This is a genomic window from Microbacterium immunditiarum (assembly GCF_013409785.1).
Taxonomy (GTDB): domain Bacteria; phylum Actinomycetota; class Actinomycetes; order Actinomycetales; family Microbacteriaceae; genus Microbacterium; species Microbacterium immunditiarum.
This window is the reverse complement of sequence record NZ_JACCBV010000001.1, coordinates 3,129,157-3,358,792: the sequence shown is the minus strand read 5'-3', so window position 1 is coordinate 3,358,792 and position 229,636 is coordinate 3,129,157. Positions and strand designations below refer to the sequence as shown.

Below are 229,636 nucleotides of genomic sequence, written 5' to 3'. Positions count from 1 at the left end.
ACCGCCGCGATCCAGGTCGCGACCGAGGAGTTCAGCTACCCCGTGGTCGACGGGTTCAAGTGGCGGCGCTTCTTCTTCGGCTTCAGCGCTTCGCCCATCTCACCCGGTCAGATCACGACGGGCGTGCTGCTCGGCGCAAGCGCGCGCGTGCTCGTCGCCGTCGCGGGGTACTACCTGTTCATCTGGCTGTTCGGGCTCGTCTTCCAGCCCGCGCCGCTCGTGACGCCCGAGACCGGCTGGATCGCGATCCTCGTCGGCGTGCTCGGCGGCTGGGCGTTCGGCGCCCCGCTCATGGCCTACGCGGCGTCGATCGAAGAGGACAAGGGTCAGTTCGCCCTCGTGCAGCGGTTCATCTTCATGCCGATGTTCCTGTTCTCGGGCACCTTCTACCCCCTCGACTCCCTGCCGATCTGGCTCGCGTGGATCGGCTGGATCTCGCCGCTGTGGCACGCGACCGAGCTCGGTCGCACGTTCCTGTACGGACGGCCGACGGAGCCGTTCGCGATCGTCGTGCACATCGCGTACCTCGTGCTGCTCTCGGTCGTCGGCTACGTGCTCGCGCGGCGCCACTTCGCGAGGAGGCTGGCCAAGTGACCACCACGGTCGAGACCTCCGCGCACCTGCGTTCCGGTGGCGTCCGCGCCCTGTACGCGGGCAACCCGGGCGCCGTCGTGCAGCGCGGTCTCGTCGCCGCGCGCAGCTCGAGCTGGGTCGTCGTGCTGTCCGGCTTCTTCGAGCCCGTCTTCTACCTCGCGTCGTTCGGCATCGGACTCGGCGTCCTCATCGGCGACGTGCAGACCTCTACAGGCGTCGAGGTCCCGTACGCGGCGTTCATCGCGCCCGCCCTCCTCGCCGTGTCGGCGATGAACGGCGCGATCTACGACTCGACGTGGAACGTCTTCTTCAAGATGAACTACGGGAAGCTCTACGAGGGCATGCTCGCGACATCGCTCGGCCCGCTCGACGTCGCGCTCGGCGAGATCGTCTACGCGCTCCTTCGAGGACTCGTCTACGCGTCGGGCTTCCTCGTGATCATGCAGGTGTGGGGACTCAACCTCTCGTGGACGGCGATCCTGGCCCTGCCCGCGGTGCTGCTCATCGCCTTCGGCTTCGCGTCGCTCGGCATGGCGGTCACGAGCTACATGAAGGTCTTCCAGCAGATGGACCTCATCAACTTCGTCCTGCTGCCGATGTTCCTCTTCTCGGCGACGTTCTACCCGATCACCGTCTATCCCGAATGGGTGCAGGCGATCGTGCAGGCGCTCCCGCTGTGGCACGGGGTCGAGCTCGTCCGTGGCCTGACGACCGGGGCGCTGTACCCGGGCATGCTGTGGCATGTGCTGTACTACGTCGTCATGATCGGCGTGGGCCTCATCTTCACGACGAAGCGGCTGCGGGCGCTCTTCCTCGGCTGAGGGCGCGACGAAGACGCCGAGATCGCACGAACGACGGGTGTCTCAGTCGACCACCCGTCGTTCGTGCGATCTCGGCAGGTACGCGAGCCGCGTCAGCGCCAGAGCACGCCGAGCCCGGCGTTGAGCAGAGTCAGGATTCCGATCGACCAGAAGATGCCCGGGGCGACCTTTCCGTCGCCGCCGCCCTTACGGGCGCGAGACTGGCCGATGCCCATGAGCGCGCCGATGACGATGAGCACGACGAGCTTCACGCCGATCTTGACGTAGTTCAGGTCGTACGAGATGCCCCACGGCGCGGCGAGGACGAGGCCCGCCAGACCGGCGATGGCGAGGCCGATGTTCATGAGCGGCGTCACCTGCCGGCGCCCGCTGAACTGCTCGGCCGCCCACGCGCCGAACAGCAGCGCGAAGCCGCTGAGGTGGATGAAGACGACGATGAGACGCAGATACTGCAGAGGGTCCATGGCCGCCACCATAGGGTGTTCCACGGGGCTGCGCCACCACGGCGCGCCACAACCCGCGAGCGCGGGCGTCAGGCGCGCAGCGCTCGCAGCGCGAGGGCAGTGCGGATCGCCGCATCCGCCGCTTCTGCGCCCTTGTCCTCCTTCGAATCGGGCAGACCCGCCCGGTCGAAACCCTGCTGCTCGTCGTCGAGGGTGAGCACCCCGAATCCGACGGGCTTGCCGGTGTCGAGCGCGACTCGCGTGAGGCCGTCGGTCGCGGCCGACGAGACGTACTCGAAGTGCGGCGTGCCGCCGCGGATGATCACGCCGAGCGCGACGACCGCGTCGGCCCCCGCGTCGAGCGCGACCTTGGCGGCGACGGGGAGCTCGAACGAGCCAGGCACGCGCATGAGGCGATAGGACGCGCCGGATGCCTCGAGCACCCGCTCCGCCCCGGCGATGAGGCCGTTCGTGATCTCGTCGTGCCATGTCGCGGCGATCACGACGATGTCGAGGCCTGACGCATTCGTGCCGCCTGTGATCGGCGCTCCCTTGCCGCTCATCGTCCGGCGCCCTCCTTCATCTGCGAGAGCGCGTCGCTGAGGTCGTCCTCGTCGATCAGGTGCCCCATACGGTCGCGCTTGGTCGCCAGGTACTGGTGATTGTTCGGTCCGACGCCGACGAGGAGCGGCACCTGCTCGACGATGTCGAGCCCGAGGTCACGCAGCTGCTTGACCTTGTCGGTGTTGTTCGTGAGCAGGCGTACGCGCTCGATCCCGAGGTCGGCGAGGATGCCTGCCGCGGCGGCGTAGTCGCGCGCGTCGGCGGGAAGGCCCAGCGCGAGGTTGGCGTCGACGGTGTCGAGGCCGCGCTCCTGAAGGCTGTAGGCGCGGAGCTTGTTGATGAGCCCGATGCCGCGGCCCTCGTGCCCGCGCATGTAGATGACGACGCCGCCGTCCTGCTCGATCGCGTCGAGCGCGGCGTCGAGCTGCGGGCCGCACTCGCACTTGAGCGAGTCGAACGCCTCGCCCGTGAGGCACTCCGAGTGCACGCGCACGAGCGGTGCGTCGGCGTCCAACTCGCCCGACACGATCGCGACGTGGTCGGTGCTCGTCACGCGGTCCTTGTACGCGAGGAAGCGGAACTTGCCGTGCGCCGTCGGCACGAGCGCCTCGGCGCGCAGGCTCACGCGGCGACGGTGATGGTGCTCGGCCGGCGCAGCGTCATTGCGCGGGTCGACCTCGTCGAGGTGGGCGATGAGCTGCTCGATGGTGATCACCGGGATGGCTTCGCGCTCGCCCATCTCGAGCAGGCCTGGGAGGCGCATCATGCTGCCGTCCTCGGCCACGACCTCGCCGATCGCGCCGACCGGGCTGAGACCTGCGAGGCGCATGAGCTCGACCGCGGCCTCGGTGTGGCCGGCCCGCTCGCGCACGCCACCGTCGACCGCGCGCAGCGGAAGGATGTGGCCCGGACGGATGACCGACGAGGGGGTCGAGTCGGGATCGGCCAGCACGTTGAGCGTGTGGGCACGGTCGGACGCGCTGATGCCGGTCGACTCGCGGTCGGCGGCGTCGACGCTCACGGTGTACGCCGTGCCGCGCGCGTCCTCGTTGTGGGCCACCATGGGCGGCAGGTCGAGGCGGTCGGCCCAATCGGCGGGCATCGGCGCGCACAGGAAGCCGCTCGACCAGCGGATCGTCCATGCGAGCCATTCCGGGGTCGCGAACTGCGCGGAAAGGACGATGTCGCCTTCGTTCTCGCGGTCCTCGTCGTCGGCGACGATGACGGGACGTCCGGCGCGGAGTGCTTCGAGGGCTTCGGGGATGGTGGAAAGGCTCATCGGAAGCCTCCTTCTGTGGCGACGGCCGCGGCCGCCGGAGTGAAAGCGAGGAGGCGCTGCACGTGGCGCGCCAGGATGTCGGTCTCGAGGTTCACGCGGTCGCCGGGCTCGCGCGCGCCGAGCGTCGTCGCCTCGAGCGTCTCGGGGATGAGCGAGACCTCGAACCACGCTTCGGCAGGCTCAGCGACCGACGGCTGGGGAGCGGGGCTCGCCGCGCTCACCGTGAGGGAGACGCCGTCGACCGCGATCGAGCCCTTGTCGACGACGAGCGGCGCCAGCTCGCGCGGAAGACTGATCCGCACGACCCGCCACTGGTCGCCGGGACGCACCTGGAGCACGGTGCCGGTGCCGTCGATGTGGCCCTGCACGATGTGTCCGCCCAGGCGCCCGTGCGCGGGCGTCGCGCGCTCGAGGTTGACGGCGCGGCCGGGCTCGATGCCCGCGAGCGTGGACATGTCGAGGGTCTGCTTCATGACGTCGGCCGTGAACCAGTCGTCGCCTTGGTCGACGACTGTGAGGCACACGCCGCTGACGGAGATCGAGTCGCCGTGCGCGGCATCCGCCACGACCTTCGGCGCGCGAACGGTGATGCGCTCGCCGTCTCCCGACGGCTCGACAGCCGTGACGGCGCCCATCTCTTCGACGATGCCGGTGAACATCAGGCGTCTCCTTCGTGTGGTTCAGAAGTCTTACGCGGAGTGGCCACGATCAGGAGGTCGTCGCCGAGGCGCTCGACGGATGCGAGAATGTGTCGCCGTGCGTCGCCGATCGTGCCGACGCCGATGTCGCCGATCGCGAGGTGGTCGCCTCCGAGCAGCACGGGCGCGACGTACGCGAGCACCTCGTCGGCGAGTCCCTCCCGAACGAACGCGCTCGCGATCGTGGGACCGCCTTCGACGAACACGCGCTGCACCCCGCGCGAGCGGAGCTCGCGGAGCACGTCGAAGAGGGAGTGGCCGTCGTATTGCAGGACGGGGCGCGGATGCCGCCGCACCGCGGCGTCTGCCGGGATCTCGCGCGCGCCCAGCACGACCGGCGTCGGCTGGCGATCCAGCAGCGACCCGTCAGCCGCGCGGGCCGTGAGTGCGGGGTCGTCGGCGAGCACCGTGCCGATACCCGCGACGATCGCGTCGGCGCGTGCGCGGCGGCGGTGCACGTCTTCGCGCGCGGCCGCGCCGGTGATCCACTTGCTCGATCCGTCGGATGCCGCGATGCGTCCGTCGAGGCTCTGCGCCCACTTCACGGTCACGTGCGGCCGCCCGAGACGCTGCACCTCGAGCCACGACGAGAGCAGCGCCTCGCCATCGTTCTCGAGCAGGCCCTCCTCGACCGAGACGCCTGCGGCGCGCAGCCGCTCGGCGCCGCCGGACGAGATCGTGTTCGGGTCGGCGACCGCGAACGCCACGCGGGCGACGCCCGCCTCGATGAGCGCCACCGCGCACGGACCCGTGCGCCCGTGGTGGTTGCACGGTTCGAGGGTGACGACCGCTGTGGCGCCGCGGGCGGCGCCGGGCGCAAGCTTCGACAGTGCGTCGACCTCGGCGTGCGCGGTTCCGGCACCGCGATGCCAGCCCTCGGCGAGCACGTCGCCGGCGGGGGAGAGGATGACGGCACCCACCTGGGGATTGATGCCCCGAGGACCGCGCAGCGCGAGGTCGAGGGCGTGCCGCATCGCGTCGCGTTCCCGCTCGGTGGCCGTCATCTGGATCCCTCAGTCCGTCGCAGCGCTCGGCACGGGAGGCGGCGGCGACGTCGAGGACGGCGCTCGTGCTGCCTCCCATCCGGACTAGCGACGCATCGCGTCGCATCACCGTCGGTTCCGGAATTCCACCGGATCAACCGCAGAACCGACCCCGAAGGGCGGAGCCACGGCTCGCGGACTGTCACCGCCGGTTCGGATTCTCACCGACCCCGGAGCACGTTTATGCTCACGAGTCTACCCAACGCGGCATCCGTTATTTCATTCCATGACCGCAGTCGCCTCGCAGTGGGGTGACGACGGCGGGTCGCGGGGCGCGCGCGGGGCGTGCGGCCCGTGTGTCGGAGAGCGCGCATAGCCTGGGAGGGACGGAGCGGGAAGGGGGCCGGCGATGCAGGGGGCACAGCGACGGCCGGGGTTCAGCGAGATCGCCGAACGGCCGTACGCGGACGTGCTCATCGTCGGCGGCGGCATCAACGGCCTGGCGACGTTCCGCGACCTCGCGATGCAGGGCGTCGACGTGGCTCTCGTCGAACGAGGGGACTTCGCGAGCGGGGCATCCGCGGCCTCGAGCCACATGATCCACGGCGGCATCCGCTATCTCGAGAACGGCGAGTTCCGCCTCGTCGCCGAGGCGGTGACAGAGCGCAACGCCCTGCTGCGCACCGCCCCTCACTACGTTCGCCCGCTGCAGACGACGATCCCGATCTTCACGACTTTCTCGGGTGTGCTCAGCGCGCCGCTGCGCTTCCTCCGCCACGGTGGGGGACGCCCGCGCGAGCGCGGGGCGGTGCTCATCAAGGTCGGGCTCATGATCTACGACTCGTTCTCGCGCGGGGGCGGGCGGGTGCCGCGGCACACGTTCCACGGACGCCGGCGCTCGCGCGAGCGCTTCCCGTCGCTCAACCCCGCCGTCCGCTACACCGCCACGTACTGGGACGCGTCGCTGCACGACCCCGAGCGACTCGCGCTCGACGTGCTGCGCGACGGGCTCGCCGTGGGCGGCGACCGTGCCCGCGCGGCCAATTACGCCGGGGCGGTCGGCGAGCGCGACGGCCGTGTCGTCGTGCGTGACGTCGAGTCGGGCGAAGAGGTCGAGGTCGCGGCATCCGTCGTCGTCAACGCCTCCGGTCCTTGGACCGACCTCACCAACACCGCGCTGGGCGAGTCGAGCCGGTTCATGGGTGGCACGAAGGGCTCGCACATCGTGCTCGACCATCCCGCGCTGCTCGCGGCCACGGGCGGTCACGAACTGTTCTTCGAGCACGACGACGGGCGCATCGTGCTCATCTACCCGCTCAAGGGGCGCGTGCTCGTGGGGACGACCGATCTCGAGCACGACATGGCCGACCCCATCGTGTGCACCGAAGAAGAGGTCGACTACTTCATCGCCCTCATCCGCCACGTGCTGCCCGGCATCGAGGTCGACCGCTCGGGCATCGTGTACCGGTTCTCCGGCGTGCGCCCGCTCCCCGGGCACGGAGACCTCGCTCCCGGCTTCGTCTCGCGCGACTACCGGATCGAGTGCGGGTCGATCGGCGGGGCGACGGATGCAGCGCTGCTGAGTCTCGTCGGGGGCAAGTGGACCACCTTCCGGGCCTCCGCCGCGCACGTCGCCGACCGCGTGCTCGACGTGCTCGCCGTCCCGCGCCGCCGCTCCACGCGCGGCGTGCCGATCGGGGGCGGCCGGGGGTTCCCCATGAGCGAGCGCTCCCGGCACGGGTGGATCGCCGAGCGCGACACGGGCGTGGGGTTCGCGCGCGCGTCGGTGCTGCTCGACCGGTACGGCACCGTCGCGGCCGACGTCATCGCGGCGATCGTCGCCGACCCCGACGATGCGCCTCTCGCGCATGCGCCCGGCTACTCGAGCGGTGAGCTGCGCCACCTCGCGCGCACCGAGCATGTCGTGCACCTTGACGACCTGCTGCTGCGACGCACGAGCCTCGCGTTCACGGGTGAGGCCGAGGCGGCCGCGTGGGAGGTCGCCGACGCCGTCGCCTCTGTGCTCGGGTGGGACGAGGCGACCGTCGGGGCCGAGGTCGCGCGTGCCATCGCCGCTGTGCATGCCGCCGATCCGTCGTGGACCGGCGTCCGCTCGTGACCGTCGCGTCGCGATAGCCTGACGAGCGGATGCGGCGACTCGACGGCGAGGAGACGATGTGACGCAGCATGTGCTGGCGATCGACCAGGGCACGACCTCGACGAGGGCGATCGTGTTCGATGCGGCGGGTGCGATCGTCTCGACCGCGCAGCGTGAGCACGAGCAGATCCTTCCCCGGGCGGGGTGGGTCGAGCACGACCCCGTCGAGATCTGGACCGGCACCGAGTGGGTGATCGCTGCGAGCCTCGCGCGCGCGGGGGTGCCGGCATCCGATATCGCCGCCGTCGGCGTCACGAACCAGCGTGAGACCGCGATCGTGTGGGACCGGCGGACCGGCCGCCCCATCAACAATGCGCTGGTGTGGCAGGACACGCGTACCCAGTCGCGCATCGACGAGCTCGCCCGTGACGGTGGCCCGCAGCGCTTCGCCGAGATCACCGGGCTTCCGCTTGCCACGTACTTCTCGGCGTCGAAGATCGCGTGGATCCTCGACCACGTGTCCGGCGCGCGGGAGGCGGCCGCGGCCGGGGAGCTGCTGTTCGGCACGCCGGACACGTGGATCGTGTGGAACCTCACCGGCGGGGCGCGCGGCGGAATCCACGTGACGGATGTCACGAACGCGTCGCGCACGCTGCTGATGGACCTGCGCACGCTGGACTGGTCGGACGAGCTGCTGGAGGTGTGGGGGATCCCGCGGGCGATGATGCCCGAGATCCGCTCGTCGTCCGAGGTCGTCGGCACGGCGCACCTTCCCGATTCGCTGCACGGCGTGCCCATCGCCGGCATCCTCGGCGATCAGCAGGCGGCGACCTTCGGGCAGGCCGCGTTCGACGCGGGCGAGTCGAAGAACACGTACGGCACGGGCAACTTCCTGCTCGTGGGCACCGGCACCGAGATCGTCCGTTCCGAGAGCGGTCTGATCGCGACGGTCGCGTACCGGTGCGGCGACGAGCCGGCGCGGTACGCGCTGGAAGGCTCGATCGCGGTGACCGGGTCGCTGGTGCAGTGGCTGCGCGACAACCTCGGCATCATCAACCGCTCGGAGGAGGTCGAGACGCTCGCGGCGACCGTCGCCGACAACGGTGGCGCCTACTTCGTACCCGCGTTCTCGGGACTGTTCGCGCCGTACTGGCGCCCCGACGCGCGCGGCGCCCTGGTGGGCATGACCCGGTACGTCAACAAGGCGCACATCGCCCGTGCGGCGCTGGAGTCGACCGCGTTCCAGACCCGCGACGTCATCGAGGCTGTCGTCGCCGACACAGGACGCCCGCTCGACGAGCTGCGCGTGGACGGGGGGATGACGCGCGACGACCTGCTCATGCAGTTCCAGGCCGACATCCTCGGCATCCCCGTCGTCCGTCCCAAGGTCGTCGAGACGACCGCGCTGGGCGCCGCGTACGCCGCGGGGCTCGCCACCGGCGTATGGCGCGACCGCGACGAGCTGCGCTCGCACTGGCGCGAGGACACCCGCTTCGAACCCCGCATGCCGGCGGATGAGCGCGAGCGCCGCTACCGCCTGTGGAAGAAGGCCGTCTCGAAGTCGCTGGACTGGGTCGACGACGACGCGCGCGCGCTCGTGGGCACGACCGGCGCGTGACGGCTACTTGAGCAGTCGCGACAGCCGCCGGTCGGCGAGGATCTTGCCGCCGGTCTGGCACGTCGGGCAGTACTCGAGCGAGTTGTCGGCGAAGAACACACTGCGCACCTCGTCGCCGCACACGGGGCACGCCTCACCGCGGCGTCCGTGCACGCGCATTCCGCGGCGCTTGGCGTCTTTGAGGTCGGCGGGGGGCTTTCCGGATGCCGCGGTCACCGCCTCGGCGAGGGTCTCCGTCATCGCGGTGTAGAGCCTGTCGATCTCGTCGTCGGAGAGCCCCGCAGCGAGCGCGTACGGCGACATCTTCGCCGCGTGCAGGATCTCGTCGGAGTACGCGTTGCCCACACCCGCGATGATCGCCTGATCGCGGAGCACGCCCTTGATCTGCGTGCGGCGCCCGGCGAGGAGTTTCGCGAACGTGTCGCGATCGAACGACGGGTCGAGCGGGTCGGGTCCGAGCCGCGCGATGCCCGGCACCTCGGAGGGCTGGCGCACGACATAGACCGCGAGCGACTTCTTCGTGCCCGCCTCGGTCAGGTCGAACCCCGACCCGTCGGACAGCGCCACGCGCAGCGCGATCGGCGTCTTGCCGGGGCGGATGAGGGTCGTCGGCAGCTGGTCGTACCACCGCAGCCACCCCGCCTTCGCGAGATGGAACACGAGGTGCGGGCCGGAGTCGGCACCATCGCCGGTCGTCGTCGCGATGTCGACGAACTTGCCGTGGCGCTCGACTCCCGTGATCTCCGCGTCTTTGAGCGACTCGATGGGCGGATCGTACGTCTTGAGCGCAGCGATGTTCGCGATCGTCGCGCGCGTCACCCGCAGACCGGTCGTGCGCTCGCGCAGGAACTCGACGAGGCCCTGCACCTCAGGCATCTCGGGCATGCGCTCATCCTGTCATGTGCCGCCGACGAGCGTCTCGCGTGCGGCTTCGTCGAGCACAGGCCACGGCTGGGGCATCCGGTCGTCGTCGACGAGCAGTCCCGCGATCCACCCGTCGTCGCGCCGGCCCTCGCCGTTCACGAGCGCCTGGCGCATCGTGCCCTCGTAGCGGAACCCCAGCGTGCGCGCGGCGCGCGCCGACACGATGTTGCCGGCGACGGCGCGCCACCCGATGCGCTGGAGCTTCAGCCCGTCGGGCGAGAAGCCCCAGGCGATGACGGTGACCGCCGCCTCGATGAGGATCCTGCGCCCGCGGGACCACGGAGCGACCCAGTAGCCGATCTCGCCCGCGCCCTGGTCGACGCCGTAGAGCCCGATCGTTCCGACGAGAGAACCGGCTTCGCGGATGCCCCATGTCAGGTTGCGACCGGCCTCCCAGTCCTTCGGGATCTGCGCGATGAACGCCTCGGCGTGCCGGCGCTCGTACGGCGTCGGAATCGTCGTGTACCGCTGGATCGCCGGATCCTGGCACGCCTCGAACATCGCGTCGGCGTCGGAGGCGACGGGGAGCGACAGTTCGAGTCTGGCGGAGCGGAGGACGACGGGCTGCATCCCGCCACGATAGCCGCCCCGCGGGGCTGCGGCGCGTCCGTTCACACCCGCACGCGGCGGAGCAGACCGACCCGGTCGTACACGTCGGCGAGGGTGCGATCGGCGACCTCGTCGGCCTTCCCCGCGTTCACCGCGAGCACCCGGTCGAGCTCGGCCGGATCGGCGAGGAGAGTCAGCGCGCGCTCACGAACCGGAGCGAACTCCTCGACCACGACCTCGGCCAGCCCCTTCTTGAAGTCGCCGTAGCCGCGGCCCGCGTACTCGTCCTCGATCGAGCCGACCTGGCGGCCGGTGAGGGCCGCGTAGATCACGAGCAAGTTCGAGACGCCCGGCTTGTTCTCGGTGTCGTAGCGCACCGAGCCTTCCGAATCCGTCACTGCGCGCATGATCTTCTTGCGGGTCTTGCCCGGGTCGTCGAGCAGCCACAGGATCCCCGCATCCGACTCGGCCGACTTCGACATCTTCGACGTCGGGTTCTGCAGGTCGAAGATGCGCGCGGTGTCACGCTGGATCACCGGTGTCGGCACGCGGAACGTCTGGCCGTAGCGCGAGTTGAACCGCTCGGCGAGGTCGCGCGTCAGCTCGACGTGCTGCTTCTGGTCGTCGCCGACCGGCACGATGTCGGTCTGGTACAGCAGGATGTCGGCCGCCATCAGCACCGGGTACGTGAACAGCCCGACCGACGTCGCTTCGGAGCCGTAGCGCTGCGACTTGTCCTTGAACTGCGTCATGCGACCGGCCTCGCCGAAGCCCGTGATCGTCGAGAGGATCCACGCCAGCTCGGCGTGCGCGGGAACGTGCGACTGCACGTACAGCGTCGACTTGGACGGCTCGATGCCCGCTGCGATGTACTGCGCGGCCGTGCGGCGCGTCTTCTCGCGCAGTTCGGCGGGGTCGTTCGGCTGCGTCAGAGCGTGCAGGTCGACGACCGAGAAGAACGCGTCGTAGGACTCCTGCAGATCGCGCCACTGCATGAGCGCCCCGATGTAGTTGCCGATGTGCAGCGAATCGGCGGAGGGCTGCATTCCGGAGTACAGGCGCGGTTTCGTCACCCAGCAATCCTAATGAGCGATCGCACGCCCCTCGCGCGCGGGTCAGTGACCGAGCGTGTAGTCGGCGATCACGGGGGAGTGGTCGCTCCACCGCGTGTCCCACGAGGCAGCCCGGAACACCGAGTAGTCCGTCACGCGCTGCGCGAGGGCGGGCGTCGCGAGGTGGTAGTCGATTCGCCACCCCGAGTCGTTGTCGAATGCCCGCCCGCGCATCGACCACCACGTGTACGGGCCGGGCACCTCGCCCGCCCACCTGCGCCCCACGTCGACCCAGCCGAGCCCGATGCCCGTCGTGCCGTCGACGCACTCCACCTGCTCGCCTGCGGGACCCACGAACCGGTCGAAGTACGCGCGCTCGCGCGGCAGGAAGCCGGCCTTCTTGATGTTGCCCTTCCAATTGCGGATGTCGAGCTCGCGGTGACCGACGTTGAGGTCGCCCATGATGAGCGCCAGCGGGTTGTCGGACGCCAGCAGCGGCATCCGCTTCTCCATCGCGTCGAGGAAGGCCCATTTCGCGTCCTGCCGGGGCGTGTCGGCCTCACCCGTCGGGACGTACGCGCTCACGATCGTGACGCGCTCGCCGTCGACCTCGAAGTCGGCCTCGATCCAGCGCCCGGCGGTGTCGAGCGGCTCGGGGCTGAGGGCGGTGCGCACGTCGATCGCGCGGTCGCGGCTCGCGATCGCGACGCCCGCGCGCCCCTTGAGCAGCGCCTCGTCGTTGACGAGCTGCCACCCGGGCAGCACGGCGGCGAGCTCGTCGGCCGTCGCGCGCACCTCTTGCAGCGCCATGACGTCGATGTCGGTCGCATCGAGCCACTCGGTCATGCCTTTGCGGGTTGCCGCCCGGATGCCGTTGACGTTGACGGAGGCGATGCGGACGCGGCGAGGCATGCGTGCCAGCCTAGCCGCGGGTGCGGACACGGCTCATTCGAGGAGGCTGCCCCGACGCTCCTTGCGAGACGCGGGAGCGGATGCCTCGACTTCGGCCAGCTCGCGCTGCGCCTCGCGCACCGCACGATCGGCCATCCACACGCGGAACCATGGCGCCTGGTCGCGCACCTCCTCCGCCGTGCGCAGCCGCACCCGCGCGGCGATCAGCAGCGCACGGTGCTCCGCGGCGAGTCGATCCGTCTCGGACTCGGGTAGCAGCGGCTCGTTGACGTCCCGTGCGCGCACCGCGGTCCACGAGGCCGCGACGAGGATGATGATTCCCATGATGCGGAACCACAGCAGCAGCCCGACGAAGATCGCGAAGGTCGCGAGCAGCGGGTTGGTCGGCGTGTAGCTCAGCAGCAGGCCCGCGCCGAGCTGGAGGATCGTGATCGCCCCACCGCCGAGCAGGGCGCCCGGCCAGATCCGCCGCCACTGCAGCTCCGTTCCCGTGAGGAAGCGGAAGAGAGCCGCGAGAGCCGTGGTGAAGATCGAGAACGAGATGATGACGGATGCCGCGAACCCGCCGACCTGGTAGAGCACGGACGACGTGTCCCACCCGAACAGTCTGAACACCGCGCTGATCGCCCACGTGCCCGCGTAGTTGAGCGCCGATCCGCCGATGAGCGCCGCCCCGAAGATGATCGCCGCGAGGAGGTCGCGCGCCTTGAGGAGCACGTAGCTGCGGCGGTCGGGCTCGAGGCCGAAGATGTCGCGCACCGCGCGGCGAGCGAACGTCACGAACCCGATCGCGGTCCACACGACCGTCACGAGGGCGATGAGACCCGTGACTCCGAGCACGCCCGCGCTGCTCGTCGCGATCTCGGTCACCTGCTCCGTCGTGAACACGCCCGTGCCGTCGTCGCTGATGAGGCCGGGCAGGTAGAAGTCGATGACGTCGATCATCGCCTGGATGGCATCGGGGCTCCCGCCCAGCCACAGCCCCGCGATCGCGAACGCGAGGTACACCGCCGCGAACGCCGCGAACAGCGCCTGATAGCTGATGCCCGCCGCGAGCAGGAAGCCGTTGTGCTGGAGGAAATGGCGCCACACGCGAACCGGGAACCACGACAGCGTGCGCCGGGTCAGCTTCGATGCCCGCTCGATCGGCTCGTCGAAGCGCGCGCGCAGGCTGGACTGCGTCGCGTCCCAGCGGGCTCGGAGAGACTCCTCGGTGCGCGCGGCCTGGTCGGCCTCGGTCTGGGCCTGCGGCGAGGAAGCACGGCCCTGTTGTCGCGCCACGCAGTCAGATTAGCGGTCGGCGGGCACGACCTTCGGCACCGCACGGAACCTCGGCACCGCGAAGAGGATCGCGGCCAGCGCGAGGGCGGGGAGGAGGAACGCGGGACCGAGCCCCGGAGCGTCGGCCAGCAGCCCGAGGACGACGGCCCCGAGGATCGCGCCGGCGTAGTTGAAGAGGTTCACGCGAGCGATCACCTGGTCGCTGTGCGCTTCGTCGAGCTCACCGGCCGCGCCGAACGTGACGGGGATGAGCACACCCGCCGACACTCCCGCGAGAGCGAAGCCCGCGACGGCGACGCCGGGGACGGGCACGAGCGCGACGAGCGCGCACCCCACGGCCGACACGGCCGCCGCCACCGCCACGATCGTGCGCCGGTCGACGATCGTGAGCAGCCGGTCGGTGACGAGCCGCGTCACGAGGACGACAGCCTGGTACGCGGCGTAGCCGAGCGGCGCAACCCATGCGAGAGCGAGGAGGCCGTCCTGCAGGTACACGGTGCTCCACGTGCTGACCGCCGAGTCCGCCACGAAGATCGCGAGCACGACGAGCCCGAACACCCAGATGCCCGCGCGCGGCAGCCGCGCTCGCTCCGAAGGCGGCAGTGCCTCGTCGACGGGCTTCTCGCGGGCGGAGAACCGGGCCACGATGATCGCGGCGGCGAGGGCGACGACGGCCGCACACGCGAGCGCGACGCCGGCGGCGAAGGCGGATGCCGCGACGGCCGACACGAGCAGCGCGCCGACGATCGCGGCGGCCGTTGCGGCGGCGAAGAAGCCGCCGAGCACGGGGCGGCCGTACGCGCGCTGCACCGCGACGCCCTGCATCGCGGCGGACGCGTCGACGCATCCGAGCCCGACGCCGAACACCGCCCATGCCGCGACGAACACGCCGAACGGGGACGGCACCGCGATCGCGGGGAGCGCGACCGCCTGGATCGCGAGGCCCAGCGTGAGTGCGGCACGGCTGCCGAAGCGCACCGCCACCGCGTTCGCCACGAGGGAGCCGCCCGCCGCCATGAGGGCGACGCCGAGCACGATGAGCGAGACGGTCATGTCGTCGACCTGCTGGCGCGCCTTGAGCGCGGGCAGCGACGTGACGACGACGGCGTAGCCGAGGCCCTGCGCCACGTAGGCGGCGGTGACTGCCCCGCGGGCGGCCCTCCACGGCCCGGAGGGCGCGGGGCGCGGCATCCGGCTCTTTGCCTTGCTGCCGGTCAGCGGACCATCGCTCCGTTGCGACGCGTCCACTCGCGGGCCCTAGGCCCGCCCGCGCAGAACGGCCTGCTTGACCTCTGCGATCGCCTTCGTCACCTCGATGCCGCGGGGGCATGCCTCGGTGCAGTTGAACGTCGTGCGGCAGCGCCACACACCCTCTTTGTCGTTGAGGATGTCGAGGCGCACCTGGGCGGCGTCGTCGCGCGAGTCGAAGATGAAGCGGTGCGCGTTGACGATGGCGGCCGGGCCGAAGTACTGGCCGTCGGTCCAGAACACCGGGCACGACGACGTGCACGCCGCGCAGAGGATGCACTTGGTCGTGTCGTCGAAGACCTCGCGGTTCACGATCGACTGGATGCGCTCCTTGCCCGGCTCGGGAGCCGTGCCCGAGATGAGGAACGGCTGCACCTCGCGGTACGACGCGAAGAAGGGCTCCATGTCGACGACGAGGTCCTTCTCGAGCGGCAGGCCCTTGATCGCCTCGATGTAGATGGGCTGCGAGATGTCGAGGTCCTTGATGAGCGTCTTGCACGCCAGGCGGTTGCGGCCGTTGATGCGCATCGCGTCGGAGCCGCAGATGCCGTGGGCGCACGAGCGGCGGAACGTCAGCGAGCCGTCGACCTCCCACTTGATCTTGTGGAGAGCATCGAGAACGCGGTCGGTCGAGTACAGCTCGACGTCGTAGTCGACCCAGCGCGGCTCCTCGTCGACTTCGGGGTCGAAGCGCCGGATGATGAACGTGACGAGGAACGACTGGATGCCGGTGTCGGCCGGGGACTGCTCGACGTCGCCGGGCGCGTCGGTCGTCTCGAGGACGGTCGAGGTCATCTCAGTACTTCCTCTCCATCGGCTGGTAGCGCGTGACCACGACCGGCTTCCAGTCGAGGCGGATGTGGTCCTCCGAGTCGGACGACTGCGGATCGCCGGTCAGGTACGCCATCGTGTGCTTCATGTAGGTCTCGTCGTCGCGTGCGGGGAAGTCGTCGCGCATGTGGCCGCCGCGGCTCTCCTTGCGGTTGCGCGCCGCGACGACGACGACCTCGGCGATGTCGAGCAGGAAGCCGAGCTCGACCGCCTCGAGCAGGTCGGTGTTGTAGCGGCGGCCCTTGTCGTCCACGTGGACGTTGCGGTAGCGGGCGCGGAGGTCTTCGATCACCTCGAGCACCTCGCTGAGCGACTCCTCGGTGCGGAACACCTGGGCCTTGCGGTCCATCTCGTCCTGCAGCGTCTTGCGGAGGACGGCGATGCGCTCGGTGCCCGGGTTGCTGCGGAGCCCCTCGATCAGCTCGCGCACCTCGCGGGCGGGATCGTCGGGCAGCGGCACGAAGTCGGCGGTCTTGGCGTACTCGACCGCGTTGCGGCCGGCGCGCTTGCCGAAGACGTTGATGTCGAGCAGCGAGTTGGTGCCGAGGCGGTTCGAGCCGTGCACCGACACGCACGCGCACTCGCCCGCGGCGTACAGACCCGGGACGATCGTCGCGTTGTCGCTGAGCACCTGCGCATCGGTGTTCGTGGGGATGCCGCCCATCGCGTAGTGGGCGGTCGGCATGACCGGCACGGGCTCGACGACGGGGTCGACGCCGAGGTACGTGCGCGCGAACTCCGTGATGTCGGGGAGCTTGGTCTCGAGCACCTCGGCGCCCAGGTGCGTGCAGTCCAGCAGCACGTAGTCGCGGTGCGGGCCGGCGCCGCGGCCCTCCGCGACCTCCTGCACCATGCAGCGGCTGACGATGTCGCGGGGCGCGAGGTCTTTGATGGTGGGGGCGTAGCGCTCCATGAAGCGCTCACCCGTGACGTTGCGCAGGATCGCGCCTTCGCCGCGGGCGCCCTCGGTGAGGAGGATGCCGAGGCCGGCCAGCCCGGTCGGGTGGAACTGGAAGAACTCCATGTCCTCCAGCGGGAGGCCCTTGCGCCAGACGATGCCGACGCCGTCGCCTGTGAGCGTGTGGGCGTTCGAGGTCGTCTTGAAGATCTTGCCGAACCCGCCGGTCGCGAAGATGACGGCTTTGGAGTGGAAGACGTGCAGATCGCCGGTCGCGAGCTCGTAGGCGACGACTCCCGCGACCTGCGTCGCGCCCTCGGCGTCCTTCACCGTGATGAGGTCGAGGACGTAGAACTCGTTGAAGAAGTTGATGCCGAGCTTGACGCAGTTCTGGAACAGCGTCTGAAGGATCATGTGGCCCGTGCGGTCGGCCGCGTAGCACGCACGGCGGACGGGCGTCTTGCCGTGGTCGGCCGTGTGCCCGCCGAAGCGGCGCTGGTCGATCTTGCCCTCGGGCGTGCGGTTGAAGGGCAGGCCCATGTTCTCGAGATCGATGACCGCGTCGATCGCCTCTTTCGCGAGGATCTCCGCCGCGTCCTGGTCGACGAGGTAGTCGCCGCCCTTGACGGTGTCGAAGGTGTGCCACTCCCACGAGTCGTCCTCGACGTTCGCGAGGGCCGCCGCCATTCCGCCCTGCGCCGCGCCGGTGTGCGACCGGGTCGGGTAGAGCTTCGTGATGACGGCCGTCCGCGCTCCCGGACCAGCCTCGATCGCCGCGCGCATTCCCGCGCCGCCGGCCCCCACGATGACGATGTCGAACTGGTGATAGTGGACGCCGTTCTTGACGACGCCGTCAGCGGTCTGGGTGCTCACGTGATTGGGGTGCTTTCCGTCTCTGTTGAGTGTCGTCGCGGCGTCAGGCGCAGCGTTCCTGGAGCCACTGCGCGCTCTGGTCGGTCAGGCCGAGGCACGGGTCGAAGGTGAAGACCACGAGCGTCCCGAGGACGATCAGGAACCCCGCCGCGAGCCACAGGGCCCACACGAGCACGCGGCGCGTGCCGTCGTGGGTCACGTAGTCGTTGACGATCGTGCGCATGCCGTTCGCGCCGTGGATGAGGGCGAGCCACAGCATGAGCACGTCCCACCACTGCCAGAACGGGCTCGCGAACTTGCCCGCGACGAAGCCGAAGTCGATCCCGTGGATGCCGTCGCCGAGCATGAGGTTCACGAAGAGGTGCCCGAAGATCAGGACGATCAGCAGCACGCCCGAGGCGCGCATGTAGATCCAGCCCCACTTCTCGAGGTTGCCGCCGCGCTTGCTGCGCGGGGCGATGGGGGTGCGGGGGTCGGCGATCGCGACGCCCTGGGCCTGTCCGGCGCTCATCACTGACCTCCCATACCGGCGAAGACGTTCATGAGGTGGCGCGGCGTGAAGCCGAGCATCGTCACCGCCCACAGGCCGATCACGCCCCACCACAGCTGGCGCTGGTGGCGCGTCGCCCACGGCCAGAAGTCGACGAGCATGATCCGCAGGCCGTTGAACGCGTGGTACGCGATCGCCGCGACGAGCACGACCTCGCCGAGGCCCATGATCGGGTTCTTGTAGGTGCCGATCACCGCGTCGTACGCCTCGGGCGAGACGCGGATGAGCGCCGTGTCGAGCACGTGCACCAACAGGAAGAAGAAGATCGCCACGCCGGTGATGCGGTGCAGCACCCACGACCACATGCCTTCGCGCCCCCGGTACAGCGTTCCGCGGGGGGTTCGCGACGTGGTCTCGGCCGACGGTGTGACGCGCGCTGGAGCAGACACGGCCCGTCCTTCCTCAAGGTCGAACGCGGATGCCCGGGACATTACGTCGGCCCCGGATCGGATCCCGGACGCTTCGCAGCGCCGCCACCATCCTATTCCCGTCGCGAGAGGGCTTGGATCACGCACGCGCCTCCGCCGTCCCGCCGGCCAGGAATCGTGCCGGGGCGCCCGCGCGGTTAGCCTGTCAGCATGGCCGGACCGATCGAGGACTTCTATGCCGTGATCCCCGCAGGAGGGATCGGCAGCCGGCTGTGGCCGCTCTCGCGCGCGGACGCGCCCAAGTTCCTGCACGATCTCACGGGGTCGGGGCACACGCTCCTGCACGACACGTGGCACCGCCTCGAGCCGCTCACGGGCCGCGACCGGATCGCGGTCGTCACCGGGCGTGCGCACCGCGCCGCGGTCGAGAAGGAGCTGCCCGGCATCCTCGACAAGAACCTGTTCCTGGAGTCCGAGCCGCGTGACTCGACGGCCGCGATCGGCCTCGCCGCCGCGGTGCTCTCGCGGCGCGAGCCCGACGTCATCATCGGCTCGTTCGCGGCCGATCACGTCATCCGCGTGCCCCACCTGTTCGAGTGGGCCGTGCGCCAGGCCGTCGAGGTCGCGCGCGAGGGATTCGTGTGCACGATCGGCATCCAGCCCAGCGAGCCGTCTATCAGCTTCGGCTACATCAAGAAGAAGCGCCAGCTCGTCATCGAGGGCGCGCCCGAGGCGGCGCTCGTCGAGAGCTTCGTCGAGAAGCCGGACCTGGAGACGGCGAAGGAGTACTTCGCGTCGCGCGACCACCTGTGGAACGCGGGCATGTTCATCTCCCGCGCCGACGTGCTGCTCGGCGAGATCGCCGACAACCAGCCCGCCCTCTACGCGGGCCTCATGGATCTCGCCGAGGCGTGGGACGATCGCGACGCGCGCGGGCCGGTCGTCGACCGCGTGTGGCCGACGCTGCCGAAGATCGCGATCGACTACGCGGTGGCCGAGCCCGCCGCCGAGAAGGGTCGTCTGGCGGTCGTCCCCGGCCACTTCGACTGGGACGACGTGGGGGACTTCGCGAGCCTCGCCAAGCTCAACTCGAAGGGCCGCAAGAACGACCTCGCGGTTCTGGGCAAGAACGCGAGGATCCTGTCGGATGCCGCGAGCGGCATCGTCGTGAGTCAGACCTCGCGCGTGATCAGTCTCATCGGCGTGAACGACATCGTCGTCGTCGACACCGAGGACGCGCTGCTGGTGACCACGAGCGAGCACGCCCAGCGGGTGAAGGGCGTCGTCGACGCCCTCAAGCTCAACGGTCGCGGCGACGTCCTGTAAGGCACCCTGCAAGACGCGGTCCTCGTCTGTTGCGTCTTTGTAACCATTTCGCTCCGAGAGCCGTTCCCGGCGTGCAAGCGCCCGGTAACACTGGGTAACTTCTCTATGCACCCGCGAGGTCCGCGGGGTCTTCTCCCGTGGAGGTTGAGTTGACCGTTTCCACCCGAAAGCGACTGCTCGGCGGCGTGGTCGCCGCGAGCCTGTTCGTCGCACTCGCCGGCTGTGCGTCGGCCCCCGAAGACAACGGCGAGACCGGTGGCGGCGACGCCGGCGGCGCCGTCGACGGCTTCAAGCCCTGCATGGTCTCCGACGAGGGCGGATTCGACGACAAGTCGTTCAACCAGCTCGGCTACGAGGGCCTCGAGCGCGCCTCCGACGAGCTCGGTGTCGAGTTCACCGCCGTCGAGTCGAGCTCCGAGTCCGACTACGCCCCGAACATCACGAGCCTGATCGACCAGGGCTGCTCGCTCATCGTGTCCGTCGGCTTCGCGCTGGCCGCCGCGACGTCCGAGGCCGCCCAGGCGAACCCCGACGTCCAGTTCGTGTCGATCGACGACGTCGTCGACACCGACTTCGACGGCGAAACCGACGCGCCCAACATCAAGCCGATCGTCTTCGACACCGCTCAGGCCGCCTTCCTCGCGGGCTACGCGTCGGCGTCGTTCTCGACGGCCAAGAAGGTCGGCACGTTCGGCGGCATGAACTTCCCGACGGTCTCGATCTTCATGGACGGCTTCGCCCAGGGCGTCGAGCACTGGAACGAGGTCAAGAGCGACAGCGTCGAGGTCGTCGGCTGGGACCGCGCCGCTCAGGACGGCGTGTTCACCGGTGGCTTCCAGGCCAACCAGGACGCGATCAACGCCGCGCAGGGCATCGTCGACCAGGGTGTCGACGTGCTGCTCCCCGTCGGCGGCCCGATCTACCAGAGCGCCGCTTCGGTCATCCGCGGCTCCGGTCGTGAGATCGCCATGCTCGGCGTGGACGCCGACGTGTTCGAGACCGACCCCAGCGTCGCCGACCTGCTGCTGACCTCGATCCGCAAGCTGATCGACGTCGGTGTCGAGGAGGCCGTGCTCGCCGCGGGCCAGGGTGACTTCGACGCGACGCCGTTCGTCGGCACGCTCGAGAACGAGGGCGTGGGCCTGGCCCCGTTCCACGACTTCGAGGACCGTGTCTCGCCTGATCTGCAGGGTGAGCTCGACGAGATCCAGGCCGGCATCATCGACGGTTCGATCCCGGTCGAGTCGTACCTCGCGGGCTGATTCCCGCTCCCTGTGGGGAGGCCGGCACGCCGGCCTCCCCACAGCCGTCTCCGCGGCGTGCGGGCCTCATCGCGCCGCCGCACCCCGCTCATTAGGATCTGCACCATGAAGCTCGAACTCCGCGGCATTACCAAGCGGTTCGGAAGCCTCGTCGCGAACGACCACATCGATCTCGTGGTCGAACCCGGCGAGATCCACTCCCTGCTCGGCGAGAACGGCGCCGGCAAGTCCACCCTCATGAACGTCCTGTACGGGCTGTACAAGGCTGACGAAGGCGTCATCCTGCTCGACGGCCACGTCCAGAATTTCCGCGGCCCCGGAGACGCGATGCGTGCGGGAGTCGGCATGGTGCATCAGCACTTCATGTTGATCCCGGTCTTCACGGTCGCCGAGAACGTCATGCTCGGCCACGAGTCGACGAAAATCGGAGGCCTCCTCAACATCGAGGCGGCGCGCGCCCGGGTGCGCGAGATCTCATCCCAGTTCGGATTCGACGTCGATCCGGATGCCGTGGTCGAAGACCTCCCCGTCGGCGTCCAGCAGCGCGTCGAGATCATCAAGGCGCTCTCGCGCGACGCGAAGGTCCTCGTGTTCGACGAGCCGACCGCCGTGCTCACGCCGCAGGAGACCGACGAGCTCATGGAGATCATGCGTCAGCTCCGCGACTCCGGCGCGTCGATCGTCTTCATCACCCACAAGCTGCGCGAGGTGCGCGCGGTCGCCGACCGCATCACCGTCATCCGCCTCGGCAAGGTCGTCGGCGAGGCCGAGCCGACCGCGACGAACGCCGAGCTCGCCTCGATGATGGTTGGCCGCGCGGTCGAGCTCACCGTGCACAAGGGTCCGCCGCAGCCCAACGAAAGCTCGCTCGTGGTCGAGGGCCTCACCGTCATCGATCCGCGCGGCCAGGTGACCGTCAACGACGTGAGCTTCGAGGTTCGCGGCGGCGAGATCCTCGCGATCGCCGGCGTCCAGGGGAACGGACAGACCGAGCTCACTGAGGCGCTCGTGGGCCTGCAGCCCCAGGTGCGCGGGTCGGTGCGCCTCAACGGCGAGGAGCTCGTGGGGCGCAGCATCCGTCACATCCTCGACGCCGGCGTCGGCTTCGTGCCCGAGGACCGCAAGGAGGACGGCCTGGTCGGCGCGTTCACGATCGCCGAGAACCTCATGCTCGATCGCGCCAACGGGGCGCCGTTCGTCAAGGCGGGCAACGTCCAGCGCAAGTCGCTGGAGAGCTTCGCGAAAGAGAAGTTCACGGAGTTCGACGTGCGCGCACCGGGCATCGACACGCCGGTCGCGTCGCTCTCGGGCGGCAATCAGCAGAAGGTCGTGCTCGCGCGCGAGCTCAGCCGCGACCTGTCGCTGCTCGTGGCGGCCCAGCCCACGCGAGGGGTGGATGTCGGGTCGATCGAGTTCATCCACAAACGCATCGTCGCCACGCGCGACGCGGGCGTGCCGGTCGTCGTCGTCTCGACCGAGCTCGACGAGGTGACTGCGCTCGCCGATCGCATCATGGTGATGTACCGCGGCCGGATCGTCGGCATCGTGCCGGGCGACACTCCGCGTGACGTGCTCGGCCTCATGATGGCCGGAGTGACGTCCGAGACCGAAGGAGCCGCAGCGTGAGCTCGACCAGCGTGCCCCTGGCGCCCGCCGAGGTGCCCCCTCCCTCCAAATGGCACGAGACCTTCCTGAGGATCACGCAGGGCAATTGGCTCATCTCGGTGCTCGCCGTCGTGCTCGCCCTCATCGTGGGCGGCATCATGATCGCGGCGACCGACGAGGACGTGCAGGCCGCCTCGGCATACTTCTTCGCGCGCCCCGGTGACACCATCGTCGCGATCTGGAGGTCGGTCTCCGGTGCGTACATCGCGCTGTTCCAGGGCTCGATCTACAACTTCAACGCGCCGAACTTCGCGCGCGGCATCCGCCCCCTCACCGAGACCCTCACGTTCGCGACGCCGCTCATCGCGGCCGGGCTCGGCGTCGCGCTCACGTTCCGCATCGGCATGTTCAACATCGGCGGTCGGGGCCAGATGCTCCTGGCCGCGGCGGGCGCGGGCTGGATCGCCTTCGGGTTCGACCTGCCCTGGGGCATCCACATGATCGTCGCGCTCATCGTCGGCATGGCCGCCGGCGCGCTGTGGGCGGGCATCGCGGGCTTCCTCAAGGCGAGGACGGGCGCGCATGAGGTGATCGTGACGATCATGCTCAACTACGTCGCGTTCTACCTCATCTCGTGGATGCTGCGCACGCCCGGACTCCTGCAGGCTCCCGGATCGAGCAATCCGAAGACGCCCGCGATGAAGGACACGGCGATCTTCCCCGACCTGCTCGGGCCGCAGTACAACCTGCACTTCGGATTCGTCCTCGTCATCGGCGCGACCGTGCTCGTGTGGTGGATCCTGAGCCGCTCGAGCCTCGGCTTCCAGTTCCGCGCGGTGGGGGAGAACCCGAACGCGGCGCGCGTGGCGGGCATCAACGTCAAGAACATGTACGTCTACGGCATGCTCATCTCGGGCGCGCTCGTCGGCCTCGCGGGCGTGAACCAGGTGCTCGGCACGATCACGACGGGCTTCACCGCGGGCATCGACGCGGGCATCGGCTTCGACGCGATCACGGTCGCGCTGCTCGGCCGATCCACGCCGTGGGGCACGTTCGCGGCCGGCATCCTGTTCGGCGCCTTCAAGGCGGGCGGCTTCGCGATGCAGGCCGGCGAGCAGATCCCGATCGAGATCGTCACGGTCGTGCAGTCGCTCATCGTGCTGTTCATCGCGGCGCCGCCACTGGTGCGCACGATCTTCTTCCTGCCGTCGCCCGAGCGTGATCGCCGCCGGGCCGAGAAGGCGCGATTGAAGGCCCTCAAGGCCGCGACCGCCGCCGACGCCGAGCTCGAGGGGGCAGCGAAGTGACCGCGCCGCACGTCGACACCGCGGGCCTCATGCCCGAGACGCCGGTCACCGTCGAAAAGACGGTGCTCCGCAGTTGGAAGTCGCCCATCGCGCTCGGCATCTTCGCGGTGCTGTTCGGGCTGCTCGTCTTCTTCGCGCCGCACGCCGGCACCACGAACTTCCGGCTCTCCACGCAGGCCGACGCGATCCAGCTCGGCGACCTCGCGGTGCCGGTGTTCCTCACCACGCTGATCTGCTTCCTGCTGCTCGCACTGCTGGCCGCGGCATCCGCGTACTTCGTCTACAACGCCGGACGCACGCCGCTGTGGATCGTGATCGCCCACGTGATCGTGGCGGTCGTCGGATTCCTCACGTGGGCGGCGGCAGGGGCGACCATCCCCGTCGCGGGGCTGCTGGCCGGATCGCTCGGGCTCGCGGTGCCGCTCATCTACGGCGCGCTCTGCGGCGTGATCGGCGAGCGCGCGGGCGTCGTGAACATCGCGATCGAGGGCCAGCTGCTCGCGGGCGCCTTCACGGCCGCGGTCGTGTCGTCGATCACGCGGCAGCCGTTCCTCGGCCTGCTCGCCGCAATGGTCGCAGGCATGCTCGTCGCCGCGGTGCTCGCCAGCTTCGCGATCAAGTACCTCGTCGACCAGGTGATCGTCGGTGTCGTGCTGAACGTGCTCGTGATCGGCCTCACCGGGTTCCTGTTCTCTCAGGTGCTCCAGCCGAACGCGGCGCTGCTGAACACACCGGCGCGCTTCGACCGCCTCCCGATCCCGATCCTGAGCGACATCCCGATCATCGGCCCGGTGTTCTTCCGGCAGACGATCATCGTCTACATCATGTACTTCGCCGTCGCGCTCGTGTACGTCGGCATGTTCCACACGCGGTGGGGCCTGCGTCTGCGCGCGGTCGGCGAGCACCCGCAGGCCGCCGACACGGTCGGCATCAAGGTGAACCCGACGCGGTTCTGGAACGTGCTGCTGGCCGGCGCCATCGCCGGCCTCGGCGGCACGGTCTTCACGATCGGCGCCGGCATCGCCTTCAACAAGGAGATGACCGCCGGCGCGGGCTTCATCGCGCTCGCGGCCGTCATCTTCGGTCAGTGGGATCCGATCAAGGCGACGCTCGCCGCGCTCCTGTTCGGGTTCGCGTCGAACCTGCAGAACACGCTCAGCGTGATCGGCTCGCCGGTGCCGAGCGAGTTCATGCTGATGGTGCCGTACCTCGTGACGATCTTCGTCGTCGCGGGCGTCGTCGGGAAGTCGCGCGCACCGGCCGCGGACGGCAAGCCGTACATCAAGGGGTGACCCATGCCTGACCGAGAGCGCGCGGGCGGCGCATCCGTCGACCCTCCCGATCCCGACCCGAAGGGTGGCCGTTCGTGACCGACATCGACTGGGATGAGCTCCGCGCAGCGGCGACCGACGCGATGCGCCGTGCGTACGCGCCGTACTCGCGGTATCGGGTCGGTGCCGCCGCGCTGGTCACCGACGGGCGGATCGTCACCGGCTGCAACGTCGAGAACGCGTCGTACGGCGTGACGCTGTGCGCCGAATGCGGCCTGGTGAGCGAGCTCGCGAACACCGGCGGCGGCAATCTCGTCGCGTTCGTGTGCGTGAACGGCGATGGGCACACGATCATGCCGTGCGGCCGCTGCCGGCAGCTGCTCTACGAGTTCGCGATCCCGGGCATGCTGCTCGAGACCGTGTCGGGCATCCGCACGATCGACGAGGTGCTTCCCGACGCGTTCGGTCCGCGCGATCTCGAGGAGGCGTCGAGATGACGGACCCCGACACCGGGCGAGTCGAAGCGTTTGACGCGGTCGACGTCATCCGCGCGAAGCGCGACGGCGGGGCGGTTCCCGAAGACGCGCTGCGTTGGATGATCGACGCCTACACGCGCGAATACGTCTCGGATGCGCAGATGGCGGCCTTCGCGATGGCGGTGCTGCTCAACGGCATGACGCGCGACGAGATCCGCGTCATGACCGACGCGATGATCGCGTCGGGCGAGCGCATGAGCTTCGAAGGCCTCGGCAAGCCGACAGCCGACAAGCACTCGACGGGGGGAGTCGGCGACAAGATCACGCTCCCGCTCGCACCGCTGGTCGCGTCGTTCGGCGTCGCGGTGCCGCAGCTTTCGGGCCGAGGTCTCGGCCACACCGGCGGCACGCTCGACAAGCTCGAGTCGATCCCGGGCTGGCGGGCGGCGCTGACGAACGACGAGCTCTTCGCGCAGCTGCGCGACGTCGGAGCGGTGATCTGCGCAGCCGGCACGGGGCTCGCGCCGGCGGACAAGCGACTGTACGCGCTGCGCGATGTGACGGGCACCGTCGAGGCGATCCCGCTCATCGCGTCGAGCATCATGTCGAAGAAGATCGCCGAGGGAACGGGCGCGCTCGTCCTCGACGTCAAGTTCGGCTCGGGCGCCTTCATGCGCGACGTCGAGCGCGCACGCGAGCTCGCGCGCACGATGGTGGAGCTCGGCACCGACTCGGGCGTCGCGACGACGGCGCTGCTGACAGACATGAACACGCCGCTCGGCCTCGCGATCGGCAACGCAAACGAGGTCCGCGAGTCGGTCGAGGTGCTCGCCGGCGGTGGGCCCGCCGACGTCGTCGAGCTCACGGTCGCGCTCGCACGCGAGATGCTCGCTCTTGCCGGGCAGCCCGAAGCCGACGTCGAAGAAGCGCTCCGTGACGGGCGCGCGATGGACACGTGGCGCGCGATGATCCGGGCGCAGGACGGAGATCCGGATGCTCCTCTCCCGGCGCCGCGCGAGACGCACACCGTCACGGCGCCGTCGTCCGGCGTCGTCACGCGCCTGGACGCCCTCGCGTTCGGCATCGGCGCATGGCGCCTCGGAGCGGGCCGCGCCCGCGCGCAGGATCCGGTCGTCCACGCGGCCGGCATCGATCTTCACGCGAAGCCCGGCGACGAGGTCACCGCCGGTCAGCCGCTGTTCACCTTGCTCGCCGACGACGGGGCGCGGTTCGCGCGCGCTCTCGAGGCCGTCGAGGGGGCGTGGGAGATCGGGCCGGATGCTCCGACCCCGGCGCCGATCGTCCGGGAGCGGATCACGGGCTGAGCGGAGCCGCCCGATCGAGTAGCGTCGCCAGTGGCCGACGACTGCCGCAGCACCACCGCACCGCCGTCACACGTCCTTCACACCAATCGCCGCAGAGGAGCACCACATGCCCATCGACCAGCACGGGGACGCGGTCCTCGACGGTGTCTCGATCCGGAGCCTTCCGAAGGTGTCGCTGCACGACCACCTCGATGGCGCCGTGCGTCCCGCGACGATCGTCGAGCTGGCCGACGAGATCGGGCTGGATGTGCCCGAGACGGATCCCGGCGCCCTCGCCGACTGGTTCGCCGACAAGAGCGACTCGGGGTCGCTGGTCGAGTACTTGAAGACGTTCGACCTGACGACCGCGGTCATGCAGACGCGCGAAGGTCTGACGCGCGTCGCGCGCGAGTTCGTCGAGGACCTCGCCCAGGACGGCGTCATCTACGGTGAGGTGCGCTGGGCGCCGGAGCAGCATCTCGCGCGCGGCCTCTCGCTCGACGAGGTCGTCGAGGCGGTGCAGGAGGGCATCGAGGAGGGCGAGGACGCGGCGGCGTCCGCCGGCCGTGACATCCGCGTCGGCCAGCTCATCACGGCGATGCGCCACACCGACCGCTCGCTCGAGATCGCACGCCTGGCCGTCGACTGGCGCACGCGCGGCGCCGTCGGCTTCGACATCGCCGGCCCCGAGGACGGCTTCCCGCCGTCGCAGCACCGCGAGGCGTTCGACTACCTCGCGTCGGAGTTCTTCCCGGCGACGGTGCACGCCGGAGAGGCGGCCGGGCTCGACTCGATCCGCTCGGCCCTCATCGACGGACGCGCCCTGCGCCTCGGGCACGGAGTGCGCGTCGCCGAGGACCTCGACATCGTGTCGCGCGAGGGCGAGGAGGTGCTCGTGCAGTTCGGCGACCTCGCGCGCTGGGTGCGCGATCGCGAGATCACGCTCGAGCTGTCGCCGTCGTCGAACCTGCAGACGGGCGCGATCGCCGCATGGGGCACGACCCTCGAGGACCACCCGTTCGACCTGCTCTACCAGCTCGGGTTCTCGGTCACGGTGAACGTCGACAACCGCACCATGAGCCGCACGTCGCTCACGCGCGAGCTGGCGCTGCTCGCCGAGACCTTCGACTACGGGCTCGATGACCTCGAGGAGTTCCAGCTGAACGCCGCCGCGGGCGCGTTCCTCCCGGTCGAGCAGCGCGAGGAGCTCATCGACCTCATCTCGGAGGGCTTCGGCGACTGAGCCCGGCGCGCGCCGTGCGCGCGGTGCGGCTGCCGTGCGTGCGTAGCGCGTGTGCGTGCCGAACTCCGGAATTCTCATCGTTCGTCAGCGGAGAACCACCGGATTGCGGGTCATCTCCGCACCGACGGCGCGATCTCTCCGGAGTTCGGCACGGCGATGGGCGCCGGGTCCGCGCGCGATGATCTCCCGGAGCGCCGACTGCACGGCGTCGGCGTGCCACATGACATCTTCGGCTAGCAGCCGCACAGTGGAGTAGCCGAGACGCGCCGCGGCGAGGTCTCTTCGCCTATCGCGCTTCTGCGCTTCCCAATCGGAGTGGAACTGCCCGCTATCGCACTCGATGATGAGCCACTCATCGACCACGAAGTCGACCCGGCCGACGTGCGTGAGCTGTACCTGCACGTCGACACGGCATCCGATCGCGCGAAGTATGAGCCGGACGAGCGTCTCCGGCCCGGACTCGCTACGCCTGTCGAGCAGTTGGCGGAGCACCCGGTAGCGCCGTGGCAGTGCCGAGAAGATCACTGCGAGATCGCCCTCGTCGATGAGGCCGAGGTGCCAGGCACTGTCCAGCGTCGCAACGGCAGCACGGGGTTCCTGGCACCGAGTGGCCTGCACGAGCGCTTCGACGACAGAAGTGGCAAGCTCGGAGCTCGACGCGCGCGTCGGTCGCCAGTGCCGAACCACGTCGTCCGGGCGAGCGGGCACGCGACTGGCATCCGGGTCCATCTGGATGTGGAGGTGAGGCGTGTCGCGGACGAACACTCCGATGTGGTGGACGAGGGACGCGCAGTCCACGCGCCCGCCCAGACGCGCCGCTCGGACGAAGACGGAGTCGGTTCCCGCTCTCAGGTATCGCCCCTTGCGCACGCGGATGAGCCGACCCTCGGCCGCTGCACTCGCCAGTCGGCGTCGAGTCATGCCGCTGTCGATCAGCGCCTGCGTCGAGAGCAGGTGCGGCAGCGTCGGCCTCGCCGGTCGTGTGGTCGTGCGCACAACTCCACGGTGAGCGCCCGCGCCCGGCGGTGTGCCTCGCGGCAGTTCGGATGTGGAGAGCCAGCGGCGAACGCATGCGGAGGAGGAGCGGACCGAACTCCGGAGAAAGTCGCTCCGAGGGGTCGCCGTTCGGCTGGGAATGCGGCGGCGTCGGTCCTTCCGGAGTTCGGCCCGCGAATGCCGCGCACCGCCGCGCGCGCCGGCGCGGCCTCAGCCCCGCACGACCTCCGGGTGCGAGGCGACGTACGCCTCGAACGCCTCGGCCGAGGTCATGCGCGGCGTGTAGCCGAACTCCTCCTTGAGGGCGTCGTTCGCGAGGACCGGGCGGTACCGCAGGAATCCGACCTGCTCGGGGCCGTGCACGGTGAGGCGCAGCGTGCGCCCGACACGCAGCGCGAACGCGAGCGCGCCCGCCGGCACAGTGAAGACCCGCTTGCCCAGGCGCGCCGCGAGCTCGCGCACCGTCACCCGGCCGTCGCCCGCGACGTTGTAGACGCCCGGCGGGCCGTCGGTCGCGGCGCGCGCGATCGCTCCGGCGACGTCGTCGACCCACACGAACACGAAGGGGGAGTCGGAGCCGCGGATCGCGAGGATGCGCCGCCCCTTCCACAGCGCCGTGATCTGGTTGGAGACCGTCGGGCCGAGGATCGTCCCGATGCGGAACACGACCTGCTCGAGCTCGGGGTGCGCGAGGCGGTACCCGGCGAGCATCTGCTCGACGAGCCGCTTGTGCTTCGAGTACGGGAACTCGTCGTTCCCGCGCACCGGGTCGCTCTCGCGCAGCCACTCGGGGTTGTCGGGGTGGTAGCCGTACGCGGCGCCCGACGACGACACGACGACCCGGCGCACGCCCGCCTCGACGCACGCTTCCAGCACGTGTCGCGTGCCGTCCACGTCGACACGGTATTCGAGGTCGTGATCGCGCCCCGGGTTCACGATGGCCGCGAGGTGCACGACGACGTCGATCTCGTGCCGGCGCAGGAGCGCGACGAGGCCGTCGGGTCGGGTGACGTCGCAGTCCTCGTAGACGACGCCGTCGACCGGATGCCCCGGCCGCCGCACATCGCCCGCGACGACGAGCGACACCTCGGGGCGTGCTCCGAGCGCTTCGGCGACGTGCATCCCGAGGAACCCGGCGCCGCCCGTGATGAGCACCCGCACGTCCTTCACCTCCGTCGTGTCGCGTCCTCGCGCCGCATTCCGCGCGATGGGACGGACTCCGTGAGCGTCCGTCGTCATGATGCCGCCCCCGTGGGGGCATCCGTCGGCTCTGTCGGCTCGGCGTGCCACGTCGCGTCGCCCTTGGCCGAGCCCGTGCGGCGCTTGGTGTGACGCGCCCACAGCGCGGCGACGATGAGGCCGGCGATGATGTCCCAGATGCCCCACCACCCGGCGACGATCGCCATGCCGCCGAGCCCGCCGAAGAACGTGAAGACGAGGCCGAGACCGAGGCCGGCGTTGCGGATGCCCACCTCGAACGTCATCGCCTTGCGCTCGCGCGTGCCGAGGCCGCCGACGACAGCGGTGCTGTAGCCGATCGCGAGCGCGACCGCGTCGTGCACCGTGACGACGAGCACGATGATCCCGAGGAACGTGATGAAGTACATCCAGTTCCCGGCGAGCGCCGCGACGATGAACCCGAGCAGCGCGATGAGCGAGAACCACTTGACGAACGGCTGCACCTTGGCCGCGATCTTCGGGAACCTCGCACGAACGAACAGCCCGATCGCGAACGGCACGCCGATGATGAGGACGATCTCGAGCAGCATCTGCCACGGGTTGAGCGACACGGCCGCGAGCAGCTCGCGCGCGGTCGGGTGCAGCGAGCCCCAGAACGCGATCGACAGCGGGAGCATGAAGATGTAGATCGCGTTGCCGACGGCCGTCATCGACACCGACAGCGCGACGTTGCCGCCCGCGCGGTGCGTGAGCACCTGCGAGATGTTCCCCGGCGGGCAGCACGCCACGAGGATCATGCCGAGCGCCATCGACGGCGTCACAGGGAGGATGAGCGTCAGCGCGAAGGTCACGGCGGGCAGCACGACGAGCTGCGCGAGGATCGCGATGACGAACGGCTTCGGCTTGCGCACGACCACCTTGAAGTCGTCGGGGGTCGTGTCGAGCGCGATCCCGAGCATGATCAGGCCGAGGACGACGTTCAGGATGATGAGCGTCTCGGGCGTGAAGTTCAGCGCGACGCCGTCGGGGTTCATGCGGTCACCTTCTCGCGCGAGCGGCGGACGGGGGATGAGGAGCGGATGCCGCGCCCCGCGCCCGAGGCGTCACCACGCAGCTCGGCGGTCGCTTCACGCACGGCGCGCCGGTAGGCATCCTTGTTGACGTAGTACGACATTCGCTCGAGCCCGAGGTACCTGTATCCGGCGGTCAGGTCGGGCCAGGGGGCATCCGTGATCCTCCGCCGGAACGCGGCGCGCCGGTCGGGCGTCGCCGTCAGGTAGGCGGCGATGAGCTCCGCCTGCTCGTAGCGGCCCTGCCAGCCGATGCCGGACGCCTCGATCATGCCCATCACGAAGAGCCCGTTGAACGCGCCGTCGACCGGCGGTGGGAAGACGTTGAGGAAGAGCTTCGGCGCCCAGCCGTTCCAGTTGAACTCCTCGCGCGGGACGAACGGGTAGTCGAGCGTGTAGCCCGTCGCGAGCATCACGAGGTCGTACCGACCACTCGTCCCGTCGCGGAAGTGCACCGTGTCGCCGTCGAACCGGTCGATGTCGGGACGGATGCGCAGGTCGCCCTGCCCGAGGTGGTTCAGGATGAGCGTGTTGACGATCGGGTGCGACTCGTAGATCTTGTAGTCCGGCTTCGGGAATCCGAAGCGTGCCGGGTCGCCCGTGAACGCCCGCAGCACGCGCGTGTCGAGGAACTGCTTGATGGGACGGGGGAGCGGCCGGCCCTGGTTGAGCGTGTCGGAGGGCTTTCCGAAGATGTACCGCGGCACGAAGTAATAGCCGCGACGGACGCTCATCTCGACGGATGCCGCGTGGTGCACGGCATCGACGGCGATGTCGCACCCCGAGTTGCCCGCGCCGACGATGAGCACGCGCTTGCCCGTGAGCTGGGTGGCGGTCTTGTACTTCGAGGTGTGCATGATCTCGCCGGTGAACTCGCCGCGGAATGTCGGCACGTTCGGCTCGGCGAGCGTGCCGTTCGCGAGGATCACTCCGGCGTACCGCTCCTCGATCGGGCCGTCCGGTCCGTCGGCGCGGAGGGTCCAGAGGCCGTCGGCCCCGCGTTCGAGCCCGGTGACCTTGGTGTCGAACGTGAAGTGCTCGGTGAGCCCGAAGTGCTCGGCATAGTCGCGGAAGTACTCGATGAGTGTGCGGTGGCTCGGGTAGTCGGCATCCGTCTTCATCGGGAACTCGGCGAACTCCGTCGTCGTGCGCGACGAGATGAGGTGCGCCGACTCGTACATCGTCGAGCGGGGGTTCTCGATGTCCCACAGGCCGCCGACGCCGCGAGAGGCCTCGTAGCCGTCGAACGCGATGCCGGCCTTCTGCAGCGCCCGCGCGGCGGAGAGCCCCGACGGTCCGGCGCCCACGATGGCATAGCGGTGCTGTTGCATATCTCCCCAGACTCCGTCGTCCCGGTGTTCGGCCTTGGATACCCTAAGCCGTTACGCGCCGTTAACCGAAATCACTCGCCCACAGGCCGAGCGAGGGCCGCGAGACGCAGCCCCGCCCCGGCGACTGAACCTCAGCCCGCGATCGCCGCCTGGCGCTTCTCGACCTCTGCCTGCACCTTGCCGAACAGCGGATGCTCCGGCTCGAGCCCCGTCACCTCGGCGGTGAACGCGGCGGAGTCGAGCTCGCGCAGCATCCGCTGCATGTCGACCGCCTGCGGGTCCTCCTGGTCGTCGAACGCGAGCGCGGCGCCCATGGCCGCAACGAGCGCGTCGACGGCGAGGCCGCGCTCCGCCGCCTCGGCCGCCGGCCCGACGAACCGCTCGTGGCGTGAGAGCTTGCGCAACGGCTGGCGTCCGACGCGCCACACGGTGTCGGGGAGCGCGGGGTTTCGGAAGCGGTTCAGGATCGTCTCGCGGTACGACGCGAGGTGGGCGGGATCGAGCTCGTGCTTGACCACCAGCAGCGCCGACGTCTCTTCGAGCGTGGCGGCGACCTTGGCGGCGATGCCGGGGTCGGCGAGGGCATCCGAGATCCTCTCGACGCCCGCCTCCGCCCCGAAGTACGCCGTGGTGGCATGCCCGGTGTTGACCGTGAAGAGCTTGCGCTCGATGTAGGGCGCGAGGTCGTCGACGAAGTGCGCGCCGGGGATGTTCGGCGGGTCGTCGCCGAACGGCGGCCGCTCGATCGCCCACTCGTAGAAGGGCTCGACGGTCACGTCGACGCCGCCGCCCTCGGGCTGCGCGGGCACGATGCGGTCCACGGCCGTGTTCGCGAACACGGCGCGGCCGGAGATCGCCTCCCACGCGTCGCCCGCGCGCTCGCGGATCTCGTCGCGCAGCAGGTCCGTCGCGTTGATCGCGTTCTCGCACGCCATGATCTGCAGCGGCGGCGATGAGGGGTCGCGCAGGGCGAGCCCCGACAGGATCAGCGGAGCGACGAACTTCAGCACGGTCGGCCCGACCGCGGTCGTGACGACGTTCGCCCCGGCGACCTCTTCGATCACGTCGTCGGGGTGCTCGGCGCTGTTGATCGCGCGGAAGCCGGTCACGACGATGTCGCGCCCGCCGTCGCCCATCTCGTGCACGGTGTACGAGTCGACGGCGTTGATCGCGTCGACGAGGGGCGCCGCGACGTCCGAGAACACCAGCTCGTAGCCGCCTTCGTGCAGCAGCAGGCCGACGAACCCGCGGCCGATGTTGCCCGCCCCGAAGTGGACAGCCCTCATGACACTTCTGCCGAGACGAGGGCGAAGAGCTCCTCGGGGGTCTCGACCTTCTTGAGCTTGGCGACCTCGTCCTCGTCGGAGAACAGGATCGCGATCTTCGACAGGATCTCGAGGTGCTCATCGCCCTTGCCGGCGATGCCCACCACGAAGGTGACGGGCTCGCCGTCCCAATCGACGCCGCCGTCGTAGCGCACGACTGACAGCGCGGAGTCGAGGATCGCATCCTTCGTCTCGTTCGTGCCGTGCGGGATCGCGAGCTCGTTGCCCATGTACGTCGACACCGTCTGCTCGCGCTGCTGCATCGCGTCGAAGTACGCCGACGTGACCGCGCCCGCCGCTTCGAGGATGTCGGCCGCCTCCTTCATCGCCTGCTCGCGCGTCGCGCTGCCGGAATGGATGCGCACCTGCCCGATGCCGAGGACGTCTCGTGCCATGTCTGTCGCCTTTCTTCGATGCGGATGCCGCGGGCCGAAGCCACGGGGTGGGGGGCATTCCGCCCGCCCCACCCCGCAGCGGTCATGTGTTCACTTCTGTCGCGGGAAGACCTCGCGACGACTCGCCGGGTTCGGCTCGTCGTCTACGGTGCCCCGCCCTGCGAACCATCCTCGTGCTGAGCACGCACGAGGTCTACGACCTCGTCGTACCTGGGGGAGTTCATGAAGTTGTCCACAGAAACGTGGATGGCATCGGGCGCGACGTGGCGGGCCCGGTCGGTGAGCTGGTTCTGCGTGATGACGAGGTCGGCCGACGTGTCGAGGGCGGCGATGGCCTTGTTGACCACCGTGACGTCCTCGATGCCCGCCTTCTTGATCTTGTTGCGCAGCACGCTCGCGCCCATCGCCGAGGAGCCCATGCCCGCGTCGCACGCGAACACGATGTTCCTCACCTCCCGCTCGGTCATCGTGGCGGGCTCGATGCCGCCGTCCGCCTGGGTCGCCGCGCCGCCGCGGAGCCCGGCGAGCGCATCCGAGGACTTGCCCTTCGCGGCCTCGGTCTGCGTGATCGCCGCGCCGAACGCGTCGTCGGTGGCCGCCATCGCCTCGAGGTCGCGCTTGCGTGACGCCCGCAGGATCGCCCACGAGACGAGGAACGTGACCGTGGCGGACAGGAGGACCGACAGATACACCACCATGAGGTTGGGCACCCCGCCGGCCGCGGGATTCACCGCCTGCGCGGTGACGGCGATGATGCTTCCCGGTGCGGCAGGCGCGGCCAGGGAGCCGCTCAGCAGCATGTTGGTCGTGACGCCCGTCATGCCGCCCGCGATGAGGGCGAGGATGAGCATGGGCTTCATGAGCGCGTAGGGGAAGTACACCTCGTGGATGCCGCCGAAGAACTGGATCACCGCGGCGCCGGGCGCAGAGGCACGCGCCGCGCCGAGGCCGAAGAAGGTGAACGCCAGCAGCAGCCCGACACCGGGGCCGGGGTTGGCCTCGAGCAGGAACAGGATCGACGACCCGTCGTCGGCTACCTGCTGGAGGCCGAGCGGGGTCAGCACGCCGTGGTTGATGGCGTTGTTCAGGAAGAACACCTTCGCCGGCTCGATGATGATGCTCGTGAGCGGCAGCAGGTTCGTCTCGACGAGCCAGTTCACGGCATTCCCGAGGACGGTCATGATCCCGTTCACGAGCCACGCGATCGGGTAGAACCCGATGACGATCAGGACGAAGCCCCAGATCCCCGCCGAGAACATGTTGACGAGCATCTCGAAGCCTGCGCGGATCTTCCCCTCCCACAGGTTGTCGAGCCACTTCATCGTGTACGCGGCGAGCGGGGCCATGATCATCGCGCCGATGAACATGTGCACGTAGCCCAGTCCGCTGTCGCCCTCGGGGAGCGTCGCGTTGAACTTGTCGACCAGGAGGTCCGACCCGACGATCGCTCCCATCACGCCGATCGACGCGACCACGCCGCCTCGGATGCCGTACACGATGTTGCCGCCCGTGTAGGCGATGAGGATCGGCAGGAGGTAGTGGATCGTCGGGAAGACGATCGTCGCGAGGTCGGCGTTCGGTGTCCACCCGACCTCGATGAAGAACGCCGTGATGATTCCCCACGCGATGAGCGCGGGGATGTTCGGCATGATCATGCCGGACAGATACGTGCCGAAGCGCTGGACTCCGATGCGCGCCTTGCTCCCGCCCGTCGTGGACGTCGACGCCGTTGTCATTGCTCTGTCTCCTTCTCTCGGGTCGCGGCCGCTTCAGCCGCGGTGGAGCTGGTCGAGGCCGCCGCCTGTGCCGCGGCCCGAGCCGAGGCCGCGTCGTTCGCGGCCAAGGCGGCTTCGGCGATGGCGCGTGCCTCGCCGAGGGTGTACTGCAGAAGGGTCGCCCGCACGTCGGCGAGCGCCGTCGGCGCCATCGACAGGCTGGTGGCGCCGAGGCCTACGAGCACGACGGCGAGCATCGGGTCGGCGGCTGCTTCCCCGCAGATCCCGACCGGCTTGCCGTGCGCGCGTCCCGCCTCTCCCACCTCTCTCACGAGGCGGAGCACGGCGGGATGCCACGGGTCCTGGAACGTCGCGACCGAGCCCAGGAGCCGGTCCGCCGCCATCGTGTACTGCGTGAGGTCGTTCGTGCCGATCGACGCGAAGTCGGCGACGGCGAGGATGCGGTCGGCGAGGAGCGCCGACGAGGGCACCTCCACCATGACGCCTGCGGTCTTCACGCCGTACTCCCGCGCGATCTTCGTGAAGTACTCGGTCTCTTCGACGGTCGCCACCATGGGGGCCATCACCCACAGGTCGGCTCCCTTGCCCGCGGCGCGGGTGGCGGCATCCGCCTCGGCCAGAGCCGTCAGCTGCTCGCGCAGGATGTCCTCGCTCGCGCGCAGCGCGCGCAGTCCGCGAAGTCCGAGCGCCGGATTCTCCTCGTGCGCGTCGTTGAGGAACGGCAGGGGCTTGTCGGCGCCCGCGTCCAGCACGCGCACGACCACCTTCTTGCCCGCGAAGGCCGCGAGGAGCTTCTCGTACACGGCCCGCTGCTGCTCGACGGTCGGCGCCTGGCTGGAGCTGAGGAAGAGGAACTCGGTGCGGAACAGCCCCACGCCCTCAGCGCCGAGCGCGACCGCCTCGGCGGCGCCTTCGGCGTTGCCGAGGTTGACCAGCAGCGGGATTTCGGTGCCGTCCCGCAGGGCGCCCGGCGTGATGGGGGCCGATGCCGCGGCCGCTCGCGAATCCGCGCGGTTCTTCGCCCGAGCGAGCTCGTCGTCGGTCGGCTCGGTCACGACGACTCCCGCCGCCGCGTCGACGATCACCGTCTCGCCCTCCTCCAGCCCCGCGGCATCCGCGACGCCCACGACCGCGACGATCGCCTTCTCGCGCGCCAGGATGGCGGTGTGCGACGTCGGTCCGCCCTCGGTCGTGACGAGGGCCAGCACCTTCTCGAGGTCGAGGAGCGCCGTGTCGGCCGGGGCGAGATCCTTCGCGACGAGCACGAACGGATGCCCCGGATCCGGCACGCCCGGCGCCGGGAGCCCGCGCAGGCGCGCGATCACGCGCTGAGCGACGTCGTCGAGGTCGGCCGCGCGCTCGCCGAGGTATCCGCCGAGGGCCGTGAGCTGCTCGCGGAAGGACGCGAACGCGTCGTAGACGGCGAACTCGCTCGTCTTGCCCTTCGCGATGCGGTCGTCGACCTCCTGCTCGAGGGTCGGATCCTCGGCCATCATCGCCTGCGCCTCGAGCACGTCCTGCGCCTTGCCGCCCGCCTTCTCGCCGCGTTCCTCCAGCTCGCGCGCGACGGCAGAGACCGCTTCGCGCACGCGCGCGGTCTCCTCCTCGACGCTGCGCGTGCTGCGCTCGTCGGGAGGTGGGGGCAGGGGCGCCGCCATGCGGGCGACGGGTCCTTGCGCGACCCCCAGGCCGATGCCGACTCCTCTCAGCTCCGGCATGCTCACTCCGCGTCGTGGTCGGTTGTGAGCAGTTCACTCAGCGTGTCGAGCGCCGCCTCGGCGTCGTCGCCGTCGGCGGTGAGCGTGACGTAGTCGCCCTGCTCGACGCCCAGCGAGATCACGCCGAGGATGCTCGCGGCGTTGACGGGCGCGCCGGAGTCCTTTGCGATCGTGATCGGGATGCCGGTGTCCTTCGCCGCCTGGGCGAAGAGCTTGGCGGGTCGTGCGTGCAGACCGTGCGACGATCCGATGCGGACCGTCCGGGAGACCTGGGGCATGTCTTGACCTTTCTCGATGTCGATCGGAGTCACGTGTCGACGTCTGTGAAACCCTCGTCCTGCACTTCGACGGGAGTCGTCGCCTGCGGGGGAGTGCCCGCGGCCGGAGAAATCCCCCCGGAGTCTCCGACCGCGTCGCGGACCAGTGCGAGGGTCCGCGTGCCGTCCAGATCCGAGAAGACGTCGGACGGCAGCAGAACGACGGCGGTGCCCCGCAGGGCGGCGTCGCGCTTGATGCGCGCGACCGCGTCGGTGAGGTGCGGGCCCACCAGCACGACGTCGGCGGCGTCGAGGTCGATCGGAAGCGACTGCTCGGTGCCGGCGAACGCGGTGTAGGGAAGACCCTGGTCCTGTGCGGCGTGGCGCACGCGCTGTGCGACGAACGTGCTCGACGCGCCAGCTCCGCAGACCACCAGGATCCTCATCGATCCGCCTCCTCGTGCTGGCCATTCTTGTGAAAACGCTGAGAGCCGACAACCACTCCTTCTTCCGCGGGGGAGGAAATCCGCGACGGGAATCGCGCGGGGGCCGTGACGCGGCGGCCCCGCCCGCCTCGGCTCGTGGTTGACTGACTCTCAGGGCGGCGCGACGCTGCGCCGTCTTCGGAGGGAGCGGCGTGACGCGAGCGAGACAGGACCGGCTGCTGGGCCTTCTCGTGCGCGACGGGGACTGGGTCACGGCCGCCGCGCTGGCCGACGCCTTGGGGGTCACGCCGCGCAGCGTGCGCTCGTACGTGACCGCGATCAATGCGCGGGTCGCTCCCGCCGTCGCGGTCGAGTCCGGGCCGCGCGGTTATCGGGCGACGACGGATGCCGCGGCCGCGCTGCGCGCGGGTCCCTCCGACGAGGGCACACCGCGCGACCGGCTGCACACTCTCGTCCGCCGCCTGCTCGACGACTCCGACGGCATCGACGTGTTCGAGACCGCCGAGTCGCTGTTCGTGAGCCCCGCGACGCTCGACGCCGACCTCGCGCGCGTGCGCGGGCTGCTCGGCGGGACCGGGCTGACGCTCGAGCGCTCGCAGTCGCGCGCGCGGCTCGTCGGCACCGAGGTCGCGCAGCGTCGCCTGCTGAGTCGCCTCGCGCACGACGAGATGGACGCCGGATCCTTCGACCTCGTGGCGCTGCGGCGATCGCTCGGCGAGGACTCCGTCGGGGCACGCGCGTTCGGCCCGTTCAAGACCGACCTCGTCGAGAGGCTCTCCGGGCTCGGGTGGTTCGTGAACGAGATCGGCATCGCCGACGTCGTCATGCACATCGCGATCGCCGCGGATCGCGTCGCGCACGGACGCCCTCTCGAGAACGCGGGCGGTGAGGACAGCGCCTCGCAGGGCGAGGTCGCTGACATCATCGGCGAGCTCGCCGAGCGCCGCCTCGGCGTGCGCCTCGGCCGGGGCGACCTCCAGCACCTGTCCACGCTCGTGCTCACGCGGGTGGTCGCGCCCGGGGCATCCGGTTCGGCACCCGGAGAACGCGCCCGCGCACGCCTCGATCCCGACGTCGAGGCCGCCGTGCGCGAGGTCGTGGAGCGGGCCGCGGCAGAGTTCCTCGTCGACATCGTGCATCCCGACTTCGTGCTGCGCCTCGCGCTGCACGTCCAGAACCTCGCCCGGCGCGCCCAGGAGCGCGCGTGGTCGCGCAACCCGCTCACGAGGTCGCTCAAGTCGACGTACCCCATGATCTTCGAGGTCGCTGTGTTCATCGCGAGCGGCCTCCAGGAGCGGCTCGGCATCCCGCTGCCCGACGACGAGATCGCCTACATCGCGATGCACGTGGGCGGGCAGCTCGAGCGCAACCGTCATGCGGAGCAGCTGCTCGCCGCGACGATCGTCTGCCCCGGCTACTACGAGCTGCACGAGCTGCTGCGCTCGAGCGTCGACCGGTCGCTCGGCCGCGCGGTCGAGGTCGTCGGCGTCGAGACCCGCGTCGACCCGGACTGGGAGAGCATCGACTCCGACCTCGTGCTCACGACGATCGACCCGCCGCCGGGCCACGGCGAGCGGTTCGTGCGGATCAAGCCGTTCCTCACCGAGGCCGACATCGAGCGCGTGCAGGCGGTGGCGAGCCGCATCCGTCGCTCCCGGCGCCTGCGGCGCCTGCGCACCGAGCTGGAGCGCTACTTCGATCCGTCGGCGTTCCTGCGGCTGCCCGAGGATCTCGAGCCGGATGCCACGGACCGCAGCCCCGCCGAAGAGGGTGTGATCCGCGCCCTCGGCGCGCGCCTCGTCGCGCTCGGCGTCATCGACGAGGCCTACATCGAGCGCGCGATCGAGCGCGAGCGGCTGTCGTCGACGGCCTTCACCGACGCGCTCGCCGTGCCGCACGCGCTCGCGATGACCGCGGCCCGCACGGCGATCGCGATCGGGATCGCCGAGCCGTCGATGCCGTGGGGCGAGGGCCGGGTGCAGGTCGTCGCGCTCGTCGCCTTCTCGGAGGCCGACCGCGAGGCGTTCCAGACCGTGTTCGAGCAGTTCGTCGAGGTGTTCAGCGAGCGCGACAGCGTGCAGCGCATCGTGCGCCGCGCGACCGACTTCGGCGGCTTCCTCGACGAGCTCGTCGCCGTGATCGACGGCTGAGCCGGGGCATCCGTCACCCGCGGGGCAGCCGGGCATCCGGCCTTCCCGTGCGGTTTGGGGCGGATCTCCGACTTTGGGGCGCAGGATATCCGCCCCAAAGTCGGAAACCCGCCCCAAACCCGGCTCTTCTGTCTTCACCGCGTACGGCGCCGGGATCGGACGACTCGGGCGGGACGGATGCCGAACGCGGCGAGGCGTGCGCCGAGCGTCGCGGTCGTCGCCACATCGGGCCAGCCCCAACGCACAAGAGGGGCGCCGGTTGTCCCGCGGATCCAGTCCTCGCGCCGCTTCTCGCGGTCGAACGCCTCGGCAGTCGTGCGCCCATCCAGCATCCCACCGTCGCGGTACTTGATCGCTCCGTCGAATTCGCCGAGTGCTCGTCGGCCTTCGATCCCGAAGTCCACGTAGTACGAGCCGCCGTCCGGCGCGTCGACGGACACCTGCAACTCGAGATCCCCGAAGCCGAGCTCGACGAGGCGAATCCGGCTGATGCTCTCGCCGGGAAGCTGGGAGCGCCCGTCGGCGAAGCGAAGTACACGCTCAGCGCGGGCGACGCCGTGCGCAGACCGACGTGCGATTCGGCGGACGTCCGCACAGAATGCGGATGCCGCGTCCCGGTCGTACTCGCGCGCACCGCGCCCGGCGATGTGCCTCAGCGCCGCATCAGCGACGGTGACTGCCTGCTCGAATGTCGCAGTACGGGCCACATCTGCGACTGTGCGTGAGAGCGTCGTGCAGAGGAGGCCGTCGATCTCGGTGACGTCGTCCGCCGGCATCTCCCCGCGATGCCGGATGACGCCCACGACGGCACCCGGGCGTTCCGGTGGGAGAGTCACATGGACCCGCGCTCCGTCGGGACGGTACAGCGGCAGTCCGTGGAGCGCGGCCGCCGTCTCGTGCGTGAGTACCGGGCGATCGCTCGACGTGAGGTCGAGTGCCCGCGCGCGTGCGAGCACCCGGTGCTCCGGGCGCGCACGGTGCCACTCGTCCCCGGACACGTAGACGCCGGGGCGGATCCTTACGAGTGACCCGCCCGCAACCTGCATCCGGATCGCTCTGTCGGCCAGTCCGTGGTCGATCAGACTCGCGTAGGTGAGGAGCGCAGGCGAATCGGATGCGTATGGGTGCAGCGGCACGGGCATCGACCCATCGTCGTCATCCGCTCACGCGCAGATGTGTTCTCTCTGCTGCGTGTGTCGTCTTGCTCCGCCCGACCTCCTCGGGAGGAACCATATTCATCCCGGGGTTTGGGGCGGATTTCCGACTTTGGGGCGCAGGAAATCCGCCCCAAAGTCGGAAACCCGCCCCAAACGGCCGGGTCACGAAGGGTCACGGCGGCGGAGCCGCTCCTCGAGGCCGAGCCGGACGGCCGGCCATTCGTGGGGGAGGATCGAGAAGACCACGGTGTCGCGCAGCGTGCCGTCGGGACCGAGGCGGTGGTTGCGCAGCACGCCGTCCTGCTTCGCGCCGAGGCGCGCGATGGCCTCGCGCGACTGACGGTTGTGCCAGTGGGTGCGGAACTCGACCGCGATCGCGTCGCAGTCGTCGAACGCGTGCCGCAGCAGGAGCAGCTTCGCGGCCGTATTGACCGCGGTGCGCTGGGCCGAGAGCGCGAGCCACGTGTAGCCGATCTCGACGTGCCGGTTGGGCTGGTCGATGTGGCAGTAGGTGGTCATGCCAACGACCCGGCCGGTCTCGAGCCGCCGGATCGCCCACGGGTTCATGTGTCCCTCGGCGTGCCACGCGAGGCGCCGGTCGATCTCGGCCGCCACCTCGCTCGGCGCGGGCACGGACGTGTACCACGCGCGGTCGAGGCCATCCGCCGCGACGGCGAGGTCGTCGGCGTGCTCGTGCGAGAGCGGCTCCATTCGCACGAAGTCGTTCTCGAGCACGATCGAGGTGTTCAGCAGCACGAGTCGAGCCTAGAACCGCTCCGGCGCGCGTGCCGACGCCGCCCTCCGGAAGCGGCCGTCACTGGTCGGAGTGCATCGCCGCCTCGGCGGCCGCGGCACCCTTCGCCGGGTCGCCCGACGCGGCCGCGATACGGGCGGCGGCGAGTGCGCGCCTGCCCGCCGGGAGGCCGATCGCCGCGCCGACCGCGACGAAGGTGAGCAGTCCGGCTGCCACGAGCAGCGCCTCGATCGCGACGACGTCGGCGAGCGGACCGAACACGAGCATGCCGATCGGCATCGCGACGGCCATGACGATCCCGACGAACCCGAACACGCGGCCCTGGCGCTCGGGCTCGACCGTCTCCTGCAGGAGCGTCATCGACGGCGTCGAGAAGAACGGGACGGCCAGGCCCACCAGGAACATGAAGCCGAAGAAGATCCACACGTTGGGCGACAGCCCGAGGCCCACCGACAGCACGCCGAACACGAGCGACGACACGACGATGAGACCGATGCGGCTGCGCTTCGCGAAGAACGACGCCACGAGGATGCCGCCGAGCATCATGCCGACGCTGAACGCGACCTCGAGGATCGCGAGGTTGACGACGTCCTGAGTCTCGCCCGCGGGGAACGAGCGGACGATCATGAGCGGCGTGAGGTTCGAGGGCGCCACCATCAGCAGGAAGATGATGGCGAAGAGCACGAGCAGCCACCGCACGAACGCGTGGTTCGCGACGTAGCGCACGCCGTCGACGAGGTCGGCGAAATAGCCCACGTGCGCGTCGGCGGCGCGGCGGATCGTCGGCACGGGGATGAGCGCGAGGATGCCGATGCCGATGACCGCCGTCACGACGTCGATGAAGAAGATCGGCACGAGCGACCCGGCCGTGCCGCCGGTCGCGGCTGACGCCCACGCGAAGAGGCCGCCCGCTGCGGCGGGTGCGAGGAGCGCGAGCGCGGACTGGATCGATCCGTTGATGCCATTCACGCGGATGAGGTTGCGCGTCGGCACGATCTGCGGGACGAGCGCCGACACGGCCGGCAGCTGGATGCCCTGGCCCGTCGACCGGATCGCGAGCGTCAGGAAGATGAGCCATACGGCGTCGTAGCCCGTCATCATGATGAGCGCGAGCGCGAGGGTCGACGCGGCGATCGCGGCATCCGCCCCCATGATGATGAGCTTCCGGTTGTGGCGGTCCGCCCACACGCCCGCGAAGATCGACACCACCGCCTGGGGCAGGAACCCGAACAGCGCGGCGAGCATCATGATGAGGCCCGACTGGTACGTGATTGTGAGGTACCAGAACACCGCGTACTGCACGAGCATCGAGCCGAAAAGGCTCACCGTCTGGCCGCTCAGGAACATGACGGTGCGCCGCAGCCAGTGCGGCGGGTCGGGTGGGCCCGGCTCCTCGACGGTCGGCACCGCCCCGGTGTCGCGGGCGATGGCGTCAGGCGCACCCGCGAGGGCGGGCGCCGTCAGCGGGGACTCGGGCGCCGCAGGCGCCGGGTCGTGCGGAGGGGGAGGAGGCGTGGCATCCGTCTCGTCTTCGCGTCCGGTGACCATCGACTCCACTCCTCACCGCTACCTGAGGTCACTCACGATATATCGCGTCTCGCCTCTCGCGCAACACGCCGTCCGCCGCTCACGTGAGCTCGTCGAGCAGGCTCCTCACCCCGGCCGCGAGCGCGGCGACCCGTGCGCCGGCGTCTTCGGCGGATTCGCCGCGCGCGTCGAGGTACAGCTTGACCTTCGGCTCGGTGCCGCTGGGCCGGACGATCAGCCGCGAGCCGTCGACGAGCGTGTACCGCAGCACGTCGGCGGGCGGCACCCCGTCCGACCCTTCGAGCAGATCGTCGACGCGCTCGACCTCGACGTCGCCGATCGACGACGGATGCTCCGCCCGCAGCGCCCCCATGATGCGCCCGATCACCGAGAGGTCGTCCACGCGCACCGACACCTGGTCGCTCGCGAAGAACCCGAACGTCGCGTCGAACTCGTCGAGGAGGTCGGACACGGTCGCGCCCCGCCCGCGCGCCTCCGCCGCCATGCCCAGGAGCGCGACCGCGGCGGAGATGCCGTCCTTGTCGCGCACGGTCTCGGGGTTCACGAGGTAGCCGAGGGCCTCCTCGTAGCCGAACACGAGGCCGGGCGCGCGCGAGATCCACTTGAAGCCCGTCAGCGTCGCGTGGAAGTCCAGGCCGTAATGGCGCGCGACCACCTCGAGCCCCGGCGACGACACGAGCGAGCACGCGAGCGACGCGCCCTCGACGTCGCCGGAATCCGCCGCCAGGCGCGCCGCCCGCCACCCGAGCAGCAGCCCGACCTGGTTGCCCGTGAGGCGCCGCCATCCGCCGTCGGCCGATTCGTCGGGCACGGCGACCGCGAGCCGGTCGGCGTCGGGGTCGTTCGCGATGATGAGCTCGGCGCCCGCTTCGCGCGCCGTCTCGAAGGCGAGATCCATCGCGCCGGGCTCCTCCGGGTTGGGGAACGCCACCGTCGGGAACGTGCCGTCGGGTTCGAGCTGCGCCGTGACCGTCGTCGGCTGCGGGTAGCCCGCCACATCGAGGATCCGTGAGAACGTCTCCCACCCCACCCCGTGCATCGCGGTGTAGACCCACGTGAGGCCCTCCGCCCCCGCGGGCGCGGGCGCGACGGCGGCGGTGGCCGCGATGTACGCCTCGACGAGCGACTCGGGAGCCAGCTCGAACGCGACCGAGCGCGGGAGGGACGTGATGTCGCCCTCGGCGGCGACGCGCTCGATGTGCGCGGAGATCTCGGCGTCGGCGGGCGGCACGATCTGCGCCCCCTCGTCCTGGCCGCCGAGGTAGACCTTGTACCCGTTGTCGTCGGGCGGGTTGTGGCTCGCGGTGACCATCACGCCCGCCGCGGCCCCGAGCTCGCGCACGGCGAATGCGAGCACCGGCGTGGGGAGCTTCCGCGGCAGGATCACGGCGCGCAGCCCCGCCCCCGTGAACAGCTCGGCGGAGTCGCGAGCGAACACGTCGGAGTTCCGCCGGCCGTCGTAGCCGATGACGACGAGCGGGGGCTCTGCGGCATCCGGATCCGCCTTCTCGAGCACATACGCCGCGAGACCCGCCGCCGCCTGCGCGACGAGCACGCGGTTCATGCGGTTGCTTCCGGCGCCGAGCGCGCCGCGCAGCCCCGCCGTGCCGAACTGCAGCCGCGCGCCGAAGCGGTCCTCGAGGTCGGCGACCGCGTCCGCGTCACCGGACTCGGCGCGCTCGATGATCTCCCGGAGCTCGGTGCGGGTCTCGCCGTCCGGATCCTGCGCGAGCCACGCCCGCGCCTTCTCCAGCACCGCGTCGCTCACAGCGCCCCGACGATTCCGGCCAGGAGCTTGGAGATGACGGGCTCCGCCTGGCGGCCGGCCTCGATCACCTCCTGGTGGCTCAGGGGGGTGGTCTGGATGCCCGCGGCCATGTTCGTGATGAGCGACATGCCGAGCACCTCCATGCCGGCCTCGCGCGCCGCGATCGCCTCGAGCGCCGTCGACATGCCGACGATGTGACCGCCGATGGTCTTCGCCATGCGAACCTCGGCCGGCGTCTCGTACTGCGGTCCGCGGAACTGGCAGTACACGCCCTCGTCGAGGCTCGGATCGATCGTGCGGGCGAGGTCGCGCAGGCGGATCGAGTACAGGTCCGTGAGATCGACGAACGTCGCGCCCTCGAGCGGGCTCGCGGCGGTGAGGTTGATGTGGTCGCTGATCAGCACCGGCCGGCCCGGCCGCCACGTGCTCTTGACCCCGCCCGCGCCGTTCGTCAGCACCATGATCCGCGCGCCGGTCGCGGCGGCCGTGCGGACGCTGTGCACCACGCGGCGCACGCCGTGGCCCTCGTAGAAGTGCGTGCGGGACCCGATCACGAGCACGCGCCTGCCGCGCGGCGTGACGATGCTGCGGAGCGTGCCCGCGTGGCCCGCGACCGCGGACCGGGTGAAGCCGGTGACCTCGGTGGCGGGGATCTCGACGGTGGTCTCGCCGATGAGCTCCGCCGCCTTGCTCCACCCGCTGCCGAGGGTGAGGGCGATGTCGTGGCGCTCGACGCGGGTGAGTCGCGCGATGTCGGATGCGGCCTGCTCGGCCACGGCGAACGGATCGGCGGCGGGATCGTCGAGCGGGTTCTCGGTCGTGTTCGGCATGCCCTTACGCTAGCGCCGCCGAACGCCACGGGCCACGGATGGAACGACCGCGGTCGTGGCGGGGCCTCGCGACTGGGAGAATGGTCCTCATGTCTGTGAGCTTCGAGCGCACCCAGAGCGTCGCGATCATCGGCGGCGGACCCGGCGGGTACGAAGCGGCTCTCGCCGCGGCCCAGCTCGGAGCGGAGGTCACCCTCATCGAACGGGCGGGTGTCGGAGGGTCGGCGGTCATCACCGACGTCGTGCCCTCGAAGTCGCTCATCGCCACCGCCGACGCGGCCGTCGCGATCGCCGGTGCGAGCGATCTGGGGGTGCAGCTGTTCGCGAAGACCAAGGAGGGCAAGCCCCTCAAGCCCGAGATCGCGATCAACCTCGCCGCCGTGAACAAGCGCCTCCTCTCGCTCGCGCGCCAGCAGTCCGACGACATGCGCGCCTCGCTCGTCGAGGCGGGCGTGCGCATCATCTCGGGTCACGGCCGCCTGGAGGGCGACCACGCCGTCGTCGCCTCAACGGGCCCCGGCGGCACCGACTTCGACCGGATCGAGGCCGACACGCTCGTCGTCTCGACGGGCTCGTCGCCGCGCGTGCTGCCGAGCGCCGTCCCCGACGGCGAGCGCATCCTCACGTGGACGCAGCTCTACGACATGACCGCCCTCCCCGAGCACCTCATCGTGGTCGGGTCGGGTGTCACGGGCGCCGAGTTCGCCGGTGCCTACATGAACCTCGGCTCGAAGGTCACGCTCGTGTCGAGCCGTGAGCACGTGCTCCCGGGCGAGGACCGCGACGCGGCCGCCGTGCTGGAGAAGGTCTTCAAGCGCGGCGGCATGACGGTGCTCGGCAAGTCCCGCGCCGAGAGCGTCGAGCGGCACGGCGACGCGGTGGTCGTGACGCTGTCCGACGGACGCACCGTCGAGGGCAGTCACTGCCTCATGGCCGTCGGCTCGATCCCGAACACGAAGGGCATCGGCCTCGAGGAGGCGGGCGTTCAGATGACCGAGTCGGGGCACATCCAGGTCAACCGCGTCGCACGGACTTCCGTGCCGAACATCTACGCGGCCGGCGACTGCACGACGTTCATCCCGCTCGCGTCGGTGGCCTCGATGCAGGGCCGCACCGCGATCTTCCATGCGCTCGGCGACGTCGTCATCCCGCTCGAATCGCGCCGCATCACGTCGAACATCTTCACCGCGCCCGAGATCGCCACGGTGGGATGGCAGGAGAAGGACATCGACGACGGCCTCCTCAACGGCGTCGTGCACAAGCTTCCGCTCGCCGCGAACGCCCGCGCGAAGATGATGGGCATCAAGGACGGCTTCGTGAAGATCATCGCGCGCGCCGGGAGCGGTACCGTCGTCGGCGGCGTCATCGTCGGCCCGCGCGCGTCGGAGCTCATCTACCCGATCGCGATCGCCGTCGAGCGCCGCCTCACGGTCGACCAGGTCTCGCGCGTGTTCGCCGTGTACCCGTCGCTGTCGGGCAGCATCACGGACGCCGCGCGCGCGATGCACGTCGTCGATCAGCCGGGCACGGGCGGCTGATACGGGGTGTGGCGGATGCCGCGGCATCCGTCCCGTCGCCGTCTTGGCGCGCTCGCGCGGACCGCGCCGAGCCCGCGCGAGCGCACTCCGCGCGACCTCGGCGCCTCAGGGGGGAGCCGGGTGCCGGGTGACGGCCGGCGACGTCAGATGATCGTCAGGAGCTGATGACCGGCCGAAACCGTCGTGCCGGGATCGGCGTTGATCGAGCTGATCACACCGTCCTTGTGCGCCTGGATCGGCTGCTCCATCTTCATCGCCTCGAGCACGACCACGAGGTCGCCCTTGACGACCTGCTGGCCCTCCTCGACCGCGACCTTCACGATGGTCGCCTGCATGGGAGCCTTCACCGCGTCGCCCGAGGCGCCCGCGACGACCGTCGGCGCGTGCGAGCGGCGCGACGGCGGAACGGCGGCGGGGCGTCCGGGTGCGGCGGGCGTCGACACGATGCGGTCGGGAAGGCTCACCTCGAGGCGCTTGCCCGCGACCTCCACGACGACCGTGTGGCGGTGCTCCGCGGGCTTGGGCGCCTCGAGCTCGCCGTCCCACGGCGGGATGTCGTTCTCGAACTCCGTCTCGATCCAGCGCGTGTACACGCCGAACGAGCCGTTCTCACCGGTGAAGGCGGGGTCGCGCACGACGCGGCGGTGGAACGGCAGCACCGTCGGCAGTCCCGCGACCTCGAACTCATCGAGTGCACGGCGGGAGCGCTCGAGCGCCTCGGCGCGGTCGCGGCCGGTCACGATGATCTTGGCGAGGAGCGAGTCGAACGCGCCGCTGACCGTGTCACCCGCTGTCACGCCGGAGTCGAGGCGGATGCCGGGACCCCCGAACGTCTTGAAGACGTGGATCGGTCCGGGCTGGGGGAGGAAGCCGCGACCCGGGTCCTCGCCGTTGATGCGGAACTCGATCGAGTGGCCCTCGGTCGCGGGGTCGTCGTAGCCGAGCTCCTCGCCCTCGGCCAGGCGGAACTGCTCGCGCACGAGGTCGATGCCCGTGATCTCCTCCGACACCGGGTGCTCGACCTGCAGGCGCGTGTTGACCTCGAGGAAGGAGATCGTGCCGTCGGCGCCGATGAGGAACTCGCACGTTCCCGCGCCGACGTAGCCGACCTCGCGCAGGATCGCCTTCGACGACGCGTAGAGGATGCGGTTCTGCTCCTCGGTCAGGTACGGCGCCGGCGCCTCTTCGACGAGCTTCTGGTGGCGGCGCTGCAGCGAGCAGTCGCGCGTCGACACGACGACGACGTTGCCCGCGGCGTCCGCCAGGCACTGCGTCTCGACGTGGCGGGGCTTGTCGAGGTACTTCTCGACGAAGCACTCGCCGCGCCCGAACGCCGTGATCGCCTCACGCGTCGCAGACTCGAACTGCTCGGGCACTTCGTCGAGCGTGCGCGCGACTTTGAGGCCGCGCCCGCCGCCGCCGTAGGCCGCCTTGATCGCGATCGGCAGGCCGTGCTCCTCGGCGAAGGCCACGACCTCGCTCGCGTCTGCGACGGGACCCGGGGTGCCCGGGGCGAGGGGAGCGCCCACCTTCTCGGCGACGTGGCGCGCGGTGACCTTGTCGCCGAGGGCCTCGATCGCCTCGGGCGACGGCCCGATCCATGTGAGGCCCGCCGCGATGACGGCGCGCGCGAAGTCGGCGTTCTCGGCGAGGAAGCCGTAGCCGGGGTGGATGGCGTCGGCGCCCGAGCGGCGCGCGACCGACAGGATCTTCTCGACCGAGAGGTAGGTCTCGGCGCTCGTGGAGCCGTCGAGGGAGTACGCCTCGTCGGCGAGCCGGGCGTGCAGCGCGTCACGATCCGGGTCGGCGTAGACCGCGACCGATGACTTGCCTGCGTCGCGTGCGGCGCGGATGACGCGTACGGCGATCTCGCCGCGGTTGGCAATGAGAACCTTGGCGATTTCAGGCATGGATGCCAGCCTACCGAGCGCCCCCTCGCGCGATTTGGGCGCATCGCACAAGAACGAGTGAAAAACGTGGGCGTCCAACTACAAGTGATTTCGCCCCGGTCTCACCCTTCGACCGAGCCGACCGGCGGGGCGTTGTGCAGCCACAGTTCGGGCCACTCGACGTCGAGCTCCCGCACGAGCCGCCGCAGGGTCGAAAGCGACATGCCGACGACGGTCGATGGATCGCCCTCGACGCGCTCGATGAACGGGCCCCCGAGACTGTCGATCGTGAAGGCGCCGGCGACGTGCAGGGGCTCCTCCGATGCGACGTACGCGTCGATCTCGGCATCCGTCAGATCACCGGCGAAGAAGACGGATGCCTCGGCCACCCCGTGCGCCTCGCGCGGCGGCCGCCCCGGCTGCACGCGCACGACGGCGTGGCCCGAGTGCAGCTCCCCCGATCGCCCCCGCATCGCGTGCCAGCGCTCACGCGCAGCCTCGGGCGTGTAGGGCTTGCCGAGCACGACGCCCTCGAACAGGAACATCGAGTCGCCGCCGATCACGATCCCGTCGAACTCCGGGGCGTCGTCGGCGAGGCGCGCCGCCACGTCCGCCGCCTTGCGGCGCGCGAGCAGCAGCACGTGCTCGTCGGGATCGAGCGTGCGCCCCTCGGCCGCCTCGACCGTCGCGATCACGGCGTCCTCGTCGACCTCGGGAGCCAGCGTGAGGGGGTCGATCCCCGCCTGCCGGAGGAGCATGAGCCGGGCGGGCGAGGTCGAGGCGAGGCACACGCGCATGCGCCCACCGTACCGCCGGGCGGAAGCACGTCCTGCGCATGGAAGAGTGGAAGGGTGACTCGCCCCGACCTCATCGACCTCGACATCACGGGCGTCGCCCACGGCGGCGTGTTCGTCGCTCGGCACGAGGGCCGGGTCGTGTTCGTGCCGGACGCGATCCCGGGCGAGCGCATCCGTGCGCGTCTGACTGAGGCGGGACCGGATGCCGACAAGCGGCGCTACTGGCGCGCCGAGGCGATCGAGGTGCTCGACGCCTCGCCCGACCGCCGCCCGCATGTGTGGCGTCAGGCCGACATCGACGTCGCGCCGGAGCAGCGCCCCGGCGGAGCGGACTTCGGGCACATCCGCCTCGATGCGCAGCGGCGCCTCAAGCTGCAGGTCATCCAGGACGCGCTGCACCGGATCGGCGGCGTCGACGTCCCGGTCATGCTCCAGGGCGCGTTCGCGGAGTTCTCGCCGCGCGATGAGCTCGTGGCCGAGGAGACCGAGGACGGCACCGGCTGGCGAACGCGCGTGAGCCTGCACGTCGACGCGGACGGCCGCATCGGGCCGTACGCCGCGCGCAGCCACCGCGTGATCGAGGTCGAGGATCTTCCTCTTGCGACGCCCGCCGTCGAGCGCGCGGCGCTCGAGCTGAGCGGGATGGCGCCGGGCCGCGTCGACCTGGTGCAGCCCGCGGACGGGCGCGTGCGCGTGCTTCCGCGGCCCGAGCGCGCGGCGCGCGAGGCGCGGCCCGGCGGGCGACGCGGGCGTCCGAACGCGGGCGGGGCGCGGCATCCGTCACCCTCGTCGGCACCCGCGAAACGCGACCCGGCCCGGGAGGTCGTGGTCGAGCGCGCCGGCGGACGGGAGTTCCGCGTGGACGCGGGCGGGTTCTGGCAGGTGCACCGGCTCGCGGCGCATTCGCTCACGTCGCTCGTGTCGTCGCTGCTGCGCGAGGCTCGTCCAGACGGTCCTGCGATCGACCCGGATGCCTGGCACCTCGACCTCTACGGCGGGGTCGGCCTCTTCGCGGCGACGCTCGGCGATCTCGGCGGAGCCTCGACGCGCGTGACGAGCGTCGAGTCGGATGCGCGCGCGACCGAGCACGCGGGCGAGAACCTCGCGGAGTGGGTGGGCGCGCGGGCCGAGACAGCGCGCGTCGACCGCTGGATCGCGCGGCTCGTGGCCGAGGCATCCGCCCCGGAGCGCGAACGTCTCTCGCGCGGCGTCGTGCTGCTCGATCCGCCGCGCTCGGGGGCGGGGCGCGAGGTCGTCGAGGGCATCGCGGCACTGGCTCCGGCGACCGTCGTCTACGTCGCGTGCGACCCCGTCGCGCTCGCGCGGGACCTCGCGACGTTGCGGCTCGCCGGGTACGAGACGCCGGCCGTGCACGCGGTCGATCTGTTCCCCAACTCGCATCACGTCGAGGCGGTCGCGGTGCTCACCCGCGCCGACGCTCGCGGTTAGGCTGTGGCCATGACGCGCGTCGCGCTCATCGACGATCACGAGTCCGTCCGGCTCGGACTCGAGGCGGCCTGTGCACGGGATTCGAACATGACCGTCGTCTTCTCGGGCAGCACCGTGACGGACTACCTCGAGTGGCGCACCTTCAGCGCCTCACCGCCCGCGGACGTCGTGGTGCTCGACCTCACGCTGGGCGACGGCACGACGGTGACCGAGAACGTCCGCCGGGTCGTGACCGACGGGTCGAGCGTCATCATCCACAGCGTCGCCGACCGCCCCGCCGCCGTGCGCGAGGCGCTCGCCGCGGGGGCCGCCGGAGTCGTGAGCAAGGCATCCCCGATCGACGACGTCATCGCGGCGATCCGCACCGTCGCGTTCGGTGAGCCGCTGAACAACGTCGAATGGGCGAGCGCCGTCGAGGGCGACCGCGCCTTCGCCGATGCGCAGCTCTCCGCCCGCGAGCGCGACGTGCTCCGGCTGTACGCTGCCGGCCTGCCGCTCAAGGTCGTCGCCGACAGGCTCGGCGTCGCGTACTCGACCGCGAAGGAGAACATCACGCGCGTGCGCGTGAAGTACGTCGAAGTCGGCCGGCCGGCGCCGACGAAGGTCGACCTGCTGCGGCGCGCGCTCGAGGACGGCATCCTGTCGGAGTCCGCCGACGACGCTCCCGCGGGCGGGCCCAGTGACCGCTGACTCCGCGGGCGCCGCCCTCGACGAGGCGTGGGGGCGCATCCCGCAGACGCGTGAGACGACCGCGGGCTTCGGCTCGTTCACGAGGCAGCGCATCGAGCGCGTCATCTCGCTCGTGATCGGACTCGGATGCCTCGTGCTCGGCATCCAGTCCTTCATCAACGCGCTCGGCCCCAGCGAGGAGATCGCGGGGTGGCATCTGCCCCTCATGATCCTCGCGTTCGCGCCGCTCGCGGTCATGCTCATCGCGTGCGGGATCGGTCGCGGCGTGCGGCTCTTCGCGGGCCTCTACACGATCTCGTACTGCCTGGTGCTGCTGCTGTGGCCCGCGGCGACGGCGGGGGTGCCGGTCACGTCGCCGACCGAGCCGTGGATCTGGTACCTCGTGAACGTCGCGACCGTCGCCGCGGTGCTCGCCTACCCGCTCCCGTGGCAGGTCATGTGGGCCGTCCTGGTGCCGCTGCTCTTCGGCGCGGTGCGGATGCTGCAGGCGGGCGTCGTCGGCGTGGCATTCGACGTGTGGTTCACGATCGCCCTCGACGTGTCGTTCGCGCTCATCCTCGGCGGCGTGCTCGTCACACTCGGGTGGGTGTTCCGCTCGGTCGCGTCCAACGTCGACGAGGCGCGCGCGCTCGCCGTCTCCTCCTATGCGCGAGCGGCGGCCGCGGATGCCGCCGAGCAGGAGCGCGTCGCCGTCGCGGCACTCATGCACGACAGCGTGCTGGCCGCGCTCATCGCCGTGGAGCGGGCGCACACGCCGCGCGAGCACGCCCTCGCCTCCACGATGGCGCGCGAGGCGCTCACGAGGCTCGCGAACACGGAGCACGGGTCGGAGGAGGGCACCGACGACCCGAAGGATGCGGCGGCGATCGTCGCCGAGATCGAGCACGGCGCATCCGAGCTGGGCCTGGATCTGGCCGTCGCGCGCGAGCTCGATCCGGCGACGGGCACCTTCCCGGGCCGCGTCGCGCGGGCGCTCTCGCTCGCGGCGACGCAGGCGATCGCGAACTCGGTGCAGCACGCCGGTGCGAAGGGGCTCACCGTCGAAGTGCGCGCGTCGGCGATTCCGACCCGGCTGCGCATCGACGTGCGCGACACAGGCGGGGGCTTCGACCTCGAGCGCGTCCCGGACGACCGCCTCGGCATCCGCGGCTCGATCGTCGCCCGCGTCGGCGCGGTCGGCGGCACCGCGAGCATCTCCTCAGGACCGAAAGGCACGAGCGTGCGGCTGGAGTGGCCGGGGGAGGACCTCTTGTGATCAGCGTGCGCAACGTCCTCGCCGGGCTCGGCGTCGCGTTCACGGCGTACCTCGCCGTGCGCGGGCTCGTGTGGACGGAGCCCGTCCCGTCGCCGCTGCTCATGGTCATCACGTTCGCGGCGTACCTCGTGGTCACGTGGCTGTGCATCTTCTTCGAGCCGCGTCCTGCGCCGTCGCACGCTCCTCCGGAGGACGAGGACGTCCCGCTCACAGCGGGACCGCGAGGACCGGTGAGGCTGCCGATGTGGGCGGCCGTCGCCGCGCTCGTGTGCGCCGTCGCCGTGCCGACCGCCGTCTCGATCGCGGTGGGTCCCGAGTTGCGATCCGCGACGTTCGCGACGTGGTACCTCGGCGGGATCGGCGCGCTCATGGTGATCGTCATGGTGCGGCGCCGTCCCTGGATCGCGTGGACCGGGATCGCGGCGCTCGCGATCGGGTCGATCGTGTGGATGGGACCCGTCGACGCGCTGTCGCTCGGACTCGTCGGCTCGGCCGTGTGGGTCGCGGCCGCGCAGCTGCTGCTCCTCTCCATGGACCGCGCCGCGCGGGACACGGCGCGGCTCGCGGGGCTGCAGCGGGCGGCATCCGCGTGGCAGGCGTCGCAGTCGGTGCGCCAGCGCGAGCGGCGCGTGCAGGTGCAGCGCGCGCTCGTGGTCGCGGGACCCGTGCTCATGCGCGCCGTGGCGACGGCGGGCGAGCTCGACGAGACCGAGCGGCTGCAGGCGCGTGTCGCCGAGGGGCGCCTGCGCGACGAGATGCGTGGCCCGAGGCTGCTCGACGACGCCGTGCGCGCCGAGCTCGAGCGCGCACGCCGGCGCGGTGCGACGGTGACCGTGCTCGACGAGGGCGGCCTCGAGGACGTCGACCCGTCCGCGCTCTCGATCATCCGCTCGCAGCTGGCCGACACACTGCGCGCTGCCCGGTCCGACCGCATCTACATCCGCACGTCGCCGCACGAGCGCGTCGCGGTCACGGTCGTCGGCCGGTCTGCGGCGGGTGCTGGCCTGTCCGACGAGGACGCGGTCGACCTGTGGCGGGAGATCCCCCTGCCCGGCGCCGGCGAAGACGAGTAGCGGCCGGGCGCGCAGACAAGCACGCTCCCCGTCCCGGCGGGGGAGGGGAGCCAGGGCGGGGAGCGGAGAAGAAGAGGCGAGGGGCGGCGAAGCCGCCCGCCCCTCGCCTGCGGACGGTTACCCGAAAACCGTCCGCACTGGCCGAACCTGACCAACACCGAGAACCGGAGGGCAGGTCAGCCGAACGCAGAGCGTTCCAGCACTTCAAGTATCGGCCCCGTCAAGTGTTCCGTCTGTAGGTATTTCGGGGGACAAATCCACACTGCACAGGTGTCAGCCCTGCCAGCAGGGAAGCGCGCGCGACCACCCCAGCTCGCGCGGAAGCGGCTGCCGAAGGGGGCGCTGCGACACGGACCACGCGGACCGCGTCGGCCGGTCGTTGGCGACAGCGTGGCTCGCCTCTTCCGTGTACGCCTCGGTGACGACCGCGACGAGGGCGGCGAGCTCTTCTTCGGCGGGATGCCCGCGCAGCACCTCGACCGAGATCGGGTGGTCGTCGTGCTCTGCCAGCGTCACAGTGGAATGTTCCCGTGCTTCTTCGGCGGAAGGCTCGCGCGCTTTCCGCGGAGCGCGCGAAGGGCCTTCGCGATCGCGACGCGCGTCTGCGCCGGCTCGATGATGCCGTCGAGCTCGCCGCGCTCGGCCGCGAGGAACGGCGAGGCGACGTTGTACGTGTACTCGTTCGCGAGGCGCGTGCGGACGGCTGCCACGTCCTCGCCGGCCTCCTCCGCGCGCTTGATCTCACCGCGGTAGAGGATGTTGACCGCGCCCTGGCCGCCCATCACGGCGATCTCGGCGGTCGGCCACGCGAGGTTGATGTCTGCGCCGAGCTGCTTCGAGCCCATGACGATGTACGCGCCGCCGTACGCCTTGCGCAGGATCACGGTGACGAGCGGGACGGTCGCCTCGGCGTATGCGTAGAGGAGCTTCGCGCCGCGCCGGATGACGCCGGTCCACTCCTGGTCCGTGCCCGGCAGGTACCCCGGGACGTCGACGAGCGTCACGATCGGGATCGAGAACGCGTCGCAGAACCGCACGAACCGGCTGGCCTTCTCGCCCGCCTCGATGTTGAGCGTCCCCGCCATCTGCGACGGCTGGTTGGCGATGATCCCGACCGATCGGCCTTCGATGCGGCCGAAGCCGATCACGATGTTGGGTGCGAACAGCGGCTGCACCTCGAGGAAGTCCTCGGCGTCGACGATCCCGCGGATGACGTGGTGGATGTCGTACGGCTGGTTGGGCGAGTCGGGAACGACGTGGTTGAGCGCGCGGTCGGCATCCGTCGTCTCGAACTCGAACTCGGTCTCGTAGACCGGCAGCTCCGACATGTTGTTGTCGGGGAGGAACCCGAGGAGCGTGCGCACGTAGTCGATCGCGTCGTCCTCGTCTTCGGCGAGGTAGTGCGCGACGCCCGAGCGCGTGTTGTGCGTGTGCGCGCCGCCCAGCTCCTCCATGCCGACGTCCTCGCCGGTCACGGTCTTGATGACGTCGGGGCCGGTGACGAACATCTGGCTCGTCTTGTCGACCATCACGACGAAGTCGGTCAGTGCGGGCGAGTACACGGCGCCGCCCGCGGCGGGGCCCATGATGATCGAGATCTGCGGGATGACACCCGAGGCCTGCGTGTTCAGACGGAAGATCTCGCCGTACTTGCCGAGAGCGACCACGCCCTCCTGGATGCGCGCGCCACCCGAGTCGAGCATGCCCACGACGGGGATGCCGTTGCGCAGCGCGAACTCCATGACCTTGATGATCTTGTCGCCCGCCACCTCGCCGAGCGAGCCGCCGAACGTCGAGAAGTCCTGCGCGTAGACGGCCACCGTGCGCCCGTGGATCGTCGCGACGCCCGTCACCACCGAGTCGCCGTACGGCCGCGACTTGTCCATGCCGAAGGCCGTCGTGCGGTGGCGCACGTACTCGTCGAGCTCGACGAAGCTGCCCGCGTCGACGAGCAGGTCGATGCGCTCGCGCGCGGTCAGCTTGCCCTTCGCGTGCTGCTTCTGCTGCGCCGCCTTCTCGGCGTCGACCACGGCTTCCTGATAGCGCGAACGGAGGTCTGCGATCTTGCCGGCGGTCGTGGAAAGGTCGGGCGCTTCGGTCACGCGTTCCACCCTATCGGCGCGCTTCGCGCCCCCGTTGGAGGGATCGCACAAGGGCCCGGAGGATCCGCTGTCCGTTTCGATGCAGTGACGGATGCCGCGACACGACGCGTAGGGTGTGGACATGCCGCTCTCCGCCGCCGGCCTGCCGCTGTCCGCCGCCGTCGCAGCGCGACTCGAAGTGCTCGCCTCGACCGGGTCGACGAACGCCGACCTGACGCGCGCCGCCAGTGAGGCCCCGAAGGAATGGCCGCACCTCTCCGTGCTCGTGACGGACGATCAGCGCTCGGGGCGGGGGAGGCTCGACCGCTCGTGGGAGACGCCCGCAGGCTCGGGTCTCGCGGTGTCGGTGCTCGTGCGGGTGGGCTCGCTGCCGACGCGCAGTCGCGGGTGGATCCCCCTCGTCGCGGGTGCCGCGATGGCGCGGGCGGTGGCGGCGCAGGTCGCCGAGTCGGGCCACGACGCACGCGTCAAGTGGCCCAACGACGTGCTGCTCGACGGCGCGAAGCTGTGCGGGATCCTCGCGGAGGTCGTGCCGGGGCATCCGGATGCCGTCGTCGTCGGCGCCGGCGTCAACACCCGCATGACGGCGAAGCAGCTCCCCGTCCCGACGGCGACGTCGTTCGCCGTCGCGGGGCTCGAGGCCGACGAGGACCGCCTGATCGCCGACTACCTCAGGGCGCTGGACGAGCAGCTCCGCGCGCTCGCGACGGCGCACGGCGACGCCGCCGCGGCGGGCGTCCTCGCCGAGGTGGAGGCGCTGTGCGCGACGCTCGGACGTGAGGTCGCGGTCTCACTGCCCGGCGGGTCGATGCTCGAGGGCCGGGCGCAGCGCATCGATCCCGACGGGCGGCTGGTCGTGGTGGCAGGGCTCACCGAAACCGCGGTCGCCGCGGGAGACGTCGTCCACGTGCGCTGATCTCGGCGTTCCTCCGTTCCATCTCCCGTTCGGGGCGGAAACCGGTGTTTGGGGCGGAGCTCATCCGCCCCAAAGCCGGAAATGCGCCCCAAACCGGCTCGTGCCCAGAGAATGGAGGCATGACGCAGCCGATCGGGTACAGCGGGAGGCCGATCACCCCCTCCCCGGGCGCACCGACGCCCGAGCTCCGGGTCGCGCGCTTCCGCGGGCACGCGCGTCGGCTCGTCTGGTCGGCGCTCGTGCTCATCGCGGTCGCGGGAGCCGTCGGCTACTTCTACGGCAACCTGCCGGCGCCGTTCCGGAACTGGATGCTGCTGCTGGCCGCCGCCGCGATCCTCCTCGTCGCCGTCGTGTTACCGTTCGCCGCGTGGTGGTCGCGCACGTACCTCATCACGACTCGTCGCGTGATCATGCGCGGGGGCTGTTCCGCCGCGCATCCCATGAGCTCGAGCACGTGCGCGGCTACTCGATCGGCCTGCGCCGCGGGATCCTCCAGCGGATGTGGGGCGCGGGCACGCTCACGCTGTCGAACGGCGTGGACGAGCCTCTGCGCCTGGTCGACGTCCCGAGCGCCGAGCTCGTGCACGAGGTGCTCGTCGACCAGGTCGAGGTGAACCAGATCCTCGCCCACCGCGACGCCCAGCCGCTGCCGCCCGCGGCCGGCGCTCCGCCTGGACGCGGCTGACGCGGCATCCGGCTCGGTCCCTCACTCCGGCCATCGCATCGTGGTCCGCCTGGAATGATGGGTGGGTCGGAAGGAGACCCATGGCGCTTCGAGTCGGAGTCGTCGGCGGCGGACAGCTCGCCCGCATGATGATCGCCCCCGCCGTCGAGCTCGGCGTCGAGCTGCGCGTGCTCGCCGAGCAGCCCGGCATGGCGGCCGCGCTCGCCGCGACGGCCGTCGGCGACTATCGCGACGCCGACACGGTGCTCGCCTTCGCGCGCGAGGTCGACGTGCTGACGTTCGATCACGAGCACGTGCCGCAGGAAGTGCTCGCACTCCTCGTCGAGGAGGGCGTCGCGGTGCGACCGGGTCCGGGCGCGCTGCGGTTCGCGCAGGACAAGCTCGCGATGCGCGCACGGATGGACGAGCTCGGCATGCCCCAGCCCGAGTGGGCCGCCGTGACGAGCGCGGCGGGCCTGCAGGAGTTCCTCGACGCCCACGATGGCGCCGCCGTGGTGAAGACGCCGCGCGGCGGCTACGACGGCAAGGGCGTGCGCGTCGTGCGCTCGGCGACCGAGGCCGAGGACTGGTTCGCGACCCTCGCCGAGGACGCGCGAGGCGGGGCGCTCCTCGTCGAGGAGCTCGTCGACTTCCGCCGTGAGCTCGCGCAGCAGGTCGCCCGCCGGCCCTCCGGCGAGGTGCGCTCGTACCCTGTCGTCGAGACGGTGCAGCGCGACGGCGTGTGCGCCGAGGTCGTGGCGCCCGCACCGCACTCGCCCGAGCGGCTCGACGAGGTCGCCGCCGCGATCGGAGTCGGCATCGCCGAGGGCCTCGACGTGACCGGCATGCTCGCCGTCGAGCTCTTCGAGACGACCGACGAGCGCGTGCTCGTTAACGAGCTCGCGATGCGCCCGCACAACAGCGGCCACTGGACGCAGGACGGCGCCGTCACGAGCCAGTTCGAGCAGCACCTGCGGGCGGTGCTCGACCTGCCCTTGGGCGACCCCTCGCCCCGCGCCGCGTGGTCGGTGATGGTCAACATCCTCGGCGGGCCGCAGAACGCGTCGATCGACGAGCGTTTCGCGTCCGCGATGGCGGAGCACCCCTCCGCGAAGATCCACACGTACGGCAAGGAGCCCCGCCCCGGGCGCAAGGTCGGGCACGTCAACGTCACGGGCGACGACCTCGACGACATCGCGTACGAGGCGCGTGCCGCGGCCGAGCACTTCGGCGACTGATCGACGACGCCACAGCGACAATCCCGCGCCGTTGCGGGGTTCTTCCAGCCATCGCCCCTAGCCTGGTCGGGTGACTCGACCCCTGCATTCCTCCGATGCGCCCCTCGTCGGGGTCGTCATGGGCTCCGACTCGGACTGGCGCGTCATGAGCGACGCGTCCCAGGTGCTGAGCGACTTCGTCGTCCCGCACGAGGTCGAGGTGGTCTCGGCCCATCGCACACCCGACAAGCTCATGCGCTACGGCCGCGAGGCGCGGGAGCGCGGCATCCGCGTCATCATCGCCGGCGCCGGCGGCGCCGCGCACCTGCCCGGCATGCTCGCGTCGGTGACGTCCGTTCCGGTGATCGGCGTGCCCGTGCAGCTCGCGACGCTCGACGGTCTCGACTCCCTGCTCAGCATCGTGCAGATGCCCGCCGGCATCCCCGTCGCGACCGTCTCGATCAACGGCGCCAAGAACGCGGGGCTGCTCGCCGTCCGCATTCTGGGAACGTCGGATGCCACGACCGCCGACCGCGTCGAGGCGTACGCGCGCGAGCTCGAGCAGCAGGTCGAGGAGAAGAACCGGCGGCTCAAGGAGGCGCTGTGAGCGTCGTGAGCGCTCCCCGCGCGACCGTGAGCTCTTCGCCGGCCCGGGTGGTCGAGGAGAGGCCCCTTCGCCACCCCGACGCGTCGTCGCGCGCGATGATGACGCGGCGCGGCTGGTGGCTGGTCCTCATGAACTTCCTGCTGCCGGGATCGGCGCAGGTCCTCGCCGGCAACCGGCGGCTCGGGCGCTTCGGGCTCGCCGCGACGCTCCTCATGTGGGTCGTCGTGATCCTCGGCGGGCTGTGCGCTCTGCTGTGGCAGCAGGTGTTCCTCACGATCGCCACGAACTGGTTCGCGCTGCTGGTCGCGCAGGGCCTGCTCATCGCGTACATCGTGCTGTGGGTCGTGCTGACGTTCGACACCCTGCGGCTCGTGCGGCTCGTGAAGACGCGTCCGGGCGCGCGGTTCGGCATCGCGGGTCTCTCCGTCGTGCTCCTCGTCGTCTCGGGCGGCGTCGCGGCGTACGCGGCGAACTCCGCCGGGGTGCTGCGCGACACGATCGGGATCGTGTTCGGCGCGAGCGGCCCGCCCGTTCCGCCGTCGGACGGCTACTACAACATCCTGCTGCTGGGCGCCGACAGCGGCGACGGCCGCGACTCGATGCGCTTCGACTCGATCTCGGTCGTGTCGGTCAACGCCGACTCGGGCGCCGTCACCATCACGGGCATTCCGCGCGACCTGCCGAACGTGCCGTTCTCCGAGGGTCCGATGCGCGACCGGTACCCGAACGGGCACGAGGGCCACGCCGACCCGACCTGCGGATGGGGGAGCGGTATCAACCAGCTGCGCACCGAGGTCGAGGTGTGTCAGGACGGGGACGCGCTGTACCCCGACGCACGCGCTAACGGCTCGGCCCCCGCGATCGAGGCGACGAAGGAGGCCGCCGAGGGCGCCCTCGGCATCGAGATCCCGTACTACGTCTTCCTCGACATGCACGGCTTCGCGGCGCTCATCGACGCGCTCGGCGGTGTCGACATCACCGTCGAACAGCGCCTGCCGAAGGGTGGCGGACCCGCGTACCAGGGTCAGCCGGTCGAGGAGTGGGCCACCGGCTGGATCGAGGCCGGTCCGCAGCACATGGACGGCGACACGGCGCAGTGGTACGCCCGCTCGCGCTACACGACGAGCGACTTCGACCGCATGAAGCGCCAGCGCATCCTGCAGCAGGCGATCCTCGAGCAGTTCACGCCGCAGACCGTGCTCACGCGGTTCCAGGACGTCGCGACCGCGGGCGCCGACATCGTGCAGACCGATTTGCCGCAGTCGCTCCTGCCGTACTTCGTCGACCTCGCACTCAAGGCGAAGGAGCAGCCGGTCACCACGATCGAGCTGACGCCCGAAGGCGGCGTCGATGAGCACGAGCCGGACTTCGCGTACGTGCAGGAGCTGGTGCGGAACGCGCTGCATCCGCCGTCGCCGTCGCCGTCCACCGGCTGACCGCATTCGCCCGCGGTTTCCGCGCCGCCACGGGTACTCTCGACAGCATGACGGTGACGCTGCGGGTGATGCTCGATCAGCTCGTGGCGCCCACGGATGCGGCGCTCGCGGAAGCCTCCCGAGACCTCGCCCGCGCGCTCGTGATCGCGTCGCCGACGGGCTGCGAGGTGGAGCTCGTCGTGCCCTCCGGCCCGTCGCGCGAGATCGAGGCCGAGGTGCCGGGCGTCGCGAGCATCCAGCGCTCGGGGCTGCCCCGCCGGGAGCTCGCCGCGGCGCTGCAGCTCGGCATCCCGACGGGCATCGGCGGCGGCATGATCCACTCGCCGACGATGTTCGCGCCGCTCGTGAAGCACGACCGCGTGCACGACCACGACCAGACCGTCGTCACGGTGTGGGACCTGCGCGCGTGGGAGCACCCGGGCGAGCTTCCCCGAGCCGAGGCCGGCTGGCAGCGCGCGATGCTCAAGCGCGCGGTCAAGCATGCCGACGCCGTCGTCGTGCCGACGCACTCGATGGGGGAGCGCCTCGCCGACGCGGCGCCTCTCGGCGATCGCATCCGGGTCATCGCCGGCGCCGCACCGACGGGCTTCGCCGTGCCCACCGACGAGATCGGCCGCCGCCGCGACCTCGGCCTTCCCGAGGGATACGTGCTGCTCGCCGGAGGCGCGGCCGCATCCGACGCGCTCGACGACGGATTCGCCGCGGTCGCGCGCTCGCAGCTCCAGGTCCCGGTCGTCGTGATCGACGCGGGCGACGGCGAGGAGCCGGTCCTCGCCGACCGCGCCGCCGCGGCGGGCCTTCCGGAGCGCATGCTTCACGTGCGCGGTCCGCTCGACGCCGCCGACCGCGCCGCCGTGTTCGGCGCTGCCCTCGCCCTCGTGGCGCCGTCGCGCCGCATGGCGTTCCCGTGGCGCGTGCTCGACTCGCTGTCGCTCGGGGTACCGGTGGTGGCTGCAGCATCCGACATCCACCGCGAAGTCGTCGTCGACGGCGGGATCCTGGTCGAGCCGGATGCCTCGGGCGCAGTCGCCGACGGCCTTGCCGCGGCCCTCGCGTCGGCGCTCGGATCGACCGCGTCGGCCGAGCGGTTCGCGGTGCTCGCATCCGACCGCGGACGCGCATTCTCGTGGCGCGAGGCCGCCGATCGCGTGTGGCAGCTGCACGCGGACCTGTGACGAGGAGCGCCGAACAGCCTCATTTCTGAACAGATTCGCGGTACCGGTTGGCAAACGAGTTCACTTCCGACACACTGTTCACATGAGTACCGCTCCGCGGCGGGGGGGCCCGCGCGAGCGCAGTCAGAGGTTTGCTGCGCTGTTGGCGTCACTATCAGTGGTAGTGGCGGGGGTGATCGCAGCGCCGACGGGCGTTGCCCAGGCACTGACCGATGCGGCGCCGGCCGTGGCATCCGCGCCCGTCACGTCGGCGGCCGTGGCAGATGTCGCACCCGCCGCAGCGCCGGTGAAGCCGATGGCGAACCTCGCGAACTTCAACCCCGGCAACATCATCAGCAACGCCGTGTTCTTCAACAAGAGCACGATGACCGAGTCGCAGATCCAGGCGTTCCTGCAGGCGAAGGTGCCGCGCTGCGAGCCGGGGTACACGTGCCTGAAAGACTGGTACGACACGTCCCGCACGACGACAGCCGATGCGATGTGCGGCGCCTACCCCGGCGGAGTGCGCGAGCGCGCCTCGCGCATCATCTTCAAGGTCGCCCAGGCGTGCGGCATCAACCCGCAGGTGCTCCTCACGACGCTCCAGAAGGAGCAGGGCCTCGTCACGCATGTGTGGCCCAGCGAATGGCGCTACACGATCGCGATGGGGCAGGGGTGCCCCGACACCGCGGCGTGCGACACGCGCTACTACGGCTTCTTCAACCAGGTCTACGGCGCCGCGTGGCAGATGAAGCGCTACGCGAACCCGCCCGGAACGAGCCAGTACTTCACGTGGTACGCGCCCGGCAAGACGTGGAACATCCTCTACCACCCGAACCGCGCCTGCGGCACGTCGCCCGTGTACGTGCAGAACCAGGCGACCGCGAACCTGTACTACTACACGCCGTACCAGCCCAACGGCCCGGCGCTCGCCGCCGGTTACGGCACGGGTGACGGATGCTCCAGCTACGGCAACCGGAACTTCTACAACTACTTCACCGACTGGTTCGGGTCGACGCAGTCACTCTCGCAGGTGCTCGTCAAGGTCGGTGCTGAGGTGTCGATCATCTCGGGCAACCGCCGCTACGGGATAACGGCTGAGGCCTACCCGGAGTATCGTCGCGTGTTCGGCGCACCCGTGGTCGTCGATGCCGCGTACGTGAGTCAGTTCGCGACCTCGGGCGTGGCGGCGACGTTCTACGTTCGCAACACCGCGACGGGGGAAGTGGCCATGTTGCAGGATGGGCAGGTCCACCCCTTCACGTCGTGCGGGATGGTCGGCGTGTGGGGTGGAGCATGCGGTGCTGCTCTGGTGCAGCTCGAACCGCGCGAGTACAACCGCTTCACCCGGGGCGCGGTGATGACCGCCTTCGCGCGACTGGAAGCAGGCGGCAAGATCCACCAGGTGACGGGGACGACGCTTCAGCCGTACTACGACGCGGCCGCAGTGTCGAGCGCGAACGGCGGGTCGGTCCCGTACGCGGGCGTCATGCGGTCGAGCGTCGCGTCGCGCTACCAGATCGCGGCGAGACAGCTGTTCGCCCCCGGCCGCATGATCCTTGCGAGCGGTGACCCGACCGTATGGCTGCCGCAGTCGGACGGCCGCCTGATTGGTCTGCCCGCGTGGAGCTTGGCGGCCGAACTCGGCCTGCCGAAGGCAGTCGCAAGTCGAGTGACCGCTACTGATCTGACCGGCTATGCGCCTACAGATCCCCTCTCGCAGTACGTAATCTGCGGCGGCAAGGTCTACTTCGGCGCCTCGGGTCGGTTCCATGGCCTGCCGAACGGTGTGCCCGCCGGATTCACCGCCTCGACACTGGATGCCCCGACGTGCGCGCGCCTCACGCTCACTGGGCCCGTGTTCACGACGGTGCCTTTCGTGAAGACCCCGACGAACGGCACGGTCTACCGGGCGGAGAACGGCATGTATCGCCCGATCCCGTCGCAGGCGAGGATGATCGAGCTGAACGGCGGCACCCGCCCGACGATCGCCGTCATCTCGGATGCGACTCTGTCGAGGACCACGGTCGGTCCGATCTACCTCGTGACCGGCTCGCTCGTCAGGGCGGCGGGCGATGCAAGCGTATGGTTCGTGGACGGAGATCGCCTGCGGGGACTGCCGAGTTGGGGACTCGCGCGAGCCTACGGGCTTCCGTCACCGGCACGCGAGGTGGCGCCGGATGCTCTGACAGGCTTCGCTCAGGGCCCGGCCCTCACGCATCTCGTCTCCTGCGGCGGTTTGCTTTACGCGGCAGGAGGGGATCGCCTTTCGCGCGTGCTGTCCGGTGATCCGGCGGGCAACACGGTTACTGAGCTGTCCGCGGCCGCATGCGCGACATTGCCGAAGGACGGGCCATCCATCCCGGGTGCGGTGTTCGTCACGGACGGCACCAACACCGCCGTTGCAACCTCACGCGGCTTCCTCCGCCTTCCGGACACGGCGAGCATCCGCCGGGCGAACAGTGGGACGATACCGGCGTCCAAGTGGATCACGGCCGCGTACTTCGCGTCACTTCCGCAGCCGAGCACGCTCCCGGGCGCGGGCGACCTCGTGCGGGCATCCGACTCGGCGACCGTCTCGTTCATCGATGGTGAACATCGGCTCGGCGTCCCCAATTGGGGTGTGCCGGCTGACCTCGGCGTACAGCCGCGCTACCGTATCGTCGCTCCGCCGGCGGTGGCGACCAGGCCGCTCGTGGCGCAGCTTGCCGGCGTGTTCGTCCGGTGCGGCTCGGTCGACTACGTCGCCGCTCAGGGTGTCCTCTCCGCGATCACCCCTGCCGGGCTCGGGGGGATCGTCCCCGTGGCGCTCGATGACGCGACATGCTCGACGCTGAACCTCACGGGAGCCCCGATCGCGGGTCGCGTCTTCGTCCAGGCGGCCGGGGCCGCCCAGGTCTACGTGACGGAGAACGGCGGGCTGCGTCCCCTTCGCGGCGATGAGTCGGCGACCGCCCTCAACGGGGGCACCGCGCCGCGCATCCTCGTGATGGACAACCGCACGGTGGGCGGCATCCCGAAGCGGTGATCCACAGCGCCCGCTCAGGCACCCCCACATCGGTCGGATAGGATTCTGCGGGGCCGATACCCGGCCCTTCACCCGTGATCTGAGGAAGTATCTGCCTTGTCACTCGGCACGCCCGTCGACCTCTCGGCATATGACGTACCCGGTCGCGGACGAGGCATCCTCGACGTCTTCCGCTGGTGGTACCTGCTGAGGCTCCTCGTCCAGAAGGGCACGGCGACCCGGTACCGCAACTCCGTCCTGGGCTGGATCTGGTCGTACGTCAAGCCGGCCGCGCAGTTCGTCATCTATTACTTCGTGATGGGTGTCGTCCTCCAGGCGCACCGTGACGTCGACAACTTCGCGATCTATCTCTTCGCCGGCGTCGTCATCATCAACCTCTTCAACGAGGCGTTCGGAAACGCGACGAACTCGATCGTCGACAACCGCGCGCTCGTCAAGAAGATCTACCTGCCGCGAGAGCTCTTCCCCATCGCGGCCATCATCGGCGCTCTCATCCACTTCCTCCCGCAGTTGGCGATCCTGTTGCTGGTCTGCCTCCTGGTCGGTTGGGCGCCGTCGCTCATCGCGATCGGCGGCATCCTGCTCGGCGTCGTCACCGTTCTGGCGTTCGCGCTCGGGCTCGGGCTCTTCTTCAGCGGACTGAACGTGCGCTACCGCGACGCTCAGAACTTCGTCGACCTCATCAAGATGTTCTCGACGTGGACGTCCCCCGTCCTGTACACGTGGGTCCTCGTCGCCGACGCCCTGCGCGATTTCCCGGGCCTGTTCTTCGTGTACATGTCGAACCCCCTCACGATCGCGGTCGAGCTGTTCCACCTGGGCTTCTGGGCGCCGACTGCCGAGAGCACGCACGGCCTTCCGGATGTCTTCCTTCCCGCTTCGCTCGTGGCGGCCTCGTTCTGCGTCCTGATGCTCTTCGTCGGCCAGTTCGTCTTCCGTCACTTCGAGCGCTCGTTCGCACAGGACCTGTGATGTCTCAGTCCCAGATCACCGCCCAGACCGCGGCGCCGCCGAGCATCATCCTCGACGGTGTCTCCAAGCGCTTCCTCAAGCGCAATTCGCACTCGTTCAAAGAGGCCTTCGTCGGCTGGATCAAGGGCAAGAAGGTTCGCGCCGACACCTTCACCGCACTCGACGACCTGAGCTTCCAGATTGGCGAGGGAGAGTCTGTCGCCGTCCTCGGACTCAACGGGTCGGGCAAGTCGACGACGCTCAAGCTCGTGTCCGGTGTGCTCGAGCCCGACGACGGCCGCGTCTACACGCGAGGCCGCGTGGCGGGACTCATCGAAGTCGGTGCCGGCTTCCACCCCGAGCTGAGCGGTCGCGAGAACGTCTACCTCAACGCCGCGATCCTCGGCATGAACAAGAAGCAGATCGACGAGCGGTTCGACGACATCGTGGCCTTCTCCGAGATCGGCGACTTCATCGATCAAGAGGTGAAGCATTACTCGTCCGGCATGTTCATGAGGCTCGCCTTCTCGGTGGCCATCCATGTCGAGCTCGACATCCTTCTCGTCGACGAGGTGCTGTCCGTCGGTGACGCGCCCTTCCGCGCCAAGTGCGCCGACAAGATCAAGGAGCTCACCGAACAGGGCATCACGATGCTCGTCGTCAGCCACAACATGGCGATGGTCAAAGACCTGTGCCAGCGTGGCATCGTGATCCAGAAGGGCAAGAAGATCTTCGACGGACCCATCGACGAGGCTGTGGAGCTGCTCGCGGTCAAATGAAGGTCTCACTCCACCGCATCGAACTGGACCCCTACGCGATCGAGGACGCGATCGTCGCCGACGTGCGGCTCGACGGTCACCGGGTGTGGTCGGTCGAGATCCCGTACTCCGAGAACGGCGTCATCAGCCTGGAGTGGCCCGCGCCGCTGCGCGCGCGACTGCACGGTCGCACTCGTGTCACCGTGCATGACAGCGTGACGGGCCGTGAGATCGGTGGGGCCGACGCCCGGTTCGGCCGGTCGGACGACCCCGTCGAGATCGTTGACGCACGCGGCCGGTGGCTCGCGATGACGAAGTGGGACCGTCTCGGCCCGGTGCTGGAGGGTCGTGACGACGCTGTCGTCGATCGTCTGCTGCAGAGCGCAAGTTCGCTCGTGGAAGCGCTCGAAGAGCGTGGCCACGAGGTGTACATCGTCGGGGGCACACTCCTCGGGCTTGTCCGCGACGGTCGCATGCTGCCGCACGACGATGACGTCGACCTCGCATTCCTGTGCCGTGAGGACAACCCCGCCGACATTGCGCTCGTGAGCTTCGAGATGGAGCGCTCTCTGCGATCGCTGGGCTACACCGTCGTCCGCCACAGCCTTGCCCACCTCGAGGTCGAGTTCTTCAACGAGCAGGGGGAGCCCGACCACTACGTCGACATCTTCACCGGGTTCTTCCGCGACGGCCTGTACTGCCAGCCGTTCGCGCTGCGCGGACCCGAGGTCGGGGAGTCCGATCTCGTCCCCACCCGGCGACGCGAGATCCACGGGGTCGAGCTGCCCGAGCCGGCCAACCCCGAGGCGTGGCTCGCGTACGCGTACGGGCCGGGATGGCGCGTCCCCGACCCGACCTTCAAGTTCGAGACTCCACGATGGACGCGGCAGCGCTTCGAGTCGTGGTTCGGCGTCTACAACAGCGGCCGCGTCTTCTGGGACAAGTACTACATGGAGCGCGACGTCTCGACCGGCTTCGCCGACGCAGGCTCTTCCATCAAGAGGTTCCTCGCGGACGTCCCGTCCGGTGCGCGGATCCTGGACCTCGGATGCGGGGACGGGCGGTGGTCGGTCGAGCTCGCGCAGGCAGGGCACCGGGTCACGGGCGTGGATTACAGCCATGAGGCGCTGCGGCTTGCCCGTGCCCACGATGTCGACAGGGTCGTCGACTTCCATTACCTGAACTTGAACGACCGTGGGGCGCTGCTCGAGTTCGGCGCGCGAATGCTCGAGACGGGCGACGAGTGGTGCATCTTCGCGCACCACACCGCCCAGTCGATCACGAAGGCCAACCGCCGCACCGTCTTCCGCTTCCTCGAACTCGTCCTGCGTGGCCGCGGGTTCGCCGACCTCACGGACTACACGACGATGTCGGCGGACTACGAGCACGCGCGGCCCGCGACCTGGCACCTGCCGACCGAGTGGATCGAAGAGGAGATCGCCGAGCGCCGGCTCCGGCTCGGCGTCATCGGGCGAGGGCGTCGCCAGGACGGGCGCCGCATCCGCCGCACGTCTCAGGTGAGGATCACGGCAGCCTCGCACGCAGCCGCCGAAGGGAAGAAGGACACACGATGAGAGAGATCCTGCGCAAGTTCGCGAGGTGGATCGCGCCGACGGCCTACGGCAAGCTCGAACAGCTCAACCTCGCCTCGGCGGCGCTCTCGGGTGACGCCGTCCTCCCTCAAGACCTCGAACAGCGCATCGCCGAGCTCGAAGCTCAGCTCAACGAGCTGCGGCAGGACAACAGGCGCGTCGCCGAGCTGTATGACCTCGTGTTCGCACGTCTCCGCGACGAGAACCCGCTCAAGGGCTGAGGCCAGCTCAGCTGAGGACGCCGCGCGCGAGCCCACCGTAGGGACGAACCAGCGTATGCTCGCGTGATACCTGCATTACAGGCTGGAATCCCGGGACGCGTTCACCGATCCGCACGAGGAAGGCGTCCTTCGTCTGCAGCTCGACCTCGATGCTCGCGACCCCATCGCGGACGACGATTCTCGCTGGCACCGTCCGCCACCCGCGCGGACCCGGGTCACGGCGGCGCAGACGGCCCAGGACACGCCGCGGCACGCGGCGCGCGCGTCGTGCCAGGCTCTCGGTGTCGATGTCGAGCGTGGTGGCGAACTCACGCCGATCCCCGTCGACGGGCAGCCCCGACACCTCGATCGAGGTCACCGTCCCTATGCGCCGGACGCGTCCCGTCGGGCAAACCAGTCGCGTGAGGGGCGACTCGGTCTGGTCGAAGTCCAGGGCGACGGCGCCGTCCGTGCGGCTGAAGACTGCGATGACGCCGTCGTCGTCGAACCGGATCGCGGGAGGGATGTGGCTGCTGCGGATGATGCGATGCTGGACGGTCCCGGCCAGCGTGCAGCGCCCGTTGATGAGCCACACGCCGCGCTCGAGCGGGCGGCCCATGGCATCCGTCGCCGGGTCGACCGTCGCGGTGCCGGTCAGGTGCCAGCGCACCGCTCCGTCGGTGACCGCTGTGTGCAGCTCAGACGCCGACGACGCCATCCACGTGACCCGGGACGCCTCCGACCTCACGCCGATCTCGACCGTGGCCGCGTGGATGTCGTCGGTCACATCGAACAGGTCGGGCGACAGCGCGTCGTGGTACGCCTTCGGAAGGTCCTTCACGATCCGTCCGTCGCGCTCGACGAGCCGGTGGCGGCGGCCGGTGCTGTCCTCCCAGTCGGCGCGCGTGCTGAGCCGCAGGACGGCCCCGTCCCACTGCGCGTCGGTGATGCGGGCGGCTCCCGGGATGTTCGGGTCGTCCACGGTGAGCCGCTCGAGCAGATGCCGGTATCCACGTCGCAGCAGCTGCGCCCGCATCCGCAGCGACCGGTTGAGGTGATCGTCGTCGGACTCGGGGAAGTGCTTCGCCTGCAGCGCCGACGCCTTCTCGAAGATCATCTTCCGCTCCGCCGCGTCCCTCGGGGCGTAGAGGTTGTTGAACGAGTCCAGGAGCCTCGAGCGGTACTGGTGCACGCGGAGCAGTCGCCGCTGAGTGGCCAGCTCCTCGCCGGCGAGGTCGGTGTTGACGGCTTCGACGACCTTGTCGAGCCAGTACCACCACTCCGGGCTCGACCGGACGAACGTGCTGGAGCCGCTGCCGGGGGTCGAGAACCAGTGGTAGTAGGGCGTGCTCGCCATCGTCGAGATGACCTTTGCGTGGCGGGCAACGAGCACGTTGAAGAAGATGTCCTCCCACAGCACGCGTCCGCCTTCACGAAAGCGGATGCTGTGCTCCTGCAGCAGCGCGCGGCGATAGAGCTTGTGGGGGTTGGTCGGGATGAGCGGGTGGAAGTCCGTGCGGTCGATCACCTGGCCGCTGTCGGCGCGGTACTGGTCGATCGCCCATCCGCTGTCGTGCGTCCGGGCTTCCTTGCCGTTGACGACGTCGGAGTCGTTCGCCTTCGCGAACTCGTACGCCGCGCGTAGCGCGTCGGGGTACAACTCGTCGTCGTGGTCCATGTACGCGACGTACTCCCCCCGCGCGAGGTCCGTCCCGATGTTGCGTGGGCGGCACGGCCAACCGGAGTTCTCGATGCGCTCGACGCGCACGTTCGGCCTCGCACTCTGGATGGCGAGCAGCCGCTCGTATGTGTCATCCGGCGAGCCGTCGTCCACGAAGACGACTTCCCAGTCGCTCGTCGGGAGCGTCTGCGCGTCCAGCGACGCGACGAGTCGGTTCAGCCCCTTGCCGGGCCGATAGGTCGGCACGACGACGCTGACCTTCACGGGCCCCTCTGTCATACGCGGTCAACCTCTTCGATGAGGTGCTGCTCGATGAGCTGCGCGGTGCCGAGATCTTGCGGCGTCGTGATCTTGATGTTGTTGACGTGCCCGGGCAGGATGCGAGCCGGCGTGCCCGTGTACTCGTGCACGAGATCCGCGTCGTCGCTCACGCGCGAGTATCCCTCGGCCGCCGCCGCGCGGTACGCGGCGTCGAGAAGCTCGCGGCGGAAGCCCTGCGGGGTCTGACCCAGCCACGAATGCGCCCGGTCGAGCGAGCCCTCGATGAATCCGTCGTCGGTGACGAGCTTGACCTGGACGGTGCTCGGGGTTCCGATCATCGCTGCGCCGTGGTCGATCGCCGCGTCGAGGACGCGCATCACGAGATCCTCCGTCACGAAGGGGCGCACCCCGTCGTGGACGAGGACGATGTCGCCCGAGGTGGCCTCGAGCCCGCGCTGCGCGCTGATGTGGCGTTCCGCGCCGCCCCGAACGAGCGTGACGGGGAGCCCGGCCTCGTCGATGAGGATGCGCCGATACTCAGCCTCGTTGTCGGCGCTGATCGTGACGACGAGCTCGTCGACGGCCGGCACGAGCATCGCCCGCACCGTCTTCTCGAGGATCGTCCTGCCACCGAGCTCGACGAGGAGCTTGTTCGACCCGAACCGGGTTCCCTTGCCCGCGCAGGTCACGATCGCTGAGACCTTGTGTCCGCGATGCATGTCAGCCTCTCCTTCTGGTCTGATCGGAGCGTGCCTCGGCGACGAACGCCTTCAGGCCCGCCAGCTCATCTTCGCGCGACAGCAGATACGGCCCCGATCCGGCGAACAGCTCGGCATGCCGGGTCGTCATGTTCCGCGTGTACATCTGCGCGAACGGCGACTCGGGCGTGAGCGGCTCCTGGTCGGCGATGTCGCGGCCGAAGACCTCGCGCGCGAGGTCTTCGTTCGCGATCGGGGGCGTCGCAACGTTGAAGCTTTCGAGGCCGGCGTCGAGGGCTGTGCTGATGTCGCGCCACAGGCGCCGCACGTCGTAATGCTGGAACTCCGTCTGCGGCCGGATGTACTCGACGCGGTAGTCGTTCAGCAGGTCGTACACGACGCCCTTCTTGAGTCCGTTGCCGTAGAGCTGCGGCAGGCGGACGATCGTCGTGTCGACGGATGCCGCGAGCCGGCGCTCCTGGTGCAGTCGGTTTACGCCGTACGGCGTCAGCCCGTCCTCGGTGAGCGGGGTGCCCTCGTCGGGCGAACCGCCCTCGGGATAGACGCACACGGTCGAGATGAGCACGAGCTTGCGGATCCTTGCCTGGAGGACGAGATCGACGAGTCCGTCGATCTCACGCCGGTCCTCGGCCCCGTGTGTGTTGATCCGGTGCGAGTCGGCGCGATTGCCCGCCGACACGACGAGGTCGTACTCGCGGCCCGCAATGTCGCCGATGTTCGACGAGTTGTAGAGATCGTCGAACGGCTGGACGGCGTGGATGTTGGTGCCGACGAAACCTGTGTAGCCGATGAGGGCGCTCTTCATGTCCGTAGTGTTCCTTCCGGCGGCGCTCGAGTCGCTTACCGCTCTTCTGACGCCCGCATGGGCTCGATCGTCTCAGGTGCAGCCGTTGACGTTGGCTGTCGAGCGGCGAGGACGACGAAGCCGCTGACGGCGACGGCGATGAGGAGGAGCCAGACTGACGCCCCCAGCGGGGGTGACCAGAGCGGCTCCTTGAAGAGCATCCAGATCGTTTCTCCCGCACCGCGCGCGTAGCGCACCTGGGTCAGAACGAACGTGTAGACGTGTGCCGCCCACACGAATGCACCGAGACTCCACGCAAGTCGCCGAGGATGCGGGATCGGGCGATCGCCCCAACCGATGTTCGCAGCGACGGCTGCGAGGATCACCATCCCGACGTACATGACCATCGAATAGCGGCCCTGCCAGATCATGCCCGCCGATCTGACGTACGACAGTTGGACCAGGGCCGGCAGCAGCAGCCACGCAGCCCCTGCGACGAGGGTGACGATGAGGAAACGGCGACGAGCAAGCCAGAACGCGGCGACAACCGTGAGCACGCCGAGGCCGCCGAGGATCACGATTGCGATCGTCGGTGACGACGTGTCGGTCCAGCCGAAGAGCCCGACATACGCGGGCTCGAAGATCGTCCGGCGGAACATCATCTCGAGGACGCGCCCTGCCGTCCAGTCTTTGTTCCTGAAGTCGCCCTCCAGCGCGTAGTAGTTGGCCGCGGCGCCCCAGAGAAGGGCTGTGGTGGCACCGGCGAGGAGTGCGGCGGCGGCAACCCACGTGGCCGGACTTCGGAAGAGCACGCGAAGTGTCGGCCAGGGAATGGTCGAAAGGCCGAGGAGTCCCAGGACCGCGACCCAGAGTGGCGAGATGCCGCGAAGGTTGCACACGATGAAGCCGACGGCCGCTATGGTCGCCAATGCGCCGTTCGGCGACGGAACGCCGTCACGACGATGGGCAAGCGCCAGAACCGCGGCCAAGAGCGCCATCCCGCCGGCGATCTCCCACGCGTTGGGGTTCACGACTCCGCCGAGGAAGAGGAGCATTGGCGTTGCGGTGGCCGCCAGGACGACGGACGCACGGCGGAGCCCCATCATCGCTGAGAGGAAATGGAACGCGAGAGCGATGAGCGCGGCCGTCCCAAGCGCGGTCGCGAGCCGCATGCCGTAGACGATCGCATGCGGGTCATCCGTCAGAAGGCTGGCCCACCCGACCGCGCCGTAGTACAGCGGGTTGTAGGCTGCCGCCGTCGTAGACGCTCGTTCCGTGCCCGGCGTCGCCCCGTCGATCACTTGGCACGATGCCGGTGCCGCCGCCTTGTGTGCGAAGCAGTCCTCCCACTCACGGGCATCGCTGAGCGAGGCAGGGACTGTGAAGTAGCCCCGCCCCGCCTCATCGAATCCGTCCGGTAGGAACTGCCCCCGCGCGGTGCCGGCGGCTTTGAGGATGTGGGCCGGCTCATCCGGTGCCGCAGCCAGGGGCGTGGCGAACGTCCACGCGGTGCTCGCGAGGAACAGCAGTACGAACGGGATCCAGAAAGTCCTGATCAGGCTTCTAGCACTACGTCGGTTGGAGGGCGTAGTCGGCGTTGTCATCGAGTTCTTTCAGGGTGAGTCGTGGCGGCACGGCGCGGGATCATGCAGCCGTCTGCGACGAGCCGCGGCGCGGGATGCGGACCACCGCAACAACCCTACCCGGAAGACCCGCCGACGCCGATTCCCGTGACCGATCGACCTCGACCTCGACCGCCGCGCCGTCATCGCTCCTCTGACGCGAGATAATCCCTCAGCGTCTCGCCGGCGTCCGTCGGGACGAACCCGGTCGCCTCGATCTTCGCGAGGTCGAGCACACCCCGGCTCGGCCGAGGCGCCACAGGACCCTCCGCGGACGCGTAGTACTCCGTCGTCGACACGGGGGAGACTCGCGCGGGGTCGTGACCGGCCAGCTCGAACACCGCGCGCGCGACATCCGCCCACGTCATTGCCTCGCCGCCACCCGTCAGGTTGTACACGCCGTAATCCGGCCTCGTGTCGAGCAGGTGACGGATGCCCCGCGCGATTTCGCTCGTGAACGTGAGCCGTCCGACTTGGTCGTCGACGACTCGCGGGTCGATCCCACGCGCGGCGAGGCCGGCCATTGTGCGCACGAAGTTCTTGCCCTCGCCGACAACCCACGAGGTCCGCACGATGTAGTGGCGGGGAACGGTCGACACGACAGCATCCGCGGCCGCCTTCGTCTGCCCGTAGACGCCGAGGGGTGACACCGGGTCGTCCTCGCGGTAGGGCCGATCGAGCTTGCCGTCGAAGACGTAGTCGCTCGAGACGTGCACGAGCGCGATCCCGTTCTCCGCCGCGACGCGCGCCAGCGCCGCGACGCCGCCGACGTTCGCCGCCCACGCGTCGCGACGGCCCTCGGGCGTCTCGGCGAGATCAACCGCGGTGTACGCCGCTGCGTTCACGATTGTGTCGTAGTCCCGCCACCGACGCGCTGTGACGAGATCGGACGAGGCCAAATCGAGATCGTCGCGCGCAGCGAACTCGACGTGGCGCCCGTCGCCGAACTCAGCGCGCAGCGCGCGACCAAGTTGGCCGTTGGCGCCGGTTACGAGGATCTTCCGCGGGGGAACGGGCACGACATCCGCGAGGCGGGGATGGCCGAGGTCCTTCTCGGAGATCTCGGCCCGCTCGAGCGGGATCGGCCACTCGATCGCGAGGGTCTCGTCGGCGAGATTCAGGAAGGTGTATTTCGCGTCGGGCGACCAGTGGTCGTTGACGAGGTAGGTGTAGGCGGTATCGGGCTCGAGGGTCTGATACGCATTGCCCACGCCGCGCGGCACGAAGACCGCGCGCGAGGGATCGAGCTCGGCCGTGAACACCGTGCCGAAGGTCGTGCCCTCGCGCAGGTCGACCCACGCGCCGAAGATGCGCCCGGTCGTGATCGACACCCACTTGTCCCACGGCTCCGCGTGAATGCCCCGCGTCGTGCCGATGGCGTCGTTGAACGAGATGTTGTTCTGGACCGGTCCGAAGTCGGGCAGCCCCGCGGCGATCATCCTCTCGCGCTGCCAGTTCTCCTTGAACCAGCCGCGACTGTCGCCGTGCACCGTGAGGTCCCATAGGACGAGCCCGGGGATGCGCGTCTCGGTTGCGCGGAGGGGCTTGCCGAACTCCGTCATCATTGACCCTTGGCCGCGTAGAACGCCTCGGTCGCGTCCTTCGCAGGCGCCCACCACGCCTCGTTGTCGCGGTACCACTCGATCGTCGCGGCGAGGCCCGACTCGAAGTCGCGATACCGCGGAGCCCAGCCGAGCTCGGTGCGCAGCTTGGTCGAGTCGATCGCGTACCGCAGATCGTGCCCCGCGCGGTCGGTCACGTGGTCGTAGGCGTCGGTCGGCTGCCCCATGAGCGCGAGGATGAGCTCGACGACCTCCTTGTTGCTCTTCTCGCCGTCCGCGCCGACGAGATACGTCTCGCCGATGACTCCCTTCTCGAGGATCGTGAGCACGGCTGCCGAGTGGTCGTCTGCGTGGATCCAGTCGCGGACGTTCTCGCCCCTTCCGTAGAGCTTGGGGCGGATGCCGCGCAACACGTTCGTGATCTGGCGCGGGATGAACTTCTCGATGTGCTGGTACGGCCCGTAGTTGTTCGAGCAGTTGGAGATCGTCGCCCGCACGCCGAACGAACGGACCCACGCGCGCACGAGCAGGTCGGAGCCCGCTTTGGTCGACGAGTACGGGCTCGACGGGTTGTAGGGGGTCGTCTCGGTGAACCGCGCGGGGTCGTCGAGCTCGAGGTCGCCGTACACCTCGTCGGTCGAGATGTGGTGGAACCTCGTGTCGTGGCGCCGCGCCGCCTCGAGGAGCGTGAACGTGCCGACGAGGTTCGTGTCGAGGAACGGGCGCGGGTCGTGGAGCGAGTTGTCGTTGTGCGACTCGGCCGCGTAGTGCACGACCGCGTCGACGTCGTCAAACAGGGCGTCGATCAGCTCGGCATCCGCGATGTCGCCCTTGACGAACCGGAAGCGGTTCTCGGGCAGTCCCTCGAGCGATGCGAGGTTGCCGGCGTAGGTCAGCTTGTCGAGCACCGTGACGTGGTGATCGGTGTGCTCGATCACGTGGTGGACGAAGTTCGAGCCGATGAAGCCGGCTCCTCCGGTCACGAGCAGCCGAGCCATCAGCGTCCTCTCTTCAGGATGTCGAGCAGATAGGCACCATAGCCCGACTTCATGAGTGCGCCCGCCCGGGCGGCGAGTTCGTCGTCGGTGAGGAAGCCCTGCCGCCAGGCGACCTCTTCGGGCACGCCGATGCGCATGCCGGTGCGACGCTCCATCGTGCGCACGTAATCCGCGGCGTCCGTCATCTGGTCGAACGTGCCCGTGTCGAGCCAGGCGGTGCCTCGAGGGAGCACCTCGACCTGCAGCTTGCCGCGCTCGAGGTATTCGCGATTGACGTCGGTGATCTCGTACTCACCGCGCGCGCTCGGGGCGAGTCCGCGGGCGATGTCGACGACGTCGTTGTCGTAGAAGTAGAGGCCAGGGACGGCGTAGTTGCTCTTGGGCTCGGCCGGCTTCTCCTCAAGCGAGACCGCCCGACCCGACTCGTCGAACTCGACGACGCCGTACGCCGACGGCTCGGCGACCCAGTATGCGAAGACCGCGCCGCCGTCGACGTCGGCGTAGCGTTTGAGCTGCGTGCCCAGACCCGGCCCGTAGAGGAGGTTGTCACCCAGCACCAGGGCGACCTTGTCGTCGCCGATGAAGTCCGCGCCGATCGTGAAGGCCTGGGCGAGTCCGTCGGGCGAGGGCTGCTGCGCGAACGTAAGGGAGATGCCGAATTGCGAGCCGTCGCCGAGCAGTCGCTCGAAGAAAGGGGCGTCATGCGGCGTCGTGATCACGAGGATGTCGCGGATGCCCGCCAGCATGAGCGTCGACAGCGGGTAGTACACCATCGGCTTGTCGTACACCGGGATCAGCTGCTTGGAGACGCCGAGGGTGATCGGATGCAGACGCGTGCCGGATCCGCCGGCGAGGATGATGCCTTTCACACGGACAATCGTTTCACAGACGGCCGGTCGGGCTTGCGGACCGACGTGCTCGCCTACGGGCTCCGACGACTGCGCATGCGGCGAGGATCAGGACGCCGATGCCGGCGGCCGCCGCGCCCATCAGCAGACCCGGGGGCGCGAACGAGATCGACAGCGTGCCGCTCGCGTTCTCGGGGAGCTCGACCGAGAGCAGCCCGGCCGGCCCGATCTCGACGGGTAGATCCTCCCCGTCGAACGTCGCGCTGTGGCCGGGCCACGCGATGCGGGCGAACGTGAGACGCGTGTCGCCGGAGCCGGTCGTGACCTCGACGCTCTCGTCTGTCTTGCCGCTGCGCTGTGCGGACGCGATGTCGACATCGTCGCCTGCGAAGGAGATGGTGCCTGTCGCCCCGCCCGGCGCCTCGTCGCGCTCGAAGATCGTGACGACGCTCGTGGACTCCGTCTCGGTCCAGCCGGGCGGGGTGTCTTCGACATCGGCGTAGTCGTTGAGCACGACGACGTAGCGTGCGTTGAGGAGGTCGGCCAGCGGCACGTCGTAGCCGGACGGCTCCTCCCACAGCGCGTCCCACGCGCCGGCGCACGTGCCGCCGTTGTACGTGAGGCACAGGGCGCTGTCGAACGCGGTGAAGCCGATGCCGCTGTACGCCGTCGTCGACTCGAAGCCGGCGACGGACGGCATGTTGCCTGCGAGGAGGTCGTCCCAGCGCTCGGGCGCGGGGTGGTGGCGGACGAGCGCGTGGATGTCGAAAACCTGCACCGTCAAGCCGTCGGAGCGGTCGGCGAACTGCTCGGCCAGCGCCGAGCGCGACGACGGCATCTCGTAGTCGGCCACATTGCGGTTCGACGGTGTGAGGGTCAACTGCGCGCCGAGAAAGACGAGCAGTCCTGCGGTGATCGTCGCGAACCCGCGGCCGCCCAACTTCGCCCAGAAGACGAGCACGGCCGTGCCGGCGAAGACGGCGGCGGTCGCGAGAGCGTGCCACTTCCACGCGCCCGGGACGTCAGCCCACGCGATCCATGCGCCGAGGAGGATGATGCCCGCCGAGACGGCGCTGCGGACCCAGCGGCGGTCGGTGCGAAGCCCTCGCGACGCCACCACCGCGAAGACGAGGATCACGGCGAGGTAGAGGAACGGCACGAGGCGCGCCGGCCAGCGGAACATGCCGAACTGCGACGGGCCGAGGGTGAAGAGGAGGAAGACCGCCCCGAACACGAGCGGACCCGCGAGTCTCGCCCACATGCGCGCACCGCGCCAGTGCAGCCACGGAAGCAGCGGCAGCACGAACCACCCGAGGTAGGTGCCCGGGAAGCCCATCGGGGTGCCGCCGAACATCGTGATGTAGGGGCGGTGCGTCGGGGAGCTCAGGCCCATGAGGTCGCTGAGCGAGATCGAGAGGAACTCGTCGTTCCACATGCCGGAGTTGGCGCGGAAGCCGTATGCCGACGTGTAGACGAAAGGCAGGTAGACGATGACGACCGTGAGGACGACGCCGACGCCGATCGAGACCAACCACCCGATCGCGCTCGGCCGCCGGTCGACGATAGCCTCGACGGCGACGGCGAGGAAGACGATCGCGAGCGTAAGCACGCCATAGGGGTTGCCGGTGGACGGAGCGAGGTAGCACAGCACCGCCGCCAGGACGATCGACCACGCGTCGAAACCGCGCTTGTACGCGCGGCGTAGCGCCCACCACGCCCACGGCGTGAACGCCGTGATCGCGGTGCCGTTGACCCACGACGATCCGTCCATGAAGATCGCCCAGCCGCTCAGCGAGAGCGTCGCACCGGCGATCGCCGACAGCCACGGCGTCGCGCCGAAGCTGCGGGCAAGCACGTAGACGCCGCCTGCCGTGAGGAGGAAGAGCAAAATCTTCGCCACGGTGATGGCCGCGCCTACGTCGTCAATCGGGTAGGTGCCGATCATGAGGCCCAGCATCACCGGGTTCCACATGCCCGTCGCGGCTTCGGCGATGAAATCGCCGCCGCGCCACATGTCGGTCTGCAGGAACGGGCTCTGGCCGCTCAGGACGTCCTGGGCGATGCGCTGCCACACGCCGACGGCGACGCCGGCGGTGTCGTCCCAGAAGTAGAACCCGGGCTTGCGGATCAGGGGGAGGAGGGAGCCGATAAACGTGACGAGCAGCATCGCGGCCGGCGGCAGCCAGCGACGGCGACTCGCGGCCTGGGACCCTGCGGGGGACTCGGCCGGCTCGTCCGTGCTCTCGTCGCGGACCTCGGTGACGGCGGCGGTCATGCGACACCCTTCCTGGCTTCGGCGAGCACCATGTCGGCGATCTCCAATGCGGCCGTCGCCGCAGGCGATGGCGCGTTGAGCACGTGGAACTGCCGCGGCCCGCGTTGAAACTCGAAGTCGTCGACGAGCGACCCGTCGCGGCGCATCGCCTGCGCCCGCACACCTGACTTCGCTGGCACGAGATCCGCGGCGGTGATCCCGGGCACAAGCTCGGACAGACTGCGGGCGAACTCCGCCCGCGACAACGAGCGGCGGGCCTCGCCATAGGCCGTGCCGGCGTACTTCGCCCCGAGGCGCCAGAGGCCCGGCCACGTAGCCGACCGCCACAGGTCCGCGACGTTGATGTCGCGCCAGCGGTAGCCCTCGCGCGCGAAAGCGAACACGGCGTTCGGGCCGGCGTGGATCGAGCCGTCGACCATCTTGGTGAGATGCACGCCGAGGAACGGGAAGCGCGGATCGGGGACCGGGTAGATGAGCCCGCGCACGAGGTCGGCGCTCGGGGGAGCGACAGTGTAGTACTCGCCGCGGAACGGGATGATGCGCACATCCGGCTCGACGCCGCACAGCTTCGCGACGGTGTCGCTGTGTAGCCCGGCGCAGTTGATCAGGTAGTCGGCGCGGACCGGCCCGGCATCCGCCTCCACCACGACGCCGTCGTCGCCGGATGCCGCGCGCAGGAGCTTCGTCGAGAACCGCAGCTCTCCACCCGCCGCCGTGATCTCGTTGGCGAGGGCGAGGCACACACCCGTGTAATCGATGATTCCGGTCGACTCGACGCGGAGCGCCGCGACGCAGCGCACACCCGGCTCGTACTTGTGCGCCTCGTCGCTCGTGATCCGCCGCGCGGGAACGCCGTTCGCGATCGCCCGCTGCTCGAGGACGGCGAGCTTCTCGAGCTGCGCCTCATGCGTCGCGACGACCAGCTTGCCCGTGATCTCGTGGGCGATGCCGTGCTCGGCGGCGTACTGCTTCATCGACGCCCCGCCGGCCACGCACATGCGGGCCTTGAACGACCCGGGCGTGTAGTAGAGGCCGGAGTGGATGACGCCGGAGTTGCGGCCCGTCTGGTGTCGGGCGACGCCGGCCTCCTTCTCGATGACGATGACGTGCTCGCCGGACCGTGCCAGCGCGCGAGCCACAGCCAGGCCGACGATGCCGGCCCCCACGACGACGGTGGTCACAGATGTGCTCCTCGGGATCAGACGGCGGCGGGGCCGGGGTCGGGGTCGCCGGTGTACGGGCCGAGCCGGCGGCGTGCGATGACGGCCATACCCGCGGCGGTGCCCGCGGTGAGTAGGTCGGCGAGGATGAACATGACGCGGGAGACGGCGGCGTAGGCCGTCGCGGGGCCGACGCCGACGATCGGCGTCAGGGCGGCGATGATGACGAGCTCGCGCGCGCCGACGCCGCTCGGGAGCAGGAAGAACGCGAGGCCCGCGAGCATCGCGACCGCCATCGTGCCGACGCACAGCGCCCACGGGTTGATGGTCAGGCCCTGCCGCGTGTCGGCGAGCAGCCAGAGGTGCGTGCCGAAGGCGAGGTAAGACCCGATGGCGAGGCCGAGCGACTTCGCTACGACCGAGAGCGTCACGGGGTGGTCGGGCCGCGGGCGACGGAGGATCCTGAATCCGATCCGGACGATCGCGGTGAGGACCGGCGGCCACAGCAGGATCGCCGCGAACGGAAGGACGATGTACAGCCACGGCAGCCACGAGAGCCGCGGATCGCTCGCCATGAGCGAGGGGATCGCCACCGAGCCGCACACCAGCGCCGCGAAGACCGCGATGACGACCGAGAAGAGCGTCGCGGCGAACGTGCGGGCGCGGGCGAGCCCCGCCTTGTTGCCGAGCTCGATCTGGAGGACGTACGCCCAGATCGACCCGGGGAGGTACTTGCCGAGCTGGCCGACGAGGAAGATCTGCGCGCCGCGGCCGAAGCCGATGGGCTTGCCGAGGTCGTCGAGGAGCACCTGCCAGCTCAAGGTCGCGCACGCCATGCCGACGATCACGGCGATGAAGGACAGCGTCGTGCGATGCCACTGAAGATCGCCGATCGTGAAGGCGACGGCCTCCCAGTTGACCCAGAGCTGCCACACGGCGGCCGCCACGACGAGGGCGATGAGGATCCACCGGAGCACGTTGATGACGACCGCGCGCCCGCTCTTGCGGGCTGGCGCCGTCGTCGGCTCGGTCGGCTCTTCGAAGGTCACTCCTCGACTCCCATCACCGTCAGCGCTTCGCGCTGGGCGAGCTCGAGCCACTCGCGCACGGGAGCCGCCGCCAGCCCGCCTGCGAGGACGGAGGGGTCGGCTGCCAGGAGCGAGTCGCGGACGCGGTCGATCGTCTCGTCGTCGTACGACAGTCGGCGCAGGGCGTATTCGTTGACGCCGTGCAGTCGGGGCGGGTTCCCGTACGCCTTCGTGAAGGGCGGGACGTCTCTCGTGATGGGCGTTCCCATCCCGACCATGGCGCCGGCCCCGATGACGCGGTGCTGGTGGACGACCACCGACATCCCGAGATTCGCGATATCGCCGACGATGACGTGGCCGCCGAGCCGAGTGCCGGCCGAGATCGTCACGCCGTCGCCGATGAGGCAGTCGTGGGCCACGTACGACGAATTGAGGATCCAGCAGTTCGAGCCGATCGTCGTCGTGCGGTGGCTTCCCTGGTGGATGGTCGTCAGTTCACGGATGACGGTGCCCTCGCCGATTCGGACACCGGTGTGCATCACTTCGCCGGTCCACGCTGCGTTCTGTACGCGGTCCGCGATCTCGGGCGGCGTTCCTATCACGACGCCGGGACCGATCCAGACGCGGTCGGCAATCTCGGCGGGTCCGAGGATGACGGCGTTCGGTCCCACGGTCACACCCGCGCCGAGTTCGACGGCGTCGCTGATGACGGCGGACGGATGGATCCGGTTCGAGGTCATGACTCCAAGTGGTTCTCTGCCGGCTCAGTCACGGTGACCTAAGCGGTTCGCATGCGGAAACCACGACGAAGTGTGGTCTGGGAACGCGCGCCGTCCGGCGGCGAGCCCACTCATGATAGCCGAGGTTCCCCGAGCGTCCGGTGATCGCACACCGTGGCCGCCGGTGCCGTGCGACACCGCCGGTAGGCTTCTCTCCTGGACGTGTGCTCGTCCCCCACACAGATCCGGCTGAAGGAAGTCACGTGATCCCCATCTCCACCGTGGTCCTCGGGCCTGCCGTCGAAGAGCGCGTCTTGCAGGTCGTACGCTCCGGCGTCGTCGCCCAGGGTCCGGTCGTCGCCGAGTTCGAGTCGGCGTTCGCCTCGCTTGTCGAAACGAAGCACGCCGTCGCAGTGAACAACGGCACCACCGCCCTCGTCGCGGCGGTCCAGGCGCTGGATCTCAGGCCCGGCGACGAGGTCATCACGACGCCCTTCACGTTCATCGCGACGCTCAACGCGATCCTGGAAGCGGGCGCGACGGTGCGGTTCGGCGACATCCGGGTCGACGACTTCTGCCTCGACCCGGAGTCGGTGCGCGCGCAGCTCACCGACCGCACGCGTGTGATCATGCCCGTCCACCTGTACGGGCAATCCGCCGACATGGCGCCCATCGTCGACATCGCCGACGAGGCGGGTCTCGCGATCGTCGAGGACGCGGCGCAGGCCCACGGCGCGACGTACGCGGGGACGCCCGTCGGCAACTTCGGCCTCGGGTGCTTCTCCTTCTATGCGACCAAGAACCTCACGACCGGTGAGGGCGGCATCATCACCACGAACGACGACGCGATCGCCGAGAAGCTGCGCATCTTGCGGAACCAGGGGATGCGGGCGCGCTACGAGTACGTGATGGCGGGCCACAACTACCGCATGACCGACCTGCAGGCGGCGCTCGTGCTGCCGGCGCTGGCCGACTACCCGAGCCAGCTCGAGAAGCGGCGCGCGAACGCGGCGGGGCTCACCGAGCGGCTCGCCGACATCGACGGGCTCATCCTGCCTCGCGAGGTCGAGGGCCGAGGCCACGTGTGGCACCAGTACACCGTGCTGCTCCCCGAGGGTCTCGACCGCCAGGGCTTCGTCGACGCGCTCACGGCGAGCGGCGTCGGAAGCGGCATCTACTACCCGAAGCCGGTCTACGACTACGACACGTACCGCGACCGGCCGGATGTCATCCGCAGCGAGACACCCGTGGCCGAAGACGTCGCGCGGCGCTGCGTGTCACTGCCCGTGCACCAGCATTTGCAGGAGGGCGATCTCGACACGATCGCCGCGGCCGTGCGGCAGGCGGTGCGATGAGCACGCGGCCACGGATCGGCCTCATCGGGGCGGGGTCGATGGGGCGCAACCACGCCCGGATCATCGCGCAGTCCTCGCGGGCCGAGTTCTCCGTCATCATCGACCCGCTGGAGGAGTCCGGCGCTCCGCTCGCGGTCGAGCACGATACGCAGTGGAGCCCGACGATTGACGCAATCGCCGATGTCGACGCCGTGATCGTCTCCGCGTCGACGGAGCACCACTACCGCATCGCCAAGGACGTCATCGCGGCGGGCAGGCCGCTCCTCATCGAGAAGCCGGTGTGCCCGTCGCTCGAGCAGACGACCGAGATCTTACAGCTCTCCGAAGCCGCCGGCACGCCGATCATGTGCGGGTTCCTCGAGCGGTACAACCCCGCCGTGATGGTCGCCCGGCGCATGATCGACGACCCCCTCTACGTGCGCGCGGAGCGCCATTCCCCGTACGCGCCGAGGATCAAGACCGGCGTCGCGTGGGACCTGCTCGTTCACGACGTGGATCTCATCACCCAGATCTTCGGCGGCAGCGAGCCCGACGCCATCAACGTCGAGGTGGGTCACTTCCACCCGTCATCCGCGCCGGATGCCGAGGACGTTGTCGACGTTTCGCTCCGGTTCGCGGAGCAGGGATTAGCCTCGGCATCCGCGAGCCGCCTGGGTCAGCGGAAGGTCCGGTCGCTGGTCGTGCAGACGCTCGACGACATGATCGAGGTCGACCTCCTGCGGCGCGGCGTGACGCTCTTCCGTCACACGACGATCGACGCGGACCGCCCGGGGGGGAGCGGCTTCCGGCAGGTGACCGAGATGGAGGTGCCCGAGATCACCGGGCGCGAGCCGCTCGCGACGCAGTTCGACAGGTTCCTCGACCTCATCGCCGGTGACGTCGACCCCGACATCGAGCGCCACAGCATCCTGCCGGCGCACCGCATCGTCGACGCGGCGCTCGCGACGAAGCGCTGACGCCGCAGGAGCGGCGCGGATCGATCCGCGTCAGCTCCGCGTCGGCAAGAACTCCGGTCGGTCGCCCGACAGGTCGACGTCGGCCACGATCCGCGCGGGGACGCCCGCCACGACCGTCCGCGGCGGCACGTCCTTCGTGACGACGGCACCCGCGCCCACCACGGCTTCGTCGCCGATCGTGACGCCCATGTTCACGACGGCGTTCGCCCCGATGAAGACGCGGTCGCCGATGGCGACCGGCTCCCGCTCCACGTCTGCGAAGCGTCGTCCTGAGACGCACCGGCGCGCGGACGAATGCGTGTAGATGTGGACTCCCGACGAGATGTCGCAGCCGCGGCCGATGGTGAGGCCCCCCGACCCGTCGATCAGGGTGAACGCCCCGATCCAGGTGCCCTCGCCGATCTCGGGCTCTCCGATGATCCAGGCGTGCGGGTTGTACGGGTTCTCGGGGAGCCCCGTCGTCGCCATTTCAGACCGCCGCGCGCTCGTGCTCGAAGCGGATGAGGTCGGTCATGCCGTCGCGAACGTCGATCGAGTACTCGAACCCGATCATCTCCTTCGCGCGGCGGGTGTCGGCCGCACGACGGCTGACGAGGACGTCGCGCGGGTTGAACTGCGGCTCGACGTCGGCGCCGATGGCGTCGATAAGGATGCGGGCGAGATCGGCGACGCTCGTGTCGATGCCGGTTCCGACGTTGATCGCGGCGTTCGCCTTCTCGGACTCGGTTGCAAGTACCACGGCGCGCGCGATGTCCTTCACGTGGATGAAGTCCATCGACTGCTCGCCCTTGCCGTCGATTACCGGCGGCTCGCCGTTGCGGAGGCGGTTCACGAAGTGGTTGATCACACTCGTGTAGTACGCCGTCGTCTTCTGCCCGGGGCCGTAGACGTTGAAGAAACGCAGCGCGATCCACGACAGGCCGGCCTTGCGCTCGTAGTAACGCAGTAGGTCCTCGCCGGTGCGCTTGCCGATGCAGTACGGCGTGAGCGGGTTGAGCTCGTCGTCCTCGTGCATGGGCAGCTTCTTTGGGTCGCCGTACACCGACGCGCTCGACGCGTACACGACGCGCTGCACGCCCTGGTCGACGGCCGCCGAGTACACGTTGTGCGAGCCGACGACGTTCACGTCGAGCGAGCTGTAGGTATCGGCGACGCTCTTGTTGATGGAGTCCGCGGCGAGGTGGATGACGTGGGTCGAGCCCTTCATCGCGGCGGCGACGGCACCGCCGGAGCGCACGTCCTGGTCGACGACGTCGACCTTGCCCGTCTTGGCGAGCTCGTTGGCGCGGTCGCGGTCGCCTCGCCACATGTTGTCGAAGATGCGGACGTTCCAGTCGCGCTCGAGCAGCTGCTCGACGACGTGGAGGCCGATGAAGCCGGCGCCGCCGGTGACGAACGCGGTGCGGGTGTTGCTCATATCTCAGTCCTTGATCGGGGGCTTCAGTGTCGGTGAGTCGAGTCCGAGACGACGTCGCGCAGAACCTCCGCGACGTAGGCGACGTCGTCCTCGGCCAGGTTCGCGTGCATGGGGATGGCGATGTGGCGGCGGAACAGGTCGGCCGAGACCGGAAGCTCGCGCTGCTCGCCATAGAGTGGCTGCACATGGCTCGCGTAGGTGCCGAAGTTGCATCCGACCCCTCGGGCGCGCAGCGCCATCGCGACCGATCCACGGTCGAGTGCGGGGTCGACCGTGATCACGTACGACTGCCAGGGGTGCGTCCGGTCGTCGAGCGCGACCGGGAGCGTGATCTGCTCGAGGTCGCCCAGCAGCTCGCGGTACCCGTTCGCGACGCGGGTGCGCGCGGCGAGCAGTTCGGGGAGCCGGCGCACCTGCACGCGCATGATGGCCGCCTGCACGTCGGAGAGGCGGTAGTTGTACCCGAGCTCATCGAAGGAGGGGACGGGCAGCTCCGCGAGGCCCTCGCGCGTGATGGCCGGCGCGATCCCGTACGTGTGGAGCTTCCGAGCGTGCGCGACGAGGTCTGCTCGCGGGCTCGCGAGCGCGCCGCCCTCACCCGACGTGATTCCCTTGCGTCCGTGGAAGCTGTAGGCCGTGACATCCGCGATCTCGCCGACCTTGCGACCCTTGTACGTGGCTCCAGTCGCACAGGCGGCGTCCTCGATCAGCCACAGACCGTGGCGGTCGGCGATCGCCCGGATCTCGTCGTAGTCGGCGGGCTGCCCGAAGGGGTCGACCGCGATGATGCCGGCGGTGCGGGGCGTGATCGCCGCCTCGATCTGCGCCGGGTCGATCGACCAGATGTCGGGGCGGACGTCGACGAAGACCGGCTTCGCCCCGGACCACATGACCGAGTGGCCGGTCGCCGGGAACGTGTAGTCGCCGACGATGACCTCGTCGCCCGGCTTCACGCCGAGCACGAGCTGGCCGAGGTGGAGGGCCGAGCCGCAGTTGCTCGTCGACAGGACGTTCTCGACGCCGGCGACCGCGGCGAACTCCTTCTCGAACGCGAGGCAGGACGGGCCGGCGCCCGAGAGCCATCCGGACTCGAAGACGTCTCGGACGGCGTCGAGCTCCTCCTGGCCTACAGTCGGTGCGCCGAGGGCGACGGAGCGGTTCATTGATCTCCAGTGGTAGCGGGCTGCGCGCCACCGACTTCGGCGATGGAGCGGACGACGTAGACGGGGCGGCGGCGGGCGTCGTCCCCGGCGCGCCAGACGTACTCGCCAAGGACGCCGATCCCGACGAGGATCATCCCGCCGACGATGAGGATGAGGCCGCTCAGCAGCGCGACCGCGGCACCGAACGGCTGGAAGAACGCCAGCAGGATCGCGAGGATGAGCAGCAGGCCGCCGATCGCGCCGATGAGCAGGCCGCCCCACGCGACCCACTCGACGGGCGCGTGCGAGAACTCCACGAACGAGTCCACGACGAGCTTCATCTTGCGCTTCGTCGTCCATTTGCTCGTGCCGTGCGGACGGGGGAGCTGCTCGAAGTAGATGCGCCGCTGGTCGAAGCCGACCCAGGCCGCCATCGCCAGGACGTTGCGGTTGAGCTCGGGCATCGCGTTGAGCGCGTCGAGGGCGGCGCGCGAGACGAGGATCTGCGAGGGCCCCTCGGACGGATAGTTCGGGACATCAGAGTTGGCACCGTAGATGCGCGAGAACACGCGCGCGAAGGTCTCGCCCATGCCCTTGCGGACCGCCCGAACAGAGCGAAGACCCCACACGATGTCGGCGCCGGCGTGCCACTGCTCGAGGAACTGCCCGATCGCCTCGAGCGGCTCCTGGCGGTCGGCGCTGAGCGTCAGCACCGCGTCGCCGCGCGCGTGGGCGAACCCCGCGGTGATGCCCGCGTGGGAGCCGAAGTTGCGTGACAGGCTCACGATGCGCGCCGGGCCGACGCCCGAGAGCGTCGTCTGGAGCGCGTCGGCGGTGCCGTCGGTCGAGCCGTCGTCAACGAGGATGAGCTCGAACGAGACATCCGTGTAGGTCGAGAGGATCTGCGCGTAGAACTCCGCGATGTCGCCCGCGGAGTCGACTTCGTTGTACGCCGGGATGACGAGACTCACCAGGGGTTTCGCCGGCGCCATCATTTCCTTTCACACATACGACGGCGCCTCGAACACGAGAGCGCCGCAGACCAGGGTACCAGCCGGTCTTCGCGTAGCCGCGGCCGAGTGCATGTCCTCGGCGGGCGCTCAGCGCTCTCCGCGTAGACTGGCGATGCGGCGGTCACGATTCCCGCCGCATCGCCGTGTCCGCGGCATCCGTCTCATGAAAGCGCACACGTAACCGCATGGATCTCCTCATCGTCGGCTCCGGCTTCTTCGGCCTCACGATCGCAGAGCGGGCCGCGGCATCCGGTCGCAAGGTCACCGTCATCGATCGCCGCCCGCACATCGGCGGCAACGCGTACAGCGAGGACGACGCGACCACCGGCATCGAGGTGCACAAGTACGGTGCGCACCTGTTCCACACGTCGAACCCGAGCGTGTGGGAGTACGTCAACCGCTTCACGACGTTCACGAACTACGTCCACCGCGTGTACACGAACCACAAGGGCGTCGTGTTTCCGCTGCCGATCAACCTCGGCACGATCAACCAGTTCTTCCGGGCCGCGTACACCCCCGACGAGGCGCGCGCGCTCGTCCACGAGCAGGCGGGGGAGTTCGACGCGAAGGAGGCGGCGAACCTCGAGGAGAAGGGCATCGCGCTCATCGGTCGTCCGCTCTACGAGGCGTTCATCCGCGACTACACCGCGAAGCAGTGGCAGACCGACCCGAAGGACCTCCCGGCCGAGGTCATCAGCCGCCTGCCGGTGCGCTACAACTACGACAACCGGTACTTCAACGACACGTGGGAGGGCCTGCCGACCGACGGCTACACCGCGTGGCTCGAGCGCATGGCCGACCATCCGAACATCGAGGTGCAGCTCGACACCGACTTCTTCGACGAGTCGCAGCCCCTCAACAAGAAGGCGACGGTGGGGCAGGTGCAGATCGTGTACACAGGCCCGGTCGACCGCTACTTCGACTACGCCGAGGGCGCGCTGTCGTGGCGCACGCTCGACTTCGAGCGTGAAGTGCTCGACGTCGGCGACTTCCAGGGCACATCGGTCATGAACTACGCCGATGCGGATGTCCCGTACACGCGCATCCACGAGTTCAAGCACTTCCACCCCGAGCGCGCCGACCGGTACCCGGGCGACAAGACCGTCATCATGCGCGAGTTCTCGCGCTTCGCGTCGCGCGACGACGAGCCGTACTACCCGGTGAACACCCCCGAGGACCGCGCGGGCCTGCTCGCGTACCGCGAGCTCGCGAAGGGTGAGAAGGACGTGCTCTTCGGCGGTCGGCTCGGAACGTACCAGTACCTGGACATGCACATGGCGATCGGCTCGGCGCTGTCGATGTGGAACAACCAGCTCGCGTGACCCGCTCGGCGGCGCCACTAGGATCAACTCACATGACGTCAGCACACGACCGCGTGCTCGTCATCGTCCCCGCGTGGAATGAAGAGCGCAACGTGGGTCGGACCGTCGCCGAGATCATCGCCGCAGACCCGGCCTACGACGTCATCGTCATCGACGACGGGTCGGCGGATGCCACGGCCGCGGTCGCCCGCGCGGCGGGTGCGACCGTCGTGCCCCTGTCGTTCAACCTCGGCGTCGGCGGCGCGATGAAGACGGGCTTCACTTACGCGAAGCGCCACGGGTACCGCCGTGCGATCCAGGTCGACGCCGACGGACAGCACAACCCTGCCGACATCGCCCGCGTCCTCGGAGGACTCGAGGAGGCCGACATCGCCATCGGCGCGCGATTCGCCGACGTCGGCGACTACACCGTGCGCGGACCGCGACGCTGGGCGATGGTGTTCCTGGCCGCGGTCGTCTCGCGCGTCGCCAAGAGGCGACTGACGGACGTCACGAGCGGATTCCGCGCCGCCAACGCGCGCGCGATCGACCAGTACGTGCGGTACTACCCGGCCGAGTATCTGGGCGACACCCTCGACTCGCTCGTCGAGGCCATCCACGCGGGCCTCAAGGTCACGCAGGTGCCCGTCGCGATGCGCCCGCGTCTGCACGGCCGCCCGAGCCAGAATCCGATCGGTGCAACGGTCTACCTGCTGCGGTCGGTGTTCGCGCTCACACTCGCGCTCATGCGCGGGATCCTGCGAAGGAGGCCGTCCGCATGATCGTCCCGATCGGGATCGGGTTCGCCCTCGCTGTCCTCGTCGTCATCCTCGTCCTCCTGCTGCGGCGCAAGCTGCGCGAGAAGTACGCCGTTCTGTGGCTCGTGATCGGGCTCGCGACGCTGCTGCTTGCGATCTTCCCCGGGATGCTCGTGTGGCTGGCGCAGCTCCTCGGCGTGCAGGTGGCGTCCAACCTGCTCTTCGCGATGTCTCTCGCGCTGCTCATCGGCGTGACCCTCCACTTGTCGTGGGAGCTGTCCACCTCCGAGGAAGAGGTGCGCCGGGTCGCCGAAGACGTCGCAATCCTGCGCGCCGAGGTCGATGCGCTGACTGCCGATCGCGCGTCGCAGGCCAGCGCCGACGGACCGTCGTCGACACGGTCCGCGACCGATGAGGGCTCCGCAGGACCGGACGACCATGACCGCGCCGACTGAGTCGCGCCGCGGCGGGCTCGCGCTCATCCTCGCCGCGACCGCGATCGCGGGGGTGTGCGGCTACCTCCTCCAGCTCCTCGCGCCCGCTCTCATCGAGGAGCCCTCCGCATACCTCGCGTTCAGCATCTTCTGGTCGACGCTCTACCTATTTCTCGCGGCGATCGCGGGAGTGCAGCAAGAGGTCACCCGGGCCACCCGCCCCGCCGCGACTCCGCCGGGCAGCACGACGCTGCGGACCTTCACCATCCTCGGGGCGCTCGGGCTGACCGTGACCGCCGCCGCGGTCGGGGCCGTTCTCGCTCCAACGGCGTTCTCGGAGGCTCCGGCGGTCATGACAGCGGCCTTCGCACTGGGTCTCGTCGGCTACCTCCTCACCGCCGTGCTCAGCGGCGTCCTTTACGGGCTATCGCAATGGCGCGGGATCGCGCTGCTCATGACGCTCGACGCGGTCGTCCGCGCCGCCGCAGTGACGGTCGGCCTCGTGGCACGTCTCGATGCGGGCGTGCTCGCGATCCTCATCAGCCTGCCGTTCAGCCTCGCGTTCGGCGTGGGATGGCTCGTCGTGCGCGGTCGCGTCGTCGGCCGTTTCCGCCTTGACGTCCGTGCCGGGCGGCTCACCGCCAACGCGGCGCGGACGGTGGGAGCCGCCGCCGCGACGGGTGTCATGGTCACCGGTCTGCCCCTGCTGATGCGCACGCTTATCCCGGACGCCGACGTCGTCGAGCTCGCGGGGCTCGTGCTCATGATCACGATCACGCGCGCGCCGCTCGTCGTTCCGCTCATGGCGCTGCAGAGCTTCCTCATCGTCGAATTCCGAGACGGTGCGGCAGCCATCGGGGGGCGCCTGTTACGGCTCGTCGGTGCGCTCGTGGGTGCGACCGCGGTCCTGGCGCTCGCCGCGGCCGTGTGGGGTCCGTGGCTCATCGAGATCATCTCGTCAGGCAGATACCACATCGAGTCGTTGACGGCGGCGGGCGTCGTGGTCAGCGGGGGACTCGTCGCGCTCCTGTTCCTCACGGGTCCCGCCCTGCTCGCGGAGAATCGCCATGGGCGCTACGTCGCGGGGTGGGCGGTCGCGGCGGCAGCAACGGTCGCGTTTCTGCTCGTGCCTCTCGACACGACCCCGCGCGTCCTGCTGGCGCTCTTGGCCGCCCCCGCGCTTGGAGCGATCACCCACCTCACGGCCATTCGCACCGGCCACGGCGCGACGAGTAGGGACGACTAGACTTGACCGGCGCGCGGATGACCGTGCGACCTTATTGGAGAACCCCATGACGACAGACGCGCACGTTCGACGCGCCCTCATCACCGGCATCACCGGTCAGGATGGCAGCTACCTCGCCGAACTCCTCCTCTCAAAGGGCTACGAGGTCCACGGTCTTATCCGACGTTCATCGTCGTTCAACACCGAGCGGATCGACCACATCTACCAGCCGGCGCAGGCCCCGGACCACCGGCTGTTCCTGCACTTCGCCGACCTTTCCGACGGCTCGCGCTTGGTGACCCTGCTCAACGAGATCCAGCCAAGCGAGGTCTACAACCTCGCCGCGCAGTCGCACGTGCGCGTCAGCTTCGACGAGCCCGAGTACACCGGCGACGTCACGGGCCTCGGCACGATCCGCCTCCTCGAGGCGATCCGCGCCGCGAAGATAGAGACCCGGTTCTATCAGGCGTCGAGCTCCGAGATGTTCGGCGCGACGCCGCCCCCGCAGAACGAACACACCCCGTTCTACCCGCGATCGCCGTACGGCGTCGCGAAGGTGTACTCGTACTGGACCACACGCAATTACCGCGAGGCGTACGGCCTCTTCGCCGTGAACGGGATTCTCTTCAACCACGAGTCCCCCCGACGCGGCGGCACGTTCGTGACCCGCAAGATCACGCGCGCCGTCGCCCGCATCAAGGCGGGCCTCCAGTCCGAGTTGTACCTCGGCAACCTCGAGGCGGTGCGCGACTGGGGCTACGCCCCCGAGTATGTCGAGGGCATGTGGCGGATGCTCCAGCACGACGAGCCAACGGACTACGTCCTCGCTACGAACACCGCGTACTCGGTGCGCGACTTCCTCCAGTTCGCGTTCGAGCACGTCGACCTCGATTGGGAGAAGTACGTGCGCTTCGACGAGCGGTACCTGCGGCCGACGGAGGTGGACGCGCTGATCGGCGACTACAGCCGTGCCAAGGATCTGCTCGGCTGGGAGCCCAAGGTGCACACGCCGCGACTCGCGCAGATCATGGTCGACGCCGACATCGCCGCACTCGAGGTCGAGGGTCGCCGTTACATCGACCAGGTGCAGAGCTGATCCCACGTGCGTGCACTGCTGACCGGCGGGGGCGGGATGCTGGGCTCCAGCATCGCCGCCGCGTGGAGACGGCTGCGTCCTGACGACGAGCTGACGGTCCTGACCCGGAAGGACGCCGACCTCCGCGATGCGCGTGCGACGCACGACGCCGTCGCCGCGGCGCGCCCGGATCTCGTGATCCACACCGCGGCGTTCGTCGGCGGCATCGCAGACAAGATCGCTCGCCCGCTGCCATACCTGCTCGAGAATGTGCGCATCGACGCGAGCATGCTCACCGCCGCGGTCGAACTCGAGGTGCCCTCATATCTCTACATCGGAAGTGCGGCGGCCTACCCGGCCGACGCGGTGAGCCCGATCCCCGAGACGGCGCTGTTCGGCGGGCGGCTCGAGCAGGCGAACGAGCCATACGGACTCGCCAAGCTCACAGGCCTCATCGGGGTCGAGTACGCCGCACGCCAGACCGGAGGTGTGTATCGCGCGATCCTGCCCTCGAACCTCTACGGGCCGGGCGACTCCTTCGGTCCGAACCGCGCGCACCTCATCGCGTCCACGCTGCTGAAGACGCACCTCGCCAAGCGGGCGGGGGAGCCCACGGTGGAGGTGTGGGGCGACGGGACCGCCCGTCGCGAGTTCACGTACGCACCCGATCTCGCCGAGTGGATCGTGCGAGAGGCGAATGCGATCGGCGCATGGCCCCCGCTCATGAACGTCGGCGACGGCGAAGATCACAGCATCCGCGAATACTACGAGGTCGCGGCCGAGGTCGTCGGCTACTCGGGCGGGCTGAGTTTCGACCCCACCAAGCCGAGCGGCGTGCCTCGCCGGCTTATCGACTCCTCCCTGGCGCGCGCGCAAGGCTGGTCGGCGCACACCACCCTGCGTGACGGGATGGCCCAGTGCTACCGCGCTTTCCTCGAAACATTCGCGAACGGAGCCGCCTCATGACCTCGACGCCCACCGGTTACCCCCTCGCGACCACGACTTGGGACGAGGCGGAGTACGCCGCGCTCCAGAGGGTCATCGCGAGTGGGCGGTTCACGATGGGTCCGCTCGTCCGGGAGTACGAGGCCGCCTTCGCGGCGCATTTCGGCGCAGAGTTCGGCGTCATGGTGAACTCGGGGAGCTCCGCCAACCTGATCGCTGTGGCGGCGGCTGTGCTCGACCCGCGCATCGATCTGAACCGCGGCGACGAGGTCATCGTGCCCGCGGTGTCGTGGCCGACGACGTACTACCCGCTCAGCCAGTACGGCTTGCGACCGCGCTTCGTCGATATCGACCTGGACACACTCAACCTCGACCTCGACCTCGCCGAAGAGGCGATCGGCCCCCGCACCAGGGCGATCTTCGCAGTGAACCTACTCGGCAACCCGAACGACTTCGACCGCCTGCGCGCGATCGCCGCGCGGCACGGCCTGGTCCTGCTCGAGGACAACTGCGAGTCGCTCGGCGCCGTCCACCAGGGCGTGAACGCCGGAACGGCCGGCCTCGCAGGCACGTTCAGCTCGTTCTTCTCGCACCACATCGCGACGATGGAGGGCGGGATGATCCTCACCGATGACGAGCAGCTGTATCAGGAGATGCTGTCCCTTCGCGCCCATGGCTGGACGCGTGAGCTCTCCGACGCGAACTTCGTCCATGACAAGGCGGGCGATGCGTGGGAGGATCTCTTCCGCTTCGTCCTTCCCGGCTACAACGTCCGTCCGCTCGAGATGGAGGGAGCCCTCGGCCTGGAGCAGCTCAAGAAGGTGCCCGACCTCATCGCCGGCCGGCGCGAGAATGCCGCCTACTTCCGGGAGCGGTTCGCGGGCATCGACTCGGTGCGCCTGCAGCGCGAGACCGGCGAGAGCAGCTGGTTCGGGTTCTCGCTGGTCCTGGAGCGTGCACTCGCCGGCCGTCGCCGCGAACTCGTGCGCGCGTTCGACGAGGCCGGGATCGAGTCCCGCCCCGTCGTCGCCGGCAACTTCACGCGCAATCCCGTGATGGCGCATCTCGATGCCGTCGTGCCCGAATCACTGCCGGCAGCGGATAAGGTGCACGTCGACGGCCTGTTCGTCGGCAACCACCACTTCCCGGTCCGCGAGGGGATCGACCGGGTCGCTGAGATCGTGTCGCGGGTGGCCGCCGCCTAGCGGTCCCGCAGCGAGCGGAAGTCAACCCAGACCAGCGCTCCGCGCCACCAGACTTTGTACCACTTGCGGTGCGCGTCGGTGACTTCGAGCATCGCGCCCCCCGGGATCGTGCCCACGGCGCGTCCGCCGGGGCTCGCCCTCATGGTCGTGGCGTACTTCGTCGCCATCTGCTGGGCGGGGTAGACCGCCGCCGCGCCGAATGAGCCGTTGTAGTGGGAGTAGACGAGCCGTGCGATCGCGCGCAACGCCGCTCTGTCGACACCGCCTGTGACCACCATCGAGAGGGCGACGACGGAGCGCTTGCCGTAGATGATGCCCGTGTCGGCCTGCAGCAGGCCCGACCCGATCCACAGTGAGCCGGGCTTTGACTGCTGCCCCACCCCCGGAGGGATCCCCGAAGCCAGCCGCGAGCGGAAGACCTGCTTGCCCATCAACCCGAGGAGCAGGTTCGTGTTCGCCGGAGACAGCAGGGCGCCGGCCCGCAGCCGTTGGGCGAAGCGCGTGAGGTCGTGCGTCGTGGTGCGGTTCCCGGCGTAGAGCACAGGGCCCGATCCGACGTTCCCGTAGCTCGTCCCGGTAAAGCCTGCTTCGCGGATCATCCGGTTCAGGCCGGTCGTGCCGATCCAGTGGACGATGTCGTTGTGGCACTCGTTGTCGGATGCATGGATCATGACAGCGACGCAGTCAATGAGATACATCCCGCCGGGGAGCACCTTGTAGTACGACGCGAGCCCCACGTCGACGTGGGCCAGCGCGGCCCACGCTGCGTACAGCTTCATCATGCTGGCGGGCTCCACCTGCGTCGAGGCGTTGAAGCTGTAGATCTCGGCCGCGCCGCTCAGTTCCCGCACGCTGACGTAGTAGATGCCGCCGTACTGACTCGCGATTCGGCGTATTGCATCAGTCAGCAGGGCGTCCCGTTTAGGCTTCTCGCCCGAGCACGAGCCGTTGGACTCTACGGGCGGAGCTAGCCACGATGTGCCGCCGACCGCCGCGACCTTCGCTCCATGCCCCGCGAGGTATGCCGAGGTCGTGTCGGGCACGCACGCGTAGTACGCGTAGCCGACCGGCTGCTCGGTTCCGCCCGCCGCCACCGCGGCCACCATGATGTCGGTCATCACCGCCGTGTGCGCGACGAACATGCGCTGCGGCGGGACCGCGCGCAGTCCCGCCGCCTGGACCGCGCGACGGTCGGGGGTCGCATGGCCCGCTCGCCGGACGGCGAATCCCGCGGCCGCGAGCGACTGCTCATACTGCGTCGTCACGGTGTTCGTTGCACCAATGATGATCACATTGGCGGCGCCTACGCGCGTGAGCGCCGCCACGGTGTCGGGGTCCACTGCGGGTGCGGTGCCGTCGACGAGGAGCACGCCACCGCCCGTGCCCGATGCGGTGCCGGCGGCAAGCGCGATGTCGACGACGGATGCCGGGCCGCCGACGACGCTGCTCCCGGCGAGGTACACCGCGTCGACGTCGGTCGGAAGCATCGTGAGCGCAAGGCGCGAGGTTCCGTAGTCGCTGCCGCCGTCGACCCGGCGGACGTCGGCCGTGATCGACCTCAACTGGGTTTCGACGCCCGCCGACACCGTCGCCGGCGATCCGACGATGACGATCGTCGTGGGCGCGAGGCGCGAGAGCTCCGCGGCGACCGCAGCCGGAACGTTCGCGGCGGCGACAAGGAGCACGGGTGCGTTGAGCGCTCCCGCGATCCCTGCCGCGGCGACGGCGTCCCAGAAGGTTGTACCGGAGGCCACGAGGGCCACACGCGCACCCGCCGGGTAGGCGGCGCGCGAGACGGCGACCGCGCGGTCGTACGCCGACGCCTGCGCGTAGCGCGACGCACCCGGCTCGATCGGCTCGATCGGCGAGACGGGGAGGACGGGTCGCGTCGGATCGACCACGGGCCCGTCGGCCTCCGGGGCGGCCTCGTCAGACGTCTCGTCCAGAGTCTCGTCCGGCGGCGGCTCGGGAGGGGGAGTGACCGGTGTCGGCGTCGGGCTCGGTGTCTCCGGCGGCGGGTCCGTTGGAGAAGGATCCGGTGCTGTCGGGGAGGGCGTGGGGGTCGCCGTCTCGACGGGAGCCGGCGTCGGATCGACGAGTTCCTCATCGGCGATCGCCGGTATGGGGGCAAGTAGCAGCGAGAGCGTGAGCAGACCAGTCATTCCTGCGATCGCCCACGAGGACGATCGCGCCCACTTCCGCTGCGAGGATCTCGACACGACGCCTCGACCTTAGTGTGCGGGTGCGTGCGCGCACCACCCGGGGCCGCGTGTCGCGACATCGATCGGGCGGGCCCCGGGCGTCAGCGTCGGGGCGCTCCCTGCGCGAGTGCAGCCTCGAACGTCGCGAGCGTCTCGCGCGCGGTTCGGTCCCACGAGAAGAGCGACGCCCGCTCGTGCCCCCGCTGGGCGAGGTCGGCGAGCAGCGCCAAGTCGGTGGCGGCGGTCGTCATCGCGGTGGCGATCGAGGTCAAGTCGTACGGGTCGATGAAGAGGGCGACGTCGCCGACGACCTCGCGGTACACGGGCAGGTCGCTGATCATGACGGGAAGGCCGGCCATCATCGCCTCGAGGGCGGGCAGCGAGAACCCGTCCGCGAAGGACGGCATCGCGAGCACCGTCGCGGTCGAGTAGAGGTCGCGCATCTCGTCAGCGTCGACCCAAGACTTGAGCTCGACCCAGTCGAGCATGCCGGTCTCCTCGACGACCGCAGTCAGAGGGTCGTCGCCGTGACTCCCCGTGACGACGACGCGCGGGCGGTCCGCCTCAGCGACGAGGGGGAGGGCGCGAATGAGCGACGGCCAGTTCTTGTGCGGTCGGCGGTTGCCGGTCGCGAGGACCATCGGGCCGTGCTCGCCGGCGCGTGAGCGGTCGACTCCCGGCAAGGGAGTGCCCGCGAGCGGCACGAGGTCGATGCGGTCGTGCGGCACCCTCAGGTACCGGACGATGGCTTCGCGCGACTCCTCGCTGATCGTGAGGATCCGTGTGGCGTTGCGCGACGCGAGACGCTCCATGAACTTCACCGGCTCCGTGTAGAGCGGCGTCGACATGTACTCCGGGTGGCTCCAGTACAGCATGTCGTGCATCGTGACGACGGTGGGCATTGCGGTCTTGCGCGGCCCGAGCGTGGCGGGGGAGTGAACAAGGTCGGCTCCGTGCCGGCGCGCAGCACGCCCCACCGCGAAGAGCTCGCCCAACGCCCACTCGAACCGGTTCTCGCCGCTGATGCCGGAGTCGACCGTCTCGCCGGGGAACCACGAGCGATCCTGTGCGTACCCCTCGCGGCTCATGTAGCCGATGTACTCCCAGGATGGGGCGAGCTCACCCAGCTTGCGGTACAGCTCGCGCGCGTAGACCTCCATGCCGCCTTTGGTGCCCGTGTACGAGAGGAGGTCGACGAGGACGCGGGGCATGGGGTCGAGCCTATCAATCGAGTTCCGGCAGTCCGCCGGTGAGGAGGGTAAGGTCAGGCGGCGGCGTCGGCGGTGCCGGCGGCGCCTGGAGTGTCCGCGGCCTCCGCGCCCGTGCGGGCGGGTCTCGCGGAGGTCGCCGTGCGCGATCGCCGGGTCGCGCGCATAATCGGCCGTTCGATGAGCAGCCAGCTCGCTGTCGCGAACATGAGGGTCACCAGCACGTTGACCGCGATGAAGCCCCACACCCCGAGGTTCGCTGCGCCAACGAGGACGAGCAGCTGAGCCGTCGGCCACGCATAGATGTAGAAGCCGTATGACACGTCGTGCTTGGCGATGAGCGGGGGCTGCCGCACGACGGTGCTGAGCCACAGGAGCCCGTACGCGAGGAGTGGGGATGCGAGCTGGCCGCCGAATCCGGGGACCGCGAACACGATGACGAGCGCGAGCGCGAGACTGACGATGCCGATCGGCGCCCGCATGCCCCACCGGTCGAACACGACGTAGGCGACGACACCGCCGAGGAAAAACGGCAGCAGCTTCATCAGCAGCGTGAAGTCGGTGTCGAGCCCCAGCCGCTGCCAGAACCCCATCGTCGCGTGCACGCCGACCGAAGCGACCCACAGGGCGATCGGGAGCCAAACACTGCGGCGGAAGATCGCGAGGAACCCGAGGGCCCAGACGATGACGTAACAGAAGAACTCGTAGTACAGGGTCCACAGCGAGCCGTTCCACGCGCCGGGGTAGGGTACGGTCTGCAACGTCCACGAGATCGAGTACGAGCTGATGTGGAGGTCGACGTTGCCCCAGATGTACTCGAGTGGCGTCACGGGAGTCGTCCAAAAGCCCGCGAGGTCACCGCGCTCGAGGAGTGCGGCGATGGGGGCGAACACGAGTGCTGTGACAACGAGCACCACGAGGAACGCGGGGAAGATGCGGGCAATGCGATGTACGAGGAACTCGCCCGTCGAATGCCGGAGCCGGCTACCGGTGATGAGGAAACCGCTCAGCACGAAGAACCCTGCGACCGCCCAGCCGCCGAGGTTCTCACCGTGGAGCATCGGCCCGGTACCGTTCCCGGTGATGTAGAACGCGTGCGCGAAGAGCACGGCCGCTGCCAGGATCAGCCGGAACATGTTGAGGCTGTTCCGGCTGTGCGGGAACGCGCGACTCGTCGTGGGGGCGGTGACCATTACTTGAGCAGGCTCCGCTCGGCCATCTCCTTCAGAGAGCGCTCGTAGCCGCTAGACTCGGCGGGCTCGGAGAGTACCCATTCGACGAACCGGTCGACGCCCGTGCGGAAGTCGGTCTGCGGTTCGTATCCGAGCACGTCGCGTAGGAGCGTCGTGTCCGCGACGTTGTGGCGGATGTCACCGAGGCGGTAGTTGCCCGTGACGGACGTCGGCACCGACGTGCCGAACGCGGCCAACAGCGAGTCGACGACCTCGGTGACCGTCGTGGCGACACCGCTGCCGACATTGATCGTCCGACCCGCGGCGCGAGGGAGCGTGGCGGCGCGGAAGGTCGCCTCGACGACGTCGTCGATGTATACGAAGTCCCGGCTCTCCCGGCCATCCTCGAAGATGTTGATCGGGCTGCTCTGGCGAATGAGAGTCGAGAAGATTGACAGGATCCCCGTGTACGGGTTCTTGAGCGACTGTCCGGGGCCGTACACGTTCTGGTACCGCAGCGCGACCGACTCGACCCCGATGGCCGGTCCGACGGTCATGACGAGCGACTCCTGGGTCTGCTTCGTGATTCCATAGACGGATGACGGATGCAGCTTCGCGTCCTCGTCGGTCGGAACGATCGTCAGCGGACCCTCGCCCGGCATGTGCACCTCGAAGTCACCCGCAGCCATGTCGGCGTCGGCGCGGTGCGGCGGATGCACGATCCGCCCATCCTCGGTGCGGTACGCGCCCTCACCGTATATGGAGCGAGAGGACGCCACGACAATGCGGCGGACGGAGTTCTTCTCGTCGTTCGTAAGGATGTCGAGCAGCTTGGCGGTGCCGCCGACGTTCACGTCGACGTACCTGTCGATCTCGTACATCGACTGACCTGTCCCGGTCTCCGCCGCGAGGTGGACGACGATCTCGGCGCCCGCGAGCGCCGCACGGAGGTCGTCCGTGGACGTGACGGTGCCCTCGATGACAGTCGCGACGCCGTCGAGCGAGCGCAGGAGCGTCGACGTCGTTCGCGGGTCGTCGCCGTGCACCTGGGGGATGAGCGCATCCAAAACGGTGACGGTGTGGCCGCCGTCAACGAAGCGTCGCGCGAGCCTCGAACCGATGAATCCGGCTCCACCGGTGATGAGGACGTGTGCGGACATGCCTGGTCTCCGTGGTGTTCAGGGGATGATGCGGATGCGCGACGGGGGCTCAGGGCGCGAAGATGTGCGCCACGGTCGATTGTATCCCGGCACTCGTCCCGTGCCTGATCACGCCGGGAAGTTCCGCGATTCCGTGGAGGCGCGACATTGCCCTTACGCGGGCCGTGCGCGCGGTCGAGCGCCAGCCCTTCGCCGCGGCGAGCGAGCGCGCCATCGCGTAGTAGGTGCGCTCGTCGCGGAAGCGGCGGCCGTCCAGGAGCGTCTTCTGCGACGCGCTCGATCCGTGTCGACGGTACGCGAACGCCAGGGTCGGGTTGTACGCGAGCGTTCCTCCTTCGAATGCGATGTCCATGAGGAGTGCGAGGTCCTGGATGATCGGCAGGCCGTCGCGGAAGTCGATCCGTCGCAGGGAATCTGTCCGGAACGCGAGCGACGGCCAGTACAGCCAGTCCCCGCGGATAAGGCTCGTCGCCATGCGCTCACCCTGCAGCACCGCGATTCCCCCGCGCCCGCGCGGCGCGAGAAGCCCCTGCTTCACGCGGTCGACGAGGGGACGTACGACGGTGCCCTGCTCGTCGATGACCTCGACACCCGGCTGGATGACGTCGGTCGCGGGGACGGCGGCGATCGTCCTCGACATGACATCGACGTAATTCGGATGCAGCAGGTCGTCGCATCCGAGGATCGTGATGAACTCGGTCGTGGCGCGCCGGATCGCCTCGCGGTAGTTCTCAGTGATGCCGAGGTTGGTCTCGTTGCGCGTGTACGTGACGCGCGCGTCGTCCAGCTTCTCGAAGTGCTCGGCGACGGACGGGTCAGGGTAGCAGTCGTCGATGACGATGAGCCGCCAGTCCGGGTTCTCCTGGGCGATCACGGAGTCGACCGTCTCGTAGAGGAGGGACGGATCGCCCCAGAACGGCACGAAAATCTCGAGGGTCATGGCCAATACAGCATAGGCCGGTCAACTCCGGGCACCTGTGAGTCGGCCCCGTAGGATCGTTGGCGTGACGACAGCCACCGTCGGCGTACCGGGATCCCCCCGTCGCTACCTCCATTCCCTGTGGCTCCTGTCGGCGCGAGACCTCCGCGTCCGCTACGCGACGAGCGCGCTCGGCTACCTGTGGTCGGTGCTCGATCCGCTCCTGATGAGCGCGATCTACTGGTTCGTCTTCACGCAGGTCTTCCAGCGCACGGTCGGCCAGGAGCCGTACATCGTCTTCCTCATTACGGCGCTGCTGCCGTGGGTGTGGTTCAACTCCGCCGTGTCGGACTTCACGCGCGCGTTCAGCAAGGACGCGCGCCTCGTGCGGTCCACCGCGATCCCGCGCTCGATCTGGGTGAACCGCATCGTGCTGAGCAAGGGCCTCGAGTTCCTCTTCTCGCTTCCGGTGCTCGCGCTGTTCGTCATCGTGGCGCAGTTCTCCAAGACGCCCGCAGAGCTCAACTGGGGTTTGCTGTGGATCCCCGTCGCGGTCCTCCTGCAGACGGCGCTCCTCGTCGGCCTCGGCCTGCTCGTGGCGCCGCTGTGCACTCTCTACACCGACCTCGAGCGCGCAACGAAGCTCATCCTGCGCCTGCTGTTCTACGCGTCGCCGGTCATCTACAGCATCGGCGACCTGCCGGGGATCTTCCCGACGCTCGCCGTCTTCAACCCGCTGTCGGGGATCTTCACGCTGTACCGCGTCGGGTTCTTCCCCGATGTGTGGGACACGCTCGCCGTGGTGATGGGCGCCGTCATCTCGCTCGCCTTCCTCGCGCTCGGGGCGTTCGTGTTCCGTCGCCTCGAGCGTCCGGTGCTGAAGGAGCTGTGATGTCCGACACCACGCTCACGACCGACGTCGCAATCCAGGTGCGCGACCTCGGCATCCGGTTTCGTCGCAATCGCCGCGGGCGTCGCAACTTCAAGGATCTGTTCGCCGACTCGTCGCGGCGCAGTCGCCCGGGGGAGTTCTGGGCGCTCCGGGACGTGACCTTCGACGTGCGTGCCGGCGAGGCGATCGGTGTCGTCGGGCGCAACGGCCAGGGCAAGTCGACCCTCCTGAAGCTCGTCGCGGGCGTGTTGCTTCCCGACGAGGGGAGCGTGCGGGTGCACGGCGGCGTGGCCCCCCTGATCGAGATCACCGGCGGCTTTGTGGGGGACCTCACCGTGCGTGAGAACGTGCGTCTCACCGCGGGGCTGCACGGCATGTCGCGCGCCGAGGTCGAGCGGCGGTTCGACGACATCATCGCCTTCGCCGAGCTCGATGGCTTCCTCGACACCCCCTACAAGCACCTTTCGAACGGCATGAAGGTGCGCCTCGCGTTCGCCGTGGTGTCGCAGCTCGAGGAGCCGATCCTCCTCGTCGACGAGGTCCTCGCGGTCGGCGACAAGGCGTTCCGCGAGAAGTGCTACCGGCGCATCGACGAGCTGCTGGCCGCGGGACGAACACTCTTCTTCGTGTCGCACAACGAGAAGGATCTACGGCGGTTCTGCACGCGCGGCCTCTACCTCGACAAGGGCCGCCTCGCGATGGACGCGCCGATCGGCGAGGTGCTCGACCGCTACAACTCGGACTACGCCAGCGGCTGATCAGCGCTTCCTGCGCATCCGGGCGAAGGGGACCCGAGCCGCCGCATAGAACCGTGCGAAGACGCGGCCCACTCTCCACGTCGCCGACCCGAGCATTTTCGCGTTCTCGGCATCAAGGCGTTCGGCCTCTGCGCGCGTCGTGCGCAGCCTGCGCAGTGCTACGTTGAGCGCGGATTCCAGCTCCGCCGCTGCCACCTGAAGCTCCCGCGACTCCTCGACTCGCATCGTGAGGAGGTCTTCGACTCTCTCCGCGGAGGTCGCCCGATCGCCCGCACCCGCCAGGTACGTGATCGCGGCCTCCACGCTAGCTTCGGCCTGGTCCGCCAGGAGGTCTCCGACCTCATTCGGATCCGTCCGTTCGAGCGCGTGCTCAACCGCCCGCGCGACATCCGACGGCTCGACGGCATACGGGAAGTTGGGATCCCACGTCTCTACGTATGAGTCGAGCTTCGGCTTCTCGATGCTTATGCGGCGAACGCCGTACGCGGACGCGATGATGCGCCCGTGAAGGGAGCTGCCCAGCCACAATCGTGCCCGGGAGATCTCGCGAACTCGATCCTCGATCCCCATCGCCGAGGACAGCTGGATGTCGATTTCCGGCCTGCGCTTCGAGACCAGCTCTCGCAGCCGCTCATACATCTCCACGGAATCGTGGTCGGGAGCAGTCCCCGCCGTGAAGAGACGCACAGGGAGGGCGCTCAAGTCATCCGTGCCGGCGAGCGCATCCGCCCACGCGGCGAGTCCGAACTTGCGCACATGCGCCTCTGAGATCTGGACGAGCACATCGTCGGTGCGCTCGTGCGCGGCCGGCATGACGCGCGCGATGGTGTGGATCAGGTCCGGCGCGAGCCGGTGGGGCACGCCGTGCTCCGTCAGCAGTCGACTCGACGACGAATCTCGGACCGAGACGAAGCCGGCTTCTCGGATCGCAGCGAGCGCGGTCACCTGTCGCCACGCGGGCAGCGCGGCGATGCCGGCGACACCGGCGGAGTTGATCGCGAGACGCGCGTGTCGACTCCGCGGAAAGGCGCTCGGTCGAGGGATGTACGGGGAGTCGAGGTGCGCGCCGCCCATCGCGGCCCGCATGAGGGCATCCTGCTCGGCGGCGGGCAGGCGCTGGAACTCGGGCCACGACTCCCGCGGGATCGACGTGCGGTACGCGTACCAGCGCTGCGTCGCGCCGACTTCGCCGCCGACGGTCCAAAGCCCGTCGTAGCCCTGGGCCGAGAGAAGGGCTCCGGATGACGGGACGGCGCGGCCCAAGGGCTCCGGCGATTCATTCGCGATCGGCGCAGCCCAGTCGATGTCGATGCGACCCGTGGCGTAGTGGGCGGATACGACCTGGAACAGGAGATCCCCGACGTTGTCGCGCTCGTACGCGCCGCTCGCAAGGATCCGCGGCAAGGACGCGCTCGTCATCGCGGCGCGCTGCCGGACGTCGTCGCGAGGGGTGGCATCGGCTGCCACGACCGGTCGTTCGCGATCTTCCGGCCGTCGCGGATGCCACGGAGGAGGTTCGACGTGCCGCGGATCGTCCGCTCGACGAAGATGAGCCGGATGAGCTCCTTGCAGAACGTCATGAACGTGCCGAGCCCGAACAGCACGGGGTTGTAGACACCCAACGCGCGGTAGTACCGCTTGATGATCGCGCGGTTGCGCATGATGTAGTACCGGTACGCGTTGCTCGACGCGTTCAGGTGCCGGATGCCCATGTCCCACTGCTTGATCTCGCGGGTGCGGCGTAGCACGAACTCGTCCACGATCACGGACTGCGTCTTGCGCGACGCGAGCCAGCCGTACAGCTGGTCGTCCCAGTAGATGAAGAACCGCGGGTCGGGCAGGCCGATCTCGCGCACGACATCGCGGTGGATGAACATGCCCTCGAAGCATCCGGAGTTCATCGGCTTGTAGCCGCTCTCGTCGAAGCCCGCAGGGGCGAACGGGATCGGGATGCCCATGCGCTCGGCGATGCGGTACTGCCAGTAGAACTCGCTGCCGTCGTAGTCGTACCGGCGGCCCTGGATGCTCTTGAACCGCGGCGCCCACCTGCCCATCTTCGCGAGGCCGTCGGGGATGACCTCGACGTCGTCGTCCATGAGCCAGATCCACGTCGAACCCAGCTCGTACGCGACTCGCATGCCCTCGCTGAAACCGCCCGAGCCGCCCGTGTTCGTCTCGAGCCGGCGGTAGACGAGCTGTGACGGTGCGAGGCGCTCGCGGAAGGACTCGACGACCTCGGTCGTGTCGTCGACCGACGCGTTGTCGACGACGACGATGTGCCCGGGCTTGGGGTCCATGCGCTCGATGCTCTCGAGCAGGCGCGAGAGGAGGTTCGAGCGGTTGAACGTCACGATGGCGATCGTCGCGGTCGCCGGATCGAACATTTCGGTGCTGGGGGTCATCGGAGAGACCATCGTCACTTCGACTCCTCGAACGTCTTCCGCCAGGACTCGAGCGACGTGAGCTCGCCCATCGCGTCGCGGTACCGCCGCGACAGCTCGGGCCACCGTCGCCGCAGGCGCGCGTGCAGCACGACCGTGTCGAAGAGCATCCGGCGGTACTTGCGGCGGTCGCGTGTGTAGATGTTCTTGCCCGACCCGTCGGCGGCGCTCACGAGCGCGCTGTCGAACAGGGGCAGCCGCCACCAGTAGGCGTCGCCCTTGCCGAACTCCACCTCGGGCGTCGTGAGGTTCTCGGGCCGCGGGGCGTGGATCCAGTGCGACACGAGGGTCGAGAACGTGAACCATCGCAGCCGCAGCCCGGTCGGGCTGTCGAACGTGTGCTTGCGCTGACGCTTGAAGACCTGGCGGCCCTTGCGCGAGCGCATCGGCACGCCGGAGTCCTTGTGGACGACCGTCTCGGGAAAGTCTTTCGCGAGGGCGCGCACCGCGGGCAGCGTGGTTTCAAGACCGGCACGCATGTGCTCCGGCCCGGAGAGGATGTCGCGGATCGCCCGGTGACGCAGCGCCACGGGGTAGTACTGCATCATCATGAGGTGCTTGAGATCCATGCGACGGCTGTGACGCAGCAGCGTGCCGCCGCGCGGCATGGCGGAGTGGATGAGGGCCGCAACGATGCGATTGCGGGCGTGGAAGTACGCCTGCCAGTCGATCTGGTCGTCCTTGCCCACCCATGAGACGTGCCACAGCGCGACGCCGGGCATCGACACGGTCGGGATGCCGTGCTCGCGCGCACGGAGGCTGTACTCCGCGTCATCCCACTTGATGAATGCGGGGAGCGGAAGCCCCGTATTGCGGAGAGCTTCGACCGGGATGAGGCACATCCACCAGCCGTTGTAGTCAGCGTCGAGCCGCATATGCAGCATGGGCGACTGGCGCAGGTTCGCCGCGCTGAAGTCGTGCGGCATCTCCTCCTGATAGAGCGTGCGCCACATGAACGGGACGTCGTCGACGACCTCGGCCCACGCGTGCAGCTTGGGGCGGTCGAGGAGATCGAACATGTGCGCGCCGACGATCGTGGGAACGGTCGCGAAGCGTCCGAAGACGATCGAGCGACGGATGGACTCGGGCTCGATGCGGACATCGTCGTCGAGGAGCTGCACGAACTCGCTCTCGGAACGGGCGAGCGTCTCGGACATCGCACGCGCGAAGCCGCCCGAGCCGCCGAGGTTCGGCTGCGTCACGATCTGGAGGGTCTCGCCGAGCGCGGCGGAGACCTCGGGATACGTCTCCTCGGCGTCGACCCGCCGGTCGCCCTGGTCGACGACGAAGACGCGGTCGATGAGTTCGAGCACCTCGGGTGACTCGGCGAGGTTCCTGAGCGTCCAGATGCAGTAGTCGGGCTTGTTGTACGTCGTGATTCCGATCGACGCCTTGCCTTCGCGCGCGGGCGCCGTTTCGGTGGTCCACTCCGCGCCGTTGAAGATCGCATTGCGCTCGTCGGCGACGATGTCGAACCAGATCCAGCCGCCGTCGCTGTACTGGTCGAGCGTCAGGTCGAACGTCGAGGTCGCGTCGCCCTCAACCTCCCGCGTCTCAAGCCGCTGGCGCACGCCCGAGCCGTTCGACCGGTAGACGAGGATCGTCGCGGGCCCGCTCGTGCGCACGGTGAGGCGCACGTCGCGGACGGGAGTCCAGTGCTGCCAGTACGACGCGGGGAAGGCGTTGAAGTACGTGCCGAAAGAGACGCGGCGCCCCGCGACGATGCGGGCCCGGTGGCGATCGAGGACGTGCCCGAGTTGCGCCCTGTTGGACACGCGCACCGGTTCCTCGTCGATGACCGACCACGTTTCGGGGTCTACATAGAGCGGGAGGAGGTCGGGGTCGCGGTCGAGAGGGAAGACGACGTTCTGCAGGACGTGAGGCACGCAAAGTCTCCGAGGTTGGCGGGGGCGCGAGTCGTCGAGCCGAGTGACGATCCTACCTTGCGCTCACGTGGGTTCCCTGCGTGGACGGCGGTCGGGCGCGAGCCGTCCGGCATCCGGTTCTGCTCACGCCTCGTGCGGCAGCCCCGCGCCCTCGGCGACGTCGTCGACCGGGCCCTCTCGGAACCGCTCGCGCCACGAGCGGGACTGCCCCGCGCGCACGGCGCACAGCACGAGCATGAGCCACCCGAGGCCGAAGAGCGTGAAGCTCTCGAAGATCGAGTCGACGAGCAGGGCGACGAGGATGAGCGGCGTCCACGCGTACACGACCGCCCGCCGCTCGCTCGCGTCGAGCCACGAGCGCACGAGGGCCGCGCCGGCGAGCCCCGCGAACAGCACGAGCCCGACCCACCCGAGCTGCAGGAGCACGTCGAAGTACGCGTTGAGCGCGCTCGCGTGGTTCTGCTGCAGCCAGTAGTTGAGGCCGTTGAAGGGGAACTCCGTCTGCACCCACGGCCCGAACCAGCCCCACCCCTGCACGGGACGGAACCGCACGTAGCCGATGATGTCGACCCACAGCTCGGTGCGCATCGCGAGGTCGGTGCGCGCGCCGAGGAGGGAGATGATCGGACCTCGCGCGAGATACGCGATCGCGAGCCCGAGGACCACGACGACCCCGATCGTCCATTGCAGCGCGGAGCGGCGCTCCGGCCGCGTGTGCCGAACGAGGGCGAGCACGCCGGTCGCGAGGCCCACCGCGGCCGCGAGCACGACGACCGTGGGGGAGTCGCTCAGCGCGGCGAGGACGCCTGCCAGGACGACGGAGTACAGCGACAGGCCGGGCCGCACGGACTGCGTGCGGTATTCGATGAGGAACGTGATGAGCGCGATCACCGCGACGAAGCCCAGCGCGTTGCGGGTGCCGAAGATGCCCTGGATGGGGCCGAACGACGCGATGTTCCCCTGCACCCCGAGGAACTCGAGGGGCGTGTCGATGAGGATGCCGGAGAGCACCTCGATGCCGAGCGAGATCGACAGGAGCATCCGCAGCACGTCGCCGAGCGCCCGCGCGGTCTGCAGCGTGTCGCGGATGTGCCCGATGACGACCGCGAGGAACGCCACGCCGAGCGTGTAGACCCAGTTCCAGAACGACATCGTCGGGTCGGAGCTCCAGAACACGCTCGCGAGCATCCACGCGAGGAGCACCAGCAGCGTCGTGGGCACGAGGCGCAGGAACGAGATCTCGCGCCCGCGGCTGACGAGCACTCCCGCGCCGACGACGCACAGCACCGCCACGATCGTCGCGTACGTCACGCGGCCAGCGAGGCGCTCGATCGCGAACGCCGCGAATACGGTGCCCAGCACGGCGAACGTGTACGCGCGCGCGAACTCGGCTGAGGCCAGGAGCACGCCGAGCCACGTCGGGGCGCTCCGGCGGGGCGCGTCGCTCACGGCACCCGCTTGGTCGGCTCGCCGCGCTCGATAGCGAGCGTCTGCTCAGCGGGTCCGACGCCGATGTGCGGCGCCTGCTTGATCTTCGCGCCGAGCATCACGAGGAACATCCAGCCCCACAGCAGCAGCGGCGTGGACTCGGCGAGCCCCTGCACGAGCAGGATCGCGCCGACGAGCGTCGGCAGCAGCGACAGGGGCGAGTACGGTCGATCGGCGCGCAGATCCCAGCGCGGCCGGTCGATGGCGAAGAACCACGACCGCCAGACGAAGGCGAAGAACGTGATCGCGATGAGCACGACGCCGACGATGCCGAGCTGCAGGTAGACGTCGAGCCACATGTTATGTGCCTGCATCACCGTCTGCCCGTGGTCGATGATCCAGCCGTCGAACGCCGGCTCGGAGGGGATCCACGGCGTCGCGAACCCCCAGCCCGCGAACGGGCGCTCGGCCGCGCGCTCTGCGACCGCCTGCCAGATCGCCTCACGACCGGTGAGATCGGAACTGCGACCAAGTGCCTCGAAGATCGGGTCGCGCAACAGCAGCAGCGCGATCGCGCTCCCCAGCCCGATCGCGGCGTAGGCGAGGTAGTACTTCGTGCGCTCGCCGGGGCGCTTCGCGGTGCGCATGAGCAGGACGGTCGCGAGCACGAGCGCGACGGCGGCCGCCGCGACATAGGCCGTGGCCGACGAGGCGCGCACGAAGAGGTACGCCGACACGCCGATCCAGATCCACAGCACGACCTTGCGGGGCGCACCCGAGGCGAGGCGGATCGCGAAGACGATGATCGCGAGCAGCGCGACGGGCCCCAGCAGGTTGGCGTTGCCCATGATGCCCTGGATGCGTCCGCCGTCGAAGAGGTTGTCGCGCGACCAGTAGACGATCGGATCGTCGGCGGGCTCCGTCGGGATGACGAAGCGCGGCAGGATCGGCCCGCCGATGAAGATCGAGACCCACAGCTCGAACGCGAGCGACAGCGCGATGACCCACTTGAGGGCCGACGCGATCGCGCGCACGAGCTCTCGCCATGTGAGCATCGCGCCGACGAACAGGGCCTGCAGGGTCGTGATCGCGAGCAGCAGCCAGGTCGTGGCGGATGCCCCCGGCCACGCCGACCACGCGATCGACAGCGTCGCCCAGCCGACGTACCCGAGCGCGTACCAGGGCAGACGCCGCCACTGGTACGCCGGCCGCACGAGCACCCACAGGATGATCGACACGCCGGCCGAGGCGATCGTGATGGCGGCGGTCGTCTCTGCGCCGAAGGCGTTGATCAGCGCCACGCCCGCGAGGGCCATGAACAGCACCAGGATGCACCAGCCCCGCAGCAGGTGGTGCCTCGTCTTCTCCCGCGGCGGCGCGACCGGCGGGGCCGACGCCGGATGCTTCGTGTGGATGGCCATCGCGCACTCAGGCTACCGCGCGCGTCGCCTCGATCTAGGCTGGTCGCGTGCTGGTCCCCTTGTCGAACGTGCCCCGTGACTACGCGTGGGGGTCTACGACCCTCATCGCCGAGCTCGAGGGTCGCAAGCCCGCAGGCTCTCGAGAGGCCGAGGTGTGGTTCGGCGATCATCCCGGAAGCCCCGCGAAGACGGCCGACGGCCGCACCCTCGACCGCTGGCTGCGCGAAGAGGGCGGGGCATCCGGCGTTCCCGATCGCCTGCCGTATCTGCTCAAGCTGCTCGCGGCCGCCTCGCCGCTGTCGATCCAGGCGCACCCGTCGAAGGCACAGGCACGAGCCGGGTTCGAGCGCGAAGAGACGGCGGGCGTTCCGGCCGACGCCGCTCACCGCGTCTTCCGCGACGACAACCACAAGCCCGAGCTCATCGTCGCCGTGAGCGACACGTTCACCGCGCTCGCGGGTGTGCGCGACCTCGCCGCGACCCGGCGGATGCTCTCCGAGCTGGGCGACGCGGGTCGCGCGATCGCGGATCGCCTGACGGGCGAATCGGATGCCGCCGCCGTCCGCGACACGATCGCGTGGCTGCTGTCGGGCGAGGCGCACGCCGAGGTCGAGGCGGTGGTCGCCGCGGCATCCGAAACGGAGTCTCGGGAGTTCGGGGCGGAGTTCGGGTTCATCCGACGTTTCGGCGCGGCCTTTCCGGGCGATCCCGGCCTCGTGGTCGCGCTGCTCATGAACCTCGTCGCGCTCCGGCGCGGGGAGGCGCTGTTCGTCGACGCGGGCGTGCTCCACGCCTACGTCGAGGGGCTCGGGGTCGAGATCATGGCGGCGAGCGACAACGTGCTCCGCGGCGGGCTCACGCCGAAGCACATCGACGTCCCGGGGCTCCTCGAGGTCCTCGATCCCACGCCGGGGCCGGCGCCCGTGCTCGAGGCGCGGGAGGTGGCATCCGGGGTCGATCTCTACGCCCCGGGTGTGCCGGATTTCGCGCTCGTGCGGGTGCGCGTCGACGCGGGAGCGGATGCCGCGGTCGCGCTTCGCGGCGCGGCGATCGCGCTCGCCGTGGCGGGACCCGTGACGGTGTCCGATCCCGAGACCGGCGAGAGCGTCGTGCTCGACGCGGGCCGCGCGGTGCTCGCGGCGGGAGCCGATCGGCTCGTCCTGTCGGGCGCGGGCGAGGTCTTCATCGGCGAACCGGGGGAGTGAACCGCCGTCCGATCGACCGGTAGATGGACTCCGTATCACAATCGTGACACGCCGTCGGCGCGTCCCTAAGGTTCATTCCGCGGTTGAGGCTTTACGATTCCCGACTTGACCGTCGAGAACTACACCGGTGTAATTACACCAACGCGCGACAAGCGTGCGGGGGGAAACACAGGGTGGAGAACGAGATGACGGGGGCTTCACAGTACCGTTCCGGCGTTCCCGAAGATTGGTACGTCGATCCGGTTCAGCTAGGCGTCCCGGGGGTGCGTCGGCCCGTTGAGGGCAATGACGACAATCCTCTGGCTTGGCAGACCGATGCGCTGTGCGCGCAGACCGATCCGGAGGCCTTCTTTCCAGAGAAGGGCGGGTCGACTCGTGACGCCAAGCGGATCTGCACGTCATGCGAGGTGCGCTCGGAGTGCCTCGAGTACGCGCTGCAGAACGACGAGCGCTTCGGGATCTGGGGCGGCCTGAGCGAGCGCGAACGGCGCAAGCTCAAGCGCCGCGCCGGCTGAAGACGGGCACGGGCAGGCGCCGCGCGGGGGTGCGGCGCCCAGAAGGTTTCGCGAATCGCACGTATACGAGCGGATTCGCGCCCTCACCCGACGTCCATTCGGGATCCGGGTCCTCCCGGCGCGTGGCGCCGGGTGCAGCCGGATCGTCCGCCTAGGCTGACGACGTCATGCCCGCCAGAGTCCACGCCATCCTCGTTGTGCGCGCCGACGGTCACCCGGCGGCTCCGTTCCACGCGCGACGGACTCTGGCGGCTCTCGACCGGCAGACAAGACTCCCCGATGACGTGACCATCGTCCTGTGCGGCGACGACCCGCGCACGCTCGAGGCCGTCGGAGCCGCCGCGGGCGGAGACGCCGAGCCCGAGTCCGCGTCCGCCGAAAGCGGGGCAACAGTCCTTCGGGCGCCGGCCGGCACGTCCTTCGCGGATGCGGTCGAGCTCGCGACCCGCACGGTGCAGATCCTGCCCGCGACCGAGACGTCAGCAGTGGCATCCGGATCCGCCGATGCCGTCGCGTGGCTGGGCGACGCGGCGTCCGGGGCCACGGCCGTGGCCCGAACGGCGACTGCCGAGCCTCCCGTCGCACGAACGGGCGACGCCGTGTGGCTCCTCGCACAGGACACCGCGCCCGAGCCCGCCGCTCTCGAGCGGCTGGCCGGTGCGCTCGAGGTCGCTCCGACGGCGGCGTTCGCCGCGCCGAAGCTCGTGCGCTGGGACGATCGCGGCGAGCTCGTGTCGCTGGGCGTGACGATGACCCGATACGGGCGGACGGTCGGCCTCGCCGACGGCGAGCTCGACCAGGGACAGCACGACGTCGTCGAGGACGTCCTGGGCTCGGACGTGCGCGGAATCCTCGTGCGCGGCGACGCGTGGCGCGAGCTCGGCGGGCTCGACCGCGCCCTCGCCGGCGCCGACGAAGGACTCGATCTCGGTGTGCGCGCCCGCCTCGCGGGCCACCGCGTAACCTTCGCGTCGCAGGCGCTCGTCGCCGTCGCAGGGGACGGCGTCGCAGGCCTGCCCACTCCGGTCGACGCCGTCCGCCGCCGGCACATCGCGTACGCCGCGCGCACGGCGCGGCTGCACCGCCGGCTCGCGTACGCGCATCCGGTCGCGCTGCCGTTGCACTGGCTCGCGATCCTCCCGCTCGCGCTGTGGCGCACGATCCGCCGCCTCGCGGCCAAGCAGCCAGGCCTCGTTGCGCCGGAGTGGGCCGCCGCGGCCGTGGCGCTCGTGCGCCTGCCGGCGATCGCGCGTTCGCGCCGCCGCATCCGCGAGATCCGCAAGGTGCCGTGGTCGCAGCTCGCGCCGCTGCGCATCTCGCAGCTCGAGCTGCGCGAACGGCTCGAAGAGGAACCGGATGCCGCGACCACGACGCCCGCACGCGGAGAGCTGCGCTTCTTCACCGGCGGCGGCGCGTGGCTCGTGCTCGGCGCGCTCGTCGTGTCGATCGCCGCGTTCCCCGCGCTGCTCGCGTGGCCCGTGCTCGGCGGCGGGGGACTGCTGCCGCTGCATCCGGTGCTCGGTCAGCTGTGGGCCGACACGGCCTACGGATCTCGCGCGATCGGCCTCGACACCGTGGGGCCGGCCGACCCGTTCGCCGCGATCGTCGCCGCCATCGGGTCGCTGTGGCCCATCGCGCCGTCGCGTGCGCTCGTCGTGCTGTGGGTGCTCGCGATCCCCCTCGCGGCGCTCGGCGGGTGGTTCGCGTCGACGCGTGTGAGCGATCGCCCGGTGCTGCGGTTCACCGGCGGAGTCGTGTGGGCGCTCGCGCCGACCTTCCTCGCAGCGCTCATCCAGGGCAGGCCGTCGGCCGTGCTGCTGCACCTTCTGCTGCCGTGGCTCTTCTACGCGGGGTCGGTCGCGCATCGCGCGTGGGTGCCGGCGGGCGCCGCTTCGATCGTGCTCGCCCTGTGCGCCGCGTGCGCACCGGCCCTCGCGCCGGAGTTCGTCGTGATCTGGATCGGCGCCCTCGCGCTGGACATCATCCTGCGCGGTGGGCGGGGCGTGGGCCGGATCGTGTGGGTGATGGTGCCCGCGGTGCTCTTCGCGGCGCCGCTCGTCTGGCACCAGCTGCGAAGCGGCTCCGCGCTCGGGCTGCTCGCCGACCCCGGTGTGGTGTGGTCGCGACCGCAGGTCGCGGCAGATGCCTCGGGCCGCGCATCGCTCGCCGCGGGGCTGCCGACCGGCGACCTCGCCGGCTGGGCGACGATGCTGCCCGCCGCCGACCTGTGGTGGGTCCCGCTGCTCGCCGCGCCCGTCGCCGTGCTCGCCCTCATCGCGCCGCTCACGCAGCGGTGGGCCGCGGGGGCGGTGCTCCTCGTCGTCGGCGCCCTCGGACTGGTGACCGCGTTCGCATCGGTCGGGCTCTCGGTGGCGTTCACGCAGTCGCAATCCGTGCCGATCTGGCCCGGCACCGGGCTGAGCCTCGCGTGGCTCGGAGCGCTCGGCGGCGCGCTCGTCACGCTCGACGCCGCCATCGGCTCCGGGCGTGAGCCCGGCCTCGGACACGTCGCCTCACCGGTCCTCGCGAGGCGCCTGGGCGCCGCTCGCGCGGGACTCGCGCTCCTCGTCATGGTCGCGATCGCGGTGCTCGCGGTGCCGAGCCTCACCGCGCTCACCCGCGGCGCCGCCCTCATCGGACTCGGCGACGCGAGCACACTGCCGGCGTTCGTCGCGGCAGAGGGCCGGGAGGATGCGGATGTCGGCACGATCGTGCTCCGTCCCCAGAACGAAGGCGGCGTCGCCGCCCGCGTGGTGTGGGGTGCGAGCGAGACGCTCGGCGGGCAGGCGACCATCGTCTCGACGCGCCCGCGCGCGACGGACCAGGACCGCGACCTCGCCGAGCTCACCGCCGACCTCGTGACACCCGCCGCGACCGATGTCGTGGCACGCCTCGCCGAGGACGGCATCGGCTTCGTGCTGCTGGCGCCGAGCGATCCGCCCGAGTCGGATGCGGCGCGCACGCTGCGCCTCGGCACCGCGACGTCGCTCGACCAGCGCGACGGCCTCGTCGCCGTCGGCGACACGGCGAAGGGCTCGCTGTGGCGCGTGACGGGGGAGGTCGCGCCCCGCCCGGCCGCGCCCACATCGGCCACCGCGCTCGCGGGCTGGATCACGGCGGCGCAGCTCATCGTGCTCGGCGTCGCGGTGCTGCTCGCGATCCCCACCGCGGCCTCGCGCCGCGCCGCTCGGCACACGTCGCGCGTGGTCGGGCCGCATTGGCAGGAGGGGCGATGAGTGCGCCCGGCGCGCCGATCGCCCGAAGGGGGCGATCAAGTGAGTACGCGGTACGCGTCCGGCGCGCCCAGCGCGCCGATCGCCCGAAGGGGGCGATCTCATGAGTGACCGTCGGATCTTCCGCTGGGCCACCACCGGCGCCCGCGCCATCGCCGGCACCGTCGTCGCCGTCGCGTTCGTCGTCGCCGTCGTGACCGCGGCGGGAGTGCCGTGGCCGACCTACGAGCGGCGCCCGGTCGAGGTCGCCGCGATGCCCGTTCCGTCGGCGTCGGTGCTCGTGTGCTCCGGCGATCTCCTCGCGCTCGGACAGATCGTGGAGGACCCCGACCAAGTGGTCGTCGCCGCCTCACAGTCCGTCGTCTCCGGGGCCGAGGACGGGGCGATGGCCGAGTTCGTCCTCGGCGGCCCGGGGGCCCCGAGGGCCTACAGCAAGGAGCCTGACGGGTCGCGGCGCGTCGCGGTCGCTGCATCCGGCGCGGCGGCCGCCGACACGCCCTTCCTGCGCGGCTACGCCGCCTCGGCCTGCCGTCCGCCCCTCATCGAGTCGTGGCTCGTCGGCGGCTCGGGCGAGACCGGCGCGGCCGACATCGTCGTCATCTCCAACCCGGGACGCGTCGCGGCGACGGTCGAGCTCACCGTGTTCGGCGCGACCGGACCGGTCGTGCCGCCCGGAGGTGCGGCGATCGTCATCCCGGCGGGTCAGCAGCATGTCGTGCCGCTGGCCGGCCTCGCCCGCGGCGAGGCGAGCCCGATCGTCAGGGTGAGCGCGAGCGGCGCGCCGGTGACGGCGTCATTGCAGACGAGCATCACTCGCACGCTCGCGACGGGCGGCGTCGACCAGGTCGAGGCGATCGCGAGCCCGGAGACGGATCAGATCATCGCCGGCGTGCCCGTCATGGCCGGCGCGGCCGCCGACGGGCAGGTCGCGACGATCGCGCGCGTGCTCTCGCCCACGGCGGCCGGCACAGCGACCCTGACGGTCACTGATGCGCGCAACGCGACGCCGGCGCGCGAGCCGCAGCCGATCGCCCTCTCGGCGGGACTTCCGATCGAGGTCGACCTCGGCGGGCTGCCGCCGGGCGACTACACGGTCGAGGTGACCGCGGATGTCCCGATCCTCGCTGCGGTCTGGCAGACGACGGACTTCGCGCCCGGTGCGGACTTCGCGTGGTACACGCCCGCGCCGGAGCTCGAGGGGACCGCGATGCTCGCCGTTCCCGCCGGGCCGCTGCGCACGCTGAGCCTCGTCAACCGCGGCGAGGCGGAGGCGATCGTGAGCGTGAGCGACGGCGAGCAGTCGTCGCAGACCGTCGTTCCGCCGCTCGGATCGACGGTCGTGCGCATCGCGACGCAGGGCCTGGTGACGCTGGAGGCCACGGCACCCGTGCATGCGAGCCTGTCGCTGACCGGCGACGGTGCGCTCGCCGGTTTCCCTGTGTGGCCCGCCGACACGGGCTCCGAGTCCATCGTCGTCTATCCCTGAGCGGCCCCGCGGCGCCCATCCGCCGCCCGGCCATGGCGGCGCCCGCGACCGATCGCCCGCCTAGGATGGGCGCATGGCGTGGCGCAGAACCCGGAGCGCCGTGCGGCGGCCCGCGCGGCACGGTCGTCACGGGCGCGAAGGACGCAGCCCCGTGGTGCGGCCGCCCCTTCCTCCGCTCGACACGCGCGTCGACCGGTTCGACCTCGCGGTCACGACCGCCGCCGAGTTCCTCCGCTCGGCGTGGCCCGAGCTGCGCGACGTGCGCTTCGAGGTCGCCGACATGCCGCCCGCGGCCGACGCCGAGGGCATCCCGCGCTGGAAGGTGCTCGCCGACGAGCGGCGCATCATCCTCTACCGCCTGCCGATCGAGCGGCTCAGCCACCTCCACCGCAACGACGATCTCCACCGCCGCATGATGGTGGAGAGCTGCGTTTTCCGGGCCGCCGCGGAGTACCTCGACCGCGACCCGTGGGACCTCGGACCGGAGCGCTTCCGGTACTTCTGACGCGCGCCGGAGTGGTGCGCTTCGTCTCGCTTCGCTCGCTCAGCGACCGGGGTGCGGGTTCGCTCGCTCAACCGCCTGCGTGCGGCGTGCCCCCGCACGCTGCATCCGTCTCGCCTGTAGCGTTGCGGCGATGCGCGAGAGATTCTGCTCCAAGGTCGGGTGCGCCCGCGAGGCGGTGTCGACCCTGACGTACGACTACGGCGACCAGATGGCCGCGATCGGCCCCCTCGGCGGCACGCACGACCCGCACGCCCACGACCTGTGCGCGATCCACACCGAGCGGCTGTCCGTGCCGAAGGGCTGGGTCGTCGTGCGGCACGAGACGCTGCAGGTCTGAAGCGGGCCGAGGCGTCCTCGGCACGGGCGTGGGAGAATGGCCGGATGCCGATCGACGTCTCGCCTCGCTCCGCCTCGACCGACGCTGCCGCTAAGGCATCCGTCGGTCGCCTCGACTATGAGGTCGCCGACCTCTCGCTCGCCGAGGCGGGCCGCCACCAGATTCGTCTCGCCGAGAACGAGATGCCCGGCCTCATGGCGCTGCGCGAGGAGTTCGGTCCGACGCAGCCCCTCCAGGGCGCGCGCATCGCCGGCTCGCTGCACATGACGGTGCAGACCGCCGTGCTCATCGAGACCCTCGTCGCGCTCGGCGCGCAGGTGCGCTGGGCGAGCTGCAACATCTTCTCGACGCAGGACGAGGCCGCCGCCGCCGTCGTCGTCGGACCCAACGGCACGGTAGAGGCTCCCGCGGGCGTCCCCGTGTTCGCGTGGAAGGGCGAGACGCTCGAGGAGTACTGGCGCCTCGCCGACCGCATCTTCGACTGGACGGCCGAGGGCGCTGACGGCCCGAACCTCATCCTCGACGACGGCGGCGACGCGACCCTGCTCGTGCACAAGGGCGTCGAGTTCGAGAACTCGGGCGCCGTTCCCGACCCTTCGGCGGGCTCGGGGACCGGTGACACGGCATCCGCGGAGTACCGCGTCGTGCTCGACACGCTGCGCGCGAGCCTCGCGCGCGATCCGCAGCGCTTCACGCGCATCGCGAAGGACCTCATCGGCGTCACCGAGGAGACGACGACCGGCGTGCACCGCCTGTACGAGCTCTCGGCGAAGGGGGAGCTGCTGTTCCCCGCGATCAACGTCAACGACTCGGTGACGAAGTCGAAGTTCGACAACATCTACGGCATCCGCCACTCGCTGCCCGACGGCATCAACCGCGCGACCGACGTGCTCATCGGCGGCAAGGTCGCCTTCGTGGCCGGCTACGGCGACGTCGGCAAGGGTGCGGCTGAGGCGCTGCGCGGCCAGGGCGCACGCGTCATCGTCGGCGAGATCGACCCGATCTGCGCGCTGCAGGCCGCGATGGACGGCTACCAGGTCGCGCGTCTCGACGACGTGATCGGCGAGGTCGACATCGTCATCACGGGAACGGGCAACACGCGCGTCGTGACCGTCGAGCATCTCCTCGGCCTCAAGCACCTCGCGATCGTCGGCAACGTCGGCCACTTCGACGACGAGATCGACATGGCGGGGCTCGAGGCGCTCCCGGGCGTCGAGAAGGTCGAGATCAAGCCGCAGGTGCACGAGTGGCGCCTGCCGAACGGCCGCAGCGTGCTCGTGCTGAGCGAGGGGCGCCTGCTCAACCTCGGCAACGCCACGGGGCATCCGTCGTTCGTCATGAGCGCGTCGTTCGCGAATCAGGTGCTCGCGCAGATCGAGCTGTTCACGCGGCGCGCGCAGTACCCCACGGGGGTCTACACGCTTCCGAAGACGCTCGACGAGAAGGTCGCGCGCCTGCACCTGTCCGCCCTCGGTGCCCAGTTGACCGAGCTCACGCCCGAGCAGGCGGCCTACCTCGGCGTGCCGGTCGAGGGGCCGTACAAGCTCGACCACTACCGGTACTGACGCGTTTCAAGCGTCAGCGCGCCGGGAACCCGCGCGGCGCGGCCGGGCCCGCGGCGGTGAGGGCGTCGACGCGCTGCGCCTCGAGCGTGAGCGCGCGCAGCTCGCGCTCACGGCGGACAGCGGCGACGGCCCGCAGGAACGTCTCGGGATCGGCCGCCGGCACGGGCGACACGAACGCCCGCGTCTCGTGCGCGAGGGTCGACGCGAGCCGCACCCGCGCCGGAGGATCGAGCCGGTCGGCGCTCTGCGCGAACCGCGCGATGCGCCGGGCCAGCGTGTCCGGAAGGCGAGCGACGTCGGCTGTCGCAGCCCACGCCGCGAGCGACGGCGGCACGCCCGGCGCGGCCTCGGGGAGCCGCGGTGTGCGCGTGCGCTCCGAGTAGGTCCCTGCCACGAGGTCGCCCAGCCGTTGCGACCGCGGGGTGAAGGCGCCCACGATCGCCGCGACCGCGCCGAAGGTGAACCAGAGCTCGATGACGCCGATGAGTGCGCGGATGAACGCCTGACGGGAGCCGGATGCCCCGCCGTCGACGCGAACGATGCGGCCGCCCACCGCGAGGCGTCCGAGGCTGCGCCCCCGCGTCGTCGTCTCGACGACGGTCGGGATCACGACCATCACCAGCACGAGCACCGCGATCGTGAGGATGGGCAGGATGTTCGGGTCGATCGCCTCCTGCGCGAGGAGCCACGATGTCACGAGCGCGAACAGGATCAGCACGATGACGCCGACGAGGATGTCGATCAGCGTGCCGAGCGCGCGCAGGAAGTACCCCAGCGGCTGCACGTCGAGGGCGACGGCTTCGCCCGTGAGGATCTCGTCCTGGTGCAGCTGCACCACCGAGATCCCGGGTCCGGGCGAAGGGGCGGGGTCGGGCATGGGTACAGTAAACAGCAAATGGACCTGGACGCCCTCGCCGCCGCCCGCCGCGCGGAGTGGGCGCGGCTCGACGAACTGAGCCGCGCGCGGCGGCTCGCCGGCGCCGAGGTCGACGAGCTCGTGACGCGGTATCGCGCGGCATCCGCCGACCTCGCCGACATCAAGACGTCGGCCGGCCGCACCTCGCACGGCGACCACGTCTCGACGATGCTCGCTCGCGCCCGCCTGCGGCTCACGGGTGCGCCCGAGAACGTGCTGCGTCAGATCCCGCGGTTCTTCGTGCTGCAGCTTCCGGCCGCCCTGTACCGCGTGCGGTGGACGACGCTCGTCATCGCTGTCGCGTTCGTCGCGGTGACGACGGTCGTGGCCGGGTGGGTGTCGTCCGATCCGGCGCTCGTCGCGAGCCTCGGGGATCGTGCCCAGCTCGAGCAGTACGCCGAGAACGAGTTCACCGACTACTACACCGAGAACCCCGCCGCGGTGTTCGCCGGCACCGTGTGGACGAACAACGCGTGGATCGCCGCGCAGTGCGTCCTGTTCGGCATCACGGGCCTGTGGCCGATCATGGTGCTCGTGCAGAACGCCGTCGGCGTCGGCACGGCCGCGGCCGTCATGATCGCCTTCGACCGGGCGGACGTCTTCGTGCTGTACATCCTCCCGCACGGCCTGCTCGAACTCACGGCGGTCTTCGTCGCGGCGGCGGCCGGGCTGCACATCTTCTGGGCGTGGATCGCACCCGGTCCGCGCCGGCGTGGGGAGGCGCTCGCCGCTGCGGGACGGTCCCTCGCGACGGTCGCGATCGGGCTCGTGATCGTGCTCGCGGTGTCGGGCGCGATCGAGGGCTTCGTGACGGGGCAGCCGTGGCCGTGGCCGCTCAAGATCGGCATCGGCGCCGGTGCCCTCGCGCTCTTCCTCGTCTACATGCTGCTTGTGGGAGGGCGCGCGCACCGCGCGGGCGAGACGGGCGACCTGACCGAGTACGAGACGGGCACTCCGACGCTCACGGCGGGCTGACTCTCCCACTGGCCGGGGTCCGCTTTTTTTGGATTCTTCAAAACAACGGTAGGCTCGAAGGTGATGATCACCGACCCGCACCCCGATGCCCAGACCGCGATCCGCGGCGCCGGGCTCCGGGTGACGGAGTCGCGGAGAGCCGTCTACGAAGCCCTGTGCGAGCACCCGCACGCGAGCGCCGACGACGTGTTCGCGCGGGTCGTCGCCACCGTGCCCAGCACGAGCCTGCAGTCGGTCTACAACGCGCTCAACGACTTCGTCGACGCCGGCCTCGTGCGCCGCATCGAGCCCGCCGGCCGGGCGGGGCTCTTCGAGCTGCGCGTCTCCGACAACCACCACCACATCGTGTGCCGCTCGTGCGGCGCGGTCGAAGACGTCGACTGCGTGCACGGCGCGGCGCCCTGCCTGCAGCCGTCCGGCGAGCACGGCTACGCGCTCGAGGTCGCCGAGGTCACCTTCTGGGGCCTGTGCCCCGCATGCTCGACCGACGTGGCCGCCTGACCCGCAGCAGCCTGAGACGTCCACCCGCTCCCGAGGAAGGAACACCCATGACACAGATCGATGACACCAGCGGCATCGGCGAGAACCCGACCGACATCGACCAGTCCGTCACCGTCACCGACACCGAAGAGGCCTACGCCGAGCAGGCCGAGACGTGCCCGGTGATCCACACGCAGCCGCACCCCGCGACGGGATCGGCGAACCGCGTGTGGTGGCCGAACCAGCTGAACCTCAAGATCCTCGCGAAGAACCCCGCGGAGCGCAACCCGCTCGGCGAGGAGTTCGACTACAAGGCGGCGTTCCTGAGCCTCGACCTCGCCGCCGTGAAGAAGGACATCGCCGAGACCCTCACGACGTCGCAGGACTGGTGGCCCGCCGACTTCGGACACTACGGTCCGCTCATCATCCGCATGGCGTGGCACAGCGCCGGCACGTACCGCGTGACCGACGGCCGCGGAGGCGGCGGGGCAGGCCAGCAGCGCTTCGCGCCGCTGAACAGCTGGCCCGACAACGTCAACCTCGACAAGGCCCGCCGCATCCTGTGGCCGGTCAAGAAGAAGTACGGCCAGAAGCTCTCGTGGGCCGACCTCATGATCCTCGCCGGCAACGTCGCGCTCGAGACGATGGGCTTCAAGACCTTCGGCTTCGCCGGCGGCCGTCCCGACGTGTGGGAGCCGGACGACGACGTGTACTGGGGCCCCGAGACCACGTGGCTCGGCGACGAGCGCTACAAGGGCGACCGAGAGCTCGAGAAGCCTCTCGCGGCCGTGCAGATGGGCCTCATCTACGTCAACCCCGAGGGTCCGAACGGCAACCCCGACCCGATCGCGGCGGCCCGCGACATCCGCGAGACGTTCGGCCGCATGGCCATGAACGACGAGGAGACCGTCGCGCTCATCGCCGGTGGCCACACGTTCGGAAAGACGCACGGCGCGGCATCCGACTCTCACGTGGCCGACAACCCCGAGGCCGCCGGCCTCGAGGAGCAGGGCCTCGGCTGGAAGAACTCCTACGGCACCGGCAAGGGCGACGACACGATCACGAGCGGCCTCGAGGTCACGTGGACGTACCACCCGACCCGCTGGGACAACGAGTTCTTCCACATCCTGTACGCGTACGAGTGGGAGCTCATGGCGAGCCCCGCGGGCGCGCACCAGTGGCGTCCGAAGAACGGCATGGGGGCCGACATGGTCCCGCTGGCGCACTCCGACGGCAAGCGCGAGCCGCGCATGCTCACGACCGACCTCGCCCTGCGATTCGACCCGGAGTACGACAAGGTCTCGCGCCGCTTCAAGGACGACCCGGATGCCTTCGCCGACGCCTTCGCGCGCGCGTGGTTCAAGCTGACCCACCGCGACATGGGCCCGATCGAGCGCTACCTCGGCTCCGAGGTGCCCGGCGAGGAGCTCATCTGGCAGGACCGCGTCCCGCCGGTCGACCACCCGCTCATCGACGCGGCCGACGCCGCGGCGCTCAAGCAGAAGGTGCTCGAGTCGGGCCTCACGGTCTCGCAGCTCGTGTCGGCGACGTGGGCGGCCGCCTCGACGTTCCGCGGCAGCGACAAGCGCGGCGGCGTCAACGGCGCCCGCATCCGCCTCGCGCCGCAGAAGGACTGGGCGGTCAACAACCCCGCCCAGCTCGCGACCGTGCTCTCCACGCTCGGCGGGATCCAGCGCGACTTCAACGCCGCGCAGGCCGACGGCAAGAAGGTCTCGCTCGCCGACCTCATCGTGCTCGCGGGCAACGCGGCCGTCGAGAAGGCTGCGAAGGACGCGGGTGTCGACGTCGAGGTGGTCTTCCACCCGGGTCGCACGGATGCCTCGCAGGAGCAGACCGACGTCGAGTCGTTCCAGTACCTGGAGCCCGTCGCCGACGGATTCCGCAACTACCAGGGCCCGCTCGCGGAGCTCCCGGCCGAGTACCACCTCATCGACAAGGCGAACCTGCTGACGCTGACCGCGCCGGAGATGACGGTGCTCGTCGGCGGCCTGCGCGTCCTCGGCGCGAACTGGGACGGTTCCGAGTACGGCGTGTTCACCGACCGCCCCGGCGCGCTGACGAACGATTTCTTCGTCAACCTGCTCGACCTCGGCACGACGTGGAAGCCGCTCGACCCGGGTTCGCACGCGTTCGAGGGCCGCAAGGACGGCTCGGGCGAGCTCGTCGGCCGCGGCACGCGCGTCGACCTCCTGTTCGGCTCGAACTCCGAGCTGCGCGCGCTCGCCGAGGTCTACGCCTCGGACGACGCCCGCGAGAAGTTCGTGCGCGACTTCGCCGCCGCGTGGGGCAAGGTCACGGAGCTCGACCGCTTCGACCTGCGCTGATCCGCGGAACCCACGCAGGACCCTCGCAGAAGCCCGCCCCCGGTTGGTCGGGGGCGGGCTTCCGCGTTCTCGAGCGCTCGGCTGTCAGGTCACCGCGTGCGCGCCTCGCGCTGCGCGGGCGCCACGGGCTGCTTCTCGAAGAGGGCGCGGTGCAGGAATCCGGCGAGCACGCCTCCGACGAGCGGGAACACGAGGAACACCCACAGCTGAATGAGTGCGTCCGGTCCCCCGTAGATCGCCGCCGCGATCGAACGCGCCGGGTTGACCGACGTGTTGTCGATCGGAATCGACGCGAGGTGGATGAACGTCAGCGTGAGACCGATGACGAGCCCCGCGAACCCGGCGGTGCCGCGCTGGGGGTGCGTCACGCCGAGGATCACGAGCACGAAGATCGCCGTGAACAGGATCTCGGCGATGATCGCCGCCCCGAGGCCGAAGCCGCCGGGCGAGTGCTCGTCGAACCCGTTGCTCGCGAAGCCGGCATCCTGCGCCGACGACAGCCAGCCGTTCGGCCCGAACAGGCCGATGAGCACGAGAAGCGTCGTGCCGACCGCACCGCCGACGATCTGGGCGATGACATACCCGGCGACGTTGCGCCACTCGAAGCGGCCGGCCGCCGCGAGGCCGAACGTGACAGCGGGATTGAAGTGGCCGCCCGAGATCGGGCCCCACGCGTAGATGCCCGCCATGAGCGTGAGGCCGAAGGCGAGCGCGACCCCGAGGAACCCGATCCCCAACGACGTGCCGTTGGAGCCGGTGCCGAAATCGGCCGCGAACAGCGCGGCCCCGAGGGATCCGAACACGAGCAGGAACGTTCCGAGCGCCTCGGCGACGAGTTTCGTCGCGGTACTGGGGGCGCTCGCGGTGGCATCCGACATTTTGCGGACTCCTTCCTTTCGAGCGCGAGCGTAGCGTTCGGGCGTGTCGCTGAGACGGCGCCGCTCCGGGCGAGTCGGGGACCCGTGGCGTGTCGACGGATGCCCCGGGCCGCCGGTGGCGCGGTTAAAGGCGCCCCGCGGCCTTGAGCGCGAGATAGCGGTCGGCGACCTTCGGGGGAAGGTCGTCAGGCCCCGCGGAGATCGCCTCGGCCCCGGCGCGCGCGACGGCGGCGGCCACGCGCGCGGCGTCGCGCGCCGCCCGTTCGACCGCCGCCGCCCGGTAGACGTCGGCCGCGTCGGGTCGCACCTCGCGGTCGGCGGGGAGGGCCTCGGGGGAGTCGGAGACGGTCCCCACGAGCACGTGCGCGCGCCGCGTGAGGGCCGGCAGCGAGCCGAGGAAGCCTCGCGCGGCCTCGGGCGCGTCCTGCGCCGTGAGGAGCACGACGAGCGACGGGCGCGACGTGAGCGTGCGCATCTCGGCGAAGGCGGCATCCCAGTCGGTGTCGATGAGCTGCGGCTCGACGCCGGCCATCGCGTCGACCATCGCGGGAAGGAGTGCCGGTCCGTCGACACGGGTCACGCGCGCCCGCGTCACCCGGTCGAACATGAGCAGGTGCGTGTGGTCGCCGGCGCGAGTCGCGAGCGCCGCGAGCAGGAGCGCCGCCTCCATCGCGGCGTCGAGCCTCACGCCGTCACCCACGCGCGCGGCCGCGGTGCGACCGGTGTCGACGACGATCACGACGTGGCGGTCACGCTCGGGTCGCCACGTGCGGAGCATGGTCGTCGTCGCGCGCGCGGTCGCCCGCCAGTCGATCGAGCGCACGTCGTCACCGCGCACGTACTCGCGCAGGCTGTCGAACTCTGTGCCCTGCCCGCGGACCTGCACGCTCGTGTTGCCGTCGAGCTCCCGCAGGCGCGCGAGGCGCGAGGGCAGGTGGCGTCGCGCGGTGAACGGCGGAAGCACGCGGATCGCGCCACGCGACGCGATGCGCGCCTGGCGACCGGCGAGCCGGAGCGGACCCTCCGAGCGGATCACGACGAAGTCCGACACCAGCTCGCCGCGACGCCGCGGCAGGAGCGGCACCGCGATGCGACGGCGCTCACCGGGGGGCAGCACGACGCGCGGCCGATCCGCCGGCGCACCGGCGGTGGGCTGCCACGCGTCGCGCACGCGCGCCCGGACCGTGCGCGAGCCCGCGTTCGCGACCACGAGCTCCGTCGTGACGTGCTGGCCGAGGAGGGTGCGGCGGGCGCCCCTGCGCTCGACGCGGATCGCCCGCGGATCGGGGGCGGCCGCGGCATCCGCCAGCACCAGGATCGCGCTCAGCGCCACCCACGCGGCCGTCGCGAGCCATGCGTCGACGCCCGCGAGCGAGAGAAGCACGACCGGCACGACGCCGGCGGCGACGAGCAGGGGAGCGCGGAAGGTGAGGTACATGGGCGGCGCGGCTCTGGAACTCAGATGGGCACGCGGGTCTGCTGCAGCACCGCGCCGAGCACCGCGTCGACGGACACGCCCTCGAGCTCGGCGTCGGGGCGCAGGCGGATGCGGTGGCGCCACGTCGGCACGAGCATCGTCTGCACGTGGTCGGGCGTGATCGCGGGATAGCCGCCGAGCCACGCCCACGCCTTCGCCGCCGCGAGCAGCGCCGTCGCGGCGCGCGGGCTCACGCCGAGCTGGACCGATGGACTGCGGCGGGTCGCCTGCGCGAGGTCGACGACGTAGGCGAGCACGTCGTCGGCGACGGTGACGGATGCCGCGGCCCTCTGCGCCGCGCGGATCTCGTCGGCGCCCGCCGCCGGCACGAGCCCCGCCGCGGCCAGGTCGTGGGGGTCGAAGCCGTTCGCGTGGCGGCGCAGCACCGCCAGCTCGGCGTCGCGCGGCGGCACGTCGACGATGAGCTTGAGCAGGAAGCGGTCGAGCTGCGCCTCGGGAAGCGTGTACGTGCCCTCGTGCTCGATGGGGTTCTGCGTCGCGGCGACGAGAAAGGGCTCGGGGAGCGGCCGCGTCACGCCGTCCGTCGACACCTGCCGCTCCTCCATCGCCTCCAGCAGCGCCGCCTGGGTCTTCGGCGGCGTGCGGTTGATCTCGTCGGCGAGCACGATGTTCGTGAACACCGGCCCCGCGCGGAACTCGAACTCGCCGCTCCTCGCGTCGTACACGAGCGACCCCGACACGTCGCCGGGCATGAGGTCGGGAGTGAACTGGATGCGCTTCGTGTCCAGGCCCAGCGCCGTGCTGAACGCGCGCACGAGGAGCGTCTTCGCGACCCCGGGCACGCCCTCCAGCAGCACGTGCCCGCGGGCGAGGAGCGCGATGAGCAGGCCCGTGACGGTGCCGTCCTGCCCGATGACGGCCTTGCCCACCTCGAGGCGGACCCGGTTCATCGCCTCGCGCAGCGCGGCGTCGTCGAAGGTCGGTGTCGCGGCATCGGTCATGGAGTGTTCCTTTCGGGACGGACGGCGGCCCGCACGGCCTGCTCGAGCTGCTGGATGCGCTGGGCGAGCGCGACGAGCTCGGCGTCGTCTGCGGGGATCTGGTCGATGAGGATGCCGCGCACGATCGCGCGGTCGGCGCCCACGCGCGCGGCGGCGGCGTCGCAGATCTCGGGGGCGGATGCGGCCTGGCCGAGTCCGAGCAGAAGCGAGAGGCGCTCGAGGGCGCCGATGCGCAGCTGGTCGAGCGCGTGCACCGCGTCGCGCGACTGCGCGTACAGCCGCGCGCGGCCCTCGGTCGTCTCGGACGCGCGCACGGTCACGGGCAGGCGCTCGGTCACGAGCGGACCGAACCGGCGTCCGCGCCAGATCGCGGCCGCGACGCCGGCGACGAGCAACAGCAGGATCGCCGGGCTCACCCACGGCGGGGTCAGCTCGCCGAGGGACGGATTCGCGTCTTCGAGGTCGGAGTCGTCCGGGCTCGGCACGTACCACACGACGTGCGGGAGGCGGCCCATGAGGTTCACGGCGAGGGCGGCGTTGCCGTCGGCGGCGAGGTGCTCGTTCGTGAAGAGCGCGCGCCCGTCGACGGCGGAGATGCGCCCGTCACCTTCCATCGGCGCGGACAGCAGCCCGAAGCCGTCGCCGGACGGGTAGCACGCGTCCGCGGCGTCGCCCGCGAGGAACACCGCGCCCGGTGCGAGGGCGCCTGCGCGCTGCGCCTCGGGCAGCTCGCACTGCGGCTCTATGGGGTCGGCGCCGGCGGAGCCGGCCGGCCCGGCGTCGAACGCGAGGCGCAGCGTGCGGGAGCGCGGGTCGATGAGGACGACGTCGGATGCCGCATCCGTCAGCTCTGCGATCGCCTCGTCCGAGAGCGCGGGCGCATCCGGCAGCACGAGCGTCGCCGGGCCGTCGGCGAGCTCGCGCGCGGCGGTCGCGCGGTCGCGCGCCACAGTGACCTCGACCCCGTGGTCGCGCAGGATCTCGACGATCGCGCGGGTTCCGGTCGGGCCCGCCGACTCGGGATCGAGCATCCCGCGCTCGGCCCACTGCCCGATGCCCGAGAGGACGACGCCGAAGCCGGCCGCGACGAGGAGCACGATCACGATGACGATCCAGGCCATCGCGCTTCGCGCGCGCGTCGCGGCGGCCGGCGGAGTCGTGGCGGCCGCATCCGGTGGGGCAGTGAGGGTCATCGAAGCGCCCCCAGCCGGTCGACGAGGACGGGACGCTCCGACCCGACGGCGTCGTCGGCGTCGGCGACGACGCCGTACAGCTCGCGTGTGCCCGGACGACGCAGGTATCGGACGTCGTCGAACGCGGTGGCGGCGCGCTCGAGGTCGTCGGCGCGAGCGGGGAACGCATGAGCGGCCGCCCTCGCGAAGGCGTGGACGGTCGCGCCCGGGGGCACGTCGACGACGTCGCGCTCGAGGAGCCCGCGCGCGAGCGCTCGGAAGCGCACGATGACGGCGGCGTCCCACTCGCCCGCGTTCGCGTGCGCCGTCGCGGCCCGCCGCAGCTCGGCCGCGCTGCGGCCCTCGGCCTCGCCGAACAGCTCGCCCACGCCGGTCGCCGCGCGCCGCGTCGCGCGCGGGACGCCCCACACGAGCAGCGCCGCGACGACGATGGCCGCGACCACGATCGCCGCGACGATCGCGAACGCCGAGCCCCACCCGCCGCCGAGCTGCACGTCGAAGAGGCTCGCGAAGAAATCGCCGATCGCCCGTGCGATGCGGTCGAACAGAGTGGGCTCGGCGGCTTCGTAGACCGGGTCCGACAGTTCGCGCTCGGCCCACTCGCGCCCTTCCTCACCGTCGGGTGTGAGCGGGGGCGCGCTCGCGAAGAGCACCGCCGCGCGCGCCGCGGGCAAGCCGTTCAGGACCACGGATGCTCGCGGTCGGCGTCACCCGCCGGGCGGCCGGGTGCGGCCCACTGGGTCGGCTGGGGCGCGTTCGGGTCGGGTGCGGGAGCGCCGGTTTCGGCCGGAGCCTGGGGCGCCGGTGGAGCGGGCGTCGCTCCCGGAGGCGGGGGGTAGGCCGCGTACGGCGGGGCTGCCGGCGGGGGCGCGAAGCCGCCCGGGGTCTGCGGGTAGGCGCTCGGCGCCGGGGGGTGGCCGCCCGGTGCCGGTGCGTACGCGCCCGGACCCGCGGGCGCCCCGTACGCGACGGGTGTGTTCTGGGGGAGGTGCGGATACCCGGCCGGGGGACCGTACGCGGCTGCCCCGTAGGGCACGCCCACCGGCGCCGGTCGCACGAACGAACGCCCGACGCCCTGCGTGTAGGGATCGGGAAGGCCGGACGCGCCCGCGTCGCGCCGCTCGACGTACGCGAGCAGGTCGAGGTCGAGACCCTCGCGACGCATGCGGCAGTCGATGTAGATGAGCGCGGCGGCGGTCGCCTGCACGATGAGCGCCATCGACTGGATGAGCAGCGTCACCGCCTGAGTGAGCAGGCCCGTGACGATGAGCGCGACGATCCCGGTCGCACCCGGGTCGCCCGTCGGGGCGATCACGGTGCCGAAGCCGGCGGCGATGATCGTGAACGGAATGCCGACGACCTGGCCGACGACGCCGAACACGAGCGAGATGAGCACGATGACGCCGAGCGCCGGCCAGAACCGGCCGCGGATGAGCGTCCACGAGCGGGCGATCGCGCCGAACACCGCCGCCTTCTCGAGGATGATCGCCGCAGGAGCGAGCAGCAGCTTCGTCGACAGCCACAGGCCGAGCGGGATCGCCCCGAGCACGACGAGCACGATGAGCGCGGCCGCCGCGGGCGGCGATGCCACCCCGATCGCGAAGAGCACGCCGCCCACGAGCGCGATGGCGACCACCGTGATGAGCAGCAGCAGGAGGGTGTAGCCGATGAGACGCCACACGACGGGACGCACGCGCCGCCACAGGGCCCCGAGCGTGAGCTTCTCGGCCACCGCGGCGTGCGCGACCTCGCTGACGACGATCCCCTGAACGATCACGCTCAGCACGCCCACGGCGAGCGCCAGCACGACGCCGGCGACGAGCGTGATCGCGGTCGAGCCGGCCGCGATCGCCTCGTACTCGTCGGTGCCCGGGCGGACGGTGTCCAGTCGCGAGAACGACGCGAAGGCGATCGCGCCGATGGCGACCAGCAGCAGCAGGTACGCACCGGTCTGGACGCACAGCGCGAAGCCCAGCAGCACACGCGGGTTCTGCCGCAGCGCGGCGAACGACTTGCCCAGGATCGTCCCGAAGGCGAGCGGATGCAGGGGGATGATCCCGGGCCGGGATGCCGGTGTCCAGGCCGGATAGGCGCTCACGGTTCGCCTCCTCGATGCACGGCCCGTCGCGGGCTGAATCCCTATCGTGTCACACGCGCGGCGATCCCTCGGCCTGCCTTCAGGTGGTGTGGATTACGCTGGGCGACAGCGCCCGGCGGACGCGCACCACTGTCGTGCCCGCAGCCGCACCCGGGCCGGACGCAAAGGACCGACGCGTTACATGACTTCACGAATTCTGGTGGTCGACGACGACACCGCCCTCGCCGAGATGATCGGGATCGTGCTGCGCACGGAAGGCTTCGACACCGTCTTCTGCGCCGACGGCGCGAAGGCCGTCGACGTGTGGCGATCGGAGCGCCCCGACCTCATCCTGCTCGACTTGATGCTGCCCGGCATGGACGGCATCGAGATCTGCACGCGCGTGCGCACGGAGTCCGGCGTGCCCATCATCATGCTCACCGCGCGCACCGACACCGCCGACGTCGTGAAGGGCCTCGAGTCCGGGGCCGACGACTACATCGTGAAGCCCTTCAATCCGAAGGAGCTCGTCGCCCGCATCCGCACGCGCCTGCGCCCGGCGGCGCAGCCCGCCGGCGAGATGCTGCGGGTCGGCGACCTCACCGTCGACGTCACCGCCCACGAGGTGCGCCGCGGCGACACCGTGATCGCGCTCACGCCGCTCGAGTTCGAGCTGCTCGTCGCGCTCGCCTCCAAGCCGCAGCAGGTCTTCTCGCGCGAGATGCTGCTCGAGCAGGTCTGGGGCTACCACTACAAGGCCGACACGCGGCTCGTGAACGTCCACGTGCAGCGTCTGCGCGCGAAGGTCGAGCAGGACCCCGACAACCCGAAGATCGTCACGACGGTGCGCGGCGTCGGCTATCGCGCCGGCGCTGTCGTCTGAGGTCCTCATGGCCCGGGGCAGCGCCGAGGCACCGGGCGGAACGACGACGCCCGCTGTCCGCTCCGCCGCGAGCCGCGCGCGCGACTGGCGCGCGTGGCCGGGTGAGGTGGCGCTGCTGTGGCGGCGGTCGCTGCGCTTCCGCACGGTCGTCATCACGCTCGCGCTCACGGCGCTCGCGATCCTCGTCGCGTGCGTGTGGATGGCGCTCGCGATCCAGAACGACCTCTTCGACTCGCGCGCCCGGCAGGTGCAGGCCGACGCGCTGCGGGCGAGCGTCGAGGCGCAGGCCACGCTCGACTCGGCCGAGGCGCAGGGCAGCGAGGTCCAGCTGCAGAACCTCCTGCTCGCGGTGGGCGCCACGATCGCGCAGCAGTCCGAGTCCGACCTGTTCACGATGAAGCGATCCGACCAGACGCCGTCGTCGATCGCGCCGCCCGACCTCGTCTCGGGCGGGTTCGAGTCGTACGTGATGGTGAGCGATTCGATGCGCGCCGCGGTGCAGACGGATGCCTCGCGCCAGTGGTGGCAGTCGGTGGGCATCGAGGTCGGAGATCGCACGATCCCCGGCATCGTGGTGGGCCAGCAGCTGCAGGTGCCGGAGCTCGGCGCGTACGAGCTCTACCTCGCGTACGACCTCGCCGCGGCGCAGCAGACGCTCGGCTTCGTGCAGCTCACGCTGTGGGTCGTCGGCGTGGGACTCGTGCTGCTCATCGGGGCGATCGCATGGTTCGTGCTGCGCTCGGTGACCACGCCGATCGGCGAGGCCGCCGACACGAGCGCGCGGCTCGCCTCCGGCGAGCTCGGCGTGCGGCTTCCCGTGCGCGGCGAGGACGAGTTCGCGACGCTCGGCCGCTCGTTCAACGCGATGGCCGACAGCATCGAGTCGCAGATCAAGGAGCTCGCCGACCTGTCGCTCGTGCAGCAGCGCTTCGTGTCGGACGTCTCGCACGAGCTGCGCACGCCGCTGACGACGATCCGCCTCGCGGCCGACATGATCAACGACCGGCGCGAGGAGTTCGACCCGGCGACGGCGCGGGCCGCGGAGCTGCTCAATGCGCAGGTGCAGCGTTTCGAGACGCTGCTGTCGGACCTCCTCGAGATCAGCCGCTACGATGCGGGCTCCGTGCAGCTCGAGCTCGAGCCGACGAGCCTCGCGCACCTCGCCGAGGACGTCATCGCGTCGATGCACGCGCTCGCCGAACAGCACGGAAGCGACGTGCGTCTCGTCGCCCCGGGCGGGTACTCGCCCGTGGAGCTCGACCCGCGGCGCGTGCGACGCATCGTGCGCAACCTCCTCGGCAATGCCATCGAGCACGGCGAGGGCCGCCCGATCGTGGTGACGGTCGACAGCGACCAGCAGGCGGTCGCACTGGGCGTGCGGGACTTCGGCATCGGCATGCGGCCGGAAGACGCCGAGCACGTCTTCGACCGCTTCTGGCGGGCCGACCCCTCCCGCAGCAGGACGATCGGCGGAACAGGTCTCGGCCTGTCGATCGCGCTCGGCGATGCCCGACTGCACGGGGGCGAGCTCGCGGTGTGGTCGGAGCCCGGCCGCGGCTCGAACTTCGTGCTCACGCTCCCGCGAACGGGCGGCCAGCTCAGCGGGTCGTCCCCCGTTCCGGTCGACCCGGGCGACGACGCCTCCGCGGGACTCGACGACCTCGGCCTCACGCAGCCGCTCGACGTGCAGGTGACGGATGCCGCGGCATCCGATTCACGCACCGATGCGGATGCCCCGACCGCAGGAGGCCGCTCGTGATGCCCGCCACCGGCACGCCGTCGACCCGTCGCGCGATACGGCGGGGCATCCGATCCGCCGTCGCCGCGCTCGCGGCCGCCCTAGCCCTTACCGCGTGCGGGTCGCTGCCCACCACGGGCCAGGTGCAGCCCGGCCTTCCCGCCGGCGATGTCGGGACGGCGCCCGACTTCACGTTCATCCCGGCAGGGCCGCAGCCCGGTGCGACGCCCGAGGAGATCGTGGACGGGTTCATCCGCGCGGGCACGGGCGCCGCGGGCGGCTGGGAGCGTGCGCGCGAGTTCCTCTCGCCGTCGCTGCGAGACGAGTGGGACCCGACCGCGAGCGTCACGATCGACATCGGCGAGCGCGAGCTCACGTCGGCCACCGAGGGTGACGTGACGGCCGCTCTCGTGCGCGTGGCGACCGTCGACGAGAACGGCGCCTACTCCCTCGACGAGGGCACGACCACCGAGCTGCCGTTCCGCCTCGCGCAGCAGGACGACGGCGAGTGGCGCATCACCGAGGCGCCCGACGGCATCGTGCTCGCGCGCAACGTCTTCCCGAGCATCTTCCACGAGTACGCGGTGATGTACTTCGACCCGACGTGGACGTTCCTCGTGCCCGATGTGCGGTGGTTCGCGACGAACCCGGCGACGCGCATCTCGCGGGCGCTGATGGACGGAACCCCCAGCCCGTGGCTCGCGGAGTCGGTCGTGACCGCCGTGCCCGACAGCGTGCACCTCGAGCCGGCGGCGGTGCCCGTGTCCTCCGGCGCCGCGAACGTCGGGCTCTCGGCCGAGGCGCTCGACCTCGACGCCGAGACGCTGAGCCGCATCCAGGCGCAGCTCGACGCGAGCCTGCAGACGGCGAACATCTCACAGGCCGACCTGTTCGTCGAGACGACCCCGCTCGAACCCGAGCCCGCCGCGACCCGCTCGACGAGCGTCGTCGCGCAGCCGCTCGTGCTCACGGAGGACGGATTCGGTTTCCTCACCGGCGGCGAGATCGCGCCGATCCCCGGGCTGTCCCAGCTCGTGGTCGAGACGCAGCCCGCCTCGGTGCAGGTCGCCCCCGACCGGGACTTCGCCGCGGCGCGCCTCGCGAACGGGGCGGTCGCGCGGCTCGATGCCGAGCAGGGCGTGCTGGTGACGGACACGCGGCCGGGCCTCGTCGATCCGAGCGCAGACCCGCTCGGATACGTGTGGAGCGTCCCGACCGGCGCACCCGACGCCGTGCAGGTCGCCGCGGTCGACGGAGCCGTGCGGCCCGTCGCCGATGCGTGGACGGGCGCGACGCAGCTGCACGCGATGGCGGTGTCCCGGGACGGCGCACGCGTGGCGGCGGCGGTGAGCGCGGGCGGCAGCAGCGAGGTGTGGGTCGCAGGCGTCGTGCGCGACGCCGAGGGCGTGCCCGTGCGCCTCGGCGAGCACGAGCGCATCGCGCGGCTGCCCGGTCCTGCGGTGTCGCTCTCGTGGCTCGACGACTCCACCGTCGGCGTGCTCGGCTCGGGCACCGGCGGAGGCGTGTCGCTGTTCGAGGTGGTCGTCGGCGGCACGATGACGACGACGGATGCACCGACCGCCGCCACCTCGGTGGCGGGCGTCAACTCGCCGGCGGCCGTCCGGCTGCACACCGACGACGGGCTCGTCTACGTGCGCCGCGGCTCGAGCTGGGCGCAGACGACCCAGGGGGTGCTCGTCCTCGCGACGCAGCAGGGCCGGCCGCGCTGATCCTGCTCCGGCGCCGAGGCGTCGGCTCCTCCCCGATCGGGGCAGGTCGTCGGATTTCTGCACCGGGCGTGCCCGCGCGCCCGGTGGGCGGCGGAGATCCGTCAGCGTGGGGGAGTGACCTCCTCCGACGCGCTCGCCGAGATCGTCGCGCGATCTCTCGCCGACGCGTTCGCACTGCTCCTCCCCGTGGACTGCGCCGGATGCGACGAACCCGACATCGCGCTGTGCGAAGCCTGCCGTGACGCGCTCGCACCTGCCGCGACGTGCGACCGCCTCGCATCGGGGCTCCCGGTGTGGAGCGGTCTGCCGTTCGAGGGCGTCGCGGCACGCGTCATCCGCGCCCTCAAGCAGGACGGGCGCACAGGACTCGCCCGGCCGCTCTCGATGCCGTTGCGCGCCGCTCTCGCCGCGGCGACCACGAGCGTGGGCGGGGTCGACGCCATCGTGCCCGTCCCGACGTCGAGGGCGGCGTACCGGCGCCGCGGATTCCGCGTCGTCGAGCTCGTCGCACGGCGTGCAGGCGTGCGCACCGAGCGTCTCCTCCTGCCCGCGCGGCGCGTCGCCGACCAGCGCGGGCTCGGCGTCGAGGCCCGTCGTGCGAACGTGAGCGGAAGCATGCGTGCGCGTGGCACGGGCGCGCGGCGCGTGCTCGTGGTCGACGATGTGGTCACGACCGGGGCGACCCTCGACGAGGCCGCTCGTGCTCTGCGCGCGGCCGGTGCCGACGTCGCGGGCGGCGTCTGCGTCGCTCGCACGCCGCGACACGCCCGGGCGTCGTCATAAGTGACCCGCCGGGACTTTCCTCACGTGACACCCGGGCGGCGCCGGGATAGCGTGGGAGACAACAAGGCGACTGACCGGTCCGCCCTTGGCCGGGGGACCGGAGCAAGGAGGTCAAGGATGGAAACCAGCATCGTCGGCGTGGGTGTCGGTATCACCGATCGTTTCCGCACCGTGGTCGAAGAGAAGGCCGTCCGCATCGAGCACCTCGCGCCGCGCGCACAGCGTCTCGACGTCAAGGTCACGCACCAGGCGTACAAGAACGGACGCATGGAGGACGACACCGTCGAGCTGACGGTCACGGGCAAGGGCCCGATCGTCCGAGCCGAAGCGACCGACGGCGACAAGTTCGCCGCCCTCGACATGGCCGTCGACAGGCTGTGCCAGCAGCTCCGTCGGGCGAAGGAGAAGCGGGTCGACGCTCGTCAGCACCCGCGCGGGGCCACCTTCAAGAACGGATCCCTGCAGGGCATCGACGTCGAGCCGGTGTCGGCCGACGTGCTCCACGCCGTCGCGACCGGCGAGATCCCGATCATCGCGGGAGAGGACGGCGAGGGCGACTACACGCCCGTCGTCATCCGTACGAAGAACTTCGAGCCCGAGTGGCTCACGGTCGAAGAGGCCGTCGACCGCATGGAGCTTGTCGGACACGACTTCTTCCTCTTCATCGACGCGCGCACCGACCACCCGAGCGTCGTGTACCGCAGGAAGGGCTGGGACTACGGCGTGATCTCGCTGACGACGCCGGCCGCGCCCGAGCGCGCCGCTTCGTAGCCCCGGGTGACGCTCACGCGCACCCGCTGGGTGCCGATCGGACTGCTCGTCGTCGTCGGCATCGCGGCGGGCATGCAGTTCGCGAAGGTCGCAGCCGTCTTCCTGCCTGTGGCTGCGGCCTTCGACGCCCCTGACACGGTCGCGGCGCTGTTCGTGTCGGCGCCCGCGATCGTGGGGATGGTGCTGGGCCTCACCGCGAGCGTGCTCGCGGCGCGCATCGGGTTCCGCCGCGTCATCGTCGCGTGCCTGGCGATCGGGGCGGTCCTGTCGCTCGTGCAGTCGTTCCTGCCGCCGCTGCCGATCTTCCTCGGAGCGCGCGTGCTCGAAGGCGTCGCGCACTTGGGGCTCGTCATCTCGTGCCCTGTGCTCATCATCCTGCTGAGTGCGCCGCGGCACGTGTCGCTCGCGATGAGCCTTTGGGGCGCGTTCTTCGGACTCGCCTTCGCGTTCGCGGGCTGGCTCGCGCCGATCGTCGAGCAGGCGGGTGGCGTCGGCGCCGTCTTCCTCGGACACGCGATCCTCCTCGCTGTGCTGCTCGGAGCCGTCCTGCTCGTGCTGCCACACGTGCCGGGGGAGCAGCCGAATCGTGACGCGCATGCCGAGGGCTTCTTCCGCGCGCATGTCGACGCGTACCGGTCGCCGCGGCAGTTCCTGCCGGGCGCCGTGTTCATCTTCCACACGCTCATGTACGTGCCGCTCGTGACGTTCGTGCCGCTCTTCGCGGACGCGTCCATCGCGGGCGTGCTCCTCGTGTGGATGCCGCTCGTGAGCATCATCGGCACGATCGTCGCGGGCTTCGTCGGGCAGTACACCACGACACCCCCGGTCGTGCTCATCGTCGGCTACGCGGGCGTGGCCGTTCTCGTGATCGCGACGTGGGCGCTGCTGGCGGGCGAGATCCCGATCCTGCTCGTGCCGCTTGCGCTCATGTTCTTCTCGGGGCTCATCCAGGGCGCCGCGTTCGGACTGATCCCGTCGCTGTCGACCGACCCGACGGTGACCTCGCGCGCGAACGGCGTCCTGACGCAGCTCGGCAACCTCGGGTCGACGGTCGGCCCGCCGCTGTTCGCATCGCTCATCGCCGGCACCGGGGCTGCGGGTTTCGTGCCCATCATGTGGCTGGTCGTCGCGCTGTGCGTCGGCGGCGGCATCACGAGCGTGATCGCCCTGCGGCTCACGGGCGCGCGCCCGCTGCGCTCGTCGGTCCCCGACCGAGCGCACTGACTCTCGACCGGATGCCGCGCGGCGGCACTGGGCGGGGCATCCGTCTCAGTCGAAGATGCCGTCGAGGATGCTGCCGATCACGAGCCCGCCGAGGATCCCGCCCATGAGGTCTCCGCCGCCGCGGCGGCCGCCGCCCCAGCCCTGCTGCGGCGCGCCCCACGGCGTCATGTCCTGCGGGCGGGCGGCGTCGATGTCGCGCTGCGCGAGCTGCAGGGCCTCGCCCGCGAGGAACGCGACGCGGCGTGCCATCGCCATCGACTGCTCCCGATGATCTTCGTCGATCGCGGTGGCCGCGGCCGCAGACGTTCCGAGGTAACGGTCGAGGTCGACGCGCACGCGTTCCGCCTCGGCGAGACGCGTGCGCGCGTCGGCGCCGATCCAGCCGCGGTGCCCCGCGATGACGTCGCGCGCGACGGCGAGCTGGCGGTCGGCGTCGTCGATCGCGTGGCGCACGTGCTCGAGCGGCGGGATCGGGCGGGCGGCGCGCTCGCGCGCGGCGGCGATCGCCGCGTCGAGGGCGGAGTTGGCCTCGCGCAGGCGCGAGAGGTGCGTGAACGGGTCGGTGTTCACTCCGGGCGCGGGGAGGCCGGCGAGCGCCTCCTGCACGTCGGCGATCGCCTTCGACACGGCGGGGGTGTGCGGCTCCTTGAGCGCGACCGCGACGTCGCCCCGCGAATCCTCGACGATCGCCGCGAGCGTCGCCTCGGCACGCAGCGCCTCGATCTCGAACGTCTCGACCGCGTCGACGAGTGTCGCCGCACGCCTGACCGCCTCGGTCGAGGCTTCGAGCGCGAGGTTCGCCTGCTCGCGCTGGCCGGCATCGCGGCGGCGCTCGGCCACGCTCGCGGAGTGCTCCGCGAACGACAGCAGCTGCTCGCCCTCGGCGGGGTTCGCCTCGATCTGCTTCATCGCGTCGGCCGAGTATCGCGCCGAGAGGCGGTCGATCGTCGCGCGGGCCTCGGGGAGGCGGGCGCGCAGGCGCGCGGCATCCGCCCTCACGCCCGCGATGATCTCGGGAGCGCGACGTGCCCGCGCGATCGGCTCGGCGAGCGCTGCCGTGCGGTCGTCGAGCAGGTCCTCGGCCCACTCGCACAGCTGCACGATGCGCGCGTTGCGCGTGCGCAGCTCTTCGGGGGTGTCGGGGATCTCGTCGTGGTTGAGCTGGTGGAGGTGGAACGCCTCCTGCATGTGAGTGCGCACCGCCTCGAGCGCCTCGCGCAGGTCTTTCGTGGGACCGGGTCCGAGCTCGGCCTCGGCGAACGCGAGCTCGTCGGTGGTCAGCCGGATGCGCTCGTCGGCGGAGACGAGGGCGCTGCGGGCCCGGCGGGCGAGGTCCGCGTCCTGAGCCTCGAGCGCCGCCTTCTCTTCGCGCTTGCGTGCGCCCCAGAAACCCGCCATGTCTCGATCCTACGGGGCAAGCTTGAAGGCGCCTGGGGAGGTCGCCGGGTGCTGTGGAGAGCGGCCGAGACGGATGCCGCGGCCTCAGTCCTCGCGGTCGGATCGGTGCCGCGGCTTGCGCGCGGGCCGGTCGTCGTCGAAGCGCCGCGACGGGCGGCGGTCCTTCGATCCGGGGCCGCGATCGGGCGAGCGGTCGAAGCGCCTGCCCGGGGCTCCCGTGTCGAGGCGCAGCTGGATGAGCTGTCCCGAGATGCGCGTGCCCGACAGTCGGTCGAGCGTCTCGGGCGAGAGGTCGGCGGGCAGCTCCACGAGCGAGAAGTCCGGGCGGATCTGGATCGCGCCGAAGTCGTCTCGACGCAGGCCGCCTTCGTTCGCGAGCGCGCCCACGATCTGGCGGGGCTCGACCCGCTGACGGCGCCCGACGGCGATGCGGTAGGTCGCGAAGCCCTCGCGGGGCGGGCGCGGGCGTCGCTCGCCGCGGTCGCCGCGCTCGCCGCCGTCACGCTCGAACCGGCCCGCACCCCGCTCGCGCCGCTCGGGGCGTGCCGGGGGCTCGGGGTCGGGCTCGAGCAGCAGCCGCTCGTCGCCCTGCGCGACCACCGCGAGCGCGGCGGCCACGTCGACCTCGGGCACGTCGTGGTTGCGGACGTAATGGGCGACGATGTCGCGGAAGCCCTCGATGCGCTCCGCCTCGGCGAGCGCCGCCGTGATGCGGTCGTCGAAGCGCGCGAGGCGCGTGACGTTGACCTCGTCGACGCTCGGCAGCGGCATCTCGGTGAGCTCGTGCCGCGTCGCGCGCTCGATCATGCGCACGAGCCCGCGCTCGCGGGGCGTGACGAAGCTGATCGCGTCACCGGTGCGGCCCGCGCGCCCCGTGCGGCCGATGCGATGCACGTACGACTCGGCGTCGGTGGGGATGTCGTAGTTCACCACGTGGGAGATGCGGTCGACGTCGAGGCCGCGGGCCGCCACATCCGTCGCCACCAGGATGTCGAGCTTGCCCGACTTGAGCTGATTCACCGTCTTCTCGCGCTGGGGCTGGGCGATGTCGCCGTTGATCGCGGCGGCCGAGTACCCGCGGGCGCGGAGCTTCTCGGCGATCTCCTCCGTGATGTTCTTCGTGCGGCCGAAGACGATCATGCCGTCGAAGTTCTCGACCTCGAGGATGCGCGTGAGCGCATCCATCTTCTGCTGCCACGGCACGACGAGGTAGCGCTGCGCGATGTTCGCCGACGTCTTGGTCGTCGCCTTGACCGTGATCTCTTCGGGATCGTTGAGGTACTGCTGCGACATGCGGCGGATCGTCGCGGGCATCGTCGCCGAGAAGAGGGCGACCTGCTTCGTGTCGGGGGTCTCGGCGAGGATCGTCTCGACGTCCTCGGCGAATCCCATCTTGAGCATCTCGTCGGCCTCGTCGAGCACGAGGTACTTGAGCTCCGACAGGTCGAGCGTGCCCTTGTCGAGGTGGTCGATGATGCGGCCGGGCGTCCCCACGACGATGTGCACGCCACGCCGGAGCGCCGACAGCTGCACGCCGTACCCCTGACCGCCGTAGACGGGGAGCACGTGCACGCCCTTGAGGTGGGACGCGTACTTCTCGAACGCCTCGCATACCTGCAGCGCGAGCTCGCGGGTCGGGGCGAGCACGAGCGCCTGCGGACTCTTCTGCGAAAGGTCGAGCCGGTCGATGATCGGCAGCGCGAACGCGGCCGTCTTGCCGGTGCCGGTCTGCGCGAGGCCCACGACGTCGCGGCCGGCGAGCAGGGTCGGGATCGTCGCGGCCTGGATGGCCGACGGTGTCTCGTACCCCACATCGCGCAGCGCCTTGAGCACCGCATCGCCCAGGGCGAGGTCTGCGAACGTCATCGGCGCGGGCTCGGAAGGGGCCTCGACGTCGATCCTGGTCTGGTCAGTGGACACAGTTCAGGCTAATGCGCGGCGCCTGGGAAGCGACAGGACACCGGTGGGTTCGTCCGATCAGCGGGTGGCGGATGCCGCGGGCCGCCCGCGCTTGGGCCGGATCGTCGACAGCTCGAGCCCGATCGAGTGGTCAGGATTCTCGGCGAGACGCCGCTCGGCGTGGTCGAGCCATCGCAGCTCGGCCTCCGTCTGGAACGCCATCGAATCGAGCACGAGAGACCATGCGATGCCCTCGGGTCCCTGGGCGTCTCCGCCCGGATAGGTCGCGCCGCGGAGCGCCTCGAGGCGCTCGTGCGACGCGCGCCGCTGCGTCTCGAGGATCCCCGTCACGCCGACCCCCGGCAGCGTCGCGGCGACCGCGAGCTTGATCGCGAGCTCGTCCCGCGTGCCGGCGGGGCGTTCGACGGGGGAGGCCAGCCACTCCCGGACGGCGGCGGAGCCGGCATCCGTGATCTGCCAATAGACGTGACCGTGCTCGTCGGCCGCGCCCTTCTCGACGAGCCCGTCGCGCTCGAGACGGTCGAGCGTGTTGTAGATCTGCCCGACGTTGAGGGGCCAGGTCCCGCCGGTGCGCCGGTCGAACTCCGCCCGCAGCTGGTACCCGTAGCAGGGTCCCTGTTCAAGGATGGCCAAGAGGCTCTGCCGCACCGACATCCGCAACTCCATGTGCATACCGAGTATCTGGATGCCGAGTATATGCATACCCGGCAAACGATGGCTCGGCCCTCCACACCCAGCGCACACCAAGTCACGGGCGGATAACATAGGCAGGTATGCCCGCGGGGCGCTCGACGGCGTGCGCGCGGGAGCGGCGATCGCCGCACAGCCCGACAGATGGAGACACTCCGTGGCCAACCCTCTCGAGAAACTGCTCCGCGCCGGTGAAGGACGCATCCTGCGCCGGCTCCAGCAGGTCGTGAAGGCCGTCAACGCCCTCGAAGAGGACTACGCGCAGCTCACCGACGAAGAGCTGCGCGGCGAGACCGCGGAGCTGCGCGCACGCTACGACGCCGGCGAGTCCCTCGACCGCCTCATGCCCGAGGCCTTCGCCGCCGTCCGCGAGGCCGCCAAGCGCACAATCGGCCAGCGCCACTACGACGTGCAGATCATGGGCGGCGCGGCGCTCCACCTCGGAAACATCGCCGAGATGAAGACCGGTGAAGGAAAGACGCTCGTCGCGACGCTGCCCGCGTACCTCAACGCGATCGCCGGCAAGGGCGTGCACGTCGTCACCGTCAACGACTTCCTCGCGTCGTACCAGTCCGACCTCATGGGCCGCATCTACCGTGCGCTCGGCATGACGACGGGTACGATCGTCGCCGGCCAGACGCCCGAGGTGCGCCGTGAGCAGTACAACGCCGACATCACGTACGGCACGAACAACGAGTTCGGCTTCGACTACCTGCGCGACAACATGGCCTGGCGCAAGGAGGACCTCGTCCAGCGCGGCCACTTCTTCTCCATCGTCGACGAGGTCGACTCGATCCTCATCGACGAGGCGCGCACCCCGCTCATCATCTCGGGTCCGTCCTCCGGCGAGGCCAACCGCTGGTTCGTCGAGTTCGCCAAGATCGCGCGCACGCTCGAGCCGGGCATGGACTACGAGGTCGACGAGAAGAAGCGCACGGTCGGTGTGCTGGAGCCCGGCATCGAGAAGGTCGAGGACTACCTCGGCATCGACAACCTGTACGAGTCGGCGAACACGCCGCTCATCTCGTTCCTCAACAACTCGCTCAAGGCGCTCGCGCTCTTCAAGCGCGACACCGACTACGTCGTCATGAACGACGAGGTCATGATCGTCGACGAGCACACCGGTCGCATCCTCGTGGGCCGCCGCTACAACGAGGGCGTGCACCAGGCGATCGAGGCCAAGGAGGGCGTGCCGGTCAAGGCCGAGAACCAGACGCTCGCGACCGTGACGCTGCAGAACTACTTCCGTCTGTACGAGAAGCTCTCGGGCATGACCGGCACGGCTGAGACCGAGGCGGCCGAGTTCATGTCGACGTACACGCTCGGCGTGGTCCAGATCCCGACGAACAAGCCCATGGTCCGCAAGGACATGCCCGACCTCGTCTACAAGAACGAGCAGGCCAAGTTCGCGCAGGTCGTCGAAGACATCGCGCGTCGCCACGAGCAGGGGCAGCCGGTCCTCGTCGGAACGGTGAGCGTCGAGAAGAGCGAGTACCTGTCGCGGCTGCTCGCGAAGAAGGGCATCAAGCACGAGGTCCTCAACGCGAAGAACCACGCGCGCGAGGCCGAGATCGTCGCTCGCGCGGGCCGCCTGGGCGCGGTCACCGTCGCGACCAACATGGCCGGTCGCGGCACCGACATCATGCTCGGAGGGAACGCGGAGTTCCTCGCCGTGCAGGAGATGAAGGCGCGCGGTCTCGACCCGGTCGAGACAGCGGAGGAGTACGAGGCCGAGTGGGACACCGTCTACGCCGATGTGCGCGAGAAGGTGGCCGCCGAGGCGGAGACGGTGGTTCGGGCCGGCGGTCTGTACGTGCTCGGCACGGAGCGTCACGAGTCCCGCCGCATCGACAACCAGCTGCGCGGTCGCTCGGGCCGTCAGGGCGACCCGGGTGAGAGCCGCTTCTACCTGTCGCTCACCGACGACCTCATGCGCCTGTTCCAGTCGGGCGCCGCCGAGGCGATCCTCGCCCGCACGAACTTCCCCGACGACGTCGCGATCGAGTCGGGCATGGTCACGCGCGCCATCAAGAGCGCGCAGGCGCAGGTCGAGGCGCGCAACGCCGAGATCCGCAAGAACGTCCTCAAGTACGACGACGTCCTGAACCGGCAGCGCGAGGCGATCTACTCCGACCGCCGCCACATCCTGCAGGGCGACGACATCGCAGACCGCGTCCAGCACTTCATCGAGGACGCGATCAACGCGATCATCGTCGACCACACGGGGTCGGGTCACAGCGAGAACTGGGACTTCGATGCGCTGTGGACGGAGCTGAAGACTCTCTATCCGGTCGGCGTCACGATCGACGAAGTCGTCGCCGAGGCCGCCGGCCGCAAGGGCGGCATCACCGCCGACGGCCTCAACCGCGAGATCCTCTCCGACGCGAAGATCGCCTACCAGAAGCGCGAGGAGCAGCTCGGCGCGCCCGCGATGCGCGAGCTGGAGCGCCGCGTCGTCCTGCAAGTGCTCGACCGCCGCTGGCGCGACCACCTCTACGAGATGGACTACCTGAAGGACGGCATCGGCCTGCGTGCGATGGCCCAGCGCGACCCGCTCATCGAGTACCAGCGCGAGGGCTACCAGATGTTCCAGGCGATGATGGGCCAGATCAAGGAGGAGTCGGTCGGCTACCTCTACAACCTCGAGGTCGAGGTCCGTCGCGCGGGCGAAGGCGAGCAGGCGACGCAGGTCGAGGCGAAGGGCCTCACCGCGCCGACCGTCGACGGCCAGCGGCTCCAGTACACCGCTGCGAACGACGCCGGCGAGGTCGAGGTGCGCAACGAGCGTGGTCAGGTGCAGCAGGCCGCGACCCGGCTGCGCCGGGCGGCGGCCGCGGCTGCAGCGGCGCCCCAGCAGCAGCAGCCGCAGCAGGCACCGGCCGCAGAGGCGCCTCGCGGGGCATTCGGACAGCGCACGGACGGCGCGGATCAGCCCGCGCAGCAGCAGGCGCCCCTGAACCGCGCTCAGCGCCGCGCCGCCGAGCGCAAGCGCTGAGCAGGGAATCGACGAGTGGCCCGGGGTATGTGCCCCGGGCCACCTGCCGTCGATTGGACCTCTGAGCGCGCGGATATCCTGAGACGATGACCCTCCGTCCTCTCGATCAGTCCAGCAAGCTCAAGGGTGTCCTCTACGAGATCCGCGGGCAGGCACTGGTCGAGGCCGACAGGCTCGAGTCCGAGGGCCACACGATCCTCAAGCTCAACACGGGCAACCCCGCGACATTCGGCTTCGAGGCGCCCTTCCAGATCGTGCGCGACATGATCGAGGCGATCCCCCATGCCCACGGATACAGCGACAGCCGCGGCATCATGTCCGCGCGCCGGGCCGTCGTGTCGCGCTACGAGGAGGTGCCGGGGTTCCCCCTCTTCGACCCCGACGACGTCTACCTCGGCAACGGCGTGTCCGAGCTCATCACGATGACGATGCAGGCGCTGCTGGACGAGGGCGACGAGGTGCTCATTCCGGCGCCCGATTACCCGCTGTGGACGGCGATGACGAGCCTCGCCGACGGCACTCCCGTGCACTATCTGTGCGACAGCGTGAACGGGTGGCAGCCCGACCTCGACGACATCCGCGCGAAGATCACCCCACGTACGAAGGCGATCGTGGTGATCAACCCCAACAACCCGACCGGGGCGGTCTACACGCGCGAGGCGCTCGAAGGAATCGTCGAGATCGCGCGCGAGCATTCGCTGCTGCTTCTGTCCGACGAGATCTACGACCGCATCCTGTACGACGACGCCGTGCACATCCCGCTCGCGACACTCGCCCCCGACCTGCTGTGCCTGACCTTCAACGGGCTGTCGAAGACCTACCGCGTGGCGGGGTACCGTTCAGGCTGGCTCGTCATCACCGGACCGAAGAAGCATGCGGCCGGTTTCCTCGAGGGCATCCAGCTCCTCGCCTCGACGCGCCTGTGCCCGAACGTGCCGGCCCAGCACGCCGTGCAGGCCGCCCTTTCGGGCGTCCAGTCCATCGACGCGCTCATCGCCCCCGCCGGACGCCTGCACGAGCAGCGCGACGCGGCGTGGGAGGCGCTCGAGGCGATCCCCGGCGTGACCTGCCACCGCCCCGAGGGCGCGCTCTACGCGTTCCCGCAATTCGACCCGGAGGTCTACGACATCCGCGACGACGCCAAGCTCGTGTACGACTTCCTCGTCGCCGAGCACGTCCTGATCGTGCAGGGGACGGGCTTCAACTGGCCGACCCCCGACCACGTGCGCATCGTGACGCTCCCCGAGGCACGCGTGCTCACCGAGGCGATCGAGCGGCTCGGCAACTTCCTCGCGTCGTACCGGCAGTGACGATGCGGATGCCGCCGCCGATGTGAGAGCGGGGGCGGGCATCCGTCAAGACCCTCCCGCGCACCGCGCGTGCGACGTATCCTCGCGCGCATGGCCATCGAACTGAATCAACCCGCGCTGCGGCACGCCCGCGCGCTCATCCGCGAGGGCAAGGTCGTCAAGGACGAGAGGGACGACTGGTCCGAGGCGGCGCCCACCGCCGATGAGGAGAACGCCTTCATCGAGCGCGAGGGGTGGACCGAGTTCTCGCACTGGCACCTCGGCATCGACAGATCCGAGAACCGCGAGACGAAGCAGGCGTACTCGTTCCCGTTCGGCGACTTCCGCAAGGTGCACCGGTCCGGGGTCATCTCCGCGGAGAGTCGCGCCGGCCAGTACGACCACACCGAGATCCGGGACGCGCTCAAGAAGCTGCTCGAGCTCATCGACGAGGACTGAGCGCCCCGGGCTCTGCGCCCGGCGGTGGGCGCAGGGCGACGCTCAGCGTACGGCGACGATCACAGCAGCGCGAGCGACGTCGCGCGCCAGCGCCTGTCGGTGCCCTCGAGCCGCATCGCGACCGCACGCGTGCGTGCGGGTCCCGCGACGATGACGACGCCCTCGACGATTCCGTCGGCGGGGGAGGAGTGGTGCACCGAGAGGATCGCGTGGACGGGGCGCGTCGCCGGTACGCCGCGCGCGCTGCGCGCGCGGGCGGCGAGGTTCGAGCGGGTGACGAGCTTGCGGTAGGCGTCTTCGCTCAGCCATCGCGCGAGCTGGTCGACATCGCGCACGCCGGCGAACACTTCGAGGACGCCGACCGTCAGGTTGCGCAGCAGCGGCGCGGGGTCGGGCAGCGCCGCGGTCGAAGTTCGCTGCGGTGCGAAGTGCCGGGTGATGTCAAACGGATCGTCTCTTGGGTATGCGCGGGCGGAGCCCGCGGGCATCGTTGCCATGCGTGGACCTATCTCGACGTGGGGGGATGTCGATTTGGGAGGGGGGACCCTCAGTAGAACACGAACGAACTCTCAGGAGAAATTCAGGTTCGGGGCGCTGTGGATAAACCTGGCCGGCATTTCTGCGCGTGGCCTACGCTCGCGTCGTGCGCTGGGATCGGTTCTTCGACGACCTCGAGGCGCAGTTCGCGTCGGAGTGGGAGGCCGAACGCGCCGCGCTCGACACCGAGGCGGAGCGGCTGCGCCTCTCGCGCGTGCCGTTGCGCGACCGCCTCGCGGCGCTCCAGGGTCGTGAGCGGACGGGTTCCTCGCCGTCCTTCGAGTTCTCCGACGGCGCGGTGCTCGCGGCCGAGGTCTCGGGCGTGGGAGCGGACTGGGTCGCACTCGACCCCTCTGAGTCGCGTGCGGGCGCCGTGCTCGCGCCGCTCGCGTCGATCGCCGCGATCGGCGCCGGCCATGCCGACGTCCTGCGCAGCGCGCGCCCCCTCGAGGCGCGCTCGTCCCTCACCGATCGGATGACACTCGGCTTCGTCCTGCGCGACCTCGTCCGGCGTCGTGCGGCGGTGGTCGTCCACCTCGCGACGGGCCGCGGCCTGACCGGGACGATCGACCGGGCCGGAGCGGACCACCTCGACCTCGCGCTGCATGAGCCGGGCACGCCGCGACGGGCATCCGATGTGATCGGCTACCGCCTGGTGCCGTTCGCATCGATCGCGTGGATGCGGCTCGACGCGCCGCCGGGCGTGATCTGACGGCGCGCCTTCGCCTCGTGAGGGCGGGACGGATGCTCAGTCGGCATTCCGCACGATGCCGGTGCCCCAGAGCTCCGGGAAGCTCGCCTCGTTCGACTCGCGCCACAGGGCGGCGAGGCGCTCCTCTTCGGCCAGATCGTCGAGGTAGTCGTTCACGCTGCGCGCGAACACGCGCAGCTGCGCGGACGAACCGACCCGCACGCCGCGAATGCGAGCCGTGCGGACGAGGTCGACGACGTCATCGACCGAGATGCCGAGAAGCTCGGCCACCTGTGCCGGCGCGAGCAGCCGGGAGTCGGACGGGGTCGCGGACATGTCTCCGATTATCGTGGCGCCGGGGGCGGTCGGGCTCGTCGGGTCCCGGTCTGTGGATAACCGAGAAGCGTGCTCGACGGTCTGCGTCACGATGGGTGGCATGACCGCGATCGACACCACTCGACCACGCCCGAAGCCGTTCTGGTCCGATGCCCGGTTCCTCATCGGGGTGCTGCTGGTCGTCGCATCGATCGCGGGTGTGTGGTTCGTGGTCTCCGCGTCGCGCCAGACCGTGCCGGTGCTCACCGCCGCGCGCACGATCGTGCCGGGCCAGCCGGTCGCAGCCGACGACGTCCGCACGATCGACGTCGCCCTGGGCCGTGCCGCCGACGCGTACCTCGCCCCCGAAGCCCTTGCCGAGGGCGTCATCGCGACGCGCACGATCGAGTCCGGCGAGCTGGTTCCGGTGAGCGCCGTCGGCGACGCCGAACGAGCAGACACGACGAGCGTCGTGGTGCGCAGCACCGTCGACGTGCCCGAGACGGTGCGCACCGGATCGCTCGTGGAGGTGTGGGCCGCGCCGCTCATCGAGCACGGACGCTACGACACGCCGCGCATCCTCGTGGCTGACGCGTCGGTCGTGGCGGTCACGCGAGACGACGGCGTCATCGGCGGGGCATCCGCTGCGCTCGAGCTCGTCGTGCCTCGTGCCGACGTCGCCGACGTGCTCGCGGCCATGTCCGACGAGTCGGCCCTGTCGATCGTCCCCGCCGCGGCGGCGTCGCGGTGAGGGTCCTCATCGCGGTCGACGAGCCGTGGACCGAGCGCCTCGTCGCGGGGCTCGAGCGCGAGGGCGTCGAGATCGCGGCTGTGGTCGCGGCATCCGAGATGTCGGTCGCTTCACGCGACCCCGCGTCGTACGCGCCCGGCGCCGGGAAGGGGGCCGTCGTCGACCTCCTTCACGACGTCGACGTCGTGGTGCTGCAGGCGTCTCGCGACACGCTCACCGCGGACGTCGTGGCGCTGTGCGACCGCAGGGGCGTGCGCATCGCACCGCTGAGCGCCGCCCCGGGCGACGAGCGGGTCGCGGGGCTGTTCGGGCTTCCTCCGGCGATGCCGGTCGACGTCGAGCCGTGGCGGCTGGCCGAGGCACTCGACGCGCCGCGGATCGGCTCGGGGCGTGCCGATGCCGTCGGAGCGCCGAGAGCAGCGCGTGGAACCCCGCCGCGCGACGAGGTGCGCCCGCCGGCTGAACGGGCAGCGGGCGCACCCCCGACCGTTCACAACGTGCACGCGTGGCCTGTCGAGCGAGAGCCCGAGGCGCACCGTCCCGGCCCTTCGGCGCCGCGCGTGATCGTCGTGTGGGGTCCGGCGGGTTCGCCCGGTCGCACCACGATGGCGATCGAGCTCGCCGTCGAGCTCGCGCGAGGCGGCCGCCACGTCGGGCTCGTGGATGCGGACTCGCACGCACCGTCGCTGGCCCTCGTGCTGGGGCTCGCCGACGAAGGACCGGGCTTCGCCGCCGCGTGCCGCCAGGCCGAGCTCGGCGGACTCGACGCGCGCGAGCTGACGCGCATCGCGACGCCGCTCGGGCGCTCGGGCGTCGACGTGCTCACGGGCATCAACCGTCCGTCGCGGTGGCCGGAGCTGAGCGACGCACGGGTCACAGGCGCGCTGGCGGCGTGCCGCGACTGGGCCGAGCACACCGTCGTCGACGTCGCCGCCCCGCTCGAGCGCGACGAAGAGATCATGAGCGACCTCGAAGGACCGCGCCGCAACGCCGCGACGCTCGCCGCCCTGCGCAGCGCCGACCTGGTGGTCGCCGTCGTCGGAGCGGATCCGGTCGGCGTCTCCCGGTTCCTGCGCGCCTACCCCGAGCTGCGCTCGACGATCGGCTCGACGCCCGTCGCGGTCGTGGCGAACCGGCTCCGCGGCGGCACGCTCGGCGTCGACGCGCGCGGCCAGGTCCGCCGCACGCTCGACCGCTTCGCCGGCATCGAGGACGTGTGGTTCGTGCCGGCAGACCACAAGGCGGCGGATGCCTCGATCCTCGCGGCTCGCCCGATCGCCGAAGTCGCTCCGCGATCGTCGTTCGCGCTCGCGCTGCGGCGGTTCGTGGGCGAGGCGGTCGTCCCGCCGGCGGCGCCCGCGCGGCGCACCCCTCGTCGCCGCGCCCGCAAGCAGCGGGAGGCCGCGGTCGCGGGCTGACCCGCCCGCGCGGACCCCGCGCGGGCGGAGGGCTGCGGAACGCGGCATCCGCACCTCCGCCTCTAGGCTGGACGGGTGTCGACGCTCAGCGATCTCGTGTACGCCCAAGGCCGTTCGAGCGAGGCGGACGTCGAATGGCTGCACCGCCTCGCCGGGGACGGACAGCTGCTCGCCGACCTCGCCTTCGCAGACATCGTCATCTGGGCGCCCACCGCCGACGACTCGTTCATCGCGGTCGCTCACACCCGTCCCAGCAGCGCCGCGACGCTCTTCTACCGCGACATCGTCGGCGACCGGGTGCGGCCGCAGTGGCGCACGCAGGTGCGCGATGCATTCACCACCGTGCGGATCGTCGACTCCGCCTCGCCCGACTGGTTCGAGGAGACGCCCACGCGCGTGCGCGCGGTGCCGATCGTGCGCGATCACGCGCAGCAGGGGGAGGAGCCGCGCGTGATCGGCGTGCTCACGCGACACACGAACCTCGGCGAGACGCGCACGCCGTCGCGCCAGCAGATCACGTTCAACGACTGCGCCGACGATCTGTTCGGCATGATCGCCACGGGCGACTTCCCGGACCTGTCCGCGCCGACGGGCCCGCGGCGCGGCGCGCCGCGCGCGTCGGACGGGCTCATCCGCCTCGACGTCGACGGCATCACGACGTTCGCGAGCCCGAACGCGCTCTCGGCGTTCAACCGCCTCGGCTTCGACGACGAGCTCGAGGGAGAGTCGCTCGTCGAGGTCGTGACGCGGATACTGCCCGAGAAGCGCCAGTTCGACGAGTCGCTGCCTGTCGTCGTGACCGGCCGCGCCCCGTGGCGCACCGACATCGAGGCGCGCGGCGTGACGGTCTCGCTGCGAACGATCCCGCTGCGCGACCACGGCACGCGCATCGGCGCGATCGTGCTGTGCCGCGACGTCACCGAGATGCGGCACCAGGAGCAGGAGCTCATCACGAAGGACGCGACGATCCGCGAGATCCACCACCGCGTCAAGAACAACCTGCAGACGGTCGCATCGCTGCTGCGCATCCAGGCCCGCCGCACGCACTCCGACGAGGCCCGCGAGGCGCTCACGCAGGCCATGCGGCGCGTGTCGGCGATCGCGGTCGTGCACGACACGCTGTCGGAGGGGCTTACGCAGAGCGTCGACTTCGACGACGTGTTCGCCCGCGTGCTCAAGCTCGTGGCCGAGGTCGCCGCCGCGCCCAACACGCGCGCGAAGACCCGCTCGACCGGGAAGTTCGGCACGCTGCCGAGCGAGTACGCGACGCCGCTCGCTCTCGCGCTCACCGAGCTCGTCACCAACGCGGTCGAACACGGCCTCGCGGGGCAGGAGGGCGACGTCGAGATCATCGCCGACCGCACCGACGAACGCCTCGAGGTGCGAGTGCGCGACACGGGCGTCGGTCTGCCCGAAGGTCAGGTCGGGCGAGGGCTCGGCACGCAGATCGTGCGCACGCTCATCCAGGGCGAGCTCGGCGGCACGATCGACTGGCACACGCTCGTCGGCAGCGGCACCGAGGTGACGATCGAGATCCCGCTGCGCTACATCAGGCGCGCGAACAACTGAGCGAGACGGATGCCGCGGCATCCGTCATGAGGTCAGGAAGCGCGACGAGCGCGGGCAGCGCGGCGGTGCTGGTTGTACCGGGCTGACGCCCGGTGCAGGGGTGGTCGCGTCAGGAAGCGCGACGAGCGCGGGCAGCACGGCTGTGCTGGTTGTACCGGGCTGACGCCCGGTGCAGGGGCGGTCGCGTCAGGAAGCGCGACGAGCGCGGGCAGCACGGCGCTTCAGAGCACGCCGCTCGTCCTCGGAGAGACCACCCCACACGCCTGAGTCCTGTCCGCTCTCAAGGGCGTACTGCAGGCAGATCTCGGTGACGGTGCAACGGGCGCAGACGGCCTTCGCCTTCTCGATCTGGTCGACCGCCGGGCCGGTGTTGCCCACGGGGAAGAAGAGTTCGGGGTCGACGGTGAGGCAGGCGGCTTTGTCGCGCCAATCCATGGTTGTGCTCCTTGATGCGGAATGATGATCAGAACAGAGCCCGGATTCGGGTTCCGATACCCTGTGGGGAGTGCGAGCGATACTCGCCCCACAACGCTGTGGGAGCACACTGCTTAAGCAATCGTCCCATAGCGATTCACCTGAATCAAGGGTTCAGGGGTCGTTCCTGTGCGGCATTGCTGAGAGTTCTCTCCAGGCTATGGAGGAACTCCACAACGACGTCTGACCACACGAACGGAGACCCTGGCCCATGGGCACAAACACCCCCGCGCGCATCGCCGCCATCCTCGTCGGCCTCGAGGGGCTCGCCCTCGTCGCGCTCGCGGTGTGGCAGATCGTGGCGATTGTGCAGGGCGACACCGGGTCGATCGAGAGCGCGCTCGCGCTCCTCGTGCTCACCGCCGTCGGGGCCTCGGCGCTGCTGGCGTTCGCCGTCGCGGTGTTCCGCGGTCGCTCGTGGGGTCGCTCGGGCGGCATCGTCTTCCAGGTGCTCATCCTCGCGGTCGCCCTCGGGGCGACTACCGGCGCGTACGCGCATCCGCTCATGGCGCTCGCGATCGCGGTGCCGGCGATCGCTGCGCTCGTGCTGCTCATCCTCGCGGCGCGCGATGCGGGGCGCGCGAAAGGCGAGGCATCCGAGTCCTCCTGATCGCCGACGCCCCGACGGCGCCGGGACTCACACCCCCAGCAGCGTGCGTACCCTCGCGACGTGGCCGGTGGCCCGCACGTTGTACAGCGCGTGCTCGATACGGCCGTCCGGGTCGATGACGAACGTGGAGCGCAGCACGCCCTCGATCGTCTTGCCGTAGTTCAACTTCTCGCCCCACGCGCCGTACGCCTCATGGACGGCGTGGCCGGGATCGCTCAGCAGGTCGTAGGTGAGCCCGTCGCGCTCGCGGAAGCGACGAAGCTTCTCGGGATCGTCGCGCGAGATCCCGAGCACCGTGTATCCGGCGGCCTGGAGCGGCGCGAGGCTGTCGCGGAAGTCGCACGCCTCCTTCGTGCACCCGGGCGTCATCGCGGCCGGATAGAAGAAGAGGATGACGTGGCCGCCGCGAAGGTCCGACAGCGAGACGGGGCGCTCGTCCTGGTCGATGAGCGTGAAGTCGGGTGCGGGGGAGCCGGGTTCCAGGCGTGCGGAGGTCATCCGTCCAGCGTACGGCGGGACCGGGTCGCGGATGCGCCCTCGGCCTCGGTCACCGGTCGGCGAAGGTGGCGAGCAGGCGCTGCAGCGAGTCGAGGCGGGCAGCGCCGCCCGGGCCGAGCCTGCCCTCGGCGACGGCCTCGACGATCGCGCAGTCCGGGGCGTCGGGCAGGTGCGTGCACCCGCGCGGGCACTCCTCGGCGATCTCGGCGAGGTCGGTGAACGCGGCGAGGATGTTCGCGGGATCGACGTGGCCGAGCCCGAACGAGCGCACGCCCGGGGTGTCGATGACCCACCCGGTGCCGCCTTCGCCGCGGTAGCGCAGCGACACGGTCGAGCTGGACGTGTGGCGTCCCCGGCCGGTCACCTCATTGACGTAACCTGTCGCGCGGCCCGCGGTCGGCACGAGCGCATTGACGAGCGTCGACTTGCCGACACCGGAGTGTCCGACGAAGACCGTCGAGTGGCCGACGAGCGCCCGGCCGATGCGGTCGACCGGCATGTCGTCCTGGGCGCTCGTGAACACCTCGAGGTCGAGGCCCTCGAAGTGCGCGAGGAACTCGGACGGGTCGGCGAGATCCGTCTTCGTCACGACGAGGAGGGGACGGATGCCGGCGTCCAGCGCCGCCACGAGATAGCGGTCGACGAGCCTGGGACGCGGCTCGGGATCGGCCGCCGCGACGACGATGAGCATCTGGTCGGCGTTGGCGACGATGACGCGCTCGACCTGGTCGGTGTCATCGGCGGAGCGGCGCAGGAGCGACGTGCGCTCCTCGATGCCGACGAGGCGTGCGAGAGTCCCTTCGGCGCCGGACGTGTCGCCCACGATGCGCGCGTGGTCGCCCGTGACGATCGGCTTCTTGCGCAGCTCGCGCGCCCGCACCGCCGACACGGTGCGCTCGGTGGGAAGGTCCTCGTCGACGAGGACCGTGTAGCGTCCGCGGTCGACCCCGAGGACGCGGGCGATCGTGGCATCCGCATGTGTGGGGCGCCGCTTCGTGCGGGGGCGGTTCGCCTTCGGGTTCGGCCGGACCCGCACGTCCTCTTCGTCGAACTCGGGCTCGTCGTCTTCGTCGTCCGGCTCGAGCCAGCTCATCGCGCGGCGCTCCTCACCCTCGCGTCCTTCACCTCACGAAGCGAGGTCCTGCACGCTGTGCGGGCGGGTTGGGGTCGTGGCATCCGCGTCATCGCCTTCGAGCATGCGCTCCCACAGCTGCACGAACTGTGGCATCGTCTTGGCGGTCGTTCCGATGTCGTCCACTTCGACGTCGGCGACCGCCAGGCCGATGAGGGCCCCCGCGGTGGCCATGCGGTGATCGTGGTGCGCGCACCAGGTGCCGCCGTGCAGTTGCTGCGGCACGATGCGGATGCCGTCCTCGAGCTCATGCGCCTCGCCGCCGAGGCGCCGCAGTTCGCCGATCAGCGCCGCGATGCGGTCGGTCTCGTGCCCGCGGATGTGCCCGATGCCGTGGAGTGTGGTCGGCGCATCCGCGAATGCCGCGAGCGCGAAGATGGTGGGGGTCAGCTCACCCGCGGCCGACAGGTCGAGGTCGATGCCGGTGATCGCGGGACCCGCCGTCACCGTGAGGGCGCCCCCGCGCCGGACGACGCGCGCTCCCATGAGCGACAGGATGTCGCCGAGCATCGCACCCGGCTGGGTCGAGTGCGCGGGCCAGCCCTTGACCGAGACGGAGCCGCCGGCGATCATCGCCGCCGCGAGGAAGGGCGCGGCGTTGGACAGGTCGGGCTCGATCGCGAGCTCCTTGCCGCGCAGTGAGCCGGCGGGCACGATCCACTCGCCGGGAGCGGGACGCTCGACGTGGACGCCCCTGCGGCCGAGGGCTTCGACCGTCATGTCGATGTGGGGGATGCTCGGCAGGCGCTCGCCCGAGTGCACGAGGTGGAGTCCGACGTCGAAGCGAGGGGCCGCGAGCAGGAGTCCGGAGACGAACTGACTCGACGCGCTCGCGTCGACCGCCACCTCGCCGCCGCGCACGTGCCCGTGGCCGCGCACGACGAAGGGAAGCGCCCATCGGCCACCGTCGTCGATGTCGACGCCGACGTCGCGCAGTGCCTTGATCATCTCGCCCATCGGGCGGTGCAGCGCGCTCTCGTGCGCGGTGAGGGTGACATCGCCCTGCGCGAAGCCCGCGAGAGCCGCGACGAACCGCATGACGGTGCCCGCCTGCCCGCAGTCGACCGTTCCGCCGCCCGCGAGCGGCCACGTGGGGGTGACGACGAGGTCGTCGCCGAACTCGCCCTCGCCCGGTTCGGTCTCGATCGAAACCCCCAGCGCGCGCAGCGCTTCGATCATGTGCGCGGAGTCGTCGGAGTGCAGCGGTGACGCGAGGCGGCTGGGCGATTCGGCGAGCGACGCGAGGATCAGCTCGCGATTCGTGAGGGATTTGGAGCCCGGGACGGTGAGGGTCGCGTGGAGCGGCTCGACGGCGACCGGCGCGCGCCAGGCCTTGACCGGAGCGCCCGGCTTCGTGCGGGGGGAATACCCGTCGGCAGTCATCGAGTTCTACCCTAACGAACCCCTCACCCGAACCAGCGGAGCGGACACACGATGATTGCGACCCTCGAGCGGCCGTCGACCCAGTCGACGCGCATCTCGTCGTCCGTTCAGGCGCCGGCGCTAGGCTGGCCCGTGATGACCGATCCGTCGCACGCCCTCCCGCCGCGCACCGCCGACGCACCTGACTCCGACGTCTCCCTCGATGAGCCGGTCGACGTGCGTGCCCAGTTCGAGGAGCAGGCGCTTCCCTTCATGGACCAGCTCTACGCGGCCGCGATGCGCATGACGCGCAATCCGTCCGATGCCGCCGACCTGGTGCAGGAGACGTTCGTGAAGGCGTTCTCCTCGTGGGCGACGTTCACGCAGGGCACGAACCTCAAGGCGTGGCTCTACCGCATCCTGACGAACACCTACATCAACACGTATCGCAAGAAGCAGCGCGAGCCGTACCAGGGAACGATCGACGACCTCGAGGACTGGCAGCTCGGCGGGGCGGAGTCCACCACGGCGACGCGCACGCGCTCGGCCGAGGCCGAGGCGATCGACCGCATGCCCGCTTCGATCGTGAAGGAAGCGCTGCAGTCGATCCCCGAGGACTTCCGGCTCGCGGTGTATCTTGCCGACGTCGAGGGATTCTCGTATCAAGAGATCGCCGACATCATGAAGACCCCGATCGGCACGGTCATGAGCCGCCTTCATCGTGGCAGGCGGCTGCTGCGTGACCTGCTCGCCGATTACGCGAAAGAACGCGGCATCGCCGCGGATCCAGAGAACAGCGGCCGCAAGGCGACCGCCACAAGGAGCAAGAGATGACCGACTGCGGCTGTGAGAAGGCGCGGCGCGACCTCGAAGAGTACCTGCGGAACGAGGTGTGCTCGACCGAGCGCGGCGATATCGCCGAGCACCTCGCCCATTGCGAGGGCTGCGCCGACGAGGCGCACGTCGCGCGCACCCTGACCGAGGCCGTCGCGCGGGCGTGCCAGGAGAAGGCACCCGAGGAGCTTCGGGTCATGGTCGCTGAGAAGCTGCGCACCGCGGGCCTCGCGTCCGCCTGAGCGAGCTCCTCGACTCACCCGCCCACCGGTCGTCGGGATCGAGGTCCCCGATCTCTCCCGCGACGACGAAGACGGTGAAGCGGATGCCCCGCCCGCCGTCACTGATCACCACTTCGGCGCGAACACCGTGAGCGCGCCCGGCGCGATGTCGATCGCGAGCGGAAGCGCGCCGATCGGATCCCCGTCGGCGTAGGCCGTCACGCCGGGAGAGGCCAGGCGCACGGAGCGCACCCGGTGGGTCGAGACCTCGGGGATCGACGTGTGCGTGCCGCGGTAGACGCGGGGGAGGAGCCTCAGCAGCCGCATCCGCCCCGCCGGTCGCACGAGCACGACGTCGAGCAGGCCGTCAGCGGGGTCCGCATCGGGACAGATGGGGATGCCGCCGCCGTACGACCGCCCGTTGCCCACGGTCGCCATCACGAGGTCACGGCTGATGCGCTCCGTCGTGCCGTCCTCGAGGTCGAGTTCGACGTCGAACGGGATGCCGGCGAGCGTCGCGAACTCGATGAGCAGCGCGATCGTGTATCGCGAGCCGCCGCGCGGCCACCGCATGCCGTTGGCGCGGTCGTTCACGCGCGAGTCGAAGCCGCTCGCGAGGACGCTCCCGTAGTGGGCGACAGACCCGTCATGCCGCGTCACGCGCGCGAGGTCGACGGAGCGCGTGGTTCCCGCCGCGATCGTCTCGGCGGCCTGCGCGATGTCGAGCTCGTGCAGGCCGAGCGCCATCGCGAAGTCGTTTCCCGTCCCGAGGGGGATGATCCCGAGGGGGATGCCCGTGCCGGCGAGCTCCTGGAGCGCGAGGTTCACGGTGCCGTCGCCTCCCGCCACGGCGACCGCCATCGTGCCGAGCCGGATCGCGGTGCGCAGCAGCTCGGTCGACTCGGCCGCGCTGCCGCCGCTGATGACGGTCGTGCGGATGCCGTGCGCGCGGAGCCGCTCGGCGGCCTGCTCGGCCGCGCCGGCGTGCGCGCCCCCGCGGGCGACGGGGTTCACGAGGAGCGTGACGGTCATGCCGGCTCGTCGCGCGGCGGAACCAGCGCCCCCGGATTCATGATCCCGCTCGGGTCGAGAGCGTCTTTGACGGCCTGCAGCACGGCGATGCCGAGCGGACCGATCTCCGCCTCGAGGTACGGCCGGTGGTCGCGGCCCACCGCGTGATGATGGGTGATCGTGCCGCCCGCCGCGCCGATCGCGCGCGAGGCGGCGTCCTTCGCGCGCGCCCACTGTCCGACGGGGTCGGTGGTGAGGGCCGCGACGACCGTGAAGTAGAGCGACGCGCCCGCGGGGTAGACGTGCGAGATGTGGCACAGCACGATCGGCTTCGTGCCCTCCGCCGTGAGCGTCTCGCGCAGGGCATCCGTCACCGCCGTCTTGAGCGCCTCGAGGTTCGCCCACGTCGTCGCCGTCTCGAGCGTCTCGGCGAGCACGCCCGCGCCGAGGAGGGTGTCGCGCAGCGCGGGGGAGGAGAAGCGCCCGCGCTCCCACGACCGCGCGGGGTCTTCGCCGCGGGGCGTGGCGCCGTGCGCGAGGAAGATCTCCTCCAGCACGTCGCGCACGGCCGCGGCATCCGGATCGTCCTCTCCCTCGATCGTCGCGATCGCGAGGCACCCGCGCAGCCGCAGCAGGTGACCACCGAGCGCCGCGTTCACGCGGGTCTCGGTCTCGTCGCTCAATCGGAGGACGGTGGGGCGGATGCCGCGCTGCGTCGCCTCGCGGAACGCGGCCGCCCCCGCCGCGAAGTCGGGGAACGTCCACGCGCCGTAGGCGGTCGTCGCCGGGATGGGGCGGATGCGCACCGTGACCTCGGTGAGTACGCCGAAGGCACCCTCCGAGCCGAGGAACAGCTCGCGCAGGTCGGGACCGGCGGCGCTCGCCGGAGCGCGGCCGAGGACGAGCTCGCCCACGGGCGTCGCGATGCGCAGGGCGTGCACGAGGTCGTCGAAGCGCCCGTACCCGCGCGAGGCCTGACCGCTCGAGCGCGTCGCCGCGAAGCCGCCGAGCGACGCGTACTCGAAGCTCTGCGGGAAGTGGCCGAGGGTGTACCCCCGGGCACCGAGCAGCTCCTCGGCCTGAGGGCCGGTCGTTCCCGCGCCGAAGGTCGCGAGCAGGGACGTCTCGTCGAGGTCGAGGAGCGCGGCGGTGCGCGCCAGGTCGAGCGCGATCACGCGGTCGTGGCGGCCTCCGTCGGGCTGCACGCCGCCGACGACGCTCGTGCCCCCGCCGAACGGGACGACGGCGATCCCGCGCTCCGCGCACGTCGCGAGCACCGCGAGCACCTCGGCATGGTCCGCGGGCGCCACCACAGCGTCGGGAGCGGTCTGCGGCTCTTCGAGGCGCCGCGCGAGCAGATCGGGCGTGCTCTTGCCGCCGAGGTGGAGCGTGCGTTCGGCGTCGTCTCTTGTCGCGTGGTCGGCGCCCACCATCGCGGCGAGCGCGTCGAGATCTTGATCGCCCAGCCGTGACGGAGTGAGCAGCGGCGCTTCACGCCGCGGGATCGGATGCGGCCTTCCCGGCAGCAGCGTCGCGAGAAGCGCCCGGGCCGCCGCGGGAAGGCTGGCGGTGTGCGCACCCCACGCATCCCAGTCCGAACGCGGGTGCGGTGCGGGGACGGCGAGGGGTGCGCGCTCGGGCGGCGTCGCATCCATGGCGTCCAGTATGTCAGTCGCCCTATGGTGGACGAATGTCGCTATCCCCCCACAGCGCATGCGTGTGCGGCCGTCTCGGCGAGGGCATCCGCCGACCCCGTCTGTCGTGAGCGCGACCTCCGCCGGCGCACCCCGGCCGCCCGGTTCCACTGCGCTCGACGCGCGCCGGCGGACGCGCGAGCTCGACGCGCTCGCGGATGCCGGCGAGATCGACCTGCTCGTGATCGGCGGCGGCATCACCGGCACGGGCATCGCCCTCGACGCCGCCTCGCGCGGTCTGCGAACGGTTCTCGTCGAGCGCGACGACCTCGCGAGCGGCACGAGCCGCTGGAGCTCGAAGCTCGTGCACGGCGGACTCCGCTACCTCGCGTCGGGCCAGTTCGGGATCGCGCGCGAGAGCGCGGCGGAGCGGCACCTGCTGATGACGCGCCTCGCGCCGCACCTCTCCCGGTCGATGGCGCAGGTCGTTCCGCTGTACTCACCCGGACACATGACGCGCGGGGCATATGTCGGCCTCGGGTACGGGCTCGGCGACGGACTGCGCCGTCTCGTCGGCACCCCCGACGCCGTCCTGCACTCGCCGGGGCCGCTCGGGCGCGACGAGACGCTCCGGCTCGTGCCGGCCGTGCGCCGCGAGGGTCTGCGCGGCGGCATGCGCGGTTGGGACGGCCAGCTCATCGACGACGTCCGCCTCGTGGTCGCCGTCGCCCGCACTGCGGCGGGGTTCGGGGCATCCGTCCTCACCCGCGCCGAAGCCGTGTCGGCCACGGGCGACACCGCATGGGTGCGCGACCGCGTGACCGGCTCGGAGCTGGCGATCCGCGCGCGCTGCGTGGTCAACGCGACCGGGGTGTGGGCGGGCCGCATCGACCCCGATGTCCACCTGCGCCCGAGTCGCGGCACGCACCTCGTCGTCGACGCGGCGCGCCTCGGCGGCTCGGACGCGTCGCTCACGGTGCCCGTGCCCGGATCGAGCAGTCGTTTCGTGTTCACGGTGCCCGCGCCCCACGGGCGCGCGTACATCGGCATCACGGACGTGCCCGCGGGCACGGAGCTCCCCCTCGTTCCGACGCCCGGCGACGACGAGGTAACCCTGCTGCTCGACGTCATGAACACCGTGCTCGAGGCGCCGCTCACGCGCGACGACGTCATCGGGGCGTTCGCCGGCCTGCGGCCGCTGCTCACCGACCCACGCCACGATGAGACGAGCGACCTGTCGCGCCGTCACGCGATCATCGAATCGTCCACGGGTGTGCTGAGCGTCGTGGGCGGCAAGCTCACGACGTACCGGCGCATGGCGCAGGACGGTGTGGATGCCGCCGTCCGCATGCGTCTGGGCAGCTCCGTCGCGAACTCGCGCACCCGGTCGATCCCGCTCGTCGGGGCGTGGCCGCGCGAGCGGCTCGCATCGCTCGACGCGTCGCCCCGGCTCGTTCGCCGATACGGCGCCGAGGCCCCATTCGTCGCGCGCCTGGCCGACGGCCCGGAGGCCGCGCGAGGCGTCACGGCGCAGGAGCTCGAGTGGGGCGTCCGCGCCGAGGGCGCCCTGTCGCTCGACGACCTGCTCGACCGGCGCACACGGCTCGGCCTCGTTCCGGCGGATCGCGACGAATCGACGGATGCCGCGGCCGCCGCCTTTGAGCGCGCGGGCGTCGATCCCATCTGACGCGGCTCCGTCCTTCGGCCTCACCGTGTTGGCAGGATTCCGCTGATGGACGGCTGCTCGCGCGGGCACCGATGTCCCTGGCGCGCTGGACACTGGACCGATGACCTCGACCGCCACCCGTCCTGACCCGGTGGTCGCCCACGGCCGACTGGGGATCGTGCAGGGCACCGCCCTCTACGTCGCGTCCGTGCTCGGCACGGGGCTGCTTGTGCTGCCCGGGCTCGCCGCCGACGCCGCAGGGCCCGCGAGCGTCGTCGCGGTGGTCGCGGTCATCGCGCTGTCGATCCCGCTCGCGGGCACATTCGCGGCGCTGGCGGCACGGTATCCGGATGCCGGGGGCGTCGCGAGCTACGTCCGCAGGGCGCTCGGGGCCACCGCGGCGCGCATGACCGGCTACTGGTTCTACTTCGGCGTGTGCGCGGGGGCGCCGGTCGTCGGGGTGCTCGGCGGCGAATACGTCGCCGCCGTCGCGAGGATCGACCGTGCCGGCGTTCCGATCCTCGCGGCGGCGATCATGCTGATCCCGTTCGGCGCGAACCTGCTCGGCATCCGCGTCGCAGGCTGGATGCAGTTCGTGCTCACGGGCCTCCTGCTCTCGGTCGTGGTGGCGGTCGTCTCCGCGGCGATGCCGGCGGTCGAGGCATCCGCGTTCACGCCGTTCCTCCCGAACGGCTGGGCGGGCGTCGGCACCGCGATCAGCCTCTTCGTGTGGGCGTTCGCGGGGTGGGAGGTCGGCACCCACATCGCGGGGGAGTTCCGCAATCCCCGCCGCGTGATCCCGCTCGCGACGGCTATCGCCCTCGTGCTCACCGGCGCGTCTTACCTGCTGCTGCAGATCGCGACCGTGGGCGTGCTCGGCGAGGGGGCCGCCGCCGACTCGGTGCCGCTGCTGTCGCTGGCGCAGTCGGTGCTGCCGGGGTTCGGGACGGTGGCCGTCGGAGGTGTCGCGGCGATCGTCTCGGTGGGCGTCATGAACGCCTACCTCGCGGCCTTCGGCAAGCTGGGTGCGTCGCTCGCGGCGAACGGAGACCTGCCGAGGTGGTTCCAGCGCGGCGAGGAGGCGGGTGGAATCCCACGCCGGGCGCTGTCGCTCACGATGGGCGTCGTCGCCGTCTACTTCGCGCTCATGCTCGCGGTGGGCCTCGATCTCGAGCCGTTCATCCTCGTACACACGAGCAACATGGTCTCGATCTACGCCGTCGGCATGGTCGCCGCGCTGCTCATCCTCCGCCGGTGGTCGGTGGGGTGGTGGATGGCGCTCGTCGCCGCCGTGCTGTCGGCGGGACTGCTCGCGCTCGCGGGCGTCAAGCTCGTGCCGAGCCTCGTGCTCGCGCTCATCGCGGTGGGGGTCACCGTGTGGCGTCGGGTGCGAGCGTCACGCCGCGCAACCTGACCGGCGCGCGCCGGGCACCGCGGTTGTCGGCCACGCGAAGCGCCGCGTCAGCGGGCGAGTGCCTTCGCGATCACCTCGGCCTGCTCGACGGCGTGCACCTTCGGCGAGCCGGTGGCGGTCGAAGCCGCGGCCGGACGCGACACGCGCCGGATCGTGCGACCGTTCAGGTGCTTCACGATCTCGAGCGCGATGAACGGCCAGGCGCCCTGGTTCTCGGGCTCGTCCTGCACCCACACGAGTTCGGCGTTCGGGTACTTGTCGAGCACCATGTTCAGCTCGTCGATCGGCTTCGGGTAGAACTGCTCTATCCGCACGAGGGCGATCGTCGGGTCGGGGTTCTTGTCGAGCTCGGCGACCAGATCCCAGTGGATCTTGCCCGAGTGCAGCAGCACGCGGCGCACGGCGGACTTGTCGACACCGCGGTCGTCGTCGAGCACCGGCTCGAAGCGCCCGTGCGTGAAGCCCTCGACGGCGCTCGTCGCGCCGCGCAGGCGCAGCATCGCCTTGGGCGTGAACACGATGAGCGGACGCCGCGGGCGCGCGTAGGCCTGGCGGCGCAGGAGGTGGAAGTACGACGCCGGGGTCGACGGACGCGCGACAGTCATGTTGTCCTGCGCGCAGAGCTGCAGGTAGCGCTCGATGCGGGCCGACGAGTGGTCGGGACCCTGGCCCTCGTAGCCGTGCGGCAGCAGCAGCACGAGGCTCGACTGCTGGCCCCATTTCTGCTCGGCCGCCGAGATGTACTCGTCGATGACCGACTGGGCGCCGTTCGCGAAGTCGCCGAACTGCGCCTCCCACAGCACGAGCGCGTCGGGGCGCTCGACCGAGTACCCGTACTCGAACGCCATCGCCGCGTACTCGCTCAGCAGGGAGTCGTAGACCCAGAAGCGGCCCTGGTTCTCGCTCAGGTTCGACAGCGGCAGCCACTCCTGACTGTTCGCACGGTCGTGCAGCACAGCGTGGCGCTGGACGAACGTGCCGCGGCGCGAGTCCTGGCCTGCCAGGCGCACGTTCGTGCCCTCGAGCAGGAGCGAGCCGAATGCGAGCAACTCGGCGAACGCCCAGTCGATCGCACCGTTGCGGCTCATATCGAACCGCTTGTCGGAAAGCTGCTGGAGCTTCGGATGCACCGTGAAGCCCTCGGGCTTGTTCACGAACGCGTCGCCGACGAGCTCGATCACGCTGCGGGACACGCCGGTCGTGTCGGGCTCCCCGATCACGGTCGGGACGACCGCCTCCTCCTCGACGATGGGCGAGGAGCCGGTCTCGGCGGCGTGGGTCTCGGCGAACGCGATCTCGAGGCGGTTCTGGAAGTCGCGCTTGGCCTGCTCGTACTCCTCCTCGGTGATGTCGCCGCGACCGACGAGGGCCTCGGTGTACAGGCGACGCACCGAGCGCTTCGCCTCGATGAGGTTCGTCATGTGCGGCTGCGTCATCGACGGGTCGTCGCCTTCGTTGTGACCGCGGCGGCGGTAGCAGACGAGGTCGACGATGACGTCGCGGTGGAACTCCTCGCGGTACTGGACCGCGAGCTGCGCCACACGGACGACGGCCTCGGGGTCGTCGCCGTTCACGTGGAAGATCGGCGCCTGGATCGTCTTGGCGACATCGGTCGCGTACACCGACGAGCGGCCGTCCTGCGGCGTCGTGGTGAAGCCGACCTGGTTGTTGACGACGATGTGAACCGTGCCGCCCGTGCGGTAGCCGCGCAGCTGTGACATCTGGAGCGTCTCGACGACGACGCCCTGGCCGGCGAAGGCCGCGTCGCCGTGGATGAGGATCGGCAGCCAGGAGAACGTCCCGATGGGCTTGCGGTCCTGCTTGGCGCGCACGATGCCCTCGAGCACGCCGTCCACCGTCTCGAGGTGCGAGGGGTTGGCCGCGAGGTACACGGGCAGCTCGGAGCCCGAGTCCGCCACGAACGTGCCCTCGGTGCCGAGGTGGTACTTGACGTCGCCCGAGCCGCTCTTCGAGCCGATCGCGACGGAGCCCTCGAACTCGCGGAACACCTGGCCGTACGTCTTGCCGGCGATGTTGGTGAGCACGTTCAGTCGGCCGCGGTGCGCCATGCCGATCGCGGCGCCGTCGAGTCCCGCCTCGGCTGCGCCCTGGAGCACCTGGTCGAGCAGCGGGATGAGCGACTCGCCGCCCTCGAGCGAGAAGCGCTTCTGACCGACGTACTTCGTCTGCAGGAACGTCTCGAAGGCCTCGGCCTCGTTCAGCTTCGAGAGGATGCGCAGCTGCTCGTCGTGACCGGGCTTCTGGTACTTGACCTCGACGTTGCGCTGGAACCACGCGCGCTGCCCCGGGTCCTGGATGTGCATGTACTCGATGCCGATCGTGCGGCAGTACGAGTCGCGCAGCACGCCGAGGATGTCGCGCAGCTTCATGAGGCGCTTGCCACCGAAGCCGCCGGTCACGAACTGGCGGTCGAGGTCCCAGAACGTGAGCCCGTGGCTCTCGATCTCGAGGTCGGGGTGCGTGCGCTGGACGTACTCGAGCGGGTCGATGTCGGCCATGAGGTGGCCGCGCACGCGGAAGGAGTTGATGAGCTCCTGCACGCGTGCGGTCTTGTCGACGCGCTCGGCGATGTCGACGTTGATGTCGTTGGCCCAGTGGATCGGGGCGTACGGGATGCGAAGCGCCGCGAAGATGTCTTCGTAGAAGCTGCGCTGGCCGATGAGCAGCTCGTGCACCTTCTTGAGGAACTCGCCCGAGCCGGCGCCCTGGATGACGCGGTGGTCGTACGTGCTCGTGAGCGTGATCGTCTTGCCGATCGCGAGCTCGTTGAGCGTCTTGTCGCTGGCGCCCTGGAACTCGGCCGGGTACTCGAGCGCCCCGACGCCGATGATCGACCCCTGGCCCTTCATGAGGCGGGGGACCGAGTGCACGGTGCCGATTCCGCCCGGGTTGGTCAGCGAGATCGTCGTGCCCTGGAAGTCGGCGGGCGTCAGCTTGTTGGCGCGGGCGCGCGACACGAGGTCTTCGTACGAGGCGAGGTACTCGCCGAACGAGAGCGTGTCGGCGCGCTTGATGCTCGGCACGAGGAGTGCGCGCGAGCCGTCGGGACGCGGGAGGTCGATCGCGATGCCGAGGTTCACGTGGGCCGGCGCGACCACGGAGGGCTTGCCGTCGACCTCGGCGTAGAAGACGTTCTGGCTCGGGAAGTCCTTGAGCGCCTGGATGAGCGCCCAGCCGATGAGGTGAGTGAAGCTCACCTTGCCACCGCGCGTGCGGGCCATGTGGTTGTTGATCACGATCCGGTTGTCGATCATGAGCTTCGCCGGCACCGTGCGGACGCTCGTCGCGGTCGGGACCGTGAGCGACTCGTCCATGTTCGCCGCGAGAGTCTTCGGAAGGCCCTTGAGGGCGGTGACGACGTCCTCGTCGGCGCTCGCCTCGGTCGATGAGGGCTTGATCTTCGGCGCCTGCGCCGGGATCGGCTGCGGTGCGGCGGGGCGGGCGGTCGTGCGGGCCACCGGCTGGCTCCCGATCACCGGGACCGGCGCCGTGACGGGATGCGGCTCAGACGAGGTCGCCGCCCCGTTCGCGGACGCCGGAGCGGTCGCGGGGGCGGCGGGAGCGGGGGCGGATGCGGCCGGTGCGGGTGCCGCGGGGGCAGGGGCCTCGGTGGCGGGGCGGGTCGGACCCGAAGGCGCCGTCGCCCCGTCCGCGTCGACCGGGTGGTAGGCCTCGAGGATCGGCCACCAGGCCTTGTCTACGGAGTTCTTGTCGACCTTGTACTGCTCGTAGAGTTCGTCGACGAGCCATTCATTGGCTCCGAACTCTCCCTCGTTCGATACACCGACGCCCGTCACCTGGCTCGACACGCTCGATCGCCTGCTTTCGTGAAGAAGATTTGGGATGCCTGGTCCGCAACGACCCTCGGGCACGATCCTTAAGCGTAACCCAGTCACGCCCGCACTTCGCCGGGGGTTGCGCGCGGCGCATCGCACGATTCGGCAACGGCATCCGCAGCCCTTCTTGTCGCTACCCTTGACGGACATGGAGTTCTACGGAGACCGCCCCGACGTCGACCTGACGTATTCGGACGTGTTCCTCGTCCCTCGGCGGTCGACGGTCGCGAGCCGGCTCGACGTGGACCTGTCGCCGGGCGACGGCACGACGGCCAGGCTCCCGATCGTCTCGGCCAACATGAACTCGGTGACGGGGGCGCGCCTGGCGGCGACGCTCGCGCGCCGCGGCGGCCTCGGCGTTCTGCCGCAGGACATGCCGCTGCAGGAGCTCGACGCGGCCATCCGGTGGGTGAAGGCGCAGCCCGTTCCGTGGGACACGCCCCTCGTGCTGCCGCCCGACGCGACGGTGGCCGACGCTGCGCGCCTGCTTCCCGCGACTCAGGGCTACGGCATCGTCGTGGCGGAGTCGCCCGCCGGAACCGGTCCGCGGCTCGAGGGCGGAGCCGTCGACACGAGGTCGCCGAGCACCGGCCTGCACGCCGACGACATCCTCGGGGTCGTGCCGGCGACGCGGCTCGGCACCGCTCTCCCCGACGCGCGGCTCGGTGACATCGCGCGCGGGCGCTCGGCGTCGATCGACGCGGAGGATGTCCAGAGCGGCCGCCAGGCGTTCGACCTGCTGGTCGCGGCGGATGCCGACGTCGTGTGCGTCCTGCGCCACGGCGTGCTCGTCGGCACGCTCTCCCGCCGCAGCGCGCTGCGCTCATCGCTCTACCGTCCCGCGGTCGACGCGTCCGGCCGCCTCATCGTCGCGGCCGCGGTCGGCATCAACGGCGACGTCGCCGCGAAGGCCCGCGCGCTCGCGGCGGCGGGCGTCGACGTGCTCGTCGTCGACACCGCCCACGGGCACCAGGAGAACATGCTCGCGGCGCTGCGCACGATCGCCGACCTCGACCTCGGCATCCCGCTGGCGGCGGGCAACATCGTCACGGCGGAGGGCGTGCACGACCTCGTGACGTCCGGCGCGAGCATCCTGAAGGTCGGCGTGGGCCCGGGCGCGATGTGCACGACCCGCATGATGACCGCGGTCGGCCGTCCACAGTTCTCCGCCGTGCTCGAGACCGCCGAGGCCGCGCGACTCATGGGCGCGCACGTGTGGGCCGACGGCGGGGTGCGGTACCCGCGCGACGTCGCGCTCGCGCTCGCGGCGGGAGCCTCGTCGGTCATGATCGGGTCGTGGTTCGCCGGCACGATCGAGGCGCCCGGCGAGCTGCTCGTCGACGGCGAGGGCCGCGCGTACAAGGAGTCGTGGGGCATGGCGTCGACCAAGGCGGTGCATGAGCGGTTCGGGCGGCTCGACCCGTACGAGCTCGCGCGCAAGGAGCTCTTCGCCGAGGGTATCTCGTCGTCGAAGATCTTCCTCGATCCGCTGCGTCCCGGTATCGAGGACCTGCTCGACATGATCACGTCGGGTGTGCGCTCGTCGTTCACGTACGCGGGTGCGGCGACCGTGCCGGAGTTCCACGAGCGCGCCCGCGTCGGCCTGCAGTCCGCAGCCGGGTACGAGGAGGGCAAGGCGCTCCCCGTCAGCTGGTGAACACCACGGATGCCGCGGGACCCGGGCCCATCGTCACGGCATCCGGCGCGTCGACCCTGCCGTAGACTTTCCGCGAGATGGACGACCCGCCCAGTTGCAGACGCCCGCCCCACGAACCAGCCCCTGCGATCGGGGGTGATGCGTGATGGATTACGTCATGCTGGGCGTGGGGCTCCTGCTCACCATCGGGACCGGATTCTTCGTCGCGAGCGAGTTCGCGCTCGTGAACCTCGACCGGGCCGACCTCGAAGCACGGCGCGAGCGCGGCGAGTCCCGCCTGTCGCTCACGATCAGCGCGCTCAAGATCACCTCGACTCATCTCTCGAGCGCGCAGCTCGGCATCACGCTCACGACGCTGCTCACCGGCTACACGATGGAACCGGCGATCTCGAACCTCCTGCGGCCGGTGCTCGGGCAGTGGGGGTGGCCGGATGCCGTCGTGAGGCCCGTCGCCGCGGTCATCGGCGTCACGATCGCCACGATCCTCTCGATGATCCTCGGTGAGCTGATCCCGAAGAACCTCGCTCTCGCGGTCCCGCGGCACACCGCGAAGATCGTCCTGCCGTTCCAGGTCGCGTTCACGACCGTCTTCCGTCCCGCCGTCGCGGTGCTCAACGGCAGCGCCAACGGCGTGCTCCGACTTCTCGGCGTCGAGCCGAAGGAGGAGCTCTCGGGGGCCCGCACGGCGGAGGAGCTCTCGAGCCTCGTGCGCCGCTCGGCGAGCGCCGGCGTGCTCGAAGAGGACACCGCGACGCTGCTCGACCGCAGCCTCACGTTCGCGCGCCTGACCGCGGCCGACGTCATGACCCCGCGCCCGAGCGTGCATGCGCTCGCGGCCGACGACTCGGTCGACGACGTCGTGCAGCTCGCGCGCCGCACGGGCCACAGCCGCTTCCCCGTGTACCAGGACTCGATGGACGACATCGTCGGCATCGTGCACCTCAAGGCGGCGGTGTCTGTTCCGCGTGAGCGCAGGCCGGATGTCCCGGCCGCCGCGATCGCGACCGATCCGCTGCGCGTGCCCGAGGCGGTGCACCTCGACGCGCTCGTGTCAGAGCTTCGGGCGCGCGGCTACCAGATGGCGATCGTCGTGGACGAGTATGGCGGGACGGCCGGCGTCGTGACGCTGGAGGACCTCGTCGAGGAGATCGTCGGGGAGGTGCTCGACGAGCACGACCGGCGCCGCGCGGGGATCGTGCGGGCCGAGGGCTCGGTGATCCTTCCCGGTGAGCTGCGGCCCGACGAGGTGCTCGACCGCACCGGCATCCGCATCCCCGAAGGGGACGTGTACGACACCGTCGGCGGCTTCCTCATGAGCGTGCTCGAGCGCATCCCCGTCGTCGGCGACGCCGTCGAGATCGAGGACGGCACGCTCGAGGTGCAGCGGATGGACGGCCGCCGCGTCGGCCGCGTGCGATTCACGCCCGCGGCCGTGCCGGACGGGGTTCTCGACCAGCGCGCCGAATCGGGCGCCGACCGTGAGGGCGGTGCGCGATGAACGACTGGGCGGGCATCGTGTGGCTGTTCGTGCTGCTGCTGGCGAACGCCTTCTTCGTCGGCGCCGAGTTCGCCGTGATCTCCGCGCGGCGATCGCAGATCGAGCCGCGCGCCGAGAAGGGCTCGCGCGCGGCGAAGACAGCGCTGTTCGCGATGGAGCACGCGACCCTCATGCTCGCGACCTGCCAGCTCGGCATCACGATCTGCTCGCTGCTGATCTTGAACGTGTCCGAGCCGGCGATCCACCACCTGCTGGCCGAGCCCCTCGGTCTCACGGGGCTCAATGAGTCGCTGGTCGACGTCATCTCGTTCGTGATCGCGCTCGTGCTCGTCTCGTACCTGCACGTCGTGTTCGGCGAGATGGTGCCGAAGAACCTCGCGTTCTCGGTGCCCGACCGGTCGGTGCTCATGCTCGCAACGCCGCTCGTGTGGATCTCGAAGCTCTTCCATCCCGTCATCGTGTCGCTCAACTGGATCGCGAACCACGCCGTGCGACTGTTCCGCGTCGAGCCGAAGAGCGAGGCCGCGTCGACGTTCACGCTCGAGGAGGTCGCGACGATCGTGAGCCAGTCGCGCATCGAGGGCGTGCTCGACGACGCCGCCGGCACGGTCGCAGCGGCGCTCGAGTTCACCGACAAGAAGGCGAAGGCGATCGCAGTGCCGCTCGGCGAACTCGTGACGCTGCCCGAGACGACGACGCCCGACGAGATCGAGCGCGCAGTCGCGAAGCACGGCTTCTCGCGGTACGTGATCGTCGACGATTCGGGTGAGCCGGTCGGCTATGTGCACCTCAAGGACGTGCTCCGTGTCGCGGAGGGTCCGGAGGCGGCGGTCGGCGCGGCCGCGCAGATCCCGGCGAAGCGCGTCCACCACATGGTGCCGGTGCTCGAGACGACCGACCTCGAGGACGCGCTCGCGCTCATGCGCCGTGCCGGACGCCACCTCGCCCAGGTGCGCGACGCGAACGGACGCACGACCGCGGTGCTCTTCCTCGAGGACATCATCGAGGAGCTCATCGGCGAGGTGCAGGACGCGACGCGCCGCGGGCGGCGCTGACCCGAGGCATCCGGATGCCCCGCCGACCCCACCGGATCAGGCGGTGCGCGCGCGTGCCGGCCGCGCCCGCAGGTACTGGGCCGGCCAGTAGTCGATGTCGGCGCCGAGCTCGATCGACGCGCGGAGCGCGTAGTGCGGGTCGCGCAGCCACTCGCGTCCGGCCATGACCGCGTCGGCGTCGCCCGCGGCGAGGATCGCCTCGGCCCGCACCGCGTCGTCGATCATCCCGACGGAGTTCACCGGCACGCCGGCGACGCGCCGCACGTGGGCGGCGAACCGCACCTGGTACCCCGGCCCGGTCTCGAGCCGCTGGTGGGCGACGAGCCCGCCGCTGGAGATGTCGAAGAGGTCGGCGCCGCGCTCGGACGCCCAGGTCACGACCGTCGCCGTCTCGTCGGGGGTGAATCCGCCGTCGGCCCAGTCGTACGCGGAGAACCGTACGAAGAGGGCGACGTCGGGAGCGGCGTCGCGGACGGCCCCGACCACGCGCAGCACGAGCCGCGCGCGGTTCTCGAGCGATCCGCCGTACTCGTCGTCGCGATGATTGGAGAGCGGGGAGAGGAACTCGTGCAGCAGGTAGCCGTGCGCCGCGTGGATCTCGAGCACATCGAAGCCGGCCTCGACGGCGCGCCGCGCGGCGGCGGCGAAGTCCTCGACGACGCGGTCGATCCCGTCGCGATCGAGCGCGACGGGGGTCGCGTATCCGTCGAACGGGATCGCCGAGGGCGCGACCGTCTGCCATCCGCCCTGCGCGCGCGGGACCGTGCCGCGCTGTCCGCTGAGCGGGGACGATGTCGACGCTTTGCGACCGGCGTGGGCGAGCTGCATGCCCGCGAGAGCTCCGCGGGTTCGGATGGCGGTCACGATCGGCACCCACGCGTCGCGATGCGCGTTGCTCCAGATCCCGGTGTCGTCGGGCGAGATGCGCCCCTCAGGCGACACCGCGGTCGCCTCCGTCATGACGATGCCCGCTCCGCCGGACGCGAACTGCACGAGGTGGGTGTGGTGCCACTCCTGCGGCATGCCGTCGACCGCGCTGTACTGACACATGGGCGACACCCACAGGCGGTTGCGCGCGGTCTTCGGGCCGACGGTCAGGGGCGAGAAGAGAATGCTCATGTGTCCAAACGTCCTGCGGGTAGGGTGGCGCCATGAGCGGCCAATGGACGGCGGATGACGCGGCGCGCCACCTGCGACGGCCGACCGACCGCGACGACAAGTATTCCCGAGGTGTCGTCGGCTTCCGAACCGGGTCCGCCCAGTATCCGGGAGCGGCCGTGCTCGGCGTCGAGGCCGCGTGGCGCACGGGCGTCGGCATGGTGCGCTACCTCGGACCGGAGTTCGCTTGCGCCCTCGTGCTGCAGCGGCGCCCGGAGACCGTGACGGTCGACGGCCGCGTGCAGGCGTGGGTCGTCGGCTCCGGCACACCCGTCGGGGGCGAGGGCGAGCCGGATGCCACGCCCCGGGGCATCCGCGAGATCTTCGCCGGCCATGTCCCGATCGTCGTCGACGCGGGCGCGCTCGACCACGCCGTCGGGGCGGCGGCGCCGTGCATCGTGACACCTCACGATCGAGAGCACGACCGGCTTCGGTCGCGCCTCGGCCTCCCGCCGGCGGAAGAGCGCGAGCGCGAGGCATCCGCTCTCCACACCGCCTCGGCGCTCCACGGCGTCCTCGTGCTGAAGGGCGCGCGCACGATCGTCGCGACCCCGTCGGGCTGGTCGACGGTCGTGGCGAGCGGGACCCCGTGGCTCGCGACCGCGGGCACAGGCGACGTGCTCGCGGGAGTCATCGGGGCGGTCGTCGCCGGCTCGCTCGCGAAGGGCGCCGACGGCCAGGACCGCACCGTGCACGCTGGTGAGCTCGGCGAGCTCGCCGCGACGGGGGTGTGGCTCCACGGTCGCGCGGCGACGACCGCCGCGCAGGCGCGCGGCGCCGGGGGAGGACCCATCACCGCGCTCGACGTCGCCGAGGCGCTGCCCGCCGCCGTGTCGGAATTGCTCGCACGGATCGCGTGACGCGCGTCTCTAGGATGGCAAGGGTGTCGAGGCGGGCGGTGCTGTGGATCGCGTTCGCGATCGTGCACGCCGGCGTCGCGGTTCTCGGATGGCTGCTCCCGAATCAGCCCATGGGCGACGTCTACCTCGTGTACGAGCCGTGGTCGACCCGTGCGGTCGAAGGCACGGGCATCGTCGGGATCACCGAGAGCTGGGTGTACCCGCACCTCGCGCTCGTGCCCATGGTGCTCGCGAAGGCGATGTCGTGGCTGGGTGGCTATGAGATCGCGTGGGCGGTCGTCGTCACGGTCGTGGACGCGCTCGCGTTCGCCGCCCTCGTCGGGCGCGGCAGATCGAGTGGCCGCTGGATCGCGGCGTGGTTCTGGCTCGTCTTCATCGCGCTGCTCGGCCCTGTCGGCCTCTACCGGCTCGAGGGCGTGACGACGCCGCTCGCGCTCGCGGCGTGTCTGTGGCTCTTCGGCAGGCCGGCGCTCGCGTCCGTGCTGCTCACGGTCGGCATGTGGATCAAGGTGTGGCCCGCCGCGCTGCTGGCGTCGGCGGTCGTCGCGGTCCGCCGTCGGTTCGCGATCGCGGGCACGTCGATCGCGCTGTCGGCGGTCATCCTGCTGATGGTGCTCGCCGCGGGCGCGGGCGCGAACGCCCTCGGCTTCGTCGCGGGCCAGACCGATCGGGGACTGCAGCTCGAAGCGCCGGTGAGCGGCTACTACGTGTGGCGCACGGTCCTCGGGTACGACGACTCGTTCATCTACTACGACCGCGACGTCCTCACGTTCCAGGTGACCGGACCCGAGGTCGACACGGTCATCGCCGCGATGACCCCGGTCCTGGCGATCGCCGTGGTCGGCGTGCTCGTGCTGGGAATCGTGAAGATGTGGCGCGGAGCCACCTTCGCGGGTCTCTTCCCGTCGCTCGGCCTGGCCACGGTCGTCGCGATGATCCTCTTCAACAAGGTCGGGTCGCCCCAGTACCTCTCCTGGATCATCGCGCCGCTCGCCCTGGGCCTCGTGCTCGACCGCTGGCACTGGTGGGGTCCCGCGCTGCTCGGACTCGGCACCGCCCTCCTCACCCAGATCGTCTACCCCCTGACCTACGGCGAGCTGCTCGTCGCGTCGGCGTTTCCGACCGTCGTGCTCACCCTGCGCAACCTCGCGCTCGCGGTGCTGTTCGTCTGGGCGGTCGTGCGGGTCGCGCGAACGCGCACGCACCCAGGCATGAAGCGGCGGGACGCGGCATCCGCATCGGCCTCGCCGAAGGCCGCCGAAACCTGACCCAAGGAGGAACCATCATGCTCGTCGCCTTCTCCGTCGCACCGAGCGGCACCGGACGCGCGGACGGATCCGTGCACGACGCGGTCGCGGCTGCGGTGCGGGTCGTGCGGGAGTCCGGACTGCCGCACCGGACGACGTCGATGTTCACCGAGATCGAGGGGGAGTGGGACGAGGTGTTCGATGTGGTCAGGCGAGCGACGGATGCCGTGCTCCCGTTCGGGTCGCGCGTCTCGCTCGTGCTCAAGGCCGACATGCGACCCGGCTGGACCGGCGAGCTCGACGGCAAGGTCGAGCGGCTCGAGCGCGCGCTCGAGGAGGGCGACACGGTGGCCGAATAACCCGGCGTCGCCCGCATCGTGCATCTAGACGGATAGGCGAGAAATAGCCCAGTGTTATTTTGCGTTTATCCGGATAGAGTGAAGATGGCCCGCAGGCATCGGAGGTTGTCGGATGGCTCATTACGTGGAGCGCCTGTGGAACCCGGGCGACGAATCCGGCTTCGGGCTGAGCCGACGCGATCGCCAGCCGGGCCGATATCGGGCGTACGTCCCCGACGAACTGGGGACGATGCTGCCACACCTCGGCGAGGAGGCGCGGACCGCCGCAGAAGACGCCCTTGTCGTGCTCGGTCGTGCCGACGAGCGACTGGGCGATCGGGGCAGGTTCCTGAGTCATCTGCTCATCCGATCCGAGTCGATCTCATCGAGCTGGATCGAAGGCAACCGCGTGACCCCGAAGAAGCTGGCGATCGCGGAGGCGCTGCAGCAGGGGCCTCGTGTCGCGCTCGACGTCATCGGCAACGTCCGGGCCACCGAGCGGGCGATCGAGCGGCTCGCGGACCGCACCCGACCGATCACCGTCAATGACATCGAGGATCTGCAGCACATCATCGAACCCGGTCTCGCGGGGGGCATCCGGACCGAGCAGAACTGGGTCGGGGGCTCGGGATACAGCCCGCTGCGCGCCGACTTCGTACCGCCGCCCGAGAGCGAGGTCCGGCGTCTGCTCGAAGACCTCGCCGGATTCGTCACCGTCACCGTCGGGAACCCGGTCGTGCGGGCAGCCATCGCGCATGCGCAGTTCGAGACCATCCACCCGTTCACCGACGGGAACGGCCGGACAGGGCGAGCGCTGATCCACACCGTCCTCGCGCGTGCAGACGCGCTCCGGTTCGTGCTGATCCCCATCAGTACCGTTTTCGCGGGGGAGACCGACGCATATCTGGACGGGCTGGACGCGTACCGCGAGATACCGCCGCGGGTGGACGACTGGATCGTCGGATTCTCGAGTGCCGTCGAGCGTGCGGCGGGCAACGCCGTGAGGCTCGCCGCCGAGGTCGAGGAGCTGGACGAGCGGATCGTCGAGCGGCTGATCGCGTACCGTGCCTCGCGGGGTGTCAAGCCCGCGAGGCCTCGCAGCGATGCGGTGACGCTGAAGGTGCTGCAAAACCTCGCGAACGAGCCGGTGCTGACGGTCGAGCGCGTAGCCGAGCGATGGGGCACGTCCCCGAGCGCCGCGTACCGTGCACTCACGGAGCTCGCCGAAGCGGGAATCCTCGGCAGGACGAAAGATCAGAAGGGGAAGCTCGTCTGCTATACGGCGGACGAGCATCTCGGGCTGGTCGCACTCACTGAGCGGAGCAACCGTGTCGGCGGATACGACACCGCGTCGCGGCGGCCGGCGCTCGGCCCCGGTCGGCCGCCGTTCGATCAGGTCGGACACCTTCTGCGCACAACAGGGCCCTCATCCTGAATCGCGCTGTCGCGGGCGAGCCGCCGCCCGCGCTCTAGGCTGGACGGATGCCCCAAGAGACTCCCGGATCCCGCGTGCAGCAAGCGCTCGCGCAGGCGATCGGAGCGAGCCCGGATGCGGGCGAGGGCCCGATCGACGAGCCTGAGGAGCTGCCGGTCGCCGCGACGGTCGTGATCGCGCGAGACGCGCCGCGCGGACCTGAGGTCCTGCTGATCGAGCGGCCCGACCGCGGCTCGTTCGCCGGCGCGTGGGTGTTCCCGGGCGGCAAGCTCGAGGCATCCGACCGCGCCGCCGGCGCGTCTGGGCACGTGACCGACGAGCTCGCCGCGCGCCGCGCGGCCGTGCGCGAGACGCTCGAGGAGACGGGGCTCGTGCTCGACGCCGACGCGCTCGTGCCCCTCTCGCACTGGAGCCCCCCTCCGGGGCTGCCGCTGCGCATCCTCACGTGGTTCTTCGTGACGCGGGCGCCAGATGACGTGACCCTCGAGCTCGCCGCCGACGAGGCGGTGTCGGCGACGTGGGCTCGCCCGGCCGATGTGCTCGAGCGCCACGGGCGCGGCGAGCTCACGCTGTATCCGCCGACGTGGGTCACGCTGTACGAGCTCGCGGGCCAGTCCGACGTCGACGATCTCCTCGCGGTGGCGCGCCTCGGCGGCGTGCACTCGTACGAGACGCTCGCGCGGCGGGCGCCGTCGGGGCCGTACATGCTGTGGCAGGAGGACGCCGAATACGACGCGGATTCCGCGGCCGAGGCATCCGAAACTCGCGCTCGCCCGCGTCACCGCCTGTCGATCGGCGACCTTCCCTGGATCTACGAGCGCTCGTTCTGACGCCCTCGCACGGTCACGACTCGAAGAGGCGCCTGATGTGCCGCCCGACTGCCTCCGTCTCGATGAGGAACCCGTCGTGGCCGAAGTCGCTCGTGAGGACGACGGCACGGTCGCCGTCGAGGGTCGTGCGGATGCCGCGTGCGACGCGGTGCTGGCCGTCGATGGGGAACAGGCGATCGCTGTCGATGCCGAGCACGAGGGTCTTGGCGGTGACGCGTCCGAGCGCCTCCTCGACTCCACCGCGATCGCGCCCGACGTCGTGCGAGTTCATCGCCTCGACGAGCGTGATGTAGGAGTTCGCGTCGAACCGGCGCGTGAACTTGTTGCCGTGGAAGTCGAGGTACGACTCGACCGCGAAGCGTCCGCCGTGGCCGAGCGGGCTCACACTGGACTGCCACGACCGCTGGAAGCGCTGGTTGAGCTCGGTGGGGGACCGGTAGTTCAGCAGCGCCATGCGCCGCGCGAGCGCGAGTCCGCGGTGGGGTCCGTCGCCGGCATCCGCATCGTAGTATTCGCCGCCCTGGAAGCGCGGGTCGATCTGGATCGCCTCCAGCTGCACCGAGTTGAGTGCGATCTGGTCGGCGGTGTTGATGGGCGGTGCCGAGAGGATGCCGACGCGTTCGACGCGGTCGGGGTGGCCGACCGCCCACTCCATCGCGTGCATGCCGCCCATCGAACCGCCGATGACCCCGGCCCACACGTCGATCCCGAGCGCGTCGGCCAGGCGCACCTGCGCGGCGACCTGGTCGCGGATCGTGAGGTACGGGAAGCGCGATGCCCACTCGTACCCGTCCGGCCCGATGCTCGCGGGGCCGGTCGAGCCCTGGCATCCGCCCAGCATGTTGGGGGCGACGACGAACCAGCGATCGGTGTCGATCGGAGCCCCCGGTCCCACGATGTCGCCCCACCAGCCGTCGGTCGGATGCCCGGGGCCGGCAGGCCCGCGCACGTGGCTGTCACCCGTGAGCGCGTGCAGCACGAGCACCGCGTTGTCGCGCGTCGCGTTGAGCTCGCCCCACGTCTCGAACGCGACGCGGTAGCCCGGCAGCTCGCGGCCGCCCTCGGTGCGGAACGGCCCGAACGCGGCGAAGTGCCGATCGCCGACCGGGTCGCCGTCGCGCCACGCGCCGGTCGCGGGCGGACGCCCGAGCAGCAGACGCGCGTCGGCCTCCGTGACGGGCGCGCTCGGCACCGTGTCTTCGGAGGTCTGCCAGTCCATCCGACCATTCTCGCGTGCCGCTGTGGGAGGTGACGTCGTATTACACCCGCTCGGCGGGATCAGCGTCCCCGGAACGGCGCCGTCTCGTACGTCGCGCCGTGCTGGCCCGCGAGCGCGATCGGCACTCCGTCCACGGACTGGACGAAGCGACGCGACGTGTCGAGGCCGCCGGGCAGGCGCGCGTCGACGCCGGGGAGCGTGCCGCGCGACTCGTTCGAGAGCCATACCACGCGGCGGCCGATCGCCGTGCGGAGCCCGGCCATGAAGCCCGCGAACCGCTCGCGCCCTGGCGCCTCCAAGTAGAGGAGAACGGCGCTGTGGAACACGACGAGCGTCGCGTCATGCGGGGCGGCGGCCGCGGCATCCGTCACCGTCTCGAGCAGGTCGCCGCGGATGATCTCGGGAGGGTCGGATGCCGCGACCGCAGCCGCCGCCCGCAGACGCGTCACCCGCGCGTCATGGTCGGGCCCGGGCCACACGAGCGTCGCCAGCCACTCGACCTCTTCGGGGTCGCGCGCGTCGATCGGGGCGAGGTCGATGCCCCGGCGCCACACGACCTCGGGCACGTGCTCGGGGACGACGGAGTCGTCGTCGACGCGGCACGCGAGGCGAACGAGTGACTCCTCGTGTGGCTCCACGTGCCGCGTGGTCGTCGGCGTCGAGTACTCGTACGCGTATCGGTCGGGGAAGAGGCAGAGCCCCGCGGCGGCGCCGACCTCGAGCAGCGCGACCGGACCGTCGATGCGCGAGAGCACCGGCAGCAGAGTCGCGCAGCGGTTGGGTTCGTTCGTCTGCGTCGAGCGCTCGCTCGCGATCTGGAGGACGCGGTCCCAGTTCGCTCGGACCCACTCGCGCCAGTCCGCGAAGGGAGCGAGGGGCGAACCCACCCAGCGCGCGGCGGCGAAGAGCAGGTTCGGCTGCCGGAGGCGGCGCGACAGGAGCGCGATCCGCCCGGTCAGCTCGGCGTCTCTGGCAATGCCCAGCGACCACTCCTCGTAGAGCGGCGACGTGCCGTGCGCCCAGTGACGGCCGAAGTCGTCGTAGAGCGCGGAGACTTGGGCGGGGTCGACGGGACTGTCCACGTGCACACCCTACGGTCAGCCGTGACACGGATGCCCCGGCCCGCACCGGGGCCGGGGCATCCGTCGAATCGGTCGCTCAGGTCAGGCGTGCGCGCCGTCGCTCACGCGACGAGCGGCGGCCAGCGCCTGCTCGAGGTCCGCCTTGAGGTCATCGATGCTCTCGAGACCCACCGAGAGGCGGACGAGGCCCGGCGTCACACCGCTGGAGAGCTGCTGCTCGGGCGTGAGCTGCGAGTGCGTCGTCGACGCGGGGTGGATGACGAGCGAGCGCACGTCGCCGATGTTGGCGAGGTGGCTGAACAGCGTGAGCGAGTCGACGAACTCGCGGCCCGCCTCGACGCCGCCCTTGAGCTCGAACGAGAGCACTGCGCCGACGCCTTTCGGGGCATACGTGTTGGCCGCCGCGTACCAGGGCGAGGTGGGCAGGCCCGAGTAGTTGACGGATGCCACGTCGTCGTGGTTCTCGAGCCACTCCGCGATCTCCTGCGCATTCTGAACGTGGCGCTCGACGCGAAGCGAGAGCGTCTCGATGCCCTGCAGGAGCAGCCACGCGCTGATCGGCGCGATCGCCGAGCCGAGGTCGCGGAGCAGCTGGACACGCGCCTTGATGATGTAGGCGAGCGCGTCGCCGACGGCGGTCGTGTAGCTCGCGCCGTGGTACGACGGGTCAGGCTCGGTGAGGCCGGGGAACTTGTCGACGTTCTGCGACCACGCGAAGCGCCCGCCGTCGACGATCACGCCGCCGATGGTCGTGCCGTGGCCGCCGAGGAACTTCGTCGCGGAGTGCACCACGATGTCGGCGCCGTGCTCGAACGGGCGGATGAGATACGGGGTCGCGATCGTGTTGTCGACGATGAGCGGAATGCCGTTCTCGTGGGCGACGTCTGCGATCGCGCGGATGTCGAGCACGTTGATCTTCGGGTTGCCGATGGTCTCGGCGAAGAAGAGCTTCGTGTTCGGGCGCACCGCGGCACGCCACTCGTCGGGGTCGTCCTGGTTCTCGACGAAGGTCACATCGATGCCGAGCTTGGCGAGCGTGTACTTGAAGAGGTTGTAGGTGCCGCCGTAGATCGAGCTCGATGACACGAAGTGGTCGCCCGCCTCGGCGATGTTCAGGATCGCGAAGGTCGACGCCGCCTGGCCGCTCGAGAGCAGCAGCGCACCGGTGCCGCCCTCGAGCGCGGCGAGGCGCTGTTCGACGACGTCCTGCGTGGGGTTCTGGATGCGGGTGTAGATGTTGCCGAACTCGGCGAGGGCGAAGAGGTTCGCCGCGTGGTCGGCGCTGTCGAAGACGTACGACGTCGTCTGGTAGATCGGAGTGGCACGCGCCTTCGTGACCGGGTCGGGCTGGGCGCCCGAGTGGATCTGCTTGGTCTCGAAGCGCCAGTTCTCTGCTGCGGACATGTCGGGCTCCTGCGGGTCGGTCGGCGACGAGGGTCGTCATCGGCTCGTCCGAGAGTACGAAGATGCGCCCGTGTCAACAACGAAGGGGAAATATGACGTAACGCCGGGGTCGCGGCATCCGCGCCGTCGCGTCGTCGAACGCGTCGCGATCTCGGTAGCGTGGAGCTATGGCTGACAGACGTGCTGTGGTGACAGGGGCCAGTTCGGGCATCGGGGCAGCGACCGTGCGCGCCCTCCGCGCGAGCGGGTGGGACGTGGTCGGCGTCGCGAGACGCGCCGACCGGCTCGCCGAGCTCGAGGCCGAGACCGGTGCCGTCGCGTACGCCGCCGACCTCACCGTGCAGGCCGACATCGACGCGCTCGCCGAGTGGCTCGCCGAGTCGGGTCCGATCCATGCGCTCGTCCAGGTCGCGGGCGGTGCCCGCGGCACGGAGCGCATCGAGGACGCCGCCCCCGAGGACTGGCAGTGGATGTTCGAGGTGAACGTGCTGTCGGCGCAGCGGATGGTCGCGACTCTCCTCCCGCTGCTGCGCGCCGGCGCCGCCGAATCCGGCCACGCCGACACCCTCTTCGTGACGTCGACGGCCGCGTTCACGCCGTACCCCGGTGGAAGCGGCTACAACGCCGCGAAGGCGGGGGAGGGCATGCTCGCGCACGTTCTCCGGCTCGAGCTCAACGGCGAGCCCATCCGCGTGATCGAGATCGCGCCCGGGATGGTGCACACCGAGGAGTTCACTCTCAACCGCTTGGGCGGTGACGCGGCGGCCGCGGCCCGCGTGTACGAGGGGGTCGAGAACCCGTTGACGGCGGATGACGTCGCCGAGGTCATCGCGTTCTCGCTGAACCTCCCTGGGCATGTGAACCTCGACCTCGTGACGATGCGTCCGGTCGCGCAGTCCGCCCAGCATCTGCTCGCCCGCGGGCCGCTGCGCGTGCGCGGCGCCGAGCGACTGTAGGGATCGCCGGGTGGCGATGTCCCTGCCGCAGCTCGCCGAAGCGGGGCTGCTCGACGCGGAGTGGGCCACCGCGCTTGCGCCCGTCTCGCCCGACATCGCGGCGCTCGGCGATCGGCTTCGCGCCGAGACGGCCGCGGGTCGCCGGTACCTTCCGGCGGGGGACCGCGTGCTGCGGGCGTTCCAGCGGCCGCTCGCCGAGGTCAGGGTGCTGATCGTCGGGCAGGATCCGTACCCGACCCCGGGACATCCGATCGGTCTGTCGTTCGCGGTCGACCGGCACGTGCGGCCGCTGCCGCGCAGCCTTTCGAACATCTACCAGGAGCTGCACACCGACCTCGGGATCGCGCCCGCCTCGCACGGCGACCTGTCCGCGTGGAGCGACCGGGGCGTCATGCTCCTCAATCGCGTGCTCACGGTCGCACCCGGCGCGCCCGCGTCGCACCGCGGGTGGGGGTGGGAGAAGGTCACCGAGCACGCGATCCGCACCCTCGTGGCGCGCGGCGGGCCGCTCGTCGCGATCCTGTGGGGCAACGACGCGCGGAACCTCCGTCCGATGCTCGGGGAGATGCCGGTCATCGAGTCGCCGCATCCGTCGCCCCTCTCGGCGAGCCGCGGGTTCTTCGGGTCTCGCCCGTTCTCGCGTGCCAACGATCTGCTGGTTCGCCAGGGCGCGGAACCCCTGGACTGGCGCCTGCCGGAATGACGTCCGGATTCGCGCTCTTCGCGGGCACGCCTGCCGCGTAGGCTGTCTCGCGTGCTGGAGGAGGAGTACGAGAAGAGTCGCAGGCGGCTGCCGCGTCACCTGCGCAAGCAGCCGGAGCCGGAGCGCCCCTTCTCGTACGAGGTCCGCCCCGCTCGCGAGGCGGACCTGCCAGACATCCGAGAGATCTACAACCACTACGTGACGAACTCCGTCGTGACGTTCGACGAGAAGAAGTGGACGATCGCGCAGTGGCGCGACAAGTTCGAGTACCTCTCGAAGCTCGACCTGCCGTTCCTCGTCGCGCAGTCGCCGGGCGGGCAGGTCCTCGGCTACGCGCTCGTATCGCCGTGGTCGGGCAAGTCCTCCTACCGCTACACGGTCGAGAACTCGATCTACCTCGGGCAGGCCGCCGCCGGGAAGGGACTGGGGCGCGCGCTGCTGGAGGCGCTCATCGAGGCGTGCGAGCAGCGCGGCATCCGGGAGATGGTCGCCGTCATCAGCGACAAGGGCGCCGAGGCCTCGCTCGCGCTGCACGAGAAGCTCGGCTTCGTCGAGGTCGGTCGCATGGGCCGCGTCGGCTTCAAGTTCGGGCGTTGGCTGGGCACGATCTATCTGCAGAAGTCGCTCACGCCGGTGAAGTCGCGCAAGAGAGGGCTCTTCAGCCGCTGAGTCGCCGCCTCGGGGCGCGGTCACACCGCCGTGGGAGGGCCGTTCCGGCGGCCCGTCGTCGCGCGCGGGGCCCGCGGAGGGGAGGAGCCGGCGAGCTCGCGCACCTCGTCGATGAGCCGGCGCCACGGTCCCTCGACCTCTTCGTCGGCGAGCGTCGCGTCGTGCTCGCGATCGGCGCAGCGCGCCGTGACGTCCCATGAGAAGCGGTCCGCGCCGCGACCGTTCCCGGTGACCTCGTCCCACGGGCACTGTTCGATGAGCTCGATCCAGCGGCCGCGCTCGTCGGGCGGGGGCTCGGCGCGCCACTCGCGCCGGAGCCCCGCGATGCCGCCCGTGCGCACCACGATCACGGCGATCGGTGCGTCATCGCCCGTTCTGTCAGGGCTGTGAGCCATTCCCGATGACGCCGACACCGACCCACCCGGATCGCACGGCGTCGACCTCCTCCGACTCTTCACCGTACTCCGCCTCGGCCGCCGCGAGGGTGGCGGCCGCGAACTGGGCGAAACCGGCCGTGCGCGAGAGGGTGCCCGAGGTGAGCGCGCGGTACCACACGAGCCCCGCGCGCTCCCACGCGCGACCGCCGAGCGCCGTGGCCGCGAGGGCGAATGCGCGGTTGGGGATGCCGGAGTTGAGGTGGACGCCGCCGTTGTCGTCGCTCGTGACGATGTAGTCGCGCATGTGCGCGGGCTGCGGGTCGCGGCCGAGGACGTCGTCGTCGTACGCGGTGCCCGGCGCGATCATCGACCGGAGCGCGCGCCCGTCGACGGCGTCGGTGAAGATGCCCTCGCCGATGAGCCAGGTCGCCTGGTCGGCGGTCTCATCCGCGCGATGCTGCTCGGCGAGCGCGCCGAAGACGTCGGCGATCGATTCGTTCAGCGCGCCGGACTGCGCGCGATAGAGCAGACCGCCCGCGGCCTCGATCACGCCGTGCCCGAGCTCGTGCGCGATCACGGACAGCGAGCCCGTGAAGCCCGCGAAGATCTCGCCGTCGCCGTCGCCGAAGACCATCCGGCGGCCGTCCCAGAACGCGTTGTCGTAGTCCCACCCGAAGTGGACGGTCGCCAGCAGCTCCGAGCCGTCCCCGCTGATCGAGTCGCGGGTGAACGCGTCCCACAGGACGTCGAACGTCGACCCGAGCCCGTCGAACGCCTCATCGACAGCCGTGTCACCGGTCGGCGCGTCGTCTTCGCGGCGCACGACGACGCCGGGGAGCTCCTCGCGGTGCTGCGCATCGCTGATCGTGCGGTCGGGGGCGGGAGTCGTCTCGGCGACGAGGGTATCTGCGCCGTCGAGTGAGAGGCGCAGGCGCGAGCGCCGACGCGGCCGGTATTCCCGCTGGACCGCGAGCGTCTCGCGCGCCGCTTCGGCGGCTCGTGCGAACTCGGGCTCTCGGATCGACGCGATGCGCGCCAGCAGGTAAGGGGGGACGATCGCCTGGGGCATGCGTTGAGGGTAGTCGTCCCCTCGGACGGCGAGGCTCTCCGACGCGCAGACGCGTCGACCGCGACAGGTCAGGACGGCCCGGCGCCCTGCTCGATGACGGGGATCGACGCGAGCAGTCGCCGCGTGTAGGCGACCTGCGGCTGCAGCAGGACCTTCTCGGTCGGGCCCTCCTCGACGATGCGCCCGTCCTTCATGACGACGACCTCGTCGCACAGGTTCTGCACGACGCCGATGTCGTGCGACACCAGGATGAGCGTGAGCCCGTCGCGCGCCCGCAGCTCGGCGACGAGCTGGAGGATCTGCGCGCGTACCGTGACGTCGAGCGCCGACAGCGGCTCGTCGCCGACGAGCAGTCGCGGGCGGTGCACGAGCGCGCGCGCGAGCGCGATCCGCTGCCGCTGACCTCCCGAGAACTCGTGCGGGAACCGCTCGGCCATCGCCGCCTCGAGCCCGACCTCCTCGAGAACCTCGCGCACGCGCGCACGACGGTCGCCCTCGATCCCGAGTGCCCAGAGCGGCTCGCCCACGATGCGGCCCACGCTCATGCGCGGGTCGAGCGACGCGTACGGATCCTGGAACACGATGCCGGTCTGGCGGCGGAGCCAATGCAGGCGACGAGCGGATGCCGCGGCGTCGACCTCCCGTCCGTCGAACTCGACCGTGCCTGACGTCGGGGTGTCGAGCGCGAGCAGCAGACGCACGAGCGTGGACTTGCCCGACCCGGACTCGCCGATGATCCCGACCGTGCTGCCCTCGCGCACGTCGAGGTCGGCGTCCTCGAGCGCGTTCGTAAAGCTCTGGCGTTCGAAGAGCGCCGTCTTGGCCCGCCGGTACCGCCGCGTGAGTCCACGGGCGCGAAGGAGCACGTCGCCGCCGTTCATGAGATGCCCTCCGGACGCCACAGGGTCGCCGTCGCGTCGCGCAGGAGCCCTTGAGTGACCGGCGACGACGGCGAGGTGAGGAGCGTCGAGACGGGCGCCGCCTCGACGACCTTCCCGTGCTCGAGCACGACGCCGAACTCCGCGATCTGCGACAGCACCGCGAGGTCGTGCGTGATGAACACGAGCGACATGCCGGCGTCCTCGACGAGGTCGCGCATCAGCTCGAGGATCTCGGCCTGGATCGTCACATCGAGCGCGGTCGTCGGCTCGTCCGCGATGAGCAGCCGCGGCCGCGCCACGAGCGCCATCGCGATCGCGACGCGCTGGCGCTGGCCACCGGAGAGCTGGTGCGGGTAGCGCTTGACGATCCGCTCGGGGTCGGGGAGGAGCATCCGCTCTGCCGCCTTCACGGCGCGCTCCCACGCCTCCTTCTTGCTCGCGCCATCGTGGATGCGGATGGGCTCGGCGATCTGGCGCCCCACCGTGCGGATCGGGTTGAGCGCGGTTTGCGGCTCCTGGAACACGATGCCGATCTCGTCGCCGCGCACGGCGGCGAGCTCGCGGTCGGACAGGCCGAGGAGTTCATGATCGTTCCAGCGGATGCTGCCGCCCGCCGTCGCCTCTTCGGGCAGAAGCCCCATGATGGCGAGAGCCGTGAGGGACTTGCCCGATCCCGACTCGCCGATGATCCCGACGCGCGCGCCGTCGGGCACGTCGAACGAGACGCCGTCCACGACGCGCCGCCCGGCGATGTCGATCGTGAGATCCGTGACTTGGAGCGTCACGACACCACCTCCGGCACGTGGCGGATCGCGCCGCGCGGGGGAGCGAGCGGGTCGCGGCCGCGCGAGAGCGTCGGGTCGGTCGCCTCGCGGAGCGCGTCGCCGATGAGGTTGAGCCCGAGGACGGTGAGCGTGATCGCGAGTCCCGGCCACACCACCGAGAGCGGGTGGATCCCGATGTAGCGCTGCACATCGGCGAGAAGCAGGCCCCACGAGGGGTCGGTCACGGGGGCGCCGAAGCCGAGGTAGGAGAGCCCCGCCTCAGCGAGCACGGCGACAGCCATCGACCACGACAACTGCACGATGAAGACCGGCGCGACGTTCGGCAGCAGGTGCCGCCACAGGTTCTGCGCGGGCGTGAGCCCGGATGCCCTCCCGGCCAGAACGAACTCGCTGTGAAGTACACGCCGCAGCTCGGGGCGGGTCACCCGGGCGATGTTCACACCGAAGCCGATGCCGACCGACCAGATCACGACGCCGAGCGATCCGCCCCACACGGCGGAGATCATCATCGCGATGAGCAGAACGGGGAAGGCGATGAGCACGTCGATGAAGACCGCGACCGACTCGCGCACCCAGCGCGCGGTGAGAGCGCCGAGCGCGGCGAACGCGATGCCGATCACGGTCGCCACGATGCCCGCGCCGACGGCGACGTACACGGTCGTGCGGGCGCCCGCCATGAGCAGGCTCAGGATGTCGCGGCCGTTGCCGTCGGTTCCGAGCAGGTGCGGCCAGCCGGGGTAGCCCCAGCGGTTCGCGACCTCGACGTCGCGCGGGTCGAAGGGCGTCCACAAGAGCGAGACGACCGCCGCGAGGAGGACGACCGCCACCACGATGAGGCCGAAGCGCCCGGTCGAGATGCGCCACAGGCGCCGCAGCCACGCGAACCGGTGCATCACGCCGCCTCTCGCTGACGCGGGTCGAGCACGCGGTGTACGAGGTCCACCAGGAAGCCGATGATGAGCACGAAGCCCGTCAGCACGAGGAGCTCTCCCTGCACCTTGACGAGGTCGCGCGAGCCGACGTCGGCGACGAGCATCCGTCCGATCCCCGGCAGCGTGAACAGCTGCTCGATCACGACGGCGCCCACGATGATGCCCGCGACCTGCAGCCCCAGCACGGTGATGATCGACAGGCCCACGTTCGGCAGTCCGTGCCGGAGGAGCGCTTGGTTCTTCGTGAGACCTTTCGCCGCGGCGGTGCGCACGTAATCCTGGCCGATCGCCTGCATCGTCGCCGAGCGCACGAACCGCAGGAGCATCGCGCCCTCGACGATCCCGATCGTGATCGCGGGGAGAAGGAGCGACCTGATCGCGAGCACCGGCGTCGACCAGCCCGTGCGGGGGAAGCCCTGCGCGGGGAGCCATCCGAGCCACACGGCGAACACGATCACGAGCATCATGCCCGCCCACACGACGGGGACGGCCGCGAGGGTCTGCGCGCCGACGCTCATCGCCGTGCCCGCGCCGCGGCGACGGCGCACGGCCGACAGCACGCCGAGCGGCACCGCGAACACGAGCGCGATCAGCAGCGACATGAGCCCCAGCGGCACCGTCACCTGCGCCTTCTGGGCGAGCTCGGCGCCCACCGACCTGCCGTTGAGCAGCGACGTGCCCAGGTCGCCGCGCAGGACGCCGCCGATCCAGTCGAAGTACTGCTGCCACAGCGGGCGGTCGAGGCCGAGGCGCTCGCGGATGGCCGCGACCTGCTCGGGCGAGCCCTGGGTGCCGGCGATGAGCTGCGCCACGTCACCCGGGAGGACGCGCAGCGTGAAGAAGATCAGCACGCTCGCCACAACCAGCCCCACCAGCAGCAGGGCCAGCCGGGTCAGCGCGTACCGGGTCACCCCCGAGATACTGTCACGTCGGCCAGGCTCAGGCGAACGTTGATCGAGTTCACCGGGAACCCGTTCACGCCCTCTCCGACCGCCGTGATCGTGTTGCCCAGGTAGAGCCAGTCGGCCGCGTGCTCCTCTGACACGATGCGCGCCGCCTGCCGCAGCAGGTCAGCCGACTCGTCCTCGTCGGTCGTCGCGAGCGCCCGCGCGTACAGGTCCTGCACCTCGGGGTTGTCGTAGTTGAAGTAGTAGTCCGGGTTCGCGAAGTTGCCGAAATCGCGCGCCTCGACGTGCAGCACGAAGCTCAGGTCGTAATCCTTGTTCGTGTAGACGTCCTGCAGCCAGGTGGGGAACTCGACCGAGTTCACCGTGAGCTCCACGCCGACGTCGTCGAACGCCGAGACGAGGTACGTCGGGACGGTCGTGCCGTAGAACGACGGGATCGTCAGCGTCAGCGAGAGGTTCTCCTGGCCGGCGTCGGCGAGCAGTTCGCGCGCCCGCTCGGGGTCGTAGGGAGCGACGTCGGAGAGGTCCTCGTAGCCCGGGTCGAGAGGTGGGATCGGTCCGAACAGCGTCTCAGCCGCGCCCTGCGCCTCGATGAGCGCGTCGTGGTCGATCGCGAGGCGCAGCGCCTCGCGCACGCGCGGATCGTCGAGGGGAGCGCGCGTGTTGTTGAACGCGAGCGTGCCCTTGTCGGTCGACGTGCCGGTCGTGAGCGTGAAGCCCGTGCCGTCGAGCTGCGGGGCGAGAGTCGCGTCGACCGCCGTCAGCACGTCGACGCTTCCGTCGAGGGCCGCGTTCACACCGGCGGTGAAGTCGGGGATGTACTGGAGCACCACCTCGGCGACGCCCGCGGGCTCGCCCCAGTACTCGTCGAAGCGCGCGAGCGTGATGCTGTCGCCCTCGGTCCAGTCGGCGATCGTGAACGGACCGGTGCCGTTCTCGGCACTGTTCATGTCGGTCGTGTCGCCGGCTTTGAACACGAGCCCGGCGCGGCCTGTGAGCGAGAAGAGGAAGTCGATGTTCGGCTCGGTAAGCACGATCTGGACGGTCGAGGCATCGGGGGCGGTGATCGACGCGACGCCGGCGAGGTCTCCGTGACCCTGCAGCGACTCGTCGTCCTTGACCTCGGTGAGCGAGGTCACGACGTCGTCGACGGTGAGCGGCTCGCCGTTGTGGAACGTCACCCCCTCCTCGATCGTGAAGGTGTAGGTCAGGCCGTCGTCGGAGACCTCCCAGTCCGAGGCCAGCTTGGGCTCGACCGCGTTGCCGTCGTCAGGCGCCCGGGTGACGAGGCCCTCGTAGACGTTGTCGATGAGCGCCTGCTCGAGCGCTGCGCCGCTCGTGCGGCGGATGTCGAGGTTGTCTGGCTCGAGAACGAGGCCGACGGTCAGCGACGCGTCGGGGTCGGGTTCGCCGCCTGTCGAATCGGGGGTCGGCGAGGCCGTGCACGCGCTGAGGGCGAGTGCGGCGGCCGCGAGGCCGGCTGCGGCGAGGAGGGCTGTGCGGCGGAGCATCGGAGGTGGTCCTTTCGGCTGCATCACGGGGGCGGCGCCGGCCGGATGGGCCGTGCCATGTCGGCGGTGCAAAGGCTGCGGTTCCTGTAGGAGTCAGCGTAGGGATCGTGCCCGAGCGGCGGGCCCGGTTGCAAAACGAAACGTCACAGAAGACGAAATCGTTACCCGCCCGCGATCAGACCGCGATCAGTCGACTTCTGCCGCGAGCCCGGCAATACGCCTCGCGAGGCCTGTGGGGCTGTCCTCCTGCAGATTGTGTCCTCCGGTCATGGACTCGACGGATCCCCCGGGCATCCGCCGAGCGAACTCGTCGGCGTCCTCGTCGGTGACGTACCCGTTCGCGCCCCGGATGAGGGTGACGGGCGCGGTCACGCGGGCGAGGTCCTCCCAGCCGCTTTCGCCGAGCACGCGCGCGAGCGCGTCATCCGGTTGAGGCGGAGCCTGACCGGCCGCCGCGGCGGCGGCCGTCGCGTTCGCGAGCTGCGCGAAGTGATGCTTCCACTCGACACGGCCGTCGGGGCGGATGCGCGAGTTGAAGTACACGCCGCGTTCGGCCTTGCGGCGCGACCCGCCGCCGAGTCCGAACCGCAGCGCGCGGTCGACGAGCTCGGCGCGGGACGCCCAGTCGGTCGGCCCGGCGAAGAAGTCGCGCACCTGGGTGGGACCGGCGTTCGGGTCGACTCCGGGCGTGATGTCGACGACGACGAGCCTCCGCACGAGGTCGGGACGCGATGCGGCGAGCGCCGCGGCGGTGAGCCCGCCGAGCGACTGCCCGACGACGATCTGCGGGCCGTCTGTCCACGCCTCGAGGCCGACGGCGACATCGGGCGCGAGAACTCGTGCGACGTACGCGGCGTCGTCGCGCCACGACGAGTCGCCGTGACCGGGAAGGTCGATCGCGAGGGCGGGCAGGCCGAGGGCGAGGATCGTCGTGTCCCACGTGTGGGCGTTGAGCCCCGCGCCGTGCAGGAGCGTGACGGCGGGCGGGGCATCCGGTTCATCCGCCGATCCGAACCGCAGCGCGCTCAGCGTGCGTCCGTCGGGAAGCGTCACGGCGACGCGTTCGCCGTGGGGGACAGGACCCGACAGGTGCGCTTCGGCGGCCTGCTCGGGGAGGAACGAGAACTCGTCGGCGGGTTCGATCACTCCGCCATTGTGGCGCGCCGCGCGGCGCGTCGGCACAGCCCATCCGGTGACCGCGCCGTGGGTAGGCTGGCGGAATGACGAACGAACGGCGAGTGCACCTGTCCCGGTCGGCGCCTCCGGCCTACCAGGCGCTCTCCGCGTTCTCGAAGACGGTGGGCGGGATCTCGGCCGAGGCGGGGATCGATGACCGTCTCAAGGAGCTCGTGCAGATCCACACGTCCCAGCTGAACGGCTGCGCCTACTGCGTCCGCGTGCACGTCGAGCGCGCCGAGAAGGCCGGCGTCACGCTCGACACGATCGCCCAGCTCCCCGTCTGGCGCGACTCGGGGGTCTTCACCGAGCGCGAGCGCGCAGGCCTCGAGCTCGCCGAGGCGTTCGCCTTCATCGCCGAGGACGGGATCTCCGACGACGTCTACGACCGCGTCGGAGGGATCCTCAGCGAGCAGGAGTACGTCGCGCTGAGCTGGATCCTCGTCTCGATCAACGCGTTCAACCGCATCGCGATCGCCGGCCGCTACGCCGTCCCGCCGCGCGACGATCTCGCCGGAGAGGACCGCGACGCCGCCGCAGGCAGGGCCTGGTGACGGCCGCGGACACTCCCGGCGGCGCGCCCGCTCCGATCGTCACGGGCGCGGTGAACCTGCGCGACGTCGGCGGGCTGCCCGCCGGCGACCGGCGCGCGCGACACGGCGTGCTGTATCGCTCGGGCAACCTCGCGCAACTCGAGCCGCGGGGGATCGAGGACCTCGCGGCCCTCCAGCTGCGGCGCATCATCGACCTGCGCTCCGACGAGGAGGTCCTCCACGCGCCGAGCCCCGCTGCCGCGGCCTCCGAGATCGTCCGCGTGCCACTGTTCCTCGGCTCGGTGGCGTCCTTCTTCGAGAACGACATCTCGCTCGACGAGATGTACCGCCGGCTCGTCGACGACTCCGCCGACCGGGTGGTGCAGGTCGTGCGGGGGATCGTGTCCGACCAGCCCGTGCTCGTGCACTGCACGGTCGGCAAGGACCGCACGGGCGTCGTCGTCGCGCTCACCCTCGCGGCGGCAGGCGTCGACGAGGACGCCGTCATCTCCGATTACGCGCGCACCGAGGGTCTGCTGCCCGCGTGGCGGAACCGTGGCGTGATCGAGCGGCTGCGGGCGCTGCATCCGCGTGCCCGCCATCTCGAGGAGCTCGCGACGCGCTCGCCCGCGCCGGTCATGCGCCGCCTGCTCGACGATCTGACAGGCCGATTCGGGTCGGTGTCGGACTATCTGCGCGCGAGCGGGCTCTCCGACGACGAGATCGGCGAACTGCGCCGGGTGCTCATCGACTGATCGCCTTCCGCTGTGTGGGAGTGAGGTTAGGCAATCCTTCGTTCGCGGTATAGTGAAGGGGAGATGAGCACCCCCGCACCGCACCGAACGACGCGCCCCGCCGGCGAGCACAGCCCCGCCGCGTGCCGGGCGCCGCGACATTCGCGCGTGCAGCACCTCATCACCGCCGACGAGTCGTCGCTGACCGACCTCGAGGCCCTGCTGACGACGCTGCCGCTGTGCTCGACGGGCCGGGTCTTCATCGAAGTGCCGGATCCCTCGTGGCAGGCCCACCTCGACGTGCCGCCGCGCATGATCGTGACGTGGCTCGACCGCTCCCGCCGCACCGGCGACCCGGGCACGGGTCGGGCGTGCGCCCCGGGCCAGGCGCTCTCCCGCGCGGTCACCGCGTGGGCCGACGAGATGATGTGCGCCGACGACGACAGCACGCGCGTGTTCCTCCTCGGCGGTTACCTCGGCACCGCCGACATCGTCGACCACCTCACGTCGCGGCTCGGCGTCGACTCCGCCGAGATCCACGCGCCCGAGGAGTACGGGCTCACCGCCCGCTGACCCGGCGCGCCCGTCGAAGGACTGGGCCGTCAGGTGCTGCGCGTCGGACGAGCGGCCGCGCCGCGCCTTGCGGACTGACGCGGGACGTAGTTGCCGTCCTCGAGGCCGGCCTCGATCTCGAACCGGTTGCGCAGCGGATCGCGCCCCGCGAGCAGGTACAGCACGGGCATGAGGAAGCCGTAGCGCTGCCATTGCCGCTTGTGCACGGCCTCGTGACGCAGCACGTTGTCGGTGACGTCGGCCTCGCCCGTGAGGTAGCAGCCGCCCGCGCACACGCCTCCGCGTGGGAACGCCCAGCGCGGCATGCCGCGGAACACCCACAACCCCTCCCGCTGCTCGATGCGGCCTGTGCTCCACAGCGTGCCCCACACCCAGCCGACGGTCGTGCCGTACCAGTAGCCGACGCGGCTGATGGGCGAGTCGAGGAGGAGCGACGGGATGAACCGGTCGATCGCGCGACCGCGCGCGAGCGCCCTCTCGGCCGCCTCCCGCCATCCGGGAGGAGGGGTGGGGACAGGGCTCACGCGAGCGCCCCGACGATGCGCAACAGCGCGCCGAGGTCGTCGGTCGCGGCATCCGGCGACGCGGGGGAGTAGCCCGCGAGCGTGGCACCCACGAGCGGCACGGCGGCGCGCAGCGCGCCGATCGCCGCGGTGAGATCGGCGACCCCCACGCCGAACGGTTCGGGGTGCGCGTTGCCGGCGAGCTCGGCCGGATCGAGCGCGTCGACGTCGACGTGGATGTACACGGAGGCCGCACCGGTCGCGGCGACCGCTTCGACGAGCGCATCCGGGTCACTCACCGTGTCGGCGGGGACGACGCGGATGCCGCGCGCCTCGATCGCCTCGAGCTCGGCGTCGTCGTACGAGCGCGTCGCCACGAGCACGACGCGGCTCGGCGCGACGGCGCCTTCGTTCAGCACGAGCGCGGGGTCGCCGTCGCCCACGACCGCGCGCAGCACCATGCCCGCGAACGCTCCCGACGGTGAGGTCTCGGGAGTGTTGAAGTCGGGGTGGGCGTCGATCCACACGATGGCGAGGTCCGGATGCCGAGCCACCGCGTGCGCGATCGGGCCGAGTGCGACGCCGCAGTCGCCGCCGATCGTGAGCACGGGCTCCTCGTGCGACGACAGCGCCTCTTCGACCTGCGCGCGCACGCGCTGGAGGGTGCTCAGGCGCCGGATGCCGGTGCCCAGCGATTCCCCGGCTTCGATCGGCACATCGAGGATCGTCGTGGCGGAGCGGGGGAGGTCGCCCGCGATCGCGCGGGCTCCGTCGATGAGCTGCATCGCGCGGGTGGAGGGGCTTCCCTGCCACTGGGGCACGACGAGATAGCGGGTCATCCTCACATCATTCCGCATGCGCGCGTGCGCGACGCCGGACGGATCGCGAATGGCGCCGCGCCCGGGAACGCGTCCCCGGGCGCGGCGCCTTCACGGTCGTGCGTTACGGCGTGTAGGGCGCCGACGACGCGTCGATCGCCTGCTGGTTCTTGGCGGGGCCGTTGCCCGCCTTCAGCGCGGCGAGGCGCGCCTCGACCTCGGTCAGCTCACCCATGTCGTCGAGCTGGTTGAACTGCGCGTCGAGGCTCGACGCCGCGAGCTCCTGCTTGCCGGCCGCGAGGGCCTCCTGGCGACGCACCTTGTCTTCGAACCGGCCCAGCTCGCTGGTCGGGTCGAGCACGTCGATGGACTTGACCGCGTCGTGCACCTTGGTCTGGGCCTCGGCGGTCTTGGAGCGGGCGAGCAGCTCGGACCGCTTGTTCTTGAGCTGGTCGAGCTTCTGCTTCATGCCGTTGAGGCCGTCCTTGAGCTTGTTGACCACCTCCGTCTGCGACGCGATCGTGGGCTCGGCCTGCTTGGCCTCGCTCTCGGCGCTGATCTGCCGCTGGAGGGCGATCTTGGCCAGGTTGTCGAACTTGTCGGCGTCGGCCGCGCTGCCCTGGGAGCGGAGCTCGTCAGCCTTGCGGCTGGCGGCGAGCGCCTTGTTGCCCCATTCGGCGGCCGCCTGAACGTCCTCCTGGTGGTCACGCTCGAGCAGGCGCAGGTTGCCGATCGTCTCGGCGATCGCCGACTCGGCGTCGGCGATGCTGTTCGTGTAGTCGCGAACGAGCTGATCGAGCATCTTCTCGGGGTCTTCGGCCTGGTCGAGGAGCGCGTTGATGTTCGCGCGCACCAGGGTGGAGATGCGGCCGAAGATGGACTGCTTTGCCATCACAGTGGTTCCTTTCACTCGGTAGTCACGTTAGGGCTTGGCGGCCCGGTCGGTGGGCCTGACGTTGTGCGGCCTAGAAGCGACCACCCCCTCGGCGGCCGCGTGTGCCGCCGCCGCCGAAGCTTCCGGGTCGGAAGCCGCCGCCGCTGCGGCCGCGTCCGCCGCCTCCGCCGAGCATTCCGCCCAATCCGCCGGAGAGGCCGCCGGACGATCGACCGCCTCCTCCGCTGAGCAGGGAGTTGATGACGATGCCGCCGAGGACCGCGCCGAGCATGCCGCCGCCGCCCCCGCCCGACCCGGCGGAGGGTGCGCCGAGCATGCCGCCGCCCGAGAACGCGCCCACGTCGTTCTGCGCGGACCGGATGGCCTGGCCCGCGAGCTGATCGGCCCGCTGCGCGAACTGCAGCGCCTGGGCGGCGTCGCTGGCCTGAAGCTGCTGGGCGCGCACGAGCGACGCACCCGCCTCGGCGAGCCGCGTGCGGGCCTCGGCGCCGACCGCGCCTCGTCGCGCGGTGATGTAGTCCTCGGCCGCGGAGACCTGCGCCTGTGCCTGCATCATGAGCTGGCCGAGCATCTGCCGGTTGCGCTGCTCCTGTGCCGCCGCGTCGCGGACGCCCTGCACGACGCCGTCGATCGCGGTGTTGGCCGCCTCGAGGGTCTGCAGCGTCGCGATGGGCCTCTTGGCGTTGCCCGACAGGCCCTGCCGCGCGGCGTCGACCTGCTGACGCGTCGACGCGACGACTCCCGCCACGCGCCCGTCGGCATCGGGGAGCGCGGCCGCCGTGGCCATGTCCTGCTCGAGCTCGGCGATGAGCGCGGCGGCGTTCTTCTCGGCATCCGCCAGGTCGGTCCCGACCTTGGTGATCGCCTCCTGCAGCAGGACGGCCTGCGACACGGACTCCTCGGCGGCGCGGATGCTGACGGCCGCCCGCCCGCCGTCGCCCGCGCCGATCGCGGTCTGCGCCTCGGCGAGCTGCTCGTCGGCGAACGCGATGCGGTCGCGCGCCTGCTCCGGGTTGTCGGCGACCGTCGAGAGCGCCTCGGGCGCGTACGTCGTGGAGAGCCGCGCGAGCTCGGCGGCGGAGGCCTCGATGGAGGCCGCCGCCTTCGCCCGTGCCTCCTGCACCCGGGCGAGCGCCTCGGGGGCGTTCTGCTCGAGCTTGCGCAACTCGTCGAACGCGGCGGCCTTCTCGTCGAGCTCGTCGCTCGCCTGCCCGCAGAGCTGGAGGATCTGCGCGTTCCACGCGCGGGTCTCCTCCTCGGTGTCTTCGACGCCGTCGTCGAGCTTCTGCTTGAGGGTGAACGCCTCGTTCAGGTTCGCCTTCGCGGTCTCGAGCGCCTGCGCGAACTCCTGGGTCGCCGCGTCGCCGAACTGCGCGCGCGCGAACCCGAGCTCCTGCTCGCTCGTGCGCACGGCGTCGTCCATCTCGACGAGAGCCGACGACGCGCGACGCGCGAGCTCCTTGGTGTCGAGCGTCTCGACCGGGGGCTGCGCCGTGCCCGACCCGGCAGCGCCCTGCTTCTTGCGACGGGTGCGCACGACGAGCCACACGACCACCGCGATCGCGGCCGCGATGACGAGGAAGATCAGCAGTCCGCCGAGGAACCCGCCGCCGCCCGACTCGCCGGGCTGCCCGCCGCCGGCCGCTGTCTCGAATCCGTCGGCCGCCGCGATCGCGGCGGCCGCGTAGTCGCCGTCGCTCAGCTGCGGCCGGATCGACTGCTCGATGGCGTCGAGCTGGTCGCCGCTGATCGGACCCTCGGTATCGGCGGAGATGTAGTACTGGCGCCCCTCGGTCGCGACGGCCAGCAGGTACTGGGTCGCGCCCAGCCCGTTGTCGAGGGCGACCTGGTCGGCCCATTCCTGGCGATCGGACGGGTTCGTGAACTCGTCGACGTACACGACGTACAGGTCGATGCCGGTGTCGTCGAACAGCTCCTCGAGGCGATCCTCGACGGCGTTCAGCTGACCGCCGAGCGCGTCGACCTGGTCGACGACACGTCCCGCGCCGAGCGGCACCGGGTCGGTCGCCCACGCGACCCCGCCGGCACCCGCGAGCACCAGCCCCCACGCCGCCCCGAGCGCCGCGACCCATCGAGCACGCATCGAACCCCCTTCGGCACGATCGAACATCGCCACCGCGAGTCTATTCAGCCGCGACGGACGGGCGATAGCCAGGGGGCTGGGAAGGAACGGACCGGATGCCGCGCAGCGGCGTGCCCGCGCGGCATCCGTGTCTTCCCCCCGCCGGCCGGTAGCCTGTGCGACTCGGAGGACCCATGGACGACCGCTACGGAACCGATGTTCTCGCCGCCGGCTGGCGCGAGCGTGCACGCCGCCTCGTGCCTCGCGTGGAGGCCGAGCGCGACCTCGTCGTGGAGGTCGCCGACGACGGCTGGTGCGGCGCGGTCGTGGGGCTGTCGGGCGGGAACGTCGAGCTCGAGGACCGGCACGGCCGGCGCCGGCTCTTCCCGCTCGGTGCGGGGTTCCTCATCGACGGCGGGGACGTCGTGCTCGTGCGTCCCGAGGCGAAGGCGAGCACCGTCCCGTCGCGCACCGCGTCGGGATCGTTCGCGGTCGAGACCGAGCGGGCTCGCGTCGCGCGCGCGAGCCGCATCCTCGTCGAGGGGCGCCACGACGCCGAGCTCGTCGAGCGCATCTGGGGCGACGACCTGCGCGTCGAGGGCGTCGTGGTCGAGTACCTGCGGGGCGTCGACCTGCTCGCGGCGATGCTCGACGACGAGCCCCCGTCGGCGGAGCGCCGCTACGGCGTCCTCGTCGACCACCTCGTGCCCGGCTCGAAGGAGGCGCGCATCGCCGACGCCGTGCTGCGGGGCCGCCACGGCGCGCACGTGAGGATCGTGGGGCATCCGTACGTCGACGTGTGGCAATGCGTGAAGCCGGATGCCGTCGGCATCGCGGCGTGGCCGGAGGTGCCGCGGGGCGTCGACTACAAGACGGGCGTGTGCCGCGCGCTCGGCTGGCCCGCGCAGACGCAGGCCGACCTCGCGCGAGCATGGCAGCGCATCCTCGGTTCGGTGCGGTCGTACCGCGACCTCGAGCCGGCGCTGCTCGGCCGCGTCGAGGAGCTCATCGACTTCGTGACCGCATGATCGGGTCCCTTAGCCTGGAGGGGTGACGGAGACTCCATCCCCGCCGCGCGTGTTCCGCGACAGACCGGTGTCGTTCGTGCGCCGCAGCGGCCGTATGTCCGACGCCCAGGAGCGCGCGTGGAGCGAGCTCGCCCCGCGCTACGTCATCGAGGTGCCGCGCGACGCGGCGGCGACGAGCGTCGCGGCCGGCGCGGCGATCGACCCCGCGGCGGTGTGGGGGCGCGAAGCTCCGCTCGTGGTCGAGATCGGATCGGGCCAGGGTCACGCGATCGTCCACGCGGCGACGTCGCGCCCTGAGTGGGACTTCCTCGCGATCGAGGTCTTCAAGGCGGGGCTCGCGCGCACGATGCTCGACGCCGAGCGCGCCGGCGCCCGCAACCTCAGGCTCGTCGAGGCGAACGCGCCCGAGGTGCTCGAGAAGCTGCTGCCCGAGGCATCCGTCTCGGAGCTCTGGGTGTTCTTCCCCGACCCGTGGCACAAGAAGAAGCACACGAAGCGCCGGCTCGTCACGCCCGAGTTCGCGGAGCTCGCTGCGCGGGCGCTGCGCGACGGCGGCACACTCCGGCTGGCGACCGACTGGGAGGACTACGCCCTCCAGATGCGCGACGTGCTGGACGAGGCCGAGGCGTTCGAGAAGGACTTCGAGGGCGAATGGGCCGACCGCTACGAGGGGCGCGCGCTGACCGCGTTCGAGCGCAAGGGCGCCCGGGCCGGTCGCGGGATCCGCGACCTCGCGTATCGCAGGCTTGCCCGATGACGGCCGCTCGGGCGGCCTGACGTGCCCGCGCATCCCGCCGTCGAGCTCGGCGTGCGACCGGCGTGGTCGTGGCGGCTCGCGCCCGCCCTCCTCGCGTGCCTCGCGGCGCCCGCGTTCTTCGTCGCGCGCATCCCGTGGCTCGGGTGGGTGCTGCTGGCGGCCGCGCTCGCGCTCGCGATCGCGATAAACCGGAGGACGGATGCCGCGCCCGCCGCGTACGGCGCCGAGCCGTCCGGCGACGCGGGTGGTGGCATCCGTCGACCCCCGAGCATCGTGCGGGACCTGTCGCTCATCGCCCTCGGCCTTCTCATCGTGAGCTCGATCCCGCTGAAGGCGGAGCTCGACAACCTCGCGATCCTGCGGTTCGCGGTGGCCCTCGGCGGCGCGGTCGTCGTGCCGTACGTCGTGTCGCGGTGGGTGTACCGGGATCACGCGATCCGGTTCCCGTGGCGCGGGGGAGGGCGCTGGACGAGGTTCCAGTGGCTGTGGCTCGTCGCCGTGCTCGCGCTCGGGTGGCTCATCCTGCCGTTCTACTTCATCACGTCGGGCGTCTACGCGAACTGGCCCGTCGTCGACACTCCCGACCTCATCGCGCGGCTGTTCGTCGGCGTCGGCGCGGTGGGGATCTGGGACGAGCTGTTCTTCATCTGCACGTGCTTCGCGCTGCTGCGCCGGCACTTCGCGGACTGGCAGGCGAACGTTCTGCAGGCGGTCGTCTTCGTGTCGTTCCTGTGGGAGCTCGGCTACCAGGCGTGGGGGCCGCTGCTGACGATCCCCTTCGCGCTTCTGCAGGGGTTCATCTTCATGAAGACGCGCTCACTCGCGTACGTCGTGACGGTGCACCTGCTGTTCGACGCGGTCGTGTTCCTCGTGCTCGTGCACGCCCACAATCCGGGTGCACTCGACTGGCTGTTCTTCGTCTGACGCGCGGACGGCCGGGAGGTAGACTTCAGCCGGCTCGGGCGGTATGTGCGCGATTCCATGGGGCTGGGTGACCCCACAGGTGCCTCACCCGTGGTTTCGACGAACGACAAGGAGCAGCGCCGCCATGAGTGCCGCCGACCCCTCTCGCCGACGCGGCGTCATCCGGCAGTTCCTCGCGTACTACGTGCGTGCCGGCTTCGCATGGGCGGTGCCGGCCGCAGTCCTCGTCGGCTTCCTCCGTTTCGACGGCGACGTCCGAATGATCGTCGGCGGGACCGCGCTGGTCACGATCGTGACGGCGGTCGCTGCCCTCGTCGCCTTCCGGCGTCGGATGGCCGCGGCGGAGTACGTTCCGCCGCGTAACGGCCGGGCATCGACCTCGGCGCTGCCGCCGGCCGCCGTCACGACGCCGGATGATCTCGAGCGCAGACGGGGACGGTCGCTCATGGGATGGGCCGTGCTCATCGGAGCGGGCGTCGTGCTCTCCGCAACGGTGTGGTGGCTGGTCGTGAATGCGGAGCGCGCCGATCCCGCGGTTGCGGTCGCCGTGCTCATCGCCGCCGGCGCGGGCGGGATCGCGTGGCTCGTCTTCGCCAACCAGTTCGTATGGACGCGCCCGCTTCTCGCTCGCAACGCGCGACTCGCGGCGGAGCATCCGCAAGCTCTCGTGCTGTCCGCCTACTTCGGATTTTTCGACACGATCTCCGCGGGCCTCGTGCTGCGGGACGTGTGCGGTGCGGAATGCGGCAGGTGGCGTGCACGCGTGCCAATGCTTTCCACGCTGGTGGTCGACCACGCGGGGATCGCGGTCTGGCGGGGCGGGCGTAGGCCGCATGCGCAGTACACGGTGCCGTGGTCGAGCATCGGCGAAGTGACATCCGATTACGTCGAGGTCGACACCGGCGCGGGGGACTCGCTGCGCCTCGGCATCCACATCGACCTGCGCCTGCGCGAGGGCGACGAGCTTCTCGGGTGGCTTGGCATCTCGTTCCTCCCGACTCGTTCCAGCCTCCGGGCGCCCTACCCGTTCCGCGATCGCGCGGTGATCGAGGCGGTCGCGCACGCGATCGACGAGCGCCGGCCGGGGCGCGAGGACCTCTTTCGCGGCATGACGATGGACGAGGTCCGGGCGGCTCTCGACGACCCCGAAGAGTTCGACGACGACGAGCATCGCGAGGCGTTTCTCGACGAGGTCCGCGCGTGGGTTGCGTCGCGCGAGGGAACAGTGCCGCGCGGCGCCGAATGGCTTGCGATGTTGCTGGCTCCGCGGCGCGAGTCTCTGTCGCCCTGACGCCGCCTGCTCCGCTCGCGGCGAGCCGCCCGGGGCCTGCCCAGGGCGACTCGCTAGGCTGGCCCGCGGATCCCGACAGGGTCCCCGGACGAGGGTTCAGTACCCGGTGTGCGACAAGACTGGCCAGGAGACGCTGTCATGTCGTGGGTCATCCTCATCATCTCCGGTGTGCTCGAGGCCGTGTGGGCCACCGCGCTCGGCAAGTCCGAGGGCTTCACCAAGTTCTGGTCGAGCGTGGTCTTCGGAATCGCGCTCGTCGCCAGCATGGGCGGGCTCGCGTGGGCCATGCGCGACATCCCGACCGGCACCGCATACGCCGTGTGGGTCGGCATCGGAGCGGCGCTGACCGTCGCGTACGCGATGATCACCGGCGCCGAGTCGTTCTCGATCGTGCGTCTGCTGCTGATCCTCGGACTCGTGGGCTGCGTGGTCGGGCTCAAGCTCGTCGGCCACGAATAGAGACGGATGCCCCGACCGCGGCCCGCCGGACATGAGGTCTTCGTGAGCAAGCGGGAACTGGGCCTAGACGCGTCGCGCATCGTGTGAAAGTCTCCCGCGCAGGGCCGGTGACATCGGGGTCGCCGGCGGAAAGGGCACACAATGCTGAAGAGGAAGACGCGGACGGCGGCCTTCGTCGCCGTCGGCGCGGTCGCCGCCAGCCTGGCGATCGCGTCACCCGCACTCGCGGTACCGAACAACAACTCCGCCAAGAAGCTCACGAAGGCGGTCACGCTCGAGGGTGTGATGGACCACCTCCAGGCTTTCCAGGCAATCGCCGACGAGCACGGCGACCGTGCGGCGGGACGCCCCGGGTATGAGGCATCCGTCGATTACGTCGTGGACCAGCTGACGGACGCGGGGTACTCGCCGGTCGTCCAGGACTTCGAGTTCCCCTACTTCGATGAGAACAACGCGCTCGTCCGGGTCTCGCCGAACCCCCGCACGTTCATCGACGGCACCGACTTCCTGCGGAACCGGTTCGACTCGGGCAGCCCCGAGGGCACCGCGACCGCACCCCTCGTGCCGGTGGGCATCGTGCTCGTCGACGAGGACGACCCGCCGAACAGCAACTCCAGCGGCTGCGAGGCCGCCGACTTCGCCGGCTTCCCGGTGGGCTCGATCGCGCTCATGCAGCGCGGAACCTGCGGCTTCGCGGTCAAGGCGCTCAACGCCGAGGCGGCGGGCGCGGCGGGTGCGATCATCATGAACGAGGGCCAGAGCATCCCGACTGACCGCGAGGGCCTCCTCAACATGATCGGCGACGCCACGGGGCTCACGATCCCGACGGTCTTCGTCACGGCCGATGCCGGTGAGGACCTGAACTCGACGCCGGGGGCGATCGTCACGGTCACCGTCGACTACGACGAGGAGATCCGCACCGCGTGGAACGTGTTCGCCGAGACCCAGGCCGGCAACGATGACAACGTCGTGATGGCCGGCGCGCACCTCGACGGCGTCCAGGACGGCGCCGGCATCAACGACAACGGCTCGGGCAGCGCCGCGCTGCTGGAGACGGCGATCCAGATGCAGAAGGTCAAGCCGAACAACACGGTGCGCTTCGCGTGGTGGGGTGCCGAGGAGGAGGGTCTGCTCGGCTCGGAGTACTACGTCGAGAACCTGAGCGAGCAGGAGCGTGGAGACATCGCGCTGTACCTCAACTTCGACATGATCGGCTCGCCGAACTACATGTTCGGCATCTACGACGGTGACAACTCGGGCGGGACCGCCGCTCCGGGATTCATCCCCGAGGGGTCGGCTCAGATCGAGGACGTCTTCGAGGCCTACTACGACAGCGTCGGAGAGCCCTACCAGGACACGGACTTCTCGGGCCGCAGCGACTACGGGCCGTTCATCGCGGTGGACATCCCCGCGGGCGGTCTGTTCACCGGTGCGGAGGACAAGAAGACCGTTGACGAGGCGGCGCTGTACGGCGGCGTGATCGACGCGGCGTACGACCCGTGCTACCACCAGCCGTGCGACAACCTGACCGGTGCCGGGCAGGACGTCACGCTGTACGACCTGCTTCGTGCCGAGTACGACCTGGAAGGCAACGTGAACCTGCACGCGCTCGACGTGAACTCCGACGCGGTCGCCACCGCGGTCATCACCTTCGCGTTCGACACGTCGACCGTGAACGGCGTCAGCGCGCCCGGGAAGTCGCACGGCGCGGGCAAGAGCATGGACGCCTTCAAGAACCGATTCGCGGGCTGAGATCGGCGCGTGGATCTCACCTTCAACATGACGTCGAAGTGACTTCCGAGTGAACTCTTGACGGCCGTCGTGAGGTGAGTATCTTCGGTTCTGCGAAGAGAAAACAGGAACGAGGAACCCGAAAGGGAACCGGATACAGAGACCGCACATCGCATTGACGATCGCCCCCGGGCGTGGTCTTCGGACCGCGTTTCCCGGGGGCGATCATCGTTGTGCGGGGGGAGCGCGGCGCCGCCTGCACGGCGTGCCCAGCGGGCGGTGATAACCTCGATCGGTACGCCTCCGTAGCTCAGGGGATAGAGCGTTGGTTTCCGGTACCAAAGGTCGCAGGTTCGATTCCTGTCGGGGGCGCGAAGAGCGGATGAAGGCCGCCGCCCCGACGGGCGGCCTTCGCCATTCCCGCGACCGTCGCACCGTACGCTTCCCCTGATGGACGTGCACAAGGCCCGGGCGTTCCTCGCCGTGGCGGAGGAGCTGCACTTCGGGCGCGCCGCGCGGCGGCTGCACATCGCGCAGCCGCCGCTCAGCCGCATGATCCGCTCGATCGAGCAGGAGCTCGGGGCGACGCTGTTCGAACGCGGGCCCCGCCGGGTCACGCTCACACCGGTGGGCGAGGCGCTCGTCGAGCCTGCGCGATCCCTCGTGATGCAGTCGGAGCGCATCACCGAGATCGTGCGACGGATGCAGCGGGGCGAGTCCGGCCGGGTGAGCCTCGGGTTCTCCGGGGCATCCGTGAATGCCGTCGTCGGTGCGCTCGTCGGCAAGGTCCGTCGCGACGCTCCCGAGCTCACGCTCGACCTGCGTGGTTCACAGCTGTCCGAGCCGGGGCTCGAGCGGCTGCTGGCGGGGGGGCTGGATGCGATCCTCGGACGCTGGGACCGCCTCCCGCCGGAGGTCGAGTCGTGCATCCTTGCGGAGGAGGAGCTGCTCGTGGCGCTGCCGGCGGGGCATCCGCTCGCGACCTCGGCCGAGCTGGCGCCCGAGCCCCTCGCCGACGAGCCGTGGGTCGTGCTCCCGGGCGGAACGGGCGCGACGCTCTCGAACCGGCTGCACCTGCTCGGCACGCGCGGGGGGTTCGTGCCGCGGATCGTCGAGACGGCCGTCGACTCGGCGACTCAGCTGCTCATGGTCGACGCGGGCGCGGGACTCGCGCTCACCTTCTCGGGCGTGAGCGAGAGCATCCCGGTGCACGACGTCGTGTTCCGGCCCGTGCGGCCGAGCCTCGGCCCGGTCGAGGTGCGGCTCGCGTGGCGCAGGGCCGATCCGAACCCCGCGCTGGCGAAACTCATCGCGCTCGCGGCTTCGCTCAACGAGTGATACCCGCAGGGTATCGTCGGGTGCCGTTATTGATACTTCCGATCATGGCTCTGCGCCGTGACACTGGATTGCATGGCCTCTCCCCACGCACCGCTCGCCGGCATCCTGGTCGCCGATTTCAGTCGCGTGCTCGCCGGTCCGCTCGCGGCCGCGACGCTCGCCGACCTCGGCGCGCGCGTGATCAAGGTCGAGCGCCCGGAGGCGGGCGACGACACCCGCGCGTGGGGCCCCCCGTGGACCGACAACAGCGCCTCCTACTTCGAGAGCGCCAACCGAAACAAGCAGTCGGTCACGCTCGACCTCGACGACCCCGACGACCGCGAGCTCGCCCGTGAGCTCGCCCGCCGCGCCGACGTCGTGCTCGAGAACTTTCGCTCGGGCGCGCTCGAGAAGCGAGGGCTCGGCTACGAGCAGGTGCGCGAGGAGAACCCCGGAGTCGTGTACTGCTCGATCTCGGGCTTCGGCGGGGGAGCGGGCGCGGATCTTCCGGGCTACGACTTCCTCGTCCAGGCGGTCGGCGGGCTCATGTCGATCACCGGAGACTCGGATGCCGACGGCGGACGCCCCGTGAAGGTGGGCGTCGCGCTGGTCGACGTCCTGACCGCGAAGGACGCGACGATCGGCATCCTCGCGGCCCTCCACGCTCGGCGCGGGACGGGCCGCGGGCAGCGGGTCGAGGCCAACCTGCTCTCGAGCCTGCTCGGATCGCTCGTCAACCAGGCGTCGTCGTACCTCACGACCGGCGTCGCTCCGGGGCGCGCCGGCAACACGCATCCGTCGATCGCCCCTTACGAGCTCCTCCCGAGCGCGGACGGCGATATCGCGATCGCGTGCGGCAACGACGGTCAGTTCCGCCGCCTCGCCGCGGTCGTCGGCGACGAGACGCTCGCCGACGACGAGCGCTTCGCGACGAACTCCGCACGCGTCCACCGCCGCGCCGAGCTCATCGCCGCCCTGTCGGCGCGGCTCACGCGCGAACCGGCGGATGTCTGGGTCGAACGCCTGTCTGCCGTCGGCGTGCCCGTCGGCAAGGTCGGCACCGTGGCGGACGGCTTCCGCCTCGCCGACCGCTTGGGGCTCGAACCCCTCGTCTACGTCGGGGAGGGGCGGCCCGCGCAGGTGCGCAACCCCATCTCGTTCTCCGACACCCCGATCACCGAATATGTCGCCCCGCCCCGGCTGGGCCAACACAGCGAAGAGATCCGTCGCTGGCTGCAAGAGGAGGAAACACCGTGACCCACATCGATCCGATGAGTCTGCCGGCGCCGGAGCCGACGGATCCGGCGGGCCTGGACAGCCTGCTGACCGCGGACGAGAAGGCCGTCCGCGACGCGGTCCGCCAGGCTCTCGACCGCGTCGCCGAGCCCTACATCGCGGAGTGGTTCGAAGCGGGCGAGATCCCGAACATCCGCGAGCTCACGAAGGAGCTCGGCGACCTCGGCGTGCTCGGCATGCACCTCGAAGGCTACGGATGCGCCGGCATGTCCGCCACGGAATACGGCTTGGCGTGTCTCGAGCTCGAGGCCACCGACTCGGGCCTGCGGTCGCTCGTGTCGGTCCAGGGCTCGCTCGCGATGTTCGCGATCTGGCACTGGGGCTCCGAGGAGCAGAAGCAGGAGTGGCTGCCCCGCATGGCGGCAGGAGTAGCGATCGGATGCTTCGGCCTCACCGAGCCCGACGTCGGCTCCGACCCCGGCAGCATGAAGACCGTCGCACGTCGCGACGGCGACGACTGGGTCCTCGACGGGCGCAAGATGTGGATCTCGAACGCGCCCTACGCCGACATCGCCGTCGTGTGGGCGGGCACTGCGGAGGGCATCCGCGGATTCGTCGTCCCGACCGACACCCCCGGATTCTCGGCTCCCGAGATCAAGCACAAGATGTCTCTGCGCGCGTCGGCGACCGGCGAGCTCGTGCTCGACGGCGTGCGGCTGCCCGCATCCGCGATGCTCCCCGAGGCGCGTGGACTCAAGGGTCCGCTCGCGTGCCTCAACGAGGCCCGCTACGGCATCGTGTGGGGCGCGCTCGGCGCCGCGCGCTCGAGCCTCGAGGTCGCCCGCCGCTACGCGATCGACCGCATCCAGTTCGGTCGGCCGATCGCAGCGTTCCAGCTCACGCAGCAGAAGCTCGCCGACATGTCGCTCGAGTACATCAAGGGATACCTCCTCGCGGTGCACCTCGGGCGCCGCAAGGACGCCAGCCGGCTGCGTCCGGAGCAGGTGAGCATCGGCAAGCTCAACAACGTGCGCGAGGCGCTCGAGATCACCCGCACCGCACGCACGATCCTCGGCGCGAACGGCATCTCGCTCGAGTACCCGGTGATCCGTCACCAGAACAACCTCGAGTCCGTGCTCACGTACGAGGGCACCGTCGAGATGCACACGCTCGTGCTCGGTCAGCTGCTGACGGGGGAGTCGGCCTTCCGCTGATCGGCACGGTACGGCTCCGGCCCCGCGGTCCTCGGACCGCGGGGCCGGCGCCTTTCTGCGTGGGGCCGTTCGGGAGGGCCGCCGTCGCGTCCGCACCGGGGTCCGCGACCGTGACGGTCGGAGGCGAGTCCGTCGGCGCGAACCCACCCGTCAGCGTCGCGGAAGCTCGGCGCCCTCGCCCGCGCCCGATGCCGTGGTCGGCAGAGTGTGGGTGTGGGCGGCGGCAGCCGCGGCGGCATCCGCGAGCGTTCCGCGCGGCATCCGGTGCTTCCTCAACAGGAAGGCCATAAGCACGCCCGCGAGGCTGAGTCCGGCCATCACCCACGATGCGGCGGCGAGTCCCGATGCGAGGGCTCCGGACATGTCGACGCCCGCATCGGTCCGCGCCGTGATGACCGACGAGTAGATCGTGGCGGCCAGTGCGGTGGCGACGGCGGCGCCCACGTAGCGCGCCATGTTCGAGACGCCGGATGCGGCGCCGACCTGTTCCTGCGAGACGGAGGCCGTGGCGGCCGCTGACGCGGGGCCGTTCGACAATCCCATGCCGACCGCGATCGCGATCAGCGGCAGGACGAACGAGAGGTAGAGCCACGACGGCTGCACGAATCCGACGACGGCGAATCCGATCGCAGTGATCAGGAAGCCCAGCGCGACGACCTTCCGCCCGCCGATCTTCGCGGCGAAGCGCGGCACGAGCGGTGCCACGACGACGAGCCCCACCGTTGCGGGGAGCATCGCGAGTCCGGCCTGGAACGGGGTCATGCCGAGCGCGTCGGGGTTCTGGAAGTACAGGCTCAGCAGATACATGAGCCCGTTGATCGTTCCCGCGCCGATGAGGATGGCGGCGGTCGAGGCGACAAGCACGACGTTGCGCAGCAGAGCGAGGTCGAGGAGCGGCACGGCGACGCGCTTCTCGGTGAAGACGAACGCGAAGCCGCTGGCGACTGAGACGACGACGCAGACGAGCGTGGGGATCGAGACCCATCCCCACTGCGGCCCCTGGGCGGTCGCCAGGACGATCGGGCTCAGCGTCAGAGCCACGAGCACAGTGCCCAGATAGTCGATCGAGCGAGACCGTCCTTCGTCGCGCGACTCCTGAATCGCGAAGTAGCTGATCACCATGCAGACCACGGCGACCACGGCGTCGATCCAGAAGAGACCCTGCCAGCCCGTGAAGTCCACGAGGACACCACCCACAAGCGGTCCGGCGGCCGCGCCGATGGCCGCGGCTGCGCCCCACAGCGACACGGCGCGAAGCTGCTCGCGGCCCTCGTTCGCGACGGTGAGGATGCTGAGCCCGCACGCGAGGATCGTGGCGCCCGCCGCGCCCTGGATGATCCGGCCGACGATCACCGCGAGCCCTGTGGTGGAGAGGGCGATGAACACGCAGGAGGCGACGAACAGGAGCAGGCCGAGCTGGAACACCTTCTTGCGCCCGAACACGTCGCCCAGCGATCCGGACGTGACGATGACCGCGGCACCCATGAGCGAGTAGCCGGTGACGGCCCACTGAAGGGTGTCCACAGAGGTTCCGGTGTCCTCGCTGATGGCCGGGAGCAGGATGCTCACGGCAGAGGTGTTGGCGTTGACCACCAGCGTCGACAAGCACGTCGCCACCAGTGCTCCGCGAGAGCCCCGGCCCGCAGCGGTCGCGCGCGCGTCGCCGCCTTCGGGCGCTGAGGCCATGGCCGGTCACCACCCCTTCGTGCGGCGTGTGTCCACGCGACGATCGTGGGCTGGGGCATCCGTCGGCGCGTCATACAAGTCGGGTGATTCCACGGATGAGGCGCGAGCAGTCACCCGCCGCGGGTGATGCCGGGGCCTCACTCGGGACGTACTTTTCCCAGGAATCGACCGTGATCGATCAGCGACCCGTACAAGGGGGCCGCCGGCGAGAGGGGAAAGGCCATGATGCGATCCGTCTCTGGGGAAGGTCACCGGTCATGAGCGCCACAGACGCCGCGGGGTCGCGGCCCGAATCGATCCGCTCGCGTGCTGCGGCGGTCCCCAAACCCGTCTGGATCTCGTGGATCGCACTCGCGCTCATGACGACGAGCTCCGTCGCCAGCCTGCGACCAGCCCCGACGATGGCCGTCTACGGCCTCGCGGCGGTGTTCCTGTATCTGGTGCCGGCGGTCGTCTTCCTCCTGCCCACCTCACTGGTAGCCGCCGAGCTCGCGTCCGGATGGAAGGGCGGCGTCTACAAGTGGGTCTCGGAGGGCATCTCGAAGCCGATGGGATTCCTCGCCATCTGGTGCCAGTTCGCGATGACGATCTTCTATTACCCGACCCTGCTGGGGTTCGTCGCATCGACTCTCGCCTATGTGATCAACCCGGCACTCGCTTCGAACGGCGTGTGGACGGCGCTCGTGATCATGGTCTGCTACTGGGCCGGAGTCTTCGTGTCGTCGCGCGGCACGAAAGGCGTCGCGGGTCTTGCGAGCTGGGGTCTCATCCTCGGCACGCTGATCCCGGGTGCCGTGCTGGTCTTCCTCGGGGCGCTCTTCCTCGGGCAGGGGAACGAGTCGGCCGCGCCGATGACGGCCGAGAACCTCCTGCCCCAGTGGGCAGGGCTCGCGAGCCTCGTGCTCATCGTGAACAACTTCCTCTCCTACAGCGGCATGGAGATGAACGCCGTGCACGTGTCGTCGCTGAAGAACCCCGGCAAGGACTACCCGAAGGCGATCTTCCTCGCCATGGGGCTTGTGCTGCTGATCTTCATCCTGCCGGCGCTCGCGATCAGCTGGATCGTCCCGGCTGAGCAGATCTCGCTGACCGCGGGGATCATGCAGGCCTTCGAGGCGGTGTTCTCGACCTTCGACATCGCGTGGCTGACCCCGATCGTCGGCATCATGCTCGTCGCGGCCTCGCTCGGCGGCATGCTCACGTGGCTCGCGGGGCCGTCGAAGGGTCTTCTCCTCATCTCGCGCGAAGAGGGCTACCTGCCGCCGTTCCTGCAGAAGCTCAACAAGAACGGCGTGCAGCAGAACCTGCTCGTCACTCAGGGCATCGTCACGTCGATCATCGCTCTCGGCTACGCGCTCATCCCGAACGTCTCGAGCGCGTACTGGATCTTCTCGGTGATCACGACGCAGGTCTACCTGATCATGTACCTCCTGATGTTCATCGCCGCAGTGCAGCTGCGGCGGCGGCATCCGGACCACCCTCGTGGCTACCGCGCCCCGATCCTCGTCGCGCTGTGCGGCGTCGGCTTCGCCGCGTCGCTCGCGGCGCTGCTGGTGGGCTTCATCCCGCCGTCGCAGTTCGGCGGGGGCAGCCCGTGGGTCTACCTGCTGATCGTCGGAGGCGGCGCGCTCGGGCTCGGGCTGCTCGTGCCCTTCCTCTTCTATCGCTTCCGCAGGCCCTCGTGGAAGCAGCCCGTGGACGGAGAGGTGAGTGAATCATGAGCACGCACCAGGAGACGCAGCATCCGCGAGAGCGATCGATCATCTCGATCGTCGCGATCGTCGTGCTTGTCGCGCTCGCCGTGATCGCGACAGTGACATTCGTCGGCGCGCGGCAGCAGGCGCGCGATGTGGACAAGGCGCAGGAGCTGCTCGACTCGTTCGCGGATGCCGGGATCTCCACCCCGTTCACGGCGGAGCAGGTCGCGCGAGTGCTCGGCGACGACGGCGGTGCTGTGTGCGCCGATCCCAATGCCGCACTCTCGCGGGCGACTCTGCTGGCCGGACTGTCCAACGGTGCCGGTGGCCCGGGTCAGCGCCCCATCCTCGTCGAGTCGCGGCTCCTGCAGGGGCAGCTCCTCATCATCCAGACATACTGTCCCGAGGAGGCCGAAGAGTTCCAGGACTTCGTCGACAGCCTCAACACCGTGGAGAGCACGGGACGGTGAGCGAAGACATCCGCGACCGCGTCCGATCGATGATGTCGGCGGCGCGTGGCGAGCTCGCCGAGCTCGTCGCGCTGCGATCCGTCGCCGACCCTCGCCAGTCCCCTCCCGAGGAGTGCGCGAAAGCCGCAGAGTGGGTCCGTTCCCGGTTCGCCGAGCTCGGCTTCGCAGACGCACGGCTCGAGCGGACGCCGGACGGGAGCGACGCGGTCATCGGGCAGCGCCCGGCGGCGCATCCGGATGCCCCGACCGTCCTGCTGTATGCGCACTACGACGTGCAGCCACCGCTCGAGGAGTCCGCGTGGCGCACACCCCCGTTCGAGCTCACGGACATGGGCGGGCGCTGGGCCGGCCGCGGCGCGGCGGACTGCAAGGGGAACATCGTCATGCACCTCCTCGCGCTCCGCGCGTTGGGCGACGACATTCCCGTGAACCTGAAGCTCGTGGTGGAGGGGAGCGAGGAGCAGGGGACAGGGGGTCTCGAGCGCTACGTCGAGGCGAACCGCGACGTCCTGCGTGCCGACGCGATCCTCGTGTGCGACACCGGTAACGCGGCGGTCGGGCGTCCAGCGACGACAGTGTCGCTTCGCGGATTCGCCAACGTCGTCGTCCGGGTCGAGACGCTCGCGTCCGAGGTGCATTCCGGGATGTTCGGCGGCCCGGCGCCCGATGCGCTGGCCGCGCTCGTCGCGCTTCTCGCGTCCTTGCGCGACGCCGGCGGGAATACCACAGTCGACGGGCTGGAGCGTGCCCAGACCTGGCCCGGCGAGCCGTATGACACAGAGCAGTTCCGCAGCGATGCGGGCGTGCTCGATGGCGTGGACCTGCTGGGAGACGCCGCCGTGGCCGACGTGCTGTGGGCGCGGCCGGCGCTCACCGTGCTCGGCATCGACTGCCCGCCGGTCGTGGGATCGACCGCGGCGATCACGCCTCGGGCGGCGGCGAGGCTGAACCTTCGGGTGCCGCCCGGGACGCGGGCGACGGATGCCCTCAACGCCCTGCGGGCGCACCTCGAGGCCCATGCGCCTTGGCACGTGCGGGTCGAGATCGAGACGGAGGCCGTGGGGGAGCCGTTCCGAGCCCCCACCGACGGCCCCGCCTATCGTGCCCTCGCGGACGCGATGCGGTCCGCGTACGGCGTGCAGCCGTCGATGCTCGGCCAGGGCGGGTCGATTCCGCTGTGCAACGTGTTCGCCGACGCCTATCCGGATGCCGAGATCATCCTCATGGGCGTGGAAGAGCCGCTCGCGCTCATCCACGCGCCGAACGAGAGCGTCGATCCGAGCGAGATCGAGAACCTCGCGGTGGCCGAGGCGCTCTTCCTGCGCGCGTATGGACGCGGCGGCGGCATGACGGGCCCCGCTGATGACCGGTGACGCCGTCGCGCCGGCGAAGCTGAACCGTCGCCTGGCGATCCTGCTCGCCATGGCGATGTTCGTGCTCGTGGTGGACACGTCGATCATGAATGTGTCGATCTCGGCGGTCGTCCGCGACCTCGACACGACCGCGAGCGGTGTACAGGGCGCGATCGCGCTCGAGGCGCTCGTGTCGGCGGCGTTCATCCTCATCGGCGGCAAGGTCGGCGACCTCATCGGCCGCAAGCGGGCGTACGCGTTCGGTCTGGTCGGGTACGCGATCGGCGCCATCGCAATGACGCTCGCGCAGGGCCTCACGGCGATCATCGTGTTCTGGGCGCTCATCGGCGGGATCGGCGCGTCGCTGCTGCTGCCGGCGATGCAGTCGCTCATCCACGGGAACTTCGCGGGCGACCACCAGAAGCGTGTCTACGCGCTCGTGGGCGCGGCGGCCGCGATCGCCGCCGCGGTCGGACCGCTGCTCGGAGGCGTCATCACGACCTTCCTCTCGTGGCGCGTCGGATTCCTGCTGGAGGCGGTCATCATCGCGGTCGTCTTGATCGGACTCCCGCTCGTGCGCGATGTGCCGTACACGGGTGACCGCTCGATCGACCTCGTGGGGGCGGCGCTCTCGGTCATCGGCATGGGCGGCGTCGTGCTCGGGGTCCTCGTGTGGCAGGAGGGGGGAGGCTACGTGGGGCTCATCATCGGGCTCGGCGTCGTCGCGCTCGGCGGCCTCGCCATGTGGCTGCGGAGCCGCCACCGCGCGGGCAAGCCCGTGCTGCTGGACCCCGACCTGTTCCGGTCCAAGCTCTTCCGGAGGGGCGTGACCGGGCAGCTCCTGCAGCAGATCGCACTCGGGGGCACGATGATCGTGCTTCCCCTCTACCTGCAGATGGTCCTCGAGTACAACGCCCTTCTCGCGGGCCTGTCGATCGCGCCCTTGTCGCTCAGCATGTTCGCCGTCGCCATCGTGGCGGGGCGTCGCGCGAAGGGCCGACCTGCCAACCTCATCCTCGTCGGCTTCGTGCTCGCGGCGGCCGGGCTCGTGATCCTCGAGCCGATCATCCCCATCGCGACCTCCGGCTGGTTCCTCACCGTGCCGCTCGTCATCGCGGGATCGGGTCTCGGACTGCTCGTGTCGCAGCTCAACAACTACACGCTCTCGCCCGTCTCCGACGAGCGCGTGAGCGAGGCGGCGGGCGTCAACTCCGCGGCCGGGTCGTTCGGCCTGTCGTTCGGGCTCGCGTTCGCGGGCGCGATCATGCTCGCGATGCTGTCGGCGTCGTTCACATCCCTCGCCGCGCAGTCGGAGGTGCTCACGGCACAGGAGCAGCAGCGTGTCGCGGCCGTGCTCGAAGACGATGCGCAGCTCGTCTCCAACACCGCTCTGACCGAGCTGCTGGAGGACGCGGCGCCCGAGGCTGCGGAGGAGATCATCCGCATCAACACCCAGGCGCGGCCCCTCGCGCTGCAGATCGCGCTCCTCGTGCCGATCCTCTCGGCGGGCATCGGCATCGTGAACGGATTGCGGATGCGGCGCCTGCCGGACCCGCGCGCTTCGGAGGGAGCGGAGGGGATGCTTCTCGGGTGACTTCGGCGGGGCGCGAAGTCACCCGAGTCGGATGATGCGGCACCCGATCGGGCTGGGTGGACTGACCTTCACCGGGTGGGCCCCGCGTCGGCCGCGCCCAGCGACCGAGGTACGCGAGGGAGTCGGGATGGCGGGATTCGCAGAGGTCTCCTCGGCGGCGACGGGGCGTCGGCGATGAGCAGGCAGCCGGACGTCGCCCTCACGCGCGACGCCGGGCGCGGCATCCGCTGGACCGACCGCGTGGGCGCCCGCGATCTGGAGTCGCTCGCCCTCCTGGCAGGTGCCGTCGCTTTCGTCGTGGGAGCGACTGCGGCGCTGATCGCCTTCCGGTTCGCCTCGGCGCCGATCGCGGGACCCGACTCGATCGGTCAGTTCGCCGCCCTGGCGTCCGCGCTCGTCGCGCTCCCGTGCGTGGCAGCCGCCCGATACCTCGTGTCCGCGCGCGCCGGTGAGCGCCTCCGGCTCCTCGACCACCTCGACATCGCGGCGCTCGCCATCGCCCACGCGATCGTCGCGCTGCTGGGCTGGACGCTGCTCGCGGCGATCCTCGCCGAGGCGTTCCTCGGGGCCGTGGTCTTCCCGCTGGCGGTCATCGCCCTAGCCGGGGTGGCGACGGCGGTCACGGCGTACGTCTCGTTCTCCTCGGCGATCGCAATGGACTCGCGGCGGCTCGCGTTGCTGTTCGCCGCGTTCTTCGTGCTGGGCGTGCTCGCGGCAATGCTCAGCACGAGTGACCCGGACTGGTGGAAGGACAACCTCAGTGCGCTCGGGGTCACGACGAACGTGTCGGCGCGCGCGTTCAACCTGACCCTCATCGTGTCGGGCTTCCTCGTCACGTCGCTCGCGCGGTCCGCCACGAAGCCCACGGGAACGGATGCGCCGGGTCTGCTGAGCGTGCGGACGTGCCTGGTCGTGCTGGGGATCTTCCTCGCCCTCGTCGGCGCCTTCCCCGTGGACGTCTTCTTCGTGATCCATGTCGGCGTCTCGATCGGGATGGTCGTCGCATTCGGAGTGCTCGTCACGCGGCTTCCGCGCTGGATGCCCGGGCTGCCACGACCTTTCATCGTCCTCGGCTGGCTCTTCCTCGCCCTCATGATCCTCTTCGGGGTCTTCTACGGGATCGGCTACTACACGCTCACCGCCGTCGAGCTCATCGGCGGGGTTCTCGTGTTCACGTGGGTGATCCTGTTCATCCGCAACACGGCAGCTCTCGAAGCGGACACGCCGTGACCTTGGTCGTGTCGGCTCGACCTCCGGTGTGGGACCATTCGCTGAGGGGAGCCGACCGAGCGGAGCACGGCATGATCGGGCGGGAGGCGCGCCGTATACCGGCGCACGCCGTGGATCGTCCTGTGTTGCGAGCGCAGCTCGATGCGGGGGCGGGCTCGCCGCTGTCGCTGATCGTCGCACCCGCCGGCGCCGGAAAGTCGGTTCTCCTCGCGCAATGGGTGGCGTCGCACCCGGGGCTGCCGGTGGCGTGGGTGGACATCGCCCCGGGCGACGCGGACCCCCTCGCGCTGTCGCGGAAGGTGCTCGCGGCGCTCGCGGAGGCGTCGGCGGAGTTCCGCCCGCCGCTCGCTGCCGTCTCCACCGCGGCACGCAGACTGGGTGATCAGTATCTGGAGGATCTCGCGGCCGGCTTGAAGGAGATCGACCCCGTCGTGCTCATCTTCGACGACCTCGACCGCATCGGCGGCACTCCGGTGCTGACCGACCTGTGGCGACTGGTCGACATGCTTCCGAACGGCGTGCACGTGATCTTCGCGTCGCGTACCGATCTGCAGCTCGGCTGGAGCCGTCACCGCGTGCACCACGATCTCGTCGAGATCCGCCAGCGCGAGCTCGCGTTCGACGACGCGACCACCTCGCGCGTCATCTCGGCGATCACCGGCACAGCGGTCTCGGAAGAGGTCGCGGCGAAGATCACCGCGCGCACCGAAGGCTGGGCGGTCGGTGTCCAGCTCACCGCGCTGTCGATGAGGTTCGCGGCCGATCCCGACCTTGTCGTCGAGACGATGTCCGAGACCGATCGGCTCATCACCGACTATCTCGGCGAAGAGGTGCTGGATGGGCTCTCGCCCCGACGGCGTACGGCCATTGTCCAGCTCTCGGTGCTCGACGACTTCGACGCGAACCTCGCCGGCGTCGTCACGGGCCTCGACGGCGAGAAGCTGCTCGCCGGGCTCGAACGGGACTCGCTGTTCGTCGTGCCCGTGCCGGAACGCGTTGGCTGGCACAGATTCCACCGTCTCTTCCGGGATCTCCTCCTGCTGCGGTTGCGCGCCCACGATCGCGATGCCGAACCCGAACTGCTCGGCGTCGCATCGCGTCGGCTGTCGGAGTCGGGCGACGAGGAGAGCGCGATCGAGTACGCGATCCGCGCCCACGACTGGGATCGCGTGCTGGACCTCGTACTGGACCTCGGAAGGTGCTACTACGAGTCGCATCGCATGGGCACCGTCGTGCGATGGCTCCGCGAAGTCCCCGACAGGAACCTCGCCGAGCGTCCCGACGCCGCGATCCTCCTGGCGATGGCCGAGGGCATGAGCGGTCGCGCGATGCACGCGGTCGACCGCTTCCGCACCCTCCTCGCCGATGGCGAGCTGACGCCGGGTCAGCGCCAGGTCGCACTCGCATACCTGGCCGCGTGCGTGCAGTTCCACCCCGAGACGGAGCTCTTCGTGCCGGTCGCGCAGGCCGCGGTGAGCGAGATCACGCGGCATCCGGATGCCCCTCGTCCGAACCTTCTCGGCCTCACGTCCCGCACCGTGCTGCTCACCGTGAGTCAGGTCTCGCTCGGTCGCGCGCGACTTCTCCTCGGCGACGTCCACGGAGCCCGTCGTATCTTCGAGGCCGCGCTGCGGGCTGTGGGCACCGCGTACCGGCCGTACCGCGTGCACACTCTCGGTTCGCTCGCGATGGCCGAGGCGCTGTCCGGATGCCTCGTGGCCGCGTCCGGACACGCCGAAGACGCGCTGTCGCTCGCGACCGAGGACGACCTTCTCGTGCATCCGGCGCCCGCCGAGGCCTACCTCGCCCGTGCGCTCGTCGCGGTGCAGCGGGGCGAGCCCGCCACCGGAGCGCTCGCGCTGCACGAAGGCGCCGCGCGCGCTCTCTCGAACCAGCGCACGCAGCTGCTGTGGATCGCGTGGCTCATCGCGCACGCGGCGTACCCGGAGGGCGGGCTGCCGGGCGTCGAAGAGCCGGAGGGGCCTCGACCTGCGTTCGTGCGCGACGCGCTGCTCGCGTTCGAGATGAGGCAGGCGCGCTCGCGAGGAGCACCGCTGCCGCCGCCGAGCCACCCGGCATCGTGGTCGTACATCGCGTTCGAGGAGGTCGCGGCGCTGCTGGCGCTCGGCCGTGTCAGCCATGCCCGCGCGCGCATGACGGAGCTCGCACCGAGGCCGGAGCCGGACGCGCCGCTGCCCGAGGTCGAGCACGAGATCCTCGAAGGGTGGCTGTGCGCCGCCGAGAAGCGGAACCCGGAGTCGAGGGCGCACCTCACGACGGCGCTCCGGCTGGCCGAGCCCGAATGGCTCGTCCAGCCGTTCGTCAGAGCGGGTGCAGCCGTCGCGGACCTCGTCGACGAGCTGCCCGGCGTGGGCAACGGCTTCCGCAGCGCCGTCGTGAGTGCGGCACGGGCGGCTGCTGCGCCTCCCCGCCAGCACCTCGTCGAACACCTCACGACCCGCGAGCTCGAACTGCTGGCCTACCTCCCCAGCAGACTGACCATCCCGGGAATCGCCGCACGCTGCTACGTCTCGACGAACACGATCAAGACGCATCTCGGGCACATCTATCGCAAGCTCGGCGCACAGAACCGGGACGCGGCCGTGGAGCGGGCCCGGGAGCTCGGGCTCATCCCGGCGGGGGACTCTGGCCCGGTCATGTGACGTCTCGGCGACGGAGGGAACCATGGACGAGCCGACCTGGGTGAGCCGGATGACCCTGCCCCTGTCCATCGCATCGCTCGTGTACCTCGCGGCATACTCGTGGCTCGTGATCGCCGACCTCGTCGGGCCGCCGCGCACCGTCGCGCTGGTCCTCGTCGCGGTCACGTGGATCTTCTTCATCGTCGACTACGTCGTGCGGCTCACGCTCGCCGAGGATCGCTGGCGGTGGTTCCGCAAACACCCGGGCGCACTCGCCTTCGCTCTCCTGCCCGTGCTGCGGCTCGTGCTGCTGCTCGATCGCGTGACCCAGCTCCCGGGACTTCGGCGCACGCGCGGCGCGGCGCTGCGCACGGGGATCGCCGTGTACGGCGGCGGGGTCGTCGTCGTGCTCGTCTACCTCGCGTCGCTCTCGGTGCTCGAGGCCGAGCGGCACGCTCCGGGCGCCAATATCGTCGACTTCGGCGTCGCCCTGTGGTGGTCGTGCGTCACCGTGACGACGACCGGCTTCGGTGACTACGTGCCGGTGACGATGGCGGGCCGTGCGGTGGCCGTCGGGCTGATGTTCGGCGGCATCATCCTGTCGGGCATAATCACGGCGACCCTGGCATCGTGGATCCTGGAGCGGGCGTCGCGCGGCCATGACGACGAGGAGCCCGCGACGCGCGGGCAGGCGCGGGCGATCCTGGCACGGATCGACGGCCTGGCCGGGCCGGGCGACCCGCAGGGGCCGGGTGCGTCTCACGGCTGAGCGTCGGGAGGCCCTCCGTCGTCGCCCGAGGCGGGAGCCGACTCCACGGGATTGACGGAGACCACCTCGATGTGGAGTCCGTCGAAGAGCTCGAGCACGCCGAGCAGCCGGGACTGGTCCGCGACCGGCCCGGTGATCCGGGTGAACCCCCGCTCGTCGGTCATGACGTCGAAGCCGTCGAGCGTGAGTATCAGCTCAGGGCTCAGGCGGCCGCGGACGATCAGTTCCATCACCTGAGCGTGCATGCTCGCATCTCCCGTCGGCGCGTGTGCTGGTACCAGCGTGTCCGCCCGCGAAGCGGACTCCATCACCCCGCCTGGATGATTCGCACTCCGGATGCCCGGCACCGACGGCACGCGACGACAATCACCCCGCGGGGGTGAGTCCCCGCGGGCCCCGCCTGCGTAGCGTCTGTCGCGACGATCCGAGCCCCGGATCGCGTCGACGGAGGGAGCAGTCATGACGGATACGACGCTGACGCGCTGGACCGGATGGGTGGTGTTCGCGGGCGTCATCATGCTGGTCGCCGGCTTCTTCGACATCATCTACGGACTGATCGCGATCATAGGCCCCGACAGTGCCTACTTCCTCGCGGCGACCGGAGACCTGTTCCTGCTCGACGTCTCAGGATGGGGATGGTGGCACGTCATCTCCGGTGTGCTCCTGGTGCTCGTGGGCATCTTCCTCATGACGGGTGCGACGTGGGCGCGGGTCGTCGGCGTCATCCTCGTCGCGCTCAACGCGCTCGGGCAGCTCGCACTCCTGCCGGTTCAGCCGTGGTGGTCGCTCATCGTGCTCGCGCTCGACATCCTCGTGATCTACGCGATCATCGTCCACGGACGCGAGATGAGGGTGGCGGACAGCGTATGACGCTCCCGCCTCGAGCCGAGGCACCGGAGACCCCGGACCCGCCCGACGCCGTCGGGGAGGCGCCGGGCGTCCGGGTATCGCCATCCACGGCCGCACCGCTCCGTCGCCGCCTGGCCGTCCTGGCGGCGATGGAGCGGCCCGTCATCATCGGGTTCGCGGCTGCGCTCGGGGTGCTCGGGGCGCTCGTCCTGGGCAGCGCGCTCGGGTCGATCTCGACGATCCTCGCCTACATCGCGCTGGCGCTGTTCCTCGCCCTCGGACTCGATCCGATCGTGCGGATGCTGGAGCGCCGTCGCATCCCGCGCGGCGCCGCCATCGGCATCGTGTTCGGCGTCTTCTGCCTGCTCGTCGTCGCCCTCCTCGTGTTCGTGCTTCCCCCGGTCGTCGCGCAGGTCGGCGAGTTCGTCGCGTACATCCCCGAGGCGCTTGCCGACCTCCGCGGCTCGGAGTGGTTCACGGGACTCGCTCCCGACGTGCAGGCCGCTCTCCTGACCGCCGCCGAGCAGCTGCGAGCCATCGTGTCCGCGCCGCAGACGCTCGCGATGCTCGGGGGAGGGGTCCTCGCCGCCGTCGTCGGGCTCGTGGGGTTCGTCACGGCCAGCTTCATCGTCGTGGCGCTCACGCTGTACTTCCTCGCATCGCTCGGGGCGATGAAGGGCGCGCTCTACTCGCTGGCGCCCGCGCGGAACCGCCCGACGCTGCGCGACATGACCGAGCGGATCACGGCGTCCGTGGGAAGCGCACTGCTCGGCTCCGTCACCCTTTCGGCGTTCAACGCCGCGACCGTCTTCGTGCTCCACCTGCTCATCGGGCTGCCGTTCCCTGCGCTCATGGCCGCGGTCGCGTTCGTCATCACGCTCGTGCCGCTCTTCGGATCGGTGATCTTCCTCGTGCTCGGCTCGATCGTCGCCCTCTTCTCGAGCCCGCTCCAGGCGCTCATCTTCGCGGTGGCGTACCTCGTCTACATCCAGCTCGAGTCGTACGTCATCAGCCCGAGAGTGATGAACCGGGCCGTCTCGATCCCTGCCGCGCTCGTCCTCATCGGCGCGCTCGTCGGGGGGACGCTCATGGGCGTGCTCGGCGTGCTGCTCGCGCTGCCGGTCATGGCGTCGCTCCTGCTGATCATCCACGAGCTCGTCGTGCCGAAGCAGGACCTCAAAGTCTGACGGGCGTCAGGAGAGCAGTCGCGCCTTCGCCGCCGCGAACTCGTCGGCGGTCAGCACCCCCGCTTGCTGCAGCTGCGCGAGCTTCTGCAGTTCCGCGACGAGGTCGACGCCGCCCGCGCCCGCGGGAGCCGCAGCCGGAGGGGGCGGTGGTGCAGCCTGCTGCGCACGAGCCACCGCCTGGGCGGCGGCGGCATCCATCGCGGCCTGCTGCTGCGCGGCCGCAGCCTGCTGCGCCTCGTAGGCCTGGTACTGCTTCTCCTGCTGATGGCGCTGGACGCTGCCCGACACTGCGGTCGCGGTTCCGGCGACGACCGCAGTGCGGGCAGCCATTCCGATGAGACCCGGTCGTCCGACTCTGCGAAGCATGCGTCATCCCTCCTCGGTGTCGTGCTCGGCGAGGAATCCGTTCACGATCGGCGCCGGGATCCCGTGGCGGGCGATGACCATGCCGCCGGCGTCGTACAGCGCCGCCGCGAAGGCCTTGGCCCACAGCAGCTCCACGACCAGGATCGCCGCGGACCGGCCGGGCGGGATCTGCTCGGTGAGCAGCTCGATGTCCTCCATGCCCGCGAGACCCGCGAGATCGAGGGCGGGCACGCCTCCGGCATCCGCCGTGTCGGAGAGCTCCATCACCGTGAGCTCGCCGTCCGCCGTCCGCCTGGCGAAGACCAGATCGCAAAGGTTGACGGTTCCGGATGCCACGAGGTCATCGATCGCCTTCAGGACTCCCGGCCCGGGGGTGTCACCGTCGAAGGCGATCGCGTAGAAGTCGAGCGGACCGTAGTCGAAGCGCGTCATGACGACCACCGCGTCTCACACCGCGAGCGCTCGCGCCTTGAGCGCGTCGAACTCGGCCTGCGAGATCGTGCCTTGGTCGAGGAGCGCCTTGGCCTTGGCGATGTCATCGACCGCGCTCGGCGCGCCGGCGGTCTCTCGGATGTACTCGTCCTGGTGCTGCCGCAGCTGGCGCGCCTGCGCCATGGACCGCTCCTGCATGCTCGATCCCCGAGCGATCAAGTAGACGAGCGCCGTCAGGAACGGCACGAAGACCAGGAAGATGATCCACACGGCCTTGAGCCAGCCGTTGAGCGTGTGGTCCCGGAAGATGTCGGTCAGGATCGAGAACAGCACCATGAGGTAGGCGACGAACACGAACACCCAGAAGAACCACGCGATCCAGCTCCACAGATCCATTTCCCCGCCAATCGTCGATGACGGACCGGCCGTCCGTCCTGCAAGCACGCTAAGAGAGGACGGATGCCGCGGCGTCACCCCGCACGGGTGAGACTGTCCGCGTCAGGCGTTGAGCTGCTCCACCACGTCGTCGGCCGACTCCTCGATCGCCTTCCGCAGCCTCGTGAAGTCGTCCGAGTCGATCGGCTTGCTGACTCGCTTGTCGGATCGCAGCAGCGCCTCCTCGACCCGGGCCGCCCATCTCTCGTCCGCGACGGCGACCACGGCAGACGTGCCCGGCGCGAGGTACTCGTCCACGTCGACGCCGAACTGCTTCTCTTCCTTGTTCTTCTTGATCTTCCCGAGGATCGCGCCAATGCCGGCGCCGACCGCTGTCGCAGCCAGCAGCGGCGGTGCGAACAGACCGACCACGACGCCGGCGCCCGCACCCCAGGCCGCGCCATGACCGACCGACTTGTCGCCGTGCTCCTTGACCTGGACCTTTCCATCGCGGCCGCGCACCAGCACCACGGCGCCGATGATCTCGTAGCCTCCGGCATCCTGGCCGCTTCGCAGCGACCGGTAGTCCTCGGACGCCGAGTCGGTGTCGGCGTACGAGCCGACGACCAGCGCAAGGTTGTGTGTGCTCATCGAGATCCCCTTCGAACCACGCGACGACCGGCCGCCCGGTCCCCGTCGGGCTCATTCTCGCCGTCGAGACGCGCGAGACGTTCACCCGATTCGGGTGAGACGTGGCGTGGCTAGCGTTCTTCGTCGGGCGCGATGCCGTCGATGTTCTCGACGACCTGGTCGCCCTCGACGGTCTGCGTGACGTCGAGCTCCTCCGCAGGGACGTCGGCCGCGGCATCCGTCACGCCCGTCATCGACGCGATCGCCTGCTCGAGCCGCTCGGCGAGGTACCCGTGGCCCGCGTCGGACGGGTGGTTGTTGCCCACCGGGCTCGTGTCGATCACATCGAGGTAGTTGTCGGGGGCGATCCACGCTTCCTGCAGCGGGGAGATGTACCACCAGCCGCGCGCGCCGGCGAGCTCGGCGAGGTCTTTGTCGATCCGCGCGGTCGCCTTCTCGACGGGCAGCACCTGCGGCGCGGGCCCCAGCACGACGAACGCGGCCTCGGGGTAGAGGGCGGCGAGAGCGTCCCATGCCCCGGTCACGGCGCCGCGATACCCGGCGGCGGGCTTCTTGCGGTCGTTGATCGAGCCCTCGATGATCACGAGGTCGGGGTCGAGGCCCGGATCGAGCGCGGCGATGCGATCCGGATACGACGGACCGTCGATGCCCGGCTTCAAATACCCGCTGCCGCGCACGCCGTCGACGACGACATCCCAGCCGAGGCGCTCGCCGATCGCGTACGCGAACCCGAGCGCCGGCACGGAAGCGGCCGAGCCGTACACCCACGAGTCGCCGAACACGAGGACCCTCGGATGCTCCGGCAGAGCGAGCGGCGCGGGTGCGAGCATCGCCGGGGGAGCCGCGGCATCGCCCTCGGCGACGGGTGTCGCCGGAGCCGCCCACGGTCGCCATGCGGCGACCGCGATGACGAGCGCGAGCGCGACCGCGAGAGCCACGAGGGCCCACAGCGGCGTCCGCGCTCGGGTCGGCATCGGCGACGTCATGAAGCGAGGGTACGTCACGATCGCGGATGCCCCGGAATCGCCTCTTCGGATACGTTGTGCACACCCGCACGAGAGGCTCGGCGGGGCGTGCGAGGATACTCCGGTGCAACGCCTCGTGACCGCCGAACTCGACCTCGAACTGGGGTCGTCCGTCGACCTCATCTTCCAGATCACCGCCGCCCAGCAGGTGCCGATGGTGAGCGAGTCTCTGACGTTCACGCAGGGCGATCGCGTCTATACGCCGACCGAGATCGTCGACCAGTCGGGCAGTCGCCTGCACCGCCTCACGGGCGAGGCCGGGCGCATCGAGGTGCGGTACGAGGCGACCGTCGAAGGGCAGGCCGCGACGAGCCGCACGAGCGACCTCGAGGCCATCACCTACCTGCGCCCGAGCCGCTACTGCCAGTCCGACGAGGTGTTCCAGCAGGCGCGCCGCCAGTTCAAGGGCCTGCACGGTCACGACCTCATCGCCGCCGTGTCTGAGTTCGTCTCCAGCAGCACGACCTACACGCCCGGCCTCAGCAAGGGCACCGACAGCGCCGTGACGACGCTGATGACGGGGCAGGGCGTCTGCCGCGACTACGCGCACGTCGTGATCGCGCTGCTGCGCGCGATGGACATGCCCGCGCGCTACTCCGCGTGCTACGCGCCGGGGCTTCGGCCGATGGACTTCCACGCGGTCGCCGAGGCGTACCACGACGGCGCGTGGTACGTGATCGACGCGACGCGGCTCGCGAACCGCCGGTCGCTCGTGCGCATCGCGACGGGGCGTGACGCGGCCGACAGCGCGTTCCTCAGTTACCACGGAGGCTACGTCGGCCTGAAGCGCCTGCGCGTGAACGCGTGGGTCGTGCCCGACGAGCCGCCGCTCGACGGATTCGAGCCGCTCTCCCTGCCCGAGGAGGACCCCGCGGCCGACGACCATCTGGAGCTGGTCCAGATCTCCTGACATCAGTCCTCGCCGATCCCTTCATCCGTGCTCTGACGGGCGACGACGAGCAGCAGTCCGTGACGCTGGTCCGGCGGTACGAGACGCCGATCGACGATCTGTGGCGCGCTGACCGATCCCGACGCAGACGGCACGAGTCGCGACGAAGCGGTGGACGTGACGTTCGAGGGCGTCGACGAGGGAACGCGGCTCACAGCGCCCGGACAGGGCGTACACCGCCCGCGAACTAGACTTGACGGGCTATGGATCCCGCAGCCCTCTCCGCCGCCCTGCTCGACGTCATCCGCCCCGCCGCCGAGGCGCGACGTCCGGGATCGGCAGAAGGGCTGACGGCATCCGATCTTCCCCTCGAGCGTCCGAAGAACCGCGACCACGGCGACTGGGCCTCCAACGCGGCCCTCAAGCTCGCGAAGACGGTCGGAGCGAACCCGCGCGAGTTCGCGTCCGAGATCGCCGTCGCCCTCGAGAGCGTGCCGGGCGTGGCATCCGTCGAGGTCGCCGGTCCCGGCTTCATCAACATCCGGCTCGAGGCGGCGGCTGCCGGCGCGCTCGCGAAGACGATCGTCGACGCCGGCGGGGCGTACGGCACCTCGGCCGTGCTGGCCGATCAGGTCATCAACCTCGAGTTCGTGTCGGCGAACCCCACGGGTCCGATCCACCTGGGCGGGACGCGCTGGGCGGCCGTGGGCGACTCGCTCGCGCGCATCCTCGCATCGCAGGGCGCGAGCGTCACGCGCGAGTACTACTTCAACGACCACGGCGCTCAGATCGACCGGTTCGCGAAGAGCCTCGTCGCAGCTCACGAGGGTCGCCCGACTCCGGAGGACGGCTACGGCGGGGGCTACATCGGCGACATCGCGCGCCGCGTCGCGCTCGCCTACGAGGGAGACCTCGACGCGCTCGACCCCGACGCGAAGCAGGAGGCCTTCCGCGAACTCGGCGTCGGCTTCATGTTCACCGAGATCAAGAAGAGCCTGCACGAGTTCGGCGTCGACTTCGACGTGTACTTCCACGAGAACGACCTGCACACGTCGGGCGCGGTTCAGCACGCGGTCGACCGACTGCGCGAGCTCGGCCACATCTTCGAAGAGGACGGCGCGCTCTGGTTGCGCAGCACCGAGTTCGGCGACGACCGCGACCGCGTGATCATCCGCTCGAACGGCGTGCCCGCCTACTTCTCGGGCGATCTCGCCTACTACCTCGACAAGCGCGAGCGCGGCTTCAACCGCTGCATCATCATGCTGGGCGCCGACCACCATGGCTACGTGCGCCGCATGATGGCGATGTGCGCCGCGTTCGGAGACGAGCCGAACGTCAACCTCCAGATCCTCATCGGCCAGCTCGTCAACCTGGTGAAGGACGGCCAGCCGGTCCGCATGTCCAAGCGGGCGGGCACGATCGTCACGCTCGAAGACCTCGTCGAGATCGTGGGCGTGGACGCCGCGCGCTACGCCCTCACGCGCAGCTCGGCCGACTCGAACCTCGACATCGACCTCGACCTGCTCCAGAAGCGCACGAACGACAACCCCGTGTTCTACGTGCAGTACGCGCATGCGCGCACCCACAACGTGGCGCGCAACGCCGCGGCATCCGGTGTCGATCGCTCGTCGTTCGCGCCCGAGCTCCTCCAGCACGAGACGGAGTCGGCGCTCCTCGGCGCCCTCCAGGAGTTCCCGCGCGTCGTCGCGTTCGCGGCGGAGGTGCGGGAGCCGCACCGCGTCGCGCGCTACCTCGAGGAGCTCGCCGGCCTCTACCACCGCTGGTATGACAACTGCCGCGTGATCCCGCTCGGCGACGAGCCCGTGGCGGACGTCCACCGCACGCGCCTGTGGCTCAACGACGCGACCGGGCAGGTGCTGCGCAACGGCCTCGACCTCCTCGGCGTGAGCGCGCCCGAGCGGATGTAAGCGGCCTCCGCCGCAGAGAGAGGGGCATCGTGACGACGCCGGACGAGCATCCGACGCTTCCCCTGCCCGGCTCGCCCGTGCACGACCTGCGGCGGAAGCGGCGCGTGTGGCCGTGGATCGTCACGATCCTCGTGGTCATCGGCCTTGCTGTCGCCGCGTTCTTCGTCGCCGAGGCGATCGTCCGCGACCTCGTCGCCAAGACGATCCGCGACCAGATCACGACGCGCACCGGCATCGACGCCTCGAACGCCGAGGTCGAGGTGCCGGGGCTCATGCTGCCGCAGCTCGCGTCCGGGACCTTCGACAGCCTCACGATCTCGGGGGAGGACGTCGTGTTCCGGTCGTTCTCGGGCGACATCCTCGTCGAGGCGCACGGCGTGCCCGTGCGCGGCGACGGAGATCTGACGGATGCCACGGCCACCGTCACCCTCGACGAACAGCAGCTGCAGACGCTCATGAGCGGCGTGCAGGGGTTCCCGGCCGACTCGATCGGCCTCGCGGCGCCGAACGTCACGGTCGCGACCGAGCTGTCGCTGTTCGGGGGCACGTTCCCGGTCGGCGTCGCGCTCACCCCGTCGGCGGAGCAGGCGCAGCTCGTGCTAAGCCCGGCGGAGTTCGAGATCGCAGGATCGGCGGTCTCGGCCGACCGGCTGCGCGACCAGTTCGGCGTGCTCGCGGACGTCCTGCTGCGGGACTGGCACGTGTGCGTCGCCGACCGCCTCCCGGCGGGGGTCACCCTGAGCGAGGTCGGAGTCGACGGCGCGACGCTCGTCGCGGGGTTCGACATCGCCCCAGGGATCGTGCGCGACACGGCTCTCCAGTCTCCGGGCACGTGCTCGTGATGCGAGTCATCCGCCGTCACACGCGAGGGGCGCAGGCGGGGAGCGGCATACGGGTGAGACTAGACTTCAAGCATCGCGCGGCGCTCGCGTGATCCCCCCGCAGCGCACGTCTCATCCGCCGATCGGCTTCCGCCGAACCGCTTCACCCTGATTGGTCACCGTGTCCGCCGTCTCGTCTTCATCGCAGTCGGTGCCCGCCTGGCCGGCGGTCCCCGACGACGTCAACGATCTCGTCGCGGCCGTGTGGCCCGAGTCCGCCGAGCGCGACCGGCACGGCGTCCTCTCCATCTCGGGCGTCTCCGCCACCGAGCTGCGCGACCGGTTCGGCACGCCCCTCTACGTCCTCGACGAAGAGGCTGTGCGCACGGCGGCTCGCCGCACGCTCGACGCGTTCCGCGCGGCCGCCGCCCTGCACGGGGTGCAGGCGCGCGTGTACTACGCCGGCAAGGCGTTCCTGTCGACCGAGGTCGTGCGGTGGGTCACCGAGGAGGGGCTCGCGGTCGACGTGTGCACCGGCGGAGAGCTCGCGGTGGCGCTCGCCGGAGGCGCCGACCCCGCGCGCATCGGCTTCCACGGCAACAACAAGAGCCAGGCCGAGCTCGAGCGGGCGGTAGAGGTCGGCGTGGGCTCGATCATCGTCGACAGCTTCATCGAGATCGAGCGGCTCGCCGCCATCGTCGAGCGCACCGGTGCGACGCAGTCGGTGCTCGTGCGCGTGAACAGCGGCGTGCACGCCGAGACGCACGACTTCCTCGCGACGGCCCACGAGGATCAGAAGTTCGGATTCACCCTCACGGATGCCCCGGGCGCCGTCGCCCGCATCCGCGAAGTGCCCGGTCTGCAGTTCGTCGGGCTGCACTGCCACATCGGCTCGCAGATCTTCGGCTCCGCGGGGTTCCAGGAGTCGGCGGCGCGCGTCGTCGAGCTGCACGCCGAGCTGCTCGCCGGCGGCGAGATCCCGGTCCTGAACCTCGGCGGCGGATTCGGCATCGCCTACACGGTGGCCGACGACCCGACGCCCATCGAGCACCTCGCGACCGGCATCGCCGAGGCGGTCGCGCGCGAGTGCGAGGTGCGCGGCATCCCTGTGCCGAACCTCGCGTTCGAGCCCGGGCGCGCGATCATCGGCCGAGCCGGCGTCACGCTCTACGAGGTCGGCACGACGAAGCCGGTCGACATCGGCCACGACGTGACGCGCCTGTACGTGAGCGTCGACGGCGGCATGAGCGACAACCCGCGCCCCGCGCTGTACGGCGCGCAGTACTCCGCCCGCGTCGCGTCGCGCACGAGCGACGCCGCGCCTCAGCTCTCGCGCGTGGTCGGCAAGCACTGCGAGTCGGGCGACATCGTCGTCGACGCCGAGTTCCTGCCGGCCGACATCGCGCCGGGCGACCTGCTCGCGGTGCCCACGACCGGTGCGTACTGCTTCTCGCTCGCGAGCAACTACAACTACGTGCCGC

Annotated in this window: 205 protein-coding genes, 1 tRNA gene and 2 riboswitches (2 of these 208 running past the window's edge); of the genes, 105 read left to right on the top strand and 101 right to left on the bottom strand. The window is 70.5% G+C overall.

Annotated elements, in window-relative coordinates; all coding sequences use genetic code 11:
• On the top strand, positions 1–594 hold the 3' portion of the coding sequence (locus BJ991_RS15675) for an ABC transporter permease (RefSeq protein ID WP_179491510.1). The gene continues 279 nt to the left of window position 1, outside the view; 594 of the gene's 873 nt are visible here — the last part of the coding sequence; its start codon lies beyond the left edge, outside the window; the stop codon is at positions 592–594.
• Positions 591–1,415 carry an ABC transporter permease gene (locus BJ991_RS15670; protein WP_179491508.1) on the top strand — a complete coding sequence of 275 codons (825 nt, stop codon included), beginning with the start codon at positions 591–593 and terminating at the stop codon, positions 1,413–1,415. Before BJ991_RS15675 ends, BJ991_RS15670 begins: the two co-directional genes overlap by 4 nt.
• Before the next feature lie 92 nt (positions 1,416–1,507).
• On the opposite strand, the gene BJ991_RS15665 is transcribed toward BJ991_RS15670, so the two are convergent.
• From BJ991_RS15665 to ribD, 5 genes are all read right to left on the bottom strand, one after another.
• Entirely contained in the window at positions 1,508–1,870 is a 363-nt protein-coding gene (locus tag BJ991_RS15665; protein WP_179492873.1) for a Fe-S protein, read from the bottom strand.
• Between the two features lie 77 nt (positions 1,871–1,947).
• On the bottom strand, positions 1,948–2,421 hold the full coding sequence (gene ribH / locus BJ991_RS15660) for a 6,7-dimethyl-8-ribityllumazine synthase (protein WP_179491506.1): 474 nt from the start codon (positions 2,419–2,421) through the stop codon (positions 1,948–1,950).
• Complete coding sequence (ribA, locus tag BJ991_RS15655; RefSeq protein WP_179491504.1) at positions 2,418–3,701, bottom strand: GTP cyclohydrolase II; 1,284 nt, start codon at positions 3,699–3,701, stop codon at positions 2,418–2,420. Before ribA ends, ribH begins: the two co-directional genes overlap by 4 nt.
• Positions 3,698–4,360 carry a riboflavin synthase gene (locus BJ991_RS15650; protein ID WP_179491502.1) on the bottom strand — a complete coding sequence of 221 codons (663 nt, stop codon included), beginning with the start codon at positions 4,358–4,360 and terminating at the stop codon, positions 3,698–3,700. The genes ribA and BJ991_RS15650 overlap by 4 nt, the downstream gene beginning before the upstream one ends.
• A complete protein-coding gene (ribD, locus tag BJ991_RS15645; RefSeq protein WP_179491500.1) occupies positions 4,360–5,403 on the bottom strand; it encodes a bifunctional diaminohydroxyphosphoribosylaminopyrimidine deaminase/5-amino-6-(5-phosphoribosylamino)uracil reductase RibD in 1,044 nt (347 codons plus the stop codon). The genes BJ991_RS15650 and ribD overlap by 1 nt, the downstream gene beginning before the upstream one ends.
• A gap of 62 nt (positions 5,404–5,465) precedes the next feature.
• A riboswitch (FMN riboswitch) is annotated at positions 5,466–5,624 on the bottom strand.
• 167 nt (positions 5,625–5,791) lie between these two features.
• Between ribD and BJ991_RS15640 the strand changes: the two genes are divergently transcribed.
• Together BJ991_RS15640 and glpK are read left to right on the top strand one after the other, a co-directional pair.
• The gene (locus BJ991_RS15640) at positions 5,792–7,501 is read left to right on the top strand and encodes a glycerol-3-phosphate dehydrogenase/oxidase (RefSeq protein WP_179491498.1); all 1,710 of its coding nucleotides are present in this window, start codon (positions 5,792–5,794) and stop codon (positions 7,499–7,501) included.
• A 58-nt stretch (positions 7,502–7,559) separates the two neighbouring features.
• Positions 7,560–9,098, top strand: a complete 1,539-nt coding sequence (gene glpK / locus BJ991_RS15635) for a glycerol kinase GlpK (RefSeq protein ID WP_179491496.1) — start codon at positions 7,560–7,562, stop codon at positions 9,096–9,098.
• Between the two features lie 3 nt (positions 9,099–9,101).
• On the opposite strand, the gene BJ991_RS15630 is transcribed toward glpK, so the two are convergent.
• From BJ991_RS15630 to sdhC, 10 genes are all read right to left on the bottom strand, one after another.
• A complete protein-coding gene (locus BJ991_RS15630; protein WP_179491494.1) occupies positions 9,102–9,983 on the bottom strand; it encodes an Fpg/Nei family DNA glycosylase in 882 nt (293 codons plus the stop codon).
• A 12-nt stretch (positions 9,984–9,995) separates the two neighbouring features.
• A complete protein-coding gene (locus BJ991_RS15625) occupies positions 9,996–10,592 on the bottom strand; it encodes a GNAT family N-acetyltransferase (RefSeq protein ID WP_179491492.1) in 597 nt (198 codons plus the stop codon).
• A 41-nt stretch (positions 10,593–10,633) separates the two neighbouring features.
• Positions 10,634–11,644, bottom strand: coding sequence for a tryptophan--tRNA ligase (trpS, locus tag BJ991_RS15620; RefSeq protein ID WP_179491490.1), 1,011 nt, complete (start codon positions 11,642–11,644; stop codon positions 10,634–10,636).
• Between the two features lie 42 nt (positions 11,645–11,686).
• The gene (locus BJ991_RS15615) at positions 11,687–12,535 is read right to left on the bottom strand and encodes an exodeoxyribonuclease III (protein WP_179491487.1); all 849 of its coding nucleotides are present in this window, start codon (positions 12,533–12,535) and stop codon (positions 11,687–11,689) included.
• Positions 12,536–12,568: 33 nt separating this feature from the next.
• Entirely contained in the window at positions 12,569–13,816 is a 1,248-nt protein-coding gene (locus tag BJ991_RS15610) for a YhjD/YihY/BrkB family envelope integrity protein (RefSeq protein ID WP_179491485.1), read from the bottom strand.
• A 9-nt stretch (positions 13,817–13,825) separates the two neighbouring features.
• Positions 13,826–15,007 (bottom strand): MFS transporter, encoded by a 1,182-nt coding sequence (locus BJ991_RS15605; RefSeq protein ID WP_179491483.1) that lies wholly within the window; start codon positions 15,005–15,007, stop codon positions 13,826–13,828.
• A gap of 66 nt (positions 15,008–15,073) precedes the next feature.
• Positions 15,074–15,859, bottom strand: a complete 786-nt coding sequence (locus BJ991_RS15600) for a succinate dehydrogenase iron-sulfur subunit (RefSeq protein ID WP_179491481.1) — start codon at positions 15,857–15,859, stop codon at positions 15,074–15,076.
• Position 15,860: 1 nt separating this feature from the next.
• On the bottom strand, positions 15,861–17,666 hold the full coding sequence (sdhA, locus tag BJ991_RS15595; protein WP_179491479.1) for a succinate dehydrogenase flavoprotein subunit: 1,806 nt from the start codon (positions 17,664–17,666) through the stop codon (positions 15,861–15,863).
• Positions 17,667–17,709: 43 nt separating this feature from the next.
• A complete protein-coding gene (locus BJ991_RS15590; protein WP_179491477.1) occupies positions 17,710–18,177 on the bottom strand; it encodes a succinate dehydrogenase hydrophobic membrane anchor subunit in 468 nt (155 codons plus the stop codon).
• On the bottom strand, positions 18,177–18,605 hold the full coding sequence (gene sdhC / locus BJ991_RS15585; RefSeq protein ID WP_179491475.1) for a succinate dehydrogenase, cytochrome b556 subunit: 429 nt from the start codon (positions 18,603–18,605) through the stop codon (positions 18,177–18,179). Before sdhC ends, BJ991_RS15590 begins: the two co-directional genes overlap by 1 nt.
• 189 nt (positions 18,606–18,794) lie before the next feature.
• Here sdhC and BJ991_RS15580 point away from each other — a divergent pair, with 189 nt between their 5' ends.
• The 8 genes from BJ991_RS15580 (at position 18,795) to BJ991_RS15545 (ending at position 28,378) form a co-directional block, all read left to right on the top strand.
• Positions 18,795–19,910, top strand: coding sequence for a mannose-1-phosphate guanylyltransferase (locus BJ991_RS15580; RefSeq protein ID WP_179491473.1), 1,116 nt, complete (start codon positions 18,795–18,797; stop codon positions 19,908–19,910).
• 149 nt (positions 19,911–20,059) lie between these two features.
• Positions 20,060–21,172: a BMP family lipoprotein gene (locus BJ991_RS15575; protein ID WP_179491471.1), complete on the top strand. Its 1,113-nt coding sequence runs from the start codon at positions 20,060–20,062 to the stop codon at positions 21,170–21,172.
• A 105-nt stretch (positions 21,173–21,277) separates the two neighbouring features.
• Entirely contained in the window at positions 21,278–22,798 is a 1,521-nt protein-coding gene (locus BJ991_RS15570; RefSeq protein ID WP_179491469.1) for an ABC transporter ATP-binding protein, read from the top strand.
• Positions 22,795–24,084: an ABC transporter permease gene (locus BJ991_RS15565; RefSeq protein ID WP_425487536.1), complete on the top strand. Its 1,290-nt coding sequence runs from the start codon at positions 22,795–22,797 to the stop codon at positions 24,082–24,084. Before BJ991_RS15570 ends, BJ991_RS15565 begins: the two co-directional genes overlap by 4 nt.
• 29 nt (positions 24,085–24,113) lie before the next feature.
• Positions 24,114–25,376 (top strand): ABC transporter permease, encoded by a 1,263-nt coding sequence (locus BJ991_RS15560; protein WP_179492869.1) that lies wholly within the window; start codon positions 24,114–24,116, stop codon positions 25,374–25,376.
• A gap of 74 nt (positions 25,377–25,450) precedes the next feature.
• Positions 25,451–25,852: a cytidine deaminase gene (locus BJ991_RS15555; protein ID WP_179491467.1), complete on the top strand. Its 402-nt coding sequence runs from the start codon at positions 25,451–25,453 to the stop codon at positions 25,850–25,852.
• A complete protein-coding gene (locus tag BJ991_RS15550; protein ID WP_179491465.1) occupies positions 25,849–27,156 on the top strand; it encodes a thymidine phosphorylase in 1,308 nt (435 codons plus the stop codon). Before BJ991_RS15555 ends, BJ991_RS15550 begins: the two co-directional genes overlap by 4 nt.
• 106 nt (positions 27,157–27,262) lie before the next feature.
• Complete coding sequence (locus BJ991_RS15545) at positions 27,263–28,378, top strand: adenosine deaminase (RefSeq protein WP_179491463.1); 1,116 nt, start codon at positions 27,263–27,265, stop codon at positions 28,376–28,378.
• 84 nt (positions 28,379–28,462) lie between these two features.
• Here BJ991_RS15545 and BJ991_RS15540 read toward each other — a convergent pair whose 3' ends face one another.
• The 10 genes from BJ991_RS15540 to BJ991_RS15495 all read right to left on the bottom strand — a co-directional run bounded on the left by BJ991_RS15540 (position 28,463) and on the right by BJ991_RS15495 (position 38,831).
• Positions 28,463–29,374 carry an endonuclease domain-containing protein gene (locus tag BJ991_RS15540; protein WP_343048796.1) on the bottom strand — a complete coding sequence of 304 codons (912 nt, stop codon included), beginning with the start codon at positions 29,372–29,374 and terminating at the stop codon, positions 28,463–28,465.
• 210 nt (positions 29,375–29,584) lie between these two features.
• Complete coding sequence (locus BJ991_RS15535) at positions 29,585–30,613, bottom strand: SDR family oxidoreductase (RefSeq protein ID WP_179491461.1); 1,029 nt, start codon at positions 30,611–30,613, stop codon at positions 29,585–29,587.
• Positions 30,610–31,587: a bile acid:sodium symporter family protein gene (locus BJ991_RS15530; protein WP_179491459.1), complete on the bottom strand. Its 978-nt coding sequence runs from the start codon at positions 31,585–31,587 to the stop codon at positions 30,610–30,612. The genes BJ991_RS15535 and BJ991_RS15530 overlap by 4 nt, the downstream gene beginning before the upstream one ends.
• On the bottom strand, positions 31,584–32,954 hold the full coding sequence (locus BJ991_RS15525) for a flavin-containing monooxygenase (protein ID WP_179491457.1): 1,371 nt from the start codon (positions 32,952–32,954) through the stop codon (positions 31,584–31,586). Before BJ991_RS15525 ends, BJ991_RS15530 begins: the two co-directional genes overlap by 4 nt.
• Before the next feature lie 131 nt (positions 32,955–33,085).
• Positions 33,086–34,240, bottom strand: a complete 1,155-nt coding sequence (locus BJ991_RS15520) for a mannitol-1-phosphate 5-dehydrogenase (protein WP_179491455.1) — start codon at positions 34,238–34,240, stop codon at positions 33,086–33,088.
• Positions 34,237–34,674, bottom strand: coding sequence for a PTS mannitol transporter subunit IIA (locus BJ991_RS15515; protein WP_179491453.1), 438 nt, complete (start codon positions 34,672–34,674; stop codon positions 34,237–34,239). The genes BJ991_RS15520 and BJ991_RS15515 overlap by 4 nt, the downstream gene beginning before the upstream one ends.
• 143 nt (positions 34,675–34,817) lie before the next feature.
• Positions 34,818–36,410, bottom strand: a complete 1,593-nt coding sequence (locus BJ991_RS15510) for a PTS mannitol transporter subunit IIBC (RefSeq protein WP_179491451.1) — start codon at positions 36,408–36,410, stop codon at positions 34,818–34,820.
• A complete protein-coding gene (ptsP, locus tag BJ991_RS15505) occupies positions 36,407–38,128 on the bottom strand; it encodes a phosphoenolpyruvate--protein phosphotransferase (RefSeq protein WP_179491449.1) in 1,722 nt (573 codons plus the stop codon). Before ptsP ends, BJ991_RS15510 begins: the two co-directional genes overlap by 4 nt.
• Positions 38,129–38,130: 2 nt before the next feature.
• The gene (locus BJ991_RS15500; RefSeq protein WP_179491447.1) at positions 38,131–38,406 is read right to left on the bottom strand and encodes an HPr family phosphocarrier protein; all 276 of its coding nucleotides are present in this window, start codon (positions 38,404–38,406) and stop codon (positions 38,131–38,133) included.
• Between the two features lie 29 nt (positions 38,407–38,435).
• Positions 38,436–38,831: a PTS sugar transporter subunit IIB gene (locus BJ991_RS15495; RefSeq protein ID WP_179491445.1), complete on the bottom strand. Its 396-nt coding sequence runs from the start codon at positions 38,829–38,831 to the stop codon at positions 38,436–38,438.
• A gap of 191 nt (positions 38,832–39,022) precedes the next feature.
• Here BJ991_RS15495 and BJ991_RS15490 point away from each other — a divergent pair, with 191 nt between their 5' ends.
• On the top strand, positions 39,023–40,981 hold the full coding sequence (locus BJ991_RS15490) for a PRD domain-containing protein (RefSeq protein WP_179491443.1): 1,959 nt from the start codon (positions 39,023–39,025) through the stop codon (positions 40,979–40,981).
• 134 nt (positions 40,982–41,115) lie between these two features.
• On the opposite strand, the gene BJ991_RS15485 is transcribed toward BJ991_RS15490, so the two are convergent.
• The 5 genes from BJ991_RS15485 to BJ991_RS15465 form a co-directional block, all read right to left on the bottom strand.
• Complete coding sequence (locus BJ991_RS15485; RefSeq protein ID WP_179491441.1) at positions 41,116–42,123, bottom strand: type IV toxin-antitoxin system AbiEi family antitoxin domain-containing protein; 1,008 nt, start codon at positions 42,121–42,123, stop codon at positions 41,116–41,118.
• 177 nt (positions 42,124–42,300) lie between these two features.
• A complete protein-coding gene (locus tag BJ991_RS15480) occupies positions 42,301–42,849 on the bottom strand; it encodes a GNAT family N-acetyltransferase (protein WP_179492865.1) in 549 nt (182 codons plus the stop codon).
• A gap of 103 nt (positions 42,850–42,952) precedes the next feature.
• The gene (locus BJ991_RS15475) at positions 42,953–44,440 is read right to left on the bottom strand and encodes an MFS transporter (RefSeq protein WP_246301115.1); all 1,488 of its coding nucleotides are present in this window, start codon (positions 44,438–44,440) and stop codon (positions 42,953–42,955) included.
• Between the two features lie 79 nt (positions 44,441–44,519).
• The gene (locus BJ991_RS15470; RefSeq protein WP_179491439.1) at positions 44,520–46,208 is read right to left on the bottom strand and encodes a phosphohexomutase domain-containing protein; all 1,689 of its coding nucleotides are present in this window, start codon (positions 46,206–46,208) and stop codon (positions 44,520–44,522) included.
• Positions 46,205–47,038, bottom strand: a complete 834-nt coding sequence (locus BJ991_RS15465; RefSeq protein WP_179491437.1) for a purine-nucleoside phosphorylase — start codon at positions 47,036–47,038, stop codon at positions 46,205–46,207. The genes BJ991_RS15470 and BJ991_RS15465 overlap by 4 nt, the downstream gene beginning before the upstream one ends.
• Positions 47,039–47,127: 89 nt before the next feature.
• On the opposite strand from BJ991_RS15465, the gene BJ991_RS15460 reads away from it, so the two are divergent.
• The gene (locus BJ991_RS15460; RefSeq protein WP_246301113.1) at positions 47,128–48,576 is read left to right on the top strand and encodes an NAD(P)H-quinone dehydrogenase; all 1,449 of its coding nucleotides are present in this window, start codon (positions 47,128–47,130) and stop codon (positions 48,574–48,576) included.
• Between the two features lie 143 nt (positions 48,577–48,719).
• Here the strand turns inward: BJ991_RS15460 and BJ991_RS15455 are convergent, their stop codons facing one another.
• Together BJ991_RS15455 and BJ991_RS15450 are read right to left on the bottom strand one after the other, a co-directional pair.
• Positions 48,720–50,486: an acetyl/propionyl/methylcrotonyl-CoA carboxylase subunit alpha gene (locus tag BJ991_RS15455; RefSeq protein ID WP_179491433.1), complete on the bottom strand. Its 1,767-nt coding sequence runs from the start codon at positions 50,484–50,486 to the stop codon at positions 48,720–48,722.
• A gap of 101 nt (positions 50,487–50,587) precedes the next feature.
• Positions 50,588–51,262: a Maf family protein gene (locus tag BJ991_RS15450; protein WP_179491431.1), complete on the bottom strand. Its 675-nt coding sequence runs from the start codon at positions 51,260–51,262 to the stop codon at positions 50,588–50,590.
• Positions 51,263–51,316: 54 nt separating this feature from the next.
• Here BJ991_RS15450 and BJ991_RS15445 point away from each other — a divergent pair, with 54 nt between their 5' ends.
• The 4 genes from BJ991_RS15445 to BJ991_RS15430 are packed head-to-tail and all read left to right on the top strand — an operon-like array spanning position 51,317 to position 55,729.
• Complete coding sequence (locus tag BJ991_RS15445; protein ID WP_179491429.1) at positions 51,317–52,711, top strand: class I SAM-dependent RNA methyltransferase; 1,395 nt, start codon at positions 51,317–51,319, stop codon at positions 52,709–52,711.
• 9 nt (positions 52,712–52,720) lie between these two features.
• Entirely contained in the window at positions 52,721–53,401 is a 681-nt protein-coding gene (locus BJ991_RS15440) for a response regulator transcription factor (RefSeq protein ID WP_179491427.1), read from the top strand.
• Positions 53,391–54,656, top strand: coding sequence for a sensor histidine kinase (locus BJ991_RS15435; protein ID WP_218852954.1), 1,266 nt, complete (start codon positions 53,391–53,393; stop codon positions 54,654–54,656). Before BJ991_RS15440 ends, BJ991_RS15435 begins: the two co-directional genes overlap by 11 nt.
• On the top strand, positions 54,653–55,729 hold the full coding sequence (locus tag BJ991_RS15430; protein WP_179491425.1) for a hypothetical protein: 1,077 nt from the start codon (positions 54,653–54,655) through the stop codon (positions 55,727–55,729). The genes BJ991_RS15435 and BJ991_RS15430 overlap by 4 nt, the downstream gene beginning before the upstream one ends.
• Before the next feature lie 273 nt (positions 55,730–56,002).
• Here the strand turns inward: BJ991_RS15430 and BJ991_RS15425 are convergent, their stop codons facing one another.
• Positions 56,003–56,245 carry an acyl-CoA carboxylase epsilon subunit gene (locus BJ991_RS15425; RefSeq protein WP_179491423.1) on the bottom strand — a complete coding sequence of 81 codons (243 nt, stop codon included), beginning with the start codon at positions 56,243–56,245 and terminating at the stop codon, positions 56,003–56,005.
• A complete protein-coding gene (locus tag BJ991_RS15420) occupies positions 56,242–57,840 on the bottom strand; it encodes a carboxyl transferase domain-containing protein (RefSeq protein WP_179491422.1) in 1,599 nt (532 codons plus the stop codon). Before BJ991_RS15420 ends, BJ991_RS15425 begins: the two co-directional genes overlap by 4 nt.
• 112 nt (positions 57,841–57,952) lie before the next feature.
• Between BJ991_RS15420 and BJ991_RS15415 the strand changes: the two genes are divergently transcribed.
• The 11 genes from BJ991_RS15415 (at position 57,953) to BJ991_RS15365 (ending at position 70,375) form a co-directional block, all read left to right on the top strand.
• Positions 57,953–58,747: a biotin--[acetyl-CoA-carboxylase] ligase gene (locus BJ991_RS15415; protein ID WP_179491421.1), complete on the top strand. Its 795-nt coding sequence runs from the start codon at positions 57,953–57,955 to the stop codon at positions 58,745–58,747.
• A gap of 367 nt (positions 58,748–59,114) precedes the next feature.
• Entirely contained in the window at positions 59,115–59,432 is a 318-nt protein-coding gene (locus BJ991_RS18495; RefSeq protein WP_246301112.1) for a PH domain-containing protein, read from the top strand.
• Between the two features lie 80 nt (positions 59,433–59,512).
• A complete protein-coding gene (locus tag BJ991_RS15405) occupies positions 59,513–60,649 on the top strand; it encodes a 5-(carboxyamino)imidazole ribonucleotide synthase (RefSeq protein ID WP_179491420.1) in 1,137 nt (378 codons plus the stop codon).
• Positions 60,650–60,767: 118 nt separating this feature from the next.
• Positions 60,768–61,235: a 5-(carboxyamino)imidazole ribonucleotide mutase gene (purE, locus tag BJ991_RS15400; protein WP_179492858.1), complete on the top strand. Its 468-nt coding sequence runs from the start codon at positions 60,768–60,770 to the stop codon at positions 61,233–61,235.
• Complete coding sequence (locus BJ991_RS15395) at positions 61,232–62,671, top strand: LCP family protein (protein ID WP_343048793.1); 1,440 nt, start codon at positions 61,232–61,234, stop codon at positions 62,669–62,671. Before purE ends, BJ991_RS15395 begins: the two co-directional genes overlap by 4 nt.
• A 47-nt stretch (positions 62,672–62,718) precedes the next feature.
• Entirely contained in the window at positions 62,719–63,846 is a 1,128-nt protein-coding gene (locus tag BJ991_RS15390; RefSeq protein WP_179491419.1) for a glycosyltransferase, read from the top strand.
• A 226-nt stretch (positions 63,847–64,072) separates the two neighbouring features.
• Complete coding sequence (locus BJ991_RS15385) at positions 64,073–66,853, top strand: hypothetical protein (RefSeq protein ID WP_179491418.1); 2,781 nt, start codon at positions 64,073–64,075, stop codon at positions 66,851–66,853.
• Positions 66,854–66,949: 96 nt separating this feature from the next.
• Positions 66,950–67,825, top strand: coding sequence for an ABC transporter permease (locus tag BJ991_RS15380; RefSeq protein WP_179491417.1), 876 nt, complete (start codon positions 66,950–66,952; stop codon positions 67,823–67,825).
• Positions 67,825–68,583 (top strand): ABC transporter ATP-binding protein, encoded by a 759-nt coding sequence (locus BJ991_RS15375; protein WP_179491416.1) that lies wholly within the window; start codon positions 67,825–67,827, stop codon positions 68,581–68,583. Before BJ991_RS15380 ends, BJ991_RS15375 begins: the two co-directional genes overlap by 1 nt.
• Positions 68,580–70,136 carry a class I SAM-dependent methyltransferase gene (locus BJ991_RS15370; RefSeq protein ID WP_179491414.1) on the top strand — a complete coding sequence of 519 codons (1,557 nt, stop codon included), beginning with the start codon at positions 68,580–68,582 and terminating at the stop codon, positions 70,134–70,136. Before BJ991_RS15375 ends, BJ991_RS15370 begins: the two co-directional genes overlap by 4 nt.
• Positions 70,133–70,375 carry a DUF6752 domain-containing protein gene (locus tag BJ991_RS15365; protein WP_179491412.1) on the top strand — a complete coding sequence of 81 codons (243 nt, stop codon included), beginning with the start codon at positions 70,133–70,135 and terminating at the stop codon, positions 70,373–70,375. Before BJ991_RS15370 ends, BJ991_RS15365 begins: the two co-directional genes overlap by 4 nt.
• A gap of 7 nt (positions 70,376–70,382) precedes the next feature.
• Here the strand turns inward: BJ991_RS15365 and BJ991_RS15360 are convergent, their stop codons facing one another.
• The 11 genes from BJ991_RS15360 to BJ991_RS15310 form a co-directional block, all read right to left on the bottom strand.
• Positions 70,383–72,314, bottom strand: a complete 1,932-nt coding sequence (locus BJ991_RS15360; protein ID WP_179491410.1) for a glycosyltransferase family 2 protein — start codon at positions 72,312–72,314, stop codon at positions 70,383–70,385.
• A complete protein-coding gene (locus BJ991_RS15355; protein ID WP_179491408.1) occupies positions 72,311–73,015 on the bottom strand; it encodes an IspD/TarI family cytidylyltransferase in 705 nt (234 codons plus the stop codon). Before BJ991_RS15355 ends, BJ991_RS15360 begins: the two co-directional genes overlap by 4 nt.
• 1 nt (position 73,016) lies before the next feature.
• Positions 73,017–73,820, bottom strand: a complete 804-nt coding sequence (locus tag BJ991_RS15350; RefSeq protein ID WP_179491406.1) for an NAD-dependent epimerase/dehydratase family protein — start codon at positions 73,818–73,820, stop codon at positions 73,017–73,019.
• A gap of 35 nt (positions 73,821–73,855) precedes the next feature.
• Positions 73,856–75,403 carry a DUF2142 domain-containing protein gene (locus tag BJ991_RS15345; RefSeq protein ID WP_179491404.1) on the bottom strand — a complete coding sequence of 516 codons (1,548 nt, stop codon included), beginning with the start codon at positions 75,401–75,403 and terminating at the stop codon, positions 73,856–73,858.
• A 161-nt stretch (positions 75,404–75,564) separates the two neighbouring features.
• A complete protein-coding gene (locus BJ991_RS15340; RefSeq protein ID WP_218852952.1) occupies positions 75,565–76,986 on the bottom strand; it encodes a sugar nucleotide-binding protein in 1,422 nt (473 codons plus the stop codon).
• Entirely contained in the window at positions 76,983–77,981 is a 999-nt protein-coding gene (gene rfbB, locus BJ991_RS15335; protein ID WP_179491400.1) for a dTDP-glucose 4,6-dehydratase, read from the bottom strand. The genes BJ991_RS15340 and rfbB overlap by 4 nt, the downstream gene beginning before the upstream one ends.
• Entirely contained in the window at positions 77,981–78,850 is an 870-nt protein-coding gene (gene rfbA, locus BJ991_RS15330; protein ID WP_179491398.1) for a glucose-1-phosphate thymidylyltransferase RfbA, read from the bottom strand. The genes rfbB and rfbA overlap by 1 nt, the downstream gene beginning before the upstream one ends.
• A gap of 13 nt (positions 78,851–78,863) precedes the next feature.
• The gene (locus tag BJ991_RS15325) at positions 78,864–81,104 is read right to left on the bottom strand and encodes a glycosyltransferase family protein (protein WP_179491396.1); all 2,241 of its coding nucleotides are present in this window, start codon (positions 81,102–81,104) and stop codon (positions 78,864–78,866) included.
• Positions 81,101–82,285 (bottom strand): L-2-hydroxyglutarate oxidase, encoded by a 1,185-nt coding sequence (lhgO, locus tag BJ991_RS15320; RefSeq protein ID WP_179491394.1) that lies wholly within the window; start codon positions 82,283–82,285, stop codon positions 81,101–81,103. The genes BJ991_RS15325 and lhgO overlap by 4 nt, the downstream gene beginning before the upstream one ends.
• Before the next feature lie 17 nt (positions 82,286–82,302).
• Positions 82,303–83,313, bottom strand: coding sequence for a lysylphosphatidylglycerol synthase domain-containing protein (locus tag BJ991_RS15315; RefSeq protein ID WP_218852951.1), 1,011 nt, complete (start codon positions 83,311–83,313; stop codon positions 82,303–82,305).
• The gene (locus BJ991_RS15310) at positions 83,310–84,032 is read right to left on the bottom strand and encodes an acyl-ACP--UDP-N-acetylglucosamine O-acyltransferase family protein (protein WP_179491390.1); all 723 of its coding nucleotides are present in this window, start codon (positions 84,030–84,032) and stop codon (positions 83,310–83,312) included. The genes BJ991_RS15315 and BJ991_RS15310 overlap by 4 nt, the downstream gene beginning before the upstream one ends.
• Positions 84,033–84,274: 242 nt before the next feature.
• Between BJ991_RS15310 and BJ991_RS15305 the strand changes: the two genes are divergently transcribed.
• A complete protein-coding gene (locus BJ991_RS15305) occupies positions 84,275–85,366 on the top strand; it encodes an aminotransferase class V-fold PLP-dependent enzyme (protein ID WP_179491388.1) in 1,092 nt (363 codons plus the stop codon).
• Entirely contained in the window at positions 85,363–86,322 is a 960-nt protein-coding gene (locus BJ991_RS15300; protein WP_179491386.1) for a Gfo/Idh/MocA family protein, read from the top strand. The genes BJ991_RS15305 and BJ991_RS15300 overlap by 4 nt, the downstream gene beginning before the upstream one ends.
• A 30-nt stretch (positions 86,323–86,352) precedes the next feature.
• On the opposite strand, the gene BJ991_RS18690 is transcribed toward BJ991_RS15300, so the two are convergent.
• The 4 genes from BJ991_RS18690 to BJ991_RS15280 are packed head-to-tail and all read right to left on the bottom strand — an operon-like array spanning position 86,353 to position 89,852.
• Positions 86,353–86,790: an acyltransferase gene (locus BJ991_RS18690; protein WP_179491384.1), complete on the bottom strand. Its 438-nt coding sequence runs from the start codon at positions 86,788–86,790 to the stop codon at positions 86,353–86,355.
• Between the two features lies 1 nt (position 86,791).
• Positions 86,792–87,739 carry an NAD-dependent epimerase/dehydratase family protein gene (locus BJ991_RS15290; protein ID WP_179491382.1) on the bottom strand — a complete coding sequence of 316 codons (948 nt, stop codon included), beginning with the start codon at positions 87,737–87,739 and terminating at the stop codon, positions 86,792–86,794.
• Positions 87,740–87,762: 23 nt separating this feature from the next.
• Positions 87,763–88,902, bottom strand: a complete 1,140-nt coding sequence (locus BJ991_RS15285) for a DegT/DnrJ/EryC1/StrS family aminotransferase (protein ID WP_179491380.1) — start codon at positions 88,900–88,902, stop codon at positions 87,763–87,765.
• Complete coding sequence (locus BJ991_RS15280) at positions 88,899–89,852, bottom strand: glycosyltransferase family 2 protein (protein ID WP_343048792.1); 954 nt, start codon at positions 89,850–89,852, stop codon at positions 88,899–88,901. Before BJ991_RS15280 ends, BJ991_RS15285 begins: the two co-directional genes overlap by 4 nt.
• Before the next feature lie 227 nt (positions 89,853–90,079).
• Between BJ991_RS15280 and glf the strand changes: the two genes are divergently transcribed.
• The 7 genes from glf to BJ991_RS15245 are packed head-to-tail and all read left to right on the top strand — an operon-like array spanning position 90,080 to position 96,837.
• Entirely contained in the window at positions 90,080–91,216 is a 1,137-nt protein-coding gene (gene glf / locus BJ991_RS15275) for a UDP-galactopyranose mutase (RefSeq protein WP_179491376.1), read from the top strand.
• Between the two features lie 32 nt (positions 91,217–91,248).
• The gene (locus BJ991_RS15270) at positions 91,249–91,977 is read left to right on the top strand and encodes a glycosyltransferase family 2 protein (RefSeq protein WP_179491374.1); all 729 of its coding nucleotides are present in this window, start codon (positions 91,249–91,251) and stop codon (positions 91,975–91,977) included.
• On the top strand, positions 91,974–92,408 hold the full coding sequence (locus BJ991_RS15265; RefSeq protein WP_179491372.1) for a DUF2304 domain-containing protein: 435 nt from the start codon (positions 91,974–91,976) through the stop codon (positions 92,406–92,408). Before BJ991_RS15270 ends, BJ991_RS15265 begins: the two co-directional genes overlap by 4 nt.
• Complete coding sequence (locus BJ991_RS15260; protein WP_179491370.1) at positions 92,392–93,633, top strand: hypothetical protein; 1,242 nt, start codon at positions 92,392–92,394, stop codon at positions 93,631–93,633. Before BJ991_RS15265 ends, BJ991_RS15260 begins: the two co-directional genes overlap by 17 nt.
• Before the next feature lie 46 nt (positions 93,634–93,679).
• A complete protein-coding gene (gene gmd, locus BJ991_RS15255) occupies positions 93,680–94,708 on the top strand; it encodes a GDP-mannose 4,6-dehydratase (RefSeq protein WP_179491368.1) in 1,029 nt (342 codons plus the stop codon).
• Between the two features lie 6 nt (positions 94,709–94,714).
• Positions 94,715–95,653 (top strand): NAD-dependent epimerase/dehydratase family protein, encoded by a 939-nt coding sequence (locus BJ991_RS15250; protein ID WP_179491366.1) that lies wholly within the window; start codon positions 94,715–94,717, stop codon positions 95,651–95,653.
• Entirely contained in the window at positions 95,650–96,837 is a 1,188-nt protein-coding gene (locus BJ991_RS15245; RefSeq protein ID WP_179491364.1) for a DegT/DnrJ/EryC1/StrS family aminotransferase, read from the top strand. The genes BJ991_RS15250 and BJ991_RS15245 overlap by 4 nt, the downstream gene beginning before the upstream one ends.
• Here BJ991_RS15245 and BJ991_RS15240 read toward each other — a convergent pair.
• From BJ991_RS15240 to BJ991_RS15220, 5 genes are all read right to left on the bottom strand, one after another.
• The gene (locus tag BJ991_RS15240; protein WP_179491362.1) at positions 96,834–98,999 is read right to left on the bottom strand and encodes a serine hydrolase; all 2,166 of its coding nucleotides are present in this window, start codon (positions 98,997–98,999) and stop codon (positions 96,834–96,836) included. The genes BJ991_RS15245 and BJ991_RS15240 overlap by 4 nt on opposite strands.
• A 140-nt stretch (positions 99,000–99,139) precedes the next feature.
• The gene (locus tag BJ991_RS15235) at positions 99,140–100,249 is read right to left on the bottom strand and encodes a glycosyltransferase family 4 protein (protein ID WP_179491360.1); all 1,110 of its coding nucleotides are present in this window, start codon (positions 100,247–100,249) and stop codon (positions 99,140–99,142) included.
• A 53-nt stretch (positions 100,250–100,302) separates the two neighbouring features.
• Complete coding sequence (locus BJ991_RS15230; RefSeq protein WP_179491359.1) at positions 100,303–101,439, bottom strand: acyltransferase family protein; 1,137 nt, start codon at positions 101,437–101,439, stop codon at positions 100,303–100,305.
• Complete coding sequence (locus tag BJ991_RS15225) at positions 101,439–102,578, bottom strand: NAD-dependent epimerase/dehydratase family protein (RefSeq protein WP_179491358.1); 1,140 nt, start codon at positions 102,576–102,578, stop codon at positions 101,439–101,441. Before BJ991_RS15225 ends, BJ991_RS15230 begins: the two co-directional genes overlap by 1 nt.
• Before the next feature lie 49 nt (positions 102,579–102,627).
• A complete protein-coding gene (locus tag BJ991_RS15220) occupies positions 102,628–103,518 on the bottom strand; it encodes a glycosyltransferase (protein ID WP_179491357.1) in 891 nt (296 codons plus the stop codon).
• A gap of 64 nt (positions 103,519–103,582) precedes the next feature.
• On the opposite strand from BJ991_RS15220, the gene BJ991_RS15215 reads away from it, so the two are divergent.
• On the top strand, positions 103,583–104,389 hold the full coding sequence (locus BJ991_RS15215; RefSeq protein ID WP_179491356.1) for an ABC transporter permease: 807 nt from the start codon (positions 103,583–103,585) through the stop codon (positions 104,387–104,389).
• Positions 104,389–105,147: an ABC transporter ATP-binding protein gene (locus tag BJ991_RS15210; RefSeq protein WP_179491355.1), complete on the top strand. Its 759-nt coding sequence runs from the start codon at positions 104,389–104,391 to the stop codon at positions 105,145–105,147. Before BJ991_RS15215 ends, BJ991_RS15210 begins: the two co-directional genes overlap by 1 nt.
• Here BJ991_RS15210 and BJ991_RS15205 read toward each other — a convergent pair whose 3' ends face one another.
• From BJ991_RS15205 to BJ991_RS15185, 5 genes are all read right to left on the bottom strand, one after another.
• Positions 105,148–106,614, bottom strand: a complete 1,467-nt coding sequence (locus tag BJ991_RS15205; protein ID WP_179491354.1) for a polysaccharide pyruvyl transferase family protein — start codon at positions 106,612–106,614, stop codon at positions 105,148–105,150.
• Positions 106,563–107,549: a glycosyltransferase family 2 protein gene (locus BJ991_RS15200; protein WP_179491353.1), complete on the bottom strand. Its 987-nt coding sequence runs from the start codon at positions 107,547–107,549 to the stop codon at positions 106,563–106,565. Before BJ991_RS15200 ends, BJ991_RS15205 begins: the two co-directional genes overlap by 52 nt.
• Positions 107,550–107,563: 14 nt before the next feature.
• Positions 107,564–109,474, bottom strand: coding sequence for a glycosyltransferase (locus tag BJ991_RS15195; RefSeq protein ID WP_179491351.1), 1,911 nt, complete (start codon positions 109,472–109,474; stop codon positions 107,564–107,566).
• Positions 109,475–109,597: 123 nt separating this feature from the next.
• Positions 109,598–110,923, bottom strand: coding sequence for an O-antigen ligase family protein (locus BJ991_RS15190; protein WP_179491349.1), 1,326 nt, complete (start codon positions 110,921–110,923; stop codon positions 109,598–109,600).
• Positions 110,920–112,323: an O-antigen ligase family protein gene (locus BJ991_RS15185; RefSeq protein ID WP_179491347.1), complete on the bottom strand. Its 1,404-nt coding sequence runs from the start codon at positions 112,321–112,323 to the stop codon at positions 110,920–110,922. The genes BJ991_RS15190 and BJ991_RS15185 overlap by 4 nt, the downstream gene beginning before the upstream one ends.
• A gap of 47 nt (positions 112,324–112,370) precedes the next feature.
• Here BJ991_RS15185 and manA point away from each other — a divergent pair, with 47 nt between their 5' ends.
• The 7 genes from manA to ahcY all read left to right on the top strand — a co-directional run bounded on the left by manA (position 112,371) and on the right by ahcY (position 121,169).
• Complete coding sequence (gene manA, locus BJ991_RS15180; protein ID WP_179491345.1) at positions 112,371–113,528, top strand: mannose-6-phosphate isomerase, class I; 1,158 nt, start codon at positions 112,371–112,373, stop codon at positions 113,526–113,528.
• Between the two features lie 185 nt (positions 113,529–113,713).
• The gene (locus tag BJ991_RS15175; RefSeq protein ID WP_179492854.1) at positions 113,714–114,043 is read left to right on the top strand and encodes a WhiB family transcriptional regulator; all 330 of its coding nucleotides are present in this window, start codon (positions 113,714–113,716) and stop codon (positions 114,041–114,043) included.
• Between the two features lie 167 nt (positions 114,044–114,210).
• Positions 114,211–117,279: a glycosyltransferase gene (locus BJ991_RS15170; protein ID WP_179491343.1), complete on the top strand. Its 3,069-nt coding sequence runs from the start codon at positions 114,211–114,213 to the stop codon at positions 117,277–117,279.
• Positions 117,280–117,379: 100 nt separating this feature from the next.
• Positions 117,380–118,762, top strand: a complete 1,383-nt coding sequence (locus BJ991_RS15165; protein ID WP_179491342.1) for a DUF5719 family protein — start codon at positions 117,380–117,382, stop codon at positions 118,760–118,762.
• A 73-nt stretch (positions 118,763–118,835) separates the two neighbouring features.
• Positions 118,836–119,267, top strand: coding sequence for a metallopeptidase family protein (locus BJ991_RS15160; protein WP_179491341.1), 432 nt, complete (start codon positions 118,836–118,838; stop codon positions 119,265–119,267).
• Positions 119,268–119,397: 130 nt separating this feature from the next.
• Positions 119,398–119,604 carry a DUF3499 family protein gene (locus BJ991_RS15155; RefSeq protein ID WP_179491340.1) on the top strand — a complete coding sequence of 69 codons (207 nt, stop codon included), beginning with the start codon at positions 119,398–119,400 and terminating at the stop codon, positions 119,602–119,604.
• A 44-nt stretch (positions 119,605–119,648) separates the two neighbouring features.
• A complete protein-coding gene (ahcY, locus tag BJ991_RS15150; RefSeq protein ID WP_179491339.1) occupies positions 119,649–121,169 on the top strand; it encodes an adenosylhomocysteinase in 1,521 nt (506 codons plus the stop codon).
• Between the two features lie 13 nt (positions 121,170–121,182).
• Here ahcY and BJ991_RS15145 read toward each other — a convergent pair whose 3' ends face one another.
• Positions 121,183–122,046, bottom strand: a complete 864-nt coding sequence (locus BJ991_RS15145; protein WP_179491338.1) for an RDD family protein — start codon at positions 122,044–122,046, stop codon at positions 121,183–121,185.
• Between the two features lie 18 nt (positions 122,047–122,064).
• Between BJ991_RS15145 and BJ991_RS15140 the strand changes: the two genes are divergently transcribed.
• The 3 genes from BJ991_RS15140 to katG all read left to right on the top strand — a co-directional run bounded on the left by BJ991_RS15140 (position 122,065) and on the right by katG (position 125,885).
• Positions 122,065–123,060: a stage II sporulation protein M gene (locus BJ991_RS15140; protein ID WP_179491337.1), complete on the top strand. Its 996-nt coding sequence runs from the start codon at positions 122,065–122,067 to the stop codon at positions 123,058–123,060.
• A 63-nt stretch (positions 123,061–123,123) separates the two neighbouring features.
• Positions 123,124–123,561: a Fur family transcriptional regulator gene (locus BJ991_RS15135; RefSeq protein WP_179491336.1), complete on the top strand. Its 438-nt coding sequence runs from the start codon at positions 123,124–123,126 to the stop codon at positions 123,559–123,561.
• A gap of 47 nt (positions 123,562–123,608) precedes the next feature.
• Positions 123,609–125,885: a catalase/peroxidase HPI gene (gene katG, locus BJ991_RS15130; protein ID WP_179491334.1), complete on the top strand. Its 2,277-nt coding sequence runs from the start codon at positions 123,609–123,611 to the stop codon at positions 125,883–125,885.
• A gap of 89 nt (positions 125,886–125,974) precedes the next feature.
• On the opposite strand, the gene aqpZ is transcribed toward katG, so the two are convergent.
• The 6 genes from aqpZ to BJ991_RS15100 all read right to left on the bottom strand — a co-directional run bounded on the left by aqpZ (position 125,975) and on the right by BJ991_RS15100 (position 132,493).
• The gene (gene aqpZ / locus BJ991_RS15125) at positions 125,975–126,763 is read right to left on the bottom strand and encodes an aquaporin Z (RefSeq protein ID WP_179491332.1); all 789 of its coding nucleotides are present in this window, start codon (positions 126,761–126,763) and stop codon (positions 125,975–125,977) included.
• Between the two features lie 124 nt (positions 126,764–126,887).
• Positions 126,888–128,201: a DUF58 domain-containing protein gene (locus tag BJ991_RS15120; protein WP_179491330.1), complete on the bottom strand. Its 1,314-nt coding sequence runs from the start codon at positions 128,199–128,201 to the stop codon at positions 126,888–126,890.
• Between the two features lie 20 nt (positions 128,202–128,221).
• The gene (locus BJ991_RS15115) at positions 128,222–129,202 is read right to left on the bottom strand and encodes an AAA family ATPase (protein ID WP_179491328.1); all 981 of its coding nucleotides are present in this window, start codon (positions 129,200–129,202) and stop codon (positions 128,222–128,224) included.
• Entirely contained in the window at positions 129,199–130,395 is a 1,197-nt protein-coding gene (locus BJ991_RS15110; RefSeq protein ID WP_246301110.1) for a DUF4350 domain-containing protein, read from the bottom strand. The genes BJ991_RS15115 and BJ991_RS15110 overlap by 4 nt, the downstream gene beginning before the upstream one ends.
• A complete protein-coding gene (locus tag BJ991_RS15105) occupies positions 130,392–131,084 on the bottom strand; it encodes a DUF4129 domain-containing protein (protein WP_179491326.1) in 693 nt (230 codons plus the stop codon). Before BJ991_RS15105 ends, BJ991_RS15110 begins: the two co-directional genes overlap by 4 nt.
• The gene (locus BJ991_RS15100; protein WP_179491324.1) at positions 131,075–132,493 is read right to left on the bottom strand and encodes a DUF7847 domain-containing protein; all 1,419 of its coding nucleotides are present in this window, start codon (positions 132,491–132,493) and stop codon (positions 131,075–131,077) included. Before BJ991_RS15100 ends, BJ991_RS15105 begins: the two co-directional genes overlap by 10 nt.
• 181 nt (positions 132,494–132,674) lie before the next feature.
• On the opposite strand from BJ991_RS15100, the gene mtrA reads away from it, so the two are divergent.
• The 6 genes from mtrA to BJ991_RS15070 all read left to right on the top strand — a co-directional run bounded on the left by mtrA (position 132,675) and on the right by BJ991_RS15070 (position 139,601).
• Positions 132,675–133,355: an MtrAB system response regulator MtrA gene (gene mtrA, locus BJ991_RS15095; RefSeq protein WP_179491322.1), complete on the top strand. Its 681-nt coding sequence runs from the start codon at positions 132,675–132,677 to the stop codon at positions 133,353–133,355.
• 7 nt (positions 133,356–133,362) lie between these two features.
• A complete protein-coding gene (gene mtrB / locus BJ991_RS15090) occupies positions 133,363–135,114 on the top strand; it encodes an MtrAB system histidine kinase MtrB (protein WP_179491320.1) in 1,752 nt (583 codons plus the stop codon).
• Positions 135,114–136,823 carry an LpqB family beta-propeller domain-containing protein gene (locus tag BJ991_RS15085; RefSeq protein ID WP_179492850.1) on the top strand — a complete coding sequence of 570 codons (1,710 nt, stop codon included), beginning with the start codon at positions 135,114–135,116 and terminating at the stop codon, positions 136,821–136,823. Before mtrB ends, BJ991_RS15085 begins: the two co-directional genes overlap by 1 nt.
• Positions 136,824–136,937: 114 nt before the next feature.
• Positions 136,938–137,606, top strand: coding sequence for a phosphoribosyltransferase family protein (locus BJ991_RS15080; protein WP_179491318.1), 669 nt, complete (start codon positions 136,938–136,940; stop codon positions 137,604–137,606).
• A gap of 117 nt (positions 137,607–137,723) precedes the next feature.
• A complete protein-coding gene (gene hpf / locus BJ991_RS15075) occupies positions 137,724–138,377 on the top strand; it encodes a ribosome hibernation-promoting factor, HPF/YfiA family (protein ID WP_179491316.1) in 654 nt (217 codons plus the stop codon).
• 6 nt (positions 138,378–138,383) lie between these two features.
• A complete protein-coding gene (locus BJ991_RS15070) occupies positions 138,384–139,601 on the top strand; it encodes an MFS transporter (RefSeq protein ID WP_179491314.1) in 1,218 nt (405 codons plus the stop codon).
• A gap of 45 nt (positions 139,602–139,646) precedes the next feature.
• Here the strand turns inward: BJ991_RS15070 and BJ991_RS15065 are convergent, their stop codons facing one another.
• The 3 genes from BJ991_RS15065 to BJ991_RS15055 all read right to left on the bottom strand — a co-directional run bounded on the left by BJ991_RS15065 (position 139,647) and on the right by BJ991_RS15055 (position 143,573).
• Complete coding sequence (locus BJ991_RS15065) at positions 139,647–140,999, bottom strand: hypothetical protein (RefSeq protein WP_179491312.1); 1,353 nt, start codon at positions 140,997–140,999, stop codon at positions 139,647–139,649.
• Positions 141,000–141,083: 84 nt separating this feature from the next.
• Positions 141,084–142,865, bottom strand: coding sequence for a DEAD/DEAH box helicase (locus BJ991_RS15060; protein WP_179492848.1), 1,782 nt, complete (start codon positions 142,863–142,865; stop codon positions 141,084–141,086).
• Positions 142,866–142,976: 111 nt separating this feature from the next.
• On the bottom strand, positions 142,977–143,573 hold the full coding sequence (locus BJ991_RS15055) for a PadR family transcriptional regulator (protein ID WP_179491310.1): 597 nt from the start codon (positions 143,571–143,573) through the stop codon (positions 142,977–142,979).
• 193 nt (positions 143,574–143,766) lie between these two features.
• Between BJ991_RS15055 and secA the strand changes: the two genes are divergently transcribed.
• The 3 genes from secA (at position 143,767) to BJ991_RS15040 (ending at position 148,352) form a co-directional block, all read left to right on the top strand.
• Positions 143,767–146,604 (top strand): preprotein translocase subunit SecA, encoded by a 2,838-nt coding sequence (gene secA / locus BJ991_RS15050; RefSeq protein WP_179491308.1) that lies wholly within the window; start codon positions 143,767–143,769, stop codon positions 146,602–146,604.
• Positions 146,605–146,690: 86 nt separating this feature from the next.
• A complete protein-coding gene (locus BJ991_RS15045) occupies positions 146,691–147,914 on the top strand; it encodes a pyridoxal phosphate-dependent aminotransferase (protein ID WP_179491305.1) in 1,224 nt (407 codons plus the stop codon).
• A 90-nt stretch (positions 147,915–148,004) separates the two neighbouring features.
• A complete protein-coding gene (locus BJ991_RS15040; RefSeq protein ID WP_179491303.1) occupies positions 148,005–148,352 on the top strand; it encodes a hypothetical protein in 348 nt (115 codons plus the stop codon).
• A 59-nt stretch (positions 148,353–148,411) separates the two neighbouring features.
• Here BJ991_RS15040 and BJ991_RS15035 read toward each other — a convergent pair whose 3' ends face one another.
• Positions 148,412–148,840 carry an Rv3235 family protein gene (locus tag BJ991_RS15035; protein ID WP_425487551.1) on the bottom strand — a complete coding sequence of 143 codons (429 nt, stop codon included), beginning with the start codon at positions 148,838–148,840 and terminating at the stop codon, positions 148,412–148,414.
• A 155-nt stretch (positions 148,841–148,995) separates the two neighbouring features.
• Here BJ991_RS15035 and BJ991_RS15030 point away from each other — a divergent pair, with 155 nt between their 5' ends.
• Positions 148,996–149,601 (top strand): hypothetical protein, encoded by a 606-nt coding sequence (locus tag BJ991_RS15030; RefSeq protein WP_179491300.1) that lies wholly within the window; start codon positions 148,996–148,998, stop codon positions 149,599–149,601.
• 36 nt (positions 149,602–149,637) lie between these two features.
• On the opposite strand, the gene BJ991_RS15025 is transcribed toward BJ991_RS15030, so the two are convergent.
• Complete coding sequence (locus BJ991_RS15025; RefSeq protein WP_179491299.1) at positions 149,638–149,916, bottom strand: helix-turn-helix domain-containing protein; 279 nt, start codon at positions 149,914–149,916, stop codon at positions 149,638–149,640.
• Positions 149,917–150,016: 100 nt separating this feature from the next.
• Here BJ991_RS15025 and BJ991_RS15020 point away from each other — a divergent pair, with 100 nt between their 5' ends.
• The 3 genes from BJ991_RS15020 to BJ991_RS15010 all read left to right on the top strand — a co-directional run bounded on the left by BJ991_RS15020 (position 150,017) and on the right by BJ991_RS15010 (position 153,633).
• Complete coding sequence (locus tag BJ991_RS15020) at positions 150,017–150,646, top strand: SAF domain-containing protein (RefSeq protein ID WP_179491298.1); 630 nt, start codon at positions 150,017–150,019, stop codon at positions 150,644–150,646.
• Entirely contained in the window at positions 150,643–152,064 is a 1,422-nt protein-coding gene (locus BJ991_RS15015) for a CpaE/TadZ family protein (RefSeq protein WP_343048789.1), read from the top strand. The genes BJ991_RS15020 and BJ991_RS15015 overlap by 4 nt, the downstream gene beginning before the upstream one ends.
• A gap of 75 nt (positions 152,065–152,139) precedes the next feature.
• On the top strand, positions 152,140–153,633 hold the full coding sequence (locus BJ991_RS15010; RefSeq protein ID WP_179491297.1) for a histidine kinase N-terminal domain-containing protein: 1,494 nt from the start codon (positions 152,140–152,142) through the stop codon (positions 153,631–153,633).
• A 186-nt stretch (positions 153,634–153,819) separates the two neighbouring features.
• Here the strand turns inward: BJ991_RS15010 and BJ991_RS15005 are convergent, their stop codons facing one another.
• A complete protein-coding gene (locus BJ991_RS15005) occupies positions 153,820–154,068 on the bottom strand; it encodes a WhiB family transcriptional regulator (protein ID WP_036295594.1) in 249 nt (82 codons plus the stop codon).
• 250 nt (positions 154,069–154,318) lie between these two features.
• Between BJ991_RS15005 and BJ991_RS15000 the strand changes: the two genes are divergently transcribed.
• On the top strand, positions 154,319–154,717 hold the full coding sequence (locus BJ991_RS15000) for a histidine kinase (RefSeq protein ID WP_179491296.1): 399 nt from the start codon (positions 154,319–154,321) through the stop codon (positions 154,715–154,717).
• Positions 154,718–154,744: 27 nt separating this feature from the next.
• Here the strand turns inward: BJ991_RS15000 and bcp are convergent, their stop codons facing one another.
• The 3 genes from bcp to aroA are packed head-to-tail and all read right to left on the bottom strand — an operon-like array spanning position 154,745 to position 157,730.
• Positions 154,745–155,215: a thioredoxin-dependent thiol peroxidase gene (gene bcp, locus BJ991_RS14995; RefSeq protein WP_179491295.1), complete on the bottom strand. Its 471-nt coding sequence runs from the start codon at positions 155,213–155,215 to the stop codon at positions 154,745–154,747.
• A 49-nt stretch (positions 155,216–155,264) separates the two neighbouring features.
• Positions 155,265–156,308 carry a ribosome small subunit-dependent GTPase A gene (rsgA, locus tag BJ991_RS14990; protein ID WP_179491293.1) on the bottom strand — a complete coding sequence of 348 codons (1,044 nt, stop codon included), beginning with the start codon at positions 156,306–156,308 and terminating at the stop codon, positions 155,265–155,267.
• 33 nt (positions 156,309–156,341) lie between these two features.
• On the bottom strand, positions 156,342–157,730 hold the full coding sequence (gene aroA, locus BJ991_RS14985) for a 3-phosphoshikimate 1-carboxyvinyltransferase (protein ID WP_179491291.1): 1,389 nt from the start codon (positions 157,728–157,730) through the stop codon (positions 156,342–156,344).
• 51 nt (positions 157,731–157,781) lie between these two features.
• Between aroA and BJ991_RS14980 the strand changes: the two genes are divergently transcribed.
• Both BJ991_RS14980 and BJ991_RS14975 read left to right on the top strand, forming a co-directional pair.
• Positions 157,782–158,543, top strand: a complete 762-nt coding sequence (locus tag BJ991_RS14980; protein WP_179491289.1) for a sigma-70 family RNA polymerase sigma factor — start codon at positions 157,782–157,784, stop codon at positions 158,541–158,543.
• A complete protein-coding gene (locus BJ991_RS14975) occupies positions 158,540–158,785 on the top strand; it encodes a zf-HC2 domain-containing protein (RefSeq protein WP_179491287.1) in 246 nt (81 codons plus the stop codon). Before BJ991_RS14980 ends, BJ991_RS14975 begins: the two co-directional genes overlap by 4 nt.
• 105 nt (positions 158,786–158,890) lie before the next feature.
• Here the strand turns inward: BJ991_RS14975 and BJ991_RS14970 are convergent, their stop codons facing one another.
• Positions 158,891–159,796, bottom strand: coding sequence for a diacylglycerol kinase (locus BJ991_RS14970; protein ID WP_179491285.1), 906 nt, complete (start codon positions 159,794–159,796; stop codon positions 158,891–158,893).
• Entirely contained in the window at positions 159,793–161,430 is a 1,638-nt protein-coding gene (locus BJ991_RS14965; protein ID WP_179491283.1) for an FAD-binding oxidoreductase, read from the bottom strand. Before BJ991_RS14965 ends, BJ991_RS14970 begins: the two co-directional genes overlap by 4 nt.
• A 106-nt stretch (positions 161,431–161,536) precedes the next feature.
• On the opposite strand from BJ991_RS14965, the gene BJ991_RS14960 reads away from it, so the two are divergent.
• Together BJ991_RS14960 and BJ991_RS14955 are read left to right on the top strand one after the other, a co-directional pair.
• Positions 161,537–163,096 (top strand): glycerol-3-phosphate dehydrogenase/oxidase, encoded by a 1,560-nt coding sequence (locus BJ991_RS14960; protein WP_343048786.1) that lies wholly within the window; start codon positions 161,537–161,539, stop codon positions 163,094–163,096.
• Between the two features lie 100 nt (positions 163,097–163,196).
• Entirely contained in the window at positions 163,197–164,489 is a 1,293-nt protein-coding gene (locus BJ991_RS14955) for an APC family permease (RefSeq protein WP_179491280.1), read from the top strand.
• 47 nt (positions 164,490–164,536) lie between these two features.
• Here BJ991_RS14955 and BJ991_RS14950 read toward each other — a convergent pair whose 3' ends face one another.
• On the bottom strand, positions 164,537–168,319 hold the full coding sequence (locus BJ991_RS14950; protein WP_179491279.1) for a multifunctional oxoglutarate decarboxylase/oxoglutarate dehydrogenase thiamine pyrophosphate-binding subunit/dihydrolipoyllysine-residue succinyltransferase subunit: 3,783 nt from the start codon (positions 168,317–168,319) through the stop codon (positions 164,537–164,539).
• A gap of 175 nt (positions 168,320–168,494) precedes the next feature.
• Here BJ991_RS14950 and BJ991_RS14945 point away from each other — a divergent pair, with 175 nt between their 5' ends.
• The 3 genes from BJ991_RS14945 (at position 168,495) to BJ991_RS14935 (ending at position 172,556) form a co-directional block, all read left to right on the top strand.
• On the top strand, positions 168,495–170,003 hold the full coding sequence (locus tag BJ991_RS14945) for an IMP dehydrogenase (RefSeq protein WP_179491278.1): 1,509 nt from the start codon (positions 168,495–168,497) through the stop codon (positions 170,001–170,003).
• A 145-nt stretch (positions 170,004–170,148) separates the two neighbouring features.
• A complete protein-coding gene (locus BJ991_RS14940; protein ID WP_179491277.1) occupies positions 170,149–171,501 on the top strand; it encodes a hemolysin family protein in 1,353 nt (450 codons plus the stop codon).
• Entirely contained in the window at positions 171,498–172,556 is a 1,059-nt protein-coding gene (locus tag BJ991_RS14935) for a hemolysin family protein (RefSeq protein WP_179491276.1), read from the top strand. The genes BJ991_RS14940 and BJ991_RS14935 overlap by 4 nt, the downstream gene beginning before the upstream one ends.
• Before the next feature lie 36 nt (positions 172,557–172,592).
• Here the strand turns inward: BJ991_RS14935 and BJ991_RS14930 are convergent, their stop codons facing one another.
• Positions 172,593–173,675 (bottom strand): NADH:flavin oxidoreductase/NADH oxidase, encoded by a 1,083-nt coding sequence (locus BJ991_RS14930; RefSeq protein WP_179491275.1) that lies wholly within the window; start codon positions 173,673–173,675, stop codon positions 172,593–172,595.
• A gap of 32 nt (positions 173,676–173,707) precedes the next feature.
• Between BJ991_RS14930 and BJ991_RS14925 the strand changes: the two genes are divergently transcribed.
• The 5 genes from BJ991_RS14925 (at position 173,708) to BJ991_RS14905 (ending at position 178,424) form a co-directional block, all read left to right on the top strand.
• A complete protein-coding gene (locus BJ991_RS14925; protein WP_179491273.1) occupies positions 173,708–174,574 on the top strand; it encodes an ADP-dependent NAD(P)H-hydrate dehydratase in 867 nt (288 codons plus the stop codon).
• Positions 174,575–174,597: 23 nt separating this feature from the next.
• Positions 174,598–175,842, top strand: a complete 1,245-nt coding sequence (locus BJ991_RS14920) for a glycosyltransferase 87 family protein (protein WP_179491271.1) — start codon at positions 174,598–174,600, stop codon at positions 175,840–175,842.
• Positions 175,843–175,859: 17 nt separating this feature from the next.
• Positions 175,860–176,180: a thiamine-binding protein gene (locus BJ991_RS14915; protein ID WP_179491269.1), complete on the top strand. Its 321-nt coding sequence runs from the start codon at positions 175,860–175,862 to the stop codon at positions 176,178–176,180.
• A gap of 112 nt (positions 176,181–176,292) precedes the next feature.
• Positions 176,293–177,594 carry a Fic family protein gene (locus BJ991_RS14910; protein WP_179491267.1) on the top strand — a complete coding sequence of 434 codons (1,302 nt, stop codon included), beginning with the start codon at positions 176,293–176,295 and terminating at the stop codon, positions 177,592–177,594.
• Between the two features lie 47 nt (positions 177,595–177,641).
• Complete coding sequence (locus BJ991_RS14905) at positions 177,642–178,424, top strand: NUDIX hydrolase (RefSeq protein ID WP_179491265.1); 783 nt, start codon at positions 177,642–177,644, stop codon at positions 178,422–178,424.
• 13 nt (positions 178,425–178,437) lie between these two features.
• On the opposite strand, the gene metX is transcribed toward BJ991_RS14905, so the two are convergent.
• The 3 genes from metX to BJ991_RS14890 form a co-directional block, all read right to left on the bottom strand.
• Entirely contained in the window at positions 178,438–179,643 is a 1,206-nt protein-coding gene (gene metX / locus BJ991_RS14900; protein ID WP_179491263.1) for a homoserine O-acetyltransferase MetX, read from the bottom strand.
• 59 nt (positions 179,644–179,702) lie between these two features.
• Positions 179,703–180,725, bottom strand: coding sequence for a DUF2332 family protein (locus BJ991_RS14895; protein WP_179491260.1), 1,023 nt, complete (start codon positions 180,723–180,725; stop codon positions 179,703–179,705).
• A gap of 81 nt (positions 180,726–180,806) precedes the next feature.
• Entirely contained in the window at positions 180,807–182,129 is a 1,323-nt protein-coding gene (locus BJ991_RS14890; protein WP_179491258.1) for a bifunctional o-acetylhomoserine/o-acetylserine sulfhydrylase, read from the bottom strand.
• A gap of 167 nt (positions 182,130–182,296) precedes the next feature.
• On the opposite strand from BJ991_RS14890, the gene BJ991_RS14885 reads away from it, so the two are divergent.
• From BJ991_RS14885 to BJ991_RS14875, 3 genes are read left to right on the top strand one after another with little or no spacing between them, the layout of a single operon-like run.
• On the top strand, positions 182,297–183,085 hold the full coding sequence (locus tag BJ991_RS14885) for an SDR family oxidoreductase (RefSeq protein WP_179491256.1): 789 nt from the start codon (positions 182,297–182,299) through the stop codon (positions 183,083–183,085).
• Positions 183,086–183,101: 16 nt separating this feature from the next.
• A complete protein-coding gene (locus BJ991_RS14880; RefSeq protein ID WP_218853329.1) occupies positions 183,102–183,788 on the top strand; it encodes a uracil-DNA glycosylase in 687 nt (228 codons plus the stop codon).
• A 51-nt stretch (positions 183,789–183,839) separates the two neighbouring features.
• Positions 183,840–184,457, top strand: a complete 618-nt coding sequence (locus tag BJ991_RS14875) for a GNAT family N-acetyltransferase (protein WP_179491252.1) — start codon at positions 183,840–183,842, stop codon at positions 184,455–184,457.
• 20 nt (positions 184,458–184,477) lie between these two features.
• On the opposite strand, the gene BJ991_RS14870 is transcribed toward BJ991_RS14875, so the two are convergent.
• From BJ991_RS14870 to BJ991_RS14835, 8 genes are all read right to left on the bottom strand, one after another.
• On the bottom strand, positions 184,478–184,852 hold the full coding sequence (locus tag BJ991_RS14870; protein ID WP_179491250.1) for a protealysin inhibitor emfourin: 375 nt from the start codon (positions 184,850–184,852) through the stop codon (positions 184,478–184,480).
• Positions 184,836–185,903 carry a M4 family metallopeptidase gene (locus BJ991_RS14865; RefSeq protein ID WP_179491248.1) on the bottom strand — a complete coding sequence of 356 codons (1,068 nt, stop codon included), beginning with the start codon at positions 185,901–185,903 and terminating at the stop codon, positions 184,836–184,838. Before BJ991_RS14865 ends, BJ991_RS14870 begins: the two co-directional genes overlap by 17 nt.
• A gap of 68 nt (positions 185,904–185,971) precedes the next feature.
• Positions 185,972–186,784 (bottom strand): ABC transporter ATP-binding protein, encoded by an 813-nt coding sequence (locus BJ991_RS14860; protein ID WP_179491246.1) that lies wholly within the window; start codon positions 186,782–186,784, stop codon positions 185,972–185,974.
• A complete protein-coding gene (locus tag BJ991_RS14855) occupies positions 186,781–187,569 on the bottom strand; it encodes an ATP-binding cassette domain-containing protein (RefSeq protein WP_179491244.1) in 789 nt (262 codons plus the stop codon). Before BJ991_RS14855 ends, BJ991_RS14860 begins: the two co-directional genes overlap by 4 nt.
• Positions 187,566–188,462 carry an ABC transporter permease gene (locus BJ991_RS14850; RefSeq protein ID WP_179491242.1) on the bottom strand — a complete coding sequence of 299 codons (897 nt, stop codon included), beginning with the start codon at positions 188,460–188,462 and terminating at the stop codon, positions 187,566–187,568. Before BJ991_RS14850 ends, BJ991_RS14855 begins: the two co-directional genes overlap by 4 nt.
• Positions 188,462–189,412, bottom strand: coding sequence for an ABC transporter permease subunit (locus BJ991_RS14845; protein WP_179491240.1), 951 nt, complete (start codon positions 189,410–189,412; stop codon positions 188,462–188,464). The genes BJ991_RS14850 and BJ991_RS14845 overlap by 1 nt, the downstream gene beginning before the upstream one ends.
• A complete protein-coding gene (locus BJ991_RS14840; RefSeq protein WP_179491238.1) occupies positions 189,409–190,920 on the bottom strand; it encodes an ABC transporter substrate-binding protein in 1,512 nt (503 codons plus the stop codon). The genes BJ991_RS14845 and BJ991_RS14840 overlap by 4 nt, the downstream gene beginning before the upstream one ends.
• A 186-nt stretch (positions 190,921–191,106) precedes the next feature.
• Positions 191,107–192,063, bottom strand: coding sequence for an alpha/beta fold hydrolase (locus BJ991_RS14835; RefSeq protein ID WP_425487550.1), 957 nt, complete (start codon positions 192,061–192,063; stop codon positions 191,107–191,109).
• Between the two features lie 77 nt (positions 192,064–192,140).
• Between BJ991_RS14835 and BJ991_RS14830 the strand changes: the two genes are divergently transcribed.
• The 3 genes from BJ991_RS14830 (at position 192,141) to BJ991_RS14820 (ending at position 193,936) form a co-directional block, all read left to right on the top strand.
• Positions 192,141–192,650 (top strand): carboxymuconolactone decarboxylase family protein, encoded by a 510-nt coding sequence (locus BJ991_RS14830; RefSeq protein ID WP_179491234.1) that lies wholly within the window; start codon positions 192,141–192,143, stop codon positions 192,648–192,650.
• Entirely contained in the window at positions 192,647–193,384 is a 738-nt protein-coding gene (locus BJ991_RS14825; RefSeq protein ID WP_179491231.1) for a tyrosine-protein phosphatase, read from the top strand. Before BJ991_RS14830 ends, BJ991_RS14825 begins: the two co-directional genes overlap by 4 nt.
• A gap of 63 nt (positions 193,385–193,447) precedes the next feature.
• Complete coding sequence (locus tag BJ991_RS14820) at positions 193,448–193,936, top strand: SIP domain-containing protein (protein ID WP_179491229.1); 489 nt, start codon at positions 193,448–193,450, stop codon at positions 193,934–193,936.
• A 29-nt stretch (positions 193,937–193,965) separates the two neighbouring features.
• Here BJ991_RS14820 and BJ991_RS14815 read toward each other — a convergent pair whose 3' ends face one another.
• The 4 genes from BJ991_RS14815 to BJ991_RS18685 all read right to left on the bottom strand — a co-directional run bounded on the left by BJ991_RS14815 (position 193,966) and on the right by BJ991_RS18685 (position 198,256).
• A complete protein-coding gene (locus BJ991_RS14815; protein WP_179491226.1) occupies positions 193,966–194,460 on the bottom strand; it encodes a Fe-S oxidoreductase in 495 nt (164 codons plus the stop codon).
• On the bottom strand, positions 194,457–195,278 hold the full coding sequence (locus BJ991_RS14810; RefSeq protein WP_179491224.1) for an arginase family protein: 822 nt from the start codon (positions 195,276–195,278) through the stop codon (positions 194,457–194,459). Before BJ991_RS14810 ends, BJ991_RS14815 begins: the two co-directional genes overlap by 4 nt.
• A 103-nt stretch (positions 195,279–195,381) precedes the next feature.
• Positions 195,382–196,149 carry a PspA/IM30 family protein gene (locus BJ991_RS14805; RefSeq protein ID WP_179491222.1) on the bottom strand — a complete coding sequence of 256 codons (768 nt, stop codon included), beginning with the start codon at positions 196,147–196,149 and terminating at the stop codon, positions 195,382–195,384.
• 73 nt (positions 196,150–196,222) lie between these two features.
• Entirely contained in the window at positions 196,223–198,256 is a 2,034-nt protein-coding gene (locus tag BJ991_RS18685) for a TPM domain-containing protein (RefSeq protein ID WP_179491220.1), read from the bottom strand.
• 173 nt (positions 198,257–198,429) lie between these two features.
• Between BJ991_RS18685 and BJ991_RS14795 the strand changes: the two genes are divergently transcribed.
• From BJ991_RS14795 to BJ991_RS14750, 10 genes are all read left to right on the top strand, one after another.
• Complete coding sequence (locus BJ991_RS14795) at positions 198,430–199,263, top strand: DUF3097 domain-containing protein (protein WP_179491218.1); 834 nt, start codon at positions 198,430–198,432, stop codon at positions 199,261–199,263.
• A gap of 94 nt (positions 199,264–199,357) precedes the next feature.
• Positions 199,358–200,020 carry a tRNA (guanosine(46)-N7)-methyltransferase TrmB gene (gene trmB / locus BJ991_RS14790; RefSeq protein WP_218853324.1) on the top strand — a complete coding sequence of 221 codons (663 nt, stop codon included), beginning with the start codon at positions 199,358–199,360 and terminating at the stop codon, positions 200,018–200,020.
• A gap of 21 nt (positions 200,021–200,041) precedes the next feature.
• Complete coding sequence (locus tag BJ991_RS14785) at positions 200,042–200,944, top strand: CPBP family glutamic-type intramembrane protease (protein WP_179491214.1); 903 nt, start codon at positions 200,042–200,044, stop codon at positions 200,942–200,944.
• Positions 200,945–201,068: 124 nt separating this feature from the next.
• Entirely contained in the window at positions 201,069–202,235 is a 1,167-nt protein-coding gene (locus tag BJ991_RS14780) for a hypothetical protein (RefSeq protein WP_179491213.1), read from the top strand.
• A 63-nt stretch (positions 202,236–202,298) separates the two neighbouring features.
• A riboswitch (guanidine-III (ykkC-III) riboswitch) is annotated at positions 202,299–202,363 on the top strand.
• 10 nt (positions 202,364–202,373) lie between these two features.
• The gene (locus BJ991_RS14775) at positions 202,374–202,694 is read left to right on the top strand and encodes a DMT family transporter (protein WP_179491212.1); all 321 of its coding nucleotides are present in this window, start codon (positions 202,374–202,376) and stop codon (positions 202,692–202,694) included.
• A 141-nt stretch (positions 202,695–202,835) separates the two neighbouring features.
• Positions 202,836–204,446, top strand: coding sequence for a M20/M25/M40 family metallo-hydrolase (locus tag BJ991_RS14770; RefSeq protein ID WP_179491211.1), 1,611 nt, complete (start codon positions 202,836–202,838; stop codon positions 204,444–204,446).
• Between the two features lie 278 nt (positions 204,447–204,724).
• A tRNA-Arg gene (locus tag BJ991_RS14765) sits at positions 204,725–204,797 on the top strand.
• 78 nt (positions 204,798–204,875) lie between these two features.
• On the top strand, positions 204,876–205,763 hold the full coding sequence (locus tag BJ991_RS14760; protein ID WP_179491210.1) for a LysR family transcriptional regulator: 888 nt from the start codon (positions 204,876–204,878) through the stop codon (positions 205,761–205,763).
• A gap of 72 nt (positions 205,764–205,835) precedes the next feature.
• A complete protein-coding gene (locus BJ991_RS14755) occupies positions 205,836–206,999 on the top strand; it encodes a CaiB/BaiF CoA transferase family protein (RefSeq protein ID WP_179491209.1) in 1,164 nt (387 codons plus the stop codon).
• Between the two features lie 14 nt (positions 207,000–207,013).
• On the top strand, positions 207,014–208,192 hold the full coding sequence (locus tag BJ991_RS14750; protein WP_179492846.1) for an acyl-CoA dehydrogenase family protein: 1,179 nt from the start codon (positions 207,014–207,016) through the stop codon (positions 208,190–208,192).
• Positions 208,193–208,342: 150 nt separating this feature from the next.
• Here the strand turns inward: BJ991_RS14750 and BJ991_RS14745 are convergent, their stop codons facing one another.
• Positions 208,343–209,809, bottom strand: a complete 1,467-nt coding sequence (locus tag BJ991_RS14745) for an MFS transporter (RefSeq protein WP_343048784.1) — start codon at positions 209,807–209,809, stop codon at positions 208,343–208,345.
• A gap of 326 nt (positions 209,810–210,135) precedes the next feature.
• On the opposite strand from BJ991_RS14745, the gene gadC reads away from it, so the two are divergent.
• The 7 genes from gadC to BJ991_RS14710 all read left to right on the top strand — a co-directional run bounded on the left by gadC (position 210,136) and on the right by BJ991_RS14710 (position 219,632).
• Positions 210,136–211,599, top strand: a complete 1,464-nt coding sequence (gene gadC / locus BJ991_RS14740; RefSeq protein ID WP_179491207.1) for a glutamate/gamma-aminobutyrate antiporter GadC — start codon at positions 210,136–210,138, stop codon at positions 211,597–211,599.
• On the top strand, positions 211,596–212,045 hold the full coding sequence (locus BJ991_RS14735; protein WP_179491205.1) for a hypothetical protein: 450 nt from the start codon (positions 211,596–211,598) through the stop codon (positions 212,043–212,045). Before gadC ends, BJ991_RS14735 begins: the two co-directional genes overlap by 4 nt.
• Positions 212,042–213,418, top strand: a complete 1,377-nt coding sequence (locus BJ991_RS14730; protein ID WP_179491203.1) for a M20/M25/M40 family metallo-hydrolase — start codon at positions 212,042–212,044, stop codon at positions 213,416–213,418. The genes BJ991_RS14735 and BJ991_RS14730 overlap by 4 nt, the downstream gene beginning before the upstream one ends.
• Positions 213,408–214,991: an MFS transporter gene (locus tag BJ991_RS14725; protein ID WP_179491201.1), complete on the top strand. Its 1,584-nt coding sequence runs from the start codon at positions 213,408–213,410 to the stop codon at positions 214,989–214,991. Before BJ991_RS14730 ends, BJ991_RS14725 begins: the two co-directional genes overlap by 11 nt.
• A gap of 174 nt (positions 214,992–215,165) precedes the next feature.
• Positions 215,166–216,221: a DUF998 domain-containing protein gene (locus BJ991_RS14720; protein WP_179491199.1), complete on the top strand. Its 1,056-nt coding sequence runs from the start codon at positions 215,166–215,168 to the stop codon at positions 216,219–216,221.
• Positions 216,222–216,343: 122 nt separating this feature from the next.
• Positions 216,344–218,884, top strand: coding sequence for a winged helix-turn-helix domain-containing protein (locus tag BJ991_RS14715; protein ID WP_179491197.1), 2,541 nt, complete (start codon positions 216,344–216,346; stop codon positions 218,882–218,884).
• A gap of 22 nt (positions 218,885–218,906) precedes the next feature.
• Entirely contained in the window at positions 218,907–219,632 is a 726-nt protein-coding gene (locus BJ991_RS14710; RefSeq protein ID WP_179491195.1) for a potassium channel family protein, read from the top strand.
• On the opposite strand, the gene BJ991_RS14705 is transcribed toward BJ991_RS14710, so the two are convergent.
• Entirely contained in the window at positions 219,623–219,862 is a 240-nt protein-coding gene (locus tag BJ991_RS14705; protein ID WP_179491192.1) for a hypothetical protein, read from the bottom strand. The two genes, BJ991_RS14710 and BJ991_RS14705, sit on opposite strands and share 10 nt — an antisense overlap.
• 229 nt (positions 219,863–220,091) lie before the next feature.
• Between BJ991_RS14705 and BJ991_RS14700 the strand changes: the two genes are divergently transcribed.
• Complete coding sequence (locus BJ991_RS14700) at positions 220,092–220,502, top strand: DUF7144 family membrane protein (protein WP_179491190.1); 411 nt, start codon at positions 220,092–220,094, stop codon at positions 220,500–220,502.
• Positions 220,499–221,668: an AI-2E family transporter gene (locus BJ991_RS14695; RefSeq protein WP_179491188.1), complete on the top strand. Its 1,170-nt coding sequence runs from the start codon at positions 220,499–220,501 to the stop codon at positions 221,666–221,668. Before BJ991_RS14700 ends, BJ991_RS14695 begins: the two co-directional genes overlap by 4 nt.
• 6 nt (positions 221,669–221,674) lie before the next feature.
• Here BJ991_RS14695 and BJ991_RS14690 read toward each other — a convergent pair whose 3' ends face one another.
• The 5 genes from BJ991_RS14690 to BJ991_RS14670 all read right to left on the bottom strand — a co-directional run bounded on the left by BJ991_RS14690 (position 221,675) and on the right by BJ991_RS14670 (position 224,478).
• On the bottom strand, positions 221,675–222,034 hold the full coding sequence (locus BJ991_RS14690) for an SHOCT domain-containing protein (RefSeq protein ID WP_179491186.1): 360 nt from the start codon (positions 222,032–222,034) through the stop codon (positions 221,675–221,677).
• A 3-nt stretch (positions 222,035–222,037) separates the two neighbouring features.
• Positions 222,038–222,466 (bottom strand): DUF6325 family protein, encoded by a 429-nt coding sequence (locus BJ991_RS14685; protein WP_179491184.1) that lies wholly within the window; start codon positions 222,464–222,466, stop codon positions 222,038–222,040.
• Positions 222,467–222,481: 15 nt separating this feature from the next.
• Positions 222,482–222,862 (bottom strand): SHOCT domain-containing protein, encoded by a 381-nt coding sequence (locus tag BJ991_RS14680; protein WP_179491181.1) that lies wholly within the window; start codon positions 222,860–222,862, stop codon positions 222,482–222,484.
• Between the two features lie 102 nt (positions 222,863–222,964).
• Positions 222,965–223,492, bottom strand: a complete 528-nt coding sequence (locus BJ991_RS14675) for a DUF1269 domain-containing protein (RefSeq protein WP_179491179.1) — start codon at positions 223,490–223,492, stop codon at positions 222,965–222,967.
• Positions 223,493–223,602: 110 nt separating this feature from the next.
• Complete coding sequence (locus tag BJ991_RS14670) at positions 223,603–224,478, bottom strand: SGNH/GDSL hydrolase family protein (protein WP_246301109.1); 876 nt, start codon at positions 224,476–224,478, stop codon at positions 223,603–223,605.
• A gap of 103 nt (positions 224,479–224,581) precedes the next feature.
• On the opposite strand from BJ991_RS14670, the gene BJ991_RS14665 reads away from it, so the two are divergent.
• From BJ991_RS14665 to lysA, 4 genes are all read left to right on the top strand, one after another.
• A complete protein-coding gene (locus BJ991_RS14665) occupies positions 224,582–225,427 on the top strand; it encodes a transglutaminase domain-containing protein (protein ID WP_179491177.1) in 846 nt (281 codons plus the stop codon).
• Between the two features lie 242 nt (positions 225,428–225,669).
• Positions 225,670–227,334 (top strand): arginine--tRNA ligase, encoded by a 1,665-nt coding sequence (gene argS / locus BJ991_RS14660; protein ID WP_179491175.1) that lies wholly within the window; start codon positions 225,670–225,672, stop codon positions 227,332–227,334.
• A gap of 29 nt (positions 227,335–227,363) precedes the next feature.
• On the top strand, positions 227,364–228,176 hold the full coding sequence (locus BJ991_RS14655) for an LmeA family phospholipid-binding protein (protein ID WP_179491173.1): 813 nt from the start codon (positions 227,364–227,366) through the stop codon (positions 228,174–228,176).
• Between the two features lie 190 nt (positions 228,177–228,366).
• Positions 228,367–229,636: the 5' portion of a diaminopimelate decarboxylase gene (lysA, locus tag BJ991_RS14650; protein WP_343048782.1), read on the top strand. The gene runs 164 nt beyond the window's last position; 1,270 of the gene's 1,434 nt are visible here — the first part of the coding sequence; the start codon lies at positions 228,367–228,369; its stop codon lies beyond the right edge, outside the window.

Bases quoted from the DNA above. Each gene is read 5' to 3' on its own strand.
- BJ991_RS14965 (WP_179491283.1), bottom strand. From the start codon at position 161,430: ATGGATGCGACGCCGCCCGAGCGCGCACCCCTCGCCGTCCCCGCACCG.
- ahcY (WP_179491339.1), top strand. From the start codon at position 119,649: ATGCCGATCGACGTCTCGCCTCGCTCCGCCTCGACCGACGCTGCCGCT.
- ptsP (WP_179491449.1), bottom strand. From the start codon at position 38,128: ATGCCGGAGCTGAGAGGAGTCGGCATCGGCCTGGGGGTCGCGCAAGGA.
- BJ991_RS14905 (WP_179491265.1), top strand. From the start codon at position 177,642: ATGCCCCAAGAGACTCCCGGATCCCGCGTGCAGCAAGCGCTCGCGCAG.
- BJ991_RS15145 (WP_179491338.1), bottom strand. From the start codon at position 122,046: ATGCCCGACCCCGCCCCTTCGCCCGGACCCGGGATCTCGGTGGTGCAG.
- BJ991_RS15140 (WP_179491337.1), top strand. From the start codon at position 122,065: ATGGACCTGGACGCCCTCGCCGCCGCCCGCCGCGCGGAGTGGGCGCGG.
- BJ991_RS14720 (WP_179491199.1), top strand. From the start codon at position 215,166: ATGAGCAGGCAGCCGGACGTCGCCCTCACGCGCGACGCCGGGCGCGGC.
- BJ991_RS14970 (WP_179491285.1), bottom strand. From the start codon at position 159,796: ATGACCGTCACGCTCCTCGTGAACCCCGTCGCCCGCGGGGGCGCGCAC.
- BJ991_RS15290 (WP_179491382.1), bottom strand. From the start codon at position 87,739: ATGAGCAACACCCGCACCGCGTTCGTCACCGGCGGCGCCGGCTTCATC.
- BJ991_RS14735 (WP_179491205.1), top strand. From the start codon at position 211,596: ATGAGCACGCACCAGGAGACGCAGCATCCGCGAGAGCGATCGATCATC.
- BJ991_RS15060 (WP_179492848.1), bottom strand. From the start codon at position 142,865: ATGACGTTCGCAGACCTCGCCCTGGGCGATGCGGTGCTCAAGGCGCTG.
- BJ991_RS15600 (WP_179491481.1), bottom strand. From the start codon at position 15,859: ATGACCTCGACCGTCCTCGAGACGACCGACGCGCCCGGCGACGTCGAG.
- BJ991_RS15480 (WP_179492865.1), bottom strand. From the start codon at position 42,849: ATGGAGCCGCTCTCGCACGAGCACGCCGACGACCTCGCCGTCGCGGCG.
- BJ991_RS14945 (WP_179491278.1), top strand. From the start codon at position 168,495: ATGGAGTTCTACGGAGACCGCCCCGACGTCGACCTGACGTATTCGGAC.
- BJ991_RS14935 (WP_179491276.1), top strand. From the start codon at position 171,498: ATGAACGACTGGGCGGGCATCGTGTGGCTGTTCGTGCTGCTGCTGGCG.
- BJ991_RS14890 (WP_179491258.1), bottom strand. From the start codon at position 182,129: ATGTCCGCAGCAGAGAACTGGCGCTTCGAGACCAAGCAGATCCACTCG.
- BJ991_RS15260 (WP_179491370.1), top strand. From the start codon at position 92,392: ATGACCGCGCCGACTGAGTCGCGCCGCGGCGGGCTCGCGCTCATCCTC.
- BJ991_RS14955 (WP_179491280.1), top strand. From the start codon at position 163,197: ATGACCTCGACCGCCACCCGTCCTGACCCGGTGGTCGCCCACGGCCGA.
- BJ991_RS15040 (WP_179491303.1), top strand. From the start codon at position 148,005: ATGGCCATCGAACTGAATCAACCCGCGCTGCGGCACGCCCGCGCGCTC.
- BJ991_RS15175 (WP_179492854.1), top strand. From the start codon at position 113,714: ATGACGGGGGCTTCACAGTACCGTTCCGGCGTTCCCGAAGATTGGTAC.
- BJ991_RS14975 (WP_179491287.1), top strand. From the start codon at position 158,540: ATGACCGACTGCGGCTGTGAGAAGGCGCGGCGCGACCTCGAAGAGTAC.
- BJ991_RS15165 (WP_179491342.1), top strand. From the start codon at position 117,380: ATGAGTGACCGTCGGATCTTCCGCTGGGCCACCACCGGCGCCCGCGCC.
- BJ991_RS18685 (WP_179491220.1), bottom strand. From the start codon at position 198,256: ATGCGTGCTCGATGGGTCGCGGCGCTCGGGGCGGCGTGGGGGCTGGTG.
- BJ991_RS15550 (WP_179491465.1), top strand. From the start codon at position 25,849: ATGACGGACCCCGACACCGGGCGAGTCGAAGCGTTTGACGCGGTCGAC.
- BJ991_RS15520 (WP_179491455.1), bottom strand. From the start codon at position 34,240: ATGAGGGCTGTCCACTTCGGGGCGGGCAACATCGGCCGCGGGTTCGTC.
- BJ991_RS15515 (WP_179491453.1), bottom strand. From the start codon at position 34,674: ATGGCACGAGACGTCCTCGGCATCGGGCAGGTGCGCATCCATTCCGGC.
- BJ991_RS15020 (WP_179491298.1), top strand. From the start codon at position 150,017: ATGACCGCGATCGACACCACTCGACCACGCCCGAAGCCGTTCTGGTCC.
- BJ991_RS15405 (WP_179491420.1), top strand. From the start codon at position 59,513: ATGGCGCTTCGAGTCGGAGTCGTCGGCGGCGGACAGCTCGCCCGCATG.
- metX (WP_179491263.1), bottom strand. From the start codon at position 179,643: ATGGACTGGCAGACCTCCGAAGACACGGTGCCGAGCGCGCCCGTCACG.
- mtrB (WP_179491320.1), top strand. From the start codon at position 133,363: ATGGCCCGGGGCAGCGCCGAGGCACCGGGCGGAACGACGACGCCCGCT.
- BJ991_RS15475 (WP_246301115.1), bottom strand. From the start codon at position 44,440: ATGGTCACCGGACGCGAAGACGAGACGGATGCCACGCCTCCTCCCCCT.
- BJ991_RS15300 (WP_179491386.1), top strand. From the start codon at position 85,363: ATGAGCACGCGGCCACGGATCGGCCTCATCGGGGCGGGGTCGATGGGG.
- BJ991_RS15375 (WP_179491416.1), top strand. From the start codon at position 67,825: ATGTCTCAGTCCCAGATCACCGCCCAGACCGCGGCGCCGCCGAGCATC.
- BJ991_RS14755 (WP_179491209.1), top strand. From the start codon at position 205,836: ATGGCCTCTCCCCACGCACCGCTCGCCGGCATCCTGGTCGCCGATTTC.
- BJ991_RS14885 (WP_179491256.1), top strand. From the start codon at position 182,297: ATGGCTGACAGACGTGCTGTGGTGACAGGGGCCAGTTCGGGCATCGGG.
- BJ991_RS15245 (WP_179491364.1), top strand. From the start codon at position 95,650: ATGACCTCGACGCCCACCGGTTACCCCCTCGCGACCACGACTTGGGAC.
- BJ991_RS15390 (WP_179491419.1), top strand. From the start codon at position 62,719: ATGACGGTGACGCTGCGGGTGATGCTCGATCAGCTCGTGGCGCCCACG.
- BJ991_RS15000 (WP_179491296.1), top strand. From the start codon at position 154,319: ATGGGCACAAACACCCCCGCGCGCATCGCCGCCATCCTCGTCGGCCTC.
- BJ991_RS14940 (WP_179491277.1), top strand. From the start codon at position 170,149: ATGGATTACGTCATGCTGGGCGTGGGGCTCCTGCTCACCATCGGGACC.
- BJ991_RS15640 (WP_179491498.1), top strand. From the start codon at position 5,792: ATGCAGGGGGCACAGCGACGGCCGGGGTTCAGCGAGATCGCCGAACGG.
- BJ991_RS15220 (WP_179491357.1), bottom strand. From the start codon at position 103,518: ATGACCCTCGAGATTTTCGTGCCGTTCTGGGGCGATCCGTCCCTCCTC.
- BJ991_RS15185 (WP_179491347.1), bottom strand. From the start codon at position 112,323: ATGGCCATCCACACGAAGCATCCGGCGTCGGCCCCGCCGGTCGCGCCG.
- BJ991_RS14685 (WP_179491184.1), bottom strand. From the start codon at position 222,466: ATGACGCGCTTCGACTACGGTCCGCTCGACTTCTACGCGATCGCCTTC.
- BJ991_RS15650 (WP_179491502.1), bottom strand. From the start codon at position 4,360: ATGTTCACCGGCATCGTCGAAGAGATGGGCGCCGTCACGGCTGTCGAG.
- BJ991_RS15065 (WP_179491312.1), bottom strand. From the start codon at position 140,999: ATGGCGGGTTTCTGGGGCGCACGCAAGCGCGAAGAGAAGGCGGCGCTC.
- BJ991_RS14725 (WP_179491201.1), top strand. From the start codon at position 213,408: ATGACCGGTGACGCCGTCGCGCCGGCGAAGCTGAACCGTCGCCTGGCG.
- BJ991_RS14980 (WP_179491289.1), top strand. From the start codon at position 157,782: ATGATTGCGACCCTCGAGCGGCCGTCGACCCAGTCGACGCGCATCTCG.
- BJ991_RS15225 (WP_179491358.1), bottom strand. From the start codon at position 102,578: ATGTCCGCACACGTCCTCATCACCGGTGGAGCCGGATTCATCGGTTCG.
- ribH (WP_179491506.1), bottom strand. From the start codon at position 2,421: ATGAGCGGCAAGGGAGCGCCGATCACAGGCGGCACGAATGCGTCAGGC.
- BJ991_RS15035 (WP_425487551.1), bottom strand. From the start codon at position 148,840: ATGCCCGCGGGCTCCGCCCGCGCATACCCAAGAGACGATCCGTTTGAC.
- BJ991_RS15160 (WP_179491341.1), top strand. From the start codon at position 118,836: ATGGCGTGGCGCAGAACCCGGAGCGCCGTGCGGCGGCCCGCGCGGCAC.
- BJ991_RS14850 (WP_179491242.1), bottom strand. From the start codon at position 188,462: ATGCACCGGTTCGCGTGGCTGCGGCGCCTGTGGCGCATCTCGACCGGG.
- hpf (WP_179491316.1), top strand. From the start codon at position 137,724: ATGGAAACCAGCATCGTCGGCGTGGGTGTCGGTATCACCGATCGTTTC.
- BJ991_RS15545 (WP_179491463.1), top strand. From the start codon at position 27,263: ATGCCCATCGACCAGCACGGGGACGCGGTCCTCGACGGTGTCTCGATC.
- BJ991_RS15230 (WP_179491359.1), bottom strand. From the start codon at position 101,439: ATGGTCACCGCCCCCACGACGAGTCGCGCGTTCCCGCACAGCCGGAAC.
- mtrA (WP_179491322.1), top strand. From the start codon at position 132,675: ATGACTTCACGAATTCTGGTGGTCGACGACGACACCGCCCTCGCCGAG.
- BJ991_RS15560 (WP_179492869.1), top strand. From the start codon at position 24,114: ATGCCCGAGACGCCGGTCACCGTCGAAAAGACGGTGCTCCGCAGTTGG.
- BJ991_RS15630 (WP_179491494.1), bottom strand. From the start codon at position 9,983: ATGCCCGAGATGCCTGAGGTGCAGGGCCTCGTCGAGTTCCTGCGCGAG.
- BJ991_RS15570 (WP_179491469.1), top strand. From the start codon at position 21,278: ATGAAGCTCGAACTCCGCGGCATTACCAAGCGGTTCGGAAGCCTCGTC.
- BJ991_RS14870 (WP_179491250.1), bottom strand. From the start codon at position 184,852: ATGGCTCACAGCCCTGACAGAACGGGCGATGACGCACCGATCGCCGTG.
- BJ991_RS14750 (WP_179492846.1), top strand. From the start codon at position 207,014: ATGAGTCTGCCGGCGCCGGAGCCGACGGATCCGGCGGGCCTGGACAGC.
- BJ991_RS15155 (WP_179491340.1), top strand. From the start codon at position 119,398: ATGCGCGAGAGATTCTGCTCCAAGGTCGGGTGCGCCCGCGAGGCGGTG.
- BJ991_RS15365 (WP_179491412.1), top strand. From the start codon at position 70,133: ATGAGAGAGATCCTGCGCAAGTTCGCGAGGTGGATCGCGCCGACGGCC.
- BJ991_RS15340 (WP_218852952.1), bottom strand. From the start codon at position 76,986: ATGATGACGGAGTTCGGCAAGCCCCTCCGCGCAACCGAGACGCGCATC.
- BJ991_RS15605 (WP_179491483.1), bottom strand. From the start codon at position 15,007: ATGCCGCGCCCCGCGCCCTCCGGGCCGTGGAGGGCCGCCCGCGGGGCA.
- BJ991_RS15325 (WP_179491396.1), bottom strand. From the start codon at position 81,104: ATGACCGCCGCCGTCACCGAGGTCCGCGACGAGAGCACGGACGAGCCG.
- ribD (WP_179491500.1), bottom strand. From the start codon at position 5,403: ATGACGGCCACCGAGCGGGAACGCGACGCGATGCGGCACGCCCTCGAC.
- BJ991_RS14805 (WP_179491222.1), bottom strand. From the start codon at position 196,149: ATGGCAAAGCAGTCCATCTTCGGCCGCATCTCCACCCTGGTGCGCGCG.
- BJ991_RS15025 (WP_179491299.1), bottom strand. From the start codon at position 149,916: ATGTCCGCGACCCCGTCCGACTCCCGGCTGCTCGCGCCGGCACAGGTG.
- trmB (WP_218853324.1), top strand. From the start codon at position 199,358: ATGTCCGACGCCCAGGAGCGCGCGTGGAGCGAGCTCGCCCCGCGCTAC.
- BJ991_RS14830 (WP_179491234.1), top strand. From the start codon at position 192,141: ATGACGAACGAACGGCGAGTGCACCTGTCCCGGTCGGCGCCTCCGGCC.
- BJ991_RS15240 (WP_179491362.1), bottom strand. From the start codon at position 98,999: ATGACTGGTCTGCTCACGCTCTCGCTGCTACTTGCCCCCATACCGGCG.
- BJ991_RS15270 (WP_179491374.1), top strand. From the start codon at position 91,249: ATGACGTCAGCACACGACCGCGTGCTCGTCATCGTCCCCGCGTGGAAT.
- argS (WP_179491175.1), top strand. From the start codon at position 225,670: ATGGATCCCGCAGCCCTCTCCGCCGCCCTGCTCGACGTCATCCGCCCC.
- BJ991_RS15170 (WP_179491343.1), top strand. From the start codon at position 114,211: ATGCCCGCCAGAGTCCACGCCATCCTCGTTGTGCGCGCCGACGGTCAC.
- BJ991_RS14710 (WP_179491195.1), top strand. From the start codon at position 218,907: ATGGACGAGCCGACCTGGGTGAGCCGGATGACCCTGCCCCTGTCCATC.
- BJ991_RS15495 (WP_179491445.1), bottom strand. From the start codon at position 38,831: ATGAGGATCCTGGTGGTCTGCGGAGCTGGCGCGTCGAGCACGTTCGTC.
- purE (WP_179492858.1), top strand. From the start codon at position 60,768: ATGGGCTCCGACTCGGACTGGCGCGTCATGAGCGACGCGTCCCAGGTG.
- BJ991_RS14810 (WP_179491224.1), bottom strand. From the start codon at position 195,278: ATGACCCGCTATCTCGTCGTGCCCCAGTGGCAGGGAAGCCCCTCCACC.
- BJ991_RS15135 (WP_179491336.1), top strand. From the start codon at position 123,124: ATGATCACCGACCCGCACCCCGATGCCCAGACCGCGATCCGCGGCGCC.
- BJ991_RS15455 (WP_179491433.1), bottom strand. From the start codon at position 50,486: ATGCCTGAAATCGCCAAGGTTCTCATTGCCAACCGCGGCGAGATCGCC.
- BJ991_RS14860 (WP_179491246.1), bottom strand. From the start codon at position 186,784: ATGAACGGCGGCGACGTGCTCCTTCGCGCCCGTGGACTCACGCGGCGG.
- BJ991_RS14670 (WP_246301109.1), bottom strand. From the start codon at position 224,478: ATGACGTCGCCGATGCCGACCCGAGCGCGGACGCCGCTGTGGGCCCTC.
- BJ991_RS14775 (WP_179491212.1), top strand. From the start codon at position 202,374: ATGTCGTGGGTCATCCTCATCATCTCCGGTGTGCTCGAGGCCGTGTGG.
- BJ991_RS14695 (WP_179491188.1), top strand. From the start codon at position 220,499: ATGACGCTCCCGCCTCGAGCCGAGGCACCGGAGACCCCGGACCCGCCC.
- BJ991_RS18690 (WP_179491384.1), bottom strand. From the start codon at position 86,790: ATGGCGACGACGGGGCTCCCCGAGAACCCGTACAACCCGCACGCCTGG.
- BJ991_RS15265 (WP_179491372.1), top strand. From the start codon at position 91,974: ATGATCGTCCCGATCGGGATCGGGTTCGCCCTCGCTGTCCTCGTCGTC.
- BJ991_RS15415 (WP_179491421.1), top strand. From the start codon at position 57,953: ATGCCGCTCTCCGCCGCCGGCCTGCCGCTGTCCGCCGCCGTCGCAGCG.
- BJ991_RS15045 (WP_179491305.1), top strand. From the start codon at position 146,691: ATGACCCTCCGTCCTCTCGATCAGTCCAGCAAGCTCAAGGGTGTCCTC.
- gmd (WP_179491368.1), top strand. From the start codon at position 93,680: ATGACGACAGACGCGCACGTTCGACGCGCCCTCATCACCGGCATCACC.
- BJ991_RS15210 (WP_179491355.1), top strand. From the start codon at position 104,389: ATGTCCGACACCACGCTCACGACCGACGTCGCAATCCAGGTGCGCGAC.
- katG (WP_179491334.1), top strand. From the start codon at position 123,609: ATGACACAGATCGATGACACCAGCGGCATCGGCGAGAACCCGACCGAC.
- BJ991_RS14880 (WP_218853329.1), top strand. From the start codon at position 183,102: ATGTCCCTGCCGCAGCTCGCCGAAGCGGGGCTGCTCGACGCGGAGTGG.
- BJ991_RS15345 (WP_179491404.1), bottom strand. From the start codon at position 75,403: ATGACAACGCCGACTACGCCCTCCAACCGACGTAGTGCTAGAAGCCTG.
- ribA (WP_179491504.1), bottom strand. From the start codon at position 3,701: ATGAGCCTTTCCACCATCCCCGAAGCCCTCGAAGCACTCCGCGCCGGA.
- BJ991_RS14705 (WP_179491192.1), bottom strand. From the start codon at position 219,862: ATGGAACTGATCGTCCGCGGCCGCCTGAGCCCTGAGCTGATACTCACG.
- BJ991_RS15120 (WP_179491330.1), bottom strand. From the start codon at position 128,201: ATGTACCTCACCTTCCGCGCTCCCCTGCTCGTCGCCGCCGGCGTCGTG.
- BJ991_RS14925 (WP_179491273.1), top strand. From the start codon at position 173,708: ATGAGCGGCCAATGGACGGCGGATGACGCGGCGCGCCACCTGCGACGG.
- BJ991_RS15055 (WP_179491310.1), bottom strand. From the start codon at position 143,573: ATGTCGGTGCGGCAGAGCCTCTTGGCCATCCTTGAACAGGGACCCTGC.
- gadC (WP_179491207.1), top strand. From the start codon at position 210,136: ATGAGCGCCACAGACGCCGCGGGGTCGCGGCCCGAATCGATCCGCTCG.
- BJ991_RS14840 (WP_179491238.1), bottom strand. From the start codon at position 190,920: ATGCTCCGCCGCACAGCCCTCCTCGCCGCAGCCGGCCTCGCGGCCGCC.
- BJ991_RS15465 (WP_179491437.1), bottom strand. From the start codon at position 47,038: ATGCCGAACACGACCGAGAACCCGCTCGACGATCCCGCCGCCGATCCG.
- BJ991_RS15625 (WP_179491492.1), bottom strand. From the start codon at position 10,592: ATGCAGCCCGTCGTCCTCCGCTCCGCCAGACTCGAACTGTCGCTCCCC.
- BJ991_RS15350 (WP_179491406.1), bottom strand. From the start codon at position 73,820: ATGAAGAGCGCCCTCATCGGCTACACAGGTTTCGTCGGCACCAACATC.
- glf (WP_179491376.1), top strand. From the start codon at position 90,080: ATGGATCTCCTCATCGTCGGCTCCGGCTTCTTCGGCCTCACGATCGCA.
- BJ991_RS15580 (WP_179491473.1), top strand. From the start codon at position 18,795: ATGGCCGGACCGATCGAGGACTTCTATGCCGTGATCCCCGCAGGAGGG.
- BJ991_RS14690 (WP_179491186.1), bottom strand. From the start codon at position 222,034: ATGCTTCGCAGAGTCGGACGACCGGGTCTCATCGGAATGGCTGCCCGC.
- BJ991_RS15590 (WP_179491477.1), bottom strand. From the start codon at position 18,177: ATGAGCGCCGGACAGGCCCAGGGCGTCGCGATCGCCGACCCCCGCACC.
- BJ991_RS14760 (WP_179491210.1), top strand. From the start codon at position 204,876: ATGGACGTGCACAAGGCCCGGGCGTTCCTCGCCGTGGCGGAGGAGCTG.
- BJ991_RS14700 (WP_179491190.1), top strand. From the start codon at position 220,092: ATGACGGATACGACGCTGACGCGCTGGACCGGATGGGTGGTGTTCGCG.
- BJ991_RS15460 (WP_246301113.1), top strand. From the start codon at position 47,128: ATGTCTGTGAGCTTCGAGCGCACCCAGAGCGTCGCGATCATCGGCGGC.
- BJ991_RS15450 (WP_179491431.1), bottom strand. From the start codon at position 51,262: ATGCGCGTGTGCCTCGCCTCGACCTCGCCCGCCCGGCTCATGCTCCTC.
- BJ991_RS15535 (WP_179491461.1), bottom strand. From the start codon at position 30,613: ATGACGACGGACGCTCACGGAGTCCGTCCCATCGCGCGGAATGCGGCG.
- BJ991_RS14820 (WP_179491229.1), top strand. From the start codon at position 193,448: ATGAGCACCCCCGCACCGCACCGAACGACGCGCCCCGCCGGCGAGCAC.
- BJ991_RS14795 (WP_179491218.1), top strand. From the start codon at position 198,430: ATGGACGACCGCTACGGAACCGATGTTCTCGCCGCCGGCTGGCGCGAG.
- BJ991_RS15500 (WP_179491447.1), bottom strand. From the start codon at position 38,406: ATGCCCCAGGTCTCCCGGACGGTCCGCATCGGATCGTCGCACGGTCTG.
- BJ991_RS15310 (WP_179491390.1), bottom strand. From the start codon at position 84,032: ATGACCTCGAACCGGATCCATCCGTCCGCCGTCATCAGCGACGCCGTC.
- rfbB (WP_179491400.1), bottom strand. From the start codon at position 77,981: ATGGCTCGGCTGCTCGTGACCGGAGGAGCCGGCTTCATCGGCTCGAAC.
- BJ991_RS15200 (WP_179491353.1), bottom strand. From the start codon at position 107,549: ATGACCCCCAGCACCGAAATGTTCGATCCGGCGACCGCGACGATCGCC.
- BJ991_RS14770 (WP_179491211.1), top strand. From the start codon at position 202,836: ATGCTGAAGAGGAAGACGCGGACGGCGGCCTTCGTCGCCGTCGGCGCG.
- aroA (WP_179491291.1), bottom strand. From the start codon at position 157,730: ATGACTGCCGACGGGTATTCCCCCCGCACGAAGCCGGGCGCTCCGGTC.
- BJ991_RS14780 (WP_179491213.1), top strand. From the start codon at position 201,069: ATGAGTGCCGCCGACCCCTCTCGCCGACGCGGCGTCATCCGGCAGTTC.
- BJ991_RS15285 (WP_179491380.1), bottom strand. From the start codon at position 88,902: ATGAACCGCTCCGTCGCCCTCGGCGCACCGACTGTAGGCCAGGAGGAG.
- BJ991_RS15355 (WP_179491408.1), bottom strand. From the start codon at position 73,015: ATGCATCGCGGACACAAGGTCTCAGCGATCGTGACCTGCGCGGGCAAG.
- BJ991_RS14930 (WP_179491275.1), bottom strand. From the start codon at position 173,675: ATGAGCATTCTCTTCTCGCCCCTGACCGTCGGCCCGAAGACCGCGCGC.
- BJ991_RS15360 (WP_179491410.1), bottom strand. From the start codon at position 72,314: ATGACAGAGGGGCCCGTGAAGGTCAGCGTCGTCGTGCCGACCTATCGG.
- aqpZ (WP_179491332.1), bottom strand. From the start codon at position 126,763: ATGTCGGATGCCACCGCGAGCGCCCCCAGTACCGCGACGAAACTCGTC.
- BJ991_RS15235 (WP_179491360.1), bottom strand. From the start codon at position 100,249: ATGCCCCGCGTCCTCGTCGACCTCCTCTCGTACACGGGCACCAAAGGC.
- BJ991_RS15510 (WP_179491451.1), bottom strand. From the start codon at position 36,410: ATGACAACGGCGTCGACGTCCACGACGGGCGGGAGCAAGGCGCGCATC.
- BJ991_RS15615 (WP_179491487.1), bottom strand. From the start codon at position 12,535: ATGCCTCGCCGCGTCCGCATCGCCTCCGTCAACGTCAACGGCATCCGG.
- BJ991_RS15005 (WP_036295594.1), bottom strand. From the start codon at position 154,068: ATGGATTGGCGCGACAAAGCCGCCTGCCTCACCGTCGACCCCGAACTC.
- BJ991_RS15530 (WP_179491459.1), bottom strand. From the start codon at position 31,587: ATGAACCCCGACGGCGTCGCGCTGAACTTCACGCCCGAGACGCTCATC.
- BJ991_RS15525 (WP_179491457.1), bottom strand. From the start codon at position 32,954: ATGCAACAGCACCGCTATGCCATCGTGGGCGCCGGACCGTCGGGGCTC.
- BJ991_RS15485 (WP_179491441.1), bottom strand. From the start codon at position 42,123: ATGCCCGTGCCGCTGCACCCATACGCATCCGATTCGCCTGCGCTCCTC.
- BJ991_RS15370 (WP_179491414.1), top strand. From the start codon at position 68,580: ATGAAGGTCTCACTCCACCGCATCGAACTGGACCCCTACGCGATCGAG.
- bcp (WP_179491295.1), bottom strand. From the start codon at position 155,215: ATGACCTCCGCACGCCTGGAACCCGGCTCCCCCGCACCCGACTTCACG.
- BJ991_RS15110 (WP_246301110.1), bottom strand. From the start codon at position 130,395: ATGACCCTCACTGCCCCACCGGATGCGGCCGCCACGACTCCGCCGGCC.
- BJ991_RS15440 (WP_179491427.1), top strand. From the start codon at position 52,721: ATGACGCGCGTCGCGCTCATCGACGATCACGAGTCCGTCCGGCTCGGA.
- BJ991_RS14680 (WP_179491181.1), bottom strand. From the start codon at position 222,862: ATGGATCTGTGGAGCTGGATCGCGTGGTTCTTCTGGGTGTTCGTGTTC.
- BJ991_RS14865 (WP_179491248.1), bottom strand. From the start codon at position 185,903: ATGCCCCAGGCGATCGTCCCCCCTTACCTGCTGGCGCGCATCGCGTCG.
- BJ991_RS15085 (WP_179492850.1), top strand. From the start codon at position 135,114: ATGCCCGCCACCGGCACGCCGTCGACCCGTCGCGCGATACGGCGGGGC.
- BJ991_RS14675 (WP_179491179.1), bottom strand. From the start codon at position 223,492: ATGAGCACACACAACCTTGCGCTGGTCGTCGGCTCGTACGCCGACACC.
- rsgA (WP_179491293.1), bottom strand. From the start codon at position 156,308: ATGAGCTGGCTCGAGCCGGACGACGAAGACGACGAGCCCGAGTTCGAC.
- BJ991_RS14910 (WP_179491267.1), top strand. From the start codon at position 176,293: ATGGCTCATTACGTGGAGCGCCTGTGGAACCCGGGCGACGAATCCGGC.
- BJ991_RS15115 (WP_179491328.1), bottom strand. From the start codon at position 129,202: ATGACCGATGCCGCGACACCGACCTTCGACGACGCCGCGCTGCGCGAG.
- BJ991_RS14915 (WP_179491269.1), top strand. From the start codon at position 175,860: ATGCTCGTCGCCTTCTCCGTCGCACCGAGCGGCACCGGACGCGCGGAC.